The sequence below is a fragment of the Nonomuraea sp. NPDC004186 genome (genome assembly GCF_053603495.1).
On the sequence record NZ_JBSGFQ010000006.1, the window covers coordinates 1 to 228146 of the forward strand.

General features: G+C 71.3%; 205 protein-coding genes. 97 read left to right on the forward strand and 108 right to left on the reverse strand.

Features of this window, described 5'->3' with window-relative positions; all coding sequences use genetic code 11:
- The 3 genes from ACWEPL_RS06445 to ACWEPL_RS06455 form a co-directional block, all read right to left on the reverse strand.
- Positions 1 to 532: hypothetical protein (locus ACWEPL_RS06445; protein ID WP_452435389.1), on the reverse strand; the 532-nt coding region annotated here is incomplete at its 3' end.
- A complete protein-coding gene (locus tag ACWEPL_RS06450) occupies positions 529 to 1803 on the reverse strand; it encodes an amylo-alpha-1,6-glucosidase (protein WP_363967260.1) in 1275 nt (424 codons plus the stop codon). The genes ACWEPL_RS06445 and ACWEPL_RS06450, both read right to left, overlap by 4 nt.
- 32 nt (positions 1804 to 1835) lie before the next feature.
- On the reverse strand, positions 1836 to 1994 hold the full coding sequence (locus ACWEPL_RS06455) for a hypothetical protein (protein ID WP_350725179.1): 159 nt from the start codon (positions 1992 to 1994) through the stop codon (positions 1836 to 1838).
- 178 nt (positions 1995 to 2172) lie between these two features.
- Between ACWEPL_RS06455 and ACWEPL_RS06460 the strand changes: the two genes are divergently transcribed.
- Genes ACWEPL_RS06460 through ACWEPL_RS06490 form a run of 7 tightly spaced genes read left to right on the forward strand, consistent with a single transcriptional unit; the run spans position 2173 to position 10415 of the window.
- The gene (locus ACWEPL_RS06460) at positions 2173 to 3339 is read left to right on the forward strand and encodes a hypothetical protein (RefSeq protein ID WP_452435390.1); all 1167 of its coding nucleotides are present in this window, start codon (positions 2173 to 2175) and stop codon (positions 3337 to 3339) included.
- Complete coding sequence (locus ACWEPL_RS06465; RefSeq protein WP_452435391.1) at positions 3336 to 5486, forward strand: tetratricopeptide repeat protein; 2151 nt, start codon at positions 3336 to 3338, stop codon at positions 5484 to 5486. Before ACWEPL_RS06460 ends, ACWEPL_RS06465 begins: the two co-directional genes overlap by 4 nt.
- Positions 5487 to 5500: 14 nt before the next feature.
- Complete coding sequence (locus ACWEPL_RS06470; RefSeq protein ID WP_350725173.1) at positions 5501 to 6322, forward strand: PP2C family serine/threonine-protein phosphatase; 822 nt, start codon at positions 5501 to 5503, stop codon at positions 6320 to 6322.
- The gene (locus tag ACWEPL_RS06475; protein ID WP_363967266.1) at positions 6315 to 7601 is read left to right on the forward strand and encodes a vWA domain-containing protein; all 1287 of its coding nucleotides are present in this window, start codon (positions 6315 to 6317) and stop codon (positions 7599 to 7601) included. Before ACWEPL_RS06470 ends, ACWEPL_RS06475 begins: the two co-directional genes overlap by 8 nt.
- Positions 7601 to 8230: an FHA domain-containing protein gene (locus tag ACWEPL_RS06480; protein ID WP_355207996.1), complete on the forward strand. Its 630-nt coding sequence runs from the start codon at positions 7601 to 7603 to the stop codon at positions 8228 to 8230. Before ACWEPL_RS06475 ends, ACWEPL_RS06480 begins: the two co-directional genes overlap by 1 nt.
- Entirely contained in the window at positions 8227 to 9612 is a 1386-nt protein-coding gene (locus tag ACWEPL_RS06485) for a hypothetical protein (protein WP_452435392.1), read from the forward strand. The genes ACWEPL_RS06480 and ACWEPL_RS06485 overlap by 4 nt, the downstream gene beginning before the upstream one ends.
- Positions 9609 to 10415 carry a transporter substrate-binding domain-containing protein gene (locus ACWEPL_RS06490; RefSeq protein ID WP_452435393.1) on the forward strand — a complete coding sequence of 269 codons (807 nt, stop codon included), beginning with the start codon at positions 9609 to 9611 and terminating at the stop codon, positions 10413 to 10415. The genes ACWEPL_RS06485 and ACWEPL_RS06490 overlap by 4 nt, the downstream gene beginning before the upstream one ends.
- 66 nt (positions 10416 to 10481) lie before the next feature.
- On the opposite strand, the gene rpoD is transcribed toward ACWEPL_RS06490, so the two are convergent.
- From rpoD to dnaG, 4 genes are all read right to left on the reverse strand, one after another.
- A complete protein-coding gene (gene rpoD / locus ACWEPL_RS06495) occupies positions 10482 to 11585 on the reverse strand; it encodes an RNA polymerase sigma factor RpoD (RefSeq protein ID WP_397367140.1) in 1104 nt (367 codons plus the stop codon).
- A 350-nt stretch (positions 11586 to 11935) separates the two neighbouring features.
- On the reverse strand, positions 11936 to 12817 hold the full coding sequence (locus ACWEPL_RS06500; RefSeq protein WP_452435394.1) for a hypothetical protein: 882 nt from the start codon (positions 12815 to 12817) through the stop codon (positions 11936 to 11938).
- Positions 12814 to 13800, reverse strand: coding sequence for a hypothetical protein (locus ACWEPL_RS06505; RefSeq protein ID WP_452435395.1), 987 nt, complete (start codon positions 13798 to 13800; stop codon positions 12814 to 12816). The genes ACWEPL_RS06500 and ACWEPL_RS06505 overlap by 4 nt, the downstream gene beginning before the upstream one ends.
- A gap of 130 nt (positions 13801 to 13930) precedes the next feature.
- The gene (gene dnaG, locus ACWEPL_RS06510) at positions 13931 to 15772 is read right to left on the reverse strand and encodes a DNA primase (RefSeq protein ID WP_363967279.1); all 1842 of its coding nucleotides are present in this window, start codon (positions 15770 to 15772) and stop codon (positions 13931 to 13933) included.
- 140 nt (positions 15773 to 15912) lie between these two features.
- Between dnaG and ACWEPL_RS06515 the strand changes: the two genes are divergently transcribed.
- Complete coding sequence (locus ACWEPL_RS06515; protein WP_452435396.1) at positions 15913 to 16821, forward strand: M23 family metallopeptidase; 909 nt, start codon at positions 15913 to 15915, stop codon at positions 16819 to 16821.
- On the opposite strand, the gene ACWEPL_RS06520 is transcribed toward ACWEPL_RS06515, so the two are convergent.
- Positions 16787 to 17944 (reverse strand): NAD(P)/FAD-dependent oxidoreductase, encoded by a 1158-nt coding sequence (locus ACWEPL_RS06520; RefSeq protein ID WP_363967282.1) that lies wholly within the window; start codon positions 17942 to 17944, stop codon positions 16787 to 16789. The genes ACWEPL_RS06515 and ACWEPL_RS06520 overlap by 35 nt on opposite strands.
- Before the next feature lie 66 nt (positions 17945 to 18010).
- Positions 18011 to 19231, reverse strand: a complete 1221-nt coding sequence (locus ACWEPL_RS06525; RefSeq protein WP_363967284.1) for a deoxyguanosinetriphosphate triphosphohydrolase — start codon at positions 19229 to 19231, stop codon at positions 18011 to 18013.
- 81 nt (positions 19232 to 19312) lie between these two features.
- Between ACWEPL_RS06525 and ACWEPL_RS06530 the strand changes: the two genes are divergently transcribed.
- Entirely contained in the window at positions 19313 to 20833 is a 1521-nt protein-coding gene (locus ACWEPL_RS06530) for a M48 family metallopeptidase (protein ID WP_350725151.1), read from the forward strand.
- Here ACWEPL_RS06530 and ACWEPL_RS06535 read toward each other — a convergent pair.
- Positions 20830 to 21561, reverse strand: a complete 732-nt coding sequence (locus tag ACWEPL_RS06535) for a phosphotransferase (RefSeq protein ID WP_452435397.1) — start codon at positions 21559 to 21561, stop codon at positions 20830 to 20832. The genes ACWEPL_RS06530 and ACWEPL_RS06535 overlap by 4 nt on opposite strands.
- A 106-nt stretch (positions 21562 to 21667) precedes the next feature.
- Here ACWEPL_RS06535 and ACWEPL_RS06540 point away from each other — a divergent pair, with 106 nt between their 5' ends.
- Entirely contained in the window at positions 21668 to 22111 is a 444-nt protein-coding gene (locus ACWEPL_RS06540) for a DUF6194 family protein (RefSeq protein ID WP_397367133.1), read from the forward strand.
- A 39-nt stretch (positions 22112 to 22150) separates the two neighbouring features.
- On the opposite strand, the gene ACWEPL_RS06545 is transcribed toward ACWEPL_RS06540, so the two are convergent.
- Positions 22151 to 22687: a GNAT family N-acetyltransferase gene (locus ACWEPL_RS06545; protein WP_363967291.1), complete on the reverse strand. Its 537-nt coding sequence runs from the start codon at positions 22685 to 22687 to the stop codon at positions 22151 to 22153.
- A 52-nt stretch (positions 22688 to 22739) separates the two neighbouring features.
- Positions 22740 to 23597: a protein-L-isoaspartate O-methyltransferase family protein gene (locus tag ACWEPL_RS06550; protein ID WP_452435398.1), complete on the reverse strand. Its 858-nt coding sequence runs from the start codon at positions 23595 to 23597 to the stop codon at positions 22740 to 22742.
- 274 nt (positions 23598 to 23871) lie between these two features.
- Here ACWEPL_RS06550 and ACWEPL_RS06555 point away from each other — a divergent pair, with 274 nt between their 5' ends.
- From ACWEPL_RS06555 to ACWEPL_RS06570, 4 genes are all read left to right on the forward strand, one after another.
- Positions 23872 to 25665: a protein kinase domain-containing protein gene (locus ACWEPL_RS06555; protein WP_452435399.1), complete on the forward strand. Its 1794-nt coding sequence runs from the start codon at positions 23872 to 23874 to the stop codon at positions 25663 to 25665.
- Positions 25666 to 25746: 81 nt separating this feature from the next.
- Complete coding sequence (locus tag ACWEPL_RS06560) at positions 25747 to 26511, forward strand: FHA domain-containing protein (protein ID WP_452435400.1); 765 nt, start codon at positions 25747 to 25749, stop codon at positions 26509 to 26511.
- A 43-nt stretch (positions 26512 to 26554) separates the two neighbouring features.
- Positions 26555 to 27346 (forward strand): arginase family protein, encoded by a 792-nt coding sequence (locus ACWEPL_RS06565; RefSeq protein ID WP_452435401.1) that lies wholly within the window; start codon positions 26555 to 26557, stop codon positions 27344 to 27346.
- A gap of 26 nt (positions 27347 to 27372) precedes the next feature.
- A complete protein-coding gene (locus ACWEPL_RS06570) occupies positions 27373 to 27684 on the forward strand; it encodes a YciI family protein (protein ID WP_452435402.1) in 312 nt (103 codons plus the stop codon).
- An 814-nt stretch (positions 27685 to 28498) separates the two neighbouring features.
- Here ACWEPL_RS06570 and ACWEPL_RS06575 read toward each other — a convergent pair.
- Entirely contained in the window at positions 28499 to 29653 is a 1155-nt protein-coding gene (locus ACWEPL_RS06575) for an FAD-dependent oxidoreductase (RefSeq protein ID WP_452435403.1), read from the reverse strand.
- Between the two features lie 54 nt (positions 29654 to 29707).
- Here ACWEPL_RS06575 and ACWEPL_RS06580 point away from each other — a divergent pair, with 54 nt between their 5' ends.
- Positions 29708 to 30400, forward strand: a complete 693-nt coding sequence (locus tag ACWEPL_RS06580) for a TetR/AcrR family transcriptional regulator (RefSeq protein ID WP_452435404.1) — start codon at positions 29708 to 29710, stop codon at positions 30398 to 30400.
- Positions 30401 to 30677: 277 nt separating this feature from the next.
- Here the strand turns inward: ACWEPL_RS06580 and ppdK are convergent, their stop codons facing one another.
- On the reverse strand, positions 30678 to 33311 hold the full coding sequence (ppdK, locus tag ACWEPL_RS06585) for a pyruvate, phosphate dikinase (protein WP_363967305.1): 2634 nt from the start codon (positions 33309 to 33311) through the stop codon (positions 30678 to 30680).
- A 229-nt stretch (positions 33312 to 33540) separates the two neighbouring features.
- Between ppdK and ACWEPL_RS06590 the strand changes: the two genes are divergently transcribed.
- The gene (locus tag ACWEPL_RS06590) at positions 33541 to 34896 is read left to right on the forward strand and encodes a cytochrome b (RefSeq protein WP_363967306.1); all 1356 of its coding nucleotides are present in this window, start codon (positions 33541 to 33543) and stop codon (positions 34894 to 34896) included.
- Here ACWEPL_RS06590 and ACWEPL_RS06595 read toward each other — a convergent pair.
- The 10 genes from ACWEPL_RS06595 to ACWEPL_RS06640 form a co-directional block, all read right to left on the reverse strand.
- Positions 34893 to 36059, reverse strand: a complete 1167-nt coding sequence (locus ACWEPL_RS06595; RefSeq protein ID WP_363967308.1) for a HAMP domain-containing sensor histidine kinase — start codon at positions 36057 to 36059, stop codon at positions 34893 to 34895. The genes ACWEPL_RS06590 and ACWEPL_RS06595 overlap by 4 nt on opposite strands.
- Entirely contained in the window at positions 36056 to 36721 is a 666-nt protein-coding gene (locus ACWEPL_RS06600) for a response regulator transcription factor (protein WP_363967309.1), read from the reverse strand. The genes ACWEPL_RS06595 and ACWEPL_RS06600 overlap by 4 nt, the downstream gene beginning before the upstream one ends.
- Positions 36722 to 36731: 10 nt before the next feature.
- Positions 36732 to 37586, reverse strand: coding sequence for a S1C family serine protease (locus ACWEPL_RS06605; protein ID WP_452435405.1), 855 nt, complete (start codon positions 37584 to 37586; stop codon positions 36732 to 36734).
- Positions 37565 to 38509 (reverse strand): VWA domain-containing protein, encoded by a 945-nt coding sequence (locus tag ACWEPL_RS06610; protein ID WP_363967313.1) that lies wholly within the window; start codon positions 38507 to 38509, stop codon positions 37565 to 37567. Before ACWEPL_RS06610 ends, ACWEPL_RS06605 begins: the two co-directional genes overlap by 22 nt.
- Positions 38506 to 39438, reverse strand: coding sequence for a DUF58 domain-containing protein (locus tag ACWEPL_RS06615; RefSeq protein ID WP_452435406.1), 933 nt, complete (start codon positions 39436 to 39438; stop codon positions 38506 to 38508). Before ACWEPL_RS06615 ends, ACWEPL_RS06610 begins: the two co-directional genes overlap by 4 nt.
- Positions 39435 to 40430 (reverse strand): AAA family ATPase, encoded by a 996-nt coding sequence (locus ACWEPL_RS06620; RefSeq protein ID WP_452435407.1) that lies wholly within the window; start codon positions 40428 to 40430, stop codon positions 39435 to 39437. Before ACWEPL_RS06620 ends, ACWEPL_RS06615 begins: the two co-directional genes overlap by 4 nt.
- Positions 40427 to 40573 carry a hypothetical protein gene (locus tag ACWEPL_RS06625; protein ID WP_350725105.1) on the reverse strand — a complete coding sequence of 49 codons (147 nt, stop codon included), beginning with the start codon at positions 40571 to 40573 and terminating at the stop codon, positions 40427 to 40429. The genes ACWEPL_RS06620 and ACWEPL_RS06625 overlap by 4 nt, the downstream gene beginning before the upstream one ends.
- A gap of 122 nt (positions 40574 to 40695) precedes the next feature.
- Positions 40696 to 43806, reverse strand: a complete 3111-nt coding sequence (locus tag ACWEPL_RS06630; protein WP_452435408.1) for a M14 family zinc carboxypeptidase — start codon at positions 43804 to 43806, stop codon at positions 40696 to 40698.
- A gap of 343 nt (positions 43807 to 44149) precedes the next feature.
- Positions 44150 to 45535, reverse strand: a complete 1386-nt coding sequence (locus ACWEPL_RS06635) for a glycine--tRNA ligase (protein WP_350725101.1) — start codon at positions 45533 to 45535, stop codon at positions 44150 to 44152.
- Positions 45536 to 45630: 95 nt separating this feature from the next.
- Positions 45631 to 45918, reverse strand: coding sequence for an antibiotic biosynthesis monooxygenase family protein (locus ACWEPL_RS06640; RefSeq protein WP_192791193.1), 288 nt, complete (start codon positions 45916 to 45918; stop codon positions 45631 to 45633).
- Positions 45919 to 46021: 103 nt separating this feature from the next.
- Here ACWEPL_RS06640 and ACWEPL_RS06645 point away from each other — a divergent pair, with 103 nt between their 5' ends.
- Positions 46022 to 46372, forward strand: coding sequence for a DUF6703 family protein (locus ACWEPL_RS06645; RefSeq protein WP_452435409.1), 351 nt, complete (start codon positions 46022 to 46024; stop codon positions 46370 to 46372).
- Here ACWEPL_RS06645 and ACWEPL_RS06650 read toward each other — a convergent pair.
- The 6 genes from ACWEPL_RS06650 to sucC form a co-directional block, all read right to left on the reverse strand.
- The gene (locus ACWEPL_RS06650) at positions 46369 to 47934 is read right to left on the reverse strand and encodes an aldehyde dehydrogenase family protein (protein ID WP_452435410.1); all 1566 of its coding nucleotides are present in this window, start codon (positions 47932 to 47934) and stop codon (positions 46369 to 46371) included. The two genes, ACWEPL_RS06645 and ACWEPL_RS06650, sit on opposite strands and share 4 nt — an antisense overlap.
- Positions 47935 to 47944: 10 nt before the next feature.
- Positions 47945 to 49648, reverse strand: coding sequence for a glyoxylate carboligase (gene gcl / locus ACWEPL_RS06655; RefSeq protein ID WP_452435411.1), 1704 nt, complete (start codon positions 49646 to 49648; stop codon positions 47945 to 47947).
- Between the two features lie 83 nt (positions 49649 to 49731).
- The gene (locus ACWEPL_RS06660; RefSeq protein WP_452435412.1) at positions 49732 to 50592 is read right to left on the reverse strand and encodes an NAD(P)-dependent oxidoreductase; all 861 of its coding nucleotides are present in this window, start codon (positions 50590 to 50592) and stop codon (positions 49732 to 49734) included.
- On the reverse strand, positions 50589 to 51353 hold the full coding sequence (locus tag ACWEPL_RS06665) for a hydroxypyruvate isomerase family protein (RefSeq protein WP_452435413.1): 765 nt from the start codon (positions 51351 to 51353) through the stop codon (positions 50589 to 50591). Before ACWEPL_RS06665 ends, ACWEPL_RS06660 begins: the two co-directional genes overlap by 4 nt.
- Complete coding sequence (sucD, locus tag ACWEPL_RS06670; RefSeq protein WP_350725090.1) at positions 51350 to 52237, reverse strand: succinate--CoA ligase subunit alpha; 888 nt, start codon at positions 52235 to 52237, stop codon at positions 51350 to 51352. Before sucD ends, ACWEPL_RS06665 begins: the two co-directional genes overlap by 4 nt.
- Complete coding sequence (sucC, locus tag ACWEPL_RS06675; RefSeq protein WP_452435414.1) at positions 52237 to 53367, reverse strand: ADP-forming succinate--CoA ligase subunit beta; 1131 nt, start codon at positions 53365 to 53367, stop codon at positions 52237 to 52239. Before sucC ends, sucD begins: the two co-directional genes overlap by 1 nt.
- Positions 53368 to 53456: 89 nt before the next feature.
- On the opposite strand from sucC, the gene ACWEPL_RS06680 reads away from it, so the two are divergent.
- The 3 genes from ACWEPL_RS06680 (at position 53457) to ACWEPL_RS06690 (ending at position 55856) form a co-directional block, all read left to right on the forward strand.
- The gene (locus tag ACWEPL_RS06680; RefSeq protein ID WP_452435415.1) at positions 53457 to 54719 is read left to right on the forward strand and encodes a hypothetical protein; all 1263 of its coding nucleotides are present in this window, start codon (positions 53457 to 53459) and stop codon (positions 54717 to 54719) included.
- A 141-nt stretch (positions 54720 to 54860) separates the two neighbouring features.
- Positions 54861 to 55598 carry a GntR family transcriptional regulator gene (locus ACWEPL_RS06685; protein ID WP_350725084.1) on the forward strand — a complete coding sequence of 246 codons (738 nt, stop codon included), beginning with the start codon at positions 54861 to 54863 and terminating at the stop codon, positions 55596 to 55598.
- 78 nt (positions 55599 to 55676) lie between these two features.
- Positions 55677 to 55856, forward strand: a complete 180-nt coding sequence (locus ACWEPL_RS06690; RefSeq protein WP_350725083.1) for a hypothetical protein — start codon at positions 55677 to 55679, stop codon at positions 55854 to 55856.
- Between the two features lie 41 nt (positions 55857 to 55897).
- On the opposite strand, the gene ACWEPL_RS06695 is transcribed toward ACWEPL_RS06690, so the two are convergent.
- The 7 genes from ACWEPL_RS06695 to ACWEPL_RS06725 all read right to left on the reverse strand — a co-directional run bounded on the left by ACWEPL_RS06695 (position 55898) and on the right by ACWEPL_RS06725 (position 65226).
- Positions 55898 to 56887 carry a TerC family protein gene (locus ACWEPL_RS06695; RefSeq protein WP_350725081.1) on the reverse strand — a complete coding sequence of 330 codons (990 nt, stop codon included), beginning with the start codon at positions 56885 to 56887 and terminating at the stop codon, positions 55898 to 55900.
- The gene (locus ACWEPL_RS06700; RefSeq protein WP_449894959.1) at positions 56884 to 57372 is read right to left on the reverse strand and encodes a hypothetical protein; all 489 of its coding nucleotides are present in this window, start codon (positions 57370 to 57372) and stop codon (positions 56884 to 56886) included. The genes ACWEPL_RS06695 and ACWEPL_RS06700 overlap by 4 nt, the downstream gene beginning before the upstream one ends.
- The gene (locus tag ACWEPL_RS06705) at positions 57372 to 58862 is read right to left on the reverse strand and encodes an Nramp family divalent metal transporter (protein ID WP_363967333.1); all 1491 of its coding nucleotides are present in this window, start codon (positions 58860 to 58862) and stop codon (positions 57372 to 57374) included. The genes ACWEPL_RS06700 and ACWEPL_RS06705 overlap by 1 nt, the downstream gene beginning before the upstream one ends.
- 77 nt (positions 58863 to 58939) lie before the next feature.
- Entirely contained in the window at positions 58940 to 61051 is a 2112-nt protein-coding gene (locus ACWEPL_RS06710) for an acetate--CoA ligase family protein (RefSeq protein ID WP_452435416.1), read from the reverse strand.
- Positions 61051 to 62274 carry a formyl-CoA transferase gene (gene frc, locus ACWEPL_RS06715; protein WP_355208121.1) on the reverse strand — a complete coding sequence of 408 codons (1224 nt, stop codon included), beginning with the start codon at positions 62272 to 62274 and terminating at the stop codon, positions 61051 to 61053. The genes ACWEPL_RS06710 and frc overlap by 1 nt, the downstream gene beginning before the upstream one ends.
- Positions 62275 to 62286: 12 nt before the next feature.
- Positions 62287 to 63993 (reverse strand): thiamine pyrophosphate-binding protein, encoded by a 1707-nt coding sequence (locus tag ACWEPL_RS06720; protein ID WP_397367102.1) that lies wholly within the window; start codon positions 63991 to 63993, stop codon positions 62287 to 62289.
- A 48-nt stretch (positions 63994 to 64041) separates the two neighbouring features.
- Positions 64042 to 65226 carry a molybdopterin molybdotransferase MoeA gene (locus ACWEPL_RS06725; protein WP_452435417.1) on the reverse strand — a complete coding sequence of 395 codons (1185 nt, stop codon included), beginning with the start codon at positions 65224 to 65226 and terminating at the stop codon, positions 64042 to 64044.
- Between the two features lie 67 nt (positions 65227 to 65293).
- Here ACWEPL_RS06725 and ACWEPL_RS06730 point away from each other — a divergent pair, with 67 nt between their 5' ends.
- From ACWEPL_RS06730 to ACWEPL_RS06770, 9 genes are all read left to right on the forward strand, one after another.
- Entirely contained in the window at positions 65294 to 66271 is a 978-nt protein-coding gene (locus ACWEPL_RS06730; RefSeq protein WP_350725070.1) for a 2-dehydropantoate 2-reductase, read from the forward strand.
- A gap of 38 nt (positions 66272 to 66309) precedes the next feature.
- Positions 66310 to 68211 carry a molybdopterin oxidoreductase family protein gene (locus ACWEPL_RS06735; RefSeq protein ID WP_452435418.1) on the forward strand — a complete coding sequence of 634 codons (1902 nt, stop codon included), beginning with the start codon at positions 66310 to 66312 and terminating at the stop codon, positions 68209 to 68211.
- A 4-nt stretch (positions 68212 to 68215) separates the two neighbouring features.
- Positions 68216 to 70009: an NAD(P)H-dependent oxidoreductase subunit E gene (locus ACWEPL_RS06740; RefSeq protein ID WP_452435419.1), complete on the forward strand. Its 1794-nt coding sequence runs from the start codon at positions 68216 to 68218 to the stop codon at positions 70007 to 70009.
- The gene (locus tag ACWEPL_RS06745) at positions 70006 to 70848 is read left to right on the forward strand and encodes a 2Fe-2S iron-sulfur cluster-binding protein (protein ID WP_452435420.1); all 843 of its coding nucleotides are present in this window, start codon (positions 70006 to 70008) and stop codon (positions 70846 to 70848) included. Before ACWEPL_RS06740 ends, ACWEPL_RS06745 begins: the two co-directional genes overlap by 4 nt.
- Positions 70849 to 70877: 29 nt before the next feature.
- Positions 70878 to 71738, forward strand: coding sequence for a formate dehydrogenase accessory sulfurtransferase FdhD (gene fdhD / locus ACWEPL_RS06750; protein WP_350725062.1), 861 nt, complete (start codon positions 70878 to 70880; stop codon positions 71736 to 71738).
- 146 nt (positions 71739 to 71884) lie between these two features.
- Entirely contained in the window at positions 71885 to 72799 is a 915-nt protein-coding gene (locus ACWEPL_RS06755) for a metal ABC transporter substrate-binding protein (RefSeq protein ID WP_452435421.1), read from the forward strand.
- A complete protein-coding gene (locus ACWEPL_RS06760) occupies positions 72796 to 73575 on the forward strand; it encodes a metal ABC transporter ATP-binding protein (protein ID WP_452435422.1) in 780 nt (259 codons plus the stop codon). The genes ACWEPL_RS06755 and ACWEPL_RS06760 overlap by 4 nt, the downstream gene beginning before the upstream one ends.
- A gap of 28 nt (positions 73576 to 73603) precedes the next feature.
- Positions 73604 to 74476 (forward strand): metal ABC transporter permease, encoded by an 873-nt coding sequence (locus tag ACWEPL_RS06765; protein ID WP_350725343.1) that lies wholly within the window; start codon positions 73604 to 73606, stop codon positions 74474 to 74476.
- On the forward strand, positions 74473 to 74850 hold the full coding sequence (locus ACWEPL_RS06770) for a Fur family transcriptional regulator (protein ID WP_350725059.1): 378 nt from the start codon (positions 74473 to 74475) through the stop codon (positions 74848 to 74850). The genes ACWEPL_RS06765 and ACWEPL_RS06770 overlap by 4 nt, the downstream gene beginning before the upstream one ends.
- Before the next feature lie 6 nt (positions 74851 to 74856).
- Here ACWEPL_RS06770 and ACWEPL_RS06775 read toward each other — a convergent pair whose 3' ends face one another.
- Entirely contained in the window at positions 74857 to 75786 is a 930-nt protein-coding gene (locus ACWEPL_RS06775; RefSeq protein WP_363967347.1) for a DMT family transporter, read from the reverse strand.
- A 92-nt stretch (positions 75787 to 75878) separates the two neighbouring features.
- Here ACWEPL_RS06775 and ACWEPL_RS06780 point away from each other — a divergent pair, with 92 nt between their 5' ends.
- Positions 75879 to 76406 (forward strand): CGNR zinc finger domain-containing protein, encoded by a 528-nt coding sequence (locus ACWEPL_RS06780; protein WP_364240559.1) that lies wholly within the window; start codon positions 75879 to 75881, stop codon positions 76404 to 76406.
- A gap of 260 nt (positions 76407 to 76666) precedes the next feature.
- Positions 76667 to 77002, forward strand: a complete 336-nt coding sequence (locus tag ACWEPL_RS06785; RefSeq protein WP_452435423.1) for a hypothetical protein — start codon at positions 76667 to 76669, stop codon at positions 77000 to 77002.
- Between the two features lie 81 nt (positions 77003 to 77083).
- Here ACWEPL_RS06785 and ACWEPL_RS06790 read toward each other — a convergent pair whose 3' ends face one another.
- On the reverse strand, positions 77084 to 78238 hold the full coding sequence (locus tag ACWEPL_RS06790) for a WXG100 family type VII secretion target (RefSeq protein WP_452435424.1): 1155 nt from the start codon (positions 78236 to 78238) through the stop codon (positions 77084 to 77086).
- Between the two features lie 373 nt (positions 78239 to 78611).
- Entirely contained in the window at positions 78612 to 79004 is a 393-nt protein-coding gene (locus ACWEPL_RS06795) for a YybH family protein (protein WP_363967354.1), read from the reverse strand.
- A 65-nt stretch (positions 79005 to 79069) separates the two neighbouring features.
- Here ACWEPL_RS06795 and ACWEPL_RS06800 point away from each other — a divergent pair, with 65 nt between their 5' ends.
- Entirely contained in the window at positions 79070 to 79492 is a 423-nt protein-coding gene (locus ACWEPL_RS06800; RefSeq protein ID WP_452435425.1) for a winged helix-turn-helix transcriptional regulator, read from the forward strand.
- 219 nt (positions 79493 to 79711) lie between these two features.
- Here ACWEPL_RS06800 and ACWEPL_RS06805 read toward each other — a convergent pair whose 3' ends face one another.
- The 4 genes from ACWEPL_RS06805 to recO all read right to left on the reverse strand — a co-directional run bounded on the left by ACWEPL_RS06805 (position 79712) and on the right by recO (position 83757).
- Positions 79712 to 80473 carry a phosphotransferase family protein gene (locus ACWEPL_RS06805; RefSeq protein WP_452435426.1) on the reverse strand — a complete coding sequence of 254 codons (762 nt, stop codon included), beginning with the start codon at positions 80471 to 80473 and terminating at the stop codon, positions 79712 to 79714.
- Positions 80474 to 80515: 42 nt separating this feature from the next.
- Positions 80516 to 82141 carry an ABC transporter permease gene (locus ACWEPL_RS06810; RefSeq protein ID WP_452435427.1) on the reverse strand — a complete coding sequence of 542 codons (1626 nt, stop codon included), beginning with the start codon at positions 82139 to 82141 and terminating at the stop codon, positions 80516 to 80518.
- Positions 82142 to 82252: 111 nt separating this feature from the next.
- On the reverse strand, positions 82253 to 83026 hold the full coding sequence (locus tag ACWEPL_RS06815; protein WP_363967362.1) for an isoprenyl transferase: 774 nt from the start codon (positions 83024 to 83026) through the stop codon (positions 82253 to 82255).
- Positions 83023 to 83757, reverse strand: coding sequence for a DNA repair protein RecO (recO, locus tag ACWEPL_RS06820; protein ID WP_452435428.1), 735 nt, complete (start codon positions 83755 to 83757; stop codon positions 83023 to 83025). The genes ACWEPL_RS06815 and recO overlap by 4 nt, the downstream gene beginning before the upstream one ends.
- A gap of 140 nt (positions 83758 to 83897) precedes the next feature.
- Between recO and ACWEPL_RS06825 the strand changes: the two genes are divergently transcribed.
- Both ACWEPL_RS06825 and ACWEPL_RS06830 read left to right on the forward strand, forming a co-directional pair.
- Positions 83898 to 85409, forward strand: a complete 1512-nt coding sequence (locus ACWEPL_RS06825; protein ID WP_363967364.1) for a CDP-alcohol phosphatidyltransferase family protein — start codon at positions 83898 to 83900, stop codon at positions 85407 to 85409.
- Complete coding sequence (locus tag ACWEPL_RS06830) at positions 85406 to 86128, forward strand: DUF5941 domain-containing protein (RefSeq protein ID WP_452435429.1); 723 nt, start codon at positions 85406 to 85408, stop codon at positions 86126 to 86128. Before ACWEPL_RS06825 ends, ACWEPL_RS06830 begins: the two co-directional genes overlap by 4 nt.
- 280 nt (positions 86129 to 86408) lie before the next feature.
- Here ACWEPL_RS06830 and ACWEPL_RS06835 read toward each other — a convergent pair whose 3' ends face one another.
- Positions 86409 to 87836 carry a helix-turn-helix transcriptional regulator gene (locus ACWEPL_RS06835; protein WP_363967368.1) on the reverse strand — a complete coding sequence of 476 codons (1428 nt, stop codon included), beginning with the start codon at positions 87834 to 87836 and terminating at the stop codon, positions 86409 to 86411.
- Between the two features lie 239 nt (positions 87837 to 88075).
- On the opposite strand from ACWEPL_RS06835, the gene ACWEPL_RS06840 reads away from it, so the two are divergent.
- Genes ACWEPL_RS06840 through ACWEPL_RS06850 form a run of 3 tightly spaced genes read left to right on the forward strand, consistent with a single transcriptional unit; the run spans position 88076 to position 91466 of the window.
- Positions 88076 to 89923: a nucleotidyltransferase domain-containing protein gene (locus tag ACWEPL_RS06840; protein ID WP_452435430.1), complete on the forward strand. Its 1848-nt coding sequence runs from the start codon at positions 88076 to 88078 to the stop codon at positions 89921 to 89923.
- Positions 89920 to 91011, forward strand: coding sequence for a hypothetical protein (locus tag ACWEPL_RS06845; RefSeq protein ID WP_452435431.1), 1092 nt, complete (start codon positions 89920 to 89922; stop codon positions 91009 to 91011). The genes ACWEPL_RS06840 and ACWEPL_RS06845 overlap by 4 nt, the downstream gene beginning before the upstream one ends.
- Complete coding sequence (locus ACWEPL_RS06850; protein ID WP_363967373.1) at positions 91008 to 91466, forward strand: NUDIX domain-containing protein; 459 nt, start codon at positions 91008 to 91010, stop codon at positions 91464 to 91466. Before ACWEPL_RS06845 ends, ACWEPL_RS06850 begins: the two co-directional genes overlap by 4 nt.
- Positions 91467 to 91807: 341 nt before the next feature.
- Here the strand turns inward: ACWEPL_RS06850 and ACWEPL_RS06855 are convergent, their stop codons facing one another.
- Positions 91808 to 92470: a DUF5753 domain-containing protein gene (locus ACWEPL_RS06855; protein ID WP_452435496.1), complete on the reverse strand. Its 663-nt coding sequence runs from the start codon at positions 92468 to 92470 to the stop codon at positions 91808 to 91810.
- 187 nt (positions 92471 to 92657) lie between these two features.
- On the opposite strand from ACWEPL_RS06855, the gene ACWEPL_RS06860 reads away from it, so the two are divergent.
- The 3 genes from ACWEPL_RS06860 (at position 92658) to ACWEPL_RS06870 (ending at position 95917) form a co-directional block, all read left to right on the forward strand.
- Positions 92658 to 93518 carry a hypothetical protein gene (locus tag ACWEPL_RS06860; RefSeq protein WP_452435432.1) on the forward strand — a complete coding sequence of 287 codons (861 nt, stop codon included), beginning with the start codon at positions 92658 to 92660 and terminating at the stop codon, positions 93516 to 93518.
- Positions 93515 to 94420, forward strand: a complete 906-nt coding sequence (locus ACWEPL_RS06865) for a vWA domain-containing protein (RefSeq protein ID WP_452435433.1) — start codon at positions 93515 to 93517, stop codon at positions 94418 to 94420. The genes ACWEPL_RS06860 and ACWEPL_RS06865 overlap by 4 nt, the downstream gene beginning before the upstream one ends.
- 111 nt (positions 94421 to 94531) lie before the next feature.
- Positions 94532 to 95917 (forward strand): glycoside hydrolase family 16 protein, encoded by a 1386-nt coding sequence (locus ACWEPL_RS06870; protein WP_452435434.1) that lies wholly within the window; start codon positions 94532 to 94534, stop codon positions 95915 to 95917.
- A 5-nt stretch (positions 95918 to 95922) separates the two neighbouring features.
- On the opposite strand, the gene ACWEPL_RS06875 is transcribed toward ACWEPL_RS06870, so the two are convergent.
- A complete protein-coding gene (locus tag ACWEPL_RS06875; protein WP_452435435.1) occupies positions 95923 to 96891 on the reverse strand; it encodes an isopenicillin N synthase family dioxygenase in 969 nt (322 codons plus the stop codon).
- Between the two features lie 77 nt (positions 96892 to 96968).
- Between ACWEPL_RS06875 and ACWEPL_RS06880 the strand changes: the two genes are divergently transcribed.
- Positions 96969 to 98141, forward strand: coding sequence for a hypothetical protein (locus ACWEPL_RS06880; RefSeq protein WP_363967384.1), 1173 nt, complete (start codon positions 96969 to 96971; stop codon positions 98139 to 98141).
- Between the two features lie 21 nt (positions 98142 to 98162).
- Here the strand turns inward: ACWEPL_RS06880 and ACWEPL_RS06885 are convergent, their stop codons facing one another.
- Entirely contained in the window at positions 98163 to 100508 is a 2346-nt protein-coding gene (locus tag ACWEPL_RS06885; protein ID WP_452435436.1) for a GH1 family beta-glucosidase, read from the reverse strand.
- Positions 100509 to 100599: 91 nt separating this feature from the next.
- Here ACWEPL_RS06885 and ACWEPL_RS06890 point away from each other — a divergent pair, with 91 nt between their 5' ends.
- The 3 genes from ACWEPL_RS06890 to rocD all read left to right on the forward strand — a co-directional run bounded on the left by ACWEPL_RS06890 (position 100600) and on the right by rocD (position 103223).
- A complete protein-coding gene (locus ACWEPL_RS06890) occupies positions 100600 to 101085 on the forward strand; it encodes an Lrp/AsnC family transcriptional regulator (RefSeq protein ID WP_350725028.1) in 486 nt (161 codons plus the stop codon).
- Positions 101086 to 101208: 123 nt separating this feature from the next.
- Complete coding sequence (ddaH, locus tag ACWEPL_RS06895; RefSeq protein ID WP_452435437.1) at positions 101209 to 102006, forward strand: dimethylargininase; 798 nt, start codon at positions 101209 to 101211, stop codon at positions 102004 to 102006.
- A gap of 2 nt (positions 102007 to 102008) precedes the next feature.
- Positions 102009 to 103223, forward strand: a complete 1215-nt coding sequence (gene rocD, locus ACWEPL_RS06900; RefSeq protein WP_363967389.1) for an ornithine--oxo-acid transaminase — start codon at positions 102009 to 102011, stop codon at positions 103221 to 103223.
- Between the two features lie 169 nt (positions 103224 to 103392).
- Here rocD and ACWEPL_RS06905 read toward each other — a convergent pair whose 3' ends face one another.
- From ACWEPL_RS06905 to ACWEPL_RS06920, 4 genes are all read right to left on the reverse strand, one after another.
- The gene (locus ACWEPL_RS06905) at positions 103393 to 104676 is read right to left on the reverse strand and encodes a CU044_5270 family protein (RefSeq protein ID WP_452435438.1); all 1284 of its coding nucleotides are present in this window, start codon (positions 104674 to 104676) and stop codon (positions 103393 to 103395) included.
- Positions 104669 to 105247, reverse strand: coding sequence for an RNA polymerase sigma factor (locus tag ACWEPL_RS06910; RefSeq protein WP_350725021.1), 579 nt, complete (start codon positions 105245 to 105247; stop codon positions 104669 to 104671). Before ACWEPL_RS06910 ends, ACWEPL_RS06905 begins: the two co-directional genes overlap by 8 nt.
- Before the next feature lie 91 nt (positions 105248 to 105338).
- Entirely contained in the window at positions 105339 to 106052 is a 714-nt protein-coding gene (locus ACWEPL_RS06915) for a class I SAM-dependent methyltransferase (protein WP_452435439.1), read from the reverse strand.
- A gap of 5 nt (positions 106053 to 106057) precedes the next feature.
- On the reverse strand, positions 106058 to 107605 hold the full coding sequence (locus ACWEPL_RS06920; protein ID WP_363967393.1) for an alkaline phosphatase D family protein: 1548 nt from the start codon (positions 107603 to 107605) through the stop codon (positions 106058 to 106060).
- A gap of 206 nt (positions 107606 to 107811) precedes the next feature.
- Here ACWEPL_RS06920 and ACWEPL_RS06925 point away from each other — a divergent pair, with 206 nt between their 5' ends.
- Positions 107812 to 109089 (forward strand): Glu/Leu/Phe/Val family dehydrogenase, encoded by a 1278-nt coding sequence (locus ACWEPL_RS06925; protein WP_452435440.1) that lies wholly within the window; start codon positions 107812 to 107814, stop codon positions 109087 to 109089.
- Positions 109090 to 109206: 117 nt separating this feature from the next.
- Here ACWEPL_RS06925 and ACWEPL_RS06930 read toward each other — a convergent pair whose 3' ends face one another.
- Positions 109207 to 110202: an MBL fold metallo-hydrolase gene (locus tag ACWEPL_RS06930; protein WP_452435441.1), complete on the reverse strand. Its 996-nt coding sequence runs from the start codon at positions 110200 to 110202 to the stop codon at positions 109207 to 109209.
- A 75-nt stretch (positions 110203 to 110277) separates the two neighbouring features.
- Here ACWEPL_RS06930 and ACWEPL_RS06935 point away from each other — a divergent pair, with 75 nt between their 5' ends.
- The gene (locus ACWEPL_RS06935; protein ID WP_355201928.1) at positions 110278 to 110904 is read left to right on the forward strand and encodes a TetR/AcrR family transcriptional regulator; all 627 of its coding nucleotides are present in this window, start codon (positions 110278 to 110280) and stop codon (positions 110902 to 110904) included.
- 114 nt (positions 110905 to 111018) lie between these two features.
- On the opposite strand, the gene ACWEPL_RS06940 is transcribed toward ACWEPL_RS06935, so the two are convergent.
- A complete protein-coding gene (locus ACWEPL_RS06940) occupies positions 111019 to 111465 on the reverse strand; it encodes a MarR family winged helix-turn-helix transcriptional regulator (protein ID WP_350725011.1) in 447 nt (148 codons plus the stop codon).
- A gap of 49 nt (positions 111466 to 111514) precedes the next feature.
- On the opposite strand from ACWEPL_RS06940, the gene ACWEPL_RS06945 reads away from it, so the two are divergent.
- From ACWEPL_RS06945 to ACWEPL_RS06960, 4 genes are read left to right on the forward strand one after another with little or no spacing between them, the layout of a single operon-like run.
- A complete protein-coding gene (locus tag ACWEPL_RS06945; protein ID WP_363967397.1) occupies positions 111515 to 112594 on the forward strand; it encodes a substrate-binding domain-containing protein in 1080 nt (359 codons plus the stop codon).
- A gap of 51 nt (positions 112595 to 112645) precedes the next feature.
- Positions 112646 to 114013: an APC family permease gene (locus ACWEPL_RS06950; RefSeq protein ID WP_452435442.1), complete on the forward strand. Its 1368-nt coding sequence runs from the start codon at positions 112646 to 112648 to the stop codon at positions 114011 to 114013.
- The gene (locus ACWEPL_RS06955) at positions 114010 to 115014 is read left to right on the forward strand and encodes an acetamidase/formamidase family protein (protein ID WP_350725005.1); all 1005 of its coding nucleotides are present in this window, start codon (positions 114010 to 114012) and stop codon (positions 115012 to 115014) included. The genes ACWEPL_RS06950 and ACWEPL_RS06955 overlap by 4 nt, the downstream gene beginning before the upstream one ends.
- A 57-nt stretch (positions 115015 to 115071) precedes the next feature.
- The gene (locus ACWEPL_RS06960; protein ID WP_452435443.1) at positions 115072 to 115893 is read left to right on the forward strand and encodes a trypsin-like serine peptidase; all 822 of its coding nucleotides are present in this window, start codon (positions 115072 to 115074) and stop codon (positions 115891 to 115893) included.
- Here the strand turns inward: ACWEPL_RS06960 and ACWEPL_RS06965 are convergent.
- The 3 genes from ACWEPL_RS06965 to ACWEPL_RS06975 are packed head-to-tail and all read right to left on the reverse strand — an operon-like array spanning position 115877 to position 118028.
- Positions 115877 to 116764, reverse strand: a complete 888-nt coding sequence (locus ACWEPL_RS06965; protein ID WP_452435444.1) for a Gfo/Idh/MocA family protein — start codon at positions 116762 to 116764, stop codon at positions 115877 to 115879. The two genes, ACWEPL_RS06960 and ACWEPL_RS06965, sit on opposite strands and share 17 nt — an antisense overlap.
- Positions 116761 to 117672: an NAD-dependent epimerase/dehydratase family protein gene (locus ACWEPL_RS06970; RefSeq protein WP_397367061.1), complete on the reverse strand. Its 912-nt coding sequence runs from the start codon at positions 117670 to 117672 to the stop codon at positions 116761 to 116763. The genes ACWEPL_RS06965 and ACWEPL_RS06970 overlap by 4 nt, the downstream gene beginning before the upstream one ends.
- Before the next feature lie 2 nt (positions 117673 to 117674).
- Positions 117675 to 118028: a YrdB family protein gene (locus tag ACWEPL_RS06975; RefSeq protein ID WP_363967407.1), complete on the reverse strand. Its 354-nt coding sequence runs from the start codon at positions 118026 to 118028 to the stop codon at positions 117675 to 117677.
- Between the two features lie 113 nt (positions 118029 to 118141).
- On the opposite strand from ACWEPL_RS06975, the gene ACWEPL_RS06980 reads away from it, so the two are divergent.
- Entirely contained in the window at positions 118142 to 118837 is a 696-nt protein-coding gene (locus tag ACWEPL_RS06980; RefSeq protein ID WP_452435445.1) for a TetR/AcrR family transcriptional regulator, read from the forward strand.
- A gap of 10 nt (positions 118838 to 118847) precedes the next feature.
- On the opposite strand, the gene ACWEPL_RS06985 is transcribed toward ACWEPL_RS06980, so the two are convergent.
- The 5 genes from ACWEPL_RS06985 to ACWEPL_RS07005 all read right to left on the reverse strand — a co-directional run bounded on the left by ACWEPL_RS06985 (position 118848) and on the right by ACWEPL_RS07005 (position 125990).
- The gene (locus ACWEPL_RS06985; protein WP_452435446.1) at positions 118848 to 119438 is read right to left on the reverse strand and encodes a TetR/AcrR family transcriptional regulator; all 591 of its coding nucleotides are present in this window, start codon (positions 119436 to 119438) and stop codon (positions 118848 to 118850) included.
- 6 nt (positions 119439 to 119444) lie between these two features.
- Positions 119445 to 121799, reverse strand: coding sequence for a PEP/pyruvate-binding domain-containing protein (locus ACWEPL_RS06990; protein ID WP_452435447.1), 2355 nt, complete (start codon positions 121797 to 121799; stop codon positions 119445 to 119447).
- Positions 121796 to 123181 carry an MFS transporter gene (locus tag ACWEPL_RS06995; protein ID WP_363967414.1) on the reverse strand — a complete coding sequence of 462 codons (1386 nt, stop codon included), beginning with the start codon at positions 123179 to 123181 and terminating at the stop codon, positions 121796 to 121798. The genes ACWEPL_RS06990 and ACWEPL_RS06995 overlap by 4 nt, the downstream gene beginning before the upstream one ends.
- Positions 123182 to 123264: 83 nt before the next feature.
- On the reverse strand, positions 123265 to 124551 hold the full coding sequence (locus ACWEPL_RS07000; RefSeq protein WP_452435448.1) for an MFS transporter: 1287 nt from the start codon (positions 124549 to 124551) through the stop codon (positions 123265 to 123267).
- Between the two features lie 32 nt (positions 124552 to 124583).
- On the reverse strand, positions 124584 to 125990 hold the full coding sequence (locus tag ACWEPL_RS07005) for a M20 family metallopeptidase (RefSeq protein ID WP_452435449.1): 1407 nt from the start codon (positions 125988 to 125990) through the stop codon (positions 124584 to 124586).
- 144 nt (positions 125991 to 126134) lie between these two features.
- Between ACWEPL_RS07005 and ACWEPL_RS07010 the strand changes: the two genes are divergently transcribed.
- Positions 126135 to 127043 carry a LysR family transcriptional regulator gene (locus ACWEPL_RS07010; RefSeq protein ID WP_350724985.1) on the forward strand — a complete coding sequence of 303 codons (909 nt, stop codon included), beginning with the start codon at positions 126135 to 126137 and terminating at the stop codon, positions 127041 to 127043.
- Positions 127044 to 127090: 47 nt separating this feature from the next.
- Here ACWEPL_RS07010 and leuA read toward each other — a convergent pair whose 3' ends face one another.
- Positions 127091 to 128797 (reverse strand): 2-isopropylmalate synthase, encoded by a 1707-nt coding sequence (leuA, locus tag ACWEPL_RS07015; RefSeq protein WP_452435450.1) that lies wholly within the window; start codon positions 128795 to 128797, stop codon positions 127091 to 127093.
- Between the two features lie 262 nt (positions 128798 to 129059).
- Here leuA and ACWEPL_RS07020 point away from each other — a divergent pair, with 262 nt between their 5' ends.
- The 6 genes from ACWEPL_RS07020 to ACWEPL_RS07045 all read left to right on the forward strand — a co-directional run bounded on the left by ACWEPL_RS07020 (position 129060) and on the right by ACWEPL_RS07045 (position 135936).
- Positions 129060 to 129305, forward strand: coding sequence for a DUF2630 family protein (locus ACWEPL_RS07020; RefSeq protein WP_452435451.1), 246 nt, complete (start codon positions 129060 to 129062; stop codon positions 129303 to 129305).
- Between the two features lie 42 nt (positions 129306 to 129347).
- Positions 129348 to 130322, forward strand: a complete 975-nt coding sequence (locus ACWEPL_RS07025) for a GNAT family N-acetyltransferase (protein WP_452435452.1) — start codon at positions 129348 to 129350, stop codon at positions 130320 to 130322.
- Positions 130323 to 130356: 34 nt separating this feature from the next.
- Positions 130357 to 132495, forward strand: coding sequence for a protein kinase domain-containing protein (locus ACWEPL_RS07030; RefSeq protein WP_452435453.1), 2139 nt, complete (start codon positions 130357 to 130359; stop codon positions 132493 to 132495).
- A gap of 127 nt (positions 132496 to 132622) precedes the next feature.
- A complete protein-coding gene (locus ACWEPL_RS07035; RefSeq protein WP_363967429.1) occupies positions 132623 to 133936 on the forward strand; it encodes an MFS transporter in 1314 nt (437 codons plus the stop codon).
- A 9-nt stretch (positions 133937 to 133945) separates the two neighbouring features.
- Positions 133946 to 134611: a response regulator transcription factor gene (locus ACWEPL_RS07040; protein WP_452435454.1), complete on the forward strand. Its 666-nt coding sequence runs from the start codon at positions 133946 to 133948 to the stop codon at positions 134609 to 134611.
- Positions 134608 to 135936 carry an ATP-binding protein gene (locus ACWEPL_RS07045; RefSeq protein WP_452435455.1) on the forward strand — a complete coding sequence of 443 codons (1329 nt, stop codon included), beginning with the start codon at positions 134608 to 134610 and terminating at the stop codon, positions 135934 to 135936. Before ACWEPL_RS07040 ends, ACWEPL_RS07045 begins: the two co-directional genes overlap by 4 nt.
- Here the strand turns inward: ACWEPL_RS07045 and ACWEPL_RS07050 are convergent.
- Positions 135927 to 136832: a TAXI family TRAP transporter solute-binding subunit gene (locus ACWEPL_RS07050; protein ID WP_452435456.1), complete on the reverse strand. Its 906-nt coding sequence runs from the start codon at positions 136830 to 136832 to the stop codon at positions 135927 to 135929. The genes ACWEPL_RS07045 and ACWEPL_RS07050 overlap by 10 nt on opposite strands.
- Between ACWEPL_RS07050 and ACWEPL_RS07055 the strand changes: the two genes are divergently transcribed.
- Positions 136831 to 137583 carry a Mut7-C RNAse domain-containing protein gene (locus ACWEPL_RS07055; protein WP_435054226.1) on the forward strand — a complete coding sequence of 251 codons (753 nt, stop codon included), beginning with the start codon at positions 136831 to 136833 and terminating at the stop codon, positions 137581 to 137583. The two genes, ACWEPL_RS07050 and ACWEPL_RS07055, sit on opposite strands and share 2 nt — an antisense overlap.
- Here ACWEPL_RS07055 and ACWEPL_RS07060 read toward each other — a convergent pair.
- Positions 137580 to 141020, reverse strand: a complete 3441-nt coding sequence (locus ACWEPL_RS07060) for a serine/threonine-protein kinase (RefSeq protein ID WP_452435457.1) — start codon at positions 141018 to 141020, stop codon at positions 137580 to 137582. The two genes, ACWEPL_RS07055 and ACWEPL_RS07060, sit on opposite strands and share 4 nt — an antisense overlap.
- A gap of 46 nt (positions 141021 to 141066) precedes the next feature.
- Here ACWEPL_RS07060 and ACWEPL_RS07065 point away from each other — a divergent pair, with 46 nt between their 5' ends.
- A complete protein-coding gene (locus tag ACWEPL_RS07065) occupies positions 141067 to 143637 on the forward strand; it encodes a BTAD domain-containing putative transcriptional regulator (protein WP_452435458.1) in 2571 nt (856 codons plus the stop codon).
- Here the strand turns inward: ACWEPL_RS07065 and urtE are convergent.
- Genes urtE through urtA form a run of 5 tightly spaced genes read right to left on the reverse strand, consistent with a single transcriptional unit; the run spans position 143634 to position 148103 of the window.
- Positions 143634 to 144323, reverse strand: coding sequence for an urea ABC transporter ATP-binding subunit UrtE (gene urtE / locus ACWEPL_RS07070; protein WP_397367040.1), 690 nt, complete (start codon positions 144321 to 144323; stop codon positions 143634 to 143636). The genes ACWEPL_RS07065 and urtE overlap by 4 nt on opposite strands.
- A complete protein-coding gene (gene urtD, locus ACWEPL_RS07075) occupies positions 144301 to 145050 on the reverse strand; it encodes an urea ABC transporter ATP-binding protein UrtD (RefSeq protein ID WP_355201863.1) in 750 nt (249 codons plus the stop codon). Before urtD ends, urtE begins: the two co-directional genes overlap by 23 nt.
- Complete coding sequence (urtC, locus tag ACWEPL_RS07080; protein WP_452435459.1) at positions 145034 to 146053, reverse strand: urea ABC transporter permease subunit UrtC; 1020 nt, start codon at positions 146051 to 146053, stop codon at positions 145034 to 145036. Before urtC ends, urtD begins: the two co-directional genes overlap by 17 nt.
- Positions 146050 to 146898, reverse strand: coding sequence for an urea ABC transporter permease subunit UrtB (urtB, locus tag ACWEPL_RS07085; protein ID WP_319713349.1), 849 nt, complete (start codon positions 146896 to 146898; stop codon positions 146050 to 146052). Before urtB ends, urtC begins: the two co-directional genes overlap by 4 nt.
- Positions 146898 to 148103: an urea ABC transporter substrate-binding protein gene (gene urtA / locus ACWEPL_RS07090; RefSeq protein WP_452435460.1), complete on the reverse strand. Its 1206-nt coding sequence runs from the start codon at positions 148101 to 148103 to the stop codon at positions 146898 to 146900. The genes urtB and urtA overlap by 1 nt, the downstream gene beginning before the upstream one ends.
- A gap of 199 nt (positions 148104 to 148302) precedes the next feature.
- Between urtA and ACWEPL_RS07095 the strand changes: the two genes are divergently transcribed.
- The 7 genes from ACWEPL_RS07095 (at position 148303) to ACWEPL_RS07125 (ending at position 153535) form a co-directional block, all read left to right on the forward strand.
- Positions 148303 to 148605 (forward strand): urease subunit gamma, encoded by a 303-nt coding sequence (locus tag ACWEPL_RS07095; RefSeq protein ID WP_080041930.1) that lies wholly within the window; start codon positions 148303 to 148305, stop codon positions 148603 to 148605.
- Positions 148602 to 148913, forward strand: coding sequence for an urease subunit beta (locus tag ACWEPL_RS07100; RefSeq protein WP_350724958.1), 312 nt, complete (start codon positions 148602 to 148604; stop codon positions 148911 to 148913). The genes ACWEPL_RS07095 and ACWEPL_RS07100 overlap by 4 nt, the downstream gene beginning before the upstream one ends.
- Positions 148906 to 150612: an urease subunit alpha gene (locus ACWEPL_RS07105; protein ID WP_452435461.1), complete on the forward strand. Its 1707-nt coding sequence runs from the start codon at positions 148906 to 148908 to the stop codon at positions 150610 to 150612. Before ACWEPL_RS07100 ends, ACWEPL_RS07105 begins: the two co-directional genes overlap by 8 nt.
- A gap of 4 nt (positions 150613 to 150616) precedes the next feature.
- A complete protein-coding gene (locus tag ACWEPL_RS07110; RefSeq protein ID WP_452435462.1) occupies positions 150617 to 151492 on the forward strand; it encodes an urease accessory protein UreF in 876 nt (291 codons plus the stop codon).
- 16 nt (positions 151493 to 151508) lie between these two features.
- A complete protein-coding gene (gene ureG / locus ACWEPL_RS07115; protein ID WP_363967450.1) occupies positions 151509 to 152183 on the forward strand; it encodes an urease accessory protein UreG in 675 nt (224 codons plus the stop codon).
- Positions 152183 to 152929 (forward strand): urease accessory protein UreD, encoded by a 747-nt coding sequence (locus tag ACWEPL_RS07120; protein WP_363967452.1) that lies wholly within the window; start codon positions 152183 to 152185, stop codon positions 152927 to 152929. Before ureG ends, ACWEPL_RS07120 begins: the two co-directional genes overlap by 1 nt.
- A 135-nt stretch (positions 152930 to 153064) precedes the next feature.
- Positions 153065 to 153535 carry a hypothetical protein gene (locus ACWEPL_RS07125; protein WP_363967454.1) on the forward strand — a complete coding sequence of 157 codons (471 nt, stop codon included), beginning with the start codon at positions 153065 to 153067 and terminating at the stop codon, positions 153533 to 153535.
- Positions 153536 to 153540: 5 nt separating this feature from the next.
- On the opposite strand, the gene era is transcribed toward ACWEPL_RS07125, so the two are convergent.
- The 8 genes from era to ACWEPL_RS07165 all read right to left on the reverse strand — a co-directional run bounded on the left by era (position 153541) and on the right by ACWEPL_RS07165 (position 159554).
- Positions 153541 to 154449, reverse strand: a complete 909-nt coding sequence (gene era / locus ACWEPL_RS07130) for a GTPase Era (protein WP_397367033.1) — start codon at positions 154447 to 154449, stop codon at positions 153541 to 153543.
- Between the two features lie 18 nt (positions 154450 to 154467).
- The gene (locus tag ACWEPL_RS07135; protein ID WP_452435463.1) at positions 154468 to 154923 is read right to left on the reverse strand and encodes an NUDIX domain-containing protein; all 456 of its coding nucleotides are present in this window, start codon (positions 154921 to 154923) and stop codon (positions 154468 to 154470) included.
- Positions 154924 to 154952: 29 nt separating this feature from the next.
- On the reverse strand, positions 154953 to 155270 hold the full coding sequence (locus ACWEPL_RS07140; RefSeq protein ID WP_192791110.1) for a cytidine/deoxycytidylate deaminase family protein: 318 nt from the start codon (positions 155268 to 155270) through the stop codon (positions 154953 to 154955).
- Between the two features lie 75 nt (positions 155271 to 155345).
- Complete coding sequence (locus ACWEPL_RS07145) at positions 155346 to 155975, reverse strand: hypothetical protein (protein WP_350724941.1); 630 nt, start codon at positions 155973 to 155975, stop codon at positions 155346 to 155348.
- A gap of 337 nt (positions 155976 to 156312) precedes the next feature.
- Positions 156313 to 157608, reverse strand: coding sequence for a hemolysin family protein (locus ACWEPL_RS07150; protein ID WP_363967460.1), 1296 nt, complete (start codon positions 157606 to 157608; stop codon positions 156313 to 156315).
- Complete coding sequence (gene ybeY / locus ACWEPL_RS07155; RefSeq protein ID WP_350724937.1) at positions 157605 to 158081, reverse strand: rRNA maturation RNase YbeY; 477 nt, start codon at positions 158079 to 158081, stop codon at positions 157605 to 157607. The genes ACWEPL_RS07150 and ybeY overlap by 4 nt, the downstream gene beginning before the upstream one ends.
- Positions 158078 to 159118 (reverse strand): PhoH family protein, encoded by a 1041-nt coding sequence (locus tag ACWEPL_RS07160; RefSeq protein WP_185071921.1) that lies wholly within the window; start codon positions 159116 to 159118, stop codon positions 158078 to 158080. Before ACWEPL_RS07160 ends, ybeY begins: the two co-directional genes overlap by 4 nt.
- A gap of 91 nt (positions 159119 to 159209) precedes the next feature.
- Positions 159210 to 159554, reverse strand: a complete 345-nt coding sequence (locus tag ACWEPL_RS07165; protein WP_363967462.1) for a histidine triad nucleotide-binding protein — start codon at positions 159552 to 159554, stop codon at positions 159210 to 159212.
- A 280-nt stretch (positions 159555 to 159834) separates the two neighbouring features.
- Between ACWEPL_RS07165 and ACWEPL_RS07170 the strand changes: the two genes are divergently transcribed.
- Together ACWEPL_RS07170 and ACWEPL_RS07175 are read left to right on the forward strand one after the other, a co-directional pair.
- Positions 159835 to 160347: a SigE family RNA polymerase sigma factor gene (locus ACWEPL_RS07170; protein WP_049573205.1), complete on the forward strand. Its 513-nt coding sequence runs from the start codon at positions 159835 to 159837 to the stop codon at positions 160345 to 160347.
- Positions 160344 to 160994, forward strand: coding sequence for a hypothetical protein (locus ACWEPL_RS07175; RefSeq protein ID WP_452435464.1), 651 nt, complete (start codon positions 160344 to 160346; stop codon positions 160992 to 160994). Before ACWEPL_RS07170 ends, ACWEPL_RS07175 begins: the two co-directional genes overlap by 4 nt.
- 6 nt (positions 160995 to 161000) lie before the next feature.
- On the opposite strand, the gene ACWEPL_RS07180 is transcribed toward ACWEPL_RS07175, so the two are convergent.
- The 3 genes from ACWEPL_RS07180 to hrcA are packed head-to-tail and all read right to left on the reverse strand — an operon-like array spanning position 161001 to position 163892.
- Positions 161001 to 161726 carry a 16S rRNA (uracil(1498)-N(3))-methyltransferase gene (locus ACWEPL_RS07180; protein ID WP_452435465.1) on the reverse strand — a complete coding sequence of 242 codons (726 nt, stop codon included), beginning with the start codon at positions 161724 to 161726 and terminating at the stop codon, positions 161001 to 161003.
- A gap of 1 nt (position 161727) precedes the next feature.
- The gene (dnaJ, locus tag ACWEPL_RS07185) at positions 161728 to 162867 is read right to left on the reverse strand and encodes a molecular chaperone DnaJ (protein ID WP_363967468.1); all 1140 of its coding nucleotides are present in this window, start codon (positions 162865 to 162867) and stop codon (positions 161728 to 161730) included.
- 11 nt (positions 162868 to 162878) lie between these two features.
- Complete coding sequence (hrcA, locus tag ACWEPL_RS07190; RefSeq protein ID WP_350724927.1) at positions 162879 to 163892, reverse strand: heat-inducible transcriptional repressor HrcA; 1014 nt, start codon at positions 163890 to 163892, stop codon at positions 162879 to 162881.
- Positions 163893 to 164371: 479 nt separating this feature from the next.
- Between hrcA and ACWEPL_RS07195 the strand changes: the two genes are divergently transcribed.
- From ACWEPL_RS07195 to ACWEPL_RS07205, 3 genes are read left to right on the forward strand one after another with little or no spacing between them, the layout of a single operon-like run.
- Positions 164372 to 164863 carry a hypothetical protein gene (locus tag ACWEPL_RS07195; protein ID WP_452435466.1) on the forward strand — a complete coding sequence of 164 codons (492 nt, stop codon included), beginning with the start codon at positions 164372 to 164374 and terminating at the stop codon, positions 164861 to 164863.
- Between the two features lie 17 nt (positions 164864 to 164880).
- The gene (locus ACWEPL_RS07200) at positions 164881 to 165687 is read left to right on the forward strand and encodes a DUF3097 domain-containing protein (protein WP_350724923.1); all 807 of its coding nucleotides are present in this window, start codon (positions 164881 to 164883) and stop codon (positions 165685 to 165687) included.
- Positions 165684 to 166454: a DUF4870 domain-containing protein gene (locus ACWEPL_RS07205; RefSeq protein WP_452435467.1), complete on the forward strand. Its 771-nt coding sequence runs from the start codon at positions 165684 to 165686 to the stop codon at positions 166452 to 166454. The genes ACWEPL_RS07200 and ACWEPL_RS07205 overlap by 4 nt, the downstream gene beginning before the upstream one ends.
- Here ACWEPL_RS07205 and hemW read toward each other — a convergent pair.
- Positions 166451 to 167671, reverse strand: a complete 1221-nt coding sequence (gene hemW / locus ACWEPL_RS07210) for a radical SAM family heme chaperone HemW (RefSeq protein ID WP_350724919.1) — start codon at positions 167669 to 167671, stop codon at positions 166451 to 166453. The two genes, ACWEPL_RS07205 and hemW, sit on opposite strands and share 4 nt — an antisense overlap.
- Before the next feature lie 67 nt (positions 167672 to 167738).
- Here hemW and ACWEPL_RS07215 point away from each other — a divergent pair, with 67 nt between their 5' ends.
- Together ACWEPL_RS07215 and ACWEPL_RS07220 are read left to right on the forward strand one after the other, a co-directional pair.
- Positions 167739 to 168956 (forward strand): styrene monooxygenase/indole monooxygenase family protein, encoded by a 1218-nt coding sequence (locus ACWEPL_RS07215; RefSeq protein WP_452435468.1) that lies wholly within the window; start codon positions 167739 to 167741, stop codon positions 168954 to 168956.
- Between the two features lie 38 nt (positions 168957 to 168994).
- Positions 168995 to 170242: a glycoside hydrolase family 18 protein gene (locus ACWEPL_RS07220; RefSeq protein WP_363967478.1), complete on the forward strand. Its 1248-nt coding sequence runs from the start codon at positions 168995 to 168997 to the stop codon at positions 170240 to 170242.
- Positions 170243 to 170886: 644 nt separating this feature from the next.
- Here the strand turns inward: ACWEPL_RS07220 and ACWEPL_RS07225 are convergent.
- Positions 170887 to 171522, reverse strand: coding sequence for an MOSC domain-containing protein (locus ACWEPL_RS07225; protein ID WP_452435469.1), 636 nt, complete (start codon positions 171520 to 171522; stop codon positions 170887 to 170889).
- Positions 171523 to 171659: 137 nt separating this feature from the next.
- On the opposite strand from ACWEPL_RS07225, the gene ACWEPL_RS07230 reads away from it, so the two are divergent.
- From ACWEPL_RS07230 to ACWEPL_RS07240, 3 genes are all read left to right on the forward strand, one after another.
- Positions 171660 to 172148 (forward strand): hypothetical protein, encoded by a 489-nt coding sequence (locus ACWEPL_RS07230; protein WP_452435470.1) that lies wholly within the window; start codon positions 171660 to 171662, stop codon positions 172146 to 172148.
- Positions 172149 to 173206: 1058 nt separating this feature from the next.
- Positions 173207 to 174100, forward strand: coding sequence for a sensor histidine kinase (locus tag ACWEPL_RS07235; RefSeq protein ID WP_452435471.1), 894 nt, complete (start codon positions 173207 to 173209; stop codon positions 174098 to 174100).
- The gene (locus ACWEPL_RS07240; protein WP_452435472.1) at positions 174097 to 174801 is read left to right on the forward strand and encodes a response regulator transcription factor; all 705 of its coding nucleotides are present in this window, start codon (positions 174097 to 174099) and stop codon (positions 174799 to 174801) included. Before ACWEPL_RS07235 ends, ACWEPL_RS07240 begins: the two co-directional genes overlap by 4 nt.
- Positions 174802 to 174811: 10 nt before the next feature.
- Here the strand turns inward: ACWEPL_RS07240 and ACWEPL_RS07245 are convergent, their stop codons facing one another.
- Positions 174812 to 175060, reverse strand: a complete 249-nt coding sequence (locus ACWEPL_RS07245; RefSeq protein ID WP_355201822.1) for a hypothetical protein — start codon at positions 175058 to 175060, stop codon at positions 174812 to 174814.
- 145 nt (positions 175061 to 175205) lie between these two features.
- Between ACWEPL_RS07245 and ccmA the strand changes: the two genes are divergently transcribed.
- Positions 175206 to 175829 (forward strand): heme ABC exporter ATP-binding protein CcmA, encoded by a 624-nt coding sequence (gene ccmA, locus ACWEPL_RS07250; protein WP_452435473.1) that lies wholly within the window; start codon positions 175206 to 175208, stop codon positions 175827 to 175829.
- Positions 175830 to 175897: 68 nt separating this feature from the next.
- The gene (locus tag ACWEPL_RS07255) at positions 175898 to 177379 is read left to right on the forward strand and encodes a DUF6297 family protein (RefSeq protein WP_452435474.1); all 1482 of its coding nucleotides are present in this window, start codon (positions 175898 to 175900) and stop codon (positions 177377 to 177379) included.
- Between the two features lie 5 nt (positions 177380 to 177384).
- Here the strand turns inward: ACWEPL_RS07255 and ACWEPL_RS07260 are convergent, their stop codons facing one another.
- Positions 177385 to 177876 carry a GNAT family N-acetyltransferase gene (locus ACWEPL_RS07260; RefSeq protein ID WP_363967492.1) on the reverse strand — a complete coding sequence of 164 codons (492 nt, stop codon included), beginning with the start codon at positions 177874 to 177876 and terminating at the stop codon, positions 177385 to 177387.
- 31 nt (positions 177877 to 177907) lie between these two features.
- Positions 177908 to 179776, reverse strand: coding sequence for a translation elongation factor 4 (gene lepA / locus ACWEPL_RS07265; protein WP_452435475.1), 1869 nt, complete (start codon positions 179774 to 179776; stop codon positions 177908 to 177910).
- Positions 179777 to 179790: 14 nt separating this feature from the next.
- On the opposite strand from lepA, the gene ACWEPL_RS07270 reads away from it, so the two are divergent.
- The 7 genes from ACWEPL_RS07270 to ACWEPL_RS07300 all read left to right on the forward strand — a co-directional run bounded on the left by ACWEPL_RS07270 (position 179791) and on the right by ACWEPL_RS07300 (position 189859).
- The gene (locus tag ACWEPL_RS07270) at positions 179791 to 180783 is read left to right on the forward strand and encodes a hypothetical protein (RefSeq protein ID WP_452435476.1); all 993 of its coding nucleotides are present in this window, start codon (positions 179791 to 179793) and stop codon (positions 180781 to 180783) included.
- Positions 180784 to 180955: 172 nt separating this feature from the next.
- Positions 180956 to 181228 (forward strand): 30S ribosomal protein S20, encoded by a 273-nt coding sequence (gene rpsT / locus ACWEPL_RS07275; RefSeq protein WP_363967496.1) that lies wholly within the window; start codon positions 180956 to 180958, stop codon positions 181226 to 181228.
- Between the two features lie 196 nt (positions 181229 to 181424).
- Positions 181425 to 184478 (forward strand): FtsX-like permease family protein, encoded by a 3054-nt coding sequence (locus tag ACWEPL_RS07280; protein WP_452435477.1) that lies wholly within the window; start codon positions 181425 to 181427, stop codon positions 184476 to 184478.
- Entirely contained in the window at positions 184475 to 187039 is a 2565-nt protein-coding gene (locus tag ACWEPL_RS07285; RefSeq protein ID WP_452435478.1) for an FtsX-like permease family protein, read from the forward strand. Before ACWEPL_RS07280 ends, ACWEPL_RS07285 begins: the two co-directional genes overlap by 4 nt.
- Positions 187036 to 187953 (forward strand): ABC transporter ATP-binding protein, encoded by a 918-nt coding sequence (locus ACWEPL_RS07290; protein ID WP_192791084.1) that lies wholly within the window; start codon positions 187036 to 187038, stop codon positions 187951 to 187953. Before ACWEPL_RS07285 ends, ACWEPL_RS07290 begins: the two co-directional genes overlap by 4 nt.
- Positions 187946 to 188638 carry an ABC transporter ATP-binding protein gene (locus ACWEPL_RS07295; protein WP_452435479.1) on the forward strand — a complete coding sequence of 231 codons (693 nt, stop codon included), beginning with the start codon at positions 187946 to 187948 and terminating at the stop codon, positions 188636 to 188638. The genes ACWEPL_RS07290 and ACWEPL_RS07295 overlap by 8 nt, the downstream gene beginning before the upstream one ends.
- A gap of 87 nt (positions 188639 to 188725) precedes the next feature.
- Positions 188726 to 189859, forward strand: a complete 1134-nt coding sequence (locus ACWEPL_RS07300) for an epoxide hydrolase family protein (protein WP_452435480.1) — start codon at positions 188726 to 188728, stop codon at positions 189857 to 189859.
- A 17-nt stretch (positions 189860 to 189876) separates the two neighbouring features.
- Here the strand turns inward: ACWEPL_RS07300 and ACWEPL_RS07305 are convergent, their stop codons facing one another.
- The 9 genes from ACWEPL_RS07305 to ACWEPL_RS07345 all read right to left on the reverse strand — a co-directional run bounded on the left by ACWEPL_RS07305 (position 189877) and on the right by ACWEPL_RS07345 (position 204824).
- A complete protein-coding gene (locus tag ACWEPL_RS07305) occupies positions 189877 to 190938 on the reverse strand; it encodes a zinc-dependent alcohol dehydrogenase family protein (protein ID WP_363967506.1) in 1062 nt (353 codons plus the stop codon).
- A gap of 460 nt (positions 190939 to 191398) precedes the next feature.
- Positions 191399 to 192292, reverse strand: coding sequence for a helix-turn-helix transcriptional regulator (locus tag ACWEPL_RS07310; protein WP_452435481.1), 894 nt, complete (start codon positions 192290 to 192292; stop codon positions 191399 to 191401).
- A gap of 842 nt (positions 192293 to 193134) precedes the next feature.
- Complete coding sequence (holA, locus tag ACWEPL_RS07315; protein ID WP_452435482.1) at positions 193135 to 194106, reverse strand: DNA polymerase III subunit delta; 972 nt, start codon at positions 194104 to 194106, stop codon at positions 193135 to 193137.
- Between the two features lie 588 nt (positions 194107 to 194694).
- On the reverse strand, positions 194695 to 197121 hold the full coding sequence (locus ACWEPL_RS07320; protein WP_452435483.1) for a ComEC/Rec2 family competence protein: 2427 nt from the start codon (positions 197119 to 197121) through the stop codon (positions 194695 to 194697).
- A 994-nt stretch (positions 197122 to 198115) separates the two neighbouring features.
- A complete protein-coding gene (locus ACWEPL_RS07325; RefSeq protein WP_363967514.1) occupies positions 198116 to 198529 on the reverse strand; it encodes a ComEA family DNA-binding protein in 414 nt (137 codons plus the stop codon).
- A 1437-nt stretch (positions 198530 to 199966) separates the two neighbouring features.
- Positions 199967 to 200779 carry a DegV family protein gene (locus tag ACWEPL_RS07330; RefSeq protein WP_452435484.1) on the reverse strand — a complete coding sequence of 271 codons (813 nt, stop codon included), beginning with the start codon at positions 200777 to 200779 and terminating at the stop codon, positions 199967 to 199969.
- A 14-nt stretch (positions 200780 to 200793) separates the two neighbouring features.
- Positions 200794 to 202002, reverse strand: coding sequence for an imidazolonepropionase (gene hutI / locus ACWEPL_RS07335; protein ID WP_350724877.1), 1209 nt, complete (start codon positions 202000 to 202002; stop codon positions 200794 to 200796).
- A gap of 626 nt (positions 202003 to 202628) precedes the next feature.
- On the reverse strand, positions 202629 to 204047 hold the full coding sequence (gene hflX / locus ACWEPL_RS07340; protein WP_435054224.1) for a GTPase HflX: 1419 nt from the start codon (positions 204045 to 204047) through the stop codon (positions 202629 to 202631).
- Positions 204048 to 204131: 84 nt separating this feature from the next.
- The gene (locus ACWEPL_RS07345; RefSeq protein ID WP_363967518.1) at positions 204132 to 204824 is read right to left on the reverse strand and encodes a DUF4097 family beta strand repeat-containing protein; all 693 of its coding nucleotides are present in this window, start codon (positions 204822 to 204824) and stop codon (positions 204132 to 204134) included.
- Positions 204825 to 204977: 153 nt separating this feature from the next.
- Here ACWEPL_RS07345 and aceB point away from each other — a divergent pair, with 153 nt between their 5' ends.
- From aceB to ACWEPL_RS07380, 7 genes are read left to right on the forward strand one after another with little or no spacing between them, the layout of a single operon-like run.
- Positions 204978 to 206555, forward strand: a complete 1578-nt coding sequence (gene aceB, locus ACWEPL_RS07350) for a malate synthase A (RefSeq protein ID WP_452435485.1) — start codon at positions 204978 to 204980, stop codon at positions 206553 to 206555.
- Positions 206556 to 206582: 27 nt separating this feature from the next.
- Positions 206583 to 208019, forward strand: coding sequence for an FAD-linked oxidase C-terminal domain-containing protein (locus ACWEPL_RS07355; RefSeq protein ID WP_452435497.1), 1437 nt, complete (start codon positions 206583 to 206585; stop codon positions 208017 to 208019).
- On the forward strand, positions 208019 to 209194 hold the full coding sequence (locus ACWEPL_RS07360; protein ID WP_452435486.1) for an FAD-binding oxidoreductase: 1176 nt from the start codon (positions 208019 to 208021) through the stop codon (positions 209192 to 209194). The genes ACWEPL_RS07355 and ACWEPL_RS07360 overlap by 1 nt, the downstream gene beginning before the upstream one ends.
- A 1-nt stretch (position 209195) precedes the next feature.
- Positions 209196 to 210398 carry a (Fe-S)-binding protein gene (locus ACWEPL_RS07365; protein ID WP_363967524.1) on the forward strand — a complete coding sequence of 401 codons (1203 nt, stop codon included), beginning with the start codon at positions 209196 to 209198 and terminating at the stop codon, positions 210396 to 210398.
- On the forward strand, positions 210395 to 211147 hold the full coding sequence (locus ACWEPL_RS07370; RefSeq protein ID WP_452435487.1) for an IclR family transcriptional regulator: 753 nt from the start codon (positions 210395 to 210397) through the stop codon (positions 211145 to 211147). Before ACWEPL_RS07365 ends, ACWEPL_RS07370 begins: the two co-directional genes overlap by 4 nt.
- 19 nt (positions 211148 to 211166) lie before the next feature.
- A complete protein-coding gene (locus tag ACWEPL_RS07375) occupies positions 211167 to 211379 on the forward strand; it encodes a DUF2277 domain-containing protein (RefSeq protein WP_350724864.1) in 213 nt (70 codons plus the stop codon).
- A 58-nt stretch (positions 211380 to 211437) separates the two neighbouring features.
- Positions 211438 to 213339 (forward strand): hypothetical protein, encoded by a 1902-nt coding sequence (locus ACWEPL_RS07380; protein ID WP_452435488.1) that lies wholly within the window; start codon positions 211438 to 211440, stop codon positions 213337 to 213339.
- Position 213340: 1 nt separating this feature from the next.
- Here the strand turns inward: ACWEPL_RS07380 and ACWEPL_RS07385 are convergent, their stop codons facing one another.
- Positions 213341 to 214327: a helix-turn-helix transcriptional regulator gene (locus ACWEPL_RS07385; protein ID WP_363967530.1), complete on the reverse strand. Its 987-nt coding sequence runs from the start codon at positions 214325 to 214327 to the stop codon at positions 213341 to 213343.
- A gap of 176 nt (positions 214328 to 214503) precedes the next feature.
- Between ACWEPL_RS07385 and ACWEPL_RS07390 the strand changes: the two genes are divergently transcribed.
- Both ACWEPL_RS07390 and ACWEPL_RS07395 read left to right on the forward strand, forming a co-directional pair.
- Positions 214504 to 215184 (forward strand): HNH endonuclease family protein, encoded by a 681-nt coding sequence (locus ACWEPL_RS07390; protein WP_350724858.1) that lies wholly within the window; start codon positions 214504 to 214506, stop codon positions 215182 to 215184.
- Between the two features lie 42 nt (positions 215185 to 215226).
- The gene (locus ACWEPL_RS07395) at positions 215227 to 216015 is read left to right on the forward strand and encodes an endonuclease/exonuclease/phosphatase family protein (protein WP_452435489.1); all 789 of its coding nucleotides are present in this window, start codon (positions 215227 to 215229) and stop codon (positions 216013 to 216015) included.
- 54 nt (positions 216016 to 216069) lie between these two features.
- Here ACWEPL_RS07395 and ACWEPL_RS07400 read toward each other — a convergent pair whose 3' ends face one another.
- From ACWEPL_RS07400 to ACWEPL_RS07410, 3 genes are read right to left on the reverse strand one after another with little or no spacing between them, the layout of a single operon-like run.
- Entirely contained in the window at positions 216070 to 216396 is a 327-nt protein-coding gene (locus tag ACWEPL_RS07400; protein ID WP_452435490.1) for a PepSY domain-containing protein, read from the reverse strand.
- Positions 216397 to 216431: 35 nt separating this feature from the next.
- Positions 216432 to 217670: a sensor histidine kinase gene (locus ACWEPL_RS07405; RefSeq protein ID WP_363967534.1), complete on the reverse strand. Its 1239-nt coding sequence runs from the start codon at positions 217668 to 217670 to the stop codon at positions 216432 to 216434.
- A gap of 40 nt (positions 217671 to 217710) precedes the next feature.
- Positions 217711 to 218391: a response regulator transcription factor gene (locus ACWEPL_RS07410; protein WP_397366982.1), complete on the reverse strand. Its 681-nt coding sequence runs from the start codon at positions 218389 to 218391 to the stop codon at positions 217711 to 217713.
- A gap of 94 nt (positions 218392 to 218485) precedes the next feature.
- Here ACWEPL_RS07410 and ACWEPL_RS07415 point away from each other — a divergent pair, with 94 nt between their 5' ends.
- Positions 218486 to 218929, forward strand: coding sequence for a hypothetical protein (locus tag ACWEPL_RS07415; RefSeq protein WP_355201742.1), 444 nt, complete (start codon positions 218486 to 218488; stop codon positions 218927 to 218929).
- Positions 218930 to 218938: 9 nt separating this feature from the next.
- Here the strand turns inward: ACWEPL_RS07415 and ACWEPL_RS07420 are convergent, their stop codons facing one another.
- The 6 genes from ACWEPL_RS07420 to ACWEPL_RS07445 all read right to left on the reverse strand — a co-directional run bounded on the left by ACWEPL_RS07420 (position 218939) and on the right by ACWEPL_RS07445 (position 225148).
- Positions 218939 to 219697 carry an SDR family NAD(P)-dependent oxidoreductase gene (locus ACWEPL_RS07420; protein WP_363967538.1) on the reverse strand — a complete coding sequence of 253 codons (759 nt, stop codon included), beginning with the start codon at positions 219695 to 219697 and terminating at the stop codon, positions 218939 to 218941.
- Positions 219698 to 219793: 96 nt separating this feature from the next.
- Positions 219794 to 222070: a tetratricopeptide repeat protein gene (locus tag ACWEPL_RS07425; protein WP_452435491.1), complete on the reverse strand. Its 2277-nt coding sequence runs from the start codon at positions 222068 to 222070 to the stop codon at positions 219794 to 219796.
- 19 nt (positions 222071 to 222089) lie between these two features.
- Positions 222090 to 222845: an SCO6745 family protein gene (locus ACWEPL_RS07430; RefSeq protein ID WP_363967542.1), complete on the reverse strand. Its 756-nt coding sequence runs from the start codon at positions 222843 to 222845 to the stop codon at positions 222090 to 222092.
- Positions 222846 to 222894: 49 nt separating this feature from the next.
- Positions 222895 to 223707 (reverse strand): diaminopimelate epimerase, encoded by an 813-nt coding sequence (gene dapF, locus ACWEPL_RS07435; protein ID WP_363967543.1) that lies wholly within the window; start codon positions 223705 to 223707, stop codon positions 222895 to 222897.
- A 9-nt stretch (positions 223708 to 223716) separates the two neighbouring features.
- Positions 223717 to 224622 (reverse strand): tRNA (adenosine(37)-N6)-dimethylallyltransferase MiaA, encoded by a 906-nt coding sequence (gene miaA, locus ACWEPL_RS07440; RefSeq protein ID WP_397366976.1) that lies wholly within the window; start codon positions 224620 to 224622, stop codon positions 223717 to 223719.
- Positions 224623 to 224635: 13 nt separating this feature from the next.
- On the reverse strand, positions 224636 to 225148 hold the full coding sequence (locus ACWEPL_RS07445) for a methylated-DNA--[protein]-cysteine S-methyltransferase (RefSeq protein ID WP_363967547.1): 513 nt from the start codon (positions 225146 to 225148) through the stop codon (positions 224636 to 224638).
- Here ACWEPL_RS07445 and ACWEPL_RS07450 point away from each other — a divergent pair.
- Positions 225147 to 226061 (forward strand): ribonuclease Z, encoded by a 915-nt coding sequence (locus ACWEPL_RS07450; RefSeq protein WP_363967549.1) that lies wholly within the window; start codon positions 225147 to 225149, stop codon positions 226059 to 226061. The two genes, ACWEPL_RS07445 and ACWEPL_RS07450, sit on opposite strands and share 2 nt — an antisense overlap.
- On the opposite strand, the gene ACWEPL_RS07455 is transcribed toward ACWEPL_RS07450, so the two are convergent.
- The 3 genes from ACWEPL_RS07455 to ACWEPL_RS07465 all read right to left on the reverse strand — a co-directional run bounded on the left by ACWEPL_RS07455 (position 226037) and on the right by ACWEPL_RS07465 (position 228065).
- Positions 226037 to 226687 (reverse strand): class III extradiol ring-cleavage dioxygenase family protein, encoded by a 651-nt coding sequence (locus ACWEPL_RS07455; RefSeq protein ID WP_363967551.1) that lies wholly within the window; start codon positions 226685 to 226687, stop codon positions 226037 to 226039. The genes ACWEPL_RS07450 and ACWEPL_RS07455 overlap by 25 nt on opposite strands.
- A 25-nt stretch (positions 226688 to 226712) precedes the next feature.
- Complete coding sequence (locus ACWEPL_RS07460) at positions 226713 to 227447, reverse strand: isocitrate lyase/PEP mutase family protein (protein ID WP_452435492.1); 735 nt, start codon at positions 227445 to 227447, stop codon at positions 226713 to 226715.
- Positions 227448 to 227528: 81 nt separating this feature from the next.
- Complete coding sequence (locus ACWEPL_RS07465) at positions 227529 to 228065, reverse strand: hypothetical protein (RefSeq protein WP_452435493.1); 537 nt, start codon at positions 228063 to 228065, stop codon at positions 227529 to 227531.
- Positions 228066 to 228146: the final 81 nt, after the last annotated feature.

The following is a 228146-nucleotide window of genomic DNA, read 5'->3' on the forward strand; positions in this document are numbered from 1 at the left end:
GAGCCTCGCCCGGGTGGATGCGGACTTCCGGGTGGCGTTCTGCCCACTCGGTCATGCACACGCCCATGCTCCGCCGCAGCCCTTCCAGGGCCTGTTCGGCCTGCGCGCGCAGGCCCGGGTCCTCGGGGTCGAGGCCGTCGTCGAAGACGAAGGTCCAGCCGCGCACCTCGCCGCCGGGCCGGCGCCTGGCCACCAGCCGCACGCCGCCCCTCCCCGGTAGTTTCACGTGCTTGTTGACCACGATCGTGGAGTTGACGCGCTCCCGCACGGTCTCGGGCAGCATCCGCGGGTCGGTGATCCGCTCGGCGTGTCGCGTGCCGTCCGTCGTGAGGATCCGCACCCCGTCGTCGTCCCACGACGCCTTGTCGACCATCTCGTACGGCACCCGCGTCCCGTCCGTCAGGTAGAGGGCGAGGTTCGTGGCCACCACATAGCCGGAGACCGCCCCGGCGGCGAACGTCAGCACCCGCTCCCCGGGCTCGGTGGCCAGGGACTTGCGCACGTCGGCGGGCAGGCGGCGGAAAATGCTCATTCCTCCACGTTATCGGCGAGCAGATCGAGGGTGAGCGCCGCGCTCCACGAGAAGTCCCTGCACCCGCGCCCGCTGCCGTCGAAGGGGTCGAAGCACTCCCGGAACCCGGCCTGCCGGACCAGCCGCAGGGTGCCGTTGGCGAGCTGCTGGCCGAGCTGGTCGAGCGAGTGCACGGCCGCGGCCCTGCGCAGCAGCCAGTTGGTGTTCACCCAGGAGGGGCCGCGCCAGTAGCGCGTACGGTCGAACTGAGGGGCCCGGATCTCGCAGCTCGGCACCGGATAGCCGGTGGCCCCCATGAACCTGGCCGACTCCAGCACCTCCACCGCCGCGTGCAGGTGGTCGCTGGGCAGCCCGGGATCCAGCAGCGGCCCGAACCCGCCCACCGTGCAGACCCGGATCAGCCGGTCGGTCCGCAGGTCGCGGGCGTAGAAGCACCCGTCCCACAGGCGGTCGAGCATGGCCTGCCTGATGCGGTCGGCCTGCTCGGCGTGCGGTACGGGGTCGGCGCCCGCCAGCGGCGCCAGCTCGGCCAGGGCCTGGCAGGAGGCCAGCCAGATCCCGTTGAACATCGGGTCCTCGATCGCGAACGGATGCTCGTCCCGCAGGTATTCGGCCCGGTATCCGGCGTCCCGGTAGCGCATGGCCAGCCAGACGTAGCGGTCGTGGTCGCTGTCGGGGTGGCGCTGCTCGAGCTCCACGTGGCGGTAGCCGTACCTGATCGCGGGCAGCGCGTTCAGGGGCTCGTCCCAGGAGGGGCTGTCGTCCATGCCCGACTCCCAGGGGTGCACGATCGCCGCCAGGCCCGCGCCGCCGAGATCGCGGGCCGAGGAGAGGTAGGCGTGCTGGGCCACCAGCGCCGGGTACGCCTTCCTGACGAACGCGACGTCGCCGGTGTGCCGGTAGAACCACCACAGCGCCAGCGCGTGCAGCGGCGGCGAGGTGAGCCCCGAGGTGAGCACGCGTGGCGCGGCCTCGTGCTCCTGCGAGCGCCACACGGACGGCCCCGGGAAGTACGCCTCGCGCGTGTGGAAGACGATGTGCGGCACCATCCCGGTCGCCCACTGCCCCCGCAGCAGGCTGAGCAGCTCGTCGCGGGCCCGGTCCGGCCGGTGCCTGGCCAGACCGATGACGACGAACGCGGAGTCCCAGCTCCATTGGTGCGGATAGAGACCTGGCGCGGGCACGGTGCCCGTGCCTGTCCAGTTCGCCTCGAGCACGGCCAGTGCCTCGCGCCCGAGCGCGGCATCGTCGACCGCCGGCCGCGCCTCCATCACACAACTATGCCTGGGGAAACCCCAAGACGCTATGTCCTCTTGACCCACTTCGACAGGAGCATGACGCCGAACGCCACGGCACCGATGATCAGCCCCCACTTGAGCAGCGTGAGAGCGAAGCCCACAAGGGGCCCGAGAAGTACGAGTGCGGCCACGACGGCCGCGATGATCAGCAGAATTCGTCCCATGCCTGCAACGGTAAAAGATCCTTTAAGCGAATTGCAGGCGATGCAGGGTTGAATCAGGGACAAGTCAGGGTCACCCCTACTCTTGGAACCAACCGGCCGACCCCCCCGTTGTGCCGGTAGGAGCAAGGGTTCGGGGGAGGCCTGCTTCACGGGGAGCGTGATGAGCCTGGGACCACCTATGAGCAGGGAGGGCGTCGAGCACGCACTGCGCGCTCGAGCCGACGAACGCGACCGCGTCTCCGGCGACCTGCTCGATCTCGAATCCCACACCACCTATCAGCTGCTCAAGGGAGCCTCCTTACGCGGGGAGACACAGCGGAGATGGGCCGCGGCGCAGGAGTCGCTGGCCACGCTGTGGTCTCTGAACGACGCGTACCGGGGGGTGCTGCGTGACGCGGAGCAGATGAGGGCCACGCGCGCCAGGCTGACCCCCGAACAGCTGAGCCGGCTGACGGAGCTGCTGGCGGGCCCGTCCGTGGTGCTGCGGGCCACCGCCAAGCCCGTCGAGCAGCGCTCGCTGCTCCCCCAGAAGGACGAGCGGCTGACCCTCGACCAGACCCTGACCCGGATGGACGCCGCCTTCCGCGAGGTCACCTCCGCGCTCAACGACATCGACGCGGTGTGGAACGCCGTGCTGCCCCGCCTCGACGGCGCCGACGGCGACCTGCGCCACATCCGCGACCTCGAACGCCAGTTGGGCGAGGGCACCGACCTGACCGCGCAGGAGGCCGAGCTGAAGCGGCTGCGCGGCTCGGTGCTCGAAGACCCGCTGGGCCCGTCCGCGGAGCCGGACCTCGACCGGCTGACCCGGCTGCTGGCCGGCTCCCGCGCGGAGCTGGAGCTGGCGCTCACGGTCAAGGACGAGTTCGCCAGGCGGCGGGAGGACCTCGTGGCCGCGCTCGACCGGGTACGGGCGGCCGAGAGCGAGGCCAGGCTGGCCCACGGCGCGGTCGTCGTGAAGATCGCCCTGCCGCCGCAGGCCCAGCCGCGCGGCCGGGCCGAGTCCCTGGCCGCCGAGCTGGACGCGCTCGACGCCTCGGCCGACACCTGGGTGCTGCGGGCCAAGCGGCTGGCGGCGCTGGAGGAAGAGGCCCGCAAGGCCGCCGAGCAGTCGCAGACCACGGCCAAGGCGCTCTACGGCCTGGTCAGCAGGCGTGACGAGCTGCGCGGGCGGCTCGGCGCCTGCCAGGTGATGGCGGTGCGCAAGGGCCTGGCGGAGGACCCGGCGGCCTCCGAGCTGTTCGAACGGGCGCGCGTGCTGCTGTGGACCGCGCCCTGCGACCTGACGAGGGCGGCGGCGGCCGTCGAGACGTACCAGCGCGCGATCCACGGAGGTAAGCCATGACCCGCTGCGCGCAGCCGGGCTGCACGGGCACGATCGAGGACGGCTACTGCGACCTGTGCGGCCACTCGGCGAGCACGCCGGCGCCGCCGCCCGCTTCTGTGCCCGTTTCTGGGCCCGTTTCTGGGCCTGTTTCGGTCCCCCTGCAGACACAGCCGGTGAGCCGGTCGGTCACCTCTCCGGTGAGCAGCGGCAGGTCGCGGCCCGGCGTGCTGGCCACCATCGCCGACCTGCCGTCGGTGCCCTACCGCGACCCGGCCACCGCCGTGATGGCCGACCCCGTGGTGCCCGAGAACAAGCGGTTCTGCGCCAACCCGGCGTGCGGGCAGGAGGTCGGGCGCTCCAGGGAGGGCCGGCCGGGGCTGACGGACGGGTTCTGCCCGCACTGCCGCACGCAGTTCTCGTTCACCCCCAAGCTGGACAAGGCCGACCTGGTGGCGGACCAGTACCGGGTGCTGGGCTGCCTGGCGCACGGCGGGCTCGGCTGGATCTACCTGGCCTCCGACGAGAACCTCGACGGCATGTGGGTCGTGCTCAAGGGCCTGCTCAACACCAACGACGCCGAGGCGCTGGCGGCGGCGGAGGCCGAGCGGAAGTTCCTCACCACGGTCGACCACCCCAACATCGTCAAGATCCTCAACTTCCAGCGCTCCGGCGGCTTCGGCTACATCGTCATGGAGTACGTCGGCGGCCAGTCGCTGCACGAGCTGCGCCGCCAGGGCCCGGTGCCGCTGCGCGAGGCCCTCATGTACGGCCGGGAGATCCTGCAGGCGTTCGCCTACCTGCACGAGCACGGCATGGTCTACTGCGACCTCAAACCGGCCAACGTGATCAGGGTCGGCAAACGGCTCAAGCTCATCGACCTGGGCGCGGTGCTGCCCATCGGCGCGCCGCCGGGCTCGGGCTGGGCCACGCCCGGCTACCACGGCCCCGAGGTGGAGACCCACGCCGCCGCCGCCACCGCCGACCTCTACACCGTGGCCAGGACGCTGGCGGTGCTGGCGATCCCGGGCTTCTCCCCGTACGCGAACGGCGTGGCCACCCCGCTGCCCGAGGACTGCGGGCACCCGTCGTTCACCCGGCTGCTGCGCAAGGCCACCGCCGTCAATCCCGCCGACAGGTTCCAGAGCGCGGAGGAGATGGAGGAGCAGCTCGTCGGGGTGCTGCGGGAGGTCAGCGCCATCGAGGACAAGGTCCCGTACCCGGCGCCCTCGCCGATGTTCGGGCCCGAGCGCGGCGCCGTGGGCACGGCGCTGGCGGAGGAGAGCGACGTGGTGTTCGGGCCGCTCGACCCGGTGGCCGTCGCGCAGGCGCTGCCGGTGCCGCTGGTCGACCCCGCCGACGCGGCGGCGGGCGCGCTGGCCGGGCTGCTGGGCAGCGACGGCAAGGAGCTGATGGACCAGCTCGCCGCGCTGCCCAAGACCCCCGAGACGAAGCTGATGCGGGCCAGGCTGCTGGCCGAGGGGGCCGCGGCCGAGGCCCCCGTCGCGCTGAACGAGCTGGACATCGAGCTGCCCCGCGACTGGCGGGTGACCTGGTACCGCGGGGTGCTCCACCTGACCACGGGGCGGCCGGAGGAGGCCGTCGCGATGTTCGACGCGTGCCTGTCGGCGCTGCCCGGCGAGCTGGCGCCGAAGCTGGCGCTGGCGTTCGCGCTGGAGTGCGCGGGCAAGCCCGCCGCCGGCTGGTACGAGGCCGTGTGGCGGACCGACCACTCGTACGTGAGCGCGGTGTTCGGGCTGGCCAGGTCGGGCCGGATGAGCGTGCTCGACGAGGTGCCCACCCATTCGGTGCACCGGGCGCGGGCGCAGGTGGCGCTGGCGGTCTCCGTCGTACGGGGGGCCGACCTGAGCAGGCTCACCACGGACGATCTGGTGGGCTCGGCCGACCGGCTGGCCAAACAGGCCGACCTCGACCCGCGCCGCCGCGACGTGCTCACCGCCGAGCTGCTCACCTCGGCGCTGACCTGGCTCGAGAACGGCTCGCCACCGAAGGGCGCGCGACTGGCCGAGGCGCCGTTCACCGAGCAGGGGCTGCGCCGGCGGCTGGAGTCGATCTTCCGCAAGCTGGCCGTCGCGGCCGAGTCCCGCCAGGAGCGCCACGCCCTCATCGACCAGGCGAACGCCATTCGACCTAGGACGTGGTTCTGATGGCTGGTTGTCCCGTGTGTGAGGCGCCCGTGCTCGCGGGTGACATCTACTGCGAGGCGTGCGGGCACACCCTGGGTGCGCCGACCTGCGCGTCGTGCGGCGCGGCGGCCGTGGATGCCGAGGGCTACTGCGAGCGGTGCGGCCTGCGCCAGCCCACCGACAGGGACCACGCGGAGACCGTGATCGACGGCGGCGCGGCGGCCGTGACCGACAAGGGCCTGCGCCGCAGCCGCAACGAGGACGCGGTGGCGCTGCTGACGTCCGGCGACGCGATCGTGACCGTGGTCTGCGACGGCGTGGGCAGCTCGCCCAGGGCCGACGAGGCGTCCGCGGTGGCCGTCGAGACCGCCTCGGCCGCGCTGGCCAGGGGGCTGGGGCAGGAGGAGGCGTTCGAGCTGGCCGGGCGCGCGGTGACCAAGCTCGCCACGTCCGTGGACGACGCCCCCGCCTGCACGTACATCGCCGCCGTGGTCGAGCGGGGCCGGATCACGCTCGGCTGGGCCGGCGACACCCGGGCCTACTGGCTGCCGGGCCCGGCAGGCCGGCCCGGCGTCATGCTGACCGTGGACGACGCGATCGAGACCGGCGAGATCACCGGCTGGCTGGGCGCCGACGCCGTCGACGTCCCGCTCCACGTACGCACCCTCACCCCGGAGGAGCCCGGCCTGCTGCTCGTCTGCAGCGACGGCCTGTGGCGCTATCTGGACGGCTACGCCTTCCCCAGCTCCGGAACCCCCATCGACATGGCCCGCGAGATGCTGCGCCACGCGCTCGACTCCGGCGGCCAGGACAACGTGACCATCGCCTTGATCCCCCTAGGAGTGACGCATGGGTGAGCAGCCGACCTTCACCTTGACGATCGACCAGAACAAGTACCTCTCCACCGACGGCCGCGACGTGCACGCCATCCTCACGGTCAGCTCCACCGGCGGCGTCACCACGCAGTCCGTCGCCGCCGAGGCCGCCGAAGTGATCATCATTGACACGTCCGGCTCGATGAGCGGCAGCAAGATCCGCGAGGCCAGGCAGGCGGCCACGACCGCCGTCCACACCCTGCGCGACGGGGTGTATTTCGCGGTGGTCGCCGGCACCGAGCGGGCCAAGGTCGTCTACCCCGGCGGCAACGCCAACCTGGTCAGGTCGAGCCCGGCCACCAGGGCCGAGGCCGAGCGGGCGATCAGCCGGTTGAGCGCGCACGGCGGCACCGCCATGGGCGAGTGGCTGAAGCTGGCCGGGCATCTCCTCTCGGCGCACCCGTCGGCGATCCGGCACGCGCTGCTGATGACCGACGGCCAGAACAACGAGCGGCCCGAGGTGTTCGCCTCCGTGCTGGCGGGCTGGAGCGGCAAGTTCGTGTGCGACTCCCTGGGGATCGGCGAGGACTGGGTGCCCGCCGAGCTGCGGAAGGTCGCGGAGGCCATGCTCGGCTCGTTCGACTACGTACGCAACCAAGGGGATCTGTCGGAGTTCTTCCGCAGGCTGACGCAGACGTCGATGAGCAAGACCGTGGCCGAGCTGTCGCTGCGGGTGTGGGTGCCGCAGACCGCGACGCTGAAGTTCGTCAAGCAGGTCTCCCCCACGCTGCTCGACCTGACCGGCAAGCGCACCGACGTGAACCCGCTGACCGGCGACTACCCGACCGGCTCCTGGGGCACGGAGGAGCGCGAGTACCACATCTGCGTGGAGGTGCCGCCGGGGCAGATCGGGCACGAGATCAGGGCCGGCTGGGTCAAGCTCGTACGCCCCGACACCCAGGAGGTCCTGGCCAGCGGGAACGTGCTCGCCCAGTGGACCGACGACCTGGCGCAGTCCACCCGGATCAACGGCAAGGTCGCCCACTACACCGGCCAGGCCGAGCTGCACGAGCTCATCCAGGACGGCCTCAGCGCCCGCGCCATGGGGGACGTCGACACCGCGACCGCCCGCCTGGCCAAGGCCCAGCAGCTGGCCGCCCAGTCGGGCCGCGAGGACACGGCCAGGCTGCTGGAGAAGGTGGTCGAGGTCGATCCGGCCACCGGCACGGCCAGGCTGCGCAGGAACGTGGACAAGGCCGACGAGCTCGAGCTCGACACCGGCTCCGTCCGTACCAGCCGGCTGCGCAAGGAAGGAAACTGATGGCCACCTGTCCGCAGGGGCATCCGTCAGGCGCCGACGACTACTGCGACGTCTGCGGCGCCCAGATGGGGGGCGCGCCCGCGGCCGCGCCCCAGCCCCAGGCTCCGGGCCCGTCGGTGGAGGCGTGCCCGGTCTGCCAGACGCCGCGCGCCGGGCAGTTCTGCGAGGTGTGCGGGCACGACTTCACCGGCGGCAGCGCGCCCGTCGCGGTCCCCGTGAGCGGGGTGCGGTTCGAGGCCGTCACGGCGGCCGACCGGACCTACTACGAGAAGGTCGTCGCCGAGGGCGGGCCCGACGCGGCGGCGATGGCGTTCCCGCCGTACTGCCCCGAGCGCTCGTTCGCGCTGATGGGCGAGCAGGTACGCATCGGGCGGCGCAGCAGGGCCAGGAACGTGGCCCCCGAGATCGACCTGACCGGGCCGCCCGAGGACCCGGGCGTCTCCCACCTGCACGCCGTGCTGCTGGCGCAGCCGGACGGCTCGTGGCTGCTGGTCGACCCGGGCTCCTCCAACGGCACCCAGGTGAACGGCAAGCCCGTCAAGGTCAACGTGCCGGTCAGGGTCGGCGCGGGCGACCGGATCCACCTGGGCGCGTGGACCGTCATCACCATCAGGGAGGGCACGCCGTGACCCTCGCACAGCCCCGGGCGCCCCAGGCCCCCGCGGTGCCGGCGGCGGGCGGCCCGCCGCCGGCGCGCCGGAGCGTGCCCGGCAGGATACGGGTCATCACCGGCATCACCGTCGCCTCGCTGGCGCTGCTCTTCGGGGCGCTCGCGGTCGGCAGCATGACCGCCCGCGATGGCCTGCAGGTCATCGGGCGCGACGCGGGCCCGCAGGTGGTCGCCACCGCCGATCTCTATCTGGCGCTGAGCGACATGGACGCGCAGGTGGCCAACGTGCTGGTCATGGGCGACCAGTACGCGCCGCAGCGCGCGCAGGCGCTCGACCGCTACGAGGCGGCGCGGTCCAGGGCCAACGAGGCGCTGATGCAGGCCCTGTCGCTGGCCGACACCAAGGCGGAGCAGGCGACGGTCCACGCGGTGCTCGACCGGCTGGGCCGCTACGAACGGCTGACCGGCCAGGCGCTGCTGCTGGACGAGCGGTCCAAGCACGCGCCGGGGCCGCCTCCCCAGGACGTGGTGCTCACCTACCGCGAGGCCACCAAGCTGATGCGGGTCGAGCTGCTGCCCCAGGCGTACAACCTGACCTTGGAGAGCGGCACGATCGTGCGCGCCACCTATGACGAGAAGGCCGTCATGGTGCCCCTGCTGCGGGCCGCCGTGGTGGTGGCCGGGCTGCTCGCGCTGGGCTGCCTGATCTGGCTGCAGGTCTTCCTCGCGCGGCGCTTCCGCCGGGTGTTCGGCCCGGCGCTGCTGGTCGCCACCGTGACGACCGCGGTCGCGCTGATCTCCGGGCTGACCGTGCTCGCGCAGGACGAGAACGCGCTGCGCACGGCGAAGTCGGCCGGGTTCGACTCGGTGCTGACGCTGGCCAAGGCGCGCTCGATCAGCAACAGCATGCAGGGAGACCAGAGCCGCTACCTGCTCGACAAGGAGTGGGCCGACACCTACGAGCACACGTTCCTGGACAAGGCGATGTCGGTCGTCTACCTCAAGGCGGGCAACCTGCGGACCTACCACGACCAGGTCGCCAAGGGTGACGACGACGTCCTCGGCCTGCTGGGGCCCGAGCTCGTCGGCAGGCAGGGCGACCAGGCGATGGAGGCGTACCGGAGCTTCCAGGCCGCCGACGGGAAGTTCCGCGAGCTGGTGGCGGGCGGCAGGACCAACGAGGCGGTCGCCGAGCGGCTCGGGCCGGTGAGCCAGGCGTTCGACGCCTATGACCGCGCGCTGGTGTCGCTGTCCGCCGGGCACCAGGCCGTGTTCACGCGGGCGATCGCGACCGGCGAAGGCTCGCTGGACAACCTGTGGCGGCTGCTGCCGTTCGCCATCGGCGCGATCGGCCTGCTGGTGATCGCAGGGGTGTGGCCACGACTCAAGGAGTACCGGTGAAGCGGGCGTTGGCAGCGGTGCTGGCCCTGTTCGCGACAGTCGTCGCGGGCTGCGGGACGGACGGGCAGGAATCGGTCCTGGACAAGGACAAGATCGTCATCGCGGTACGGCCCGACCTGCCGTCGGTCGGGTTCCGCCGCCCGGACGGCGGGTTCGAGGGCTTCGACGTGGACGTGGCCGCCTACATCGCGCGCAAGCTGCACAAGCAGGCCTCCTACATCCCCGTGCTGGCCGCCGACCGGGCGAAGGTGCTGACGGACGGCAAGGCCGACCTGGTGCTGGCCACGTTCACGATCGACCAGGAGCGCAAGAAGGACGTGCTGTTCGCGGGACCGTACCACGTCTCCTACCAGGACATCCTGCAGCGGCCCGACGAGACGATCAAGAACGTGCGCGAGCTCAAGGGCCGCAAGATCTGCGCGGTCAAAGGCTCGAACGCGGCCCAGCGGGTCGTGGAGGAGCGCGAGGTGCCGGCGCAGCTGGTGCCGTTCGACGACTACAAGGCGTGCCTGACGGCGCTGAAGAGCGAGCAGGTCGACGCGGTCACCACCAACGACGTCATCCTGGCGGGGCTGGCCAACCAGGACGGGACGGGGCTGAAGCTGGCCAACGCGCAGTTCAACGAGCAGCGCACCGGGGTGGGCATGCGCAGGAGCGACGTGGCCGGGTGCGAGGCGGTCAACCGGGCGATCACCGACATGTACCAGGACGGGACGACCGCGCGGCTGCTGCACCGGTGGTTCGGCAAGTCGGGGCTGGACCTGTCGACGGTCGCGGTGCCGCAGTTCGAGGGCTGCTCCTGACGGCCGCGGACATGGGAAGGGCCCGGGCTGCGAGGCCCGGGCCCGTTCCCTTGGGATCCCTCCGGATCAGTCCAGATAGTCCCTCAGCATCTGCGCCCGCGTCGGGTGCCGGAGCTTGGCCAGGGTCTTCGACTCGATCTGCCGGATGCGCTCCCGCGTGACCCCGAACTCCCTGCCCACCTCCTCCAGCGTGCGCGGATGACCGTCGGCGAGGCCGAAGCGGAGCTGGATGATGCGCTGCTCGCGGTCGGACAGCGTGGCCAGGATGTCGTCGAGCTGGTCCTGCAGCATGATGAAGGCCGCGGCCTCCATGGGCACGACGGCGTCGGCGTCCTCGATGAAGTCTCCGAGGTCGGAGTCCTCCTCACCGATCGGCGACTGCAGTGACACCGGCTCCTGGGCGATGCGCTGGATCTCCACCACGCGATCGACAGGGAGGTCCATCTCCTTGGCGATCTCCTCGGGAATCGGCTCGCGGCCGAGGTCCTGGTGGAGCTGGCGCTGCACGCGCACGAGCTTGTTGATGGTCTCCACCATGTGCACGGGAATGCGGATCGTCCGCGCCTGGTCGGCGATGGCCCTCGTGATCGCCTGCCTGATCCACCAGGTGGCGTAGGTGGAGAACTTGTAGCCCTTCGTGTAGTCGAACTTCTCGACCGCCCGGATGAGCCCGAGGTTGCCCTCCTGGATCAGGTCCAGGAACAGCATGCCGCGGCCCACGTACCGCTTGGCGATCGACACCACGAGCCTGAGGTTGGCCTCGATGAGCCGCTGCTTGGCCCGGGTGCCCTGCCAGACGAGCTCCCTGAACTCCGGGAAGGCCAGGCGCGAGACCCCGCTGCCCAGCTTGTCCTCGGCGAACAGACCGGCTTCGATCGACTTGGCGAGCTCCACCTCCTCCTCTGCGGTCAGCAAAGGCACACGGCCGATCTCCCGTAGATAAATACGGACCAGATCGCTGGTCGGCGCCCGCTTGCCAACGTCTTCCTCATCGGCGCGGGTGGCCTCCTCGTCGCCCTGGGGCTCGAGGACCTCCACGCCGTTCTCGGCGAGCATGCGCACGACGCGTTCCAGCGCGTCGGACGGCAACTCGGATCGGTCAAGCGCGGCTGCGACGTCATCGACGGTTACGCTCCCGCGCTCTCTTCCCTTCGCGACGAGGTCCGCCACCTGATCTACCGATGGCGGACTGCTTGGCAGCACCGATGCACCCACGGGAGACAGTCTGCAGTATTGGTTCCATCAAATGGCAGACCCATTTTTGTCACCGAAGGTAAGACTAACGTCCTTACCGAATTGAGATCACTTAAAGGTTTAGCCGGAGTTTGATCAGGAAAGTAAAGTCAATTACGCGGTCTGGATTCCCGGCGCCCGGCGACACCCTCCGGCGGACGCAACTCTTTCGCTGCCTGGAAGTCGTCGGCCATCCTCTTTGTCGCTGCATTGGACCGCGCCAGGCTCCCGGACTTTCCCTGGTCAACCGCCCTGATATCCCGCTTGTCATCGCGGCCGAACTGTTATCAACCGCCCGCGTGGTATGCCCGCTTCACAGGGGTTCGGTAGTCGTCCGCGACCTGGCTCGCGCCGCTGTCCACGTCGATCCGGACCAGCCGTGTCCGGCCGCCGCCGTCCACGCGGAGCGTCACCTCCCGCTCCCCCGTCCAGGTGGCGGCCGCCGGCTTCTGGACGGCGATCTTCTCGCTGACCTGCCTGCTTGCCAGGTCGTACACCACCAGGCCCGGGGCCTGGCCCGGCACGTACACGGCGACCCTGCGCCCGTCGGCGGCCAGCGCCACGACCTTGCCGTCGCCGTCCCACGCGGGCAGGTTGAAGCCCACGATCTGGGGCGGGGTGTCGCGGCGGAGCACGCGCCCGCGCAGGTCCGTGACGGCCAGGTCGGTCGTCGAGCCGCTCCGGACCAGCAGCATCTCACCGCCGTCGCCGCTGAACCCGGCCGGGTTCCAGTTGAGGGGGGCCGGCAGCGAGCCGATCTTCTTGCCGGTGACGGCGTCGAACACGCGGCCCCGGTGGGAGCCGTCGTTGTCGAAATAGGCCAGCCGTCGGCCGTCCGGCGACAGCATCAGCGTCGTCTCGTCCACGCCCACCTCGTTCCTGGGCTGCTTGATCGATCCCACGCGCTTGCCGGAGGGGTAGGTGACGAGGGCTCTGTCCGCCGCCCTGAAGTAGGCCATCCGGGCCCCGTCGGCGCTCACCGCGACCGGCCTGTTGCCCTCCCCCAGCGCCTTCAGCGTGCGCGTGGCGCCGCTGCGGAGCACGACCTGGAGCGTCCTGCCCTTGAGCGGTTCCGCGTAGCGGATCGGGTCGCTCGCGGCCCCCGCGGCCGGCGTGATCGCGAACGGCGCCAGCAGGGCGGCCGCGACGGCAAGGTGACTCACTCTCACTTCGGCACCCCCGCGTGGATCGTGTACTTGTCCACCTGCTTGGTGGCCCCCGTCGCGGGGTCGAGCGCGTAGACCCGGGTGGTCCGCCGCAACTCCTCGTCGGAACCGACGACGCGGCGGAGCTCCAGCCGCCCGCCCGGACCCCAGGCCAGGCTCGAGGTGCCCTGCGTCGCCTTGATCGGTCTGCCCTTGCCCGCCCAGGCGCGGGCCAGCAGGTCGTACGTCCGCACCCGCTCAGGCTGCTTGCCCGCCGTGGGCGGCCGCACCAGGAGCGTGTGGCCGTCGGCCGCCAGCACGAACTCGGAGTCCCTGGACACGACCTCCTGGGGCGGCGTGTCGGCGACCGGCTCGCCGTCCAGCGGGTACGCGAGCACCTCGATCGTGTTGTCGTCCTTCGCCCTGGTCGCGAGCACCTCGTCACCGTCGGCGCCGAACCCCTTCGGCACGTCGGTCGCCGGGAGCGTCCTGACCGTCTGGCCGGTCGCCACGTCGACCACCATCGGCGCCCGCGGCTTCGCCGCCTCCGCGAAGCCGACCAGCAGGCGGCGGCCGTCGGGCGACAGGAACAGGTCGACGTACTTGGTGCCCACGCCCTTGCCGTAGGCGGGCAGCACGGTCGCCTTGCCGCCGGGCCACCGCTCGACGACCACCCGGCCGTCGCGGGCCCTGACGTAGGCGATGGTGCCGCCGTCACCGCTGACCTCGAACGGCGCCGGATCGTCCTCCACCTCGTCGGCCCGCGTCCCGTCGGCCTCGGTGGCGTACCGGGCGGCGGCGGGGAACTTCACCCAGCGGCCGTCGCGCAGGTAGAGGTACCAGGGGGCCTTCTTGCACGGGATGAAGTAGTCAGCGCCGCAGTTGGGCAGATGTGCGGCCCGGACCAGCGAGCTCTTGGCCGCCCCCGCCTCCGCCGTGCCGGCCGCGCCCGCCACCATCGCCACGGCCGCCAGCGCCCCCAGGGCCGACGTGATCTTGACTCTCACGCCGGTTTAGACCGCTTCGCCGCCGCAAAGGTTGATCACAAACCCATCACGCCGGGCAGGCGGCGCAGGGCACGTGGCCCGCGGGCCGGGGCCCAGGGCGGCGTGCGGGCGTGGCCGCCGGGGGCGGGGGTCAGCTGCCGGCGGCGCGGTCGCGGAGGACGCGGCGCTGTTGCTCCAGCGCCACCAGCTCCCCGAACAGCTTGTTGTACTCCTGCTGCTCCTCCACCGGATTGAGCCGCTGCATCCGCGACTTCGCCTGCGCGATGGCCCGGTCGACCGCGATGGCCTCGATGGCCGCCAGCATGGCGCCGGCGTAGCGTTCCTCGGCGTGCGCGTCCGCCTGGATGGGCTCCACCGCGAAGCGGGTCACCAGCCCCCGCGCCCCCTCCTCGTGCGCGTGCTCCAGCAGCCGGTCGACCCACTCGCGCCCGCCGTAGGAGCCGGCGGCCACGCCGCCCGCGGCGAGGATGACCTTGTGCAGCGTCACGTGGTCGGGAGCCGTGAACGCCTGCGGGTCGAGCGCGTCGAAGCGGGGCCCGAGCAGCGCCGGGCGCTGCACGGCGAGCTTGAGCAGCTCCCCCTCCACCCGCACGCTCGGATCGACGGGCGCCGCCTGGGGCGCGCGCCTCGGGCGGCCCTGCTGCGCCCCGCCCACCTCGGCGATGCGCTGCATCACGAACCGCTCGTCCATGAACCCCAGCCACCGGTCGAGGTCGATGGCGTAGCGCTTGCGCAGCCCGACGTCCTTGATCCCGGCCACGATCGGCGCGGCGGCGTCGAGCGCGGCGATCTTGCCTTCGTTGCTGCGCAGGTCGTAGCGGGAGATCGTGCTCCTGATCGCGAACTGGAAGAGCGGCTCCCGGCTCGCGATGAGGTCCCGCACGGCCGCGTCGCCCTGCTTGACCCGCAGGTCGCACGGGTCGAGCCCGTCGGGCTGCACCGCGACGTAGGTCTGGGTGACGAACTTCTGCTCGTCGGCGAACGCCCGCAGCGCCGCCTTCTGCCCGGCCGCGTCGCCGTCGAAGGTGAAGATCACCTCGCCCCGGAATTCGGCCTGGTCGAGCAGGAATCTGCGCAGGATCTTGATGTGCTCCTCGCCGAACGACGTGCCGCAGGTGGCCACCGCCGTCGGCACTCCGGCCAGATGGCAGGCCATCACATCGGTATAGCCTTCGACGATCACCGCCTGGGCGCGCTTGGAGATCTCCCGTTTGGCGAGATCAATCCCATAAAGCACCTGGCTCTTCTTGTAAAGCGGCGAGTCAGGCGTATTCAGATATTTCGGACCATCATCGGAATCGAGCAACTTCCGCGCGCCGAATCCGATCACATCGCCCGTGGCGTCCCTGATAGGCCAGATCAGCCGCCCTCTGAAGCGGTCGATGGGCCCCCGCCGGCCCTCCTTGGCCAGCCCGCCCTTGACGATCTCCTCGGCGGTGAACCCGCGCCCCAGCAGATGCCGCGTCAGCGCCTCCCATTCGGCCGGCGCGTAGCCCACCCCGAACAGCTCGGCGTCGGCCCGCTCGAAGCCCCGCTCCGACAGGAACCTCCGCCCGGGCGCCGCGTCGGGCACGAGCAGCTTGTCCGCGTAGAACTCCGCCGCCGCCTTGTGCGCCTCGATCAGCCGGGCCCGCTCGCCGTGGTCGCGCCTGGGGACGTAGCCGCCCTGCTCGTACTGCAGCGTGATCCCGGCCCGCTGCGCCAGCCGCTCGACCGCCTCGCCGAACGACAGGTGCTCGATCTTCTCGACGAACGTGATCACGTCGCCGCCCTCGGAGCAGCCGAAGCAGAAGTACATCCCGCGCTCGGGGGTGACGTTGAAGGACGGGCTCTTCTCGTCGTGGAAGGGGCACAGGCCCTTGAGGTTGCCGCCCCCTGCGTTGCGCAACTGGATGTGTTCGCCGATCACGTCGGCGATGGGTGAACGCTCACGTACGAGCGCGATGTCGACATCACGGATCCGGCCAGCCACGCCGGTGAGTCTATTCCGCCCCACCGACGGTTCCGCCCCTCCGGGCCCGGTACGGGTAGGCGCGCATTACCTGTCGGTTGCTAAAGAGGGAAACCGGCTCTGCGGGAGCTCCCGGTCGGCTACAAAGGTAAAGGTTGTCGGTGGAAACGGTGACACGGGTGGAGATCATGCGCACGGGGCATCTCGGACGATGGGCGGCCGTCACGGCCGCCCTGTTGCTGACCGGTGCCTGCTCCCAGGCCACCGGCCTGGCGGGGGTCAACGCGACCTCGCCGTCGACCCCGCCGGCCACGAGCCCGCCGGCCGCCGCGCAGCCCGGCGAATCGGCGGAGCCGGAGGCCGAGCACCAGGCGGCCGAGCAGCCGCCCAAGGGCGACGACCCGGTGAAGGTGCCGCCGCCGAAGATGTCGAAGTACGAGTACACCTTCCCGGTCAAGGGCTGCAAGACGACCTACCAGCGCCAGCTCCTCGTACTGCCCAAGACGACGATCTGGGCGCCGCAGGGGTGCGCGTTCGTGGCCCCGATCGGCGGCGTCGTGGACGAGGTGAACCTCCAGGACAAGTGGAGCCCGTCCACCGACGCGGGGGCCGCCCGCGAGGGCAGGTTCGTCACGATCATCGGCGAGGACGGCGTGCGTTACCTCGGCGGTCACCTCGACACGATCGCCGACGGCGTCCGGCCGGGCGTCCCGGTCAAGGCGGGCCAGCTGCTCGGGCGGGTGGGCCGGACGGGCAACGCCCGCGAAACCGGGCCCAACCTCTACTTCGCGATCTCGTGGAAGACGGGCCCGGCCTTCTGGTGGGTACGCAGGGGCATGGTCAAGCCCTGGGACTACCTCGACGCCTGGGCGACCGGCAACCGCACGTACTCGCCCAGGGAGGAGACGCTGGCGTTGCGCGGCAAGCTGGGCGAGACGCCGGGCTGCGCCGTGCAGTGCGGGTCGAAGAAGGTCCCGCAGGCCGGCAAGACCCAGGGCCCGAAGCCGAAGCGCACCGACGACGGCGTGATCACCGTCACCCCGTCGATAGCTCCTTTTGATCAACAATGACGCGTGACCTGATGAGCTCCTGGATCTCGTCCACGACGTCCCAGACGTTGACGTTCATGCCGGCGATCACGCGTCCCTCGCGCAGCCAGTACGCGATGAACTCCAGGCTCTCCGGCTCGCCGCGGTAGACGATCTCGTCGTAGCCCTCGATGTCGCCGGAGAACTCCATGCCCAGCTCGTACTGGTCGGTGTAGAAGTACGGGATCCGGTCGTAGACCACGTCCTGGCCGAGCATGGACCGGGCGGCGGCGGGGCCGCCGTGCAGGGCGTTGGCCCAGTGTTCGACGCGCAGGCGGCGCCCGTACAGGGGGTGGAGGGGCTCGGCCACGTCGCCGGCGGCGAACACGTCGGGGTGCGAGGTGCGCAGCGCGGCGTCGGTGTGGATGCCCTGGCCGACGTCGAGCCCGGCGTCACGGGCGAGCCCGACCTCGGGCGCGGCGCCGATGCCGACGACGACGAAGTCGGCGGCGAGCCGCTCGCCCGAGCTGAGCCGCACGCCCGTCTCGGTGATCTCGGCGGCGGCGGTGCCGAAGCGCAGGTCCACGCCCTTGCTGACGTGCAGGCGGGCGAACAGGTCGCCGAGCTCGTTGCCGAGCGGCCGGTTGAGCGCGGTGGGCTCGGGCTCGACGACGGTGACCTCGCAGCCGGCCGCGCGGGCGGCCGCCGCGGTCTCCAGCCCGATCCAGGAGGCGCCGACGATGAGCACGCTGCCCGCGCTCGCCAGGCGCTCTTTGAGCGCCTCGCTGTCGTGGACGGTCCGCAGATAGTACGCGGGCCCCGGCAGGCGTCGCGGCGTGGCGCCGGTGGCGATGAGCAGCTTGTCGTACCGCCGGCGCGACCCGTCGCCGAGCCTGACCAGGTGGTTGTCGAGCTCGATGCGCGTGACGCGCGTGCCGAGCCGCAGATCGACGGCGTTGTCCGCGTACCACTCCGGGCCGTGGACGAAGATGCTCTCTCGTTCGCTCTTGCCCTGGAGGTAGTCCTTGGACAGGGGCGGTCGTTCGTAGGGCCGTTCGTTCTCCGCGCCGATGAGCACGATCTCGCCGTCGAAGCCTTCCTCGCGCAACGTCTCCGCGGCCTTGGCCCCCGCGAGTCCGGCACCGACGATCACATATGTGGCCATGGGCGCAGTATCCGCCTGCGACGGTCATGGGGAAAGCCGGGTGTACCGGATCATGGGGAAACTTGGTCAGCGGGAGAGCCTGCGGTGCCACGCCACGGCGGAGGTGTCGGTGAGCGAGGCGATCTGGTCGATCACCACGCGGACGCGGGCCGCGTCGTCGGCGGCGCCCAGGTACGCGGGCCTGAAGGCGGGCTCCAGCGTGCCCGGAGCGCCCAGCGTGATCATCGAGGCCAGTTCGGTGATGAGCTCGCGCTGCCTGGCCTGGTTGGCGTTGTGGTCCCTGGTGGCCATGACGTAGTGGGCGGTGACGCCCTTGAGCAGGGCGCACTCCAGGCGGGTGGCGTGGGGCACGACGAGGTCGGCGCGGTGGCGGGAGCCGTACACCTCCTTGGTGGCGGTCTGGGCCGAGCGGCAGAAGCGGCCGATGAGGCCGCTCGTGAGGGCTTTGAGCCCGGCCAGGTCCGCGAGCGTGGCCTCGAAGCGGCGCGGCCAGAGCGGGTCGGTGATCAGCTTGGCGAAGATCTCCTCCAGCTCGCCGAGGTCGGCGTTGGGGGCGTACCAGGTGCGGGTGGTCTCGCACACCAGCGTGCGCTCGATGGGCGAGCGCAGCGCCTCGGGGGTGACGTGGCCGGAGTGGAGCGCGTCCTCGAGGTCGTGTACGGAGTAGGCGACGTCGTCGGCCCAGTCCATGATCTGCGCCTCGAAGCTCACCCGCCCGTCGGGCGCGCCGTCCCGGATCCACCGGAACACGGGTAGATCATCGTCATATACGCCGAATTTTGCGGATTTTTCGCATGTCCAGGGATATTTGATGGAAGCGTCGAGCGCCGCCCGCGTCAGGTTGAGCCCGGCGCTGCGGCCGTCCTCCGTGAGGACCTTGGCCTCCAGCCTGGTGAGCAGGCGCAGGCTCTGCGCGTTGCCCTCGAAGCCGCCGCACGAGGCCGACAGCGCGTTGAGCGCCATCTCCCCGTTGTGGCCGAAAGGTGGGTGCCCCAGGTCGTGCGCCAGGCACGCGGTCTCCACCAGGTCGGGATCGACGCCGAGCGTGGCGCCCATCTCCCTGCCGACCTGACCGCATTCGAGGGAGTGCGTGAGCCTCGTGCGCGGGATGTGCTGGCCGCCGCCGAGGGACTCGGCAGGGCCCACGACCTGCGTTTTCGCGGCCAGCCTGCGCAGGGCGGCACTGTGCAGCACGCGGGCGCGGTCGCGCTCGAATGCGGAGCGTTCGGGATTGCCGGGAGGTTCCGGAACCCAACGCTCCTGATCATGGTCATCGTAGTACGGCATTGCTTAGGTGATTTTATCCAGTTTCCGGTCTCCGCTAAGGTCGAGCCTCGCGAGAACCCCTTCCCCGGGAGCCCTCACCCCATGACGACAGCGTTCCGAGCAGTGCTGGCCTTCATCCTGCTCGCCGGCTTCTACGTTCTGGTCGGCCTCTTCCTGGTGGCCGCCATCTTCTTCGATGTCCTGCTCCTCGTGGACTTCCACGCGAACACCCTCAAGCTCGCGATCATCCTCACCCTGGTCGCCGGCGCGCTCGTACAGGCCCTGTTCGTGGTGAGCCGCCGCCAGGGCGGCGAGCAACCGGGCGTGCCGATCGGACGCGAGCACGAACCCGCGCTCTGGCAGACGGTCGAGGAGCTCGCCCAGCGCGTGCGCACGGCGCCGCCGGACGAGATCCGGCTGGTGGCGGAGGTGAACGCGGCCGTTTCCGAGGACACGCGCTGGCTGGGGATGAAGGCGACGCGGCGGCGGATGTTCATCGGGCTGCCGCTGCTGCAGACGCTGACGGTGGACGAGCTGCGCGCGGTGCTCGGGCACGAGCTGGGCCACTACAGCGGCGCTCACACGCGGCTGGGCGCGCCGGTCTACCGGGGGCGGGTCTCGCTCCTCGCCACCGTCCAGGGGCTGCGCAACCACCCGTTCGTCCAGCGCCTGTTCACCTGGTACGCCAAGTTCTACCTGCGGGTCTCGCAGGCCGTCTCGCGCAAGCAGGAGCTGGAGGCCGACCAGTTCGCGGTCGCGATCGGCGGGCGGCAGGCCATGGCCGGGGCGCTGCAGAAGATCCAGACCACCGCGACCGGCTGGGACCTCTACGTCGCCAACTACCTGTCGCTCACCGGCGCGGGCGGCACCAGGCCCCTCTCGGTGTTCGGGGGCTTCCACGCGCTCATGAGCGACTCCGACCGGCAGGCCGAGATCGCCAAGCTGGGAGAGGAGCCGCAGGAGGTCTCGCCGTACGACTCCCATCCGAGCCTGACCGAGCGCCTGGCCGCCATCGAGCACCTGCCGGAGCCGCCGCACGTCCCCGACCCCCGCTCGGCCCTGACGCTGCTGCGCGACGCGAACGTGGCGGTGCAGGCCGTGGAGCAGTCCATGTGGACGCCGGAGGCGCTGACCGGGCTGCGGCCGGTGTCGTGGGAGGAGCTGGTGTCGCACGCCATGTACGCGGGCCGCAACGCCGACGCCCTCCACGACCTGGCGGTCGCCGGCCAGCGGGTGATGGGGGCCGCGCGGCCGTACCTGGACGCCGCCTTCGAGGCGATCGCCCGGGGCCGGCAGGCGGAGCTGGAGGCCGTCCTGCGCGAGCAGGGCTGGAACGCGTCGGAGACCCTGCTCGCCGGGGTGCTGGGGCAGGCGCTGGAGGCGGTGCTGATCCAGCTCGGCGAGGCCAAGTGGACGCTGTCGTGGTCGGGGCCGGCGCGGCTGCTGTTCGACGACGGGGAGGAGGTGGCGCTGTCGGAGTACGCGGCCCAGGTGTCGGCCAATCCGGAGGCCGTCTCCGGGCTCCGGCGGTGGCTGGGGGACCACGGCATGCGCCACGACTACGTCCCGATCGAGGAGCCCTCCCCCGGGCAGCCCGCCGAGGCCGCGACCCCCTCGATCTAGCGCAGCGCCCGCTCGAATCCGGCGCGGTGCTCGGCGACCCAGTCGTGGCAGGCGCGCACCTGCGCCACCGCCCCCTGCTCGCGCAGCCTGATCGCGTACGCCAGCCCCTGCGCGGCATCCCGCTCGATGCCGCGCCGGCATCGGTCCTGCCACCAGAGGATCGTCTCGACCACCTCGCCGCGCTCCCGCAGCCCGTAGGCGTCGCAGATCAGCCGCACCCGCCGGGCCGCGTCGGCCGGGTCGGCGATCAGCGGGCCCAGGCCCGCGTACTGCCAGCAGACGTGCGCCACGTCGTGAACGCGCCGTCCCGGCCCCGCCATGTCCCAGTCGATGAACGCCACCGGCCGCGGCTCCTCGCCCCGGTAGACGGTGTTCCGGGGAGACAGGTCGTTGTGGCAGACCACCTCCTCCTCCCCTGCCAGTGAGGTGCCGGCGGTCAGGTCGTGGAACTCCCGCACCAGCTCCGCGGCCCGCGCCAGGCTCTCGTCCGAGGCGACGCCGTCCGGCTGGACGTCCTCCCAGGCCACGTGGCCGTCCATGAAGCTCAGGATCTCCCGACCGCGCTCATCGAGGCCCAGGAACCGGGGCGCGGCCGCCCATCCGCTCCGCTCGAAGAGGCGCAGCAGCTCGTGCACGTACGCGGCCCGCTGTCCGGGCGTGCGGCGGACGGTGTCGCCGACGCGGACGACCGCGTTGACGAAACCCCCGGGGAGGTGTGTCTCGGACATGGTCTCCAGCCTGTCGCATAGGTCAGCGGTTTGAGGCTTTCACGCGGTCGATGGCCTGTTCAGCGCGCAAAGTCTCACAGGGCAGTGCAATGAAACACTTGAAGGTATGACTGAGAGCGAAATCATCGAGTTCGTGTCCGGTTTCCCCGGAGTCGTGACCCAGACCATCGAGGAGAACAGCGAGGCCCCCGAGATGGCCTGGGGCGACACGTTCTTCTTCTACGACCCGGAAGGCACCCTGGAGACCCATCCCCGGCAGCCGTTCGCCACGATCGTCATCAAGGACTACCCGGATTGGGACACCTTCTCCGACCTGAACAGGCCGGGCGTGTTCCGGCTCAACATCGCCGTCGGGCGCGCCACCCTCCAGCGGCTCGCCGGCGACGACGCCGAGGTCGACTACACGGCCGAGGACCGCGTCCTCCCCCACCCCAAGTACGCGACCCAGGGCTGGATCGCCATCGTGAACCCGGGCGAGCAGGCCCGCCCCCTCCTGACCGAGGCACACACGCGCGCCGTCACCCGCCACCGCCCCCGCAAGACCTCCTGACCCTCGCGCCTGGCCGGTCCCCGGCCAGGCGCAGCGAGGTCAGCGGGGTTCGTCGTCCCAGTCGGGGGGCGTCACCGTGCCGGAGAGCCAGTCGCGGCGCAGGATCGCGTAGCCGACGGCGTCGTGGACCGTGCCGTCCAGGCCCGGCCACGACTCCCGGTAGTGCGACTCCTTGGCGTACCCGCTCTTGCGGAAGACCGCCCGCATCGCGTGGTTGTCCTGGCGGGTCGTGCCCTCGATCCGGTTGACGCGCGGGAGCTCGGTGAACAGGTAGCCGGTCAGCCAGGCGACCGCCGCGGCGCCGAGGCCCCGGCCCCGCCATTCCCGCCCGATCCGCAGGTCGAACAGGGGGGTGTCGTCGGCGAGGTCCTGCAGCCGGACCAGGCCCGCGCGCTCCCCATCGGCGAGCACCCAGAACGTCCTGGACTCCTCGTCGTCGTAGAGGCCGTCCGCGGCGCGCTCGCGCACGGTCTCGGGGTCCTGGACGCCCGCGTGAAAGGGCCATTCGTGCCCGGTGAGGAAGCCGACGAGCGCTTCGACGTCGTCCGGGGAGAATCTCGTGAACTCGATCTGCACCCCCCGCATCCTTCTGACGGGCTCCGCGCGGGGTCAACCGAATTTCAGCGGGTCAGCCGATCACTCGCTCGGGGCTGTCCAGCCAGACCCGCTGCCCGTCGGGCGTGATCGTCACGCCGAACCGCTCCCGCTCCGGCTCGCCCCAGTCCGCCCACGTCCGGCGGGCGTCACCCGGCTCGGCCAGGACGTCCTCGGCCAGGACGGCGCCCGGCGGGGTGTCGCGCCGCGTCCACGTCATGGTCGTGAGCGGGGAGAACCGGCCGTCGGCCGTGCCGTCCGGCCCGACCACGAGCCGCAGGGCGTGCCCGTCGCCGTACGGCGCGACCACCACCCCGCCCGGCCTGGTCTGCGCGATCCAGGCGTACGGCACGGTCCGCACGGCGTACGTCGCGTGCACCCCGTCGTACGGCGCCCGCTCGGCCCACCCCGCCGCGCCGTCGCCCACGACCAGGTGCGGGAGCGCTCCCGCGGCGGCCAGGTTCTTGGCGGCCTGCTCGGCCACAGTGGGATCCGCCTCGATGGAGGTCACACTCCCCGACTGCCCGACCAGCCGGCACAGCAGGGCGGCAGTCCACCCCGTACGCGTGCCCACCTCCAGCACCCTCTGGCCCGGCGCCGGTCCGAGCAGCTCCAGCAGGTCGGCGACCGCGCTGGGCGCGGGACAGGAGCACCCGTCGGCGGCGACGATCGGGCGCCCGGCGTAAACGGCGTCCCACCAGGCCGGCGGGTCGGCCTCCCGGTCGATCGGCGCGCTCCCCCCGTCGCGCTCGGGCGACTCCCCCACCGGCGGCACGAACCAGTGGCGCGGGACCGCCCGCAGCGCCTGCTCGATCGGCCGGGTGAGGGGCGGGCGGTGGTCGGTGATCGCCGCGATCATCGCGTCGAGCCGCCACGCGATGTGCGTGAACATCACACCTCCCCGTTCGCGAAAGGATGCCCGCATTCGTGCCTCCCCACAGCTCCACCTCCATATCTCGGGAAACGCTATCCGTGACGGTACGACTACGATCCGGATGCGGCAAGGGTTTCCATGGAAGTCACCGCCGAGGTGGGCGGCGCTGACATCCGGCCCGCGCGCCGGGTGAGGGAACGCCGTCAGAAGCGCCGCCAAAACGCTGCGTATCTCCCCGATCACCCAGTAAATTCGGAACCATCGCGCCAAACACCGGCGAGGGGGGATCGGGGTGCCGGGGAGCACGGCGATCGGCGGGCGTTACCAGCTGGTCACCTGCCTGGGCGGCGGCGCCGCGGCCGAGGTCTGGCTGGCCTTGGACCTGGGCCTCAACCGGAAGGTCGTGGTCAAACGTCTGCTGGCCGACAACCCCGGGTCCAGCCGGTTACGCGCCGAGGCGCGGGCCCTGGCCGCGTTCAACCACCGGCATGTGGTCACCCTGCACGACACGGTGGACGACCCGGAGACGGGCACGTTCTGGCTCGTGATGGAGCACGTGACCGGCGGGAGCCTGGACGGCCGGACCATGTCACCGGAGCGGGCGGCGCACGTCGGCGCTCAGATCGCGGACGCGCTGGCCGCCATGCACGCCGAGCGCATCGTGCATCTCGACGTGAAACCGGCCAACATCGTCGCCGCCGACGACGGCGTCGTGAAGCTGGCCGACTTCGGCGCCGCGTACCGGGTCGGGGGCCGCGACACGATCACCTCGAACGGCGCCATCAGCTACACCGTCGCCTACGCCGCCCCCGAGGTCATCAGGGGGCAGCCCGACCCCAGGTCCGACGTGTTCTCCCTCGGGGCCACCCTCTACGCGCTGGTCGCCGGGCGTCCGCCGCGCCGGGGAGCCGGCGACACGGAGTCGGACGCCGACATCGTGGCGTGGCGGGCCGCGCATTCGGACGTCTCGCTGACGGCGGACGTGGGACCGCTGGACGGGCTGCTGCGGGAGATGCTGCGGCTGGACCTCCGGGACCGTCCGGAGATCGAGGACGTACGGAAACGGCTGGCCGAGATCACCGGAACGCCGCCGCCGGTCCCCGCACGGCGACGGTTTCCGCTCCTCGTGGCGGCGGTGGCCGCCGCGGCGGTGCTGATCGCCGCCGGGTCCGTCCTCGGAGAACGCGGCACACCGCCACCCAGAGCCTCGGTGGCCCCCGCCACCCCTGCGCCAGCGGGGGACCTCTTGATCGGCGACCCCCGCACGGCCGACCCCTGCGCCATGACCGACGCCACCGCGCTCGACCGGTTCGGGAAGACCGAGCTCGACCGCGACTACGGGAACTTCGACCGGTGCGACGTCAGAGTGTCCCCGCCGGGCGGCGGAGTCGTGGACGTCGTGGTGGACCTCAACCACGACCCGCCTCCCGAGCAGCTCGGGGTGGCGCGGACCGTGGGCGGCATCACGGTGGCCGACGACCCCGCCGAGAGCGACGAGTGCTCGCGGACGCTCGTCCTGCCCGGCGTGGACGACGTCATCGTGAAAGTCCGGGCCAAGTGGGAGGGCGACGAGGGCAAGGCCGGGCTCTGCGAGATCGCCGACGCCGCCGCCACCGTCGCGGCGCGGGCGCTCGGCCGGGGCCCGCTCGAACGCCGTACCCCGCCGCTCCCCGCCACGTCGCTGGCGCAGCGGGACGCCTGCTCGCTGCTGTCCGGCAAGGCCCTGGAGGCCGTCCCGGGCATCGACGCCGCCGGCCCGGACGTCGGGTTCGGCGGGTGGGACTGCGAGTGGGACAGCACCACCAGTGACACCTGGGTGGACCTGGACTTCGACCGCGACCAGCCGCCCACCGCCGAGGACGGGACGGCCACCCGGATCAACGGCTACCGCGCCTTCATCCGGCCGGACCGGGAGGAGTGGACCTGCGAGGTCGAGGTGGTGTTCCGTCCGTACACCGATCAGGACGGCCGGACGGCGGTCGAGGAGGTACTCCTCGTGATCGGCGGCTCGCGCCCCATGGACCGGCTGTGCGGGATGGCCACCGCGCTCGCCCGCTCGGCCACCGCCGAGCTGCGCGGCGCCTGACGTCACGTTCCCGGGGAGGGTCCCGGAGAGGTTGGGGCACCATACGGCTGCGTCCGACAAGCACCGAGGAGGCGAACAGAGATGAGCGCTCCCCACAGCCTCGCCCACGGCGTGGACCCGGCCGTCCCGGGCACGCTGCACGCCCGCACCATCATGGGCGGCATCAGGGTCGCGCCACGCCCGGGCCGCCATGTCCGCTTCGGCCGCGACCAGCGCCCGAACGTCGACCTGCGGGTGGGCGCGGACGACCAGTCGGTGAGCCGCCTGCACGCCGAGGTGACGTACGAGGACAGCCGGTGGTGGCTGCGCAACCTGGGCCAGCAGCTCGTCCGCCTGCCGCGCGGCCAGCTGATGCACAGCTCCACCGACCCCGTCCCGCTGGCGCCGGGCTACACCCCGCTGTTCATCAGGGGCTCCGGCTACCGCCAGCACCTGGTGGAGCTCTACGTCACGGGCGCCTACGGCGACATCCAGGCCGACCTGCACGCGGCCGCGACCACCCCGCCGAAGATCTGGGGCCTCAGCGAGACGGAACGCCTGCTCCTGGTGGTGCTGGGCGAGCGCTACCTGCTGTACGAGGAGGCTCCGCGCCCGTTGACGTACAACCAGGCCGAGGCCCGGCTGGCCTACCTGCGGCCCGGGGAGAAATGGCGGGCGGGCATCGTCGAGGACCGGATCGAGGCCGTGCGGCACCGCCTCCACGCCGCCGGCTTCCCGTACCCGCTGCGCCACGACCGGTCGGAAGGCCGCCCGTACGACAACAACCTCCTGCACAACCTCCTCAGAGGCCTGGTGGAATCGACCACCCTCGTCCCCCCGGACCTGGACCTCCTGGAGACCCCATGAAACGATCTGGCCCTGTGATCCGGGCGCCCCGTATCGTCGCCGCATGACCACTGTGCTCTGCGTACCGCAATGGCAAGGCTCGGCGTCCGGCAGCGCGCCGCGGCTGATGGCCGGGGCCCGCCGCGCCGCCGCGCTCGTCCCGGCCGACGCGGTGGTGACCGTGCCGGTGCTCGAGGCCGACGGGGACAGGGCCGCCGGGGTTCGCGCGTACGACGTGCTCGTGGAGAACCAGCGGCTGACGCGCGAGGCACTGGCCGGCATCGACGACCGGGTGATCACCGTCGGCGGCGACTGCGCGGTCGACATCGCGCCGATCGACGCCGCCCACGCCCGCTACGGGGACGCTGTGACGGTGCTGTGGATCGACGCGCACCCGGACGTCTACAGCCCGCAGACCCTGCCGTCGGGCGCCTTCCACGGGATGGTGGTGCGCGCGCTGCTCGGGGACGGCCCGACCGGCCTCACGCCGGAGCATCCGCTGCGACCGCACCAGTTGATCATCGCCGGGGAGCGGGCGGGCGACGTGTCCGAGCACGAGTACCTCGAGAAGACCGGCCTGCGCAGGTACGGCGTGAACGACCTGGAGCGCGTGCTCGACGATCTGCGGGGCCCCGTGTACGTACACGTCGACCTCGACGTCCTGGAGCCCACCGCCTTCGGCTCGACCTGCTACCCGGAGCCGGACGGCGTGCGGCCGCAGCGGCTGATCGACCTCGTCTCCCAGGTGGACGACGTCGTCGGGGCAGCCATCACCGAACACGCGCCGTCCGGCGACGACGCCGACCCCGGCGAGGCCGAGGTGATCCGCCGCCTGGGCACCGCGCTGACGCGCTGACGAACACGATCGGTCAGGCGAAGTAGTTGCTGCTGATATGCGGAGACAGCAAGGCCTACGAGGAGATGCCGGCCGACCCCGGGCTCCTGGACGACTGCAAGGCCAGGGGCGACAAGCTGATCCAGAGCGGTGGCCTGGAGCCTCCGGCGGACGCCACGACGGTCCGGGTACGTGACGGCGAGGTCCTCCTCACCGACGGCCCCTTCGTCGAGTCCAAGGAGGTCGTGGCCGGGTTCAGCCTGATCGAGTGCGCTTCCCGCGAGGAGGCCGTCGAGGCCGCCCCTACGCATCCCGTGGCCCGCCACGGCACGATCGAGCTGCGAGCCGTGCAGCCTTGACCGTCGAGGCGACGATCGAGGGCCTGTTCCGGGAGGAATGGGGCCAGATCGTCGCGACGCTCATCCGGGTGACCGGTGACTGGGACCTGGCGGAGGAGTGCGCAGGACGCCTTCGCGCCAGGCGCTCCAGCGGTGGCCGGCGGACGGGATCCCACCGGGACCGGGCGCCTGGCTCACCACAACCGCCCGCGACAAGGCGATCGACCGGCTCCGCCGCGCCGCCGTGGGCACCGCCAAACTGCGGGAGCTGGCCGCCCGCCCCGTCCCGCCCGCGGCCGATCCGGAGCTCGGGGACGATCGGCTACGGCTGATGTTCACGTGCTGCGTTGTGGCATTTGACCGAGGAACGCTGGACCAGAGAACGGCCGAGCGATGTGCGGGACATCATGGAGCTGGCTGCCAGTGAGGACGGGCGCCATGTGTATGCGCTGGGCAGCGCGGTGGGGCGGCTCAGCCGGTGACGGCCATGGCTCAAAGGGCTCAGTGTCGCCGGACGCCACCGAGCATGACGCCCGGGCCGCCCACCTCCCCTGAGCCACGTCACGGCCGACGCCCGGAACGCCGCCCCGCGCCACCACGGGGTCCGGGCGGATGAACCGCTTCCCCTTCCCAGGTGCCGTACCCGTACGGGCTGGACGCCGTGCGGGCACGGCAGCATGACAGAGGCCAGGCCACCGGTCACACCGACCACGAAGGCGATTCACACGACGTTGGCCTGTCCGGGCGCACGCGGCAGCCGTGACACTTCAAGGCCGCCGGCGATCAGGACCACCTCGGCGACGACGATCAGCCGGTAGCCCCTCGCGCTCGGCGGTCAGGATGGCTGGACTTCGTCGAAGACGGCGAGGGCTTCGGCGGGGTCCGGGCTCACGAGGCGTTCCAGACCGGCCGTCGTGATCTCCGCCCACCTGCCGGCCCGTGCCCACATCTGTTCCTCGAAGGCGCGGACGGCCTCGTCCAGATCGCCAGGGCCGGGGGCGGCGACGACGGACTCGGCGAGTTCGGCGCCTTCCAGCATCGCGAGGTTCGCGCCTGCCCCCAATGGGGGCATCAGGTGGGCGGCGTCGCCCAGGAGCGTCACCCCGGGGACGTGGGCCCAGGTGTGGGACACGGGCAGGACGTAGAGGGGGCGGTGGACGAAGGCGGTGCCGTGGCGGAGGAGGTCGAGGACGGGAGCGGCCCAGCCGTCGAACATGGCCAGCAGGCTTGATCGCACGGCCTCGACGTCAGCCAGGTCCAGGCCTGCGTCCAGGCCCATATGCCGGTCCACGTTCGTGTGCCAGTCCAGCGGCGCGCGGAACCGGGCGTACACCTTGACGTGGCCGCCGCTGTTGCGCTGGGCGACGAGGGAGCGGTTCACGCCGTACACAGCCATGGAACCGTCGCCGACCAGCCGGGCGAGGTCGGGGTGGCGGGTGTCGACGTCGTCCAGGGAGGTCTCGACCGAGGTGATGCCGGTGTAGTGCGGCGTCGCGGACGAGACTGCCGGGCGGACCCGGGACCAGGCGCCGTCCGCGCCGACCACGAGGTCGAACGTCTCCTGCCGCCCGTCCGCGAAATGGACCAGCACGCCATCCCGGGTCTCCGGCACCACCTCGGTCACGCCCCGCCCCCACTGAACGTCCAGGGAGCCGAGCAGCAGGTCACGGAGTTGCCCACGGTCGATCTCGGGATTGGCCAGGTCCCCCGGACGGGGTTGCCAGTCGCGGAGGACGGTCCCGTCCGTGTCCAGGATGCGCATGGCCTGCCCCTCGGGACGGGACAGCGCCTGGAACTCCGCCAGCAGTCCCGCCTTGCTCATCGCGAGCTGGCCCAGCCCTTCGTGCAGGTCCAGCATGCCGCCCGGGGGACGGGCGTCGGGGGCGGGATCGCGTTCGAGGACGGTGACGGGGTGATCGTGGCGGTGCAGGACGCGGGCGAAGGTAAGGCCGGCAGGGCCGCCCCCAATCACAGCGATACGGTGTCTCATGGCGATATACTGTATTTATCTTTTACGGTGTATCGCAACAGTACGATGTAACCCATGACTGTGTGGGACCGGCCGGAGCCGCCGACTCGCCCCGCGCCGCTCGACCGGGAGCGGATCGTTGCCGCCGCCGTCGCGCTGGCCGACGAGGGCGGGCTGGAGGCGGTGTCGTTGCGCAAGGTAGCCGCCCGGCTGGACGTCGGCCCGATGCGGCTGTACGGATACATCTCCACCAAAGAGGAGCTGTTCGACCTCATGGTGGACGAGGTCTACGCCGAGATCCTCCCCGAGGAGCCGCCCGGCGACTGGCGGGAGGTGCTGCGCATCCGCGCCCACCTCACCAGGCAGGCCACCCTCCGCCACGAATGGCTGGCCGACCTGCTCGGCGGCCGTCCGACCCTGGGCCCGAACGCCCTCGCCGTGACCGAGGCCACGCTGGCCGCCCTCGACGGCCTCGCCGACCTCGACACCGTCATGCGCGCCGTGGAGACCGTCAGCGCCTACTTCACCGGCGCGCTCAGGCGCGAGATCGCGAACCTGCGGGCCGAGCGCGCCACGGGCCTGTCCAAGCGCGACTGGCAGCGCGCCTCCGGCCCGCATGTGAGGAGGATGCTGGCCACGGGCCGCTTCCCGGCGCTGTCCAAGGCCGTGCACGACGGCACGGAGGTGGACGCCGAGGTGTCCTTCGCGACCGGGCTGGACTGGGTCCTCGACGCCGTGGCTGCCAAACTCACCCGGCCGCCGGCGTGACGCTCAGGACTTCCTGGTGACATCCGTGGCACCGCGAGCTCGCGAAATGGCCAACTGCTCCTTGGTCGATCGCTGCGCGGCCCACGACACATCCTTGTGAAACGTGGCTCTCGCCCCCGGGGCTCGGGGCGGGATCCAGCAGGCCCACCCGGTGACCACGCAACGGGCGGGTGCTGGCGAGCGAAGCGAGCGGTCCAGCGGGCCCACCCGGTGACCACGCAACGGGTGGGGTGCCGGCGAGCGGGTCCACCCGGCAACCAGGTCACGCGGGTGGAGGTTAGCGGGTGTCGGAGTCTGAGTCGGTCAGGGCGGCGCGGCCGGCTTCCAGGCGGGCTATCGGGATGCGGAACGGGGAGCAGGAGACGTAGTCCAGGCCCACATCGTGGCAGAAGTGGACGGAGTCGGGGTCGCCGCCGTGTTCGCCGCAGATGCCCAGGTGCAGGTCCGGGCGGGTCGAGCGGCCCTCCTCGACCGCGATCTTGATCAGGCGTCCGACGCCCTCCCGGTCCAGGGTCTCGAACGGGGATACGCCGAAGATGCCCAGGTCGAGGTAGCGGGAGAAGAACGCCGACTCCACGTCGTCCCGCGAGAAGCCCCAGGCCATCTGGGTCAGGTCGTTGGTGCCGAAGGAAAAGAACTCCGCCGCCTCCGCGATCTGGGCCGCGGTCAGGGCCGCCCGAGGGACTTCGATCATGGTGCCGATCAGGGCCTCCACGCCGCTCTCCGCGAGAATCTTCGCCGCCTCCTCGCGTACCGACTCCAGCTCCTGTACGGCCGCCACCAGCGGGATCATGATCTCCGGCCGCGCGCCCGGCACCTCCTTGGCCGCCTGGGCGATGGCCCTCACCTGCATGGCGAACAGGCCCGGGATCACCAGGCCGAGGCGGACGCCGCGGAGGCCGAGCATCGGGTTCTGCTCGTGGAGGCGCTTCACCGCCGCCAGGAGCTTGCGGTCCTTGTCCGTGGCCTCGTCCGTGGCGACCTTGACCGACAGATCCACGATGTCGGGAAGGAACTCGTGGAGCGGCGGGTCGATCAACCGAATTGTGACGGGATTTCCGTCCATAGCCCGAAATATCTCGGTGAAGTCGGCCTTCTGGAGCGGCTCCAGCGCGTCCAGGGCCGTCTGGCGGGCCTCGTCCGTCGACGCCAGGACCAGGTCCTCCACGAGCTGCCTGCGCTCGCCCAGGAACATGTGCTCCGTCCGGCACAGCCCGATCCCCTGCCCCCCGAACCGGCGGGCCCGCGCCGCGTCGTCCGGGGTGTCCGCGTTCGCCCGCACGCCCAGCCGCCGGACCGAGTCCGCGTGGCGCATGATCCGGTCCACGGCCTTGACCAGCTCGTCCTCCGGCTCGGCACCCTCGAAGTACTCGACCACGGCCGAGTCCACGACCGGCACCTCGCCCAGGTAGATCTCCCCGGACGTTCCATCGATCGAGATGACGTCGCCCTCCGACACCACCACCCCGCCGGGCGCGGTGAAGCGGCCTTCGCGCGTCGAGACCTCCAGCTCCTCGGCCCCGCACACGCACGTCTTCCCCATGCCCCTGGCCACCACGGCGGCGTGCGAGGTCTTGCCGCCCCTGCTGGTCAGGATGCCCTTGGCGGCGATCATGCCGGCCAGGTCGTCGGGGTTGGTCTCGCGGCGGACGAGGATGACGTCCTCACCCCGCTCCGACAGCTCCACGGCCCGCGCGGAGGTGAAGACGACCTTGCCCACGGCCGCGCCGGGCGAGGCGTTCATACCCTTGGCGATCCTCTTCTTGTCCGCGCCGCCGTCGAAGCGGGGGAACATGAGCTGCGCCAGCTGGTCGCCGGTGACGCGGGTGACGGCCTCGTCGATCGTGATCAGGCCCTGGTCCACGAGCTGGGTGGCGATGCAGAACGCGGCCGCCGCCGTGCGCTTGCCGACCCGCGTCTGCAGCATCCACAGCTTGCCGCGCTCGATCGTGAACTCGATGTCGCACAGGTCCCGGTAGTGGTTCTCGAGGGTCTCCATGATCCCGAGCAGCTCGTCGTACGAGCGCTTGTCGATGCGCTCGAGCTCCTCCAGCGGGATCGTGTTGCGGATGCCGGCCACCACGTCCTCGCCCTGGGCGTTCTGCAGGTAGTCGCCGTAGATGCCCTGCCTGCCGGTCCCCGGGTCGCGGGTGAAGGCGACGCCGGTGCCGGAGTCGTTGCCGACGTTGCCGAAGACCATGGCCACGATGTTCACGGCGGTGCCGAGGTCGGCGGGGATGCGTTCCTGGCGGCGGTAGAGGATGGCCCGGGGAGCGTTCCAGGAGTCGAAGACCGCCATGACGGCCAGGCGCATCTGCTCGCGCGGGTCGGTGGGGAAGTCCTTGCCGGTCTGCTCGTGGACGATGCCCTTGAACGTCTCCACGAGCCCCTGCAACTCGCCCGCGTCGAGGTCGGTGTCCTGGCGCTTGCCCTTCAGCGCGTCGAGCGCGTGCTCGAACAGGTCGCCGTCGATCCCGAGCACCGTCTTGCCGAACATCTGGATGAGCCGCCGGTACGAGTCCCACGCGAAGCGGTCGTTGCCGCCCGCCTGCTTGGCCAGGCCGTGCACCGACTCGTCGTTGAGCCCGATGTTGAGAACGGTCTCCATCATGCCCGGCATGGAGAACTTCGCCCCGGAGCGCACGCTCACCAGCAGCGGGTCGTCGGCCTGCCCGAGCCGCCGGCCCATCTGCTTCTCGAGCGCGTCGAGGTGCGCGGCGACCTCCCGCTCGAGGCCGTCCGGTACGACGCCCGCCGCCAGGTAGTGACGGCAGGCGTCGGTGGTGATCGTGAATCCGGGGGGAACGGGGAGCCCGAGGTTGGTCATTTCGGCAAGGTTCGCTCCCTTGCCGCCGAGAAGATCCTTGAGATTCCTGTTGCCCTCGGTGAAGTCGTAAACGTACTTGGCCACCACACGCTCCAATCAACGCCTCTGCCCGGACTCTACCGGCGAAATTGATGATGAAACTGCACTCCTCGGATAAGTCATCGTTTGTGCTGGTCAAGGCCCCATCAAAGGTCTAATCCAATTATAGTTCTAGAAGGTCGGAAATTGGATTAGACCAATTGGTTTAAACCAATTCTTGAGAAAGGTGGCGTATGGGTGCAGAATCGGATCACACCCCCACCAGGAGGCCCCCATGGCCACTCCTACCAAGCCCAAGCGACGCGCCCGTATCATCGCGGGAACCGCAAAAACGGCCGTCGATTCGGCGATCTACCTCGATGATCGCCTGCCCTTCGCCCGCTGGCTCCGCCCCCAGCTGCGCAAGCTGTTCCCGAGCCACTGGTCGTTCCTGCTGGGCGAGCTGGCGCTCTACTCGTTCGCGCTGCTGGTGCTGACGGGCACGTTCCTCACGCTGTTCTACAAGCCCAACCCCGACGTGGCCTTCGCGTCCGCGACGGAGATCAGCCTGGACGTGCGGGGCGGGCTGCTGATGCGGCAGCTCCACCACTGGTCGGCGACGGTGTTCGTGCTGGCGATCGTGGCCCACCTGTGCCGCGTCTTCTTCACCGGCGCGTTCCGGCGGCCGCGCGAGCTGACGTGGATGCTCGGGGTGGTGCTGTTCGGGCTGGTGCTGTTCGAGTCGTTCCTGGGCGTCTCGCTGCCCGGCGACCAGCTCGCGATGGCCGGGCTGCGGCAGGCTCAGGGGCTGCTGCTGTCGATCCCGGTGGTGGGCACGTACCTGTCGGCGTTCGCCTTCGACGGCGAGTTCCCCGGGCAGGTCCTGCCGCGCGTCTTCGTCACGCACGTGCTGCTGGTGCCGGGGATCCTGATGGCGGTGGTGCCGCTGCACGCGCTGATCCTCACCTGGCGGCAGAAGCACACCGAGCGTCGCCGGGCCCCAGCAGATGCGGAAGGCCGGGTCAGCGGCGGCCCGTTCTTCCCCTACTTCGCGGTCAAGAACGGCGCGACGGCGCTGTTCACGATGGGGGCCATCGCGGCGCTGGCCACGTTCGTCCGGGTCAACCCGGTGTGGGAGCACGGCGCGTACAGCGCGGGCGGTTACGTCCCGTCGGCGCAGCCGTTCTGGTACTTCGGGGTGCTGGACGGCGCGCAGCGGCTCGTCCCGCCGTGGGAGATCACGGTCGGCGGGTACGTCCTGCAGCCCGGGCTCTGGATTCCGCCGCTGATCCTGACGGTCTTCTTCGGGATCCTGCTGCTCTATCCGTTCCTCGAGCGGCGTTTCACCGGCGACGGCGACCATCACCACCTGCTCGACCGGCCCTCGCAGGCTCCGGTGCGCACGGCGCTGGGCATCGCGGTCATCGCGTTCTTCACCGTGTTGTGGGCGGGAACGTGGTTCTCGGAGGCGGCACCGCCGATGCACTCCGCGCCGGGCTTCCCGCAGCCGCCCCAAGCCCCGCACGCGCTGCTCACCGTGCCGCACGACACCTACGCGATGATCGTGCTCGGGCTGCGGGTGGCCGTGTTCGTGGTGCCGGTGCCGGCGTTCCTGGTCACCCGGGCGGTCTGCCGCAGGCGCGCCGGCTAGAGAGGGTTGTGATCGGGCGGCGCGCCGGGGACACCGTCCCGCGGCGGCAGCCAGAGCACGAACGTGGCCCCCTCCCCCAGCCGCGAGAACACCGCCACCCGCCCTCCGTGCGACTCCACGATCTGGCGGACGATGGCCAGGCCGAGGCCCGTGTGGCGGTCGCGGCGGCTGGACTCGCCGCGCCAGAACCGGTCGAACACCCGCGCCTGGTCGGCCGCCTCGATCCCGGGGCCGTCGTCGCGGACCGCCACCCACAGCCAGCCCTCGGACCTGCCCGCCGCGACCCGGATCGCCCCGCCGGGCGGCGAGAGGCGCACGGCGTTGGAGAGCAGGTTCGCCACGGCGCGGCGCAGCGCGTCGGCGTCGCCGGTCGCCTCCAGGCCCGATCCCAGCTCCCGGGTGAGCGTCAGGTCGCGGGCGGCGGCCGGGGCCGCGTACTCCTCGCACGCCTCGCCCACCATCCTGGCCAGGTCGAGGTCGGCGTCGGCGAACGCGCCGCCCTGCCGCCTGGCGCTGGCCAGCAGGTCCTCGACGAGCCTGGTCATGCGGGTGGTGGCGCGGTCCACGATGGCCACGGCCCTGGCCCGCTCCTCGTCGCTGGCCTCAGGGGCGGCGAGCACGGCGTCCACGTTCGCCCGGATGATCGTCAGCGGGCTGCGCAGCTCGTGGGAGGCGTCGTCGATGAGCTGGCGCTGCGCCCTGAACGCCTCCTCCAGCCGGTCCAGCATGGTGTCGATGGTGTCGGCCAGGTCCTTGAGCTCGTCGCGCGGCCCGTTCAGCTTGATGCGCCGCTTGAGGTCGGTGGCCTGGATCTCCTCCGTCGTACGCGTGATCGACCTGACCGGCCGCAGCACGCGGCCCGCCAGCACCCAGCCGATGCCCAGGCTGGCGACGTAGAGGCCGGCCAGCGTGATCAGCGAATAGTCGCGCAGCGTGGCCATCGTCCGGACGTTGACCGCGTTCTCGACCTCCTCGACGAAGACCACCTCGCGCTTGCCGAGGAAGGTGGTGCCGCTGTAGGTCTTGGCGAACTCCGTCGTGATCGGGCGCTGGTCGGTGGTCTTGGAGACGGCGAAGTAGGTGCCGCCGAGCACGAGCGCGGCCAGCACGAAGAGCAGTCCCGAGTAGAGGACCGTGAGCCGGAAGCGGATGGTGTGGATCACGCCGGTTCCCTGAGCCGGTAGCCCCGGCTGATCACGGTCTCGATCAGGCCCTCTTCCTGCAGCTTGCGGCGCAGGTTGCCGACCGTGACGCGCACGGTGCTGGTGAACGGGTCGGCGTGCTCGTCCCAGACGTGTTCCAGCAGTTCCTCGGAGGAGACCACGTATCCGGGGCGGCGCATGAGGTAGTGCAGCACCCCGTACTCCTTGGGGGTGAGCGCCAGCGACCTGCCGTGCAGCGACACCTCCAGCCTGGCGGTGTCGATCCGCAGCCCGCCCACCTCCAGCACCGACGTGCCGGCGCCGGAGTCCCTGCGCAGCAGGGCCCGCACCCGCGCCAGCAGCTCGGGGAACGCGAACGGCTTGACCAGGTAGTCGTCGGCCCCCTCGTCGAGCCCGCGTACCCGGTCGTCCAGGCGGTCGCGGGCGGTCACCATGATGATCCGCGCGCCCTGCCCGGCCGCGCGCACGCTGCGGCACAGCTGGAACCCGTCCCCGCCGGGCAGGTTGAGGTCGAGCAGGACCAGATCGTACGAGTTCACCTGCAACTTCTCATGCGCGGAAGGCGCGTCGTAGGCGACGTCCACCGCGTATCCCGCACGGACGAGGCCGACGCGCAACGCGTCGACCAGGTCCTCCTCGTCTTCCACCACAAGCAGTCGCATGCCCCGCACCCTAGTTTCGGATGATTCGTTCCGCGATCGGCGCCGCCCGGTCGATGGGGATGGCGAACCCGATGCCGATATTGCCGCCACCCCGCCCGGACGCGATCGCCGTGTTCACCCCGACGACCTCACCCCGGGCGTTGACCAGCGGGCCGCCCGAGTTGCCGGGGTTGATGGACGCGTCCGTCTGCACGGCCGTACGGCGTGCCGAGCCCAACCGTACCTCCCGGTCCAGAGCGCTCACGATGCCGGCGGTGACCGTGCCCGACAGGCCCAGCGGGGAGCCGATCGCGAGCACCTGGTCGCCGACGGCCAGATCTCCGGACCTGCCGAGCGTGGCGGGCGTGAGCTCCCGGGGATAGTCCACCTCCAGCACGGCCAGGTCCTCGTCGTCGTCCTCGCCGATCACGCGGGCGCTGATCCGGCGGCCGTCGTTCAGCACGACGGTCGCCCGGTCGCTGCCCCTGATCACGTGGGCGTTGGTGAGGATGTGGCCGCGGCCGTCCACCACGAACCCCGAGCCGCCCCCGCCGCCCGTCTCCACCGAGACCACGCTGGGCAGCACCCGGGCCGCCGTCGCGCTCAGCCCGCTGAGGCCGGCCGACGGCGCGGGCGCCACCCTGGGGAGGGCGGCGGCGGGGGCCGGCTCGGACCCTTCGGAGAGCCGCGCCCCCGCCGCACCCCCAGCGATGCCCGCCGCCGCCCCGGTGAGCGCCGCGACGAGCGCGGCGGCCACCAGCAGACGTCCCTTGGGCGGCGCCCCCTTCTGCGGCGGATCCTGCGGCACGGTGGCCACGACGGTCGGGGTGACGAACTCCGGCCCGCGCGGGCTGCCCAGCCCTCTCATGGCAGCCTCGAGAACCACAACATCGACGTCACCGCCGCGATCAGCGCGAAGGCCATCCCCGCCGCCACGAACCACATCCATACCTCCTGCCGCTCGGTCCGGTAGCCGACCGACGTGCCGATGTCCTCGTAGACCGCCTGCAGCTCGTCGCCGCTGGCCGCCTCGTAGAAGCCGCCGCCGGCCGCCTCGGCCAGCCCGCGCAGCGCCGGGGCGTCCACCGGCACCGGGATCTCGCGTCCCGAGATGTCGATCGTGCCGTCCGCCGTGCCGTACGCGATGGTCGTGACCGGCACGCCCCTCCCGGAGGCCGCCGCGGCCGCGTCACCGACCGTGCGGCCCGTGGTGTTGGAGCCGTCGGACAGCAGCACGATGTGCGCGGGCGGCCTCTCCTCCTGCGAGTCGAGCGCGGCGATGGCGTCCAGCGAGGAGTAGACCGCCTCGCCGATGGCAGTGCCTGAGGCGGTGCTGAGCCGGTCGAGCGCGCTCAGCACCGCCTGCCGGTCCGTGGTCGGCGGCACGGCGACGGACGCCGACGAGGAGAACGACACCAGGCCCAGGTTGAACCGCTCGGGCAGGCCCGCCACGAACTGCCTGGCCGCCTGCTTGGCCGCCTCGAACCGGTTGGGCTGGACATCGGTGGCGCTCATGGACGCCGACACGTCGAACGCCACCATGATCGTCGCCCGCTCCCTCGGCACCCGCACCTCGGCCGTCGGCCGGGCGAAACCGATCACGAGCAGCGCGAACATCAGCAGCAGCGCCGCCGCCGGAACGTGCCTGCGCCAGCCCGGCCGCCTCGGGGCGACCTTGTCGAGCAGGTCGAGGTTGGTGAACCTGACGGCGTACGCGGTCCTGCTCCGCAAGGCCATGACCACGTACGCCAGGGCCAGCGCGGCCACGGGGACGAGCAGCAGCAACCACAGGGGCGCGATCAGCGTCACGCCGCATCACCTCCTCCCCCGGCGGGGCGCGCCAGGACGGCCAGGCGGCGCTGCCTCATGACGTGCCGGACCAGGTCGCGCACCCAGTCCCGGTCCGTGCGCAACCGCAGATGGGTCGCCCCGGCCCGGCGCAGCGCCTGCGCGACGGCATCGCGCTGCTCCGCCGCCGCCTCCGCGTACCTGCGGCGCAGCCGCGCGCTCCCCGTGGCGACCTCGCGCCGCCGCCCCTTCTCCGGGTCGACCAGCGTCAGGATCCCGACGTCGGGCAGCGTCAGCTCGCGCGGGTCGAGCACCTCCACGGCCAGCACCTGGTGCCTGGCGGTGAGCTTGCGCAGCGGCAGCTCCCAGGTCTCGGGCGCGTCGAGGAAGTCTGACACGACCACGACCAGGCCGCGGCGCCGTACCACCCGGCCGAGCTGGTCGGCGGCCACGCCCAGCAGCGGCTCGGCCACCCCGGGCGGGGTGCGGGGCAGCGCGAACGCCGCCTGCAGCAGCGCCATCAGATGCGGCCGGCCCGTCCTGGCGGGCAGCGTCCTGACGCCGCCGCCGTGCAGCAGGTGGGTGCCGATCCGGTTGCCGGTCCGCTGGGTGAGGAAGCCGACCGCCGCCAGCGCCGACACGGCCAGCTCCCGCTTCTCCATGGCCGCGGTGCCGAAGTCCATGCTGGCGGTGGCGTCGAGCAGCGCCCAGATCTCCAGCTCGCGGTCGGCGACCAGGTCCCGGACATGGGGCTCGTTGGTGCGGGCGGTGACGTTCCAGTCCATCCGCCGCACGTCGTCGCCCGCCTGGTACGGCCGGGTCTCCGCCGGCTCGCTCCCCGGCCCCGGGACCAGTCCCAGATGCTCCCCCTGCAGCAGTCCATCCAGTCTCCTGGTGATCGTCAGCTCGAGCCGGCGCAGCGCGGGCTCGGCCATCAGGTACGGCCTCATGCCACGGCTTCGTTCAGCTGTGACTGCTGTTGGGGGGCGATGATGGGCAGCGGTACGGCCGCCAGCACCCGGTCCACGATCTGCCTGGGCGCCACCCCGTCGGCCAGCGCGTCGAAGGAGAGCACGAGCCGGTGCGCCATGACGTCGTGCGCCAGGTCGCGCACGTCCTCCGGCAGCACGTAGTCGCGCCCCCGCATCAGGGCCAGCGCCCGCCCGGCCGCCAGCAGGCCGAGCGTGGCCCTGGGGCTCGCCCCGAACGCCAGCAGCCGGCGCACGTCCTCCGCCCCGAACCGGTCGGGATCGCGGGTGGCGTAGACGAGGCGGACGGCGTACTCGGCCACGGCGTGGTGCACGAAGACCTCCTCGGCCCGCCGCTGGAGCGCGACGACCTGAGCGGGGTCCAGCACGGCGTGCGGGACGGGCGGGTCCACGCTCATGCGGTAGACGATCGCCAGCTCCTCCGACTCGCTGGGATAGTCCACGTCGATCTTCATGAGGAAGCGGTCCCGCTGCGCCTCGGGCAGGTGGTAGACGCCCTCGGACTCGATCGGGTTCTGGGTGGCCAGCACCAGGAACGGCCTCGGCACCTCGTGCGAGACCCCGCCGATGCTGACCTGCCGCTCGGCCATGATCTCCAGCAGCGCCGACTGCACCTTCGCGGGGGCCCGGTTGATCTCGTCGGCGAGCAGCAGGTTGACCATGACCGGGCCGAGCTCGATGTCGAAGGTCTCGGTCGACGGCCGGTAGATCCTGGTCCCGACGATGTCGGCGGGCACCAGGTCGGGTGTGAACTGGATGCGGGCGAACGTGCCGCCGACCACGGTGGCCATGGTCTCGGCGGCCAGCGTCTTGGCGATGCCGGGCACGCCTTCCAGCAGGCAGTGGCCCTTGGCGAGCACCGCCACGAGCAGCCGCTCGACCATGCGGTCCTGACCCACGATCACCCGCTTGACCTCGAACAACGCCCGTTCGAGCAGCGCGGGGTCGGTCATGGCTGAACCACCGAGTGGTAGCAGTCGTCCACGACCACCCGCAGCTCCAGCGCGGACGGATCGGGATCGGCGAACGCGGCGCTTCCCGTCATGAGCACGGCGCCCGCTGCCAGCAGCACAAGAGCGAAACGTGATGTACGCATAGGACGCATGTCATCAAGCGACCGCGAAAACCCGCGTAACCCCCGTCTTTACATGATCTTTCGGTCCCCACCGCGAAAAAGGACGGCCACCCGCAACCGGGTGGCCGTCCGTCAGGAGGAGATCAGCCGATCAGGTACTTCATCACCTTCTTGATCGTCGCGTTCCGCTCGTTGTCGTTGGCGAGCTGCTCCAGCCCGAACCCCAGCAGCACCGTGTCCTTGGTGGAGACGGCGGCCGTGGTGTCCGCCTGCGCGCGGGCGAAGTCGCCGCCGCCGGTGGGGCTGCCCGCCGGCGGACCGGGCATGGCCCAGGGGCCGAGGCCGGTCTCGAAGCCCTCGGAGTCGAGGGTGCCGCCGGTGGTGGTGACCCGCGTGTCGTCCACGAACACGCCGACGCCGCCCGTGCTCGGGTCGGTCACGTAGCTGATCGACACCTCGACCTGCTGGCCCGCGTAGGCGGACAGGTCGAAGGCGACCTGCTTCCAGCCGCCGGAGTCACCGGTGAACCGGTTCCAGGAGCCGCTGGTGCCGCTGGCCGTGCAGGGGTTGCCGCCGGTCAGGTAGTGCCCCAGCCACGGGTGCTCGCCCAGGTAGAAGCCGGCCTCGCACTCCGACGGCACGGCGCTGTCGGTGCCGCCGTTGAGGTCGGGCAGCGTGGTCCAGTTGTCCTGGCCGACCGTGTGGGCCTCGACGATGACGTTGTCATAGCCGGGCTCGGTGTCGAAGGACAGCTGGAAGCCCAGCCTCGGCTGCTGCGCCGCCGTCACGGTTGCCAGGTTGACCGTCCTGGTCAGCCGCATGTACGAGTCGTCCGCGTGCGGCCCCCTGACGTACCACTGGCCCTCGATCGGGTCGAACGGACCACCCGCGCCGAGCGTGTAGCCGGCCGCCGGAGTGCCCGTGAACCTCGGCAGGTCCGTGCCCATGGGCTGCAGCACCCCCGCCTCGTCCAGCGGGTTGTCCACCGTGGCCGGACCGCCGAACGTGCCGCCCGTCCCGGCCAGCGGGCCCTTGCCGGCGAAGCCGGTCGGGGAGTTGCGGGCGATGCGCCCGCCGACGCCCATGTAGTACTGGGTGAAGTCGTCGGCCAGCAGCAGGCACTCGTCGAACAGGCCCTGGATCGTGGTGACCACGCAGTCGCCGTCCGGGTCGCCGTCGATGCCGTAGTAGATGCCTCCGACGATCGTGTCGAGAATGCCGTAGTACGCGGCCGTCTCGCCGGTGTAGAGGAGCTTGCCCCCTTCGTTGAGGTAGTCGCGGATGGAGACGGTCAGGTCCTGCTGCGACCGCTTGACGTCCGCGTCGGGCAGGTCGCCGAGCGGGGTCACGGTGACCAGGTCCTGCTGGTCCATCGACAGCCGGTTGTCGCCCAGCTCCCACACGACGCCCTTGAAGTGCGACAGCACGCCCAGGTGGTCCGGCACGCCCTGCGCGTCCACGTCCCAGGTCTCGGAGGCGTACCCGGCGGCCTGGAGGGCCTTCTTGTACGTCGTGGTGTGCTTGGGCGCCGTCACCGAGGGCGGGTAGTCCGGGTTGAAGCCGGTGTAGTCCTCGTTGGCGACGATCAGGACCTTGGCCGCGGAGTCCTTGGCCAGGGTGTAGGTGAAGTGCGAGCTGGAGACGAGCCCGGTGCCCTGCTTGAAGCCCTGGAACCAGACCTCGACCTTGTCGCCCGGTTTCGCGCCGCTCACGGTGCCGCGGTACTCGGCGAAGAACAGGTCGTTCTCGTCGCCGTACCGCTTGCCGCCCTGCCATTCCGACAGCGGCCTGGTCTGCGCCGGGCCGCCGTTGACGCGGAAGCGCAGCACCTTGCCCAGCAGCGACCGGCGGGCGGTGACCGCCACCGGCTGCGGGTCGCCGTACGAGACGCTGAAGGAGTCCGGCGCGAAGTCGGGCACCGTGCGCCCGACCACGGAGACCGGGGTGTCCGGCGTGTGCACGGTCTTGGCCGCGGCCAGCGCCAGCGGGACGTTCTTGAGGAACTCGTCCTGGATCAGCGCCTCGCTGTCGGGGAAGGTGAAGCCCTGCCCGCCGGCGCAGTCGTCGAGCGTCCACTCGTCGTTGGGGTTCCGCTCGACGGCGTCCTCGCAGGTGGACATCTCCGGCGTGATGGACATGACCTTCCGCACGTTGGTCATGTGCCCGTCCAGCTCGCCGTTGGTGGTGTAGAGCTCCGCTCCGATGTCGGGGTCGTAGCCGGGTACGGCCGGGTGGGCGTCGTCGCCGAGCATGGCCTCGAAGATCAGGTCGTCGGGCGATCGCGTGGCCTGCTGCCAGCCGACCCCGTACAGGAGCAGCATGGCGGCGGAGTGGTAGTTCAGCAGGTACGTGAAGTGCACCCGCTTGGTCAGGTTGTCCAGCGCCACGGTCTCCGGCTCCGACTGCGCCGACTTGCCGCGGTAGGTCTGGCTGGCGAGGATGTTCGACGAGCCCTCGTTGTCGTAGCCCCACTTGTAGGCGAAGTTGCGGTTGAGGTCGACGCCGTCGGCGCTGGTGAGCTGGCCGTCGCCGTCGTTGTCCCGCAGGTTCTTGCGCCACAGCCGGTTGTCGGGGGTGAAGGTGTAGTCGTAGCCGTCGGGGTTGGCCACCGGCATGAACCACAGCTCGGTGGTGTTCACGAGCTTGGTGAGCTCGGCGTTGCCGCCGTAGCCGTCGAGGAAGTGGTGCAGCAGCCGCCGCACCATCTCGGGTGTGATCCACTCGCGGGCGTGCTGGGCGGCCATGTACAGCATGGCCGGGCGCTTGCCGTCGGCGAGCTTGCGGGCGTCCTTGGTCACCTTGATCGCGGTGATCGGCGTGCCGTTGAGGCTGTTGCCGAGGTTGACGACCTTGGCGATGCCGGGCTTGGCGTCGGCCGCGGCGATGATCTCCTCGCGGATGCCGCCGGCGCCCGCGTATTTCTTGAACACCCCGTCGCCCTTCTGTGCCAGCCGCGCCTTGTCGGCGGTCTGGGCCTTCAGGGTGACGCCCTGCTTGGCGAGCGTGCCGGCCAGCGCGGCGGCGAGGACCACCTCGATGGTGACCTTGCCGTTCGCCCGCTTGACGATCCGCATCTCCTCGCGGTCCACACCGGCCGCGACGAGCTTGGCCACCTGGTCCGCGGTGAGCTCGCCGGTGTAGACGAACACGCCGTCGGGGCCCGGAGCGGGCTTGGGCACCGCCGACGCGGGCGGGATGGTGAACGAACCGAGTAACAGGAGAGTGCCGGCGAACATGATTAACGCGCGCTTCATCGCGCCTCCGAGAAATCAGCCCCCGAATGGCTGCTAGGGATGCCCGCAATGTCCGTGTCTGCCATGGGGCTTGTCAATCAAGACGGCCACATGTGGTCAAATTTCGAACTATGTAATCCAGGGCACGTCCGGATTCGTAGGGAGGCCCCATCCGCCGGTCAAGCTTGCGCGCGTCACGGTGGCGCGGCGGTGAGGCGGAGAAGCGTCACCCTGGAGGGCCCTCGGCCCGGTGCGGCGGGTGGGGCCCACCGTGCGCAGCCGTAAAAGACCGTGGTGGTGAACGCGCAACGGGCCGCCCGCCGTAAGAACGGCGGGCGGCCCGTGAGACGAGCGCTGGACGAAATTAATCGTTCAGGTGCTGGCGCAGGTAGGACTCGACGCCGTCGATGGAGATGCGCTCCTGGGCCATCGAGTCGCGCTCGCGGATGGTCACCGCGTGGTCCTCGAGCGTGTCGAAGTCGACCGTGATGCAGAACGGCGTGCCGATCTCGTCCTGGCGCCGGTAGCGGCGGCCGATGGCGCCCGCGTCGTCGAACTCGACGTTCCACCGGCGGCGCAGCTGCGCGGCCAGGTCACGGGCCTTCGGCGACAGGTCGGCGTTGCGCGAGAGCGGCAGCACCGCGGCCTTGACCGGCGCGAGCCGGTGGTCGAGCCGCATGACCGTGCGCTTCTCCATGACGCCCTTGGCGTTGGGGGCCTCGTCCTCGCTGTAGGCGTCCAGCAGGAACGTCAGCGTGGCGCGGTCGACACCGGCCGCGGGCTCGATGACGTAGGGGACGTAGCGCTCCCCCGTGTCCTGCTCGAAGAAGCTCAGGTCGGTGCCCGACGCCTTGGAGTGGGCGGTCAGGTCGAAGTCGGTGCGGTTGGCGACGCCTTCGAGCTCACCCCACTCGGAGCCGGTGAAGTTGAAGCGGTACTCGATGTCGACGGTGCGCTTGGAGTAGTGGGACAGCTTCTCCTTCGGGTGCTCGTAAAGGCGCAGGTTGTCCTTGTTGATGCCCAGGTCGGAGTACCAGCGGTAGCGCTCGTCGATCCAGAACTGGTGCCACTCCTCGTCCGTGCCCGGCTTGACGAAGAACTCCATCTCCATCTGCTCGAACTCGCGGGTGCGGAAGATGAAGTTGCCCGGCGTGATCTCGTTGCGGAACGACTTGCCGATCTGGCCGATGCCGAACGGGATCTTCTTGCGCGCCGACTGCTGCACGTTGAGGTAGTTGATGAAGATGCCCTGCGCGGTCTCGGGGCGCAGGTAGGCCAGGCCCGACTCGTCCTCGACCGGGCCGAGGTAGGTCTTGAGCAGGCCGCTGAACTGCCTGGGCTCGGTGAAGGTGCCCTTGTTGCCGCAGTTGGGGCAGGTGATGTCGGCCAGGCCGCCCTCGGGCTCCTTGCCGTTCTTCTCCTCGTACGCCTCGATCAGGTGATCGGCGCGGAAGCGCTTGTGGCAGGAGAGGCACTCGGTCAGCGGGTCGGTGAAGGTCTCGACGTGACCGCTGGCCCGCCACACCTCGGGGGCCAGCACCACGCTGGAGTCGAGGCCCACCACGTCGTCGCGCGACTGGACCATCGACAGCCACCACTGCCGCTTGACGTTGTTCTTGAGCTCGACACCCAGTGGACCGTAGTCCCACGACGCGCGCAGTCCGCCGTAGATCTCGCTCGACGGGTAGACGAGCCCGCGGCGTTTGGCGAGGCTGACGATGGTGTCCATGACGTCGGTGCGTCGTGCCATTTTGGTTGATTCTCTTTCCGGCTGGAGGTCGGCGAGTGAAATTGGTGAGATCCCAGCTTAGGGGACGCACGGACCCTCTCGCGCGCCAGTAATCGTTAAGCGCCTTCCTGCGTGTAAACGTCCTCGAACGCACTGGGTTCGTTGACCATGAGAATCATCAGTGGATACATCACCATCCGGGCGGCGGAGAGCGCTCTGCGGTAGAAACCGGCACCCTCCCACTCCGTGACCAGGGCCCACAGGTTGGGCTCATCGACCGAACGGGCCAGCCTGCCCCGCTGGTAGCCCGGCTGGGCGGCGAACGTGTCAAGGATGGTGTGGCCCTGCTTGACGAAATCTTGGGACTGGGACTCTGGAACGGTGTATCGGATCACGGCGAGCACCCGACCAGATTAAACGCGTTACGCCCGTCTGATGCGCCGACCCGGTCAGGCGGCCCGCCCGCTCGGCGCCCTGCCTCCCGCCTGTCTCCCGTAGGCTCTGGGTGTGGCCCCAGACAGCAAGCGCCCGCTTCCCAAGGGCGAGCAGTTCTTCACGCCGGGCGCGACCGGCCTGCGCAAGGCCGTCGAGCGGCGCAGCGCCGTGCCGATGACCTACCTGTTCACGCAGGTGCCCCGATGGACGGCGCCGACGGTGCTGGTGGTCCTGCTGCTGGCCGGGTTCGCCGTGACCAACCCGCTGGGCGGCGTGGCCGTGCTGCCGGCGATCGCCTTCATCGGCTGGCTGGCGTACCTGTCGTGGCCGTCGCTGGGGATCGGCGGAAAGGTGATGCGGGTCGCCATGCTGACCTTCCTCGTGCTCCTGGCGGCGACCCGCTTCGGCCTCATCGCCCCCTAAGGCAACAGGGTGTAGTGCGGGAAGTTGCCCGGCAGGCGCTCGCCGTCCGGGCCCCCGATGGAGGACGCGGCGGAGGACACGGTGGAGGACACGGTGGAGGCCCGCACCAGCAGCTCGCCGCCGACGAACGCGCCGCGCCAGGACGCCCCGAGCCCGCCGAACAGCTCCTCCCGGTCGCCGCGCGAGCGCGGCCGGTTGTGCCCCACCTTGAACGCCCGCACCTCCGGCGCCAGCCGGTGGAACGTCTCCTCCTCGTCGCACGACAGCGTGGCCACCAGGGCGCCGTTGCTGGCGTTCATGGCGGCCAGCAGCTCGGCCTCCGTGTCCACCAGCACGATGGTGTCCACGGGCCCGAACGGCTCGGCGTGGAAGAGGGGTGAGGAGCGGGGCGGGTTGAGGAGCGCCGTCGGCGCCAAATACGCCGAAATATCCTGCCCCGGCAGGAAATGTCCGGCGTCGAGCGACGCCCGATGCACCGGCACCCCGCCCCTGGCCACCGCCTCGTCCACCTGATCGGCCAGTTCCTTGGCCTTGGAGGCGTTGATCAGCGGCCCGAAGTCCAGCTCCGGCAGCGGATCGCCGGGATCGGCCACCGCGAGCGGATGGCCGAACCGCAGGGACCCCACCGCCGCCAGGTACGCCCCCAGGAACTCGTGGAACAGCGACCGCCGCACCACGAACCGCGGATAGGCCGTGCACCGCTGCTTGCCGTAGTCGAACGACGCCCGGATCTGCCTCGTGAGCAGCTCCCAGTCGCCGTACTCCCACACGCCCCAGCAGTTCAGCCCCTCCTGCTCCAGCACGTGCCGCCGCCCGAGGTCGGCCAGCGAGGTCGCCACCTTGGCCCCCGCGTCCCGGCCGCCCACGAACGACACGCTGCCCAGCGCCCGCCCGCCGGCCAGCACCGGCGACAGCTCCGCCCCTCCCCCGCTCACCAGCGTGAACGGCAGCCCCTCGCGCACCGCCAGCGCGCAGGCGAGCGTCAGGCAGCACAGGCCGCCGTCCGTGGGGGTCTTGGCGATCACCGCGTTGCCGGCCAGCGCCTGCACGAGCATGGCGTGCATGAGCACGCTCATCGGGTAGTTCCAGCTCGCGATGTTGCTGACGGGCCCGGGCAGCGGCATCCGCCCGGCGACCATGCGGTCGATCTCGGCCACGTACCAGCGCACGCCGTCCAGGCAGCGGTCCACGTCCGCGCAGGCCGTCTTCCACGGCTTGCCGATCTCCCAGACCAGCAGCAGGGCCAGCAGGTCGCGGTGGGCGGCCATCGACTCGACGGCGGCCGACACCATCGCCTTGCGCTCGGCGAGCGGCAGGTGCCGCCAGCGCCGGTGCTCCTCCACCGCGCCCGTCACCGCCCGTCCCGCACCCGCCCGGTCGATCCGGGGCAGGCCCGCGATGGCGGTGCCGTCCAGCGGCGAGAAGCCGGGCACGGGGCGCCCGTCGCGGTGCCAGATGCCGCCCCAGTGGTTGAGCACCCGGTCGTCGTGGAATGCCTCGGGGGCCGCCGAACAGCACCGTTCGTAGGCGTCCCGCCAGGCCGTACCCGGCTTGATCCGCATGCGTTCCTCCTCAGTCGGACCAGTCGGCGGTGATGAGCTCGGGCAGCGGCTCGAACTCCTTGATCGCCTCCAGTGACGGACCCATGGCGGCGTTGGCCTCGCGCTCCACCATCACCTCCACCAGCACCGGCAGCCGCTCCCGCGCCGACTCCGCCGTCGCCCAGGCCAGCGCGTCCCGGATGTCGCCCGGCAGCTCCACCCGGCGCGCCGGGCAGCCGAACGCCTCCATGGCCTTGACATGGTCGATGCCGCCTTCTCCGTAGTGCAGGTCCACGGCGTAGTTCATGTCGTACGGGATCTCGGCCTGCCGGATGAGGCCCAGGTACTCGTTGTTGATCATGACGATGACGAACGGGATCCGGTACTGGGCGGCCACCGCCACCTCCTCCATGAGGAACTGGAAGGAGTAGTCGCCCACCACCGCCACGACCTGCTGCTCCGGATGCGCGCACTTGACGCCCATCGCCGCGGGCACCTCCCAGCCCAGCGGCCCGGCCTGGCCGCACACCAGGTAGCGGCGCGGCAGGTAGGTCGTCTGGAACTGGCCCGACCAGATCTGGTAGAGCCCGATGGCGGTGACGAACGTGGTGTCCCTGCCGAAATACTCGTTGATCTCCCTGAACACCCTGGGCGGCTTGATCGGCACGTCGTCGAAGTCGTCACGGCGGGCCATCGTCCTGCGCAGGTCGGCGACCTTCCGCACCCACTTGCCCGGCTGACGCGGCCCGCCACGGCGGCGCGCCTCGTGCAGCAGCTCCTCGAGCACCGGCCGGGCGTGCCCGACGATCCCAAGATCCGGTTCGAAGACCCGGCCGATCTGCGTGGGCTCGATGTCCACGTGCACGAACGTGCGGCCCCGGCGATAGACGTCGAGGTCGCCGGTGTGCCGGTCGCCGAAGCGGGCCCCGATGGCCAGCACCAGGTCGCTCTCCAGGAACGCGGCGTTGCCCCACCGCGTCTGGGTCTGGATGCCCGCCATGCCCGCGAACAGCGGGTGGTCCTCGGGGAAGGCGCCCTTGCCCATGAGCGTCACCTGCACGGGCACCTGGAGGTGCTCGGCCAGCGCGCGCAGCTGGTCGGACGCGTCCGCGATGATCACGCCGCCGCCGGCCAGGATGATCGGCCGCCTGGCCTCGGCCAGCAGGTCCACGGCCTTGCGCACGGCTCCGGGCAGCGGCGCGGGCTCCTCGACGGGCAGCGGCGCGTCCAGCTCCCGGTCGTACAGGCAGGTCCCGCGCTGCACGTCCACCGGCAGGTCGATGAGCACCGGGCCGGGCCGCCCCGACCGCGCGATCCTGAACGCCTCCCTGAACACCCACGGCGCCTGCGCCGGCTCCTTGAGCTGCACCGCCCACTTGGTCACCGGCCGGGCGATCTCCACGATGTCCACCGCCTGGAACGCCTCCTGGTGCAGCTTGGAGGAGACCGCCTGGCCGGTGACGCAGATCATGGGGATCGAGTCGGCCAGGGCGGTGTAGAGGCCGGTGATCATGTTCGTGCCGGCGGGGCCGGAGGTGCCGATGCAGACGCCGACGTTCCCGGTCACCCTGGACCAGCCGTCGGCCGCGTGGGTGCCGCCCTCCTCGTGGCGTACGGTGACGTGCCTGATCGAGCTGTGCTGGAGCGCGGCGTAGAGCGGCAGGATGGCCGCGCCCGGGATGCCGAAGACGGTGTCCACCCCCTCCGACTCCAGCACCGCCACCACGGCCTCCATGCACGGAATCCTTTTTCCGCGGGCTCCTTCGTCGCCCGCGGAAAAACCCTTTGCCGTGCTTCTGGTTCTCTCGCTTCGCTCGTTCACGCATTCAGCCTTTCCACGACCTTGAGGAGGGCGGAGTGGTCAAGCGAGCCGTGGCCCTGTGCCCTGGCCGCGGCCACGAGCTGGGCGACCTGCCCGGTGAGCGGCAGGCTGACCCCGGCCTCGCGGGCGGCGGCGACGGCGATGCCCATGTCCTTGTGGTGCAGGTCGATCCGGAAGCCGGGGTTGAACTCCCGCCGGACCATGGTGTGCCGCTTGAGCTCCAGGATCCTGGAGCCCGCCAGGCCGCCCGCGAGCACGTCCAGCCCCGCCAGGGGGTCCACGCCGGAGGCTTCGAGCAGCACGATCGCCTCCGCCACGAGCCCGTAGATGCCGCCGACGACGAGCTGGTTGGCCGCCTTGACGGTCTGTCCCGCGCCGGCCGGGCCGACGTGCACGACGGTCGTGCCCAGGGTGCCCAGGACGGGCCGGGCCGCCTCGACGTCCTCGGCCACCCCGCCCACCATGATCGACAGAGTGCCGTCGATCGCGCCGCGCTCGCCGCCGCTGACGGGGGCGTCCACCGCCCGTACGCCGGCGGCCGCCGCCTGCCCGGCGACCCAGCGGGAGGTCTCGGGCTTGATGGTGCTCATGTCGATGTAGAGCAGGTTCGGGCGGCCGTACTCGACGATCAGCGGCGCGACCTCCTCCACCTGCGGCGAGTCGGGCAGCATCGTGATCACCACCTCGGCGCCGCCGACCGCGTCGACCACGCCGGAGGCGCCCTTGCCACCCAGGCCGACGAGCTGTTCGACCCGCTCGGCGCTCACGTCATAACCGGTCACGACATGTCCGGCCTTGAGGAGGTTGGCCGCCATCGGGCTGCCCATGATCCCCAAACCGACGAACCCGATGTTCACGCCTGCCTCCAGTCGAACGCGCCCGGCCCCTGGTGCCGGTACTCCAGGCCGACGTGGCCTCGGTAGCCCGCCGCCGCCAGCCGGACGAAGATCTCGTCGTACGGCATGCGGCCGCTGCCGGGGTGTCCCCTGCCGGGGTCGTCGGCGATCTGCACGTGGCCGAACCTGGCGCTGTGCCGGTCGATGAGCTCCAGCACGTCCTCGCCCATCCGGTGCAGGTGGTAGAGGTCGGCCAGGAAGGCCACGTTCTCCCGGTCCACCTCGTCGATCAGCTCGAACGCCACCTGCGACGACGTGATCGGATATTTCGGGTTCTCGTGGGAGTTGAGGGCTTCGACCACCACGGTCGCGCCGATCGAGGCCGCCGCGTCGGCCGCCCCGCGCAGGTTCGCCACGGCCAGGGCCCGGTCAGTGCCGGGATCGTTGCCGTACAGGGCGTTGAGCACGCCGCAGCCGAGCTCGCCCGCCAGCCGGACCGCCACGTCGATGTTGGCCCGGAACCGGGCGGAGCCGTCCGGCCTGGCCAGCAGGCCGCGCTCGCCGGCGGCCATGTCGCCCGCGTCGAAGTTGAGGCCGGTCAGGCGCACCCCGGCGTCCTCGATCGCCTGCCGCAGCGCCGCCACCTCGACGCCCGCGGGGTCGGGGACGCCGAACGGCCACCACAGCTCGACCGCGTCGAACCCGGCCTTGGCCGCCGCCGCGGGCCGCTCCAGCAGCGGCAGCTCCGTGAAGAGAATGGACAGGTTGACGGCGAATCTCACGCCGCACCCCGCCGGCTCAGGGCTGAGCGCATGAGGCGGGCCGTCTCCGACGGGGTGCGCCCGACCCGGACCCCGGCCGCCTCCAGCGCCTCCTTCTTGGCCTGGGCGGTGCCCGACGAGCCGGACACGATCGCGCCCGCGTGCCCCATCGTCTTGCCCTCCGGCGCGGTGAACCCGGCCACGTAGGCGACCACGGGCTTGCTGACGTTCGCGGCGATGTAGGCGGCGGCCCGCTCCTCGGCGTCGCCGCCGATCTCGCCGATCATGACGATGGCGTCCGTGCCGGGATCGTCCTGGAACGCCTGGAGGCAGTCGATGTGGGTGGTCCCGACGACCGGGTCGCCGCCGATGCCGACGGCGGTGGAGAAGCCGAGATCGCGCAGCTCGTACATGAGCTGGTACGTCAGCGTGCCCGACTTCGACACCAGCCCGATGCGCCCGGCGGAGGTGATGTCGGCGGGGATGATCCCGGCCGAGGACTGCCCCGGGCTGATGAGCCCCGGGCAGTTGGGCCCGATGATCCGGGTGCGGCCGTGCGCGAGTGCGCGGAAGCGCACCGCGTCGTGCACGGGGACGCCCTCGGTGATCACCACGCACAGGGGCATCCCGGCCTCGACCGCCTCCTCCACGGCCGGGCCGGTGAAGCGCGGCGGGACGAACACCACGGAGACGTCGGCCCCGGTCTCCCCCATGGCCTCGGCCACGGACCCGAACACGGGCACCGAGCGCTCGCCGAAGTCCACGGACCGGCCGCCCTTGCCGGGTGTCACGCCGGCCACGACGTCGGTGCCCGCGGCCAGCATGCGGGCCGTGTGCCGGGTGCCCTCCGCGCCGGTCATGCCCTGCACGAGCACCCGGCTGTCCTTGGTCAGAAAGATCGCCATCACGCACCTGCCGCGAGTCTGGCCGCCATCTCGGCGGCGCCGTCCATGGTGGAGACCTGCCGGACCGCCGGGTGCCGGGCGTCGCTCAGGATGCGCCGGCCCACCTCGGCGTTGTTGCCGTCCAGGCGTACGACGATGGGCCTGGCCAGGCCGCGCTCGCCGAGGAGCTCGAGCGCGGTGACGATGCCGCTGGCCACCGCGTCGCAGGCGGTGATGCCGCCGAAGACGTTGACCAGCACCGAGCGCACGTCGGGGTCGGCCAGGATGATCTCCAGTCCGTCGGCCATGATCTTGGCGGACGCGCCTCCGCCGATGTCCAGGAAGTTCGCGGGGGCGGCCCCGGCCCCGGCGACCACGTCGAGCGTGCTCATGACCAGCCCGGCGCCGTTGCCGATCACGCCCACCCGGCCGTCGAGCTTGACGTAGTTCAGCCCCTTGGCCCGGGCGCGGTCCTCCAGGCTGCCGGTGACCTCCCCGTACTCCCAGGCGTGCCGGAACGCGGAGTTGTCGTCCAGGGTGACCTTGCCGTCCAAGGCCACGATGCGCTGGTCGGTGGTGCAGATCAGCGGGTTCACCTCGACCAGCAGGGCGTCCTCCGCGACCAGGACCCGCCACAGTTTCTCCAGCACCTCGGCCGCCTGCTCGGGCAGCCCCGCCTTGGCCGCCAGCAGGCGCGCGGCGTCCGCGTCCACGCCCGTCACCGGGTCGACCGGCAGCCGCACCAGGGCGTCGGGGTCGGTGGCGGCCAGCTCCTCGATCTCCATGCCTCCCCGGCCGGACACCATCGCCAGGAAACCGCCCTCAGCCCGGTCGACAAGGAAAGCCGCGTAGTACTCCTCGAACGGGACGGTCGCCGCCTCGACCAGCACGCTGCGCGCGACGTGCCCCTTGATGTCCATCCCGATCACGTGCTCGGCCTCGGCCTCGGCGGTGACCGGCCCGGCCGCGGTCCTGATCCCGCCCGCCTTGCCGCGTCCGCCGGTCTTCACCTGGGCCTTGATGACGACGGGCGCGTTCAGCTCGGCCGCTATCGCGCGGGCCTCCGCCGGGGTGGCCGCGATCCTGCCGGCCGGGACCGGGATCCCGTGACGCCCGAAGAGCTCCTTCGCCTGATACTCGTACAGGTCCATTCGAGCCTCCTTTGTAGACGGTATACCGTATGGAAAAACCCTCGTCTAGGGTCTCGACAGTCTCTCGTCTACTGGATATTCCATACAGTATGGAGAATGCAGTTAGAGACTGGCGCGGGCGTTCGTACCTCCCCGGACCCGTCCCCGCCGACCGCACGCGCATGTTCTGGCTGGCCTGGGGGGCCATGGCGGCGATCAGCCCGCTCCAGTACGGCTACGCCGCCCTCCTCGCCAAGGAGGCCACCGGGCTCACCCTCCTGGCCGTCTGGATCGCCTGCCAGGCCGCGGGCGCCCTGCCCGCGCTCCACCTGGTACGGCGGGGCCGCCTCGGCGTCCGTACCAGCCTGGCCGCGGGAGCCGCCCTGAGCTTCGCCGGCCTCGCCGCGGCGGCGCTCCCGCTGAGCACCCCGGGCGCCTTCGTGGGGTACGCACTCCTCGGCGGGCTGGGCGCGGGCCTGGTCTACGGGGTCTGCGGCGAGGTCGTCTCCTCCTGGTACCCGGAACGGCCCGCCGCCCGGGTCGGGCTGATCACCGGCGCCTTCGGCTACGGCGCGGTGCCCCTGCTCGTCTGGGCCGGGATCGCGCCGGCCGCCACGTCCACCGCGTTCCTGGTCGCGGCGGTCGTCGCGCTGGCGGTCATCGGGACCGCGGCCCGGCACCTGCGGCTGCCTCCCGCGCTGTGGTGGCCCGCGGACGTGGACCCGCGCTCGCACGCGCTCGACGCGGCGCGGCTGCGCACGACGCCGGAGGCGGCCCGGCAGTTCGGGCCGGCGCAGGCGCTGCGCACGCGTACGCTGCCGGCGCTGGCCCTGATCCTGACGTGCGCGGGCGCGGTGTCGGTCTTCGACGTGATCGTGATCGCGGGGACCGGGTCGTGGGGCGCGCTGGCCGTCCTGGTGGCGCTGAACGGGGCCAGCCGGTCGGTGGCGATGCGCTGCTCGGAGCTGTACGGGCGGCGCCGCGTGCTCGCCGCCGTCCTGACCGCCCTCGCCACCGGCCAGGTGCTCCTCGCCACCGCCCTCGCCACCACGCCGCCCGGCGCCGAGCCTGTGATGGCCGGGGGGCCGCTGTTGTGGTTCGGGGCCGTGGCGGCCGGGCTCGGGGGCGGGGCGTTCTACCCGCTGCTCGCCAGCCTGGTGCGGGAGTTCTTCGGGGTCGAGCGGGCGGGCGAGATCCACGCCGTCGTCTACAGCGCCAAGGCCCTGGCCGGAGCGGGGGCCGCCGCCCTGGCCCTGCTCGCCCTGAGCGCGCCTGTGCCCGCGCTCGCCGTCGCCGCCGCTCTCGCCGCCCTTCCGGCCCTGGCCATCCCCCGCCTCCGCATCCCCGGCCTCCCGGCCACCATCCCCTTGTGACACCCACCCGCCCCGCCGGTCACGGGCGCCGCCCTCCATCACCGGGGCGCCTGTGATGAGGCTCACGGCCAGGAGAGATCCTTGGACGGTATGCTGTAGGCAGTCGACGAAAAACCGTAACGCAGCCCTGGAGACGTGACCATGTTGCTGTCGGATCAGGCCGGTCAGGCGGCGGCCACCAAGATTCCCCGCCCAGCCACGCTCCGCGAGAGCGTTATCGAGGCTATCCAGGAGCTCATCGTCTCCGGGCAGCTCAAGCCGGGCCAGCACCTCGTGGAGAGCGAGCTGGCCGAGCTGCTCGGCGTGTCCAGGCAGCCGGTCCGCGAGGCGCTGCAGCAGCTCAGCGGCGAGGGCTGGGTCGACCTGTTCCCCGGCCAGGGCGCGTTCGTGCACGTCCCGACCGTGGAGGAGGCCGACCAGCTGCTGGCCGTGCGCACGCTGCTGGAGACCGAGTCCGCCAGGCTCGCCGCCAAGCAGGCGGGCGAGGACGGCGTCAAGCGGCTGCGCGCCCTGTGCGCGCGGGGCATCGCGGCGGTGGAGGCCGACGACGTCGACTCCGCCGTGGCGACCAACTCCGAGCTGCACGCCCTGGTGACCGCCCTGTCGGGCAACAAGGTCCTCTCCGAGCTGGCCAGCCAGGTCGCCAGGCGGGTGCGGTGGTACCACACGCCGGTGGCCCGCCAGCGCGGCATGGCCTCGTGGGAGGAGCACACCTCGCTGATCGACGCCATCGAGGCGGGCGACGAGCGGCGGGCGGCCAAGATCATGCGCGAGCACACCGAGCACACCCGCGCCTCGTACATGGCTCAGCGCGAGCAGGAGCCCGTCCAGCCGGCGCCCAAGCCGGTGCGGCGGCGCCGGACGCGGCAGCCGGGTTGATCTGCCGTTCACAAGAGACCGCATGCTCCGAAACACCTCGGGTAGAGGATGGAGCCGGACGAATGGAGGTGCGTGACCATGAAGGCGTTCATCCGCTTTCTCCTCGGTGATCCCGCGGGCCAGGCAGCGGACGGCCGGGTGATCGGCCTGGGTCTGAGCACAGCTCTCAAGAAGCACTACTCCGCCGACGAAGCGGACCGCTACCTGCGCGAGTGGGCGGCCGCGGAGCACGACGTACCCAACTGTCCGCGTCACTGAGGAGCCGCGGCCGGGACGATCGCCCCGATGCCGCGGCGTGGTCAGCGTTCCACGGGCTCGGGCTCCACCCCCTCCGAGGCCGCGGCGGACGCCCTCGCGTCGCGGGCCGACTTGATGAGGCTCAGCACCGTGGTGACGGCTAGGGTGCCGACGATGACGCCGAGGGAGACCAGGATCGGGATCTCCGGCGCCCACGACACGCCGTCGTGGTGCAGGGCCTCGAGGATCAGCTTCACGCCGATGAAGGCCAGCACCACCGACAACCCCTTGCTCAGGTAGACGAGCCGGTCGAGCAGCCCGCCGATGAGGAAGAAGAGCTGGCGCAGCCCCATGAGGGCGAAGGCGTTGGCGGTGAAGACCAGGTACGGCTCCTTGGTGAGGCCGAAGATGGCCGGGATGGAGTCGAGCGCGAAGAGCAGGTCGGTGGTCCCGATGGCGACCATGACGATCAGCATCGGGGTGACCATCCTGCGGCCGAGGTGCACGGTGAGCCGGGCGCCGTGATAGGTGTCCGTGGTCGGGAGCACCCGGCGCACCGCGCGCAGGGCGACGTTCTCGGAGAACTCCGCCTCGTCGTCCTCGCCGCCCATGAGCTTCCACGCCGTGTAGACGAGGAAGGCGCCGAAGACGTAGAAGAGCCAGTCGAACCTGGCCACCGCGCCCGCGCCGGCCGCGATGAACGCGCCGCGCATCCCCAGCGCCAGGATGATGCCGATGAGCAGCACCTTCTGGCGGTACTCGCGCGGCACCTGGAAGCGGCTCATGATCAGTAGGAAGACGAAGAGGTTGTCCACGCTGAGCGAGTACTCGGTGATCCAGCCGGCGAAGAACTCCCCGCCGTGCGCGGGGCCCGACAGCAGCAGGAGTCCCACGCCGAAGGCCGCGGCCAGGGCGACGTAGAACGAGACCCAGGCCACGCACTCCTTCATGGACGGCTCGTGCGGCCTCCTGGCGACGAGCCAGAAGTCCACGGCGAGCACGACCGCGAAGCCGGCGATCGTGGCCAGCCAGATCCAGGGCGGCAGGTTCACCGGCGGGCCCCCTTCCGTGCGCGCAACATCCCGGCGTGCCGGACGTAGACGCCGAGCAGGTCCTTGGCCAGCGGGTTGGCGGCGGCACGGCGGATCAGCCAGTACGGCATGATCCGCTCGTGCAGCCAGACGAAGCCGATCGCGAAGCCGAGGCTCACCATCGCCTGGTACGCCAGGAACGGCAGCACTCCGTCGGCCAGGCCGATCCCGACCAGGCTCTCCTGCGCGAGCCGGGACACGGGGAAGGCCGCCACCCAGTACAGGCCGACCGGCCCGAAGGTCCCCGGACGGAACACGCCGTGGCCGAGCAGCACGCCGTACAGGCCGCCGAAGAGGGCGAGCGGCACGGCGAGCGACAGGGCCGACAGCGCGGCCATCCCGGTGGGCTGCCCCGCGAACAGGGTCAGCCCACCGGCCATGGCTCCGGCGACGGCTCCGATCGACGCCCCTGGCAGGGCGAGTTCGAGGCTGTGCCGTCCGTCCATCAGCCCACGACCACGCCGAAGGCGAACAGACTGTAGAACAGCATCCCCAGGTAGAACACCGCACCGAAGCCGATGATGACGTTCGTCCACCACTTGGGCCGGATCGGTTTGGGCAGCATGCGGTTGTTCACCAGGAGCAGGGTCACGCAGTACGCCCCCATCGCGAACGTCGACAGGAACGCCAGCGTGTCCAGGATCCCGCTCGGCCCGTCGGCCGGTCCGAACAGCAGGATCAGGATGCCGAAAATGATCACGCCCCAGAGGAAGACCCCGTACAGGCGCGACATGCCCAGCTTCTTCGCCCCGGGCACGAAGTGGTACGTCATGTCAGCCTGGCCCCGGGAGAAGGAGTCGAACAGCCCCAGGGTGGCGTTCAGGCCGATCAGCGCGATGAACCCGAGGAACACCGCCCCGAGCACCGAGCTGCCCGCGTGGGAGACGGCGTTGGCCATCGCGGTGAGCGCCACCTCGCGGTCGTCACCCTGGATGACCTCCCGCACGCCCGGGTTGAGCCGCACGGCGGACTGCGCGATCACCGTGAACGAGATCGTCACCAGCATGGTGACGCCCCAGAACAGCAGCAGCGCGTCGAACGTGACCCAGCGCCGCCATCCCTTCCACTTGGCCATCTCGGCCGGGTCCTCGGTGTCGAACATGAACCCGCGCGCGGGCATCTCCTCTTGCTGCCCCGCGTGCCGCAGCCCGCGGATCTGCGGGATGTGCGCGCCCATGCCGGCCCCGGAGTCACGCAGGTGCAGCGTGTACCACATCTGCTGCATGCCGGAGGGTCCGGCGAAGGCGCACGCCCCCACGATGACGGGGAACCAGGCCGCCGACATGGCCTCCGACGGGAAGTAGCCGAAGGAGAACATGCCCGAGAGCGTGGAGGCCACGTCGCCCCAGGAGCCGACCATGGCCGCGACCACCGCCGTGCCGATCACGAGTGTGCCGATGAGCAGCGACAGCACGTTCTCCAGCACGTTGTAGATCACCTTGGCCAGGCTGAACACCACGCCGACCAGGACGAGCCCGACGATGGCGGTCACCATCCACGGGATGCCGGTGATCTCCTCGAACGCCGCCGCCCCGGCCGACAGGTGTCCCGGCCAGATGTAGACGGCGATGGCCACGATGAAGAAGAACCACATCAGCGGCTTGAACACCCGCGCCGCGCCGGAGAAGATGCTCTCCCCCGTCGCCATGGCGTAGCGTGCCATCTCCAGCATCACGAAGGCCTGCAGCGTGACGCCGATCAGGAACAGCCACCTGATCTCGGGCCCGAACAGCAGCACCAGCCTGGGCCACATGTACGACTCGCCCATGCCCACGCCCAGCGCGACGAGGAAGACCGTCGGCCCGAGAATGTGCACCGACGGAGGCGCGTCGGGCAGCTTCCTGATGGGCATCGGCGCGAGCCGGCCCGCTTTCCATACTCGTTCGTCCTCGACCGGCGGCGTGGCCGTCGCCGGTGGTGTTTTCGATGTGTCCACCTACGGACCTCCTGGGGGGTTGTTGCTTCCTCGTGCGCCCCGATTAGCCCCCTCACCCGGCTTGTTGCGCTCGGCTCTTAGCGCAACAAGCCGGCAGCCCTGGCCCAGCGGTATTTCGCGCCGAGGACCGCCACGGGCTTCTCCGTCGTGTACGGGTACGCGACCACGCCGTGCTCGAACAGGTACTCGCTGGCCTCCTCTACCTCGGTGTCGCCGGCGAGCGACGCGACGACCGGCTTGACGTTGCCCTTCGCCCGCTCCTCCGCCACGACGCGGGCGATGAGCTCGGCGAAGACCATCGGCGGCGTCACGATCGTGTGCCAGTAGCCCAGGACGAGCGCGTGGATGCGCTCGTCGGCCAGGCCGAGGCGGACCGTGTTCTCGTAGGTCGAGGGGGGTTCGCCGCCGGTGATGTCGATGGGGTTGCCCGCCGCGCCGAACGGCGGGATGTAGGCGCGGAAGGCCGCGTCCAGGTCGGGCGGGATGTCCATGAGCGTCAGGCCGGCGTCCACGATGGCGTCCGACAGCAGCACGCCGGAGCCGCCCGCCCCGGTGATGATGACGACGTTCTCGCCCTTGGGCGCGGGCAGGATCGGCAGCGCGCGGGCGTATTCGAGCATGTCGTTGAGGCCCGGCGCGCGCACGACCCCGGCCTGCCGCAGGATGTCGTCGTAGACCTTGTCGTCGCCCGCCAGCGCGCCCGTGTGCGAGCCCGCCGCCCGCGCGCCCATCGCGGTGCGGCCGGCCTTGAGCACGATGACCGGCTTCTGCCTGACGACCCGGCGCGCGGCCTCGACGAAGCCGCGGCCGTCCTTGAGGTCCTCCAGGTGCATGGCGACGGCCTTGGTGTTGTCGTCCTGCTCGAAGAAGGTCAGCAGGTCGTCCTCGTCCACGTCGGCCTTGTTGCCGACGCCGACGATGGCCGAGACGCCCATCTTGGTGGTGCGGCTGAAGCCCAGGATGGCCATGCCGATGCCGCCGCTCTGCGAGGTCAGCGCCACGCTGCCCTTGACGTCGTACGGGGTGCAGAACGTCGCGCAGAGGTTCTCCGGCGTGTAGTAGTAGCCGTAGATGTTGGGTCCGAGCATGCGCACGCCGTGCCTGCGCGCGATCTCGACGATCTCCTTCTGCCCCTCGACGTTCCCCGTCTCGGCGAACCCCGACGGGATCATGATCGCGCCCGCCACGCCCTTGCGCCCGGTCTCCTCCAGCGCCGGCGCCACGAACTTGGCGGGGATCGCGAACACGGCCACGTCCACGTCGCCGGGCACGTCCGAGATGCTCTTGTACGCGGTCAGCCCCATGATCTCGTCGGCCTTGGGGTTGATCGGGAAGATCTGCCCCTGGTAGCCGCCGTTGATGAGGTTGCGCATCACCGAGTTGCCGATCTTGCCGGTCTCGGCGGAGGCGCCGATCACGGCCACCGAGCGCGGCCTGAAGATCCGCGTCATCTGCCGGAGGATCTCCTCCCGCGACAGGCGGGCGACCTCGGCGGGCCTGTCGCCGATGAGGATGCGCACGTCGGCGGCGACCGCGCCGTTCGCGTCGGCGAAGACGGGGTTGAGGTCCACCTCGACGATCTCGGGGAAGTCGGAGACCAGCCGGCCGACACGCTCGATCAGCTCCGCCAGCGCCTGGCGGTCGGCGGGCTCGGCCCCCCGGGCACCACGGAGCACTTCTGCCGCCCTGATGTCGTCCAGCATCCCAAGCGCATCTTCTCCCGAGACGGGGGCGAGCCGGAAGGTCACATCCTTGAGCACCTCGACCAGGACGCCGCCCAGCCCGAACGCGATGACCTTGCCGAACGTGGGGTCGGTGACGGCGCCGACGATGACCTCGTGGCCGCCGCCGACGAGCTGCTGCACCTGGACGCCGTCGATGGCGGCGTCGGCGTTGTACGCGCGGGCGTTGGCGAGGATCGTGTCGTAGCCCGCGCGGACCTCCTCCGCGCTCTTCAGGCCGACCAGCACGCCGCCCGCGTCCGTCTTGTGCAGGATGTCCGGGGAGACGATCTTCAGGACGACCGGGAGGCCGATGCGCTCGGCGATGGAGACCGCCTCGTCGGCCGAGGTGGCCAGGCCCTCGCCCGGGGTGGCGATGCCGTACTCCTCGCAGATCTTGCGCCCCTCGGGGGCGGTCAGGGCCGTGCGGCCCTCGGCGAGCGCCTTCTCGATGACTTCCCTGACCACTAGATGACTCCGTTCGTCTTCAGTTGGGCCAGCTCGTCCGCGCTGACTCCGAGCTCGCCGTAGATCTCCTGGTTGTGCTCGCCGAGCAGGGGCGGGGTGCGGACGTCGACCGGGGAGTCCGACAGCTGCAGCGGGCTGCCGACGGTCACGAACTCGCCGCGCTCCGGGTGGTCGACCGTGACGACGATGCCCTCCTCGCGCAGGCTCTCGTCCTGGACCAGCTCCTTGGTGGACAGGATCGGCCCGCACGGGATGTTCTCGGCGTTGAGCCGGTCGAGGACCGTCCACTTGTCGTGGCGGATCGTCCACTCCTCGATGAGCTGGAACATCTTGTCCAGCTTCGGCAGCCGCGCCTCGGGCGTCGCCCACTCGGGGTCCTCGGCCAGCTCGGGGCGGCCGATGATGTTCGAGATGGGCTTCCAGCCGACCGGCTGCACGATCACGTAGATGTAGTCGTTGGGTCCGCCGGGCGCGCAGCGCACCGCCCAGCCGGGCTGGCCGCCGCCGCTGGCGTTGCCCGAGCGGGGCACCTCGTCGCCGAACGTCTTGTTCGGGTACTCGCGCAGCGGGCCGTGCGCCAGGCGCTGCTGGTCGCGGAGCTTGACGCGGCACAGGTTCAGCACGGCGTGCTGCATGGCCACCTGTACGCGCTGCCCGCGGCCGGTCTGCTGGCGCTGGTAGAGGGCGGCCAGGATGCCGGCGACCGCGTGGATGCCGGTGCCCGAGTCGCCGATCTGCGCCCCGGTGGCCAGCGGCGGGCCCTCCTCGAAGCCGGTGGAGGTCATCGAGCCGCCCATGGCCTGGGCGATCACCTCGTACGCCTTGAACTTGGCGTACCTGCCGGTGCCGAAGCCCTTGATCGAGGCGTAGATCAGGCGCGGGTTGAGCTCCTGGAGGCGGTCCCAGGTGAAGCCCATGCGGTCGACCGCGCCCGGGCCGAAGTTCTCGACCAGGATGTCGGCGCTCCTCACCAGGTCGGTGAAGATCTCCTTGCCGCGCTCGCTCTTCATGTTGAGGGTGATGCTGCGCTTGTTGCAGTTGAGCATCGTGAAATAGAGGCTGTCGACGTCCGGGAGATCGCGGAGCTGCTGCCGGGTGATGTCGCCGGTCGGGGCCTCCAGCTTGACGACGTCCGCGCCCAGCCAGGCGAGCAGCTGGGTGCAGGACGGGCCCGACTGGACGTGGGTCATGTCGAGGACGCGGACACCTTCGAGAGCCTTCATGTTGGAGCTCCCCTACTTGTACATCGTCTGGTTCATGGTTCCGGGGGCGTAGACCTCCGGATCGACCCACACGTTGATCAGCGACGGCTTGCCCGACTCCCTGGCCCGCTCCAGCGCCGGGCGGATCTCGGCCGGGTCGCGCACCTCCTCGCCGTGGCCGCCGAGCAGCTTGGCGAAGTCGCCGTAGCGGATGTCGCCGAGGGTGTTGCCGACGCGGGCGCGGTCCTCGCCGTACTTGGCGGCCTGGCCGTACCTGATCTGGTTCATGGACGAGTTGTTGCCGATGACCCCGATGAACGGCAGGTCGAAGCGGACCATGGTCTCGAAGTCCCAGCCGGTCAGGCTGAAGGCGCCGTCGCCGAACAGGCAGAGCACCTCCTTGTCGCGCCGCGCCTGCTTGGCCGCCATCGCGAACGCCATGCCGACGCCGAGCGTGCCGAGCGGTCCCGGGTCCATCCAGTGGCCGGGCGACTTGGGCTGCACGACCTGGCCGGAGAAGGTGACGATGTCGCCGCCGTCGCCGATGTAGATCGTGTCCTCGGTGAGGAACTCGTTGATCTCGTGGACCAGGCGGTAGGGGTCGATGGGCTGGGCGCCGGAGAGCTGGCGGGGCAGGCGCTTCTCGTACGCCTGGGTCTCCACCGCGCGCAGCTCGTCCATCCACTCCTTGCGCTTGGTGACCGCGTTCTCGATGCGGCCGCTGGCGGCCTGGGCCGCCGCCGCGAGGACGAGGCCGGCGTCGCCGACGATCCCCAGGTCGATGTCGCGGTTCTTGCCGACCGTGCGGTAGTCGAGGTCGATCTGGACCACGGCGGCGGTCGGCGACAGGCGCTTGCCGTAGCCCATCCGGAAGTCGAACGGGGTGCCGACGATGATGATCAGGTCGGCGTTGGTGAAGGCGTACCTGCGGCTGAGCTGGAAGTGGTGCGGGTCGCCGGGCGGGAGCGTGCCGCGGCCCGAGCCGTTCATGTACGCGGGCACGTTCAGGGCCCGGACGAAGTCGATCGCGGCGTCCGTGGCCCGGCACGTCCACACCTGGCTCCCGAGCAGGATGCACGGCTTCTCCGCGTGCGCCAGCATGTCGGCCAGCCGCTCGATCGCCTCGGGGTCGCCCTGCTGGCGGGTCGAGGCCCGGTAGTGCCCGGTCTTGGGGATGCGCGCCTTCTCCAGGGGGACCTTCGCGTCGAGCACGTCGCGCGGGATCTCCAGGAACGACGGGCCCGGAGCGCCGTGGTAGCACTCGCGGAAGGCCATCGACACGATGTCCGCCACCCGCTCCGTGCTCGGCACCGTGGCCGCGAACTTGGTGATCGGGCTCATCATGTCCACGTGCGGCAGGTCCTGCAGCGAGCCCATCTTGTGCTGGCTCAGCGCTCCCTGGCCGCCGATGAGCAACATGGGGCTCTCCGCGCGGAAGGCGTTGGCCACGCCGGTGACCGCGTCGGTCGTGCCCGGCCCGGCGGTGACCACCGCGCAGCCGGGCTTGCCGGTGATGCGCGCGTACCCGTCGGCCGCGTGTGCCGCCACCTGCTCGTGGCGTACGTCGATGACCTCGATGCCCTCATCGACGCAGCCGTCATAGATATCGATGATGTGGCCGCCGCAGAGCGTGTAGATCACGTCCACACCCTCGGCCTTGAGTGCCTTGGCTACGAGATGACCACCAGAGATCGTTTCCGACATCATGCCACCCTTTCCGGCGTCGGCTGTCTTCCGCATACTGCATACCGTATGACCGCAATGGTTACTCCCTCCCGTTCGGCCTGTCTAGCCCCCAGGGGGCAACTCGATCAGCTCGACCTGCTCACCGGCCCACCCCGGAGGGACGACGGCCAGCGCGTCGGCCAGCGCCGCCCCCCACAGCGAACCCGGCCGGTCGTGCCCCACCGGTACCGCGCCCCGGCCCGACCTCCGGACCGGCACGAGCCGCGTGTCGCGCGGGTGCGCCCGCACCGCTCCGGCCAGCGCCGACGTCTCCGTGCGGACGGGGATCCCGGCCAGTTCGCGCAGGATGGGTGCGAGCAGCGTGAGGGCCGCGCCGAGGGCCGCGAACGGGTTTCCCGGCAGGCCGACGACCAGCGACCCTCCGGGCAGCCGGGCCAGGAGCTGCGGATGCCCGGGCCGCACGGCGACGCCGTCGACGATCACGTCGGCGCCGAGGTCGCCGAGCACGGCCCTGAGGTGGTCGGCGGGCCCCTTGGACGACGCGCCGCACACGACGAGGACGTCCGCCGCCCCGGTCTTGAGTGCGGCGTGGAGCGCTTCCCGGCCGTCGGGCAGCACGTCGGTGCTCGCCACCCGGCCGCCGGCCCACGCCACCAGCCCCGGCAGGAACGGGCCGATGGCGTCGCGCACCCGGCCCGGCGCGGGCAGGCCCTCGTGCACGACCTCGTCCCCGGTGATCAGCACCGCGACCTGCGGGCGGGGCCGTACCGGCAGCTCGTCGTGGCCCAGCGCGGCGGCCAGCCCGAGCGCCACCGGGGTCACCACCGCGCCCGCGCCCAGCGCGACCGCGCCTTCGGCGATGTCCTCGCCCCGCCGCCGGATGTGCCGCCCGAGCTCGGCGGCACCGTTCACCCGCGCCCCGTCCACCGCGGCCTGCTCGTACGGCAGCACCGCCGACGCCCCCGCGGGCGTCGGAGCGCCGGTGGTGATCTCGACCGCCTCCCCCGGCCGCAGCTCCTTCCCGTAGCAGGCGCCACCGGCCAGAACCCGGCCGACCACCCGCCACGGGCCGGCACCGGCCACCGCGTAGCCGTCCATCGCCGAAACGTCCACCCCGGGCACCGCCACCAGAGCCGTCAACGGCGCGGCGAGGCGGCCGCCGAGAGCGTCGGCGAGCAGCACGGACGCGGGTTCGAGGGGCGTCGCGGCCCCCTTCGCGAGGGCCCGCGCGGTCACCCAGGTCGTCGATTCCACCACTAGATCATGCCGAAGAACGGTCACAGGCATGCTCCTTGACCCACGTTTTTCCATACTGTATACCGAATGCAAATCCGACGCGAGAACGGAGCGCAGCATGAAGGTCGCTGTTCTTGGCGCCGGCGCCATCGGCGCATACGTGGGGGCCGCCCTCCACCGGGCGGGAGTCGAGGTGCACCTCATCGCGAGAGGCGAGCACCTGCAGGCGATCCGGCGCGCCGGTGTGCGGGTGCTCACCCCCAGAGGCGACTTCACCGCCCATCCCCATGCCACCGACGACACCACCCAGGTCGGCCCGGTGGACCACGTCTTCCTGGGCCTCAAGGCGAACAGCTACGCCTCCGCGGGCCCCATGATCAGGCCGCTCCTGCACGAGGCCACGAGCATCATCGCCGCGCAGAACGGCATCCCGTGGTGGTACTTCCACGGGCTCAAGGGCCCCTACGAGGGCTACCGCATCGAGAGCGTCGATCCGGGCGGCGCGGTCACGACCGCGCTGCCCCTGCACCGTGCCGTCGGCTGCGTCGTGTACGCCGCCACCGAGATCGAGCGGCCCGGCGTGATCCGCCATCTTGAGGGCACCCGCTTCTCCATCGGCGAGCCGGACGGCGAGCTGACCGAGCGGTGCGCCGCCTTCAGCCAGGCCGCGATAGCCGGCGGGCTCAAGTGCCCGGTGGAGCGCGACCTGCGCAAAGACGTGTGGGTCAAGCTCATGGGCAACATCGCCTTCAACCCGATCAGCGCGCTGGCCAGGGCGACGATGGCCGGGATCTGCCGCCACGACGGCGCCAGGGAGCTGGTCGTGGCCATGATGCGGGAGACCGTCGAGGTGGCCGGGCGGGTCGGCTGCGATCCGGGGATCTCCATCGAGCGCCGCCTGAAGGGGGCGGAGAAGGCGGGCGAGCACAAGACCTCCACGCTGCAGGACCTGGAGAAGGGCAAGCCGCTGGAGCTGGACGTGCTGCTCGCGGCGGTGGTCGAGCTGGCCGACCTCACCGGCGCCGAGGTGCCGACGCTGCGTGCCATCCACGCAGTGAGCGACCTCCTCAACGCCAACCTTGTCCGCGCGGTCTAACGGGGAATACCGTAGCCTGTATACAGAATGGAGGGATCATGAGCTATGACCGCCTGACCCATCCACTGGTGCGTGAGAACGGCGTGCTGCGCAGGGCGACCTGGGAAGAGGCCCTGGAGCGGGCGGCGGAGGGCTTCCGCCGCAACCTCGCCGCGCATGGGCCCGACTGCTTCGCCATGTTGTCGTGCGCCCGTTCCACCAACGAGATGAACTACGTCGGGCAGAAGTTCACCCGCGTGGTGATCGGCACCAACAACGTGGACTCCTGCAACCGCACCTGCCACGCGCCGAGCGTGGCGGGGCTGTCGGCGGTGTTCGGCAGTGGCGGCGGCACGTCCTCCTACCAGGAGGTGGAGGACACCGATGTGATCGTGATGTGGGGTTCGGCGGCGCGAAACGCCCACCCCATCTTCTTCCAGCACGTGCTGAAGGGCATCCACAACGGCGCGCGGATGTTCGCGGTGGACCCGCGCCGCACCGGCACCGCCCAGTGGGCCGACCTGTGGCTGGGGCTGAACGTGGGCACGGACATCCCCCTCGCCCACGCGGTGGCCAGGGAGATCATCCACGCCGGGCTGCACAACGAGGCGTTCATCGAGCGGGCCACGATCGGGTTCGAGGAGTTCAAGGAGTCGGTCGAGCCCTGGACGCTGACCGTCGCCGAGCAGGTCACCGGCGTGCCCGCGCACGCCATCCGCGAGCTGGCCCACGCCTACGCCCGCGCCGACCGCGCCCAGCTGTGCTGGACGCTCGGCATCACCGAGCACCACAACGCGACGGACAACGTACGGGCCCTGATCAACCTGTCCCTGCTCACCGGCCACGTCGGCCGCTACGGCTCCGGCCTGTCGCCGCTGCGCGGCCAGAACAACGTGCAGGGCGGCGGCGACATGGGCGCCATCCCCAACCGGCTGCCCGGCTTCCAGGACATCCTCGACCCCGGCATCCGGGCGCGTTTCGAGAGCGCGTGGGGCAGGGAGATCCAGCCCCGCTACGGACTCAACCTCACCCAGATGCTGGAGGCCATGGCCGACGGCGAGGTGACCACCTGCTATCTCATCGGCGAGAACCCCGTGCAGTCCGAGGCCGACTCCCTGGCCTGCATCAAGCGCCTGTCCATGCTCGACCACCTGGTCGTGCAGGACATCTTCCTCACCAAGACCGCCCAGATGGCCGACGTCGTGCTGCCCGCGAGCGCCGCCTGGTGCGAGGCGGACGGCACGTTCACCAACAGCGAGCGCCGGGTCCAGCGGGTCCGCAAGGCCCTCGATCCGCCGGGCGAGGCGCGCGACGACATCTGGATCATGTGCGAGCTGGCGCGCAGGCTGGGCCACGACTGGCACTACGACGGCGCCGAGGAGGTCTGGAACGAGCTGCGCGCGATGTCGCCCCAGCACCACGGCATGACCTACCAGCGGCTGGCCGACCTGCAGGGCATCCAGTGGCCCTGCCCGTCGGAGGACTCGCTGGAGCCGCCCTACCTGCACGGCAGGCTGTGGGAGAGCGACCCGGTCAGGCGGGGCGTGCCGGCGCCGTTCGCGGTGCTGCGCCACTCGCCGCCGGTGGACCTGCTGGACGAGGAGTATCCGCTGCGGCTGACGACCGGGCGGCGGCTCGACTCGTACAACACGGGCGTGCAGTCCTCCGGGTTCGCCTCTCCCCTGCGCCGGGGCGAGACGGTGGAGCTCTGCCCCGAGGACGCCGACCGGCTCGGCGTCGTCGCGGGCGAGGAGGTGCGGATCACCTCGCGGCGCGGGTCGGTGGTCGCGCCGGTGTTCATCGACCCCGCCCTGCGGCCGGGGCTGGTGTTCATGACCATGCACTTCCCGGACGAGGTGGACACCAACTCGCTCACCATCGAGGCCACCTGCCCGATCGCGGGCACCGCCGAGTTCAAGGCGGCGGCCGTACGCGTCGAGAAGCTCGTGAAGGCCGGGTGATCAGATGGATCTGAGGTTCCGTGGCGCAGAGCCGTCCGACGAGGAGCGCGCGGCCGTCGACGCCCTGCTCGGGCCGCCCGCGTCGGCGTGGGACGGCGGCGGGAGGACCGAGGCCGACCTGCGGGTGGCCGCCCGCGCCGAGTCGCAGCGCGACATGCTGCTGCCCGCGCTGCACGCGGTCAACGACCGGGTCGGGTGGATCAGCGAGGGCGCGCTCGACTACATCTGCCGCCGCCTGACCGTGCCGCCCGCCGAGGCGTACGGGGTGGCGACGTTCTACTCGCTGTTCTCCATGGAGCCGCGGCCGAAGCGGGTGCTGCACGTCTGCACCGACCTGGCCTGCCAGGCCAAGGGCGGCGAGGACGTACGCAGGCGGGTGGAGGAGCGGCTCGGCCCGCCCGGCAAGGCGTGGCACGAGAGCCCCTGCCTGGGCCTGTGCGAGCGGGCCCCCGCCGCGCTCGCCCTGGAGGCGGGCACGCCTCCCAAGGCCCAGGTGTACGCGCCCGCGAACGCCTCCCTGACCCTGGACTCCCCCACCCCCAACGGCACCACCCCCAGCCTCGACGTCGCCGGCGACGCCCCGGTGGCGGCGGCCGTACCGCGGTCCGGGCAGGACGGGCTGACCCTGCTCAGGAGAGTCGGCACGACCGATCCCGCGAGCCTGGACGACTACCGGGCGGCCGGCGGCTACAGCGCGCTCAGGAGGGCGTTCGAGCTGGGGCCCGCCGGGGTCATCCGGGAGGTCCTGGAGTCGGGGCTGGTCGGCAGGGGCGGCGCCGCGTTCCCGACCGGCCGCAAGTGGGACGCCACCGCGCGCCAGCCCGACCACCCGCACTACCTGGTCTGCAACGCCGACGAGAGCGAGCCGGGCACGTTCAAGGACCGCGTGATCATGGAGGGCGACCCGTACGCGCTGGTGGAGGCGATGACGATCGCCGCCTACGCCACCGGCTGCGCCAAGGGATACCTCTACATCAGGGGCGAATACCCCAGGGCGACCGCGCGGCTCCAGCACGCCATCGCGACCGCCCGCGCGCGGGGCCTGCTCGGCGACGACATCCTCGGCAAGGGCCTGTCGTTCGACATCGAGCTGCGCAGGGGCGCGGGCGCGTACATCTGCGGCGAGGAGACCGCGATCTTCAACTCCATCGAGGGGCAGCGCGGCGAGCCGCGCAGCAAGCCGCCGTTCCCCGTGGAGAAGGGGCTGTTCGGCAAGCCGACCGTGGTCAACAACGTCGAGACGCTGGTCAACGTGCTGCCGATCCTGGAGCGCGGCGCCCGGGCGTACACGGCGGCCGAGCCCAAGCTGTTCTGCGTCTCGGGCGCGGTCGAGCGGCCCGGAGTGTACGAGCTCACGTTCGGGACGACGTTGCGCGAGCTCCTGGACATGACCGGCACCACCGGCACGACGAAGGCGGTGCTGCTCGGCGGCGCGGCCGGCGCGTTCGTCACCGACCTGGACATCCCGCTCACCTTCGAGGGCACCAGGAACGCGGGGGCGACGCTCGGCTCCGGCGTGGTGCTCGTCATCGACGACACCGTGGACATGAAACGGCTGCTGCTGCGCATCGCGGAGTTCTTCCGCGACGAGTCCTGCGGCCAGTGCGTGCCCTGCCGGGTCGGCACCGTACGGCAGGAGGAGGCCCTGCACCGGCTCTCACGCCGGGTCTCCGACGACGATCTTGTACTGCTGCGCGAGGTCGGCCAGACCATGCGGGACGCCTCGATCTGCGGCCTCGGACAGACCGCCTGGAACGCCGTCGAATCGGCCATCGACCGTCTGGGAGTGTTCAAATGATTCCGCTCCAGCCGCCCCGGCGGCTCATCGACGTCCAGATCGACGGCGAGGACGTACGGGTGCCGGAGGGCTCGACGATCCTCGACGCCTGCCACGCGGCGGGCAAGGACATCCCCACCCTCTGCTACGGCGACACGCTGACCCCGAAGAACGCCTGCCGCGTCTGCGTCGTGGAAGTGGAGGGCGCCAGGACGCTGGCGCCCGCCTGCTCCCGCAAGGCCGAGGTCGGCATGAAGGTCGGCACCGACACCGACCGGGCCCGGCAGAGCCGCAAGGTGGTGCTGGAGCTGCTCGGCTCCTCCGTGGACCTGTCGACCACGCCTCGCGCCGCCGAGTGGGCCGAGAAGTACGGCGCCGACCCCACGCGGTTCGGCGACGACGCGGCCACGGTCGAGCAGCCCGCCAAGGTGGACAACGACCTCTACGTGCGCGACTACAGCAAGTGCATCCTGTGCTACAAGTGCGTGGACGCCTGCGGCGACCAGTGGCAGAACACCTTCGCCATCGCCGTCGCGGGCCGCGGGTTCGACGCGACGATCTCCACGGAGTTCGAGGCGCCGCTCACCGACTCGGCCTGCGTCTACTGCGGCAACTGCGTGGAGGTGTGCCCGACGGGCGCGCTGTCGTTCAAGACCGAGTTCGACATGCGGGCCGAGGGCACCTGGGACGAGTCGCGGCAGAGCGAGACCACGACGGTCTGCAGCTACTGCGGGGTCGGCTGCAACCTGACCCTGCACGTGCAGGACAACAAGATCGTCAAGGTGAGCTCGCCGCACGACAACCCGGTGACCAAGGGCAACCTCTGCGTCAAGGGCCGCTTCGGGTACGGCTATGTCTAGGGCGCTCATCCGGGCCGAGGGGAGCGCTCGTGTCTAGGGTCGCGGTGAAACGGCGGATCCTGCGGGTCAAGGACACCGCCCGCATCCCCAAGGTCGACTCGCTGGCCGCCGAGGAGCCGCTGGAGATCCGCCTCGACGGGACGCCGCTGACGGTCACCATGCGCACGCCCGGGGACGACTTCGACCTGGCCGCCGGGTTCCTGGTCAGCGAGGGGGCCGTGGGCGCGGCCGACGACATCGCCACGATCCGCTACTGCGCGGGCGCGACGGTGGACGGCGGGAACACGTACAACGTGCTCGACGTGCGGCTGGCGCCCGGCGTGACGGCGCCCGCGCCGCGCAACTTCTACACCACGTCCTCCTGCGGCGTCTGCGGCAAGGCGTCGCTGGAGGCGGTACGCACGGTGGCTCGCTGGAGCGCCGGAGACGACCCGGTCGAGCTGGCGCAGCCGACCGTCGCCGCCCTGCCGGACCGGCTGCGCGCGGCCCAGCGGGTGTTCGACCGGACCGGGGGCCTGCACGCGGCCGGCCTGTTCACGTCCGACGGCGAGCCGCTGTGCGTGCGCGAGGACGTGGGCCGGCACAACGCGGTGGACAAGCTGCTCGGCTGGGCCCTGCGCAACGACCGGCTCCCTTTGCGCGGGACCGTCCTGATGGTGTCGGGCCGGGCCTCGTTCGAGCTGGTGCAGAAAGCGGTCATGGGGGGCATCCCGGTGCTCGCCGCTGTCTCGGCGCCGTCGTCGCTCGCGGTCGAACTGGCCGCGGAGGAGGGGCTGACGCTCATCGGGTTCCTGCGCGGGGACTCGATGAACGTCTATACGGGCGAGCGCCGCCTGAGCATCACCCCGAGCGCCGGCTATGGCTCGGCCGGCGCACACTCACCGGGGTGATGGCGGGATGCCGCACGGCGCCCTGGCCCCCAGCCGCCGTCCGGCATCCCCTCCCTGCTTATTGCCTCCGCTTCGCGGAGGCGGGCTCGGTCGCTGCGAGCCGGGGATTTTGACAACCATTTTCATTTTGGCGCATACTGACTCACATGATGTCAGGATTTTCCCGGTCGTACGCCGTCGGATTGCTGGCCGGGGCCACCCTCCTCACCACCGCCGCCTGCGGATCCGGCTCCGCCGAGACCGCCGCAGGGGGCAGGCCGGAGGTGGTCGCCGCGTTCTATCCACTCCAATGGCTGACCGAGCAGGTGGGAGGATCCGACGCGCACGTGACCGTCCTGACCGCCCCCGGCGTCGAGCCGCACGACCTCGAGCTCAGCATCCAGCAGGTGACCGAGATCCAGAAGGCGGCGCTCACGGTCTACATCAAGGGCGTGCAGCCCGCCGTGGACGACGCGGTCGACGCCGACAAGAGCTTCGACGCCGCCACGGCCGTAACGACCCTGCCCGCGAGCGGGCACGAGGAGGGCGAGGAGGAGCACGGCCACGAGGTCTCGTACGACCCGCACCTCTGGCTGGACCCCGCCCGCCTGGCCACCATCGCCACCAAGCTCGGCGAGCGCCTGGCCGCCGCCGACCCGGCGCACGCGCAGGCGTACAAGGACCGCGCCGCCAAGACGGCGGGCGCGCTTGGAACGCTCGACCAGGAGTTCGCCAAGGGCCTGAGCACGTGCAGGACCAAGTCGCTGGTCACGGCGCACGAGGCGTTCGGCTACCTGGCGGACCGTTACAAACTCAAGCAGGTCGGCATCACGCTCGACCCCGAGACCGAGCCGTCGCCCGCGCGCATCTCCGAGGTGGCCAAGCTGGCCAAGGCCGAGGGCGTGACCACGATCTTCACCGAGTCCCTGGTCAGCCCCAAGGTGGCCGAGGTGCTCGCGAACGAGGTGGGCGCGAAGACCGCCGTGCTCGACCCGCTGGAGAGCCGGCCCTCCGGCGATTACCTGTCGGCCATGCGCGATAACCTCAAAACCCTACAAACAGCACTGGGGTGTACGGCATGAGCGAAACGGCCTTCGCGATGACCGACGGCCGGGTCTCCTTCGATGGCAAGCCCGTCCTCCGGGGGATCGACCTGACCGTCTGCCCGGGGGAGGTCGTCGCCCTCCTGGGGGCCAACGGCTCGGGCAAGTCGACGCTGGTCCGCGCACTGCTCGGCCTCACGCCGCTCACCGGCGGCTCAACGCTGATGTACGGGTCCCCGCCGGGCAGGTTCCGCGACTGGTGGCGCATCGGCTACGTGCCGCAGCGGCTCCAGGTCGGGGGTGGCGTGCCCGCCACCGTACGCGAGGTTGTGGCCTCGGGCCGGATCGCCAGGCAGAGCCGGCTGCGCAGGACCAGCCCGGCCGACAAGGCCGCCGTGGCCGGCGCGCTGGAGGCCGTCCGGCTGGCCGACCGCGCGAACGACCCCGTCCAGTCGCTGTCCGGCGGCCAGCAGCAGCGGGTGCTCATCGCCCGGGCGCTGGCCGGGGAGCCGGACACGTACGTGATGGACGAGCCGACGGCGGGCGTGGACTCCGACACGCAGCAGTTGCTGGCCGACACGCTGGCCGGGCTGGTGCGCGACGGCAAGACGGTGGTGCTGGTCGCGCACGAGCTGGGGCCGCTGGAGCCGATCATCACGCGCGGCGTGGTGATCCGCGAGGGCCGCGTCGCGCACGACGGCAGGCCGCCGCGCCCGGAGGGCGACTGCGCCCGGCCGGGCCACGAACATCAGCATCCGCACGCGGCCACGCCGGCCGCGGGGCCGTTGACCGGCTGGCAGGGGGAGGCGCCGTGAACGGCCGCCGACGGAGGGAACCGCGATGATCATGGATCTGCTCCAGGAGCAGCTCTTCCAGCTCGCCCTGGTGGCCGCGCTGCTGGTGGGCCTGTGCGCGCCCGCCGTGGGGACGTTCATCGTGCAGCGCAGGCTGGCGCTGCTGGGTGACGGCATCGGCCACGTGGCGCTGACCGGCGTCGCCCTCGGCTTCCTGACCGGCACCACGCCCGTGCTCACCGCCGTGATCGTCTCCGTCGTCGGGGCGGTGGCCATCGAGCTGGTCAGGGCGCGCGGGCGGACCAGCGGCGACGTGGCGCTGGCACTGCTGTTCTACGGCGGGATCGCGGGCGGCGTCATGCTCATGGGCATCGCGCCGGGCGGCAGCAACGCCAAGCTGAACTCCTACCTGTTCGGCGCCATCGCCAGCGTCACGGTCCAGGACATCTGGGTCATCGCCGCGCTGGCCGTGGCCGTGATCGGCGTGGTCGTGGTCTTCGGCAGGGAGCTGTTCGTGCTCTGCCAGGACGAGGAGATGGCCAGGGCGAGCGGCCTGCCGGTCCGCTTCCTCAGCCTGCTGATCGCGGTCACCGCCGCGCTCACCGTCGTGATCGCGATGCGCGTGGTGGGCCTGCTGCTGGTCAGCGCGCTGATGGTGATCCCGGTGGCCACCAGCCAGCAGCTCACCCGGGGTTTCCGCACGACGATGGGGCTGGCCATGCTGTTCGGGGTGCTCGCCTCGGTGGGCGGCCTGCTCGCCTCCACCTACTCGGCCAAGGTGCCTCCCGGCGCGGCGATCGTGCTTCTTGCTCTCGCCGGCTTCGTCCTGGCCCTCGGTGTCGGTAAATTCGTACGCCGAGGCCGTACCCAGGAGTCGACAGTGAGCGAGCGACCGAAGATGCGCGTGGAGGAGGTCGCATGACGACGAGACGCGACGCCGTGCACGACACCCTCCGCAGGAGCGAGGGGTTCCGCAGCGCGCAGGACGTCTATGCCGAGATGCGCCTGCACGGGGCGAAGATCGGCCTGACCACCGTCTACCGCGCCTTGCAGGCGCTGGCCGACGGCGGGCAGGTCGACGTGCTGCGTACGGACGAGGGCGAGTCCGTCTACCGGGCGTGCGCCAGCGACGTCCATCACCACCACCTGGTCTGCCGCCGCTGCGGCCACACGGTGGAGGTGGCCGGTCCCGCGGTCGAGCGGTGGGCCGAGGCGGTGGGCGGCGAGCACGGCTTCACCGAGATCACCCACACGGTCGAGGTCTTCGGCACCTGCGCCGCCTGCTCCAAGGGCTGACCGGCGTCAACCGGCCTTCGGCACCTGCTGCTCGCGCGGCTCTATCCGGCGTGTCTCGCCGGGCTGCGGCGAGCGGGTGCGGGTGCGGGAGCCGTACAGGACTCCGAGGACGATCACCGCGCACCCGGCGAGCTGCAGCGCCGACGGCCGCTCGCCCAGCACCACCGCGGACAGAGCGACGGTCGTCATGGGCTGGACCAGCAGCAGCAACGCGGTGAGCGCGGCCGGCTGGCGCGGCAGCGAGAACGTGATCAGCGACCACCCCAGCACCTGCGGCCCCAGCGCGAGCAGCAGCAGCCACCCGTGCGCCGGCCAGCTCGGCATGAGGTCGGCACCCCCGAAGAGCGGGCTCAGCAGGGCGATGGCCACGGTGGCGACCACCGTGGCGTGTGCCAGCGGCCCCACGGCCCGCGCCGGCCCGGCCTTCATGAGCAGCAGGAACGCCGCGTACGAGATGGACGTGGCGACCCCGGCCAGCACCCCCATGATCGGATCGCGCCCGTAGGCGGCGCTGTCGAACACCCCGGAGATGAGCACCACCCCCGCGAACACGATCGGCGTCGCGACCATCAACCGGGACGACGGCCGCTCCCCGAACAGCGCCCAGGCCGCGAACGCCACCAGGAACACCTGCAGATTCCCCAGCACGGTGGCCAGCCCCGCGCCCACGTAGTCGATCGCGTGATGCCAGAACAGCAGGTCGAGCGCGAACACCACGCCCGCCAGCCAGGCCAGCACCACCCCTTTCCACGGCAGCGGCCCCAGCCTGCGCCGCTCCAGCCAGGCCAGCACGATCATGGGCGGCACGGCGTACGCGCAACGGAACAACGCGGACGTGGCAGGCGATACACCTGAGAGCCGAACCAAGGGGGCGGAGGTGGAGATGATCAGCGCACCGACGATCGCGATCAGCACGATACGGCGATGTGCACTCATAGAAACCCCCGTACGGCCATGCAGGAGATACAGTGCGACCACGCTAGAACCCGGCGCGGACAGGAGTCAACATGCCGTTTGGCCATGACATGGTGCATTCTTTGGCCACCGTTGTCGAGCTGGTCAACACCTCGCCCTCCACCGGGGGCGACGAGGGCCTGGCGGGCCTGGCCGAATTGCAGGCGTTCGTGGAGTCCCGCCAGATCAGCGGCGTCACCAAGCTGACGCCCCGCGACCTGGGCCAGGTGCGGATGGTACGAGAGGTGTTCTACCGCGTCTTCATCTCCCCGGACCAGCCCACGGCGGTCCGCACCCTGAACGTCCTGCTCGCCGAGACGCGCATCACCCCCCGGCTGACCGAGCACGACGGCCACCCGCTGCACATGCACTATTTCGCCGCGGACTCCACCCTGGCGGAGCACGTGGCGGCCGACTGCGGCGTCGCCCTGGCCCACCTGCTGGTGGAGGGCGAGGTCGAACGCCTGCGCACCTGCTCGGCCCCGGACTGCGACCGCGTCTTCGTCGACGAGTCCCGCAACCGGTCCCGCGTCTACTGCGACAGCCGCACGTGCGGCAACCGCATGCACGTGGCCGCCTACCGCGCCCGCCGGCGCGCCTGACCCTCGGGACAGCCCTCCAGGGGAACTCGGCACCCCCGGGGAGCGCCGGGACGCCCGGGGGGACAGTCCTCGCACTGAGGCGCGCTACGCGCGATGGAGCACTCGGACAGCGCCCTGTGGGGACAAGCCCCCACACCCCCAGGCGGGGCCCTGCCGGTCCCCGCACCCCTCGGACGCGACCCCGACTACCCCACCGAGCCTCGATATCCCGAAGGCAGGGCCGGAAGCATTCTCGGCTGGTGGGCGCCTGCGGGCATGGCGTGGCTGGGTGGCTGAGGGTCACCTGGAGCACGTCACCATCGTCACGATCTACGCGGTCACCAGCCTCCCACCAGGCCGAATCACACACGTCCCGGCTCGCCGCCCTGATCCGCGGCCACTGGAGCGTCGAGGCCCTGCACCACGTCCGAGACGTCACCTATCGCGAGGACGCCTGCGGAGTCCGGACCGGCACCGCACCCCGGATCATGGCCGGCCTCCGCAACCCGGCCATCGGACCGGCCCGCCTGATCGGCTGGACCAACGTTGCCGCCGCCACCGACCACTACCGCAGCCACCGCTTCGACGGCCTTCAGCTACTCGGTGCCACAACATGAGAACGCTTCGGCCTTGAAGCCACCAGCAAGATCGCTGTCCAAACGGCATCGGGGTCGGCCAACGAATGGGCGGCCGCCGTGCTAGGTGAAGTATATGAGCCGGTCCTCTGAGCGGATCAGGCCTGGAAGACCGAGCTGGGCGGACTGCGGGAAGCGTGGAATCACTTCGTCGCAGAATTGTTGGTCGATTTTTTTCAGGTAGTTGCGAGCGGACACGTCGTCGTCGTTCTGAAAGATGTCGGTGAACCAGTTTTCGTCGGCCACCGCGTGATCGAAGCGTGCCTTGGCGGGTGCCACGATGTCATCCGCGCACGTGCGGGCGAGCGAACCGATGGTGCTGTAGATCTCGGCCAGCGGGCGGACGGTGTCGTGGATCGCCTTCAGCGCCCGCTGCGCCTTCTCTGCCGCAGCACCGGCCCAATGGTAGCTGACGTCATTCGCATGAAACCGCAGCCTGCCGGCGATCGTCCCCAGGTCGTCGGAAATCGCCGTCATGGAATTGGAAAAGTTTCTCATCGACTGCTCGTCGCCGGTCATCAACAGCTCCCTGATCTGTTCCTTGTCAAGGCTGTCGTAGTCATGACGCAGCTCGATGCCGTTCCAGTCGACGACGATGTATCCCGACGGATATTGGTTGCTGACGGCATAGCCTTTTTCAACACTGCTCCAGCTGCTTCTCGGAGTGTCCGAATAAGGACTCACCGTGGAAGTGGAGTCGTGATATCTGTTCCAGAAGGACTGTCTGTTGAGCCAGCTGTTCTCTTCGGCGATATTGTAATTCTGACCGGCGGTGGCAATGCCGCACGCGGCCACGACGCACTCGACCACCGCATCACTGGTAATGCAGTACAAGTCATCCGTGAAAGATCGGAAGATCCTCGAGACATCGTCGGCCCTGCCCCAATCTCCGGCATTGAAGCTCTTCCCGCCCCACCAGTCGGGGATTTCGACATCATTGAGATCGACCACGAGCTGCTCGGCCGTCTCCCTCAGCGCCCTGCGATCGACGTCAATGCCATCTCTGACCAGGTCGCCGAGTCCAGGCCAATCGTCACTGGGCCTGGGTACACTGTCCGCACCCGCTCCATCCTCTTGCGGATCCGTTCTCAAAGTCACGCGAATCGCCTTCTCACGGTGTGATTGATTGATTGCGGAGGATAGTGCCCTCGGGAGCCTAGCTAATTCGATAAGAACCAGCCGAAACCATGCGATGAACTGCTGGTGAAGATCGATCACTTCAGGCCGCCGTGGCGTCGGCACCGGCCGCCTCAGGCTCTCCTCCCACGACCACGGCCAAGACGCTGTCCGGGACCATAGAAGGCCGTTCTTCACATGCCGCGCCCGGGAGTTGGTGGAGGACGCTGCAGCCGAGCCGGGCCTTGTAATCCACGCCCGTGATCGACACGACCGATATACCGGGTTCCCGGGCCAGGGAGCCGGCCGCAACCCAGCAACGTGGTCTTGCCCGTGCCCGACTCACCCATCAGCAGCAAGGGCCTGCCCGACCGGGAAGTGCCCAGGACCGGCCGCAACCTTCGTATCCCGCCGAATCAAACGTGTCTTTGATCACCGAGGCGTCGGCGTTTCGGCCGATCCACGCAAATCAGCCTCAGCCATCGATTGTCGAGCGCACGCCGAAAGGGTTGTCGATGGCGTACCGCCAGCGCCCGTCCCTTCCGCGGCGGGCGACGTCGGTGGCGGTGCCCTCGATGTGGACCTGCTGCCCGTCCCGGTCCACACCGTCGATGGCCCAGTCCACGATCAGCAGGGCCGTGTCGCCCGCGGTGTAGACGTGCCGCGGCCGGACCGTGATCGGCAGTCCCAGGGCCATGAAGCGGGCGTTGGCGGCTTGGGCCTGCGGGCCCGTCAGCGGGGAGCCGGGTTCGGGCACGAAGACCGCTCCGCTCTCGTAGACCTCGGCCACGGCCGCCGGGTCGCCGGTGTTGAAGCGGTCGGCGAACACGGCAGGCACGTCCTCGGGGCGTTCGGCGAGTTGGCGCATCGCAGTTGCACGTCCTTCCGGCAGGTAGAAATCGGGTGGATGCGGAAAAGCTAGGAGGCGCCCTCGTGACTCACCAAACGGTTGGCCACCCCGGTCTGCCCGATGATCCTCGGGCCGAGGTCACCGAGCCGGATCCGTCGTGTCCGGTGGAGATCGCGCTCGCGGCGCTGCGCGGGCGGTGGACGACGCTCGTGATCCGCGAGTTGCTGCGGGGTGAGCGTGGGTTCACGGAGCTCCGGCAGGCGCTGCCCGAGTTGTCGGACAAGGTGCTGTCCGATCGGCTGGCGCAGCTCGCCGAGGCCGGGGTGCTCGAACGTCACCGGAGGTCCGGATGGCCGCCCCGTACGCACTATCGGCTCACCCCGCACGGGCGCCGACTCGGGCCCGTCCTCCAGACGCTCTGGGACTGGGGCGCCCGGGTTGAAGGCCGGCACGGGCAGGGGGTCCAGTCGGGTCTGGCCGCCACGGCCGAGAGCGATCACGACTGAGCGCGGGTGGGTGAGCGGGTGAGCGCGGGTGGGTGGGTGAGGGCGGGTGGGTGAGGGCGGGTGGGTGCGGCTTTGCTCGGGTGGCGGGGTGCCCCTCAGCGACCCCGCGGCCCTGCTCGACTGGGCCAGGCGCGCTGATGCCTCTACTGCTACGGCGGCGATCCGGGCCAGGTGGATCGGCTGGCGGGCGTGGTCAGCGCCCTTTGATCAAGAGAAGTCCTACAGCAGGGCCAGCATCCGATCCGCCTGCGCGGGCCGGATCTCCCGGCGGCAGCGCAGCAGCCAGAACAGCGCGAGCAGCCGCCGGCACTCCGTGAGCCTGGCCGCCTCCTCGGCGGTCAGCTCGAACCGGTCGAGGACGGCGGTCAGCCCGGCCGGATCGTTCTCCCAGACCGAGATGTGCTCGGTGACCTCGGCCAGCTCGAACGCGCGGTCGCTGCGCCCGGAGTACTCGAAGTCGATGACCCGGACCCTGGTGCCGTCCCACAGGTAGTTGGCCAGGTTCCCGTCGCCGGTGCCGAACACCGGGGTGCCCGGCTGCGCGAACATCGCCTCCAGGCTCGGCCCGGACACCCAGTCCGTGGCCGCGCGGAGGGCTTCGGCGGTCGCGGGTTCGGGCGTGGCCGCCGCCGCCCAGTCGCGTACCTTCCGCAGGAGATAGACCGGGTGCCCGGCACGCGCCGGCACCCGGTCGAGCAGCCGGGACGGGACCGAGCGCTGGACGCCGGTGATGGCCTCGGCCAGGGCATCGACGAGTTTCCCCGCGATCTCCCCGCTCACCGTCGTGCCGTCCAGGCGGGTCATCACCACGGTCGGCGGGTCGGCCTCCAGCTCGGCGGTCACCGGCGCCGGGGCCAGGCCGGGATCGTGTTCGCCCAGCAGCTCCAGGGCACGCCATTCGCGTTCGGGCTCACCGTAGTCCGACGACCGGTATCGCTTGATCACCACGTCGGACCGCACCTCGATGGAATGGCCGCCCATCCGCCCTCCGATCTTGTCGAATGGGACGATATGCTAGACCAATCACCCGAAGTCGCGGCGGCGAAGAGCCGCGAGGGCGCCGCCGAGGAGCATCGCCGTGAGGGCCGTCAGCGCGAGGGCGGGGCGGACGTCGAAGGAAGTTCCGAGCATCGGGTTGGGGATGTAGTGGAACGGCTCCAGCGGGGTCCCGTGCCACAGCCCGTACAGGGGGCTGACGATCTTGCCGAGCCCGGCGGTCAGGAGCCAGACGATCCAGGAGATCGCCACGCTCGCCCTCGGCACCAGCCCGTACGCGAGCACGCAGACCGCCCCCACGCACCAGGCCGCCGGCACGGCGCTCAGCGCCCCCGCCAGGAAGCGGGGCAGGTCGCGGGCGAGATCGCCGACGAGCAGCGAGTACAGCGTGCCGAACACGAGCCCGGCGACGGCCATCAGCGCCGCCGTGCCGAGCCCGGTCACGACCAGGTGGCCGGCCGCCCAGCGCAGGCGGGTCATCGGGGTGGACTGTACGGTCTCCGCGCGGCCCGAGGTCTCCTCCGAACGCAGCCGCAACGTCATGAGCACCGGGTAGAGCGCGACGGCGTACGCGATGACGAGGATCAGGTACCACGAGTACGCGCCCAGCGCCGTGCCCGTGTCGGACACGCCGAGGAGGCTCGTGATGCTCCGCACCACGATGCTCGGCCGCGAGAGCAGGTCCTGGGCGAGCGGGCTGAGCCCGGCTCCGGCCACGGCGAAGCACGCGACCCCGGCCGCCCACTTGGCCAGCAGAGCGCGGTGCAGCCGCCAGGCCAGGCTGATCGGGCCGCGCAGCTCCGGCGCCGACTCCCGGCCCAGGCGCTCGGGCAGCAGGCCCTCACCGAGGTCGCGGCGGCCGAGCAGCCGGTACGCGACCGCGCACAGGGCCACGCTGACCAGCACCGACACCCCGAGCAGCCACCACCGCTCGTCCTGGTACGCCCGCACCAGGTGGCTCCAGCCGATCGGCGACAGCGCCTTCAGCCAGTACTGTCCGGTCGCGTCACCGGCGTAACGCATCACGTAGGCGGCGCCGAGCGCGGCCAGGCTGATCGCGGTGGCCGTGCGGGCGCTGCGCGCGAGCTGCGCGGCCACCGCCGCGACGGCGCCGAACACCCAGCCCGCGACCGTGATCGCGGCCCCGTAGGCGACGGTCCCGACGGGCTCGAACCCGAGCCCGACGAGCACGGCCCCGGTCAGCACCCCGCCGGCCAGGCTGATCCCGCCGGCTACCAGCAGGGCGGCGGTCAGCGGCGCGTGGCGGCTCACCATGCCGGAGCGGACCAGCTCGGCCCTCCCCTCGTCCTCCTCCCTGCGCGTGTGGCGGATGACCGACATGAGGGCCGCGAGCGCGCTCGCCACGTACAGGAACCCGCCGCTGCGCCACGTCGCGATCACCTCCAGCCGCGGCTCGATGAGGCCGCCGCCGAGCGCGCGCAGGAAGACGTTCCTGGTGGCGAGTTCGACATAGGTGAGCTTCAGCTCGTACGTGCCCATGGCCCGGTTGACGTAGGACACCAGCGCCAGGGCCAGGGCCACGATCAGGAGGATCCACCAGGGCGCGATGCCCCGCTCGCGGCGCAGCGCCAGGCGGACGAGGTGGCCGGTGCCTGCCAGGGCGCCGGCCCGGCCTTGTCGTGCGTCAGCCATTCGGCATCAGCTCCTACTCACGAGTACAGCCAACTGTTCCGACGAACAGCAGGCTATACCCGCGTATAGGCGACAGCCAGCCCTGGGCCCCGATCGAGAGGTTGGGGCCGGTCAGACCGGGTTGGGGAGCGCCCCGCCGTAGCGCCTGTCGCGCTTCGCGAAGACCTCGCAGGCCTCCCACAGATCCCTGCGGTCGAAGTCGGGCCACAGCCGGTCGAGGAAGACCATCTCGGCGTAGGCCGACTGCCACAGCAGGAAGTTCGAGAAGCGCTGCTCCCCCGACGACCGCACGAACAGATCCACCTCGGGGATCTCCGGCTCGTCCAGGTAACGCGCGAACACCTTCTCGTTGACCTTGGACGGCTTGACCCGCCCGGCCGCGATGTCCTCGGCCAGCCTGACCGCCGCCTCCACGATCTCGGCCTGCCCGCCGTAGTTGACGCAGAACTGCAACGTCAGCTTGCTGTTGCCGACCGTCATCTCCTCGGCCGCCTGCAACTCCGAGATGACGCTCTTCCACAGCCGCCCCGGCTTGCCCGCCCACCGGACGCGCACGCCCATGGCGTTGAGCTCGTCGCGCCGCCGCCGGATCACGTCGCGGTTGAACCCCATGAGGAAGCGGACCTCGTCGGGCGAGCGCCGCCAGTTCTCCGTGGAGAACGCGAACGCGCTCAGATAGGGGATGCCCAGCTCGAGCGCCCCCTCGATGACGTCGAACAGCGAGGATTCGCCCGCTTTGTGCCCCTCGATGCGGGGCAGGCCACGAGACTTGGCCCAGCGGCCGTTGCCGTCCATGATGATCGCGACGTGCTTGGGCACCAGGTCGCGCGGGATCGGCGGGGGCGTCGCGCCCGACGGATGCGGGGTCGGAGGTCGTACGTTCACACAGGCTCCCTTTCGACGTGTCGGAGAGAGCGTATTCCGTGTTCGAGGTGCCATTGCAGATATGCGGCAACGAGCCCGCTGCACTCACTCCGGTGGCGCGACTCCGAGGCGTCGGCGGTGGCCCAGTCGCCACGCAGCAGCGCCGTCATGAGCCCGATCGTCTCCCCGGCGGGCACGGCCGAGCCGGCCGGGCGGCACGCCCCGCACACCACGCCCCCCGCGACGATGGCGAACGCCCTGATCGCCGGTGCCTGGCACTTGGCGCACGCCTCAAGCGCGGGGGCGTAGCCGGCCACGGCCAGCGAGCGCAGGAAGTACGCGTCCAGGACCAGCCGGGCCTCGTGGACGCGTTCGGCCAGCGTGCGCAGCCCGCCCACCAGCAGCAGGAACTGCCGCAGCGCCGGCTCCTTCTCCCCGTGCGTCAGCCGGTCGGCGGTCTCCAGCATCGCGCTGCCCGCGGTGTAGCGGGGATAGTCGGCCGCCAGCGTCTCGCCGTAGGGTCTGATCGTCTCGGCCTGCGTGACGACGTCGAGCGTACGGCCGACGTGGAGCTGCAGGTCGACATGCGTGAACGGCTCCAGCCTGGCGCCGAAGCGGGACTTCGTGCGGCGCACGCCCCTCGCCACGGCCCTGATCTTGCCGGTGCGCTTCGCCAGGATGGTGACGATGCGGTCGGCCTCACCGAGCTTCTGTGTGCGTAGAACTACGCCTTCGTCACGGTAGAGACTCACTCGGACATCTTACGGCCGCACCGAAGCGACGTTACGGGCATGCTCTGGTGACGCGACTTTACGTCACCCTCACTAGACTTTGACGTCTGTCCCCGGATTACCCGTTGTTCAACCCCCCGCTACCGCCTCGAAAGGGAGTCATGACCCGCGTGGTCCTGCTGGGCGCCTCGCCCGGCCCCGACACCTCTCCGACCGGCCTGAGGCTGGCCGCGCTGCCCGGCACGCCCACCGTGGCCGAGCGCCTGCGCAGCCAGCTCACTTCCCTGGATCCGCGGCTCGCCACGATCGAGTCAGGCGACGTGGCCGCCGCCCTGCGCGCGCTGGCCGACGTCGCGGAGACCGCGACGGAGAACCTCTTCATCATCCCGGAAAACTCTGTCATCCACGACGAGCTGATCTACCAGATCACCAAGGCCAAGCGCGGCGCGCTGGCGCTCGTCGCCAAAGAGCCCCGGCCGGAGGTGACAGAGGAGGAGCCGCAGGAGGACATCGTCCCGATCGACGAGGCAGAGCCCGAGATCGGCCTCGGCCGCCTCGAAGGGCTGCCCATCCGCTCGCGCGTCGGCAAGTCGCGCGTGGTCTCGGTGGGCACCGCGCGCCACGCCGTGACCAGGCCCAACGCCATCCTGCTCGGCCCGCTGCACCTGAGCGCGCGCAACGCGCCCATGCTGGCGCAGACCTGCCGCGAGCTGGCCGCGATGGCCGACACGTTCGGCGAGGACGACGACCTGCTGCAGCTGATCGTGTTCGGCCTGGTGCGCAACGGCGTGTCGGTCGGCATCAGGGGCCGGCGCGACCTGTTCTACCGCCGGGTCACGACCCAGGAAGAGGTCAACGAGGCCGGCACTGAGATGGCCGGCATGAACGAGGACCGGGCCAGGCTCAACAACGCGGTCAAGGGCGCCGACGGCTTCTTCACCACGTACTTCGTCTCCACCTACTCCCGCTTCATCGCCCGCTGGGCGGCACGGCGCGGGCTGACGCCCAACCAGGTGACGCTGATCTCGATCACGCTCGGCGTGGCCGCCGCAGCCTGCTTCGCCACCGGTGACCGGCCGTGGATGGTGCTGGGCGGTGTGCTGATCTACTTCGCGTTCGTGTTCGACTGCGTGGACGGGCAGGTCGCCCGCTACGCACGTAAGTTCGGCGTGCTGGGGGCCTGGCTGGACGCCACGTTCGACCGGTTCAAGGAATATGTGGTCTTCGCCGGGCTCGCCGTCGGCTGGGTCGTCTCGGGCAACAGCGACGACATCTGGATCCTGGCGCTGGCCGCGATCGGCCTGCAGTCCGTACGCCACCTGCTCGACTTCTCCTTCGGCGTCTCCAACCGCCGCAAAGCCCCGTCCCCGCTGCCCACGCTGGCACTGGACGCGCCCGACGACCGCGACCTGCGTCAGGCCCTCACGCGCCGCAAGGTCGAGCGCAGCCAGGGTCTGCGAGGCGTGCTCAAGATGTGGACCAAGGCCGGCAAGTTCCGCGCCGTCCACTGGGCCCGCAAGATGATCGTCTTCCCCATCGGCGAGCGGTTCGCGGCCATCGCGATCACCGCCGCCCTCTTCGACGCCCGGATCACCTTCATCACCCTGGTGATCTGGGGCTCCGTCGCCGCCGCCTACACGCTCACCGGACGCCTCATGAGGTCGCTCGTATGATCACCCAACCGCAGGCCATGGCCACCCCCACGCCGGACCCCGACGAGGAACGCCGTCGCATCCAGACCGCCCGCCTGCTCGCCTACCGTGACGACGGCCCGCTCGCCCACGCCCTCGCCGGCAAGCTCGGCAAGGGCCTGCCGCCCGTGCCCGCCACGCTCGTGGCCCTCCTGGCCGTGCTGGCCTTCCTGGTCACCGGCCTGCTCGACCAGGGCGGCCCGATCCTGCTCCTGCCCGTCGCGACCACGCTGCTGCTCGTGCTGCCGACCACGCCGCGCGACCACCTGGGCCGCTTCGACTGGCTCACCCCGCCGCTGCTGCGCGGCGCCGAGTTCCTCGCCGTGATCTCGATCGGCCTGGCCGCGGGCGCGCCCAAGTGGCTGCTGTTCGTGCTCGTCTACGTCGTGGGTTACCACACGTACGACACCGTCTACCGGACCCGGCAGAGCATCTGGCCGCCCGCCTGGGTGTTCCACGCGGGGCTGGGCTGGGAGCTGCGCCTGCTGGTCATCGGCCTGGGCGCCGCGCTCGGCATCCTGACGCCGGTGCTGGCGGTGCTTACGGCGTACCTCTTCGTGCTGTTCGCGGTGGAGAGCGTGACGAGCTGGGTCCGCCTCGACAAGGCCTCCGCCCAGGCCGGCGCCGACGCCGAGCAGGACCTCGAGGCCTCCCCCGAGGACCAGCTCGAACAGGCCACCGGCGAGGCCGACAAGGGCTGACCCCACACGCGGCCCGGCTTGCCGACGCCCGCCCCGAGCACAAAGGGCCTCCCGAGGGAGCGCTTCGCGCTCGGGGCTCAGGCGTTCTTATGGAGGCGCCTTCCGGCGCAACCCCCGCGCCTACGGTGCCATCGCGCAGCCCACCCCTTGACCGACGAGGCGGTGGGCCGACTGACACCCACCCAGACCAACCCGCCTCCGGCCACCCCTCGGCCAGGACGCAACACCGCTGAACGGCAACCCGACTGAGACCCCTGCTCCGAGATGGGGTGCGGCAAGGCTACGCACGTACGGCGGCAGTGAGTTGCCGTACTCCAGGCACTCGCGGATGATGCGCGGCGAGGTTGTCAGCAATCGCTCGGATAGACGGTCGATCTCGGACCTCGGCCGGCGCTTCCTTGTGCGCAGTCAGCAACGCGGCGACGGTCTCCTCCGGCTGACCTGCCTGCCACCAGACGCGGGCCATGTCCGTGTGCAGCCGTCCGCGTCGTTCGGGCGTAGGGAACATGCCCGGATGCAGGCCGCGCCCCACGCGTAGCGCTGCGCCTGTGTCCTTCAGTGCGTAGTGGATGTCCACCTCGTACAGGCGGACGAACGCCCGGCCGGCCCCCGGGCGGCCGGCGACGCGTGCGAGACGGTCGGCGGCCCGATGCGCGTCCCCCACCTGGTCCAGCGCACTGGCCCTGTCACCGGCCCAGCTCGCCGTGTATGCCGAGGCGCACACCAGCCGCATGTAGGTGTTGGCCTGCGTCGGCGTGCGCAGCCCGGCTGCGTCGAGCCGGTCTATGGCCCGCTGGATCACGGCGGCGGCTGTCTGATGGCGGCCCTCCGTCCGCAACACCATGCCGAGCGCGCGCGCACTGGCGCCCATCGCCACTGGGTCCTCCGAGCGGTCCGCATACAGCACGGCGCGATCGGCGGTGAGCCGGGCCGTCGCCGGCCTCCCGACCTTGTTCATCGTGTCCGTCGCCAGGTCATAGCAGGAGGCCAGCAGCGCCCAACCGCCAGGCGTACCCGATCGTTCCGCCATGTCCCGTGCCGCAGTGAGCAGGGTCGGCAGTCCTGCCACCAGCGCGGACAGCGCACTCGTGTCGTACTGGCGCCGCGCCACCTGGAGCCGCTGCGTGATCTCCGTTTGATCTGTCGGGGCCTCCGGCTCGAGCGGTACGGCGAGCACGTCATCCACTTTCTGGATCAGCTGGATGGGAATGCTCAGTCCCACCGCGGCCAGTAGTGTGCGTCGCCGCATCGGATCTCCCCCTGTATCGTCTTGCTCACTAACTGTAATTTCCGGCCGCCTGCGGATGCAGTGGCCACACGCCGATATGGCGTGCAGGTCAGGCCGAAGCCCCAGCCGCTCGGGTGGTACTCGATACAGGCGGCACAGTGCCGCGGCGTACTCCGGGCTGGGCGTTGCGGTGCCGTGCTCCCACCGGCACAGCATCGCCGGTGTCGTCGGCGGCTCGGGCAGGCCGGCCGCGCGGTACAGGGCGGCGAGGGCCTCCAGCGCCGTCGGCCGCGACCAGCCGTAGGCCAGCCGGTACGCCTCCAGAGGCCGCAGCTCCGGTACGGCGGTCAGAATCTCCTGCGCGATCTGCTCTGCGGGAGCAGCGCGGCGCTGGCAGTCCAGACGGGTTTCCCGGGCACGGCGCTGCAGCTCTGCCCGTCGTGCTCGGCTCATGGCCATGGCGACCTCCAGCGCGCCCATCCTGTGCAGACCGTAACGCCACGAGGACGGAACGAACATTGCCGCCGAGGCAATGTTCCGGTCAGGGCGGCATTGATGCCTGCCATCGGCTCAGCGGAGTGTGGCGGCACTCAATCACCCAGCAACGGAGGGCCGACACCATGCACGTCCTCAGATCCGGCGCAGCCGTGCCGCTCGGCGCGTACCCAATCGGCCAGTCCGAGCCGACTGGCGGCTTCACCCCCGGCCACCTTGCAGTCGTGGCCCTGAGTGGGCCCGACAACGTCGGCAAGACCACACACGCCCGCCTCCTGCAACACCGGACCGGCGCCCGCAGCCTCGGCCCGCTGGACGACTACGACCGCCGCTGGCAGCACGCCAAACGCAACGGCCTGCCCGATTGGTGGTTCGGCACCGCTCCGATCGAAGAGGTCGCAGACGTGCTGGCCTGCTCCTACCTCGCCCGCTCCGCCGCCGCCCAGAGCGGTCCGCCCGCCCCCCTGATCCTCATCGACCGCGGCATGACCATGCTCGTGGCCTCTGTCGCTGCCACTATCGCCGTCCGCGACCACACGCGCACCGAACTCGCCGCCGAGCGCGCTCACCTCCTGCTCGCCCCTTACGCGTCGGCCATCGCCCACGCCCAGCAAGCCGAGCACGAAATCCTGCTTCTGCACCACGCCGCCCCCCGCGAAGGCGCCCGGATGGCACTGTCACGGGAGCCCGCGATCACCCCCGTCTACCGCCGCTACCAGCACGCCCTCAACGAGCACCTCGCCAAACTCCCCCCGAGCGACGCAATCGTGGCCGGTGAACGCCCCATTCTCGCCGTGCACGCAGACATCTGTGCCACGCTCACCCGCCCGGCCGTCCTGGCACCCACGATCAATGATCGGTGGATCATCGCGCTCGGCGGCCTGTCGGAATGCGGCAAGTCCACCGCAGGCCGCCATCTCCAGCACGAGCACGGCGTCACCCGCCTGAAGATCGGCTACCTGCTCGACCTCGCCGCCGCCCGCCACCGGCTCACCGACATCTACGCCCTCCCCATCGCCGAGCAAGCCGAACTGCTGGCGCTGGAACTCGACGCCTACGCGCACGCCCACCACTACCAGCAGACGTTCAGCATCGAGAGCCTCCACAGCCACGACCTGGCCACCGAACTGCGCAAGCTCCTCGGCGACAGCCTCACCACGGTCTACCTCGACGCCGACCCGACTGTGCGCGCCACGCGCGGCACCCTCGGCCCAGACGACGTTACCGAACGCGACCGCATCAAACGCGCCCGCGGCGCCGACCGCGTCCGCGACATCGCCCAGCACGTGATCGACAACAACCGGTCGGCCACCGAACTCGGGCACGCCCTGGACCGGCTGATACGCGATCGACTCTGGCCACGCCGCTCCCCGCGAGTGGTGCTCCCGGCCGAGCTCGGCCTGCCCGATCACCTCACCGGCTTCCTCGACTACACGGTGGCCGCACTCACCCGGCCAGACGACACAGTCCGCCTGATCGCGATCACCGGCTCTGGTGCCCGCGGAAAGTATCTGGACGGCTGGTCCGACCTGGACGTGCTCATCGTGGCCGACCCGCCGGCACTGCCCGCCATCGGCGCGGCTCTCCGGCAGGCCCGTGGGCGCCTCGCTGGCGTCAAGCTGGGGCTGACCGTGCTCGCTCCCGCTGAATGCCAGGCCGGCGCGCTCACGTCCCGCCTGCTGTACACGCTCGCCCAGATCGCCGACGGCGCGCTCCCCGCGATCTGGGCCGCCCCCGGGTTCACCGTGCCGCATCCGGACGCGGCCACCGTGACGGCGCGCACCTGGCGGGACGGAGCGACGGCGGCTATGGACCTGCGGCGGCTCCTTCTGCGCGAACCCATCGACGTGCGCGCGGTGTACAAGGTGGCCGCGCTGCTGGCGAAGATCGTGCTGCGGTGCGAGGGGGAGCTGCACGCCGCCGACAGCGACGCCCTGGTCGCGTTCGCCAAACTCGCCAGCGACCTGCCCGAGGCCCCATCCGACCCGCGGTTCGGCGCGGCCGAGCAGGTCACCGCGATGGCCGAACAGGTGCTGGCGTGGTGGCTGGCCAGCCTGGAGTCGGCAGTATGACCGCGATGATCCAGGACGCGCCCGGCAACTTCCACCACCACGATGACGGCACCTTCCGCAAGAACATGCCGGCGGCGCTGGCCCAAGCTGAGGCGCGCGGCCATGCGGCAGTACGCGGCCATCTTCCGGCCGCCGTCCTTCTCGGCACCACCGTCGACCCCGACGGCCGGCACACCCTGATCTATCAGGACGTGTTCGCCGACGGCCGCTGCACCGCTCTCCTTGCCGACCTCATCACCCGCGCCGACGCCGACCCCCGCCAGGTTCCCGCCGTCACCGCCCTCATGGACGCGGCCTGTGACAGCATCCTGCTGGCTGCCGAGCGCACCGGCGAACCAGCTCCGATCGGCTCGTGCCGCCCCGGCCTGTATGCCGAACGGCTACGCCCAGGCGGACGGCTGGACCGCTGGTACGGTGCGGAGCCCCCGCTGACCGTCGTCACCGGCGAGTCGACCGTCGACATCGACTTCCTCCGCCTGTTCGCCCAGCTCCGCGAGCAACTGGCCCCGGCCACGGTGACAGCTACGGCGCTCACTCAAGGCGACCCGACTGAGCCGAACCTCGCCGCCCCGTTGTGCTGGCTGGACTGCGAACACGCCGGCCGCAATGCCTTGCCCGGAGAGGCGGCCATCCTGTTGTGGTACCTCCTGGCAATGGGCGGCTGGCTCGTGCCGAGGTACAAGCCGCTGACCTACTGGCGGACCGTCCGCACGCCCGGCCCGGCATGGCCCCCAGCGCTGACCCACTTGCGCACCGGACAAGGCCGACTGGAGGTCAGCGGCAACCTGCAGGTGGGCGCGGGACGCCACGCGGCAATCGCCACCCTGACGCGGCGCCTGCACGGCGACCTTGGTGCACTCGTCGCGGCCGGCGACGATCCGCTGAGCGCCCTCCGCCCATGGCTGGTGCTGCGTATCCTGGGCGTCCTGCCTCTCACTGCCATGGCTCAGGCGGACCGGGCGTTCTGTCTGGCGTTACTGGCCCAGGTGCTGTGCGAGCGCATCCTGCTGGAGGACCTCGCCCGCGTCGAGCCCGGCCCGGTGGCGGTGAACGGCATACAGCCAGCCCGATCGGAAGGACGATCATGAAGACACGCGTTCGGGGCGTTCTCGTCACGCCGGGCAACGGCGTGTTGACCATTAAACGGGTGCGGCCCGCAATGGCGCCGTACTGGGTGCTTCCCGGAGGTGGCGTGGAGGACAGCGATGCCAGCCTGGAGGAGGCGCTGCTGCGGGAGATACGCGAGGAACTGGCGGGCGAGGCGCGTATCCACTCGCTGATCCACGTGATCGACGGTGCAGACGAACGTCAGCTCTTCTTCCTTGCCACCATCGAGTCCTGGGATCCGGCGAAGCGGACAGGCCCGGAGTTTGCCGAGCCGGCCAGAGGCGAGTACCTCGTGCAGGAGGTACCGCTTTCGGCTGCGGGGATCGCGTCGATCGATCTGAAGCCCGAGCAAGTGGCCGAGCTACTGGCCGAACACGGGTCTGGCATGTTCGAGCTCGCCGACCTGCGGCCGGAGTGGCTCCCCTCCGCACGCTGATCCCGTCGTCGTGCGGCGGCACAACGAGCCTTTGCCGGGTTTCCCTGGGCGCCGCCCTACTGGCGCCCGGGGCAGGCATCATGGAGGCATGGCTCTCGACCTGCCTGCCGAACTGTGGACTGCGGAGAATGCGGCCCGCGAGCTCCATCCTGAGATGACTGTCGAGCAGGTGCGCGCGCTCGTCGCCTTGGTCGGCCTCCAGCCGATCGGGAAGCGCCCAGGAGGGTTCCGCACCTTCCCTCTGTCGCGGCCCCACGTGGGCCGATGGCGTGGTCAACCGGCAGGCGCCCTGCTCCTTGTCCGACGCACGCGCCTTGCGCCACTTGGCGTACCTCAGCTCTTCACTGCTCGGCATAGCGCTCCATCACCTCACGAATGATCTGCTCGCTGACGAACGTGGGCTGCGCCACGTGACTGAGCGCGTCCCATCGCTCGCTGATTGCCCGAACCCTCTCTTCTTGCCTGGTCACCTCTCCGGTCTCCGCCGCCTCCAGGTACGCGGCATCGGCGGAGCGCTCCACCTGCGCGAGCACGAATGACCCCAGCAGACCCGCAGTGACGCCTGCCGCCAGAGGCACGATGCGCACCGTGATGCGGGGGTGCGCCGCCATCGACAACAGATGCGCGAGTTGCTCGCTCATGACCTCCGCTCCTCCTATCGGACGGAGCAGGACGGTCTCGTCCAGCAGCACAGAGTGCATCGGCGGAGTCGGCCGGGTAAGGAACTCCTGCCGCTTGAGCCGCGCCCGCACAGCCATGTCCACCTGCTCGGGAATCACTCCTGGCTCGCCCTTGAAGAGGGTCGCGGCGTACCGCTCCGTCTGGAGGAGCCCCGGGATGAGCGCGAGCTGGTATGCCCGGATGGTGTGCGCGGCCGCCTCGATGCCGGGCCAGTCGCGGAACCAATCGGGCCCCGGGTCGACGTGGATCTCCGGAAGCAGCTCCAGCAGCTCGCCGTTGAACCCGAGGACCCGTTCGACTTCTTCGGTGACGTGCCGGTCCAGCCTGGCGCCTACAGCCCTGCACGGCGCCGACTATAACCGTAGGAGGTCAAGTCTTTACTGTAAGTTAAGAAGCTCTCATTCTCGGGCCACGAGCGATGCGTGTGACGGTGACATCGCCGCCATTCCGGATAGTGGCCGTTTAGCCTGGGGGCAGGGACACGGGTCCAGCTGAAGCCTGGAGACGCGGATGGCGTTCTTGTCGCGGCTGTTCAAGCGGGGCGATCCGCCGGCCGAGCGGGAGGAAGCGCGTCGGCGGGGGATGCGGGACGCCCGGGAGCATCCTTTGGGCGAGTTCACCGATCCGGAGTTCCAGCCCGCCTACGTCACCGAGGTCCGGGCCCTGGCCCGTGAGCAGGTCACCGAGGTCGATCGGCGGCTGGCGGCCACCCGTACCGCGATCCTGGAGCGGGCGCTGGGGGCGCGCGAGGTGATCTTGCAGGAGCTGGCCAGGAGTGACACCCACCCGGAGCCGGCCCTCGCCAACGGTCACGTCTCTGACGAAGTCGACGAGCAGCAGCCGGACGCGTTCATCTCGATCGCGGAGGCGAGAGCGCGGCGGGCGGAGGCGCGGCGGCGGGCCGTGGTCGAGGAGGCGAACGTCGGCGTGCAGCGGGCCAGGGCCCGCATCGAGCACCTCACCCAGGAGTGGGAGAGCGCGCTGATCGAGCGCGACCACGAGGTGGAGGCGGTGCACGCCAGGGCCGAGCAGCTCATCGCCGCGTACAAGGGCGGGGTACTGGGGGCCCATCCGCGCAGGGAGGAGATCCCGTCCTTATGGAAGGGCGAGGTCATCGCGATGGGCGCCACGGGTGAGACCGTCACGGCGGTCTCCGGGCGGGAGGAGATCGCGCGGATCCTGCGCGAGGTCGAGGACCGCATCGAGGTGTGGCACGCCGAGGTGATGCCCCGAGAGCTGCCGGGAGGGGCGCGGCGCCAGCTCTCGCCGCCGCCGCCCGCCGATCCCGGCGTTCCCGGCGTCCCGGAGGACCGCGACGCGGGGGACGCCGGGGACGATCGCGCTTCAGGGAGCGAGCAGGAGGGCACGTGAGGGCCGAGGAGCGTGACGGCGACGACGACGGGGCTCGGGAACGGGGCATCCCGGCGCGCAGGCCGGTGGCGGCACGAGGAGCGCCCGACCCCGTCGCGGCGTCGGAGGCGTGCAGGCCGGAGGCGGTGGCGGTGGCGGTGGCGCGTGAGGTTGGGGCGGCGTCGGGGGCGTGCAGGCCGGAGGCGGTGGCGAGGGCGCGTGGGGTTGGGGCGGTGCTGGGGGTGATCCTGCTGGTGGCCGGCACCGTGGCGGCGTGCGGGACGGAGGCCAAGGCGGTCTGCGGCGTGATCGTGGACTCGACCAGCTACGCCGACCCCGCCACCTCCAGGAACGACGTCACCTCCAAGCTGCCCGCCTTCGCCCAGGGGTGCGACTGGATCGGGTTCGCGGCCGTCACGGGCAGCTCGGAGAGCAGCACCTGCCGCCAGGACCCGGTCTCCATCGCCGCCACCCAGGCCGAGAACCCCAACAACAACCCCGTGGTCGAGGATCGCGTCAGGGCGCACCGGATCACGGAGGTGGTGCCGAGGGCGGTGAAGCTGTTCGACTGCCCGGCGGAGGGCGAGGGCTCCGACGTGCTGGGAGCCCTGCGGTACGCGGCCAAGCAGCTCGGCGCGCAGCGGCAGCCGGACAAGCCGCACCGGCTCATCGTGTTCAGCGACCTGATCAACAACCGGGGCGACCTGAACATCAACAAGCTGGACCTGAACGAGGGCGCGCGCAAGCAGAAGATCAAGGAACTGCGGGACGCGCGGCTGCTGCCCGACCTGACCGGGTACTCGGTGGTCGTGCACGGCTTCCTGCGGGAGAAGACGTCGAGCCCCGACCGGTTCCCGCTGCTCGAAGGCTTCTGGAGTGAGGCCTTCGAGGCGTCCGGCGCGAGCACGGTGGATCTGCTCTAGGAGAGCGCGCTCCCTCCGGGTACGCAACGTTGACAGCAGGTAAAGACTGTGTTGACATCGGCCCAGAGAGCGCTCTCTCTCATCAGGCCCCCCACCCCCCATGGAGCAACGATGACAACAGCCCTCCGGCACCGGCGCCGACTGGCGGCGGTGGCCGTGGCGCTCGCGGCGCTCAGCGGCCTGCTCGTCAACGTGGCCGTCAGCGCCTCGGCCGCCGTCCCGCCCACCCCGTCCGGCTGGTCGCTCGTCTGGTCGGACGACTTCGACGGCGCCGCCAACACGCTGCCCTCGTCCACCAACTGGATCGTCGACACGGGGCACGCCTACCCCGGCGGCCCGGCCAACTGGGGCACCGGAGAGATCCAGAACTACACGTCCAGCACCTCCAACCTCAGCCTCGACGGCGGCGGCAACCTCCGCATCACGCCGCAGCGCAGCGGCTCGGGCGAGTGGACCTCGGCGCGCATCGAGACCCGGCGGGCCGACTTCAAGCCCGCCGACGGCCGGATCCTGCGCATCGAGGGGCGCATCCAGATGCCGAACGTGACCGGCGACGCCGCGCTGGGCTACTGGCCGGCGTTCTGGGCGCTCGGGGCGCCGTACCGGGGCAATTACTGGAACTGGCCGGGCATCGGCGAGTTCGACATCATGGAGAACGTCAACGGCATCAACGCCGTCTGGGGCGTGCTCCACTGCGGCGTCAACCCGGGCGGGCCGTGCCAGGAGACGACCGGCCTCGGCGCCAACCGCGCCTGCCCCGGATCGACGTGCCAGGCGGCCTTCCACAGCTACCGCTTCGAGTGGGACCGCAGCGTCAGCCCCAACCAGCTGCGGTGGTACGTGGACGGGCAGCAGTTCCACAGCGTGAGCCAGTCGCAGTTCGACGCGGCGACCTGGTCCAACATGACGGGGCACGCGGGCTACTTCCTGCTGCTCAACGTGGCCATGGGCGGGGCCTTCCCCAACGCGCTCGGCGGCCAGACGCCCACGGCGGCGACCGTGCCGGGGCGGCCGATGCTGGTCGACTACGTGGCGGTGTGGCAGAGCGGCAGCGGCACCCCTCCGACGAACCCGCCCGGCGGCGTGGACGCCCGTTCGACGATCCAGGCCGAGCAGTACCAGGCGCAGTCGGGCACCATCGTCGAGACCACCACGGACACCGGCGGCGGCCAGAACGTCGGGGCGATCGCCAACGGCGACTGGCTCCGCTTCGACGGCGTGAACTTCGGGACAGAGGCCGCCCACCAGTTCAGGGCCAGGGTGGCGTCCGGGGCCGCGGCCGGGGTGAGCGGGCTGGTGCAGGTCCGGCTGGACAGCCCCACCGCCGCTCCCATCGGGGACTTCGCCCTCGCCAACACGGGCGGGTGGCAGAGCTGGCGTACGGTGCCGGCCAACATCTCGGGCGTGACCGGCACGCACACCGTGTACCTGACCTTCAGCAGCGGTCAGCCCGCGGACTTCGTCAACGTCAACTGGTTCACGTTCTCGACCAGCTGAGGCCCTCAGAGCTTCTCGAAGAGGCGCGGGAAGACCTTGGAGACCTTGGACAGCAGGTACTCGCCGTAGGTGCCGGTGAAGTCGACCTGGCCGTCCCAGCGATGGCCGGGGGCGTAGGGCAGCGGCGGTACCTCGCTGTCCCAGCCTGGGTCGAAGAAGAACGGGAAGCTCAGGCGCTCGTTGCCGCTGCGGTTGCGCACCCGGTGCGGGGTCGAGCGGTAGTGGCCGCCGGTGAGCTTGTCGAGCATGTCGCCGATGTTGCAGACGAAGGTGTTCTCCAGGGGCGGGGCCTCGATCCAGCCGCGCGGGGTGCGTATCTGGAGGCCGCCGTTGGCGTCCTGGAGGAGGAGGGTCAGCAGGCCGTAGTCGGTGTGCTCGCCGACGCCCCAGGTGTCGGGGTCGTCCGGCGGGGTGGGCGGATAATGAAATATCCGGAAAAGCACGGTCGGCTGGGCGGTGTAGCCGGAACGGAAGTAGTCCTCGTCCAGGCCGAGGCTCAGGGCGATCCCCGACATGACGGCCTGGGCGAGCGCGGTCATCGAGCCGAGATGGTCGAGCACGGCGTCGCGGAGCTCGGGCACCTGGGCGGGGAACAGGTTCGGGCCGTGCAACGGCAGCGGGCCCGGCGGCTCCTCGGCGCCGAAGTAGATGCCCTCCTTCAGGTCGGGCCGCCCCGAGGTCAGCTCGCCGCCGACCGGGAAGAAGCCGCGCCAGGCCTTGCCTCCCCGTTCCATGGAGATCTCGGCCTTGACCTCTTCGGGCAGGGCGAAGAAGCGCCTGCTCGCGGCGTCGAGCCGGCGCGGGAGGTCCGGCGGCACGCCGTGGCCGGAGACGTAGAAGAAGCCGCTGTCCCGGCACGCCTCGCCGATCGCCTCCGCCACGGCACGCTTGGCGGGGCCAGCGGCGGCGGCATCGGCAGGATCAGCGGCGGTGGCGAGCAGGGGCGAGACGTCGATCACCGGCAATTCGCTCACACCGTCATTTTGACATCCGCCCGCTCCCGGGACCCGGTGACGCACAATCGAAAGCAGGACCCGCGGTAGGAGGCCTGATGCGCTTCATTCGCCGGAAGCAGGACGACGACGTCGAGCCTGGCCAGGTCACCCGCATCACGCCTGCCGTGGCGTACGACGGCGACCTCTACCACCTGCCCGACTGGGCGCGGCGCCGCCACGAGGAGCGCGAGCTCGGCCGCGGGCACGCGGCCGACGGCCAGATCGACACGCTCACGCTCCAGACCGGCAGCGTGCCGCGCTTCCACGAGCTGGAGGACGAGCGGCTGGCCGAGCTGGCCGAGATCGAGGACCGTACCGAGCAGGAGATCCAGCGGGCCCGCGCCGAGTTCGAGTCGCAGAAGATCGGTCTCGCCGAGTCGCAGCGGGCGTTCGGGGAGGCGCGCAAGGCGCTGGACGACAGCCAGCGCCAGGTCACCGAGCTGGAGCAGCCGAGCCGCCGGCCGGGCGACGGGCGGCCCAGCTCCATCGCGATCTCGGGCAGCCGCTGGCCGGTCGTCCGCCGCTGGCTGCCCGCCGCGCTCCTCCTGCTGCTCCTGCTGATCGTCGAGGTGCCGATCCTCTACCAGGTCATCCTCAACTGGGGCGACAGCGTGGCGATGACCGCGCTGCTCGCCGCCGGTGCCGCTCTGATCATGCTGGTGGCGCCGCACATGTACGGTCGCGCGTTCCGGTCGTGGCAGGAGCACGGCAGCCCGGCGAAGGGGCGGTGGCTGCTGGCCGGGGTGGCGCTCGTCTGGCTCGGCCTCATTGTCGCCGTGGCCGTCCTGCGCCGGGACGCCCTGGTCAAGCCGCTGGTCGTGGACGGCCAGGACATCGGGCCGACCTCGGAGGGGGTCAGCCAGTTGCCCACCATGATCCTGCTCCTGGCCCTCCTGATCGCCACCGCCCTGATCGCCGCCGACCTGGGACGGCGCATGCACAACCCCAACGACCAGCGGTTACGGGAGCTGCGGGCCAAGCGTGACGCCGAGGCCCGCGCATGCGCCGCCGCCCAGGCCGCCTACCAGCGGGACGCCGGGTACGCCGAGAGCATCGCCCAATACCTTCAGGCGGTGGACCGGCGCAGGGCCGGCCGGCTGCGCCAGCTCGACAGCGGCTTCGACAGCCTGGCCACGGCGTACCTGGGAGGCGTGGTGGAGGGCCTCAAGGACCCGGAGGCGGCCAGCTGGGCCGAACGCATCGTCCTCCACCGCCGCACCCGCTCCTGACTCCCGTACCGGTACGAGGGCTCAGCTCGACTCCCTGACCACGAGCCGGGTCGGCAGCACGGCGGAGGTGGTGTGGCGGCCCTCCAGCCGCGACAGCAGCAGCCGCGCGACCGCCAGCGCCTGCTCCGCCAGCGGAATCCGCACGGTGGTCAGCCCCGGCGTGGTGGCCGAGGCGGCGTCGATGTCGTCGAAGCCCACGATCGCCAGGTCCTCGGGCACCCGGCGGCCCAGCTCGCGCGCGGCCTGCAGCGCTCCGATGGCGAGCTGGTCGGTGGCGGCGAACACGGCGTCCAGCGCCGGCTCGTCGCCGAGGAGCTGCCGGGCCGCCGCCGCGCCCGAGGCGCGGGTGAGGTCGGCGAGGGCCAGTAACGGCTGCGCGCCCGCCCGCTGCAGCGCCGCCCGGTGCCCGGACAGCCGGTCCTGGACGGCGACCAGGTCCATCGGGCCGCAGATCATGCCGATGCGGCGGCGCCCGCTCGCGAGGAGGTGCTCGGTGGCGGCGGCCGCGCCGCCGGCGTTGTCCACGTCCACGTACGGCACCAGCGAGGCGACGGCCGGCTTGCCGAGGAGCACGATCGGCACGTCCGTACGCGAGAGCCGCTCGGCCAGCGTGTCGCCCCGGTCGGGCGGCAGCAGCACGACGCCGTCCACCAGCCGGGCCTCCGCCTGCTGGACGATGCGCCGGTGGCTCTCGGCCGTGTCGGCCAGCATGAGCGTGATCTGCTTGCCGGCGCCCTCCAGCATGCTGGTGACGTACTGCACGACGGCGGCCGTCAGCGCGTCCCCCTGCCTGGGGACGGACAGGACGAGGGCGATGGCGTTGGTCCGCCGGGTGACCAGGCTGCGGGCGGCGGCGTTGGGCACGTAGCCGAGCTCCTTGACGGCCCGCATCACCGCCGTGCGGACCTCGGGGCTCACCGAAGCCTCGCCGTTGACCACGCGCGAGACGGTGGCGCGGGAGACGCCGGAGCGGGCGGCCACGGTCTCCAGGGTGGGCCGCTTGGGCCGGGTCTCGGTGAGGCCGTTGCGCCGGATGACGTCGCGGTACCACAGCGCGCTGTCCTTCGGCCGCCGTTTCTGGGTGGCGAAATCGACGTGCACGAGGCCGAACTTCCGCTGGTAGCCCTCGGTCCATTCGAAGTTGTCGAGCAGGGTCCAGACGAGATATCCGCGAACGCGGGCGCCGCCCTCGACGGCCGACAGCAGGGCCCGCAGATGCTCCTCGACGAAACTGATGCGTTCGACGTCGTGAATGCCGTCGCCGGTCACCACGTCGACGAAGTCGGCGCCGTTCTCGGTAACCATCAGGTCGAGCTCCGGATATTCCGCGGAAAGGCGCCGCAGCACCAGTGAAAGGCAATTGGGCACGATCGGCCAGCCCATCGCGGTGACCGCCGTCGGAATCGTGCAGAACAGCACCCCCTCGCTTCCCGGATAGGCCGAGGCGGCGGGCTCGCTGGGCTGGGCCTGCACCACGGAAGGCGAGTAGTAATTGATGCCGAGCAGGTCGAGGGGCTGGGCGATGATGTCGAGGTCGCCGTCGCGAATGTGGTCGAGGCCGCCGTTGCGCTCGATGATGGGCAGGATCTCGGCGGGGTACGAGCCGCGCAGCATCGGCTCCAGGAACTGCCGGTTGGCCAGGGCGTCGATCCTGGCCACGGCCTCGGCGTCCTCCTCCGACAGCTGCCTGCCGAAGTCGCTGACCTGGGCGGGCGTCAGGACGGGCGAGATGTTGAGCACCGTCCCCACCCGGGCCGCCCCGCCTGAGCGCAGGGCCTGCGCGGCCAGCCCGTGCGCGAGCATCATGTGGTGGGCGCTCCTGAACGCCTCGGCGGCCGATTTCCGGCCCGGCGCGTGGCTCCCGTCGCCGTATCCCAGGAAGGCCGCCACCCAGGGCTCGTTCAGCGTGAACCAGGTGTCGACCCGGTCACCGAGCCGGCCGTGCACGGCGGCGGCGTAATCCGCGAAACGGCCGGCGGTGTCGCGGGACGGCCAGCCGCCGAGCTCCTCCACCGCCTGCGGCAGATCCCAGTGATAAAGGGTCGCATAAGGCGTGATGCCGGCCGCGAGAAGCTCGTCGAGCAGCCGGTCGTAAAAGTCGAGTCCGGCCTCGTTCACCTTGCCCGAGGCGTCGGGGAAAATCCGTGGCCAGCTCACCGAGAACCGGTAGGCGGCCATTCCCAGGTCTTTCATCAACCGCACGTCTTCGGGATAACGGTGGTAATGGTCGCAGGCCTCGGCGCGGTCGGCGGAAAAGACGTCCCAGATGGACGGCCCCCGGCCGCCGGCGGACGTGGCGCCCTCGATTTGAAAGGCCGAGGTAGAGACTCCCCACACGAAACCCTCGGGGAAGCTTGCGGTGCTCATTTTGGCGGAACCCTCCGATGACTGTTTGCCCGCTTAGTCTCCCGCGTGCCGCTCGTCGCGCGCCAGCCTGGCCAGGCGGTATACAGAGCGCGTGGAACTGGATCGGCTCGATCGTGACATCATCGCGGCGCTCGTCGAGGACGCCCGCGCGACCTTCGCGGACATCGGACACCAGGTGGGGCTGAGCGCGTCGGCGGTCAAGCGCCGGGTGGACCGGCTGCGCGAGACGGGGGCGATCACCGGGTTCAGCGCGAGGGTGGCGCCGCAGGCGCTCGGCTGGACGACCGAGGCGTACGTGGAGCTGTTCTGCCAGGGCAAGACCAAGCCGTCGGACATCGCGCTGGCCGTGGCGAAGTTCCCCGAGGTGGTGGGGGCGGCCACGATCACGGGCGAGGCGGACGCGCTCCTGCACATCAGGGCCACGGACGTGCGCCACGTGGAGCGGGTGATCGAGCGCATCGCGGCGCAGTCGTTCGTGGTGCGGACCAAGAGCTCCATCGTGCTCTCGCGGCTCGTGGACGCACCTCCCGGCACCACCGTCCCGGAGCCGCGCAACGGATCGCCCGCCCAGCTCTGAAAGACGCAACAGACCCGCGCGAACACGCAATGCCAAACACTTGGCCTGCATAAACATGCATTCTTAGGCTGTCTCCGTCCCTTCGAAAAGGACATCCACCCATAAACCTCGACGGAGACCTGCATGCCCAAACACTTCCTGATGTGCCGTCCGGACTACTTCACGGTCGAGTACGCGATCAACCCGTGGATGGACCCCGAGGCCGGTGCGGACCGCGACCTGGCGGTCCGGCAGTGGGAGGGCCTGAAGGCGGCGTACGAGGAGCTCGGACACCGGGTCAGCCTGATCGACCCGATCGAGGGGCTGCCCGACATGGTCTTCGCCGCCAACGGCGCGCTGGTCGTGGACGGCCTCGTCTACGGCGCCCGGTTCGCCCACGCCGAGCGCGGCCCCGAAGGCCCCGCCTACCTGCGGTGGTTCACCGAGCGCGGCTACCCGGCGCGCGAGCCGCTGCACGTCAACGAGGGCGAGGGCGACTTCCTCACGCTCGACGACGTCATCCTGGCCGGCACCGGCTTCCGCACGGACGTGGTGGCGCACCAGGAGGCGCAGGAGTTCCTGGGCCGCCCGGTGATCTCCCTGACGCTGGTGGACCCGCGCTTCTACCACCTGGACACGGCGCTGTTCCCGCTCGACGGGCGCAATGTCGCGTACTACCCGGAGGCGTTCTCCGAGGGCAGCAGGAAGGTGCTGCGCAAGCTGTTCCCGGACGCGGTGATCGCGACCGCCGAGGACGCCGAGGTGCTCGGTTTGAACGCCGTCAGCGACGGCAGGAACGTCGTCATCAACGCCGAGGCGTCGAACCTGCAGCTGGAGCTCAAGCGACGCGGCTACGAGGTCATCCCCGTCGACCTGTCGGAGCTGCGTAAAGCAGGTGGCGGACCCAAGTGCTGCACACTGGAGATCAGGGGGGAGAACTGACCATGACCACCAGCGCAGAGCTCATCGAGATGAGCGAGCGCCGTAGCGCGCACAACTACCATCCGCTTCCCGTCGTGATCCACGAGGCGCACGGCGCCTGGGTCACCGACGTGGAGGGCAAACGATATCTGGACTGCCTGTCCGGCTATTCCTCGCTCAACTTCGGCCACGGCCACCCGAAGATCATCGAGGCCGCCCGCGACCAGCTCGACAACCTGACCCTGACCAGCCGCGCGTTCTACCACGACCAGTTCGCGCAGTTCTGCGCCGGGCTCGGCGACCTCACGGGCAAGGACCTGATCCTGCCCATGAACACCGGCGCCGAGGCCGTCGAGACCGCCATCAAGGTGGCCCGCAAATGGGGCTACGAGGTCAAGGGCGTCGAGCCCGACCAGGCGAACATCATCGTGATGGAAGGCAACTTCCACGGCCGCACCACCACGATCGTGAGCTTCTCCACCGATCCGGAGGCACACGACAACTTCGGGCCCTACACGCCGGGCTTCCGGCTCGTGCCGTACGGCTCCACCGAGGCGATCAGGCAGGCCGTCGACCCGAACACGGTCGCGGTGCTGGTCGAGCCGATCCAGGGCGAGGCCGGGGTGCTCGTGCCGCCGGACGGGTACCTGAGCGAGATCCGGGAGCTCTGCACCGCGCAGGGGATCCTGATGATCGCCGACGAGGTGCAGTCGGGGCTGGGGCGCACCGGGCAGACGTTCGCGTGCGACTACGAAGGGGTCGTGCCCGACGTCTACGTCCTGGGCAAGGCGCTCGGCGGCGGCGTCGTACCGGTCTCGGCCGTCGCCGCGAACCGCGACGTGCTCGGGGTCATCCAGCCCGGCCAGCACGGGTCCACGTTCGGCGGCAACCCGCTGGCCTGCGCGGTGGGCATCGCGGTCATCGAGCTGCTGAACACCGGCGAGTTCCAGGCCAGGGCCGCCAAGCTGGGTGAGGTGCTGCACGCCCGGCTGCGCGAGCTGATCGGCAAGGGGGTCCTGGAGGTGCGCGGGCGCGGGCTGTGGGCCGGCGTGGACATCGACCCGGAGCTCGCGACCGGCCGCGAGGTGTCGAAGGCGCTGATGGCGCGGAGCGTCCTCGCCAAGGACACCCACGGCTCCACGATCCGCCTCGCCCCGCCCATCGTGGTCTCCGAGGAGGATCTGATCTGGGCCGTCAACCAGCTCGCCGACGCGCTCTACGAGCTCAACACCGCCTGACCCGGTTTCAGAAAGCCGACCTGCCGTTCGGGGCTGAGCTTCGCAGGGTCTTTACGGCGGAGCACGGGAGGGCCCAGCCACCGCACGTGGCCGGGCCCTGTCCAGGGAGACGCTTCTCCGGTTCATAGGGCCGGGCGCCGTTACGGCGCCCGGTCACCCGTCTGGGTGGTCATTTGCCGGCCGGGGACGCCTTCGCGGTCGCCGGCGCCGGCTCGTCCGACGGCCCCTCGGTGACCGTCGGCGGCGCGGCGGGCCCGTCCGACGGCTCCGCGCTGATCGCCGGCTCCGGCGGCGCGGTCGGGCCGTCCGTCGCCTCCAGCGAGGCCGTCATGGTCGGCACCGGCTCCGTGACGGCCTCGTCGCTCGGCAACGCCGACGGCACGGCCGAGCTCGTCTCGCCCGGTGCGGGCTCGGCGCTGGACGGGGCGCAGGCCGCCTCCTCTCCCTTGTCCGACGGCGTCGCCTGCGGCAGCACGTCCACCACCGACGTCTTGAGCTGGGCGGTCAGCGCCAGCACGCTCCCCTTGGGAGCCCGGGCGAGCCGGTCGTCCACGACCGTCTCCCGCTCCCCCATGAACACGTGCGTGGCCGGGTCGAAGATGGCCTGCCTGAGGATGCCCTGGGGGTCGACCCGCCCGAGCGCCACCCCCTTGCGGCCCGACGAGTCCTCCACCCCCTCGGTCACCTGCACGCCTGGGATCGACTTGGCCGCCTCGAAGAGCGCGTCGCGCTGCGCCTTCGGCAGGTACGTCTCCCTGACCAGGTCCGTCAGGTGGTCGAAGGCGGCCCGGTCGTTCTCGTCGCCCTTGGCTTCGGCGGCCACGGCGGGCATCTTGTAGAGGCGTGCCCGCATCCCGGCGACGTCCGTCGGCAGCGTACTCAGGTAGGTGTAGTCGGTGCGGTTCTCGCCCAGCTGGGAGGGGCAGGCCGGCAGCACGTGCCAGTCGGAGCCCTGCCAGTTCTTGGCGTCCGCCGGCAACTGCTCGCCCGGCCACGGCTGGGGCTCGCGGCCCTCGATCAGCAGCAGGCCGTTCGCGCTCCCGTCCACCGACTGCCAGATCTTCCTGTGGGTCCGGTAGAGGTGGCGGGTGGTCTCGCCGCTCTGTCCGGCCGACATCGACCTGTACATGGTGTCGGACTCGATCAGGATGAACTGGCCGGGACGGGGAGCCAGTTCGTCGGAGGACGACACGGCGGCCGACTGGGTCACCCCCGTGGCGGGGCCGGTGCTCCCGTGGCCCTGGTTCGTCAGGGCCACGGCCACCCCGCCGACCAGCGCGACCGTGACCCCGAACGCGGCCGCGGCCTGCCAGCCGAATCCGGGCAGGCGAAAGCGGCCCCCGCCACGCGCCTCCACCAGCAGCCGTTCCCGCGCCGTGGCCCTCGCCTCGGCCCCGTACGGCGGCACGGCGGGCCGGCCGTCGGCGAACGTGCGGATCTCGTCCTCATCCATGCTGGGGCTCCTCTGCTGCGAAGGGATCGGTGCCGCCGAGAGCCCTGCGCACCTTGACGCGGAGCCTGTGGAGCCTGGACCTGACGGTGCCGACCGGCACGCCGAGCGCGAGCGCCGCGTCCTCGTACGTCAGGTCCGCCCAAGCCACGAGCAGCAGCAGGTCGCGCTCGCCCGCGCTGAGCCGGGTGAGCGCCCTGGCCAGTCTGGGCTGGAGCTGCTCGGCGGTCACCCGATCCGCGCTGCGGTCGTCGAAGCTGCCGGGGCGCTCCACGTTCACCTTGGCCATGGCGGCGGTGCGCCGCCGTTCGGCCCTGCGGTGCTGGGCGACGACATTGGTCGCGATGCCGTACAACCATGGCCTGGCATCGGGCCACGAGCGGTCGTAACGCGCCCGCCGGCGGAACGCGACGAGGAACACCTCCCCCGTCACGTCGTCGGCCAGCTCGGTCCCGAGGCGCCGGGCCGCGTACCTGTGGATCTCGTCGGCGTGCCGGTCGAACAGCGCCGCGAAACTCTCCGGGTCGGCCAGCGAATGCCCGATCAGCGTCGAGTCATCCAGCGTCTCAGGCACATCCTGAACACCCACCACTCTGCCGGTCCTCTCTCATGCGGTCACCCTGTTGTTGGCCGCACGCCGGAGGGCGGTTCCACCTTTCTTGCGGCTAGAGGAGGCGCCACACCTCCATCCCCTCCGGAGCCGGCTCCGGGGTGAAGCCCGCGGTCTCCAGCTCCGAGACCAGCCGCTCCCGGGCGGGCCAGTGGTTCGTGAGGACCACCTCGTCCTCGCTGATGGCCACGCCGTGCTGCCTGATCCGGTAGACGAAGCGCGTGGTGACGCTCTCCCCCTCGGCCTCCAGCACCTGCCCGGCCACCTCGTACTCGTGCCGGCCGACCTGGTACGACCCCATGACCTCCAGATCGCCCGGCACCGGCGCGGACCGCTCCCGCCAGTTGAACACCAGCCGCCCGCCCGGCTCCAGCTGCCTGGCCAGCACCTCCCACAGCGTGGCCCGCTCCTCCGCGTCGAAGCTCTGCAGGACGGAGATCATCACGACCGCCTCGACCGGCTCGTCCACCTCCACGTCGAGCGCCCCATACGGCAGCACGGTCACCCGCCGCAGCGTCGCGGGGTCGGACGCCAGGCGGGAGACCAGGACCGAGCGCATGCCCAGCGACGGCTCCAGGGCGTAGATCTCGGCCGGCGTCTCCCTGGCGATCAGCTCGGTGATCAGGCCGGTGCCCGCGCCGATCTCGAGCACGCTCCGCCGTACCCCCTTCAGCAGCAGGGGAAGCAGCTCCCGCACCATCGGGACATGCCCGTCCTCGTGCCAGAGGTCGTAGAACGGGACGGCGGCGGCGTAATCATCCTTGTGCATGCGCTTCAGCGTAGGCGGACGGAGTCGATCGGCCTGACCGCATCGCCGACGGACTCGTACCAGGTGACCTCGTCGGGCAGGGTCAGCGTGGCCACCGCGTTCTGGAACCAGGGCCCCTTCGTGACCCGCCACCTGAACGGCGGCTTCGGGATGCCCGCCAGCCTCGCCAGCAGGCCGCCGACCAGCGTGGCGATCGAGAACTGGGTGAACACGTTGGCCCAGCGGAGCAGTCGGCTGAGCGGGTTGCGGATCGGCGAGCAGACGATCTGGTAGATCTGCCCGGCACCGGCCTTGGCCAGGTAGGAGTAGTGGACGTCGCCCGAGAGGATCAGCACGGGCCGGCCGGCCTTCACCAGCAGCCGGGACAGGTCCTCGAACGAGCGCCGGAACGCCGCCCAGTGCTCCAGGTCGATGCGCTGCCGGAACTTCTCCGACCACCGCCGCGCCGGCCCGCCCCACTTGCCGTCGCACAGGGCCTCGTTCCAGTTCTGCACGCCGTGGACGCCCTCGGGGAGCAGGAACGGGATCGACGAGCCGATGATCAGCCGCTCGGCCGGGGCTGCGACCTGCTCCTCCAGCCAGGCCCACTCCCCCGGGTCGAGCATGCGGCGGTCGCCGGGCGTGAGCTGCCTGGCGCACCTGGTGTCCACCATGATCAGGCGGGCGTTGCCGAGGTCGCGGGCGTAGCTCCAGCGGTTGCTGCTCGGCTCGGCGTCGGCCTTCTCCGCGAACGAGTCCAGGGCCGCGCCGCCGTCGCCGTCCATCAGCTTGCGCAGCAGCGGGTCCTCCGCGCGCTCGGCCGGCGAGAGGTTGCCGAGGTGCTGATAGATCCAGTACGCCCCCAGCCCCGCGACGACGCGGCGCGGCCACCACGGCACGGCGGCCATCTGCTCGCGCCAGGGCTGCGAGGTGTTCCAGTCGTCACGCAGGTCGTGGTCGTCGAAGATCATCGCGGACGGGACGGTGGACAGCAGCCAGCGGATCTCCTCGTCGGTCCAGGCCAGGCGGTAGAGCTCGGCGTACTCCTCGAAGTCGGCGATCTCCCCCTGCGGCTCCGTGCTCCTGCGGGAGCGGATGTATTCGAGCATCGCGGGCGAGGGGTTGTCGGCGTAGACCTGGTCGCCGAGGAGCACCAGCAGGTCCGGCCACTCCTCGTCGTCCGCGGTGGGGAGGTGCTCGCCGTACGCGCGCAGGACGTCGTCGCCGTGGGTGAGGACGTACGTGGCGTCATGCGGGACGCTGGTGCGGCACGAGCCGAACGCCAGCTTGCGCAGCCCATCGGCGGGCAGCAGCCGGATCCGGCTCGGCGGGCGACCCGCCAGGGGCCATACCTGCTCCCCGTCGAGCCTCACCGAATACGACCCGATATCCTGGGAGAGTTCAACGAGATCCACGATCGCGTAGTGGTGACCGTGCACGGTGAAGGTAGGCGACCGGTAAGACCTGCCGTCCGCCTCGATGGTGACCGTGCAGGGCTCGGCGGTCTCCACCCAGATCGAGGCGCTGACGGAGTCCACGTATCGCAGCATCGGCCCCATCACGAGTGCGGGCATCTCACTCCCCGAGATATTCACGATTCAGCACACTGACCGGACGCAAGCCTGCCAGAGTGGCACGGTCCACAGCACCTCGGGATTTCATCGACCGCTAGGCAAGGTCAAACCCTCCGCCTTAGGATGATCGAGACAAGCACGCCCAAAGCGGGAGGCAAAGGCGCTTCTCTCTTAAAAAGGGCGTCATAGCAGGAGGATTCTCTTCCATGAGCATCATGGTGCCGTCAAAGACGCCGGCCCTGATCACCCCGGGCCGTCAGGCCCTCGACTCCGCACTCCACCAACTCGACCAGGCCACCGAGCAGCTCGGACTCGACGACGGGCTCCGCACGATGCTGGCCACGCCCCGGCGGTCGCTGACCGTCTCGGTCCCGGTCCGGCGCGAGAACGGCCGCCTGGACGTCGTGCAGGGCTTCCGCGTCCAGCACAACGTCTCGCGAGGACCCGCCAAGGGCGGGCTCCGTTTTCATCCGGACACCGACATCCACGAGGTCACCGCGCTCGCGATGTGGATGACGTGGAAGTGCGCACTGGTCGGCATCCCGTACGGCGGCGCCAAGGGCGGCGTGGCCGTGGATCCGTCCACGCTCACCGAGCGCGAGCGGGAGCGCATGACCCGCCGCTACGTCAACGAGGTCATGCCGCTGATCGGCCCTGAGCAGGACATCCCGGCTCCGGACGTTGGCACCGACGCGCAGACCATGGCCTGGATCATGGACACCTACAGCGTCCACACCGGCTTCCCGGTGCCCGGCGTCGTCACCGGCAAGCCGAAGACGCTGGGCGGCTCGCACGGACGCATGTCCGCCACCTCGCGCGGCGTGCAGATCGCGGCGCTGGCCGCGCTCGGCCGCTCGCCCGCCGGCAGCACCGTCGCCGTGCAGGGCTTCGGCAAGGTGGGCGGGCCGGCGGCGCAGTTCCTGGCCGACGCGGGTTGCAAGGTGGTGGCCGTCTCCGACGCCACGGGAGCCGTGTACGCACGCGGCGGCCTCGACATCCCCGCCCTGGTCGCGTACGCGGCCGAGGCCGGGGGCGTGCGCGGCTTCCGCGAGGCCGACGCGCTGACCCATGACGAGCTGCTGGAGCTGGACGTGGACATCCTCGTCCCGGCGGCCCTCGAAGGCGCGATCACCGAGGCCAACGCGCCCCGGATCCGCGCCCGGCTGATCGTGGAGGGCGCGAACGGCCCCACCACGCCCGAGGCCGACGAGATCCTGACGGCCAACGGCACCACGGTGGTGCCCGACATCCTCGCCAACGCGGGCGGGGTGATCGTGTCCTACCTCGAGTGGGTGCAGAACCTGCAGGCCTACTCGTGGAGCGCCGAGGAGGTCGAGCGCAAGCTGCGCGAGCTCATGCTGGAGGCCTTCGCCGAGGTGAAGTCGGTGGCGGCCGAACGCGGCCTGACGCTCCGGCAGGCGGCGCACGTCATCGGCGTGGGCCGCGTCGTCGAGGCCCACCAGCTCCGCGGCCTCTACCCGTAACCACACCTCAGTCCCACCGGCTGAACCAGGGTGGGCGCGCCACCACCGCGCGCCCACCCTTCCCCGAAGAACCCCAGCCCCCTGCGACGGTGGCGCGGACGTAGCCGTGGCACCCGCCTACTGGTGCTCGTAGAGGCGGTAGGTGGCCAGGACGTTGAGCCGGTGGAGGTCCCGGCAGAGCGCGAGCATCCCCTGCTCGGCCAGTTCCCGCGGCACCGGATAACGGGCCAGGGCCGCCGCCAGGCCGGGATCGAGCGCCTCCGCCCACGGATCGGCGCAGGCCGCGTACGTCTCCTCCAGGCTGCGCCCCGCCCGCACACTGGCCAGCACCTCATCGTGCAGCCGCTCCAGATAGCCGATGAGGGCGTCCACCGCCGCCGGCCCGTCGCCCATCGGGCCGTGGCCCGGGACGATGGTCTCCAGCTCGGGCAGGGCCTCGCGCATCCTGCGCAATGACCCCAGGTACGGCTCAGGACCACCCTGGAGCAGCATGTGGGCCGTACCCGCGTGACAGACGAAGTTGCCGGTCCACGCGGTGCGGGTGTCGGGTACGTACACGACGGTGTCACCCGGACCGTTGCCGGGGCCGAAGTGGTGCAGCTGGACCACGCGCCCGCCGAGGTCGATCTCCGCGTACTCGTCGAACACGAGGTCGGGCAGGCGCCACGTGGTGACCGCGTCGAGCAGGGCGTCATCGCCGTACATGTTCGCCGACCTGGTCTGCTTCTCGTACGCGAGGTCGGACATGTTGTCGCGGTTCGTCCGGGACGAGACGACGACGACCTCGTCGGGGAACGCGGCGTTGCCGAAGCTGTGATCGCCGTGGTACGTGGTGTTGACCAGGTAGCGGAGGGGCCGGTCGGTCAGGTCGGCGGCGATCGCCTGGATTTTTGCCGAAATTTCGGGTGTGATCCCGGCGTCGACGACCAGCGCCGCGTCCCGCCCGGCCACCACCCCGTTGTTGTCCTTCGGCGGCAGGCTCGCCATCAACGCGTACACACCCTCGGTGAACGCGTGCGGCACCAGCTCCAGGCCCACCGGCGACAGGTTCGGCCCGCCGTAACCGGCCGGCCGCTCGGCGATCTCACGCTCGGGAATCCGCGAAGTGAACATTTCCGCTCCCATCTCTCTCCGTGCCTCTAAACTAATCGAACGAGCGATTATTTTTCAAAGTGATTGGATGTCCTCGTGAGCAGCATCACCAGCGGCCGCCGTCCGGGCCGTCCTTCCAAGGCCGAGGCAGGCGACACCAAGGCCGCGCTCCTGGACGCCGCACTGCGCCTGTTCGCGCAGAAGGGGTACGCGGGGACCTCGATCAGGGCCATCGCCAGAGAGGTGGGGTTGAGCGAGAGCGTCCTTTACGCGCACTTCGCCAGCAAGCAGGCGATCTACGACGCGGCCATGTCTCTGGCCGGCCCGCAGGCGGCCGACGTGGCGCTCGACCAGGCCCCGGACGAGCCGGCGGCCTTCGTCGAGTCGTTCGCGGCCCGGGTGCTGGCCGCGTGGGACACCCCGCAGTCCAGGCAGGTCATGAGCCTGGTCTCACGTGACGGCCTGATCCACGACGACACCCTCTCCGTGGGCATCGAGAACGTACTGGGCCATCTCGCCGAGGTGTTCGCGCGGTGGCAGTCGGAGGGGCGGATCCGTACGGACCTGGGCACTCCCGACGACCTCGCCTACGCCCTCCTGGCCCCGATCGCCCACGCCCGGCTGCTGTGGCTGCACGGGAACGCCACGGAGGCCCAGCGCGAGCGCGCCCGCGACCGCATCAAGGCCCACGCCGCCCTGTTCGCGAAAACGCTCACACGCTGAACCCCTCCCAACGGACTCAGCGACCCACCGCGCCCGCCCCCTCCAAGGACCCCAGCCCGCGTCGGCGGCGCGCCCGGCGTTGGGGAAGAGCGCGTCACCCAGCGGGACCGGGCGTCAGACGCGGAGCTCCGCGTAGTCGAGGGCCTCCATCAGCCTCTCCAGGTCGCGCATGAGCTGCTCCGTGCGCTCCCGCCCGAACGCCCCCGCGATCAGCCCGTGATGCTCGGCCACCGCCCCGTCCACCCGCGCGAGCAGCTCCGCCCCCCGGTCCGAGACGAACACCGCCACCCGCCGCCGGTCACCCTTGGACGGCCCGCGGTAGACCAGCGCCCGGTCGATCAGCCGGTCGATGGCCTTGGTCAGCGTCGGGTGCGGCATCAGCACCGCCTCCGCCAGCTCGCCCATCGAATCGCCGTGCCCGTCGGCCAGCGCCCGCATGATGCGCCACTGCTCGACCGTGACGTCCTCGCCGGCCAGCACCGCGGCCAGCCCGCGGTTGACACTGCGCTCCGCACGGCTCAGCAGGTAGGCGAGTGAGGACCCGAGCCCAGAGGTGGTCATGGAGAAAGGTCCTTTCATCGGAGAGCTAGAACGGAGGATACTCGTCGGCGTGGCGGCGACCGTCGATCCGTTGGAAGCGCGGCTCATACCGTCGGAGTCGATCAGGATCGGCCTGGTCGTGCCCGTGTCAGGGGTGCTCGGCCTGATGGGCCCGTGCGCGATCAACTGCGCGGTGCTGGCCGCCGAGGAGGTCAACGCCGGCGGCGGCGTGCTGGGCAGGCCGGTCGAGCTGGTGCTCATCGACGGCGGCCGGCCCGCGCGCCAGGTGGCGGCCGAGGTGGCCGGGCTGGTCGGCTCGGAGACGGTGCAGGCCGTCGCGGGCGCCCACGCGAGCGACGTGCGGGTGGAGGTCGTGGCCGCGATCGCCGGGCGGGTGCCGTTCGTGTACGCGCCGCCGTACGAGGGCGGCGGCCACGCGCCGGGCGTCTACTTCCTCGGCGAGACCCCGGGCAGGCAGCTCGCGCCGGGCATCGAGTGGCTGGCCGGCGCGCGCAAGGCGCGCCGCTGGTACCTGCTGGGCAACGACTACGTCTGGCCGCGCCTGGTGCACGCCAGCGCCCGCGGGCGGCTGCGCGCCCGGGGCGCGAGCGTGGTGGGTGAGAGCTTCGTCCCGTACGGCGAGGCCGTCAGCCGGCTCGACCGGGTGGCGGACGCGCGGCCCGACGCCATCCTGCTGACCCTGATCGGCAGTGACCTCATGGCCTTCAACCGGGCGTACGCGGCCGCCGGGCTCGGCGCGGCCCGGCTGTGCGGGGCGCTGGAGGAGCACGGCCTGCTGGGCGTCGGCGGGGACGTCACCGGCGAGCTGTACGCGTCCATGGGCTACTTCCGCGACCTGTCCACCGACGCCGGTCTCGACTTCGCCGAGCGGTACGCGGCCAGGTTCGGCGAGGACGCCCCCATGCTGAACGCCCACGGCCACGGCTGCTACGAGGCCGTGGCGATGGTGGCCGCGCTGGCGGCGCGGGCGGGGTCGCTGGCCGTGCCCGCGCTCGACGCGGTCGCCGACGGCACCGAGATCACCAGCGCCCGGGGCACGCTCACGCTGCTCGACCGCCAGGTACGCCATCCCGTGCACCTGGGCAGGGCGGACGGCCTGGGATTCTTTCTAGAGAAACCTTTTCAGTAGAAAGCTTTGGCTCTAGGGTGCGAATCGCCCCCCACGCAGCTAGGAGCCGTAATGAGCACAGTCGAGCAGTTCGGCTACCGCCAGGAACTCCAGCGTTCCTTAGGCTTCGCCGACCTGATGATCTATGGCTTGATCTTCATGGTGCCGATCGCCCCGTTCGGCATCTTCGGCCACGTCTTCGCCGTCTCCCACGGGATGGTGGCGCTCGCCTATGTCATCGGCCTGGTGGCGATGGCGTTCACGGCGCTGTCGTACGCGCAGATGGCCCGCGCGTTCCCCATGGCCGGCTCGGTCTACACGTACGCGGGCCGGGGAATCGCCGCCCCCGTCGGGTTCATCGCCGGATGGGCGATCCTGCTCGACTACGTGCTCGTGCCCTCGCTGCTCTACCTGGTGGCCGGCGTGGCCATGAACTCGTTCGTGCCCGCGGTACCCGTCTGGCTGTGGCTGGTGGCGTTCATCGTGCTCAACACGGTCGTGAACTACCTCGGCATCCAGATGACCGCCAGGATCACCCGGATCATGCTGGTGGCCGAGCTCGCGGTGCTGGCGATCTTCCTGGTGGTCGGCGGCATCGCGCTGGTCCAGGGCAAGGCGCAGACCGGCGCGCTCACCCCGTTCTTCGACTCCGCCGGATTCAGCTGGAGCGTGGTCCTGGCCGCCGCGTCCGTGGCCGTGCTGTCGTTCCTCGGCTTCGACGGCATCTCCACGCTGGCGGAGGAGAACCGCGAGGACGCCCGCCGGCTCGGCCGTTCCATGGTGGCCGCGCTGGGGCTGGCCGCGGTGCTGTTCGTGGCGCAGACCTGGGTCGCCGCGCTGCTCACCCCCGGCCGCGACGCTCTGATCGCGAACGACGACCCGGCGGGCAGCGCGTTCTACACCACCGCGGAGTTCGCCGGCGGGCACTGGCTGTCGGTGCTGACGGCCGTGGCCACCGCCGTCGCGTGGGGGTTCGCCAACTCGCTGGTCGCGCAGGCGGCCACCTCGCGCCTGCTGTTCGCGATGGGCCGCGACCGCCAGCTCCCCTCGTTCCTCGCGAAGGTGGACCCCAAGCACAAGGTGCCGGTCAACGCGACCCTCGTGGTGGCCGCGCTCTCGCTGGTCATCGGCGTCTACATGAGCACGCGGCCGACCGGCATCGGCGAGCTGAGCTCGCTGGTCAACTTCGGCGCCATGGCCGCGTTCCTGCTGCTGCACGTCTCCGTCGTCGTCCACTACGTCATCAGGCAGCGCAGCCGCAACTGGCTCGCGCACCTGGTCGTGCCCGTGGTCGGCATCGTCGTCCTGGTGGCCGTCGTCTTCAACCAGAGCGTCTACGCACAGTGGGCCGGCGGCATCTGGCTGGCCGTCGGCCTCGTCGTCCTCGGCATCTCGTACGCCCGCGGCCGCCGGCCCGTACTCCCCTCGGAGGTCAAATGAACGTCGTCTCCTACCGTCCCTCCCCGGAGGACCTGAGCTACACCTTCGGGGGCCGCTCGGCCGTCGGCAAGGTACGGCCGGGCACGATCCTGGAGCTGTACACCGAGGACTGCTTCGGCGGCCGCGTGCGGACCGTGGACGACCTGCCGTCGCAGGTGTGCGAGTTCCCCTACCTGAACCCGGTGACGGGCCCCTTCCACGTCGAGGGCGCCGAGCCCGGCGACACGCTGGCCCTGCACTTCGTGAAGATCACACCGGCCAGGGACTGGGCGGTGTCGACGACGTTCCCCCACTTCGGCGCGCTGACCGGCACCCACACCACGGCCATGCTGCAGCCGCCGCTGGAGGAGCGGGTCTGGCGGTACGACATCGACCTCGACCGGGGCGTGGCCGTCTACCACGCCCGCAACAGCGACTTCAGCGTGGCGCTGCCGCTCGACCCGATGCACGGCACGGTCGGCGTGGCCCCCGCCGCGAACGAGGCACGCATGACGATCACCCCGGACGCGCACGGCGGCAACATGGACACCCCGGAGCTGCGCGCGGGCGTCACCGTCTACCTGGGCGTCAACGTCGAGGGCGGGATGTTCTCGATCGGCGACGGCCACGGGTTGCAGGGGCACGGTGAGGTCTGCGGCACCGCCGTGGAGTCGGCCATGAACACCGTGGTCGCGGTCGAGCTGGTCAAGGGGGTGGCGACGCCGTGGCCGCGGCTGGAGGACGACCTGCACCTGATGTCCACGGGTTCGGCCAGGCCGCTGGAGGACGCGTACCGGATCAGCCAGCACGACCTGGTCACCTGGACGTCGGAGCTGACCGGGCTGGACACGCTGGACGCCTACCAGCTCGTCAGCCAGGCCGGGCAGGCGCCGGTCGGCAACGTGTGCGACACCAACTACACGATGGTCGCGAAACTGCCCAAGGAGTATCTGGGCCGCCCGGCCGCCTACGAGTCGGCGCACGCCCGGCTGCGCGCGCTGGGCTCGCAGTACACAAGTTGAGGTAAAGATTGATGTTGCAGGTCAGAGCACTGATCATCGTCACCTTAAGGTGGGAGTGTGCTCAGGTTGGTGCTGTCTCTGGTCCTGCTCGACCCCACCGCCGTCGCCGAGGTGCCGCAACGTAACGTCCCCGTACCCCGCGTCCTGACCCCCGACGGCGACCGCCTGGGCTATGCGCCGGTCCCGCGCCCCTACACGGGGGCGCGGCGCCTCACGGGGGTCCTGCTCGGCCGCGACCCCGTGACGCGGACGAACGTGCTGTGCGGAGGCACGGTGATCGGCTCGCGCAGCCGCAGCCTGGTGGTCACCGCCGCGCACTGCCTCTACCAGAACGGCCACTCGCTCCAGCAGGTGACCTTCCTGCCCGGCTACGACCTGGGGCAGCCGAAGCTGGGGGTCTGGCAGGCCGTGCGCGTGTGGGTGCCCGACAGGTGGCGCACCGAGCCGTACTCGGCGAGTCTGCTGCCGTACGACGTCGGCCTGGTCGGTGTGGCGCGCCGCGAGCGCCCGCTGGAGGCCGTCACTGGCAAGGGCGTGCGGCCGATGCCCACCACCAGGGGCACGAAGCTGCGCGGGCTCGAACTGCTCGGCTATCCGGCGGGCAAGGGCTATCCGGGCACGAAGATGTACCGGTGCGTGGGCGACGCGAGCGAGGGCCTCTCCGAGGGGCCCGGGCTGATGATCACGCGCAACTGCCACGCCGCCGCCGGCGGGAGCGGCGGTCCCGCCCTGTACGGCGACGCGCTGGCCGGCGTCGTGTCGTCCTCCAGCCCGATGAGCGACAGCCAGGGGTACACCGTGCTGACCAGGCTGGGCGAGTCCGTGTTCGGGCGGATGCTGGCCAAGGCCGACAAGGAGATGCTCAAGCTGCCCGGCTGACGATCTCCTCGCAGAGCGCGTGGGTGGCCAGGGCGTCGTCGGCGGCGATCCAGCGGCCCTCGCGCACGGCGGCGAGGAAGTCGAGACAGATCTGCTCGATGCCGCGCTGCCTGGCCACCGGCACCCAGTCGGGGCGACGGGCGAGCGTCTCGCCGCCCCGGTAGTCGACGACGTCGCCGAGGTTGGCCACGCGGCGCTTGGCGCCGTCGCCCATGGCCTCGCAGGTCTCCTCGCTCGCTCCGCTCGTCCGGTTCATGACGCCGATGGCGGTGAAGCCGTCGCCCGTCAGCTCCAGGACGACGTGCTCGAGGAGGCCGTCCTTGACGCGGGTCCTGCTCCTGGTGCCGGTCACCGGGCCGGGGGCGAGGAACCTGAGGGTGTCCACCACGTGGATGAAGTCGTCGAAGATCACCCGGCGCGGCTCGTCGGGCTGGTTGTCGCGGTTCTTCTCCATGAGGACGAGGTGCCGGGGATGGGCGGCGAGCCCGGCGTATCCGGGCGCGTACCGGCGGTTGAAGCCGACCATCAGTGACCTCCCCTCGCTCTCCGCGAGCCGTACGAGCCGCTCGGAGTCCTGGAGCGTGTAGGCGATCGGCTTGTCGACATAGACGTGGATCCCGGCCTTGAGCAGGGGCTCCACGATCTGCGGGTGCGCCTCGGTGGCCGCGTGCACGAACGCCGCGTCGGCCCCCGCCTTGATCACCTCGTCCACGCTCGTGGACCGCCCGGCGATCCGGTAGGTGTCGCCGAGCCGGTCCAGGCGGGCCTGGTTGCGCGTGCAGAGGTGCAGGTCGAGGGAGGGCTGGGCGGCGAGCACGGGGAGGTAGGCCTTCTCCGCGATGTCACCCAGGCCGATCACGGCTATCTTCACGCCTCGAGCGTAGCCTTGAGGCTCACTTCGATCGGCGTAGGCGCGACACCGAACGTGGTCTGGAAGGCCGAGGAGTCGAGCACGAACGGCTGCGTGAACTGGTACCTGACGTGGCCGAGCTCCCCGATCATGGGCGAGAACAGGCCGGCCACCCTGACCAGCGGCCACGGGAGCTGCGCGAACTTGGGCGCGGGCCGCCCGAGCAGCGCGGCCATCCGCTCCCCCATCTGGCGGAAGCTCAACGGCTCGCCGGTGGGCACGTGCCACGGCCGGCCCCAGGCCCGCTCGTCGCCGCCGGCCACGATCAGCGCGTCCGCCACGTCGGGCAGGTAGGTCCAGCTGTGCGGCATGTCCGGGGGGTAGACCAGCTGGATGGTCTTGCCCTCCCTGAGCGGCACGAGGAACCGGCCGCCCAGGTAGGACTGGTCGCTGGCGCCCGGGCCGAAGAAGTCGGAGCCGCGCACCTCGGTCGTCCTGATCCGGCCCGCCTCGTGCGCGGCCAGCGCGTCCCGCCACATCTTCGCCCGCACCCGGAACTTGGGGTTGTCGGAGGCGAGCGGCAGGTCCTCGGTCATGGGGCCGTTCACGGGCCCGTACGGGTAGAGGTTGCCGAGCATCACGTACACGGCGCCGCTCGCCTCGGCGGCGGCCAGGAACGACTCGGCCATCGGCGGCCAGTCGGTGAGCCAGCGGTGGTACTTGGGGTTGACGCAGTTGTAGAGGACGTCGGCCCCCTTGGTCGCCTCGATCAGCCCGGCCTTGTCGGAGATGTCGGCGGCCACCTTGACGGCCCCCTCGGGACCGCTGCCCGAGCGGGTCACGACGGCGACCTCGTGTCCCTGAGCGAGCAGCTTGTTCGCCACATGCGTGCCGACCTGGCCGGAGCCCACGACGACGTGCTTACCCATGATCAGACCTGCTTCCAGATGATGCGGAGAACCGCGTTGACGACGAACACAGCGAAGAAGACGACGGCGGGGGTCACCAGGCCGGAGGCGTAGAGCGCGACGGCGCCGCCGCCGAACCAGAGGATCTCCAACGCGGCGCGGGCCAGGCCGGTGAGGGGGAACGTGGCGTTGGCGCCCCCGCCCGCCCCGAACAATGCCCACGCGGCGATGAACAGCGCCGGCGCACCCACCCCGGCCAGCAGCTTGATCCACCAGGCGGCGCTCAAGGTGAAGCCCCAGTATCCCACGGAGGCCAGCACGCCGAGCTCCAGGAAGAACATCAGGACGGCGTTGGCGCCTTTGACTGTGCCGAGCATTTCGGTCCTCCGTGAACTGTCATTCGCTTACGAGAGCAATGCTCTCTCAAAAGAGCAGGGATCGTCAAGAGCGGTGCTCTCGTTTTTTGGCACCGCTCTGATAGCCTGCATCCATGACAGCCAGCCGCACCGCCAGAGAACGCGTCAGGGCCGAGCTCACCAGGGAGATCACCGACATCGCGCGTCGCCAGCTCGCCACCGACGGCGCCGGCGGCCTGTCGCTGCGGGCGGTCGCCCGCGAGATGGGCATGGTCTCCTCGGCCATCTACCGCTATTTCCCGAGCCGCGACGACCTGCTGACCGCGTTGATCATCGATGGCTACAACGCGCTCGGCGAGAGCGTGGAGCGCGCCGACGCCGAGTGCCGGCAGGACGACTACCTGCGCCGGTGGATGACGGCCTGCCACGCCGTACGCGACTGGGCGCTGGCGCACCCGCACGAGTACGCGCTGCTCTACGGCTCCCCCGTGCCCGGCTACCAGGCTCCGCAGGACACGGTCCCGGCCCGGATCCGCGACGTCACCGTGCTGGGCCGGATCGTCTCCGACGCCTGGGCCGTGGGCGCGGTCCAGGCCCTTCCCGGCGAGGCCCCGCGCGAGCTGGCGCCGGAGGCGGAGGCGATCCGCGGGCTCATGCCCGGCGTGCCCGACGACGTGCTCTGGCGCGCCCTGTCCGCGTGGACCACGCTGTACGGGTGGGTCAACTTCGAGGTGTTCGGCCAGTTCAACAACACGATCGAGAACAGGCGCGCGGCGTTCGAGCACTCGATGCGGCTGGCGGCGTCGGCGATCGGGCTCGCCGCCGAGTGAGCGGCGCCGCTCAGCTCGGCTTGAACAGCGGCACCAGCACCTCGTCCACGATCGCGACGACGAGCTCGTCGGGGACGGGCGAGCCCTCGAAGAGGAAGTGGTGGCGCAGCAGCGCGTGACCGGCGTCGAGGCGGCGGGGGGTGACGGCCTCGGGGGCGACCTCGCCGCGCTCGACCGCCCGGCCGACGACCTCCGTCATCAGCCTCCTGGAGGTGCTCTGGGAGTCCTTGCGCAGGGCGCGCAGCGGGGACCCGCTGCTCAGCGCCTCGCCGAGCAGCCCGCGCATGGCCTCGCCCGCTGGGCCCGCCAGCGCCTTCGACGTCATCCTGAGCATGGCCACCAGGTCGTCGCGCAGGTTGCCGGTGTCGGGCGCGGTCCCGGGGGTGGGCAGCGAGTTGTAGACCGCGTCCATCACCAGCTCGATGCGGGTGGGCCAGCGCCGGTAGAGCGACGCCTTGCTGGCCTTGGCCCGCTCGGCGACGCGTTCCATGGTCAGCCCGGCGTAGCCGGCCTCGGCCAGCTCGTCGAGCGTCGCCTGGAAGATCGCGGCGTTCAGCGCCTCGCCCCGGCGTCGCGGCAGCTTGCGGTGGTCGGTCATCATGGCATCTTAGAGAGCTCGGGTGACGCGGCCGGTGTCGCCGTTCACGGTCACCGGCTGGCCGTCCACCAGCACGGAGGTGGCCCTGCCGGTGCCCATGACGGCCGGGATCCCGTACTCCCTGGCGACGATGGCGGCGTGCGAGGCCGCGCCGCCGGCGTCCACGACCACGGCCGACGCCAGCTGGAACAGGGGCGTCCACGACGGGTTCGTGTACGGGCAGACGAGCACGTCGCCGCTCTCCAGCCTGGCGAACTCGGCCGGCTCCCTGATCACCTTCACCGGCCCGGTCGTCACGCCGCCGCTGGCCGGGGAGCCGGTGACCAGCGCGTCCCCCGTCTCGCGGACCGGGAAGACGGCCGCGGGGTCGATCAGCCGCACGCCCGACAGCTCCTCCCGCTTGGCCGCCCGTGCCCGGACCGCCTCGCGCAGCCGTTCCCGGTCGGCGCCGGCCATGGCGGTCACGTCGCGGATGGCCTCCAGCTCCGGCAGCCGCAGGTGGAAGACGTCCTCCGGCCGGTCGAGCACGCCCTGCCCGCGCAGGCGGCGGCCGATCTCCATGAGTGATCTGCGCAGGATGGGCTGCGGCATCATGAAGAAGAAATGGCTGTCCTCGCGGAACGCGACGCCCGCGCGGGCGGCCTCCACCCGCCGCCGCATCCGGGCGCGGCCGCCGGCTGTCAGCCACGGGTGGCGAAGCAGGCGGCCGAGAGCGTCGTCGCCGTCCTTGCGCGCGGGCGGCGCGGCGGCCAGCACCTTGATCAGGTCGAGGACGGTCTCGGGGGCGTCGGACCAGGTGGGCGTGGTGACGAGGATCGGGCTCGAGGTCTCGCGGTGGCCGTACTCGGCCAGGAACGCCCGCAGCCCCTCCTCGAACTCGGCCGGCCTCGGGCCCCCGTCGAGCGCGCCCGTCCGCCTGGCCAGCTCGGCCAGCCGTTCCAGCGCCTGGTTGGCGTCGGTGGTGCGGGTACGCGCCCCGTGCAGCAGGTCGCCGAAGAGCCGGCCGCGCCCGAGCAGCTTGACCGCCACCATCAGCCGCAGCAGCGCCAGCCCGGTGCCGGGCAGGTAGTCCGCGCGCAGGCCGGCCACCGGGTCCACCAGGTCCAGGGCCTGCCGGGGCACGCGGACGAGCTCCGCCCACGGCAGCTCCGCCAGGTCGCGGGCGGCCAGCTCCCTGACCGCCGCGAGGTAGGCGCGCACGCGCGGGTCCTCGGTCCAGCGGGCGGGGTCGAACCTCCTGGCCCTGGCCAGCAGGCTGAACGGGACGGCCGGCAGCTTCCGGGTGGGGCGCGGGCTCCGCGGAACGAGCTGGTAGACGACGCCGTCCTCCTCCCGCAGGAACCCCTCGAACACGCCGGCTATGCCGAAGCCGGCCACCACCCTGGCCATCAGCCCGACGGGGCCGTACGGGATCCAGGTCGTCATGTCGATCGGATAGGGCCGTTCCGGGAGGTACTCCATCAGAATGGTGGCGACGCGGCGCTGGGCCGGGTTGAGCCTCCCGACCGGGGGCGGCGGCAGCGCGGTCATGGGCCGGGCCTGCAGCAGGTGGACGCGACCGCCCGCGTACGCCCACTCGATGTCCTGGGGCCGCCCGAAGTGCGCGGCGACCTCCTTCCCCAGCCTGGCCAGCTCCCCGAGCGCCGCATCGGGCAGCCGCTCCTGAGCGGCCGAGCCCGTCTCGCGCGTGACTCCCCCGCCCGCCGCGCCCCTGATGACGACCTCGTGACGCCCCGGCGTGAAGCTCGTGCCGGCGTCGGAGATCACGTAGTGGTCGGGCGTGACCAGGCCGGACACCACGGCCTCGCCGAGCCCGTTGCCGGCGTCGACGACGAGCTGGGCGCGGTCGCCGGTGACCGGGTTCGCGGTGAACATGACGCCCGCCAGGTCCGCCTCGACCATGCTCTGCACCACGACCGCGATCCGCACCTCGGAGTCGTCGATGCCGAGCCGGGCGCGGTAGGCGACGGCGCGGTCGGTCCAGAGCGAGCCCCAGCAGCGGCGTACGGCGTCGAGCACGGCCCGCTCGCCCACGACGTTCAGGTACGTGTCCTGCTGGCCGGCGAACGCGGCCCCCGGCAGGTCCTCGGCGGTGGCGCTGGAGCGCACGGCCACGGGCCCGCCGCCAAGGGCGCCGTACGCGCCGGCGACGGCCTCCCGCAGCTCGTCGGGCAGCTCGACCTGCTCGAAGTACGCCCGCGTGCCGTGCCCCTGGGCGATCACGTCGTAGGCGTGGGTGGTGACGACGAAGCCGCCCGGGACGGGGAAGCCGTTCCTGACGAGCTCGCCCAGGTTGGCGCCCTTGCCTCCGGCCATGGCCAGGTCGTCCCGGCCGAAGGCGGCCAGCGGTGCGACGAGTTTCACGATCTCTCCTCGGCGTAGGCGGTGGTGCGAAGCGGACGCGCCGGCAGCGCCAGCGCGAGGAAGAACGCCACGGCCAGCAGCGGCGCCATGGCCGCGAAAACCGGCGGCACGGCCGCGGCGAAGGCGTCCCGCATGCTGTCGGGGACGTCGGACGGGTTCGTGGCGGAGATCCCGGACCTCAGCGTGATGAGCGCGCCCACCAGCGCGACCCCGGCGGACGCGCCGACCTGGCGCAGGAAGGTCACCGACGAGGTGGCGGTGCCCAGGTCGGCGTACTCCACGGCGTTCTGGGCGGCCAGCACCATGGTCTGCATGACGAGCCCGACCCCCAGCCCGGTCACCAGCATCGCGCCGGCCAGCGCGAGCGGGTCGCGGCCCGCCAGGCCGATCAGCCCGAGCCCGGCGGCGGCCACGGCCGTGCCCGCGATCGGGTACGGCCGATACTTCCCGGTCCGCGTGATCAGCCGCCCGGACACGACGGTCGTGGCGAGCACGCCCGCCATCAGCGCCGTCACCAGCAGCCCCGCCCCCGTCGCGCTGGAGCGCAGCGCGATCTGCAGGTAGGCCGGCATGTACGTGATCGTCCCGAACAACGCGAACCCGATGAGCAGGCTGATCGACACCGGCACCGCGAACGCCCGGTCGCGGAACAGCCGCAGCGGCAGGATCGGGTCCCTGGCGAACCGGGCGCTGACCAGCCACGCCAGCGCCCCGGCGATCGCCACGGCGAGATAGACGGGGTTCCCGGTCTGCCCCAGCAGGACCACCCCGACCACGGCGACGGCCAGCGTGACGGCCCCGGCGACGTCGAGCGGCGCCCGGCCCGCCTGCCCGCTCGGCCTCGGCAGCCGCAGGGTGGCGCTCAGCACGACCAGCGCCAGCACCCCGAGCGGCGGGTAGATCGCGAAGATCCACCGCCAGCTCAGCCGGTCGACGAAGAACCCCCCGATCAGCGGCCCGCCCACGGCGGCCACCACGTACATGGCCCCGATGAGCCCGAGGTAGCGGCCCCGCTCGCGCGGGCTCACCACCTCGCCGATGATCGCCTGCGCCCCGATCATCAGCCCGCCGCCGCCCAGCCCCTGCACGGCCCGGAAGGCGATGAACTGCGGCATCGACGTGGCCACCGAACACAGCACGGCCCCGGTCACGAACACGACGATGGCGACCTGCATGGTGGGCTTGCGGCCGTACCGGTCGCCGAGCTTGCCGTAGACGGGCATGACCACGGTGGCGGCGGCGAGGTAGGCGCTGACGACGGCGGGCATCTGGTCCAGCCCGCCCAGGCTGCCCGCCACGGCCGGCAGCGCGGGCGCCATGATCGTCTGATCGAGCGCGCCCAGCAGCATCGCCAGCATCAATCCGGACAGCACGACGCCCATGACGTCTCTCCTTAGAGAACGACTCGTTCTCTAAGGAGAATACGATTCAACTCGAAGAAACGCAACGTTCACTAATTGGGCTCTCAGCGGATGCCGCGGGTCCGGAGCGCACAGGCAAGGGCGGCGATGCTCAGGAACGAGACGGCCAGCAGGTAGTACGCCGGCGACACCTGCGAGCCGGTCCCCGAGACCAGCGCCGCGGCGATGGCGGGGGTGAACCCGCCGAAGGCCGCGACCGCCGCGTTGTAGCTGAACGACAGGCCGGTCGCGCGCGACTCCACCGGGAACGCGTCGGCCATCACCGACGGCAGCGCGCCGAAGTAGGCGGCCTTCAGCAGGCCGAGGATCGTCATGCAGAGCGTCAGGGTCAGGAACGACGGCGACGCGGTGAGCCAGAGGAACAGCGGGACGACGCTCCCGCCGATCAGCACCGCGGCCGGGATCATGATCTTCAGTCGGCCGAACCGGTCGGCCAGCAGGCCGACGAAAGGGGTCGCGACGGTCAGGGTGACCCCGGTGATGAGCAGCGCGACGAACGACAGCGAATCGTTCAGGCCCAGCTCCTCGATCCCGAAGGTCGGCATGTACTGCAGGATGAAGTTGAGCGCGGTCGAGATGACCAGCGCGCCACCGGCGATCAGCAGGCCGCCCCAGTGGTCGCGGAAGACCGACCGGATCGGCGAGGGACGCTTCCCTGTCGCCTCCGGGGTGATCGCCGGCGACTCCAGGACGTACCGGCGGATGTAGAGGCCGACCGGAAGGACCAGCAGCCCGAACACGAACGGCACCCGCCAGCCCCAGGCCGCCATCTGCTCCTTGGACAGCACGGCGGTCAGGCCCGCGGCGAACCCGGAGGACATCAGGGTCGCGAGCCCCTGGCTGGCGAACTGGAAGCTGCCGAGGAAACCCTTGCGGCTGTCGTCCTGCTCGACCAGGAACGAGGTGGCCGCGCCGAACTCGCCGCCGGCCGCGAATCCCTGGATCAGCCGCGCGACCACGATCCCCAGCGGCGCGAGGAGCCCGAGCGTGGCGTAGCCGGGCATGACCACGATCAGCAGGGTGCCGAGGGCCATCAGCCAGATCGTCAGCACCAGGGCCTTCTTGCGCCCGTGCCGGTCGGCGTACGCGCCGATGACCAGCCCTCCGAGCGGACGGATCAGGTACGTCACGCCGAACACCGCATATGCCTGCACCAGCTGCACGCCGGGCGCATCGGCGGGGAAGAACGCCTGTCCGATGTAGGCCGCCATCAGCGCGTACACGGCGAGGTCGAACCACTCGAGCGCGTTGCCGATGGTCGCCGCCGCGATCGCGCGGCCGGCGGAACCGCGCGTCGCGGGCTGGGTCGAATCTGTGGAGGCGACGGCCATCGAAGGTCCTTCCGGTGGGGGGCTGACGTCCGTCAGACCGGGCGGGGGGCGGGGAGCGGGTGGTCGGCCGAAGGGTTGCCGAGAGCGTGGAACAGCGCGGCGGCCAGCACGACGCCCTCCCGGGCGATCCCGGCGAGCAGGTGCTCGTCGGGCGCGTGCTGGAGGCAGCCCGGGTACGAGTGCGGCAGCCACAGGGTCGGCAGGCCGAGGACGTCGGTGAAGACGAAGTTGGGCAGGGAGCCGCCGATGTTCGGCAGCAGGGCGACGGGCCCACCGGTCACCTGCTCCAGCGATGCCCTGGCCCACCGCACCCACGGGTCGTCGAGCGCCGTACGGCTGGCCGGGAAGTGGCCCAGGACGCTGACGCCGACCATCGGGTAGCCGTGGGCGGCGAGGTGCTCGGCGACGGCCTGCTCCACGCCGCTCACGTCGGTCCCGGCCACGTACCGCAGCTGCAGGATCGCGCGGGCCCGAGCGGGGATCGCGTTGACGGGGTTGTCGATGTCGGCCGACCCCATCGCCAGGACCTCCAGGGTGTTCCAGCCGTACAGCCGCTCGGCGGCGGTCAGGCCGGTGTCGCCCCAGCCCTCGTCCGGGGCCGGGTCGCCGGGGCTGTTCGCGACGGTGACGCCGGCCAGCACCGCGCGGACCGCGTCCGGGAGCTCCGGCGGCAGCAGGGCGGGCACCCGGACGCGCCCGTGCCCGTCGACGCAGCTCGCGATCGCGCCGGCCAAGGTGGTGGCGGGGTTGCGCAGGACGCCGCCCCAGTTGCCGGAGTGGTAGGTGTTGGGGCGCAGATCGACGTCGAGCGCGATGTCGACGCCGCCGCGCGACCCGAGGAACAGCGTGGGCGTCGCCGCGTCCAGGCGCGGCCCGTCCGAGGCGATCAGGACGTCCGCCCGCAGCTCCTCGCGGTGCGCCGCGGCGAACTCCGCCAGTCCCGGCGAGCCGATCTCCTCGCCGGACTCGAACAGGAAGATCAGGTTGAACCCGAGCCTCCCCTGCCGGACGAGCAGCAGGCGCAGCGCGGCGAGGTTGATCAGGTGCTGACCCTTGTTGTCGGCCGAGCCGCGGCCGTACCAGCGGTCGCCGTCGGCGGTCAGCGTCCACGGGTCCCGGCCGTCGCTCCACCGGCCCGCGTGGCCGTCCACCACGTCGGCGTGGCCGTAGCAGAGGAGCGTCGGCAGTGAGGAGGACTCGATCCGGGTGCCGACCAGGAACGGGCCCCCAGCGGGGTCGGGGTTGGGGTGCTCGGTCACGGAGCACCCCAGGCCGGTCAGCGCGGGCGCCAGAACCTCGTCCAGGTATGCCTTGACGGCAACGCGGGCTCCCGGATTGGTGCTCTCGGTCGGGTAGGAGACCATCGCGGCGAGGTCGGTGAAGAACGCGCCGGAATCGACGTACTCCTCCGCCTGTTCGATGAGGTCTGCTGGGATCACGAGAGGTTCCTCCGGGGGGGTCGCGGGCGCTGTGCTGGTCAGCAGCGTAGGCCGGTTCACGGGCTTGGACCATTGCCGATTGCCGCAACGAGCGTTCTACTATTGGCAAACCCGTGTGTCCGAAGCATTTACCAGGAGGTCCCGATGCAACTCCTGCCGGTGGGCCTCTCGTACTTCCTCGAGGTGGCCCGGACGGGGTCGGTGACCGAGGCGGCCCGTACGCTGACCGTCGCGCCCTCGGCGATCAGCAGGCAGATCGCCAAGCTGGAGTCCGGGTGCGGGGTGCCCCTGTTCGTCCGGCATCCGCGCGGGATGGCGCTGACCGAGGCCGGATCCCGGCTCCTCGCCCACGTCCGCCGCAGCGAGGCCGAGGCGTCCGCCCTGGTGAACGAGTTGCGGACCGGGCGCGGAGCCGATGTCCGCAACGTCACGGTGGCGTGTTCGGAGGGGTTCGGACGGCGGATCGTCCCGCGGGCGATGGCGGCCTTCCGTCGCGACCACCCCGACGTGACGTTCCAGCTCGACGTCGTCCCCCGGCAGGAGGCCACCCGCCGGGTGATCGAGGGGATCGCCGACGTCGCCGTCACCTACGCGATGGGGCCGCAGCACGATGTGCGGGTGGAGTGCGCCGTCGTGATCCCGGTGGTCGCGATCGTCCCGCTCGGGCACGAGCTCGCCGGACGCGATCAGGTCGGGCTGGCGGAGCTGTGCGAGCACCCGCTGGCCCTCGCCTCCACCGGGACCAGCCAGCGCGAGCTCTTCGACATCGGCACGCAGATCGAGGGACTGACGGTCCGCCCGGTGCTGGTGTGTGACGGGCTCGGCCCGCTGCACGAGTTCGTCCGCTGCGGGGGCGGCATCGCGCTCGTCGGAGATCTCGGCGACCTGCACCGGGAGGGCTCGGGCGAAGGGGTCGCCTACGTGCGGCTGGACCACCCGGTGTTCCGCCAGCGGGAGGCCCAGGTGCAGACCGCCCTGGGCCGCCGGCTGCCCTGGTCGGTGACGGAGTTCACCGGGCTGCTGGTCTCACTGCTCGGCCCGCCGCCCAAGTGACGGACGGCCCCTTGGACGGCGTACCGAGTGGATGGGATGCGGTGCGGTCAGCGCGAGGCGCGGTTGACCGCGGAGATGATGGCCTTGAGCGAGGCCGTCGTGGTGTTGGCGTCGACGCCGACGCCCCACAGCACCTGGCCGTCGACCTCGCACTCCAGGTAGGAGGCGGCCTTGGCGTCGGAGCCGGCGCTCATCGCGTGCTCCACGTAGTCGAGCACGCGCACCTGGATGCCGACCCCCGCCAGGGCGTCGATGAAGGCCGAGATCGGGCCGTTGCCCGCGCCCGCGATCTCGCGGATCTCCCCGTCGACCCGGACGTCGGCGCCGATGCGGTCCTTGTCGTCCACCGTGGACTCGTGGCGGTGGGCCATCAGGCTGAGGCGGCCCCAGCGGTTGGCCGGGTTGGGCAGGTATTCGTCGCGGAAGATCTCGTACATCGCGGTGGGGCTGATCTCGCCGCCCTCGCTGTCGGTGCGGGCCTGCACCACCTTCGAGAACTCGATCTGCAGCCGGCGCGGCAGGTCGAGCTGGTGGTCGGCCTTCATGATGAACGCGACGCCGCCCTTGCCCGACTGGCTGTTGACGCGGATGACGGCCTCGTAGGTGCGGCCGATGTCCTTCGGGTCGATCGGCAGGTACGGCACCGCCCAGGTGAACGCGTCGACCGGCACGCCCGCCGCGGCCGCGTCGCGCTCGAGGTGCTCGAAGCCCTTCTTGATGGCGTCCTGGTGGGAGCCGGAGAAGGCGGTGTAGACCAGCTCGCCGCCCCACGGGTGGCGCGGGTGCACGGGCAGCTGGTTGCAGTATTCGGTGACGCGGCGGATCTCGTCGATGTCACTGAAGTCGATCTCGGGGTCGACGCCCTGGGAGAACAGGTTCATGCCCAGGGTGACCAGGCAGACGTTGCCGGTGCGCTCGCCGTTGCCGAACAGGCAGCCCTCGATGCGGTCGGCGCCCGCCATGTAGCCCAGCTCGGCGGCGGCCACGGCGCTGCCGCGGTCGTTGTGCGGGTGCAGCGACAGGACGATCGAGTCGCGGTGCTTGAGGTTGCGGTGCATCCACTCGATCTGGTCGGCGTAGATGTTGGGGGTGGCCATCTCGACCGTGGCCGGCAGGTTGATGATGACCTTGCGCTCGGGGGTGGGCTGCCACACGTCGTTGACCGCGTCGCACACCTCGACGGCGTATTCGAGCTCGGTGCCGGTGAACGACTCGGGAGAATACTGGAAGTAGACGTCGACGTCGCTCGCGTCGGCGAGCTTCTTGACCAGCTTGGCGCCCTCGACGGCGATGGCGGTGATGCCGTCCTTGTCCAGGCCGAACACGACGCGGCGCTGGAGGGTGGAGGTCGAGTTGTACAGGTGGACGATGGCCTGCTTGGCGCCCTCGATGGACTCGAAGGTGCGCTCGATCAGCTCCGGCCTGGCCTGGGTCAGCACCTGGATGACCACGTCGTCGGGGACGCGGCCCTCTTCGATTATCTGGCGGATGAAGTCGAAGTCGGTCTGCGAGGCGGCCGGGAAGCCGACCTCGATCTCCTTGTAGCCCATGCGTACCAGCAGCTCGAACATCTGCAGCTTGCGATGGGGGTCCATCGGGTCGATCAGGGCCTGGTTGCCGTCCCGCAGGTCCACCGCGCACCAGCGGGGCGCCTTGGTGATGACCTTGTCGGGCCAGGTGCGGTCGGTCAGGCGGATGGGCTCGAACGCCTGATAGCGATGGGTCGGCATGGGACTGGGCTGCTGAGTGGTCATGTCTGCTGGCTCCTCATCGGTCGAAAGAAATCGGCCGACGCGCATGACTGGCTCCGCGGCGAGGGAGCCGGCCTCAGTGGCCCCCGCCGCGGCAGCTAAGAAGCAGCCCACGCAGCATGCCATGCACGTTACCAGACGTCTCGCGATGCACTGCCCCGGATCTCAGATCCTGAGAAGGCGGCGAGTCGCCCTCAGCCGGAGTGCGGCGGGAAACGGGCCCCGGGGCGGGAGGCCGGCCCGGACCGGTGACTAGAGTTCAGGCATGCGGGACGACGAAATTCTCACCAAGATCGGTGCCCTGGTCGACGAGGAGCACGAGCTGCGCAACCGGCTGTCCACGGGCGAGGTGACCACGGACGAGGAGCACGAGCGCATCAAGCAGCTGGAGAATGCGCTCGACCAGTGCTGGGACCTGCTCAGGCAGCGCCGGGCCAGGCGGAGCGCGGGCGAGGACCCCGACAACGCCGCCGCCCGCCCCGCCAACGAGGTCGAGAACTACAGCCAATAAATTCGCTCGCCCCGGCCGTCGTCCGTGCGATTTGCTGGGCACATGTGGATCCAGCCCATCGATCTCGACCGGCCGGGCGACCTGGTCACGGGCCTGCATGAGGCGTACACGGCGGCCTACTCCGACGACCCGGGCCCTCTGATGTCGCTCGCCCACTTCCGCCACGACATCGCCAGGCACTCGCCGGGCGACCGGGCCGAGCTGTGGGCCGTCGTCGAGGGCGGCGAGGTCGTCGGCGGCTACGCCCTGTCGCTCTCCCAGCTCGACAACACGCACATGGGCTGGATCTTCCCCCTCGTCGTGCGCCCCGAGCGGCGCGGCCGGGGGCTGGGCTCGGCGCTGTTCGAGCATGCGCTGGAGAGATTGCGCCACCACGGCAGAAGCCTGCTCCTCACGGAGACGCCGACCACCGGCGTGGGCGCCCGCTTCGCGCTCGCCCACGGCATGACGGTCGCGGTCGCCGAGGCCCGCCGCGTGCTGGATCTCCGCAAGGCCGGCTGGGACACCCTGGAACGCATGCTCCCCACCGTCGAGGGCTACCGCCTCGAACGCTGGACCGGCCCGGCCGACCCCGGCCTGATCCCCGACCTCTCGACCCTGATGAACGGCATGAACGACGCCCCGCGCGACGCCGGCATCGAGGACTTCGACTTCAGCTCCGAGCGTCTCCGCGACCGCGAGGAGGGCATCAAGGAGCGCGGCTTCACCAGCTATTCGATGATCGCCCGCCGCGACTCCGACGGAGCCCCCGCCGGATACACGCGTGTCTACCTCACCGCCGACCGCTCGGACGGCTGGGGACACCAGGCGGACACGACCGTGCTGGCCGGGCACCGGGGCCACCGCCTCGGGCTGCTGCTCAAGCTCGCCAACCTGTTCTGGCTCCGCGAGCACGAGCCCCACCTGGAGCGGATCATCACCTGGAACGCCACCTCCAACGCCCACATGCTGGCCATCAACGAGGCCATGGGCTTCGAGCTCCTCGACGAATGGAACGAATGGCGGCTGGAGCTGTAGGCCGTTCGGAGGCGGGAGGCTAACCTGACCCTTTATGACCTTGGAGGCGTTGAGGGACGGGGATCCGCGCCAGGTGGGGCCGTACACGCTCCTGGTTCGGCTGGGCGAGGGCGGCATGGGCGTCGTCTACCTGGGCCAGGCGCCGGACGGCACGCGGGTGGCGGTCAAGCTCATCCACGCCAGGATGGACGCGCAAGCGGACTTCAGGCGGCGCTTCGCCCGCGAGGTGGCCGCCGCCAAGCGGGTCGCCCGCTTCTGCACCGCTCCCGTCCTGGACGCCGACGTCGAGGGGGACGTGGCGTACCTGGTCACCGAGTACGTCGAGGGGCCCAGCCTGGGGGACGCCGTCCGCGAGTCGGGGCCGCTGAAGGGCTCGGCGCTGGACGGCCTGGCCGCCGCGATGGCCATGGCCCTGCGCGCCATCCACGGGGCGGGGGTCGTGCACCGCGATCTCAAGCCGTCGAACGTGCTGCTCTCCCAGGTGGGGCCCAAGGTCATCGACTTCGGTATCGCGCAGCTCATGGACGCGGAGATGAGCAGCGCGATCGTGGGGACGCCGTCGTACATGTCGCCCGAGCAGGTGTCGGGCGCCACCATCGGCCCGGCCTCGGACATCTTCTCGTGGGGCTGCACGGTCGCCTACGCGGCGAGCGGCAGGCCGCCGTTCGGCTCGGGCTCGGTCCCCACGATCCTCCTGCGCATCGTCAACGAAGCCCCGGAGCTGCACGGCCTCTCGGGCCCGCTGCGCGACCTGGTGCTCGCCTCGCTGACGAAGAACCCGCGCGAACGCCCCACGGCCCAGGACCTGATGGACCACCTCAGCGTGGCGGACCCCGGCGGCGCTCCACCCCCCAGCGCGGAAACGGACACAAGCGGTACTCCGGCATCCACTGGTAGCACCGGCACGGGCACGAACGCGACCGGTCACCCGGAGCACGCCGATGTGACGACGGCGCCGCCCGACAGCCCCTTGACTCCCAGCCCCGGGGTGGCGGGGAACCGGAGGAGGGTGCTCGCCGCGGCGGCGGCCGTCGCCGTGGCCGTGGGAGGCGCGTCCGTGGCGGTCGCCTGGCGCACCCTGGGCACCTCGTCGAGCGCCCGCACCCCCGCCCAGACGACCACCACCCAAGCCGCCCGCTCCAACAACCAGGCCAAGCCCCAGAACCCGCTCACAGCCCCAGGCAAGATCACGTTCTACTCTCCACCGGAGCCGGCCGCCACCCGCCAGGCCGAGCAGTGGAAGAAGGACCGCCCCGAGGACGCCGAGCTCATGAGCAGGCTGGCCGCGGTCCCCCATGCCATCCGCCTCAACCAGCCCGAGGCCAGGCCGGAGGTCGAAGCCACCGTCACCGCGGCCCGGCAGGAAGGCGGCGTCCCGGTGTTCCTGATCAACTCCTTGCCGGGCAGCGAGTGCCGCTCGACGACCGCCGCGGAACTGGCCTCGTACCAGGAGTGGATCAAGGGCATAGCGAGCACGATAGGCCAGGCCAAGGCGGTGGTGATCCTCGAACCGGGCGCCACGGTCAAGATCCCCGGAGTCGAGGAATGCGACCCGCGGGGCTCGGTGGAGCAGCGCTACGACGCCCTCCGCCAGGCCGTCCAGACCCTCAAGGCCAACCCGAACACGGCCGTCTACCTCGACGGCAGCCAGGATCTCTACCCGGGCACCGCGCTCATGGCCGACCGGCTGATCAAGGCCGGCATCGACCGGGCGGACGGCTTCTTCCTCAACACGGGGGCCTTCCACCCCACGGAGAGGAGCGTCGCGTACGGCAAGGCGCTGTCGGCCTGCGTCAGCGTCCAGCGGGCCACGGGCGCCAAGGACTGCCCGTCGGACGGGAAGGTGGACCCGGCGACGATGCCCCACTTCGTGATCGACACCGCCAGGAACGGCCAGGGCTCGTGGTCCCCGCCGCCGAAGAAGTACCCCGACCCGCAGACGTGGTGCAACCCGCCGGGCCGGGGCGCCGGCGACCGGCCCACGACCGACACGGGTGAGGAGCTGGTGGACGCCTACCTGTGGATCGCGCGGGCGGGCTCGTCCAGCGGCCGGTGCAGGCGCGGGGAGGGCGGGGAGAAGGACCCCGAGCGCGGCGTCGTGTCCCCGGAGGCCGGCGAGTGGTGGCCGGATCTGGCGCTGGAGAGGGCCGAGAAGGCCAACCCGCCATTGTGACGGGCCGGGGCAGGCCCGAGGTTGCGCCCATGTTAAGCGGACGTTAGATCTCGGCCACCTGCCCTTGTCCGAACATCCTTCTGCGGAGAGGCTCTGACCTGCACCTACTCCCCCCAGGAGGTTACCCGTGAGCAAGGCACGCGTGCCGTGGAAGGCAGTGATCGGCGGCTCCGTCGGCAATCTGGTCGAGTGGTACGACTGGTTCGTCTACACCAGCTTCGCCGTCTATTTCGCCGCGTCCTTCTTCCCTGAGGGCGACAACACGGCGAAGCTGCTCAACACCGCGGCCATCTTCGCCGTCGGCTTCTTCATGCGCCCGCTCGGCGGCTGGCTGCTCGGCCGCTACGCCGACAGGAAGGGCCGCAAGGCGGCTCTCACGCTCACCGTCACCCTCATGTCGGCCAGCGCCCTGCTGATCGCCATCGCCCCGACGTACGAGACGGTCGGCTACTTCGGCGCCGTCGTGCTGGTGGTGGCCCGCCTGCTGCAGGGGCTGTCGGTCGGCGGCGAGTACGCGGCCAGCGCCACGTACCTCACCGAGGCCACCCCGCGCGGCCGGCGCGGCTTCGCCTCGAGCTTCCAGTACGTCTCCATGACCGCCGGCCAGCTCGTCGGCCTCGGCCTGCAGATCATCCTGCAGAACACGATGTCCACGGAGGCCCTCAACTCCTACGGCTGGCGCATCCCGTTCGTGATCGGCGCCCTGGGCGCCGCGGTCGTGTTCTACCTGCGCCGCAACCTCCTGGAGACGGAGGCGTACGACGAGGAGGAGCGCGAGGTCGAGCACCAGGGCCGTGGCACGATCAAGCAGCTGCTCGCCCACAAGAAGGAGGCGCTGCTGGTCATCGCCCTGACCATGGGCGGCACGGTCGCGTACTACACCTACACCACGTACCTCACCAAATACCTCGCCATCACCGCCGGCCTGCCCAAGGAGACGGCCACGCTGGTGAGCTTCTGCGCGCTGTTCATCTTCATGTGCCTGCAGCCGCTGGCCGGTGGGCTGTCGGACCGGATCGGGCGGCGGCCGCTGCTGATCACGTTCGGGATCGGGTCGATGCTGGGCACGGTGCCGCTGATGACGGCGCTCGGCGGGGTCACGGGGTTCGCCGGCGGGCTCACGCTCTCGCTGATCGGCCTGATCATCGTCACCGGCTACACCTCGATCAACGCGGTGGTGAAGGCCGAGCTGTTCCCGACGAACGTGCGCGCGCTCGGCGTCGCCCTCCCCTACGCCATCGCGAACGCCCTGTTCGGCGGCACCGCCGAGTACGTGGCGCTGTGGTTCAAGAACAACAAGATCGAGTCCGGCTACTTCTGGTACGTCTCCGCCTGCGCCGCCGTGTCGCTCGTGGTCTACCTCACCATGCGCGAGACCAGGGACGCCGCCCTCTCCCGCGCCGAGCAGGCTTCGGAGGATGTGGTCGCGGCCCGCGTCTAACCTGACCGTATGCGAGTTCTCCTGGTCGAGGACGACGATCGGCTCGCGTCCGCGCTCACCACGGCCCTCGCCCGGCACGGCCATCAGGTCACCCGTGCCGGGCTGGCCGTCGACGCCCTCCGCCTGGCGGGGGGCGTCGACTTCGTCCTGCTCGACCTGGGCCTGCCCGACATGGACGGCCTCGACGTGCTGCGCCGCCTGCGCCGGGTGTCGGCGGTGCCGCTCATCGTGGTCACGGCCCGCACGGAGGAGCGCGAGGTGCTGCGCGGGCTGCGGTCCGGGGCCGACGACTACCTGGTCAAGCCGTTCCGCACGGTGGAGCTGATGGCCCGCATGGAGGCGGTGGTGCGGCGCGGCACCAGGCCGATGCCGGCCCGCGACGACGTGGTGAGGGTCGGGGACGTCCGCATCGACCTGGATTCCAGGCAGGTCACGGTGGCCGGCGACCCGGTGACGCTGACGCGGCGGGAGTTCGACGTGCTGGCGATGCTGGCGCGCGAGCCGGGCGTGGTGCGCGGCCGGGAGGAGATCCTCGACGAGGTCTGGGGCGATCCGCTGCTGTCGGCGTCCCGCTCGCTCGACGTGCACGTGGCCAACCTGCGTTCCAAGACCGGCCGTCCGGGGCTGGTGGAGACGCTGCGCGGCACCGGCTACCGGCTGGGCTCGACGGCGTGAACTCCCGCCTGGTGGTCACGTTCACCACGCTGATCGTCTTCCTGATCGCGGCGCTGGCCGTGCCGCTGGGCCTCGCCTACGCCTCCCACCGCACGAACCGCCTGCTCCTCGACCGCCGCGCCGACGCCACCCGCTTCGCGGAGCTGGCCGACCAGGCGGCCAGGGAGGACGACCGCTCGGGGCTGATCGCCGAGATCGACCGCTACGCCGAGCTCTACGGGGCGGCGGTACGCGTACGCGACCGCGACGGCTCCGTCCTGGCCACCGCGGGCCGCTTCGACGCCGACGACCGGGAGGCCACCCGGCTGGCGCTGTCCGGCCGCACGACGGAGGAACTGCCCACGATCAGCCCGTTCGGACCGGCCACGGTGCTGCTGGCCGAGCCCGCGGGCCGGGACGCGCAGCTGTCCGGCGTGGTGCTGCTGGAGGCCCCCACCGACCGGGCCAGGCAGGACGTGTCGCTGGTGTGGGGCGCGCTGCTGGTCGGCGCGCTGGTGGCGCTGGGCTACTCGGCGCTGGTGGCCAGGCGGCTGGCCCGCTGGATCCTGCGGCCCGTCACCGAGCTCGACCGGACCACGCAGGCCATCGCGCAGGGCAGGCTCGACGCGCGGGCGCATCCCGGCGCCGGGCCCTCCGAGCTGCGGCGGCTGGAGGAGCGCTTCAACGCCATGGCCGACGCGGTCTCCAACGCGATGGAGCGGCAGCGGGCGTTCGTGGCGGACGCCTCCCACGAGCTGCGCACCCCGCTCACGGTGCTCGGGTTGCGGCTGGAGAACCTGGAGCCGCATCTGCGGGGTGAGGGCACGGCCGAGTTCGAGGAGGCGATGGCGGAGCTGGACCGGCTGGCGCTGCTGGTGGAGGACCTGCTGGCGCTGGCGAAGGTGGAGGCGGGCGCGGGCGTCGAGGGCAAGGAGATCCCGCTGGCGCCCCGGCTGGGGACGTGGCGGGAGGTGTACGCGGCCAAGGGCATCCACCTCATAACCGAAATTTCGGAAATGGCGGTGGTTCCCGAGGCGGCGGCCAGGGTCGCGGACATCGCGCTCGACAACGCCCAGAAGTTCGTGCCCGAGGGCGGCACCGTCACGGTCACCCTGGAGGACGGGGTGCTGCGGATCGCGGACGACGGGCCCGGGCTCGGCGAGGAGGAGCGGGCGGAGGCGCTGGGACGGTTCTGGCGGTCCGGGGCCCACGCGAACGTGGTGGGCAGCGGCCTGGGCCTGGCCATCGCCGCCGAGCTGGCCAGGGCATGCGGGGCCACGCTGGCGCTGCTGCCCGCCGTACCGCAGGGTCTGGTCGTGGAGCTGCGCCTGAGGGCTCAGCCGTAGGCGTAGCGGTAGTAGCGGGCGGCGCCCGGGTGGAGCGGGACGACGCCGGTGCCGATGGCGTAGCGCATGTCGAGCCGCCCGCCGGGCGCCGACGGGGCCTGGAGGCGGTCGCGGGCGCCGAAGAGGGTCTCGGTGATCGAGTACGCCAGATCGTCCGGGAGCGTGGCCCGGCACATCAGGTAGCTGGGGGTGCCGATGGTCGGCACCGGCCGGCCGACGCCGTACACGCCGGCGGGCACCAGCCCGTGCTCGTAGAGCGGGCCGAACCGGCGGCGCAGGACCGTCACCAGCGGCTCCAGCGGCACGAGCTCGATGTCCTTCAGCGCGGCCAGGACCGGCGTGGGCACCCCGCCCGACCAGAAGAACGCCTCGATCCCGCCGTCGCGCAACGCCTGGACCGACTCGTCCAGGCCCAGCCTGCTGACCTCGGCGGGCTCGGCCAGGTCGGCCACGGCCAGCACGCGGGTGGCGGTCACCGCGGTGCCCGAGCCCTCCAGCCCGATGGAGACCGCCCGACCCGCCAGGTCCTTGACCGCCGCGATGCCGGAGCCCCGCCGCACCACCAGGTGGACGTAGTTCATGTACACCCTGGCCAGCGCGGAGACCGGCTGGTGGCGCACCCTGACGGCGTCGTCGGCGCTGTCGGCCAGCGCGAACGCCACGTCGGCCCGCCCGTCGGTCATCATCGTCAGGTTCTGCACACTGGCCGCAGTCTTCATCACCCGCACCGTGAGCCCGTCCTGCCGCAGCTCCCGCGCGAGCCCGTCGCCGAGTTGCTCGTAGATCCCGCCCGTCACACCCGTCGCCAGCCGCAACTCGGCCCGCCTGCCGTCGGCGGCCGAGCACCCGCTCGCCAGCGCGGCGAGCCCCAGGAAGGCGCGGCGAGATATCGGCATGAAATTACGTTATCCGGTCCACCAGAATGGACATGTGAGCGAACGGGACGCACGCCTACTCATCGCCTCAGAGCTGACGATGTTCCTGCCGGTGAGCCGGCGCCAGGAGTGGCAGCGGGTGACGCCGGACGGCACCTCGACGCTGGGTCACCACGTCGAGTCGCTCGGCATCCCGCTGACCGAGGTGGGGCCGATGGTCGCCGACGGCCGCGGGGTGCCGCCGTCGTACCAGCTCGTGGCCGGTGACGTGGTGGAGGTCCAGCCGGTGCCGCGCCCGCAGCCGCTGCCGGAGGAGCCGCGGTTCCTGCTGGACGTGCACCTGGGCACGCTGGCTCGGCGGCTGCGGCTGCTCGGCATCGACACGGCCTACCACAACGACATGGACGACCCCTCGCTGGTGGTGCAGGCCAACGAGGAGCACCGGGTGCTGCTCACGCAGGACCGCGGCCTGCTGCGCCGCCGCGCGCTGTGGCTGGGCGCGTACGTACGCGGCTCCCGCCCCGCCGACCAGCTCCGCGACCTGCTCGAACGCTTCACCCCGCCGCTGCGCCCGTGGACGCGGTGCACGGCGTGCAACGGCGAGCTGCGGCCGGTCGCCAAGCAGGAGATCGCGCCGCTGCTGGAGGCGGGCACGGAGCGCAACTACGACGCGTACGGGCGGTGCGGCGAGTGCGGCCAGGTCTACTGGCGCGGCGCGCACAGCGACCACCTGGAGGAGATCATCAGGTCGGCCCGCGCCTGGACCGCCTAGCGGCAGAGGGTGAAGGGCTCGACGCCGGGCAGGTGGCGGGCCCACTCCTGGGCGGTGAGGGCACGTCCGGCACGCCGGCAGACGGCGCCGGCCACCCGGTCCCCGTCGAGTTCGTGAGTGCGCAGAGTGCCGTCCGGCGTGACGCTGTAGACCCTCCTGCCGTCCGGTGAGAACACCAGCCGGCCGCTCCCGGCCGCCTGGAACGACTGGAGACCGTCGAAGATCATGCCCAGCGGGTGGTTGTGCGGCACGTCCCACAGGCGGACGCGGTCGCCCCTCTCGTACGCGGCCAGCGTGCGCCCGTCGGGCGACCAGGCGAGCTGCGCGACGTCGCTGTCCGGCACGGCGGGGAAGCTCGCCAGCCGGGTGGTGACGTCCCCGTCCCAGACGGTGATCCGGTCGGGGCCGGAGAACGCCACCCGCCTGCCGTCGGGGCTGACGGCGAAGGTGCCCTCGAGCTGCCCGGCGCCGGGGGCGGGCGGCCGTCCGGCGGCCGTCCGGGGGTCGATGAGCCTCGGTGTCGTGCCCGCGAGCAGCAGGCGCCCGTCCGGGCGGAAGGCCAACTGCCCCGCTCCCGGGACCGTCGCGGTCCTGGAGGTCCCGCGTTCGAGGTCGTGCAGCTCCACGGGCAGGCCGCCGCCGGTGCCCCAGGGTGAGAGCGCGAGCGTGCGGCCGTCCGGGCTGAAGACGACCGCGTCGACCCCGTTCGCACCCTTGGTCGCGATCCGGAACTCCTGGGCCGCGGCCCCCGTGGGCACCTGGATGACGTGCACGGTGTCGTTCTCGACGAAGGCCAGGCGGCGGCCGTCGCGGCTGAACGCCATGGCCGCGCCCGTGCCCCGCCACCTGATCGGGGCCGCCAGCGGGCGTCCCGTCGCCGTGTCCCACAGGGTGAGGGCGTCGTGCTCCTTGGCCGCCAGGATCCGGGACGACGGGTCGAGCAGGACCTGGTCCTGGTCGTCGCCGCCGCCGATCGACCGGTCGAACAGCATGGAGACGTCCATCGTGAAGACGGCCCCGCCGTCACTCAGCAGCCGCAGCGCCTGCCGGTCGCCGTCGAAGCGCAGGTCGAGGATGGGGGCGGGCGACTGCCGCCGCAGCACGACGTCCCCGCCGGGCCACCGGCGGATCATCAGCTCCTTGCCCCACGCCCAGGTGGCGACGAACCGGTCGCCGAACGCGAACTCGACCGCGTCCCCCGACACGTCGGTCAGCCGCACCTCGCCCCCGGGGAGGCCGTAGATCGTGATGGCGGACTCGCCGGGCGCCCGGTTCGCGGTGACCGCCAGGACCCGGCTGTCCGCGCTGAACTCCGCCTCCAGGAGATCGGACCGGAGCGGCAGCCGCGGGGCGGCCAGGCGCCTGCCGGCGCGCAGGTCCCAGAGCTGGGCGCGGCCGGTGACGCTGCTGGCGACGACGCCGAGGCGGCCGTCCGGGCTCACCGTGTCCAGCCCTGCTCCTCCGGGGGTGGTGAGGGGCCTGCGGGTGCCGATGTCCCACCAGCGCTCGACGGCGGCCGGTCCCACGGGCACGGACAGCAGCCGTCCCGTCGCGTCGAACTCCAGCTCGCCCAGCTCGCCCGCGGGCACCCCGAACCGGTCGCCGAGCGGACGGCCGGTGGCGGCGTCCCAGAGCCGTACCCCTTGGTCGTCCTGGAGGGCGAGGGTGCGCCCGCCGGGGTCGATCGCCGCCTTGCGCACGCCGGTGCCCACCCCGGCGATCTCCCGGAGCAGCCGGTGCGCCGGCACGTCCCAGATCCTGGCCAGACCGGCCTGTACGGCGACGAGCGCGCGCCCGTCCTGGCCCAGCCCGTACACGGAGCCGGAGCCGCGGTACGGATCGGTGAAGACGTCGGTCACGGGCTGGGAGAGCGAGTCGTAGAGCGCCCCGCGCGTCTCCGGCAGCGACGGGCTCAGCCGCCAGGCCGCCACGGTGAGCAGCCGCGCCAGCGGCGGCTCAGACTGCCGCAGATCGGCGGCCCGCAGGGCGAGCTCCCTGGCCAGGGCGTCGTCGCGCTGGCGCACGGTCTGCCTGCGCAGATATTCGGCCAGCCCGAGCCCGCCGAGCGCGACCGCCAGCAGCACGGCCAGGGCCGCCGCCAGCAGGCCCCGCCTCCTGGACTGCCGCCTGGTCTGCCTGGCCCCCGCGTCGAGGAACTCGCTCTCCCGCCTGGCCAGCGTGAGATCCCTGCGCTCGGAGGCCGCCCACCGCAGCGCCCTGTCGAGGTTGGAGCCGTGCAGCAGGTCGGCGGGCTTCCTGCCGTGGCCGTCCCACTGGGCGGCCGCGTCGGCGAGGCGGCGGTGCACGGGCAGGCCCTCGCGGTTGGCGGCCACCCAGTCGCGCAGCCGGGGCCAGGCCTGGATGAGCCCCGGCCGGGCCAGCTCGAACGTGGTGCCGCTCCGGGTGAGGAGGCCCGCGGCGGCGAAGACGCCGAGCAGGGCGTCCACGGCCCCGGTGTCCGGGAGCTCGTCGCGGCCGACCGGCCGCAGCTCGTCGCCGTCGATCATCCGCAGCAGGACCTCGGGAACGCTCGCCCGCTCGGCCTCGGTCAGCTCGGCGTAGAGCTCCTCGGCGACGGCCCCGAGATCGGGCTCCGCGACGGCGCTCCTGAGCTCCCCCGCCAGCGCTCCGCCCGCGGCCAGCGCGTCCCCGTCCGGCTCGCCCAGCAGCCGCAGGAGCACCGTCTTCGCCGGCGGCCGGTCGGCGGGCGCCTGGGAGAGGGCCGCCGAGACGAGCGACCCGAGCGGTTCGGGCAGCCCGCCCGCGTCCGGACTGAAGCTCAGCACCCGCGTGACGACCGCCACCGGATCGCCCGCCTCCACGGCGTCACTCCCCCGGGCCGCGAACAGCACCACCATCCCCCACGCCCACAGGTCCGCCGCCGCCGTCGCCGCGCGCCCCTGGAACACCTCGGGCGACATGTACTGCGGCGTCCCCATGATGGGACCGGAGGTGGTCGGCCCGACCTCGCGGGCCACCCCGAAGTCGATCACGCGTGGCCCGTCGGGGCCGAGGATGATGTTGTCCGGCTTCAGGTCCCGGTGCACGATCCCGGCCTGGTGAATGGCCGTCAGCGCGGTCGCCACCCCGACGGCCAGCCGGCGCAGCCGGTCGCCCTCGTACGGCCCCGACTCCGCGACCACCTGCCGCAGGCTGGGCCCGGGGACGAACTCGCTCACGATGTACGGGGCGGGCACGTCCACCTGCGCCTCGATCACCCTGGCCGTGCAGAACGAGGCCACCCGCCGGGCCGCCGCCGCCTCCTTGGCCAGCCTGGCCCTGGCGTCGGCGCTGTCGAACCTGGGCACCTTGACCGCGACCCGCTCGCCGTCCGGCCCGTACGCCTCGTACACCACACCCTGGCCGCCGGCGCCGAGCCGCCCGGCCAGCCAGTAGCGGCCCAGCCGGTGGGGGTCGGTGGGAGTGAGAGCAGCCATCAGTTGTGCCATTCTGATCGACGTCTCCTCCTCCAAGGAAGGTCGCGTGGAATTTCGCATCATGGGGCCGCTCGAAGTGCTCGACGGCGACGGCCAGGACCGCACCCCCACCGTGCCGAAGCACCGCGATCTGCTGGCGATGTTCCTGCTGAACGCCGGGCGCCCGCTCAAGGTCGAGCGGCTGCGCAGGCTGCTGTGGCCGCGCGAGGACGGCGACCGCTCCGACTCGCTGGTGCGCGGCTACGTCGGCCAGCTCCGCCAGCTCGTCGGGAAAGACGTGATCACGACCGTGGCGGGCTCGTACGTGCTGGCGCTGGGCGACGGGCAGCTCGATGTCGACCGGTTCCGGCTGCTGGTGGACAAGGGGGCCTACGAGGAGGCGCTGAGCCTGTGGCGGGGCGAGGTCCTGGAGGACGTCGACCCCGAGGGCGAGCGGTGGGTCGAGACGCGGCGGCTGCGCGAGGAGCTGGAGGAGCTGCGATTACTGGCGCTGGAGCGCCGGGTGCAGGCCGACCTGGACGCCGGCAGGCACCGCGAGCTGCTCGCCGAGCTGCGCCGGCTGACCAGGCAGCATCCGATGTGGCAGCGCTTCCGCGGCCAGTACATGCTGGCCCTCTACCGCAGCGGCCGCCGGGTGGACGCGCTGGCCGCGTACGCGGTGCTGCGTGACCAGCTCGACGGCGGGCTCGCGATCGAGCCCGACTCCGAGCTGCAGCTGCTCTACCACCGCATGCTGCACGACGACGTGTCGCTGCACGTCTCGGCCGGCCCGCCGGTGCTGCTGCCGCCCGACGTGACCGGCTTCACCGGCCGGGGCGAGCTGCTCGACGAGGTGGTGGGCGGCCACGTCGTGGTGCACGGGCAGGCGGGGGCGGGCAAGTCGGCGCTGGCCGTGCACGCGGCCTGGCGGGAGCGGGAGAGCTTCCCCGACGGCATCCTGTACGCCGACCTGCGCGAGACGACCACCCCGTCGGCCGTGCTGGAGGACTTCCTGCGCTGGCTGGGCTGCCCGGCCCAGGCGATCCCGGCGTCGCCGGAGCAGCGGGAAAGGCTCTTCCGCACCTACACGGCCAACCGCAGGCTGCTGGTGCTGCTCGACAACGCCTCGGGTGAGGCGCAGGTGCGGCCGCTGCTGACCTCGTGCCCGACGATCGTGACCAGCCGGTCCTCGCTCGGCGGCCTGACGGGCGCGCGGCGGCTGTCGGTGGGCGTGCTCGGCGCCGGCGAGGCCATCGACCTGCTGGTGAGCGGCTCGGGCCGGCCGGCCGACGACGCCATGACCCGGCTGGCCCGCTTCTGCGGCGGCCTGCCGATCGCGCTGCGCATCGCCGGCTCCCGGCTGGCGGCCCGGCCGGAGTGGACCGTCGACTACCTGGTGGGCCTGCTGGAGGACGAGCACGAGCGGCTCGACCGGCTGCACGCGGGTGACCAGGCGGTGCGCAGTGTGTTCGCGATCGGCTTCGACGGGCTGCCCGAGTCCGCCCGGCTGACGCTGCGGGGGCTCGGCGCGCTGTCGGCCCCCGACTTCGCCGACTGGGTGACCGAGCAGCTCGGCGGGCAGGCCGAGGCGCTGGTGGACGCGGGCCTGCTGGAGACGCACGGCGTGGACGTGGCGGGCCAGGTCCGCTACCGGCTGCACGACCTGACCAGGCTCTTCGCCCGCGAGCAGCCCGTGCCGGGCGTGCTGGGGCGGCTGTCGGAGGTGGTGCTGGCCAGGGTGCGGGCCTCGCGGTTCTCGCTGGTGTCGGGCGATCCGGCCACGGCCGTGGCCACCAGGGACATCAGGGAGTCGGTCGAGTGGCTGGCGGCCGAGCGGGCGTTCCTGGTGAGCCTGGTCGCCGACCTGCACGCGGCGGGGCTCGACGAGGGGTGCTGGCGGCTGGCGCACCTGCTGGCTCCCTACCTGGAGCGCCACCGGTTCCTGGACGACTGGCGGGCGGTGGCCGCGCGGGCGCTGGAGGCGGCGCGGCGCTCGGGCGACGACCGGGGCGAGGCGCTGGTCCTGCTGGACCAGGGCGACCTGCACCTGGCCGAGCGGGAGTGGGAGCTCGCGCACGGCCGGCTGCGGCTGGCGCTGGGCATGTTCCTGCGGCAGGGCCGGACCCGCGAGGTGAACCACACCAGGCGCCGGCTCGGCCGCGTCCACCTGGAGCAGGGGCGGCTGGAGGACGCCGAGCGGGCCCTGCGCACCTGCCTGGAGGGCGCGGACAACCAGCGGGACGCCGCCGACGCCGAGCGCGTGCTCGGGGCCGTGCTGCGCCGCGCGGGGCGGCTCGACGAGGCCGCCGAACGCCTGCGGGCCGCCGTCAAGCACCTGGAGGAGCTGGGCGACCGGCACCGGCAGGCCGACACGCTGCTCGACCTGTCCGCGACGCACCTGGCGCAGGCCGCCAAAACGGACGCCAGGGCCGCCGCCGAGCAGGCGAGGAGCATCGCCGTACGCCTCGGCGACCGGCTGCTGGACGCGCACGCCCTGCTGGCCCTGGCCAGGGTGAACCGGGCCGAGGGCGCGGCGGGGCGGGCGCGGGAGCTGGCCGGGGCGGCGCTGGAGGTGTTCGAGCGGACCGGCGACCGCCAGGGCGCCGCCAACGCCCGCGCCCTGCTGGCCCAGGGTTAGACCGCGAGCAGGCGGCGGACGTCCTCCCGGTGCAGCTCCTCGGCGGCCCCGGTGCGCACGACGTGCCCGCCGTCGAGGATGACGAACGTGTCGGCCAGCCGCAGCGCGATGTCCAGGTACTGCTCCACCAGCAGCACGGCCAGCCCTGCGGCGTGCAGCCGCTCGATCGCCGCCTCGATCTCCAGGATGATCGACGGCTGGATGCCCTCGGTCGGCTCGTCGAGTATGAGCATCCTGGGCCTGGTGACCAGGGCCCGGGCCATGGCGAGCTGCTGCTGCTGGCCCCCCGACAGGTGGCCGGCGCTCCGTTTGAGCAGCGGCTTGAGCGCGGGGAACACGTCCAGGGCCTCGTCGATGGCCTCCCTGGTCACCTTGGCGGCCTCCATGGTGACCAGCAGGTTGCCCAGGACCGAGAGCTGGGGGAAGCACTGGTGGCCCTGGGGGACGTACCCCATGCCGAGCCTGACCCGCTCGTGCGGTTTCAGCCGGGTGATGTCGCGGCCGTCGAACGTGACCGTCCCGGCTGTCGCCGGGATCACGCCCATGACGGTGTTGAGCAGCGTGGTCTTGCCGACGCCGTTGCGTCCCATGACGCACACGAGCTGTCCCGGCCCGACCTCCAGAGAGACCCCGAACAGTACGCGTGCCCTCCCGTACCCCGACTCAAGGCCGGTCACCGACAGCATCGCTGGCCCTCCTCCCCAGGTAGACCTCCTGGACGCGGGGGTCGGCGCTGACCTCGTCGACCGACCCCTCCACGAGCACCCTGCCCTCGTGCAGCACGGTCACCGTCGAGGCGTGCCGCCGAAGGAACTCCATGTCGTGCTCCACCACGATCACCGTGTGGTCGGCGGCGATCTGGGTGAGCAGCTCCCCCGTGCGCTCCCGTTCGTCGCTGGACATGCCCGCCACCGGCTCGTCCAGGAGCAGTAGCCGGGGGCGCTGCGCCAGCAGCATGCCGATCTCCAGCCACTGGCGCTGGCCGTGCGAGAGAACACCGGCCGAACGTTCGGCGAGATCTTCGAGTCCGGTCCTGGCCAGCGCCTCCTCGACGGCCTCCGACACGCCCTTGCGCCGCCTGGCCAGCGACCAGAGCGGCTTGCGGAAGCTGGCCGCGAGGTCGAGGTTCTCGACCACGGTCAGCTCCTCGAACACGACCGACGTCTGGAACGTGCGGCCGACACCCAGGCGGACGATCTGGTGCTCCTTCCTGCCGACCAGGTCGTGCTCGCCGAACCGCACGCTACCCGCCGCCGGCCTGGTGAGCCCGGTGATCACGTCGATCAGCGTGGTCTTGCCCGCGCCGTTGGGCCCGATCAGGAAGCGCAGCTCGCCCTCGGGCACGGTCAGGTCCACGCCGTCGAGCGCCCGGAAGCCGTCGAAGACGACCTGGACGTCACGCAGTTCGAGCACGCCGCCACCTCCCCACCAGGCCCACGATCCCCTTCGGGGCGAGCGTCATGACCAGGATGAACAGCGCGCCCTGCAGGTAGAGCCAGCCGTCGGCGAACTGCTCGCTGAACGCCGTCTTGGCGTAGCCCATGACGACCGCGCCGAGCACCGCGCCGGCCAGCGCGTGCCGCCCGCCGACCGCCACCGCGACGACCAGCTCCAGCGAGGGCACGACGCCGAGCAGCGCGGGCGAGATGATGCCGACCACCGGCACGAACAGCGCGCCCGCCAGCCCCGCCATGCCCGCCGAGGCGGCGAAGGTGACGGTCTTGACCAGGGCCGGGTCGTAGCCGAGGAAGCGCACCCGGTCCTCGCCGTCCCTGACGGCGACGAGGAGCCGGCCGTAGCGGCTGTTCACGAGCTGGCGGGTGGCGAGGTAGAGGACCCCGAGGACGACGGCCACCACGAGGTAGAGCGTCCGCTGCGTGGAGTCCTCGGCCAGGTCCTGGCCGAACAGCTCGAAGAAGTTCGTCATGCCGTTGGTGCCGCCGGTCAGACCCTGCTGGCCGATGAGCAGGATGACCAGGGCGGCGGCCAGGGCCTGGGTGAGGATCGCGAAGTACGCGCCCCGTACCCGCTGCCGGAACACCAGCGCGCCCAGCAGCAGCGCGATCGCCACGGGTCCGAGCACGGCCATGGCGAGGGCGAATATGGGGTTGGCGAACGGCGCCCACAGCGCGGGCAGCCGCTCCACCCCGCTCCACACCATGAAGTCGGGCAGCCCGCCGCCGGCCTCGGTGAGCTTGAGGTACATCGCCATGGCGTAGCCGCCGAGCCCGAAGAAGACGCCCTGGCCGAGGGTGAGCATGCCGCCCTGCCCCCAGGCCAGCCCGATCCCGAGCGCGACGATCGCGTAGCAGAGGTATTTCGCCAGCAGCCCCAGCCGGAACGGCTCCAGCAGCAGCGGGGCCGCCACCAGAGCGATCGCGGCCACGGTCGCGAAAGGCAGATTTCTCTTGATCATGTGAGCACCCTCGACCGGAGCACGAACATGCCCTGCGGGCGCACCTGCAGGAACGCGATGATCACGGCGAACACGATGACCTTCGCCAGGGAGGCGTCCGACCAGAACTCGGCGTAGGAGTTCAGCAGCCCCAGCCCGATCGCGGCCAGCACGGCGCCGCGCAGCTGCCCGAGCCCGCCCGCCACGACGACGAGGAACGCGTCCACGATGTAGTACGTGCCGAGCGCCGGCCCGACGGGCCCGATCAGCGTCAGCGCCACCCCGGCCACGCCCGCCAGCCCGGACCCGATGAAGAACGTCAGCATGTCCACCCGGCCGGTGTCGATGCCGCTGGTCGCGGCGAGCTGCCGGTTCTGCACGACGGCCTGGGTCCGGCGGCCGAGCCCGGTGCGATTGAGGTACAGCCAGACCGCCACCACGCCGGCGATCGCGAGCCCCATGATGAACAGCCGGTTGTAGGGCAGGATGCCCACCCCGCCCGCGAGCCAGGAGGGGGCGGGCACCTGCACGTTCGGCGCGCCGAACAGGTCGCGGGCGAGCTGCTGCAGCACCAGGCTGACACCCCAGGTGAGCAGCAGCGTGTCCAGCGGGCGGCCGTAGAAGTGCCTGATGGCGGCCCGCTCCAGGATCAGCCCCATGAGCCCCGCCACCAGGAACGCCGCCGGCAGCGCGAGCACCAAGTCCTGCAGCAGGAACGCGGTGTACGCGCCCGCCATGATGAACTCGCCGTGCGCCATGTTGATCACGCCCATCTGCCCGAACGTGAACGTCAGCCCGAGCGCGATGAGCAGCAGCACCGCCCCGATGGACAGGCCGATGGGGAGCTGGTTGAGGAAGGCCGGCATCACTGCCCCGCTGCCAGGCCGGAGGCCCAGGAGTAGCCCTTGAGGTACGGGTCCGGCTTGATCGGCTTGCCGGAGTCCCAGACCTGCTTGATCAGGCCGTCGGGCTGGACGATGCCGATGCGGGCGGTCTTGTACATGTGCTGGTTCTCGCCGTCGATGGTGACCAGGCCCTCGGGGCGTTCGAGCGAGATGCCGGGCGCGGCCTTCTTGACCGCCTCGACCTCGGTGCTGCCCGCCTTCTTGACCGCCTCGGCCCACAGGTAGACCGCGTTGTAGCCGGCTTCCATGGGGTCGGAGGTGACCTTGTTCTGCCCGTACTTGGCCTTGTACGCCTTGACGAACGCGTCGTTGGCCGGGGTGTCGGTGGTCTGGTAGTAGTTCCAGGCGACCGGCTGGCCCACGATGTTGTCCACGCCGATGCCGGTGACCTCCTCCTCGGCGATGCTCACCGACAGCACCGGCATGCTGTCGGCGGACGAGCCCGCGCTCCTGAGCTGCTTGAAGAAGGCCACGTTGCTGTCGCCGTTCAGGGTGTTGAAGACGGCGTCCGGCTTGGCCTGCATGACCTTGTTGACCAGCGTGGAGTATTCGGTGTGGCCGAGCGGCGTGTACTCCTCGCCGAGGATCTCCATCCCGTTCGCCGCCGCGTACGCCTTGATGATCTTGTTCGCGGTCCGCGGGAAGACGTAGTCGCTGCCCACCAGGAACAGCTTCTTCTTGCCCTGCTCCTTCAGGTAGTCGAGGCCGGGGATGATCTGCTGGTTGGTGGTGGCGCCCGTGTAGAAGATGTACGGCGAGCTCTCCAGGCCCTCGTACTGCACCGGATACCAGAGCAGGGCCTTGTGGCGCTCGAAGACCGGCAGCATGGCCTTCCTGCTGGCCGAGGTCCAGCCGCCGAACACGGTGGCGACCTTGTCCTGCCTGATCAGCTTGGTGGCCTTCTCCGCGAACGTGGGCCAGTCGGAGGCGCCGTCCTCCACCACGGGGACGAGCTGCTTGCCGAGCACGCCGCCGGCCTTGTTGATCTCTTCTATGGCCAGGAGTTCGGCGTCGCGGACGGTGACCTCGCTGATCGCCATCGTGCCGCTGAGCGAGTGGAGAAGGCCCACCTTGATCTCCTTGGAGTCGGCGGGCTTGGCGCCGGATCCGCAGGCCGCGAGGGCCAACACCAAAGCGGCGGAGACAATCGGACGGGAGATGCGCACAGCCGTTCCTTCCTGCCGACCGATACTGGGAGAAAGGTGACTCGGCGAGATTTCCCAAGTAGATCGCGGTTGTTAAGACGCGTTTGCCGAGTGTTCACAAATGCACTTAATCCGAAATATAGGGATTGAGTCGCAGTGCGAAACCAACACGACATGCCCCGGCAACAGCCACGAAACCGCCGGTTCCTATGGTCCGGCCATGCGGCTTACCTCACACGAGCAGGAACGGCTGCTCATCCACGTCGCCGCCGGGGTGGCGCGCGAGCGGCAGGCCAGAGGCCTGCGCCTGAACCATCCCGAGGCTACCGCCATCATCGCGTCGTTCCTCATGGAGGGGGCCAGGGACGGGCGCTCCGTGGCCGACCTGATGGAGGCCGGACGGTCGGTGCTCGGCCGGGCCGACGTCATGGAAGGCGTGCCGGAGATGCTGGAGAGCGTGCAGATCGAGGCGACGTTCCCCGACGGCACGAAGCTGGTCACCGTACACAGGCCGATCCCGTGATCCCGGGCGAGTACGTGCACCCCGAGGGCGCTCACACCCTCAACCCCGGGCGCGAGCGCCGCACGCTGCGGGTGGTGAACACGGCGGACCGGCCGGTGCAGGTGGGCTCGCACTACCACTTCGCGGCCGCCAACCCGGGGCTGGAGTTCGACAGGAAGGCGGCGTGGGGCATGCGGCTGGACGTGCCGGCGGGGACGGCGGTCAGGTTCGAGCCGGGCGTCGAGCGCGACGTGACGCTCGTGCCGCTGGCGGGCAACCGGGTCGTGCCCGGGCTGCGGCCGGAGTGGGCGGGGCCGCTCGATGGCTGACATCTCGCGCGCCCGGTACGCGGCGCTCTACGGCCCCACGGTCGGCGACCAGATCCGGCTCGCCGACACCGACCTGTTCATCGAGGTCACCGAGGACCTGTCGATCGGGCCCGCCGGGCCGGGCGACGAGGCGGTGTTCGGCGGCGGCAAGGTCATCCGCGAGTCCATGGGACAGGCGCGGACCACCCGGGCGCAGGGCGCGGCCGACCTGGTCATCACCGGCGCGGTGATCCTCGATCACTGGGGCGTGGTCAAGGCCGACGTCGGCATCCGCGACGGCCGCATCTACGCCATCGGCAAGGCCGGCAACCCCGACACGATGGACGGCGTCGACCTGGTCATCGGGCCGTCCACGGAGGTGCTCGCGGGCAACGGCAAGATCCTCACCGCCGGGGGCGTCGACTCGCACGTCCACCTGATCTGCCCGCAGGTCCTCGACGAGGCGATCGCCTCCGGCGTCACCACGATCGTCGGCGGCGGCACCGGGCCCGTCGAGGGCACCAAGGCGACGACCGTCACCGGCGCCTGGTACCTGGGCCGGATGCTGGAGTCGCTGGACGCGTACCCGCTGAACTTCGCGCTGCTCGGCAAGGGCAACACGGTCTCCACGGACGGCCTGACGGAGCAGCTCGAGGCCGGGGCCTCCGGCTTCAAGCTGCACGAGGACTGGGGCTCGACGCCGGCCGCCATCGACGCCTGCCTGAGCGTGGCGGACGCCTCGGGGGTGCAGGTGACGCTGCACACGGACACGCTGAACGAGGCGGGGTTCGTGGAGTCGACGCTGAAGGCCATCGGGGATCGGATGATCCACGCGTACCACACCGAAGGGGCCGGCGGCGGGCACGCTCCCGACATCATCCGCGTCGCCTCCTATCCCCACATCCTGCCCTCCTCCACCAACCCCACCCGGCCGCACACCGTCAACACGCTGGACGAGCACCTCGACATGCTCATGGTGTGCCACCACCTCAACCCGTCGATCCCGGAGGACCTGGCCTTCGCCGAGTCGCGCATCAGGCCGGCGACGATGGCCGCCGAGGACGTGCTGCACGATCTGGGGGCGATCTCGATGATCGGCTCGGACTCGCAGGCGATGGGGCGGATCGGGGAGACGATCATCCGTACGTGGCAGACGGCGCACGTCATGAAGGGCCGCCGGGGGTCGCTCGGCGGGCCCGCGGACAACCTGCGAGCCCGCCGCTACATCGCGAAATATACGATTTGTCCGGCTATCGCCCACGGGCTGGACGGCGAGATCGGCTCCGTCGAACGTGGCAAGCTCGCCGACCTCGTCCTCTGGGACCCGGCGTTCTTCGGGGTCAAGCCCGACCTCGTCCTCAAGGGCGGCGTGGTGGCCTGGGCGCAGATGGGCGACGCCAACGCCTCCATCCCGACGCCGCAGCCGGTGCTGCCCCGTCCCATGTTCGGCGCCTCACCGGTGACCGCCGCCGCCACCTCGCTCCACTTCGTCGCGCCGCTGGCCCTGGAGTCCGGCCTCGCGGACCGGCTGTCCGTACGCCGCCGGCTGGCTCCGGTGGCGGACGTACGACGGCGCGGCAAGTCCTGGATGCCGCTCAACGACGCCATGCCCCGGATCGAGGTGGCGCCCGACACGTTCGAGGTCCGCATCGACGGCGACCTCGTCGAACCGGCCCCCGCCACCCGCCTTCCCATGGCCCAGCGCTACTTCCTCTTCTGATGCCATGAACCCAGCGCTGCTCCTCCTCGCCGACTCCCGCCTCCCGGCCGGCGGCCACGCCCACTCGGGCGGCACCGAACAGGCCATCACGTCGGGAGCGGTCTCCGACGTGCCCTCACTGGCGCGTTTCCTCCGCGGCCGCCTCCACACCACCGGCGCCCTCGCCGCCACCCTCACAGCCGCCGCCCACACCCAGGCCACCACCCCACCACCTCAGCCGCCCACCAGCGCGAGCAGCACCACTGGGGCGGGGGCCGACGCCGAAGTCGGTCAGGTCGCGGCCGGGGCGCCGTGGGTGCTGCTCGACGCCGAGGTCGATGCCAGGACCGCCGCCCCCGCCCAGCGGGACGCGTCCAGGACCCAGGGCAGGCTCCTCCTCAGGGTCGCCCGCCGCGTGTGGCCGTCACCGGTGCTCGATGAGCTGGCGCGAGCCGTACCGAGCCCTCATCACCCGATCGCCCTCGGAGCGGTGGCGTACGCGGCGGGCGCCACGGCCGGGGAGGCGGCCATGGCGGCGGCGTACCACGCGATCAGCGGGCCCGCCACGGCGGCGGTGCGGCTCCTGGGCCTCGACCCGGTGGCCGTGCACGGGCTCCTGGCCGACCTCACCCCCGACCTCACGGCCGTCGCCACCGAAGCCCACCTCGCCGTGACGAACGCCCGCTCCACCGCTCACCAGGACGTGACGGACGCCGACTCAACCGCCCACCCCACCGTGACGGACACCGACTCGACCGCCCACCCCGGCCCCACGAGCCAGACCCCGGACCCGGCAGACCCGCTCCCCTGGTTGGCGGCGCTCCCTGCGTACTCGTCCCCAGCCCTTGACCTCCTGGCCGAGCAGCACGCGCGCGCCGAGGTCAGGTTGTTCGTCTCCTAAGGAAGGATCCCCAGACATGGGTGCCAATCACGACGACCACCACCACGCCCCCGACGGCCGCGGCCGGGCGCTGCGGCTCGGGGTGGGCGGCCCGGTAGGGAGCGGCAAGACGGCCCTGGTGGCCGCGTTGTGCAGGACGCTGGGCCCGTCGCTGTCCCTCGGGGTGGTGACGAACGACATCTACACCACCGAGGACGCCGACTTCCTGCGCCGGGCGGGTGTGCTCGACCCCGAGCGCATCCTCGCCGTCGAGACCGGTTGCTGCCCCCACACCGCCATCCGCGACGACATCGCCGCGAACCTCGACGCCGTGGAGACCCTGGAGCACCGCTTCGGCCCGCTGGACCTGGTGATCGTGGAGAGCGGCGGCGACAACCTGACGGCCACGTTCAGCCGGGGGCTGGCGGACAGGCAGATCTTCGTCCTGGACGTGTCGGGCGGCGACAAGGTGCCGCGCAAGGGCGGTCCGGGGGTGACGACGGCGGACCTGCTGGTCGTCAACAAGACGGACCTGGCCCCGATGGTGGGCGCCGACCTGGGCGTGATGGATCGGGACGCGGCGGCCGTACGCGGTGACAGGCCGGTGCTGTTCACCTCGATCAGGCAGGAGCCCACCGCCGCCACGGTCGCTTCCTGGGTGTCCGAGCAGGTGACGGCCTGGTCCCACACCCACGCGGCCGCCGTCTCCTGATGCCCGCCAGCGCCCGGCCCGGCCGCCGCGGGATGAGGGCGAGCGCCGCCGTCGCGACGGCCTCGTCCCCGGACGGCCGGACCCTCATCCGCCGGCTGGCCTCGGCACCGCCGCTGACGCTGCGCCAGACGGGGCCGTACACCGTGCATCTCATCTCCACGGCGGCGGGCCCGCTCGGCGGCGACCGGCTCTCCCTGGACCTGGACGTCGCCCCGCGCACCACCCTGGAGCTGGGCTCGGTCGCCAGCACCCTGGTCCTGCCGGGGGACGGCACGTCCGAGATGCTGGTCACGGCCCGGGTGGGGGCGGGCGCCACACTCCGCTTCACCCCGGAGCCCACGGTGCTCGCCACCGGGTGCGAGCATCGGCTCCTGGTACGCCTCGAGCTGGCGGCGGACGCCGAGGTGCTGTGGCGCGAGGAGATCGTCTTCGGCCGCCACGGCGAGGTCTCGGGGCGTTGCCACGCCCGCTTCGACGCGACGTGCGACGGCCGCCCGGTGCTCCGGCAGGAGTTCACCGTCGGCGACCCGGCCGTGGACACCTCCCCGGCCGTCTACGGCTCTGCCCGCTGCGTCGGCACCACGTTCCTCACGACGTCCGCCAAGGAGCCGGTGGTGGCCGAAGGCGTCGCCGTCCTGCCCCTGGCCGGTCGGGGCACGCTCGTGTCCGCCCTGGCCGCGGACGCCGTCCAGCTCCGCTCCCGCCTCGAATGGGGCGAACGCACCACCCTCACCCCGGAGCCCTGACCAGGCGAACCCGTTAGGACAAGAGCGGCACCCCCGTATCGCCAGCCCCGGCGGCCGATGACGGCGCTGGCGGTGATGGTGACGACCCCGTTGCGTTCGGTGGTGGGAGGCGCGGGTCCGGCTTACAGTGATCGTGTGGCCGATTACCTCCAGCCCGCCCCCGCCAAACCGGCGGCCCGTCGCGGCTACGCCCTGGCCGTCGTGGTGGCCGGAGCGCTGCTGGTGTTCTGCGCCGTCCTGCCGTGGTCCGGGCTCGAGGTGCGCAGCGAGCTGATCGGCGGCGGGCTGGCCAACGACATCCGCGGCATCGACGACACGTTCGGCGTCTACACGCTGGTGGCGGGCCTGGCGGCGCTGGGCTGCGGCATCGCCGGGCTGCTCACCCGCCCCAGGGTCGCCGCCCTGGCCGCCGTCCCGGGGGCGGCGGCGGTGGCGGTGCTGGTGCTCTTCATGACCGACGGGAGCGGCGTCCGCGACCGGCTCTCCTTCGACCTGGGCCAGGTGCTGTCGGTCGGGCCGGTGATCAAGTTCGGCTGGTTCGCGGCCATGGGCTGCGCGGTGGCGGTCGTCGTGCTGTCCGTCGTAGCGCTGGTCCGCCGCCCCTGAGCTGATCAGTCGTAGAAGCCCAGGCGCCGCAGCTGCTTGGGGTCGCGCTGCCAGTCCTTGGCCACGCTGATCCGCAGGTCCAGGTAGACGCGGGTGCCGAGCAGGGCCTCGATCTGCTTGCGGGCCTTGGTGCCCACCTCGCGCAGCCGCTCGCCCTTGTGCCCGATGACGATCGCCTTCTGCGAGGGCCGCTCCACGAACAGGTGCGCGTAGATGTCCAGCAGGTCGTCACGCCCCTCCCGGGGCATCATCTCGTCGACGACCACGGCGATCGAGTGGGGCAGCTCGTCGCGTACGCCCTCCAGCGCCGCCTCCCTGATCAGCTCGCCCACCAGCACCTGCTCGGGCTCGTCGGTGAGCTGGCCGTCCTCGTAGAGCGGCGGCGACTCGGGCATGTGCTCGATCAGCACGTCGGCCAGCACGTCGAGCTGCTCGCCCGACTGCGCCGACACCGGCACGATCGCGGCGAACTCCCCCACCTGCGACACCGCCAGCAGCTGCTCCGCGATCTGCTCCTTGGACGCCAGGTCGCACTTGGTCACGACCGCCACGACCGGCGTCTTCTTCACCGCCGCGAGCTTGTCGGCGATGAACCGGTCGCCCTTGCCGATCGGCTCGTTGGCGGGCACGCAGAAGCCGATGGCGTCGACCTCGGTCAGCGTAGACAGCACCAGGCTGTCGAGCCGCTCGCCGAGCAGCGTGCGCGGCCGGTGCAGGCCCGGCGTGTCGACGATGACGAGCTGGGCGTCGGGCCGGTGCACGATGCCCCTGATGGTGCGCCTGGTCGTCTGCGGTTTGGACGAGGTGATCGCCACCTTGCTGCCGACCAGGGCGTTCATGAGCGTGGACTTGCCGACGTTCGGCCTCCCCACGAAACAGGCGAATCCGGCGCGATGGTTGTCTGGCGAAGTCACATTCTGCATTGTGGCCTATCAGCGGGCATGCGCACGCCACCAGGCGAACGCCTGGGGCGCGGCGATCGGGGTCCAGGGCGTCGTCGGCAGCTCCGAGAACTCCCGCTCGGTCACCCATCGGTAGTCGGTGATCTCGACCCCGTCCGGCTCCGGCCCGGCGGAGCCCGGGGCGATCACGCAGGCGTAGGCGGCGATGACGTAGCCGACCTGATGGCCGTTCGGGTAGACGGTGCGGAACTCGGGGCCGCCGAACACGCCGATCAGGCCGCGTACCTCGATGTCGATGCCGAGCTCCTCGCGCAGCTCCCTGACGATGGCGTCCTCGGGCCGCTCGTCAGGGTCGATGCCGCCGCCGGGCGCGGCCCAGAGGTCGCCGTCGCCGTGGCGGGCCGCCAGGAGCCTGCCCGCGTCGTCGAACACGAAGCCCGCCGCCGACGGCAGCATGAGCAGATCGGTGCCAACCTTCTCCCGCAATTTCGCCAAAAATGGCGACATCGGCATGATCAGCCCCGCAGCTTCCCGTCGGGACCGGCCACGAGCAGCGCCTTGACGCCCAGCTCCGCGGCCACGGCCTCGTCGGCGGCGCTCGGCGCGCCCTCGCTCACCAGCGCCACGGCCTCCAGGGACCGTGCGCCGCTGGAGACCGCCATGGCCACGGCCACCTGCACCGCCGACAGCGTGAGCGCGTCCAGCGCCACGTCGGTCGCCGAGTACGTACGGCCGGTCTCGTCGCGTACGGCGGCCCCTTCCGCGGACTCGTTACGCGCTCGGGCCGCCCGGGCCAGAGTGATGATCTTGCTGTCTTCAGGATCGAGTGTCACGGGAACAAGGCTACGAGAAATCCGCCAAGCGGATCGCCCCCGCAGCCTCGACCCGGCATGACAGCAGGTTTCCTGTCAGTGGGTCCCGGTCATGGAGATGACCGCGTCGACCACCTCGCTGGTACGGGCCGCGTCCACGTCGTTCATGCCCGTGTGCACGACCGAGACCAGCGTGTCGCCCACCCGCGACAGCACGACGTCCATCGCGTACGGGTAGCCGTTCAGGCGCCCGCTCAGCCGCGCGCCCACGGTCTCGTCGGCCGCGTTCTCGACCGGGAGCTCCTGCGAGCGCAGGTCGGTGCCGGAGGACGTCCGTACCTCCCGGCACGACTCCAGGGCCTCGGCCAGCGCGTCGAGGTGCTCCTCGGCCTCCCCGTCCGCGTACCGGGCCAGCCCCACCCCCGCCTGCTCCCCCAGCCCGTCACCGCGGTAGCTGACCGCCGCCTCGGCCGTCAGCGCCTGTCTCGGCGCCAGCCCCCCGACGGGCTCGAGCACGGCCTTGCAGTTGCTGTCGGCCTGCGCGAACGGCATCCGCCACGCCTGCTCGGGCCGGGCCGTGAAGCCGTCGGGCAACGGCGGCTCCTTGCTGAGCACCTCGCGCAGGTGCGCGGTGGCCTGCGCGTCGAGAGCGCTCCCCGTCCCCCCGCTGACGCAACCCCCCAGAACGCCGGCCAGCAGGGCACAGGCGATGATCTCGCGTTTCATGATTCCCCCTGGATCGCAGCCTCCCCCACCGACGAATGCGGCAATCCACCGGAGCTTCCACCAATGCGCAAAAAGGGTGCCCTCACCCGGTTTTCCGGACGAGAACACCCTTTACGCCGACCTGCGTCCCAGCCGGCTGGGCAGCCGGCCGGGACACCGTCGTTCCCCCCAGGGACATCCTCCCGCCGCGAACCCCACCCGGCGTTCGGATGCTTTCCCCTCTGACACCCACCGCACTGGATGTCGTGGTTAGAGAGTGCCCGGACAGGCTTGCAGAAGACTTGTAGAACGCTTGCGACCTTTCGTCCGCCTTCGTCCGGACCCGCCCGGAGACAGGTCAGTCGTGTTCGGCGCCGACCGGCTCGGTGTCGTCCTCCTGGGGCTTGGCACGGCGGACCACCACCGTGCTGATGCGGTTGCGGCGGCCCGCCAGGCTCTCGGCGGTGAGCATGAGCCCGGCCACCTCGGCCTGCGACCCGGCGATGGGCACCCGGCCCAGAGCGTGGGCGAGCAGCCCGCCCACGGTCTCCACGTCGTCGACCTCGATCTCCGTGTCGAACAGCTCGCCGAGCTCGTCGACCGGCATCCGGGCCGTCACCCGCATCCCGCCGTCTGACATGGGCTCGACGCGGGGCGCCTCCTGGTCGTACTCGTCGGTGATCTCGCCGACGATCTCCTCCAGCACGTCCTCGATCGTGACCAGCCCGGCGGTGCCGCCGTACTCGTCGATGACGATGGCGATGTGGATCTGGCGCGCCTGCATCTCCCGCATGAGCTGGTCGATGGGCTTGCTCTCGGGCACGTACGCGGCCGTCCGCATGATCGACTCGACCGTGTCCTCGCCCCCGCCCTCGCCGGACTCGTGGATCTTGCGGGCGATGTCCTTGAGGTAGGCGATGCCGATGACGTCGTCCTCGTTCTCGCCCACGACGGGGATGCGGGAGAACCCGCTGCGCAGCGCCAGCGACAGGGCCTGGCTGATCGACTTGCCGCGTTCGATGTGGACCATGTCGGTGCGCGGCACCATGACCTCGCGCACCAGCGTGTCACCCAGCTCGAAGACCGAGTGGATCATCTCGCGCTCGTCCGGCTCGATCACCCGGCGCTCCTCGGCCAGGTCGACCAGCTCGCGCAGCTCGGCCTCCGAGGTGAACGGCCCGTCGCGGAACCCCTTGCCGGGGGTCAGGGCGTTGCCGAGCAGGATGAGCAGCTTGGGCAGCGGGCCGAAGATGCGGGTCAGGCCGTAGACGATGGGGGCGCTGGCCAGCGCGACCGGCTCGGCGTGCTGGCGGCCCAGCGTACGCGGCATGACACCGACCACGACGTAGCTGACCACGATCATCACGACCGCGGCCCAGACGTACGCCCAGCCCTGGTCGTGCATGAGGTCGATGAACAGCAGGGTCGCGATGACCGTGGCCACCAGCTCGCAGCTCAGCCTGAGCAGCAGGAGCAGATTGAGGTAGCGGGGCGGGTCGTTGACGATGGCCTGCAGGCGCACCGCGCCCCGCCGGCCCTCACGCACATATTCCTCGGTGCGCACCCTTGAGATGCGCGTCAGTGCCGTCTCCGCGCTGGCGATCAGGCCACCGATGATCACGAGCGCGATGGCCGACAGCAACCAGGCGTTCACTGCGGGTTGCGCACCTCCTGCCACGACTCCAGGAGCCGGGCCTGCAGGCCGAACATCTCCTTGTGCTCCTCGGGCTCGGCGTGGTCGTAGCCGAGCAGGTGGAGGATGCCGTGGGTGCACAGCAGCTCCAGCTCGTCGGCCGCGCTGTGGCCCGCCTCCTTGGCCTGCCGGGCGGCCACGTGCGGGCAGAGCACGACGTCGCCGAGGAGCGCCGGGTCGGCCGGGCTCTCGGAGTCGCCGCGCGCTCCGCCGCCGGGGCGCAGCTCGTCCATCGGGAACGCCAGCACGTCGGTCGGGCCCGGCTCGCCCATCCACTTCTCGTGGAGCTCGGCCATGGCGTCCTCGTCGACCACCACGATGGACAGCTCGGCGAGCGGGTTGATGCCCATCTCGCCGAGCACGTGAGCGGCCAGGGCGGAGAGCTTCTCCTCGTCGACCTCTACGCCGGACTCGTTGTTGATCTCGATGCTCATGGTCGCCGCTTCCCCCGGTGCTGGATGCTCTTGGGCTCCTGCGCGGCCTGCGTGGCGTCGTAACGCCCGTACGCGTCCACGATCTCGCTCACCAGCTTGTGCCGGACCACGTCGGCGCTGGACAGGCGCGCGAAGTGGATGTCGGGGATGCCGTCGAGGATCTCCTGGACGACCCGCAGCCCGCTCACCGTGCCGGCGGGCAGGTCGACCTGCGTCACGTCACCGGTCACCACGATCTTGGAGTTGAATCCGAGCCGGGTGAGGAACATCTTCATCTGCTCGGCCGAGGAGTTTTGCGCCTCGTCGAGGATGATGAACGCGTCGTTGAGCGTGCGACCGCGCATGTACGCCAGCGGCGCGACCTCGATCGTGCCCGCGGCCATCAGCTTGGGGATCGAGTCGGGGTCGACCATGTCGTGCAGGGCGTCGTAGAGCGGCCGCAGGTAGGGGTCGATCTTCTCGTACAGGGTGCCGGGCAGGAAGCCCAGCCGCTCGCCGGCCTCGACGGCCGGGCGCGTCAGGATGATCCGGTTGACCCGCTTCTCCTGCAGCGCCCGCACGGCCTTGGCCATCGCGAGATAGGTCTTGCCGGTGCCGGCGGGGCCGATGCCGAACACGACCGTGTGCTTGTCGATCGCGTCGACGTAGCGCTTCTGGTTGACCGTCTTCGGCCTGATGGTGCGCCCGCGCGAGGAGAGGATGTCGAGCGACAGCACCTCGGCGGGACGGTCGGAGGTCATGCGGAGCATGGCGATGCTCCGCTCGACCGCGTCGGGGGTGAGCTCGCCGCCGCTGCGCAGGACCTCGACCAGCTCCTCGAAGAGCCGCACCACGGTGCCGCTCTCGTCGGGGCTGCCGGTGACGGTGATCTCGTTACCCCGTACGTGGATGTCGGCCCTGAAGGCACCCTCGATGACGCGTAGCAGCTCGTCGCGGGAGCCCAGGAGGCTGACCATCGGGTATTCGTCCGGAATCAGCACCTTGGCTTGAGTGCGCGAGGGAGGTGCCGTACGTCGGGATTCGTGTAGTTCGGACATGGGCAGGCCCGCGGCCTGATGCCTCCAGGTCTCTTGCGTTGTTCGTCTGAGCCCATGGTATCCGGGACCAGGCCGATTGCTCTCCCCAATATCAGCCGGGGGGCCAGGTGAGGCCGCGCCCGCCCAAGACGTGGGCGTGCACGTGGAAGACCGTCTGCCCGGCGCCCGGCCCGGTGTTGAACACCACGCGGTAGCCGCCGTCGGCCACGCCCTCCTGCACGGCCACGGCGTGGGCGGTCTTGAGCACGTCGTCGGCCAGCCCGTCGTCGGCCCTGGCGAGCTCCGCGGCGTCGCGGTGGTGCTGCTTCGGGATGACCAGCACGTGGGTCGGGGCCTGCGGGTTGACGTCGCGGAACGCCAGCGTCCTGCCGGTTTCGTAAACGATCTCGGCGGGAATCTCCTTGGCGACGATTTGACAGAAGAGGCAATCGCTCACCCGGCCACCTTATCGAGACCCCCGACGCACGGAACCCGTTGCGAATCGGTAATCAGCTGTGTCGTGCGCAGGAAGATCCACACGGTTAGGGTAAGTGTGCGACACTTCAGCAAAAAAAGAGACGATTCAGGGTCGGGCGAGCGCCACCTGGCGAGGACACGACTGGGTAATGCACCCTAAGGAACCGGGGAAACCTCAAGAACCGGAAGAGCGTAAACCCTCTGGGAAGGCCGCGCGTCCCACTGATGTGACCACCGAAACCCTTCTGGCCGACAGGTCGATGGGGGCGGTGCCGGTCGGGTGGGATGCCGACATGGCCGTGACCGCGCTCTATAGCGCGCATTTTCGGTCGTTGGTGCGTCTTGCCGTGTTGCTGGTGCGAGACATGGCAACAGCCGAGGAAGTCGTGCAGGATGCGTTCGTCGCCATCCATGGCGCCTGGCGCAGGCTGCGTGACCCCGACAAGGCACTGGCCTACCTCCGTCAATCCGTCGTCAACCGGTCCCGTTCCGTGCTGCGTCACCGCGCGGTCGTCGAGAAGTACGCTCCCAAGGGTCTGCCGGACGCCCCGAGCGCCGAGAACGGCGCGATCGGCGAGCTGGAACGCTCCGCCGTCATCGAGGCGTTACGGGCCCTGCCGACCCGACAGAGAGAAGCACTGGTTCTGCGGTACTACGGTGATCTGTCCGAAGCTGAGATAGCCCACGCGATGGGCATCAGCAAGGGCGCGGTCAAGAGCCACACCGCACGTGGCATGGCCGCCTTGCGATCCGTTCTGGAGAAAATGTCATGACCCAGCCCCCCGACGAGCGCGGAGATCTCCTGCGCCGTGCGCTCCGCGCGGAGGCGGACGCGGTCGTGCCCTCGCCGGACGGACTGGAGATCATCCGCACCCGCATCGAGCGGCGCGGCGTCCGCAATCTGTTCTGGTGGCGAGCGGGCGCGGCCGCCGCCAGCGCCCTCCTGGTGGCGGGAACGATCGTGATGGCCGTTCCCAGCCTGCGCTCGCAGATCATCGACCAGCCCGCCAAGTGGGTGGACAGCGAGACGACCTCCAAGGTGCCGTCCAACTCCTCCACCACCCGCTCCCAGGAGCCGCCGCCCAGGCAGCCGACCAGCCACGACCAGCACCCTGTGGGAATCCCCGAGATCCCCTCCAAGAGCCCGACACCCCGGCCCACGAAGAGGGCCGAATCGACCAGCCGGCCCTCGCCGACCCCCACTCCCACGACGACCGAGTGCCCGTCGCCCCTGGCCGAGCAGGCCGAGCCGCCGTCCGACTGCCCCACCGTCTCGCCGACCCCGTCGCCGTCGTCATCGGTGGAGGAGACCCTCCAGCCCACGACGTGCCCGGCCGACGAGTGCCCGCCCGACGACATCACCGACAGTCCGACCGACGTGACCAGCCCGTTGGTGGACGCCTCTCACCCGACGCCCTGAAAGGCTCTACCAGCGTCCGGTACGCGTGAGCAGCACTGAAGCCGCCGCCACCCCTGCCGTGGACGTACGCAGCACCGTGGGCCCCAGCAGCACGGACACCGCCCCTGCCGCCCGGAACCCGGCCAGTTCGTCGTCCGAGACGCCCCCTTCGGGCCCCACGACCACCACGATGTCGCCCGACGCGGGCAGCGCCACGCCGGACAGCGGCTCGGCCGCCTCCTCGTGCAGCACCAGCCCCAGCGCCGCGCCCGCCAGCAGCTTGCCGACCTGCGCGGTGGTGGCGGGCTCGGTCACCTCGGGAAGGTGGAACCTGCGGGCCTGCTTGCCCGCCTCACGAGCCGTCGAGCGCCACTTGTGCAGCCCCTTGGCGACCTTGTCGCCCTTCCACTGGGTGATGCTGCGCGAGGCGGCCCAGGGCACGATGACGTCCACACCCGCCTCGGTCATCATCTCGACGGCCAGCTCGCCCCGGTCGCCCTTGGGCAGCCCCTGGACGACGACCAGCCGCGGCCGCGGCGGCTCGACCTCGTAGCGGCGCAGCACGTCGAGCCTCAGCGCGTCCTTGAGGACCTCGCGGACGACGCACTCGGCGACCGCGCCGGCGCCGTCCGTCAGATCGATCCGCTCGCCGGCCCGAAGGCGCCGCACGGAGGCCGCGTGGCGCCCCTCGGGGCCGCCGAGCGTCAGCTCGGGCCCGTCCAGCTCCTGCGACAGGAACACCGGGACGGTCACGTCACCTGCCGTTGAAGGCGTCGCGCAGCCGCGAGAAGAAGCCCTGCTGGCCGGGGGCGAACTTGCCCGGCGGCCGCTCCTCGCCCCGCTGCTTGGCCAGCTCGCGCAGCAGCTCCTCCTGCGCGGGCTCGAGGCGGGTCGGGGTCTCGACGTTGACGTGGATCAGCAGGTCGCCGCGGCCGGACTCGTTGAGCCGCTGCACGCCCCGCCCGAACATGGTGATGACCTGGCCCGACTGCGTGCCGGGGCGGACATCGACCTCCTCCGAGCCGTCGAGCGTCTCGACCGCCAGGATGGTGCCGAGCGCGGCCGCCGTCATCGGGATCTGCACGGTGCAGTGGAGGTCGTCGCCGCGCCGCTCGAAGATCTCGTGGGCACGCTCGACGATCTCGAGGAACAGGTCTCCGGGCGGGCCGCCGCCGGGGCCGACCTCGCCCTCGCCGGCGAGCTGGATGTGGGTGCCGTCCTCGACGCCCGCGGGGATGCGGACCTTGATCGTACGGCGGGTGCGCACCCGCCCGTCGCCGGAGCACTCCTGGCAGGGGTGGCGGATGATGGAGCCGAAACCGCCGCACTGCGGGCAGGGCCGCGAGGTCATGACCTGGCCCAGGAACGAGCGGGTGACCTGGGAGATCTCGCCGCGCCCGTTGCACATGTCGCAGGTGTCGGGGTGGGTGCCGGGCGCCGTGCCGGCCCCGTGGCAGACCTCGCAGAGCACGGCCGTGTCGACGACCAGCTCACGCGTGGTGCCGAACGCCGTCTCGCGCAGGTCGAGCTCGACCCGGATGGTGGCGTTGCGTCCCCTGCGGGCACGCGAGCGCGGGCCCCTGGCGCCGGCCGCGGTGCCGAAGAACGCGTCCATGATGTCGCTGAAGGGGAAGCCCGCTCCGAAGCCGCCGGCGCCCGCGCCTGCTCCGGCGCCGCCGAAGGGGTCGCCACCCAGGTCGTACATCTGGCGCTTGTTCGGGTCGGACAGCACCTCGTAGGCCTGCGTGATCTCCTTGAACCGCTCCTGGGTCTCAGGATCGGGGTTCACGTCGGGATGCAGCTCGCGGGCAAGTCGGCGGTAAGCCTTCTTGATCTCGTCCTGACTGGCGTCACGGCGCACCCCGAGGGTGGCGTAATAGTCGCTGTTTGCCACTTATCGACCTCTTATGATGCAGCCAGGATCTGGCTGACGTAGCGTGCCACCGCGCGCACGGCTCCCATCGTCACTGGGTAGTCCATCCTCGTGGGCCCCAACACCCCGAGCCGGGCCAGTTGGTTGTCGCCTGAACCGTATCCGGTCGCGACTATGGATGTCCCCCGCAGATAGGGGTTTTCGGAGCCGATGCGCACGGTGAGCGCGGACGGTGTGTCTGCGGATGTCTCGCCGAGCAGCCTCATGAGCACGACCTGCTCCTCCAGCGCCTCGAGCACGTCGCGCAGGCCGATCGAGAAGTCGGCGCCCGCGAGGTTGGCCGCGCCGGCGAACACGATCTTCTCGTCGTGCCGCTCGACCAGCGTCTCAAGCAGCACCGACAGGATCGTCGCCACCACCGGGCGGTCTTCGAGAGGGAGCCGCTCGGGCAGGTCGGCGACCAGCTCGGGCACGTTGCTCAGGCCGCAGCCGTCGAGGCAGGCGTTGAGGACCGCGCGCAGGTGGGCGATGCGGGTGTCCTCCACCACCTCGGGCAGCTCGATGACGCGCTGCTCGACGCGGCCGGTGTTGGTGATCAGCACGAGCATGACCCGCCGGTCGTTCAGCGGCACCAGCTCGACGTGCCTGACCGTCGAACGCGTCAGCGTCGGGTATTGCACCACCGCCACCTGCCTGGTCAGCTGCGCGAGCAGCCGGACCGTGCGGGTGACCACGTCGTCGAGGTCGACCGCACCGGCCAGGAACGTCTCGATGGCCCTGCGCTCGGCCCCGGACAGGGGCTTGACCTGCGAGAGCCGGTCGACGAACAGCCGATAGCCCTTGTCGGTCGGCACGCGGCCGGCGCTGGTGTGGGGTTGGGTGATGTAGCCCTCCTCCTCCAGCGCGGCCATGTCGTTCCTGACCGTCGCCGGGGAGACTTTCAGGTTGTGGCGCTCGGCGAGCGCCTTGGAGCCCACCGGTTCGTTGGTGGACACGTAGTCTTCGACAATGGCGCGGAGCACCGCCAGCTTCCGATCGTCGAGCACGTGCTCACCTCCTGCCTCTGACATCCGAGGAACGCAACCATCTAGCACTCTGTGTTCCTGAGTGCCAAGTGTACGGCTCTCATCCACAAGGTGCGATAACACAAGGTCGCAACCAGGCTCCTAGCTTCTTACAAGGGGCAAGTACCACACTTGCCGACATGAGCGACAACTCCCCGCCTCCGCCGTACGGGCCCCAGCCCGGCTTCCAGCCCGGGTACGGCCCACAGCCCGGCTCCCAGCCGGGTTACGGCCCTCAGCCCGGGTCCCAGCCCGGCTATGGCCCTCAGGCCGGCTCTCAGCCTGGCTACGGTCAGCCACCGCCCCAGTACGGGCCTCCGCCTCAGTACGACCCGCCACCCCAGTACGGCCCACCTCCTCAGTACGGACAGTACGGCCAACAACCCCAATTCCCCGCACGAATCGACTCGAAAGCCATCAAACCGCGACTTTGGTGGATCGGGCTCGTCTGGGGCATCGCCGTGGTCTGCACCATCGCAGGCGTCGTCCTGTTCGCCACGGGCATCGTCAGCAGCGTCAGCAACATAGCCCCCACCAGGACGTTCGCGTCCGGCGAAACCGTGACGGTGCCGATCGACCCGGCGAACAAACCCGCCGTCTACCTCTCCAGCGACACCGCCGTCCACTACGAGTGCCAGATCACCAACGGAGCCAGGCTCGCCAAGACCACGGGCACGCAGACGGTCACGGCCGGGTCCGTCAAGTGGGAGCAGATCCTCGTGATCAACGCGCCCACCAGGGGCGACTACCAGCTGTCCTGCACCACCCAGGAGCAGGCCGACGTGCGGTACGGCGTGGGCCGCGAGCTGACCTCGGCCGCGGGCGGCATCGCCGGCGGGGTGATGGCGCTCATCCTGATCCCCGGGGCGGGACTGCTCATCGCCATCGCCGGCACCATCATCGTGCTGGTCCGCCGCAGCGGCGCGCGCAAGCGCCTTGCGGTCGGCGGGTGATTTGCTACGGTCCCCGTGTGTACGAGGGCGATGTGCTGGCGGGGAATTGGCGGCGGCCGGGCAAGGGCAAGATCCCGAAAGTGCCGGCCGAGCTGGACCTCGTCGTGGAGGACGCCGACAGCGGCTTCTGCGGCGCGGTGGTGGCCTGTGACAAGGAGGCCGTCACGCTCGAAGACCGGTTCGGCAAACGCCGGCTGTTCCCGCTCGCGCCCGCCGCGTTCCTGCTGGAGGGCAAGCCCGTGACGCTGGTACGCCCGTCGGCGGCCCCGGCGGGGCCCAGGCGCAGCGCGTCGGGCTCGATCGCCGTGGAGGGGCTGCGGGCGAGGGTCGCCCGGGAGAGCCGCATCTACGTGGAGGGCGTGCACGACGCCGCCCTGGTGGAGAAGATCTGGGGCCATGACCTGCGGGTCGAGGGGGTCGTGGTCGAATACCTGGAGGGCGTGGACCATCTGCCGGCCATCGTGGCGGAGTTCGGCCCGGAGCCGGAGCGCCGGCTGGGGGTGCTGGTTGACCACCTCGTGCCCGGCTCCAAGGAGAGCAGGATCGCCGCCGAGATCACCTCGCCGGACGTGCTCGTCGTGGGGCATCCGTACATCGACATCTGGCAGGCGGTCAAGCCGTCCGTGCTGCGCATTCCCGCCTGGCCCGCGGTGCCGCGCGGAGTGCCGTGGAAAGAGGGCGTCATCGCCGCCCTGGGCTGGCGGATGGAGCCCGCGGAGGCGTGGCGGCGGATCCTCGGGGCCGTCTCCACGTACACAGACCTGGAGCCGGAACTGCTCGGCCGGGTCGAGGAACTGATCGACTTCGTTACGGAGGCATCATGAGCCAGGACCCGCCGCAACCGCCGCCGCCGGACGACGACGCCACCCGCTTCGTCCCCCCGTCGAGCATCCCGCCCAGCCAGGGCTCCGGCCCCCAGCAGCCCGGATACGGCCGGCAATCCGGGTCACAGCCTGGCGTTTACGGGCAGCAGCCCGGCTCCGAGCCCCATTACGGCCAGCCGGGGTACGGGCAGCAGCCAGGGTCCCAGCCCGGCTACGGCCAGCCGGCGTACGGTCAACCCGGCTACGGACAGCCCGGTCCCGGCCAGCCCGGCTACGGACAACCCGGTTATGGCCAACCCGGTTATGGCCAGCCCGGCTACGGCCAGCAGTCCCAGGGTTACGGCCCTCCCCCGCCTGGTTACGGCTCCGCGCCGCAGCCGCCCGGCTACGGCTACGGCTACGGCGCGCCCGGCGAGCCGTACGTCCCCGGCAGGTTCGGCCCCCGCCCGGGCACCGACGACACCACCATGGCGATGCTCTCGCACCTGCTCGGCCTGGTGGTCTCCTGGGTCGGCCCGCTGATCATCTACCTGATGAAGAAGGACGAGTCCCCCTACGTCAGGGATCAGGCGGCGGAGGCGCTCAACTTCCAGATCACGATGTTCATCGGCTACGTCATCTCGGGCATCCTGACGATCATCTTCATCGGCCTGCTCCTGCTGCCGGTCGTCTGGATCCTGTCCCTGATCTTCCACATCCAGGCCGCCATGGCCACCAACAAGGGCGAGCCGTACCGCTACCCGTTCGCCGTCCGCCTGATCACCTAGACCAGCAGATCCCTGATCAGCGCGTCGGCCAGCAGCCGCCCCTGCAGCGTGAGCACCATGAGGCCCGACCTGAACGGCCCGGGCTCCAGCAGGCCGCGCGCCAGCGCGCTCGCCACGGCCGGGCGCGCGTCCGGGGCCACCTCGGCCAGCGGGTAGCCGGACGAAAGCCGCAGCTCCAGCATCAGCCGCTCGGCCGCCCGGTCGTCGTCGCCGAGCACCTCGCGCGCGTGGGCGGGCGACGTGCCCGCCGCCAGCCGCTGGGCGTAGGCGGCCGGGTGCTTGACGTTCCACCAGCGGGTGCCGCCGACGTGGCTGTGGGCGCCGGGCCCGGCGGCCCACCAGTCGCCGCCGGTCCAGTAGAGCAGGTTGTGGCGGCAGCGGGCCCGGTCGGACGTGGCCCAGTTGGACACCTCGTACCAGTCGAACCCGGCCTGGGACAGCAGCTCGTCGGCGATCAGGTAGCGGTCGGCGGCCACGTCGTCGTCGGGCATGGGCAGCTCGCCGCGCCGGATCCTGGCCGCCAGCCTGGTGCCCTCCTCGACGATCAGCGAGTACGCCGACACGTGGTCGGGCCCGGCCTCGATCGCGGCGGCCAGCGAGGCCCGCCAGTCGTCGTCGGACTCGCCGGGCGTGCTGTAGATCAGGTCGAGGTTGACGTGCTCGAACCCGGCCTGCCTCGCCTCCTTGACGGCCGCCGCCGCCCTGCCGGGGGTGTGCCGGCGGTCGAGCACCTGGAGCACGTGCTCGGCCACGCTCTGCATGCCGAAGCTGATCCGGTTGAAGCCGCCCTGGCGGAGCTTGTCGAGGTAGGCCGGGTCGACGGACTCGGGGTTGGCCTCCGTGGTCACCTCGGCACCCGCGCTCAACCCGAACTCCGAGTCGATCGCGGCCAGGATCCTGGCCAGGTCTTCCGGGGGGAGCAGCGTGGGCGTGCCACCGCCGAAGAACACCGTCTCCACCGGCAGCTCGGCCGGGCCCAGGACGCGGCGCGCGAGGCGGATCTCCTCGACGACCGTGTCCGCGTAGTCCCGGTGCGAGGCGCCGGGGCCCAGCTCGGCGGCGGTGTAGGTGTTGAAGTCGCAGTAGCCGCAGCGGGTCACGCAGAACGGCACGTGCACGTAGAAGCCGAACGGACGCTCGCCGAGGCCCCTCAGGGCGCTGTCGGGCAGCTCGCCCGAGGTGGGCACGGGATCGCCGTCAGGCAGGGTGGATGGCACCCCTTCAGTTTGCCCGTTGTTCGAGGGTGCTATCGAACTGCAACCCCCGAGAGGTTCACTGCTGCACATGGCGGGCATCGGCATCGTGGGCGCGGGAATCTCGGGGCTGACCCTCGCTCTGCGCCTCCAGCAGCTCGGCATCGAGGCCACGCTCTACAGCGAGCGGGACGCCGGTTCCCTGCGCTCGGGGCGGCTGCCCAACACGGTGGGCAGGATGGGGCACACCCTGGCACGGGAGCGGGAGCTGGGCTGCGAGCACTACCGGGATCCCGCGTGCCTGATGGGATCCGCCGAGCTCTCGATCAAGGGGGATCCGCCGCTGGAGTTCCTGGCCAGGATCTCCGAGCCGTTCCACGCGGTCGACTTCCGGCTGCTGCTGCCCGCGTACCTGGACGACTTCACCGGCCGGGGCGGCGAGGTCGTCGTCACCGGCGCGCCGCCGGACGCGGCGCGGGTGGATCGATGGTCCCGGGAGCACGAGTTGATGGTCGTGACGGCCGGGCGGCGCTCGGTGGCGGAGCTGTTCCCGCGCGACCCGGCGCGCTCGCCGTTCGACCGGCCGCAGCGCGTCCTGACGGCCGGGTTGTACGGCGGTCTCGACCTCGGCCCCATGTTCAGCTACAACATCTCGCCCGGGTGCGGGGAGATCCTCCGCATGCCGATGATGACCAGGCACGGCGTGGTCTCCAGCGTGCTGGTCGAGGCGGTTCCCGGCGGGCCGCTGGAGCCGCTCTCGGACCTGCCCGCGGCCGAGGTCGCCGGGGAGCTGGCCGGGCTGCTCGCCGAGCACGCGCCGCGGCTGGCCGAGCGGGTGGACGGGGGCTTCGAGCTGCTGGGTGAGGACGACCTGCTGCAAGGGGCGATCACGCCGGTCGTTCGCGAGGCGGTGGCCGAGCTGCCCGGCGGGCGGATCGCGCTGGCCGTCGGCGACGCCTGGATCACCAACGACCCGCTGACCGGCCAGGGCGCGAACCTGGGTTCGGCCTGCGCCTGGATCGCGGCCGACGCCATCGCGGCGGGCGGCCCGTACGACGCCGCCTTCGGCCGCGCCACGGCGGAGCGGATGTGGGAGGCGGCGGCGCCGGTCACCGACTGGACGAACGCGTTCCTGCGGCCGCCGGCCGCGCACGTCGTGACCCTGCTGCTGGCGGCCACGAGCAGGCAGGACGTGGCGGACCTGGTCCTCGGCCTGTTCGCGAACCCGGCGTACGCGTGGGCGGTGATCTCGAGCCCCGAGGAGGTGGCGCGGATCGTTGACGGCGGCGGGCCGTCGCCCTACTTTTAGGAAAGTTTCCTATAAGTGCACCCCTCGGGAGTCGCCCCGTGAAGAAGACGATCCTCCTCGCACTCTCGCTCTTACTCGGCTGTACGGCGATCTCCGCGCCGGCCGAGGCCCGCACCGGCTTCAAACGGGTCGCGTACTTCATCCAATGGGGCGTCTACGGGCGCAACTACCACGTCAAGGACGTGGACGCCACGGGCGCCGCGGCCAAGCTCACACACCTGAACTACGCGTTCGGGTTCGTGAACGCCGGGGGCGCCTGCTACTCGGCCGACCCGTGGGCGGACTGGCAGCGGCCCGTGCCCGCGGAGCAGAGCGTGGACGGCGTGGCCGACGCTCCCGGCCAGGCCCTGAACGGCAACCTCAACCAGCTCCGCAAGCTCAAGGCCAAGCACCCGGGGCTCAAGGTGATGATCTCGCTGGGCGGCTGGACCGGTTCCAAGTACTTCTCCGACGCGGTCCTCACCGCCGAGTCCCGTGCCGCGCTGGCCCGCTCGTGCATCGACCTGTGGCTGCGCGGCAACCTGCCGGACCTCCCCGCGGGCGCCGGAGCCGGCGTGTTCGACGGGATCGACCTGGACTGGGAGTGGCCGGGCTCCTCCGGCGCCGAGGGGAACGTCGTGCGGCCGGAGGACAGGCGGAACTTCACGCTGTTCGCGGAGGAACTGCGGGCGCAGCTCACCGCCTTCTCCTCAAACGCGCAGCTCACGGCCTTCCTCCCGGCCGCGGCCGCCAAGATCGACGCCGGGTTCGAGGTGCGGCGGGTCTTCAGGGCGCTCGACTTCGCCACCGTCCAGGGGTATGACCTGCACGGGACGTGGGAGGCGCAGACCGGGCACAACGGCAACCTCCTCACCGATCGGCGGGATCCGAACCCGGTGCGGTACAGCGTGGACCAGACCGTACGCGACTACCTGTCCCGCGGGGCGCCCGGCCGCAAGATCGTGGTCGGCGTACCCGCGTACGGGCAGGGCTGGACGGGGGTCACCGGCGGCGGCGACGGCCTCTACAAGCCGGCCACCGGCCCCGCCGCCGGGAAGTGGGGGCCTGGGACGGAGGACTACAAGGACCTGGTCACCAAGCCCGGCAAGCGCTACCGGGACCTGCGGACCGGGGCCCTGTGGCTGTATGACGGGAACGAGTTCTGGTCGTACGACGATCCGGCGGTGCTGCTGCAGAAGGCGGCGTACATCCGCCTCAAGGGGCTGGGCGGCTCGATGATGTGGTCCATCGACCAAGACGACGCTCACGCCTCCCTCACCTCAGCCCTGTACTCAATCCTCCACTGACCCCACCCCAAATGGTCGGGTTAGGAGGCGGATGGGCAGCCCCGGACGGCTGCCCATCCGAGTGGCCCGGACGGACGGTTGGCCCGAACGGGCGGGCCGAACAGGCGGGCCGAACAGGCGGGCCGAACAGGCGGGCCGAACAGGCGGGCCGAACAGGCGGGCCGAACAGGCGGGCCGAACGCCCGAATAGGCGGTTACCCCAACGAGCGGGTGCCCCGATGAGCGAGCGGCCCGCCCGATGGGCAGCCCGGACGGATGGGGCAGCGCGATGGGCGAACGGATGGGTGGGCAGGTCGGGGGTTGAGCAGCGGTCGAGCGGTGGGCGGGCGGGGGATGACGGTCGGGCCGGACGAGCCGACCAGACGGACCGGACGGACGGACCGGACGGACGGACCGGACGGACGGACCGGACGGACGGACCGGACGGACGGACCGGACGGACCGGATGGACCGGATGGACCGGACGGACCGGACGGACCGGACGGACGAGCAAGCCGGACGGACGGACCGGACGGACCGGATGGACGAGCGAGCGGGACAAGCGAGCAGGCCGGACGAGCAGGCCGGACGAGCAGGCCGGACGAGCAGGCCGGACGGGCGAGCAGGCCGGACGGGCGAGCAGGCCGGACGGGCGAGCAGGCGGTCTAAGATCGTTGGCCGCTGAAAAGGCGCTCGGCCATGCGGTCCCACTCGGCGTCGTGCCCGGGAACGGCCAGGATGCGGCGCAGCGCCTCCTCATCCCCGTGCCGAGCCCGGAACCAGTCGCCCACCGTCACCCCGACCTCGGGCCGCGAGACGACCTCCACCTCGTCCCCGGCGCCAAGCTCCCCGAGTGAGACCACCCGCAGGTAGGCCCCAGGCCGCCCCGCCGCCGTGAACCGCTTGACCCACCCCGGCTCGTCCATCCAGTTGCGGAACACCACACACGGAATCCGGGGCCCGCTCACCTCCAGCAAGGCGCTGCCCACCCGCCACCGCTCGCCGATCACAGCCCCCGTGACGTCGAGGCCGGACGTGGTGAGGTTCTCGCCGAACTGCCCGTTACGCAGCTCCCGCCCGAGCTCCCCCTCCCACCAGTCATAGTCCGACCTTGCGTACGAGTAGACGGCTTGGTCGGGCGAGCCGTGATGCTTCTTGTCGGCCCGCTCGTCACCCGCGAGCCCGTTGGCCAGTACGGCCACCCGGTGCGTGACCGCCCGCTTGTCGATCGCCGTACGCCCCAGCTTCCCCGCCCACTCAGCCTCGACCGATTGGCCCACATTTACGGAGATAACGCCCATGCTTGGACGGTAACCGAGAGCCTGCTCCCCCAGCGACCCGATTACCTCTCACCTCGATCTCCACCCCAGGGTGGAGATCCGCGCACTCAACCCTCGGGCCGATCCGGTACGCCGTGCCGATCCCTACGGTCAAACCCGTGGAACCCATACTGATCTCTCTCCTCGTCCCCCTCGCCGTGGTGTTCGTGGTCTACCGCCAGATGCAGACCCGTCCCACCGCCAAGCGGGGCATCCTCTACACCGCCGCCTTCATGATCATCGTCGGTATCGCATCCGGCGGGGTCATCGATCCCCGGCACCTCGCGCTCAGTCTCGGCCTGGCCCTGGTGGAGGCCGTCGTCGCCGTCGTCCTGGGCGTATGGCGGGGGACAACCGTACGGGTGTGGTTGGACGACTCCGGCGTCTCCTGGTCGAAGGCCACAGCCTGGACCATGCTGGTGTGGCTGGCCTCGGTCGCCATCCGCGTCGGCCTGTACTTCGCCGGAGGCGCCCTCGGCCTCGATCTCTCCAGCGGCGGGATCATGCTGTTCATCGGCCTCACCATCGGCGCCCAGTCGTACGTCGTCGCCCGGAGAGGGCGTGCGCTTTCGAGCATGGACAGGCGACCGGATACCGTCGTGGGGTGATGCGTGCGCCGTACGGAATCGCCCTCGCGCTGCAGCTCGGGGTGATCGCGCTGCTGATCGCGGCCCAGATGGGAGCAACCCCCGCGCCGGGCCTGACCGGCATCGGACTGGCGGTCACCCTCCTGACCGCCGGACTGGGCCTCACCCTGCTCACCACCCTGTTCCTGTCACTACGCGACCGCCACACCCACCCCCACCCCACCCACCGAGAGGCCCCACGGCAAGACTCATGGGCGGCCCTGACGGAAGCTCGACAGGAGGTCCCGCTGGAAACCCACCGGGAGGCCCTGCGGGAAGTCTCACGGGCGGCCCGGCAGGAGGGCCGACTGGAGGCGCTGCCCGAGGACCGACTGGAGGCGCCGCCCGAGGGCCAGCGGAAGGTCCGGCAGGAGAGGCGGCCCGAGGGCCAGCCGGAGGTCCGGTCCGAAGGCCAGTGGGAGGTCCGGCGGGCAGGGGGCTCGCCGACGCAGCCGTCAGCGCCGGCCAGCCCATCGCAGCCAGAAGCGCCGGTGCCGGTGCCGGTGCCGGTGCCGGTGCCGGGCAGCCCACCAGAGCCGTCCGCGCCAGACAGCCCGACGGACCCAGGAGCGCTGGCACCGGGCAACCGACCACAACCGGAAGCCCCGGCGCCAAGCAACCTACTGCAGTCCGCATCACCCGCGCTGGGCAACCGACGGCAGCCCGAGGCCTCGACGCCAGGCAGCCGACCGCAGCCAGAGCTCTCAGCGTCAAGCAGCCCGACGCCGTCAGTGCCAGCAGCACCCGGCGATCCGACACCGTCGGGGTCACCAGCACCCGGCGCTCCGACGCCGTCGGGGTCACCAGCACCCGGCGCTCCGACGCCATCGAGGCCAACAGCACCCGACAACCCGATGCCGTCGGGGTCGCCGACGCCCGACGGCCCGATGTCCTCAGGACCCCCTGAGTCAAGCAGGCTGAGGATGCCGGGTGGTGGCCTGGTGGGGGCCGAAGCGGAGGCGGGGTCAGGGTTGACGGCGGGGCCGGGGTTGGCGGCGAAGTCAGGGTTGGGGGATTTGCGGGCCTTGCGGGTTTTCGGGGTGCCTGTCGCGCTGATCGCAGTCGCCCTTGCCGTGGTCCTCTCCATCGCCCTCAGCACCCTGACCGACGGCGGCGCCGCGATCGGGGCTCTGCTCATCTCCGTCAGCCTGGCCGTCACCCGCTTCACCCTGCGCCAGGCGCTGCCCATCGGCCTGCTGGCCGTCGGGGGCCTGGTCGTGGCGGGTGCGATCGTCGGCAACCCGGCCCGGGACCTCCCCCTCATCCTCAGCACCTGCCTGATCTTCCTGATCTCGTACGCGGCCAGGCAGCGCAAGGCCACCAGGGCCGCGGAGGCGCGAGAGGCCGTGCTCGCGGAACGGGCCAGGATCTCCAGGGAGATCCACGACATCCTCGCCCACTCCCTCTCGGCCCAGCTCGTCCATCTGGAGGGCGCCAAGTTGCTGCTGCGCGCGGAGCGCACGGCCGAAGCGCTCGACCGGGTCACCCGGGCCCGCGACCTGGCCAAGTCGGGGCTCGATGAGGCCAGGCGCGCGGTGCAGGCGCTGCGCGAGGACCCGCCCGCGCTCCCCGTGGCGCTGCGCACGCTGGCGGACGACTTCGAGGGCGCCGCCCACCAGGCCTGCACGCTGCGTGTCTCCGGCCCCGAGCGCCGCCTGCCGCCCGAGACGGAGCTCGCCCTGGTGCGCACCGCCCAGGAAGCCCTCACGAACGTACGCCGCCACGCCCCCGGCAGCCCGGCCACGGTCGAGCTCGCGTTCGACCGGCTCTGGTGCGAGCTGCGCATCACCAACCCGGCCTCCGCCGAGAAGGGCTCGCCCGGGGGCGGCTACGGCCTCGTGGGCATGCGCGAACGGGCCGAACTGCTCGGCGGGACACTGTCGGCAGGCGAACACGACGGCGGCTTCCAGGTGCGCCTGAAGGTGCCGGCATGACCGGGGACGCCCGGATGACCAGGGTCATCGTGGTGGACGACCAGGCCGTGGTGCGCGAGGGCCTGGTGCTGCTGCTCGGGCTGCTGCCGGACATCGAGGTGGTCGGCTCGGCCGGGGACGGCGAGGCGGCGCTGCGGCTGGTCGAGGAGCGGCGGCCCGACGTGGTGCTCATGGACCTGCGCATGCCGCGCATGGACGGTGTGGAGGCCACCGGCCGCATCCGCGCCGGGTTTCCGGACACCCAGGTCGTGGTGCTCACCACGTACTCCGACGACGAGTCCGTCTTCGCGGCGCTGCGAGCGGGCGCGCGCGGCTTCCTCACCAAGGACGCGGACGCCGACGACATCGCCAGGGCCGTCGCCACGGTGAAGCGCGGCGACGCCCAACTCGACCCCACCGTCCAGCGCCGCCTCCTGGACACCATGTCGGCGCCCACGAGGCAGACCCCGGCCACAACCGGAACCATCCCTCCTCCTGGAATCGTCCGTGACGGCCTCCCCGACGGGCTGACCCCGCGCGAGGGCGAGGTGCTGGCTCTCATCGCCGACGGCCTCTCGAACACCGAGATCGCCGGCCGCCTCTACATCTCGGAGGCCACCGTCAAGACCCACATCAACAACCTCTTCGCCAAGGCGGGCCTGCGGGACCGAGCCCAGGCCGTCTCCTACGCCTTCCGGCACGGGGTGGCGCGCCCGCAGTGAGCCCGGCCGATCAGGCGCGCCTGAGCTGGGACTCGCCGTCGAACCCGGCCAGTTGTAACAACGTCTCCAACGCCGCCTGCCTGGTCTCCTCGACCGAGTCACCCCGTTCGCCGAAACACTCCGCCGCCACGTCGAGCAGAGCCGCCACCACGACCGCGTCGGGATAGGGCACGTCGACGAGCACGGTGCCGTCGCCTCCCTCCTCTCCCGAAACCAGGTGGAGCCTCAGCAGCCGTCGAGCCTCCTCAGCCACAGCCACCCCCAACACGGCGGCACGCTCGAATCGCTCAGAAGCAATCACGTCACCCTCCAGTCGCACTGGTGTTCGGAATAGAAGGTAGGCGATGGCACCGACAGAAAATCGTCGCCATCGCCTGTGCGATCGGCTGGCTAGGCTCGGATCCGTGTACGACTCGATCATCAGCGTTCACGGCCTCACGGTCGAACTCGGCGGCAACCCCGTGCTGCGAGACATGGAGCTGACCGTGTCACCGGGCGAGATCGTGGCGGTCGTCGGCCCGAACGGGAGCGGCAAGTCGACCCTCCTGCGCTGCCTGGCCGGGCTCCAGCCCGCGACCTCCGGCGAGGTCAGGGTGTTCGGGGAGCCGCCGGCCGACGACGCCGCCTTCTGGCGCCGGGTGGCGATGCTCGGCGACGAGCCCGCCTGGTATCCGGGGCTCACCGCCCGCGAGCACCTGGAGCTCATGGGGGCCGTGCACGCCGAGGCCCGTATGGGGGTGGAGGCGGCGCTGGAGGTGTTCGCGCTGGTGGAGCGGGCGGACGCGCCGCCGCTGAACCTGTCCACCGGGCAGCGCCAGCGCCTCTCCCTGGCCTCCGCGCTGCTCAGGCCGAGCACGTTGCTGCTGCTCGACGAGCCGGAACGCGGCCTGGACGCCGGTTTCCGGGCCCGGCTGGCCGATCTGCTCGAGGAGTACGCGGGCGAGGGAGGCACCGTGGTGATGGCCACGCATGATCACGACCTGGCCGGGCGCGCCCGCCAGGTCTCACCGTCAGGGGTGGACGCGTGAGCGGAGCCGACGCGCCTCCTGGGGGTGGACGCGTGAGCGGAGCCGACGCGCCTCCTGGGGGTGGACGCGTGAGCGAGGCCGCAGGCAGTGTGCGGGCGGTGCGGGCGTATCTCCGCTCGCGTGGCCCGGCCCGCGGTGGCCTGCTCGATCGGTACGTCGCCGGGTTCGGGCTGGCGATGCTCGCCGCCGTGCTCGGCCACCCGCTCACCACCGTGCTCCAAGGGCTGGCCGGAACGGCTGATCCCGCCCGCGTGAGCGCGGGTGTGGCCCTGCTCGCGCTGGCGCTGGCCGGTTTCCTGGCCGCGGCCCGCGCGGCGGGACCCGTGATGCTGTCCGCCGCCGACGCCTCCTGGCTGCTGCCCTCGCCGCTGAACCGGCGGCACCTGCTCGGACGCACCGCCCGGGTGCTGTTCACGGTGGCGGTGGCGGCCGGGCTGCTGCTCGGGCTGGGGCTGGTCGCCGTGCTGGGCGCCCCCGACCAGCTCGTGTGGCGCCTGCTCGGCGCCATGGTGCTGGGCGTCTCGGCGACCGCGGGCGGGATGGCCCTGGCGGTGCTCGGTCAGGCGTCCCAGTCGTGGCAGGTCTGGGTGACGTCCGCGACGGTCGCGCTGCTGGTGGCCGCCGTCGTGACCGTCAGCGGGCAGCTGCGAACGGTGCTCGCCGTCGCCGCGAGCGCTCCCTTGTCGGCGGTCGCCGTCACCGCGGCCGTCGCGGCGGCCTCCTCCGCCCTGCTGGCACGCCACGCGTGGACGTCGCTCGACCGGATCCCCACCCGTACTCTCGTCACCGCCTCTACCCGGGCGGGACGCGTCGCGAACGCGGCCGTCGGCCTCGACCCCGATGCGCTCACCTGGATAGCGGAGGACAACCACTGGCGGGCCAGGAAGCTCAGCTCGCGGCGGTGGCCGGCGCTGCCCGCGCCTCTCGCGCTGGCCTGGCACGACTGGCGCCGGGTGGGCCGCAGGCCGGGGCGCCTGGGGGCCATGTTCGCGATGTCCGCGTTGCCCGCCGTGCTGGCGCAGGCGGGCGGCGCTCCGGTGACGCTCGGGGCGGCCGTGCTGGCGGGTTCGCTGGCCGTGGCGGCGGTGAGCGTGTCGGGGGCGCGCAGGGACGGCGACAATCCGGCCCTGTCCAGGCTGCTCGGCGTGGACCGCCGCCAGGCGCTCGCGGCCCGCGCGGTGCTGCCCATGCTGCTGAGCGGTGCGTGGGCGACCCTGGGGCTGGCCGCCCTGAGCGCGGGCGGCGCGCTGCCGGGGGTGTGGTGGCTGTTCGGGCCACTGGCGGCCCCCGCGCTGGCCGCGGCCGCGCTGCGGATGGCCAGGAGGAGTCCGGTCGACCACTCCATGCCGATCATCGACACCCCGGGCGGCGCGATCCCGACCGGGCCGCTGCGCTGGGCGCTCACCGGGGTGGACCTGGCGGTGCTCGGGTGCCTGCCCGCCGTTGCCGCGCTGCTGTCCCCGCCGGGCCCGCTGGGCGGCTTCCTGGCGGCTCAGGCCGTCGCGGGCGCTCTGGTGCTGGTGGGGTACGTGGTCCGCAACCGCGGGTAGGACGCTCAGGCCACGTACACGACGCTCTCGACGCCCCCGTACGGGATCGTCCGGTCCCTGCGCATGCCCGCCCGCTCCGCCACCTTCAGCGACGCCAGGTTGTCGGGCTGGATGACCGCGACGACGGTCCCGAGCCCCTTGCCGACCCGCAGGGCCGCCTCCACGAGCTCTCCCGCGTACCCGTGGCCCCAGGCGGACGGCCGGAACCGGTAGTAAAGGTTCAGCACCTCGTCCCCGCCGACGATCGCGCGGCGCAGCCCCCCGAACCCGATCACCTCCGACCCGCCGATCGCGCGCACGGCCCAGTAGCCGATGCCGCGCTCGGCCCAGTCGGCGAGCCACAGGTCCAGCATGGCGCGGCTGGACACCAGGTCAACGCTGGGGCCCCCGGGGTTGTACACGTTGGTACGGGGGTCGGAGTGAAGCTCATGGACAGCGGTCAGATCGTCGAGCGTGACCCGCGAAAGGACCATGCGCGCGGTTTGCACCACTTCCATGCTTTCAGGGTAGTCGCCTACCCCGAATGCCCTACTTCTTCTTGTCGGTGGACGACTCGGTGGACAGCGCGGCGACGAAGGCCTCCTGGGGCACCTCCACGCGCCCGACCATCTTCATCCGCTTCTTGCCTTCCTTCTGCTTCTCCAGCAGCTTCCGCTTACGGGAGATGTCACCGCCGTAGCACTTGGCCAGGACGTCCTTGCGGATGGCGCGGATGTTCTCGCGGGCGATGACCCGGGCCCCGATGGCGGCCTGGATCGGCACCTCGAACTGCTGCCTGGGGATCAGCTCGCGCAGCTTCTTCGCCATGTCGACACCGTACGTGTAGGCCTTGTCCTTGTGGACGATGGCGCTGAACGCGTCGACCGGCTCACCCTGCAGCAGGATGTCCACCTTGACCAGGTCGGCCTCCTGCTCGCCGGCGGGCTCGTAGTCGAGCGAGGCGTAGCCACGGGTGCGCGACTTGAGCTGGTCGAAGAAGTCGAAGATGATCTCGCCCAGCGGCAGCGTGTAGCGGATCTCGACCCGGTCCTCCGAGAGGTAGTCCATGCCGAGGAGCTGGCCGCGCCGCCCCTGGCAGATCTCCATGATCGCCCCGATGAACTCGGACGGCGCCAGGATCGTCGACTTGGTGACCGGCTCGTAGACCTGCGCGATCTTCCCACCCGTGGGGAACTCCGACGGGTTGGTGACGGTGAGCTCCTTGCCGTCCTCCATGACCACGCGGTAGACCACGTTGGGCGCCGTGGAGATCAGCGACAGGCCGAACTCGCGCTCCAGCCGCTCCCGCACGATCTCCATGTGCAGCAGCCCCAGGAACCCGACCCGGAACCCGAACCCGAGCGCCGCCGACGTCTCCGGCTCGTAGACCAGCGCAGCGTCGTTGAGCTGCAGCTTGTCGAGGGCCTCGCGCAGCTCGGGGTATTCGTCGCCGTCGATCGGATAGAGCCCTGAGAACACCATCGGCTTGGGGTGCTCGTAGCCCGCCAGCATCTCCTGGGCCGGCTTGACCGACGAGGTGACCGTGTCACCCACGCGCGACTGGCGCACGTCCTTGACGCCGGTGATCAGGTAGCCCACCTCGCCGACGCCCAGCCCCCGCTCGGAGACCTTGGGCTCGGGCGAGATGACGCCGATCTCGAGCGTCTCGTGGGTGGCGGCGGTGGACATCATGAGGATGCGCTCGCGCTTGCTCAGGTGGCCGTCCACGACCCGCACGTACGTGACGACGCCGCGGTAGGTGTCGTAGACGGAGTCGAAGATCAGCGCCCGGGCCGCCGCGTCGGCGTTGCCCACGGGGGCGGGAATCTCGCGGACCACGTGGTCGAGCAGCTCGCGGACGCCCTCGCCGGTCTTGCCGGACACCCGGAGCACGTCGGACGGGTCGCAGCCGATCAGCCCCGCCAGCTCCTCGGCGAACTTCTCCGGCTGCGCCGCCGGCAGGTCGATCTTGTTGAGGACGGGGATGATGTGCAGGTCGGCGTTCATGGCCAGGTAGAGGTTGGCCAGCGTCTGCGCCTCGATGCCCTGGGCCGCGTCGACCAGCAGGATCGCGCCCTCGCACGCCTGCAGCGACCTGGACACCTCATAGGTGAAGTCGACGTGGCCGGGCGTGTCGATCATGTTGAGCACGTGACCGTCCCACGGCAGCCGCACGGCCTGCGACTTGATCGTGATGCCCCGTTCGCGCTCGATGTCCATCCTGTCGAGGTATTGAGCGCGCATGGAGCGGTCGTCGACCACGCCGGTGATCTGCAGCATCCGGTCGGCAAGGGTTGACTTGCCATGGTCGATGTGCGCGATGATGCAGAAGTTGCGGATCAACGCGGGGTCGGTCTGGCCAGGCTGAGTGCGCACCGAAGTCCGTTTCGACAGGGTTGAGGTCAAGCAGTCTTTCATGGTGACATGCCCGGGTGACTGCCCGAACCGTCATCCGCCGCGGCCTGCGCCTGCTCACGCTTGCCTTGGCCATCGTGGTCGCGCTGGTCGGCCTCCTCGCCGCCGCGCTCCGCCTCCAGTTTACCGGTGCACCGGCGGCCTGGGCGAAGAGCACGGGCAACGACGCGCTCTGGCTGGGCCACGCGTGGGTGGACGGCCGCCGCACGGAGCGCGACGTCGAGCAGCTGGCGGTACGGCTGCGCGCCACGGGGATCAAGGACGTGTACGTCCACTCCGGCCCTTTCAACTGGGACGGCACCCTAAGCCCAGACAAATACCCCAACGCCGGAAATTTCGTGAAGTGGTTACGCGAGCGCCTCCCCGCGGTCCGCATCTCCGCCTGGCTCGGCCAGTCCGTCAAGAACGGCCTCGACCTCGACGACCCCAGGTCCCGCGAGAACGTCCTGTCCGGCGTCGCCGCCATCATGAAACAGGGCTACGACGGCATCCACTACAACTTCGAGCCGATCGGCGACGGCGACACCGAGTTTCTGGAGCTGCTGGAACGCACCCGCCGGCACACCGGCCTGCTGTCCACCTCCACCCCGCAGATCGAGCCGTACCCGGGCCTGCGCCTGACCGCCAGGGCTTTGCTGTCGCACGACAAGTACTGGTCCCAGGGCTACTTCAAGCAGGTCGTGGACCGCGTGGACCAGGTCGCCGTCATGACGTACGACTCCTTCACCCCCCTGCAGTCCCTCTACGGCGGCCACGTCGCCCGCCAGGCCGGGCTGGCCCTGGACCTGGTGCCCGCCGACAAGGCCCTCTACATCGGCGCTCCGGCCTACCACGACCACGGCGTGCCCTGGCTCGACAACGCCGAGAGCGTCGCCATGGCCGCCGAGGGCGCCCGGCTCGCGCTGTCGGAGCACGGCCGCCGCGAGCGCTTCGGCCTGGCCCTCTACGTGGACTTCGCCGCCACGGAGGAGGACTGGCACGAGTACGCCACACGGTGGATGATCGGCTAATGTAGGGTTTCCGCGCCGAGCGAGCGCCGAGCATCCGAAACGCCGATGCTCAAGTACGCGTTGATTTGAGAGCCAACCTGAGTTATTGGTATCCTGTTCAACTGCGTGTGGCGCGCCCTCTCTCGAGCCCGCGCGCCCCATCCATCACTCAGACTTTCACCGAGGCTTCTTCGTGGCGAACATCAAGTCCCAGATCAAGCGCAACAAGCAGAACGAGAAGGCTCGCCTGCGTAACAAGGCGGTCAAGTCCTCTCTGAAGACGGCCGTCCGCAAGTTCCGCGAGGCCGCCGAGCAGGGCGACACCGAGCAGGCCGCCGTGCTGCAGCGGGCCGCTGCCCGCCAGCTCGACAAGGCCGTCAGCAAGGGCGTCATCCACAAGAACCAGGCCGCCAACCGCAAGTCCGCGATCGCCAAGCAGGCCGCGGCGCTGGCCGCCGCCAAGTAGGTCGGCCGCCAGGCAGAACGCCTGGCACAGGAAACGCCGCACTCCCTCCGCGGGTGCGGCGTTCTCGTTTTCGCACCCTTTTGTCACAGTTTCGATATCACACGCCCGTATCGGGTGCGTCACCGTTCCAAAGATCGCCTTGCCCCGCCGCCCGAACCTGCCCGAAGGTGCACTAAAACGGGGCGAAGGGGGACACATGCGGGGGCCGTTGGTCGTCAAACGTGCGCTCAGCGAGCCGCTGCTCCTCCTGGCCGCCTTCGGCTCGATCCTCCTGGCCACGACCACGCTGGTCGCGCTGACCATGTACGCCTCCTCCATCGCGGACGCCGGTGTCCGCAGGACGATGGAGACGGCCTCGTACCGCCAGACCGCCGCCACCGTCAGCGCCCCCGTGACGGCCGAGACGTTCCCGAAGTTCGACCGGTCGGTACGCGCCGAGTTCGCCAGGGCCTACGCACGCCCGCCCGCCGTCACCACCAGCTTCCGCTCCGACTCCTACGTCATGCCGGGCCAGGACGCCCAGGAGCGGCCCGAGCTGCTCAGGTTCGGCAGTTACGACGGGCTCGACCAGCACGCCAGGCTCGTCTCGGGCTCCTGGCCGCGCGCCGGCGGGGACCGGGTGGAGGCCGCGATCTCGCTGTCGGCGGCCTCGGCGACCGGGCTGAAGGCGGGGCAGGAGTTCACCACGAAGGGCCGCCTCGACCCGCGGCCGGTCACGGTCCGCGTCGTGGGCGTGTTCCAGCTCAACGACCCGTTCGGCGAGCGGTGGGCGGGTGAGCAGCTGCTCAGCCGGGGTGTGGAGCGCGGCGAGTTCACCACGTACGGGCCGCTGATGGTGCCGCGCGAGACGTTCGTCGCCCGCTTCGCCACCAGCGTGAACGCGACCTGGACCGCCGTACCCGACCTGCGCACGCTCACCCCCGCCCAGCTGCGCCCGCTGGCCGGAGCGATCGACCGGCTGGGCGAGCGGCTGAAGGCGGACGGCTGCGGCAGTTGCGTGGCCGCCAGCCGCCTGCCCGAGATCCTGACCCAGCTCGACACCGCGTCCCTGGTGGCGCGCTCCACGATGCTGATCCCGGTGCTGCAGCTGCTGTTGCTGGCCGCGTACGCGCTGATGCTCACCGCCCGCCTGCTCGCCGACCACCGCCGCATGGAGGTGGCGCTGCTGCGCTCGCGCGGCGCGGGCACGGTGCGGCTGGCCGCGCTGGCGGGCGGCGAGGCGCTGCTGGTGGCGGTGCCGTGCGCGGTGGTCGCGCCGTTCCTGGGCCCGCCGCTGCTCGCGCTGGTCAACCTGCTGCCCTGGATCAGGGCCTCAGGGGTACGGCTGGCGCCCTCGGCCGATCTGGGCACGTTCCTCGTGTCGTTCGGCGTGGCCCTGGCCGCGGCCGTCCTGCTGGTGCTGCCGGCGCTGGCGGGCGCGCGGCGCACGTACGTGGAGGAGCAGGCGGCGCGCGGGCGCGGCGGCGGGCGCGGGCTGATCGAGCGGGCGGGCGCCGACCTGGCGCTGCTGGTCGTGGCCGGGCTGGCGATCTGGCAGCTCCAGCGCTACGGCGCGCCGGTGACCGCGACTGCCGCGGGCGGGCTCGGCATCGACCCGCTGATCATCTCCGGGCCGGCCCTGGCCCTGCTCACGGGCGGCATGCTGGGGCTGCGGCTGGTGCCGCGCGTCTCGAAGCTGGCCGAGCGGGTGACGTCCAGGCGGCCGGCACTCGCCCCGGCGCTGGGGGCCTGGCAGGTGAGCAGGCGGCCGCTCAAGTACGCGGGCCCGGCGCTGCTGCTGACCATGGCCATCGCGATCGGCATCGTGTCCATGGCCACCGCGTCCACCTGGCGGGCCTCGCAGGTCGACCAGGCCCGCCACCAGGCCGGGGCCGACCTGCGGCTGTCCGGTCCCCCTGACGGGCCGGAGCTGGGGGCGCTCGGGCGCGGGACGGCGTTCACCGCGCTGCCCGGGGTCACGGCGTACTCGCCGGGATTTCGCGGTCAGACCGAGGTGAGCGGCGAGAGCGCGCTGCTGCTCGGCCTGGACGCGGGCAAGCTCGGCGAGCTGTTCCACCTGCGTGCCGACCTGTCCGCGCAACCGGTCGGGGAGATGTCGCGGGCGCTGGTGGGAGACCGGGCGGGCAAGCTGGACCTTCCCGGGCAGCCGTCGGCGCTCACGCTGCGGGCGGAGGCGGACGGCGAGCTGCCGCTGCGGCTGGTGCTCTCCGACGCGCTCGGCGTGTGGCGCGACGTGTCGCTCGGCGTGCTGCGCAAGGGTGAGAACCGGATCGACGTCGACCTCCGGGCGCTGGCCGGGCGTACCGGGAAGATCACGTACCCGCTGTCGCTGCGCGGCCTCGTCGCGGGCACCCCCCAGAGCCCCGCGAACCTGACCCTGACCGGCCTCAGCGCCGACGGCCGCGAGGTGGCGACGCCGCCGGTGTCCATGAAGGTGACGCGGCCCGCGGCCGCCGGCCTCGCGCCGCTGCCGAAGCCCGGACCGCTGCCGGTGGTGCTCACCGCCGACCTGGCCGCCTCGCTCAAGCTGGCCGCCGGCCAGGTCGGGCCGGCCAGCATCGACCGCAGGGTGCTCCAGGTGAAGGTGGTGGGCGTCGTGGACAGCATGCCGACCACCCCCGCGGGGCAGAAGGCCGTGCTCGCCGACTGGGGGACGCTGCAGACGTACGAGCTGGCCGCGGCGCAGCTGCCCAGGCCCGCCACCGAATGGTGGCTCGGGGCCGGTGACACCGCGCCCGCGGTGAAGGCGCTCCAGACGCGGCCCGAATGGGACGTGACCGCGCTCGACCAGCGCAGGCTGGCGGCCGAGCTGCGGGACGACCCCCTGGCCAGCGGGTTGCAGGGGGCGCTGATGCTCGGGTTCGCGGCGGCGCTGGTCTTCGCGACGCTCGGTTTCCTGGTGAACGCGACCGTCGCGGCCCGGGAGCGCATGGGCGAGTTCGCGATCCTGCGGGCGCTCGGGGTGAGCTCCCGGCAGGTGTTCGGGGTGCTGGCGGTCGAGCAGGCCTTCGTCATCGGGCTGTCGCTCGTCGCGGGCACCGGGCTCGCCGTGGTCGTCGGCGCGCTGGTCGTGCCGCACATCGTCCTGACCGGGCAGGCCTCGGCCGTCACCCCCGGCGTGGTGCTCGACATCCCGTGGGCGGCCACCGCGGCGATGCTGGCGCTGGTGGCCGCGGTGCTGATTGCCATCGTGGCCGGGCTGGCCCGCCGCCTGCGCGGGCAAAACGGGCAACTCGTGGAGGAACGGTGAGGATCGCCCTGCTCGCCCGCGTGCACCTGGGCGCGATGGCCGTGCTCTTCGTGCTGGCGCTGAGCGCCTGCCTGCTGGTCGCGGGGCTGCCCAGGGCGATGCAGGCGTCGTTCGACGAGGCGCTGCGCCGTTCGCTGGTCGCCGCCCCCGCGGTGCAGGCCGACCTGACGGTGTCCGTGGAGTCGCGTTCGTCCGAGGAAGACCTGCACGAACGCGGCCAGTTCGACGCCCGCGACCGCCGCTGGCGCCAGATCCTGCCGCCGGCGCTGCGCCCGCTGGCGGTCGGCGCGGGCCACATGAGCGCCAAGACCACCTTGACGCCCGTGACCGGGACCCGCGGCCATACCCACATGAACCTGGGCTGGCTCTCCGACGCGGACCGGCGCGTGGACTGGGTCCAGGGGCGGGCGCCCGGCAAGCCCTCGACCATGCGGTACGAGGGCGCGACGATCCCGGTCTTCGAGGTGGGGATCGTCGCGGAGGCCCTGCCCGAGCTGGGCTACAAGGTGGGCCAGACCAAGATGGTCGGCGAGAACGACTACGCCGCCCTGAAGATCGTCGGCGCCTTCAAGGCCAAGGACCCCCGTGACCGCTACTGGTCCCACAACGTCGACCTCCTGCAGGTCCTCAAGACGGAGACGCCGGGCAGCGACGAGTTCGAGAAGCACGTCACGACGCTGATCCCCGACGAGGGACTGACCGTGCTCAGCGGCGAGGGACGCAACCTGTCCTACCACTGGGTCCTGCCGATCGACGCCCGTGGCGCGAGCGCGCTGGCCGCGCCCGACCTCCAGGCGGCGGTCGCCGAGTTCGGGCGGGTGGCCGCGCTCCAGTCGACGGCCAGCCCGTACCACCTGGACACTGGGCTCTCCAAGCTGCTCGGCGACTTCCTCGCCGAGGTGGCCACCGCGCAGACCGTGATGTACCTGGTGCTCGGCGGGCTGCTGGCGGTGGCGCTCGGCGTGATCGCGCTGGTCGTGCTGCTGCTGGGCAACCGGCTCGATCACACGCTGTCCCTGGCGCGGGCGCGGGGCGGGTCGCTGCGGCAGGTGGCCGGGACGGGGGCGCTGCTGACCGGCGTCGCGGTGCTGCCCGCCGCGCTGGCCGGGTACGGGCTGTCGTTCCTGGTGCCCGGGCCCGCGCTGCCCATCGTGCACCTGGGGCCCTTGGTCGTGGTCGTGGCGGCCGTCGGGTTCGCCGGGGTACGGCTGGCCCTGGCCCATCGGACGCCGCTGCACGAGCGCCGCGACGACGTGTCCGCCGGTCGGCCCTCCGCCCGGCGGGTCACGCTGGAGGTGCTGGTCGTGGTGCTCGCGCTGGTCGGCGCGTACCTGCTGCGGGCCCGTGGCGCCTCGCAGGATCCGTTCCTGCTCCTGGTGCCCGTCGGGCTGACGCTGGCGGCGGCGTTGATCACCTTGCGCTGCTATCCGTACCCCTTGCGGCTGTTCGTACGGCTGGCCGCGCGCGGGCGGGCGGCCGTGCCGTTCCTGGGGCTGACCAGGGCGGCCAGGGCGCGCTCCGCCGGCGTGCTGCCCGTGCTGATCCTGCTGCCCGCGCTGGGCGTGTCGGTGTTCGCCGCGGTGATCTCCGGCGAGATCGCGGACACGCAGCGGCTGGCGTCCTGGCAGCAGGTGGGCGCGCCGATCAAGGTGACGTCGGACTTCGAGATCCCCGCCGCCTCGATCGACCGCGTGCGGGCGACGCCCGGCGTCGAGCAGGTGCTGATCGCGCAGACCGGGCGGGTGCAGGTCGGGTACGGCGCGGAGCGGGCCGAGGCGCTCGCCGTGGACGTGGCGCAGTGGCGCCGGATCCTGGACGGCGCCCCGATCAGCGTGCCCCCGCTGTCCGACGGCGCGCTCGTCTCCCCGGAGCTGCGGGGACGGGGGACGTTCGAGATCGGGTGGCAGTCGCGGGTGAAGCTCGCCACGCGGGGCGTGGTCGAGTCGGTGCCCAGTTTCTTCACCTCGGGGAAGTTCATGGTCGTGCCGCTGGGCGTGCTGACCCGGCCCGCCCCGAACACCCTGCTGATCAAGGGCGACGTCTCCCCTGACGTGCTGGCGCGGCTGGTCCCGTCCGCGACCGTGGAGTCGCAGGAGGGGGCGCTGAGCGCCATCCAGGACGACCCGCTCACCAGCACCGTGCGCTGGACGCTGGTCGTGGTGACGGTGGCGCTCGGCTCGTACGCGCTCGTCGCCGTCGTGCTGGCGCTCGTCATCGGCGCCGCCGAGCGCGCCAGCGCGGTGTCGTTCCTGCGCACGCTCGGACTGTCGGACCGGCAGGCGCAGCGGCTGACCGTGCTGGAGATCCTGCCCTTGATCCTCATCACCGCCCTGGTCGGGCTCGGCCTGGGCCTCGGTCTGCCCTACGCGCTCGGGACCGGCGTGGACCTGTCGTCGTACGCCGGAGACCTGCCGGTCGGCGACTACTCGCTCGACCTGTTCGTTCCTGTGCTGCTGGCGGGCGGGCTCACCGCCGTCGCCGTGCTCGGCGCGTACGCGCACACCGCCATCAGCCGCCGCCGCAACCTCGGCGCCGTCCTTCGAGTGGGGGATCTCTCATGAACCCGACCCTGTCCGAGCTGGAAGCCAGGGCCACGCGGGAGAAGGCCGCGTTCGGCGGCGACGCGCACATCGTGTGCGACAACCTCGTACGCATCTACAAGACCGAGGGCGTGGAGGTCGTCGCGCTGCAGGGGCTCGACCTGGTGATCGACAAGGGCGAGCTGGTGGCCATCGTGGGCGCCTCGGGGTCGGGCAAGTCGACCCTGCTCAACGTGCTGTCCGGGCTGGACGTGCCGACGGCCGGGGTGGCCAGGGTGGCGGGGATGGACCTGCTGTCGATGAACGCCCGCGACCGGCTGCGGTACCGGCGGTCCGTGGTCGGCTTCATCTGGCAGCAGACCGCGCGGAACCTGCTGCCGTACCTCTCCGCCAGGGAGAACGTCGAGCTGCCGATGAAGCTGGCCGGTCGCCGCGGGGGCCGCGCGCTGGAGCTGCTGGAGTTGCTGGGCGTGGGGTACTGCGCAGACCGCAAGATTCCCGAAATGTCGGGCGGCGAGCAGCAGCGGGTCGCCATCGCCGTCGCGCTCGCCAACTCCCCGCAGCTCATCCTCGCCGACGAACCCACCGGGGAGCTGGACAGCGAGACGTCGGAGCAGGTGTTCGACGCGCTGCGCAAGGCCAACAGGGAGCTGGGGGTGACCGTGGTCGTCGTGACGCACGACCCGCTGGTGTCGGAGCAGGTGGACCGTACAGTGGGCATTCGCGACGGGCGTACCAGCAGCGAGACGCTGCGGCGCGAGGGCGCCGAGGGGCAGATCGTCGCCGAGGAGTACGCCGTGCTGGACCGGGTCGGGCGGCTGCAGCTGCCGCGCGACTTCATGAACGCGCTCGAGATGGAGCGGCGGGTGCGCCTCGAGCTCGAATCCGACCACATCGGCGTGTGGCCCGCCCGGGAGGAGCCCTCTGATGACTGACTCGCCCCTGGTCGTGGTGGAAGGGCTGCGCAAGGTCTACCGGACCGGACCCAAGGAGGTCGTGGCGCTGCGGGAGGTGTCGTTCTCGGTGTTCCCGGGCGAGCTCGTCGCGGTCCGCGGGCGGTCGGGGTCCGGGAAGACGACCCTGCTCAACCAGATCGGCGGCCTGGACAAACCGGACGCCGGACGGGTGGTCGTCGCCGGACACGAAGTCACCGCCATGTCCGAGGACGGCCTGCTGGCCCTGCGCCGCGACGTGGTGGGATTCGTGTTCCAGTCGTTCGGGCTGATCCCGGTGCTGTCCGCGGCGGAGAACGTGGGGGTGCCGATGCGGCTGCTCCGGACACCGACGGAGGAGCGGGAGGCCCGCGTACGCCTTCTGCTGGCGTTGGTGGGGTTGGAGCAGCATGCCAACCAGCGGCCGTACGAGCTGTCCGGGGGGCAGCGGCAGCGGGTGGCCATCGCCAGGTCCCTGGCGAACCGGCCCCGGCTGCTGGTTGCCGACGAGCCCACGGGGCAGCTGGACTCGCAGACCGGGCGGCAGATCATGGAGCTGCTGCGGGCAGTCGTACGGAGTGAGGGGGTCACGGCCCTGGTCGCCACCCACGATCCCAGCTTGATCACGCTGGCCGACCGGGTCCTGGAGATCAACGACGGCATCATCCACGAACCCGCCCTCACCTGACTCACTCCGCTGAGCCGATAATCCGGTTGATCCGGATCGCCGACCGGTGGTAGGCCGGTGGGATATTTCAGCCGATCGGAGATATGCGTGACTCTTTCGCCGTTCCGCATCGAGGTACCCGGCGACGTGCTGGACGACCTGCGAGCTCGACTGCGCGCGACCAGGTTCACGGACCGCACCGGCGCCAACGCCTGGCAGGCCGGAGCCGACCCCACGTACCTGCGGGAACTGGTGACGTACTGGGCGGAGGGGTTCGACTACCGCGCCCGGGAGGCCGAGCTCAACGCGCTGCCGCACCACCGCGAGCGGGGCCTGCATTTCGTCCGGATCGCCGGAGTCGGTCCCGCGCCCATGCCCATCCTCCTCTGCCACGGATGGCCGAGCAGCTTCCTGGAGATGCTCCCCCTGGCGGCCCGCCTCGCCGATCCCGCCCGCCACGGCGGCGACCCGGCCGACGCGTTCGACGTCGTCATCCCGTCCATGCCGGGCTTCCTCTACTCCGAGCTGCCGCCGGAGCCGCTCACCCGGGCCGCGATGGCGCGAATGCTGCACACGCTGATGACCGACACCCTGGGGTACGACCGGTATGCCGCCTTCGGCGGCGACATCGGCGGGGGGGCCACCCAATGGCTGGCCGCGCTCTACCCGGAGAAGGTGATCGGCATCCACCTGATCCATCCCCCGTTCCCCACGTCGTTCGACGACCCGCCTATGTCGGCGGAGGAGCAGGCGTTCGTGGCGGCCGAGGAGGCGTACGACGAGCTCGACGGCGGCTACAGCGCCATCATGGGAACCCGGCCCGACACCATCGCAGCCGCCCTGATCGACTCACCCGCCGGACTCGCCGCCTGGATAGTCGACAAATACCGGGATTGGAGCGACTGCCACGGCGACCTGGAGTCCCGCTTCGACCGCGACACCCTGCTCACGATCCTGACGCTGTACTGGGCGACCGGCTCGATCGGCACGTCGTTCAGGCAGTACTACGACTGGGCCCACAACACCCCACGCCCACCCATCACGGTGCCGACAGCCATCACCCTCAGCCACGAACCGGTCCTGTCCGGCATCCCCCGCTCGATCGCCGAACGCGCCTGCACCGACCTGCGCCACTGGAGCGAACCCGGCCGCGGTGGCCATTTCCTGGCCCTGGAGGAGCCTGCGCTGATGCAGGAGGAGCTCACAACGTTCTTCCGCCCTCTCCGCCCAGCCGCGAAGTAGTCAGGTCGAGCGCGGCTCTACGGGTGGAGGAGCACCTTGATCGCGCGGCGTTCGTCCATCGCGGCGTAAGCGGCGGTGATGTCGGACAGGGGCATCTCCGCGTCGAACACGCGTCCCGGCTGGATGGTGCCGTCCAGGACGTCGGGCAGGAGCTCGTCGAGGTAGCTACGAACGGGCGCGACGCCGCCGCGCACGCCGACGTTGGAACTGAACATCGTGCCGGCCTCCAGGGGGCCGCCGTAGGGCACGCCGACGAAGCCGACTTGACCGCCGGGCCGCGCCGAGCGCAGTGCCTGGTCCATCGACTCCTTCGTGCCGACGCATTCGAGAACGGCGTCCGGACCGATTCCGTCGAACATCTCCTTGAGTTCGGCGATACCCGCGTCACCACGCTCGGGGACGATGTCGGTCGCGCCGAATTGGCGTGCGAGTTCCTGCCGGTCAGTGTGGCGTGACATGGCGACGATGCGCGATGCCCCGAGGCGTTTGGCCGCGATGACGGCGCAGAGTCCGACCGCGCCGTCGCCGACCACGGCGACGGTTGAGCCCTCGCTCACGCCGCCCGAGACGGCGGCGTGGTGGCCGGTGGGCATGACGTCGGACAGCGTCAGCAGGCCTGGGATGATCGAGAGGTCGGGCCGTCCGGGGACGACGACGAGCGTGCCGTCGGCGAGCGGGACGCGTACGCGCTCGCCCTGGCCGGCGTCCGCGGAGCCCCCGGTCCGGGGGTCGCTGCCCCAGAACCCGCCGTGGAGGCAGTGAACGCTCCAGCCGTTACGGCAGTTGATGCAGGTGTTGTCGCAGATGTGGAACGGCGCGATCACGAAGTCGCCGGTCCGAACATTCTCGACGTTCGCGCCGACCTCCTCGACCACGCCGACGAACTCATGTCCGATGCGCCGGGGCGCCTCGACCTTGTCGATACCGCGGTAGGGCCACAGGTCTGAGCCACAGACACAGGAGGCGACGACGCGGACGATCGCATCCAGCCCGCCGCCCGGTCCGTCGGTCGCCAGGACCGGGTCGGGGACGTTCTCCAGACGAACGTCTCGGTCGCCGTGAATGATTGCGGCCTGCATATTTCCCCTTTAATAGTCATGCGTGTCGTTTCCGCATGGTCCACGCTAGGGGCGGGTTCGCGGCGGTGGGAGTCACTGTCAGTGACCCTCAAGCGCGTGACATCGGCGAGCGGCAAGACCCAGCGCCAGATGACGCAGGACCGAACTGCAGGACCGAACAGCGCAGGACCGAACAGCGCAGGACCGAACGCGTGGCGGATCATCGCAGCTGCGGCCTCGTCCTCCTGAGACCGGCCGTCCCCGCGCCGGACCACCGGTCCCGGTAGACGTTATCGCTGTACTCAGGCCAGGCGGCCGTCCCCGCGCGCCGGGGCTGCCGGTGGCGATCTCGCGGTAGCGGTAGGCGTACGACGGCCCTCGACGCGCGCCCATCGCGCAGACCGTGGCGGCCCGCGACGCGCGCCCATCGCGCAGACCGTGGCGGCCCGGAACCTGGCCTCCTCGGTCCCAGAGCTCCCGCTTACGCGCTACAGGCCGTACGCCACCGCGCGTGCTGGTCGTTCGCGTCATCACGCGCCCAGAGCGCCAGCAGTTTCAGCGAATCGTAGGCGGCCGTGCCGGGCTCGGGGTTGAAGACCAGGATCGACAGGTCCGGGTCGGCAGCCAGATAGAGGCTCTCGTACGGCAGGTCCATGCGGCCGACGACCGGGTGGTCGACCGGCTTGATCCCACTCGAGTGGCGATGCACGTTCTGGGACGCCCATCGGGTGGCGAACTCGTCATTGTCGAGCAGGTCCTCGATGAGGTCGGCGAGGTCGTGATCGTGCGGCTGCACGCCGAGCTCCGCGCGCAGGATCGCGGCGATGTTGTCAGCGACAGAACTCCAGTCGACCCACAGCGCACGGGCCGCCGCCTCGTTCCGGAAGTGGAACCAGGCGGCGTTCACCGGGTCGCGGGTACCGTCGTACATCGGCGCGTACAGGGCCCGGCCCACCAGATTGGCCGCGACGATGTCCAGGCGCTTGTTCAGCGCGAACGCCGGCACGTCACCGAGCGCGTCCAGCAGGTACTGCACCTGCGGCCGCACGTGCCGCACGATCCGCACAGGTGCGCCGCCCTCGCTCGAAGCCAGAAACAGCCGGCCAAGGTGCTCACGCTCGACGTCGTCGAGACGCAGCACCCGCGCGACGGCGTTGATGACCGACGGCGACGCGCCCGCCGCGTCGCCACGCTCCAGGCGCGTGTAGTACTCGACGCTGATGCCCGCCAGCAGAGCAACCTCCTCCCGGCGCAGCCCCTTCACCCTGCGCCGCAGGTCGCGCCCGGGGATGCCGACGTCGCCGGGACTCACGCGGGCGCGACGAGTCACCAGGAAATCGCGGATCCGAGCGCGAATCTCTCTGTTGTCAGCCATACCTCCAGGTTATGAGCCTGAGCCTGGCCCGAGGACTCCCTTCTCAGTGCCCCTCACCGCCGCGAAATCCATGCCCCATTGACCCCGGACCCGCGTCCCGACAACGCCTGACCAAACAACACGGCCCGCCCCAGCCACCCCTAGGCATCCAGCTGCCTATCCTCGCCCCCGACACCCGGCCGCCTGTCCCCGCCCCCAGCACCCGGCCGCCTATCCTCGCCACCAGCCACCCAGCGAACCCGGCAGCCCCGGCACCCGGTACTCGCCGCGCGAGCCCAGCGGCCCAGGACTGGGGCCCGGAACCCTGCACCTCCGCCAGCCCAGCGGCCCAGGGCCGGCGCCCGGGACCCTGCACCCGCGCCAGCCCAGCAACACAGAACCCTGCACCCGGCCCGCTACCGCCTGGCCCAGCCCGCCTTCACCACCCCAGCGGCCCAGGGCCGGCGCCCGGAACCCTGCACCTCCGCCAGCCCAGCGGCCCGGCACCCGGAACCCGGCACCATCGCCTGGCCCAGCCCGCCTTCACCGCTCCCCAGCGGTTCCATGACGCGTGGGCCGACCCCTCATCGCCTGACACTCGCCCACGCTTTTGCTACCCGCCCGGTTACCGTTCGACGTGCCCTGCGAACGTCCGCTCCCGCACCCCAGCCCACGCTCAGCCGACGACCTAAGCCGCCTCCGTACACGCGCTGCCGACCACACGCCCGACCAGCCCGTTCACCGCACCACCCCATACGCCGAGCCGACGCCCAAGCCTGACCTCGATGGCCCGGTACAGCCAGTCCGTATGGACCTCCCCGGCCTGGCACCTACCGGGACCAGGGTGGGGCATCGACCGCCGACTACCGCCCCGTGCGGCTGGCCACGATCACCTGCACCGCGTGCTCCAACGCGTACGCCGGGTCCGCTCCCCCACCCTTGACCTGCTCATCCGCACCCGCCACAGCCTGGATCGCCCTGGACAGCCCTTCAGGCCCCCACCCGTTCAGCTGCCGCTTCACTCGATCGACCTTCCACGGCGGCATGCCAACATGGCTGGCCAACTGTCCGCCTCGGAGGTTGCGCGGTGCGCTGCCGACCTTGGCCAGCGACCGCAGGCCCCCGGCAAGTGCACTCACCAGCAGTACGGGCGCGACCCCGGTGCCGAGAGCCCACCGCAGTTGCTCCAGCGCGTCGGCCAATCGCCCCTCGACAGCGGAGTCGGCCACGTTGAACCCGGTGACCTCGGCCCGGCCCTTGTGATAGCGGGCCACGGCGGCCGCGCTGATCGTCTTGTCCTCCGTGTCGAACACCAGCTGGCTGCACGCCGCCGCCAGCTCCCGCAGGTCGTTGCCCACGGCATCAAGCAACGCCTGGGCCGCGTCCCCGGAGATGCCCCGCCCGGCCCGCTTGAACTCCCCCTTGATGAAGTCCAGCCGCTCCCCCGCCTTGGTGATTTTGTTGACCGTGACCACCGTGGCCCCGGCCTTCTTCACCCCGTCGACCAGCGCCTTCCCCTTCACCCCGCCCGGGTGCGACAGGACGAGCACGGTGTCGTCGGAGGGCTGTTTGGCATAGGTGACGACCTCGGTGATGACGTCCTTGGAAAGATCCTGAGCCGACCGGATCACCACCACGGAACGATCGCCGAAGAGCGACGGAGAGGTCAGCTGCGTCAGCTCACCGACCGCGACCTTCCCGCCCATGAGGTCTTGCACCTCGGCTTGCGTGTCGCCGGCCCGCGCCGCCGCGACGACGCTGCTCACCGCCCGCTCGGCCAGCAGCTCCTCATCACCGAGGACCAGGGTCACAGGTGCTGGATCGGTTCCCGCCATGTCAGGCAGCATGCCATGCGTCACCGACAACCCGGTACTCGGAGCACACCCCGTACACGCCACCGGGCCCTGACGCTCTTCGCGGCTCCGGCCCGCACCGCAACCCTCAGACCCGGCCCGCAACCCTCAGGCCCGATCCACAGCCCTCAGACCCGATCCACAGCCCTCAGACCCGATCCGCAACCCTCAGACCCGATCCGGAGCATGCACTGTCGCGAACACAACGGAAACGACCACGCGCAGCCCCAGCCCTCACGGCTATAGGCTCCGGACACCCACCCGCGCAGCTGAGGGTTCGCCGCCGCCTGTACCCACCAGACGGACCAAGTGCCTCTGGACACGCTCACCTGAGGCCCTGCGGTCCAAGGCGGGACCGCCCGCTCCGGGCACCATGGCGGGGACGGGCTGTGGAGGCAACGAGCTGTGGAGGCAACGAGCTGTGGGGCCACGGGCTGGCGGGCCACGGGGTGGGGAGCACGGGTGGGGAGCCACGGGTGCAGGTCCACGGGTGCAGGGCCACGGGTGCAGGGCCACGGGTGCAGGGCCACGGGTGCAGGGCCACGGGTGCAGGGCCACGGGCCACGGGGACTACGGGCCGCGGGGAACCACTGCCATCCGCCCCTCCCGCTCCACGATGGCAAGGTCGCCGGACTGGTCGGTCCGGTAGACGCTGGCTCCCAGCCGACGCAGGATGGCAAGCGTGGACAAGGCGGGATGGCCGTAGTCGTTGTCGGCGCCCACGCTGATCAAGGCCGCCCGTGCGCCGACAGCCGACAAGAAGGCCGGGGATTGCCGGTTGGACCCATGGTGCGGGGTCTTGAGGATGTCGGCCTGTACCGCAGTCCGGCGCAACAGCTCATCCTGCGCCTCCGTCTCCAGATCACCGCTGAGCAGAACGGATCCGGACCGCCAGCGTACGTGGACGACCACGCTGGAGTTGTTGATCGCGCTACCCTCCCCCTGCCCGCTCATCTCGCCCAAGGTGGGATCAGGACCCAGCACGGTCAGCTCTGACGGGCCGAAGCGCCACCGAGTTCCGGGTGAGGCCGTCCATTGCGGTATCCCACGGCGTGCCAGCGTGGCCGAGAGATGCGCGATGGCTCGCGCGTTCGTGGGCTGCGGGCTGACGACCACGGCGCCGACGCGGCGGTCGCGGAGTACGCCGGGGAGGCCGTTCACATGGTCGGCGTGCGGATGGGTGAGGATCAGGAGGGGTACGTCATCGACGCCGATCCTGCGCAGGCACCGATCCATGACGATCGGATCAGGCCCGGTGTCGACCACGATCCCTCTTCCCGGTCCCGCCGCCACGACGAGCCCGTCCCCCTGCCCAACGTCACACATCACCATCAACCACCCCTTGGGCGGCCAGGAGCCGACGATGGGCCGGATCACCAGTACGGCGGCCAAGACCGCCCCGGCCACGGTCACCGCCACGGCCCTCCACGCCCTGCGTCGCAGGATCGGCACGGCGATCGCCACCGCGAGCAGCAGCAACCCCAATCCCGGGAGCCCGCCTGGCCACGGCACGGTGGCGAAAGGCAGGTTCACTGCCCAGCGGGCGACGATGATGATCCATCCGACTGCGTAACCGGCCGGGACGACGAGAAGCTCCGCGCCGCCGGACCATACGGGCGCCACCAGGGCGGCGCCGAAACCGAGCAACGTCGCAGGGGCCACCGCCGGGGCGACGAGCAGGTTGGCGATCACGGCGACGGGCGTCAACTGCCCCGACATCAGCACCAGAATGGGCGTCACCGCCACCTGCGCGGCCACCGGCACGACAACCGCCTCAGCCATCCAGCGCGGCCACCGATACGGCACCCTGGAGCCGCCCCCAGTCGTCGACGGCAGAGCCCGCTCCGACTGGAGCTCAGGATTCGACTGCAGGCTGTTGTCTGGACGCAGGCTTCGGTCCGGGCGCAGGCTGTGGTCAGGCTGCATGCCGAGGTTCGGGCGCAGGCTTCGGTCGAGGCACAGGCTGTGGTCCCGATGCAGGTCGGGCGCGGGGTCAGGGCCCACAGTTCGGCCTGGGTGCAGACTTCCATCCGCATGCAGGCTGTGGTTCGGGCGGGGGGTGTGTTGTCGCCGCAGACCTGGCTCATCCTGTGGGTCACGATCAGGGTGCTTGGTGTGTCTTGTGTTGTTCTGATCGTCGGTGTCGTCCTCGGCTTTTGCGGGTGACAGGCGGTCGCGCCAGCGTGGGGCGAGGATGAGGATTCCGGCCGTGGCTGCTACCGAGAGGGCGAAGCCGTACGAACGGGCTAGTTCTGGGGCGAACAGCACCAGGAGGAGGACCGTTGCCGACAGGGCCGCGAGGCCGTCCTTTGCTCGGCCTGTGCCCAGTGCAATGGCGGCGGCAAGGCCCATCAGGAGGGCGCGTAGAACGCTTGGCGAGGGGCGGGCAACCACGGCGAACGCGAGCATCGCGATGGCAGCGAATACAGCCCTCACCGGGAGGGAGAGCCCGATGAGGCGGGAGAGGGCGAGGGCGGCGCCTGCCACGATTGCGAGGTTTGCTCCGCTCACTGCGTTCAAGTGGCTCAGGCCGGCCTCCTTGAGGTCGGACGACACTTGGGGATCCATGCGTGAGACGTCGCCGACGACCAAACCCGGCAGGAGGCCTTGCTGGTCCGCGGGGAGGGTGGCGGCGGCCGCCCGTAGGCCCGATCTGAGGCTGCCCGCGGCTGTTTGGAGCATGGACGGGGGTGTCAGGACTCGTGGCGGACCTTGCACCAGGAGGATGGCTGCTACGAGGTCGCCTGGGGTTGGCTTGGCCAGGCGGCCGGTCACTTCGACGTGCTGGCTGGGGAGCAGGGTGCTCCAGTCGTGTCCGTTGGCGAAGACGGTGATGGGGACGTTGACGGCCTGGCGGTTGCCGACTGTTTGGATGATCTCCAGGGTGGCCGGGATCACGTAGCTCTCTTGGTTGAAGTGACCGCTTCTGCTTTGTCTGCGCTTGGGGTCGTCCGTTAGGGCGATCTGGGCCTTGATAGAGGTGTTCTTCTTGGCCAAGTCGGCTGTTGGGCCGGTGGTCAGGGCGTGGACCCTGAGGGCGATCGACGCTGAGGCAGCGGCCGCGCAGATGAGGGTGGCAATGGTGATGTTGCGCCAGGGGGTGGGGTGAGGTGGTCGCCGTGTGTCCCGTTGGGGGTGCGGGTTCTGATGCTGGTTGGTCTTGTCGGAAGGGAGGCAAGGTTCTCGCCACGTCCGCAGGGGTGGGGAGGGTGGATCCCATGCAGGGTGGTCGGTGTTGGTGGGTGACTGTGAACGTCCAACCGTGGACCACGGATGCCGATTCGTGAGCTTGGCGAGCTTGCTGGCCAGACTCGTCAGCAAGATCGGGGAGTGGGTGGGCCAGGGCCAGATGCGGCTGGCGAGGTGCTGGGCGGGCATGTTCCCGCGCTTGGCGGCCCAGTCCTCGCACCGGATGGCCGGGTCCCCGTGCTGGGTGGTTGAGCCTTCGTGCCGGGTGGCCGGGTCCCCGTGCTGGGTGGTTGAGCCGTCGTGCCGGGTGGCCGGGTCCCCGTGCTGGGTGGTTGAGCCGTCGTGCCGGGTGGCCGGGTCCCCGTGTTGGGTGGTCCGGGTGGTGGGTGCTTGCTGGGATGGGAGGCGGGTGCGCCGCAGTATGGGTCGGGCGGGCCAGGCTACGGCTGCTGCGGCCAAGGCTGTGGACAGGGCGACGATCAGGGCTGTGCGGGCGGAGCAGCCGAGTAGGACCAAGGCACTTGCCCAGGCGGCCAGTGCGGGGAGGATGAGGGGCCAGGTGTGTTCACGCTGGGCAGTGTCGGGATCGGGGTGAGTGGCTTCGGTGTTCGTGCTGGCTCCGTCGGAAAACCTGGCGTTGTCGGCAGGCCGGGCGCTGTCGGCAGGCCGGGCGCTGTCGGCAGGCCGGGCGCTGTCGGCAGGCCGGGCGTTGTCGGCAGGCCGGGCGTTGTCGAGTGGAGAGTTGGTGTTGTCTCGGCTTGGGGGTGTTGGGCGGGTGTCGTCGGTACGCGGGGTGGCCATGTCAGACGCGGACCTTTGGCTTGAGTTCGTCGTACTTTCGTGGGCCTATGCCGGTCACCTCGCGTAGTTGTTCGACGGTGGTGAAGCCGCCGTGGGTGTCTCGGAACTGGGCTATGCGGGCTGCCAGGACTTCGCCCACTCCTGGGAGTTGTTCGAGTTGGTCGGTTGTGGCGGAGTTGAGGTCGAGCACGGTGGTGGCCGGGTCTGTGATGGGTGAGGCTTGGGTTGCCTGGCCGGCGGGGGTGCCTACGACTATCTGTTCGCCGTCGATCAGGCGTCTGGCGAGGTTGAGTGCGCCTGTGGAGGCGCCGCGGGACACTCCTCCGGCTGCTGTCACCGCGTCCGTGACTCGGGCGCCTGTGGGGAGTAGGTAGACGCCCGGTTTGCGGATCTTGCCGGTGACGTGGACGGTCACCTTGGCGACGGCGGTCGGGGACGGCGACCTTGGTGGGTGTGAGATCGGGGTGGGAGGCGGCAATGGCTCCGGTGAAGGCTGGGAGCGCCAGAGGAAGAACGCTGCTACGGCTGCGGCGAGGGCTCCCAAGGCCAGCAGGACTCGGAGGCCGGGCTTGCCTGGGTCGAGGGCTGGGGCCTGGGAGGTGAGGGCTGCGCGGAATGCCTGGAAGGTGGGTGGTACGGGGGCGGGCCCGCGCTTTTGGTCGGGTGGTGGTGATGCGTTTGATCGTTGGTTGGGGATTTGGTGGGATGCGCGTGAGGTGACGGCATCATCGTGGTCATGTCCCTCCGGAGGCGTTCTTGAGGGATTGTCGTTCCAGCGGCTTTCCTCGCCCTCGCCTGATGCTGCGGGTGCAGCGTCCTCCCAGCGGCTTCCCTGGCGCAGGGTGGTGAGGGCGGCATCGTCCCAAGCTTCTCCCTCACGGGGCTCGGTTGAAGGCTGTCCGGGTTGGTGTGCTGAGGCGTGGTTCCGCGCCTGGGCCCCGGCCGTTGGCTCGGTCATGGCGCCAGTGAGCCGACCGAGAGAGCGGCGGGAGCGGCGGGTCGGCGCGGTGATCGACCGTAGCCGGGACTCGGCTATGGTCCGCTCCGCCGTGGGGTCGGGGGTTCGCACGGCTGAGAACGTAGATCCTCAGCGGTTCTCGGCGAGGTCCCGAACCGTGTTCTGGGGATGGGGTGGGAGATGAGCGAAGGGGGTGTGGACAACCAGGTCGGCATGATCGAGGTGAGCGTGGACGTAAGCAAGTTGAGGATCGCGCTCAGGAGGATGCGGGCAGGGCGCGGGGGACTGAAGGACTGCGCAAGAGGCTGAAGGGTCATGCTGAGCGTCGCAGGGCTGGGGGCTGTTGTGTTTGGGGTTGCCGGGCTGGAGGGGTACGCTCGGCCGCCTCAGGGCCGAACGGCTCTGCCGGGCATCGCAGGGCTGGGAAGTTGTAGTGCTGGGCGTCGCCGGACTGGAGGGGCACGCTCGGCCGTCTCAGGGCCGAATGGCTCTTCAAGGCGTCGCAGGGCTGAAGGTGCCGGGCGTTGCTGGGGTGAGGGCCATGCTGGGCGCGGACGGAGGGCCATGCTCGGCGTCGGAAGGCCGAGGGGCCTGCTGGTCGTCAGGGCCGAAGAGCCATGCCGGGCCACGGAGTAAAGGGTCCTGCTGGGCCTCGGAGAGCTAAGGGGCCTGCTGGGCATGTGATGGCTGAGGGTGCTGCTGCGCCGCTGAAGGCCGAGGGTGCTGCTGCGCCTCTGAAGGCTGAGGCTCTGCTCGGGCATGCAGGCTTGAGGGTTCTGCTGGATGTCGCAGGACTGAGGGTTCTGCTGGGCTTCAAGGAGTGAGGGGCCTGCTGGGTGACTGGGGGTATCGGTCCCTCAGGCAAGGTGGTGTGCGTGCGGCCTCGGCAAAAGGTCAGAGGGTGCCGGATGTGACCGTGAGGCCCAGCATGCCGGGCCCCACGTGGACGCCGATCACCGCCCCCACCTCCACCACCCGCAACTCCACCAGCCCGGCCAGCCGCTTCGGCAGGCGTTCTGCCAGGGCCTCGGCGCGGTCGCTCGCCCCCAGGTGCTGTACGGCCACCTCCACGGGCCCCTCGCCCGCAGCGTGGACGGCGAGGTCCTCCAGGCGGGCGATGGCGCGGGAGGATGTGCGGACCTTTTCCAGGAGCGAGATGCGGCCGTCCACGATGTGGAGCAGTGGCTTGATCATGAGGGCCGAGCCGACGAGGGAGGCGGCGGTGCCGATGCGGCCGCTGCGTCGTAAGGCGTCGAGGGTGTCCACGTAGAAGAACGTCCGGGTGGTCTCCATGCAGCGGCGAGCCGCCGCCGCCACCGTCTCCAGGGCGGCTCCGCGAGCGGCGGCGCGGGCGGCGGCCAGGACCGGGTAGCCGAGGCCCATGGCGATCGAGCGGCTGTCGATCACTTCCACGGGCACGGGCGCATCGGACGCGGCAGTCTGGGCGGAATCGGCGATGCCGGACATATCGCGGGAAACGTGGATCGAGATGATTCCTGTCGCGCCCGCGGCCGCCAGGGAGGCGTAGCAGGAGGCGAAGCTCTCCGGGGCGGGGCGGGAGGTGGTGGCCGTGGTGAGGTCGCCGGTGAACAGCGGCTCGTCGTACGAGACCCCGCCGGCGATCACCTGGACGGGGACGACCGTGACACCCGGCACGGCAGGCAGGTAGGCGGTCGAGTCGGTGACCACGGCGACCGAGGGCGGCATAACCCCGAGCGTAACTACTGGACCGGCGTCCCACCCCGCCACACGCGGCGCGGCTTGAGACCGAAGGACCAGGCGAAGGCGCCCTCGTGGTCGGCGTCCCACTGCACGATGTCGGCCAGCCGGCCCGGCGCCAGGACGCCGCGGTCGGGAGCGCCCAGGACGGTGGCGCCGCCGAGGGTGGCCGCGCGCAGGGCGTCGTTGACGCTCATCCCGAACGCCGACACCGCCATGGCGATGACCAGGGACATCGAGGTGATGCCGCAGAAGCCGGGGTTGTGGTCGCTGCCGAGGGCGATCTGGACGCCGTGCTTGATCATCTGGCGGACCGGCGGGAGGTGGCCGCGCTGCAGGGCCGTGGCCGGGCAGACGACGGCGGGCACGCCGTAGCGGGACATGATCGCGATGTCCTCGTCCGACATGTGGTGCAGCCCGTCGGCGGAGGCGCAGCCGAGCTCGGCGGCCAGCTGGACGGCGCCGCGGCGGCTGAAGATGCCGGCGTGGATGCGCGGCAGGAGCCCGACGTTGCGGCCCGAGGCCAGCACCCAGCGGGACTCCTCGGTGGTGAAGTGGCCCTCGTCGCAGTAGACGTCGACGCTGTCGGCGCCCGCCGCGGCGGCGTCGGCGCACCAGGCGCCCACGGCCTCGACGTATTCGCGCTGACGGCCGAAGTATTCGGGTGGCACCACGTGCGCCGCCAGGAAGGTGACGTGCACCCGCGGCATCATCGGCTCCTTCTCCAGCTCGCGCAGGAGCCGCACGTCGGCCAGCTCGCCGTCGCGGGTGAGGTGGTAGCCGGTCTTGGCCTCGACCGTGGTGGTGCCGCTGAGCAGCCAGCCCCGCAGCCGCTCGCGCACGCCGTTGCACAGGGTCCACGGGTCGGTGCCGCGGGTCACGGTGACCGTGGAGCCCACGCCGCCGCCCGCCGCGGTGATCGAGGCGGCGCTGGAGCCGCCGGTGCGGATGGCCAGCTCGGCGTAGCGGTTGCCGGCGTAGACGGGGTGGGTGTGGGCGTCGATGAGACCGGGCGTGACGAGCGCGCCGCCGAGGTTTTCGACGTGGTCGACGTCGACGATGTCGTCGACGACTCCGGGGACGCTCTGCGGGAGGTCTGGCGCGCGCCCGACCCACGCGATGCGGTCGTTGTGCACGAGGATGGCGGCGTTGCTGAGGACCTCGTTACCGGTCCACAGGCGGCCGATGTTGGTCAGCAGTCGAACGGTCACCGCATCACCGCCCTGCGTGAGCCCCCGCCCGCGCACCGGCATGGGCGCAGCGCACAGCTCAGGGGCTGTGCCGCGCCCACTGAGTCCGCTCCGGGTCCGGACGACATGGGGGGTCTCCTGCTCTCATCCGCATCGAGTTGTGCGGTGACCGTATCGCCAGAGTCATGATCCGGCGATTTCAGTTCAGTTACGTTATTTCACAGCTGGGCTTGCTGTACAGGGTTATTCGGAAGAAAGACCACTGATCCCAACCGTCACCCAGCCCCACCTCGTCCCCAAGGCCCCCGTTGACGACTTTGATCACAAGAGTCATCATCCGAAACCTAGACCCAACCCTAGAAACCCGACCGCGTAAGGGGTCTGGCCGATTCTAGCAATCCCAGGGTTCGGGGACCACTGCCGCTTTTGGGTAGCCATGAGTGCTTTGCGGCGAGGGCCACCCCACAACGTAACGTTCGCCGCCGACGTTCCAGCCTGCCACACGCCGCCGTCGCGCCCGACCGGTGTCATCGTTCGCCGACTGTCACGGCAGTCCCGCCCGGACGTGCTCGGCCGGGCGACCCCACCGTACCGCTTGCGTGGGAGTCGCCCGGCCGCAACGACGGAACCGGGGGGTGACCGGAGGGTTAGAAGACCCGCTCCACGGGCTTGCCGACCCGCTCGAGCTCCTGCCACAGACTGGGCAGCACCCGGGCGTGCAGGATCGTGCCGTCCTCCACGTGCTCCACGGAGAGCACCTCGCCCTCCTTGTGGGCCCGGGAGATCAGGTCTCCCCTGTTGTACGGCACCAGCAGCTGGATCTCGTGGTCCAGCCGGGGCAGCTCCCGCTCGATGACCGCCATCAGCTCGGGAATGCCACGGCCGGTCCGCGCCGACACCACGACGCAGTCGCGCTCGCGCCGCATGATCCGGTCGATCACGTCCTGCTCGGCCGCGTCGGCCTTGTTGATCACGACGATCTCGCGGATCTCGGAGGCGCCCTCGATGTCGGCGAGCACCTCGCGCACGGCGGCCAGCTGGCCCTCGGGATCGGGGTGCGAGCCGTCCACCACGTGCAGGATCAGGTCGGCCTCGGCGACCTCCTCCAGCGTCGAACGGAACGCCTCGACGAGCTGGTGCGGCAGGTGCCGCACGAAGCCCACGGTGTCGGCGATCGTGAAGAGCCGGCCTTCGGCCGTGCGCGCCCGGCGTACGGTCGGGTCGAGGGTGGCGAACAGCGCGTCCTCCACCAGCACCCCGGCTCCCGTGACGCGGTTGAGCAGCGAGGACTTCCCCGCGTTGGTGTAGCCGGCGATGGCCACGGCGGGGACCTCGCGCCGCTGGCGCTGGTAGCGCATCGTGTCGCGCGAGGTGGACATGCCGCTGATCTGGCGGCGCAGCTTGGCCATGCGCTCGCGGATGCGGCGCCGGTCCAGCTCGATCTTGGTCTCACCGGGGCCACGGCCGCCGATGCCGACGCCGCCCGCGGCGCGACCGCCGACCTGCCTGGACAGGTTGCCACCCCAGCCGCGCAGGCGGGGCAGCAGGTATTGGAGCTGTGCCAGCTCGACCTGGGCCTTGCCCTCGCGGCTCTTGGCGTGCTGGGCGAAGATGTCGAGGATCAGCGCGGTGCGGTCGATGACCTTGACCTTGACCGTCTCCTCGAGCTGGCGGAGCTGACCGGGGGTCAGCTCGCCGTCGCAGATCACGGTGTCGGCGCCGGTCGACTCGACCACGTCGCGCAGCTCGAGCGCCTTGCCCGAGCCGATGTAGGTGGCCGGATCCGGCTTCTGGCGGCGCTGGATGAGGCCGTCGAGCACCTGCGACCCAGCCGTCTCGGCCAGGAGCTTGAGCTCCAGCAGGGAGTTTTCCGCGTCGTCCACTGTGCCTGACGTCCAGACGCCGACGAGGACGACCCGCTCCAGCCGCAGCTGCCGGTACTCGACCTCGGAGACATCCTGGAGTTCGGTGGAGAGGCCCGCCACGCGGCGCAGCGCCTGGCGCTCCTCGAGGTCCATGTCGCCGGTCTCGAACTCGTCGAGGTCGAGCGCGGTGTAATCGTGCATTCGTGTCATCTCTATTAGGGAACGTCTGGACACCTCGGTGTCTTCCCACGATGGTGGCACGACACCCCCGCCACAATCACCCCCTTATCCGGCAGCCACTGTGACGTCGCCGGATCCGGCCTTGAGCGAGATCTTGTGGGGAGAGGAGCTGTCCTTCTTGACCGAGACGTTCGCGTCGCCGGACCCCACCTGGGTCTTCACGTCGTAGGCCCCGTCGGGGACGCGGAGCACGATGTCCCCGGAGCCGGCCTGCAGTTCGGCGCTGCCGGGCGCGGCGGTGTACTTGAGCTCGATGTTCCCGGACCCCGCCTCCGCGACGACCTTCTTGCCCGCCAGCTCCGCGGCGTCGAGGTCGCCGGAGCCGACGTGTACGCCGAGCTCCCCGGTCAGGCCCCTGAGCGTGATGTTGCCCGAGCCGTTGTCCAGGTCGACGGTCAGCCCTTTGGGGATCTCGATCTTGTAGTCGACGCTGCAGCTGCCCAGGCTCGACGGGCAGTCGTACGAGAGGCGCAGCGCGTCGCCCTCGACGCTGTGCTCCGGCTTCGGCTTGTCGTCGCCGCGCCAGCGCAGCGTCTCGGTGACGCGTACGGCGCTGCCGCCGGTCTCGGTCACCTCGGTATCGCCCGCGCCACTCTTGACCTGCAGCCTGACGACCTTGTCCGTCACCTCGTACGACGCGGTCTCCTCGCTGCTCGGGCCGGCGATGCTCGCCATCCCGCACCCCGTCAACATCAGCGCGGAGGCCAGCAGCCCGCCCGCGATCGCGATGGTCTTCATGCCCCCAATCCTGTCCGGGAAGAACCCCGGCCACATCGGGGATGCCCCCGACGACTCCCCGAAGGAACCCCAACCTTTGACCCGGGACTACCAGGGGAGTAACTTCACTTCCACAATCCAGAAGTCATTTTCCACGAAGCGGAAAGGCACCCCATGGAGATCACCGGCCCGATGCTCGACCGGTTCGACGAGATCCTCACTCCTGAGGCGCTCGATTTCGTGGCGACTCTCCAGCGGGAGTTCGGCGCCAGGCGGCTGGAGCTGCTGGAGGCCCGTCAGGCGCGGCAGGCGGAGCTGTCCGCGGGCGGCCTGCTCGACTTCCTGCCGGAGACGAAGCAGGTCAGGGAGGCCGACTGGCAGGTCGCGCCGCCCGCGCCCGGTCTGGAGGACCGCCGGGTGGAGATCACCGGCCCGGTCGACAAGAAGATGACCATCAACGCGCTCAACTCCGGCGCCAAGGTCTGGCTGGCCGACTTCGAGGACGCCCACTCGCCGCTCTGGGAGAACTGCGTGAGCGGCCACCTCAACCTGCGCGACGCGCTCGACCGCGCGATCGACTTCGAGACCGGCGGCAAGTCGTACGCGCTCAGGCCCGACGACGAGCTGGCCACGGTCGTCGTGCGCCCGCGCGGCTGGCACCTGGACGAGAAGCACGCCCAGGTGGACGGGCAGCCGGTCTCGGGCTCGCTGTTCGACTTCGGGCTCTACTTCTTCCACTGCGCCCAGCGGCAGATCGACAAGGGCAAGGGGCCGTACTTCTACCTGCCCAAGATGGAGTCCCATCTGGAGGCGCGGCTCTGGAACGACGTGTTCACCAGGGCTCAGGAGCTCCTCGGCATCCCGCACGGCACGATCAGGGCGACCGTCCTCATCGAGACCTACCCGGCCGCGTTCGAGATGGAGGAGATCCTGTACGAGCTCCGCGACCACTCGGCGGGCCTCAACGCGGGCCGCTGGGACTACCTGTTCAGCGTGATCAAGAAGTTCCGGACCCGGGGCCGCGAGTTCCTGCTGCCCGAGCGGAACGCGGTCACGATGACGGCCCCGTTCATGCGCGCGTACACCGAACTGCTGGTGCGCACCTGCCACAAGCGCGGCGCGCACGCCATCGGCGGGATGGCGGCCTTCATCCCCTCGCGGCGCGACCCCGAGGTGAACGCCGTGGCGCTGGAGAAGGTGCGGGCGGACAAGACGCGCGAGTCGGGCGACGGCTTCGACGGCTCGTGGGTGGCGCACCCCGACCTGGTGCCGGTGTGCCGTGAGGTGTTCGACGGCGTGCTGGGGTCGCGGCCCAACCAACTCGACCGGCTGCGCGAGGACGTCAGCGTGACCGCGGCCGAGCTGCTGGCCGTCTCCGAGACGCCGGGCGAGATCACCGAGACCGGGCTGCGCAACAACGTGGACGTGGCGCTGCGCTACCTCGCCGCCTGGATGGGCGGCCTGGGCGCGGTGGCGATCCACAACCTCATGGAGGACGCCGCCACCGCCGAGATCTCGCGCTCGCAGATCTGGCAGTGGATCCACAACGACATCACGCTCGCCGACACGGGCGCCCAGGTGACGAAGGAACTGGTCGAGCAGATCATCGCGGAGGAGCTCGCCAGGATCGCCGAGGAGCCCGGCCACGACGACAAGCTGTACGGTCAGGCGACCGCGCTGTTCAAGCAGGTGGCGCTGGACGACGACTTCGCCGAGTTCCTGACGCTTCCCGCCTATGCTCAAATGCCGTAGAACTAGGAAAAAGAGGGGGATCGGGTGCTGGAAACGCTGACAGCGGCCCTGCGCTCGCTGCTGCCCCATGACTCGGTGATCACCGATCCGGTACGCCTGCGCACGTACGAGTGCGACGGCCTCACGTACCACCGGGCGACCCCCGGCGTGGTCGTGCTGCCCGGCACGGCCGAGCAGGTCGCCCGCGTGGTACGCGTGTGCAACGACTTCGGCGTGCCCTTCGTGGCCAGGGGCTCGGGCACCGGCCTGTCGGGGGGCGCGCTCCCCCGCGAGGACGGCGTGCTCATCGTCACCTCCAAGATGCGCGGGATCCTGGAGATCGACCTGGACAACCGCCGGGCGGTCGTCGAGCCCGGCGTCACCAACCTGGCCATCACCGAGGCCGTGCGCGACCGGGGCTACTACTACGCGCCCGATCCCTCCAGCCAGCAGGTCTGCTCCATCGGCGGCAACGTCGCCGAGAACTCCGGCGGCGCCCACTGCCTCAAGTACGGCTTCACGGTCAACCACGTCGAGGCCTGCGAGATCGTCACCCCCGACGGCGACCTGGTCACGCTCGACCGCATGGACCCCGGCTACGACCTGCTGGGCGCGTTCATCGGCTCCGAGGGCACGCTGGGCATCGCCACCAAGATCACGGTACGCCTCAGCCGCGCGCCGGAGGCCGTGACCACGGTGCTGGCCGCGTTCGAGAGCATCGAGCAGGGCGGCCAGGCCGTCTCGGCGATCATCGGCGCGGGCATCGTGCCCGCCGCGATCGAGATGATGGACGCGCTGGCCATCGAGGCGGCCGAGGCTGCCGTCGCCTGCCGCTACCCCGAGGGCGCGGGCGCCGTGCTGATCGTGGAGCTGGACGGCCCGAGGGCGGAGGTGGACGAGCAGTTCGCCCGGCTCACGGAGATCTGTTCGGGCGCCTTCGAGCTGCGGGTGGCCGCCGGCCCGGACGAGCGGGCGGCGATCTGGAAGGGCCGCAAGTCGGCGTTCGCCGCCGTCGGCCGCATCAGCCCGGCCTACATCGTGCAGGACGGCGTGGTGCCGCGTACGTCCCTGCCCGGCGTGCTGGCGGCCATCGACCGGCTCTCGCACGAGCACGGCATCAGGGTCGCGAACGTCTTCCACGCGGGGGACGGCAACCTGCACCCGCTCGTGCTGTTCGACGACGCGGAGCCGGGGGCCGGCGAGCGGGCCGAGGTGGTCTCCGGGGCGATCCTCGACCTGTGCATCGAGCACGGCGGCTCGATCACGGGCGAGCACGGAGTCGGTGTGGATAAATCCCGCTATATGCCGAAGATGTTCAGCGCGGACGACCTGGACACCATGCAACTCGTCCGGTGCGCGTTCGACCCCCGCGGCCTGTCGAACCCGGGCAAGGTGTTCCCCACCCCGCGCCTGTGCGGCGAGGTGCCGGGAGTGCGCAAGGGCGTGCACCCGCTGGTGGAGTCGGGGAAGGCGGAGCAGTTCTGATGCTGGCCGACACGGGGGTGACCATCAGGCAGGCGGACGCCGACGACGCCGTCAACGGCGTGCCGCCCCGCTGGGTCGCCCTGCCCGAGACGGTCGAGGAGATCTCGGCCGTGCTGCGGGCCTGCGCCGAGCAGGACCTGGCGGCGGTGCCCGCGGGCGGCGGCACGAAGCTGCACTGGGGCGCCCCGCCCGAGCGCTGCGACGTGCTCATCGACCTGTGCTGCATGAACTCCCTCATCGAGCACGCCGCCGGCGACCTCGTCGTGCGCGCGCAGGCCGGGCTGACCATGGACGCGCTGGCCGCCGCGCTCGCCGAGCAGGGCCAGGAGCTGGCGCTCGACCCGCCGTTCAGGGAGCACACCACGGTCGGCGGCACGCTCGCCACCGCGACGGCGGGCCCGCGCGCCTTCCGATACGGCACCGCCCGCGACCTGCTCATCGGCATCACGGTCGTGCTGCCCGACGGGACCGTCGCCAGGTCCGGCGGCCGGGTGGTCAAGAACGTCGCGGGCTACGACCTCGGCAAGCTCTTCACCGGCTCGCAGGGCACGCTCGGCGTGATCGCGGAGGCCACGTTCCGGCTGCACCCGCTGCCCGTGGAGCGGCGCTGGCTCGTGGCGACCACCGAACCGGCCGACGACGTGCTGCTCCGCCTGACCTCCTCCCAGGCCGAGCCGTCCGCCGTGGAGATCGACTGCCCCGACGGCAAGGAGGCGACGGTCGCGGTGCTCGTGGAGGGCTCGGCGGCCGAGCAGCGCGCGCTGGCGCTGCGCGAGGTGCTGGGCGAGGGCACGGTCACGGCCGAGGCGCCGGAGTGGTGGGGGCTGATCCTCAGGGACGACGTGCTGCTGGAGGTCCGGTTCCCGCCCGCGCGCGCGGCCGGGGCGCTGGCCGCCGCCGGGGAGGCCGGGTTCGCCTTCCGCGGGTCGGCCGCGGCGGGGCGGGCGTACCTGGAGCTCTGGGACGAGGTCTCGGAAGAAGAACTGGCGGCGACCGTCTCCCTGCTGCGGGGCCGGATCGAGGCGCTGGGCGGGCGGCTGAACGTGCTGGCCACGCCGTACGAGGGCGTCGACAGGTGGGGGCAGGTGAGCGGGCTGCCGTTGATGCGGCGGGTCAAGGAACGGTTCGACCCCGGGCGCAGGATGTCTCCCGGCCGGTTCTTGGGAGGCATTTGACATGGACCCGGAGCTGATCAACGACTGCGTGCACTGCGGGTTCTGCCTCCCCACGTGCCCGACGTACGTGCTGTGGGGCGAGGAGATGGACTCGCCGCGCGGACGCATCCACCTGATGAAGCAGCACGTCGAGGGCACCCCGGTCACCCCGGAGATGGCCGGGCACTTCGACGCCTGCCTGGGGTGCATGGCGTGCGTCACGGCCTGCCCGTCCGGGGTCCGGTACGACCGCCTGATCGAGCAGACCAGGGCCGAGGTGGAGCGCACGCACGCGCGGGATCCGCAGGAGCGGGCCGTGCGCGGGATGGTGTTCAGCCTGTTCCCCTATCCGCGTCGGCTCCGGCTGCTGCGGCCGGGGATGTGGCTGGCCGAACGCATGGCGCCGTTCCTCGCCAGGGCCAATCCGAGCCTCGGCGCCATGGCCGCGCTCGCGCCGCGCGTCGAGCACCGGCAGCGGATGCCGCGCGTCGTCAGGGCCAGGGGCGAGCGCCGGGCCGTGGTGGGCATGCTCACCGGATGCGTGCAGGGCGAGTTCTTCCCCCAGGTGAACGCGGCCACCGCCCGGGTGCTCTCCCTGGAGGGCTGCGACGTGGTCATCCCGCGCGGTCAGGGCTGCTGCGGGGCGCTCAGCGTGCACTCCGGGCGCGAGGACCAGGCCAGGCGGCTGGCGCGCCGCACGGTCAGGACGTTCGAGCGGGCCGGGGTGGACACCGTCGTGGTGAACGCGGCCGGCTGCGGCTCGTCGATGAAGGAGTACGGCGAGCTGCTCGGGCGCGAGCCGGGGTTCAGGGTGGTCGATCTGTCGGAGTACCTCGCCGAGCTGGGGCCCGTGGCCAAGCGGCACCCGCTGCCGCTCACCGTCGCCTACCACGACGCCTGCCACCTGGCCCACGCCCAGGGCGTGCGCGCCCAGCCGCGCGAGTTGCTGGGCGGCATCCCCGGCCTGGTGGTCCGCGAGATCCCCGAGTCGGCCATCTGCTGCGGGTCGGCGGGCACGTACAACATCTTCCAGCCGGAGGCCGCCCGCGACCTCGGCGACAGGAAGGCCGGCGCGGTCGCCACGACCGGCGCCGAGCTGCTGGTCTCGGCCAACCCCGGCTGCACGATGCAGATCGCCGCGGCCATGCGGCGCGCCGGCTCGGACATCAGGGTGGCCCACACGGCCGAGGTGCTCGACGCGTCGCTGCGCGGGGTCGCCCTATGAGCGTCCAGTCGGTGGAGCGGGCGCTGGACGTGCTGGAGGCGCTGGCCGAGCACGGGGGTGAGGCGGGCCTGTCGGAGATCGCCGCCAGGACCGGCCTGCCGTACGGGACCATCCACCGGCTGCTGCGCACCCTGCTCGCCCGCGGCTACGTGCGCCAGGAATCCGACAAGAGGTACGCCCTGGGCGGCGGCCTCGTGCGGCTGGGCGGCATCGCCGAGAGCATGGTGGGCGTGTGGGCGCAGCCGTACCTGACCAAGATGGTCGAGCTGTCCGGCGAGACCGCCAACCTGGCCGTGCTCGAAGGCGACTTCGTCGTCTACGTGGCGCAGGTGCCCTCGCCGCGCAGGCTGCGGATGTTCGCCGAGGTGGGCCGGCGGGTGCTGCCGCACAGCACGGCCGTGGGCAAGGCGCTGCTGGCCGGGCGGCCCGCGGCCGAGGCGGTGGCCGTCTTCGAGCGCACCGGCATGCCCCGCCGCACCCCCAACACGATCACCGACCTGACGGCCATGCTGACCGAGCTCGAGCTCGTCAGGGCGCAGGGTTACGCCATGGACCTGGGCGAGGAGGAGCTCGGCGTGCGCTGCCTGGCCGTGCCCGTGTGGGACGGCGAGCGGGTGGTGGCCGCGATGTCGGTCTCCGGGCCCGCCGAGCGGATCGACGCGATCGACCGCGACGACCTGGCCGAGGGCATGCGCAAGATCGCGCTCGACTTCGGCAACGAGCTCGGCCCGGCGGTCGACGCACGCTGAACGAAGTTACGGTTAGGGCATGTGTAGAAGCATCAAAACCCTGCGCCCCCCGTTCACCGAGAGCGTCACCGAGGAGGACGTGCGGGCGGCGGCGTTGCAGTACGTCAGGAAGATCTCCGGCTTCCGCGCGCCCGCCGCGCACAACGCCGAGGCGTTCGAGCGGGCGGTGGAGACGATCACCAAGGCGTCGGAGGAGTTGCTCGGAGCTCTCCAAGTTCGCGGATCGCGTTGACAGGCACCCGCGGTCGGTGAAGTGTTCCCTCGTGTAGGCCCCGAGCGAGGGAGCGCCCATGATCAGCGGGCTGTACCAGGGACAGGACGGCGACTCGCAGCTGGCGCTCCGGGTCGATGTCGACGGGGCCAGGCCCACCGGGCGGGTGAGCGGCGACCTGTTCACCGTGGCGGGCGCGACGACCTCCTACGCGGGCTCGTTCGTGGTCAACGCGCCCACCGTGCAGGAGTCCCGGATCCAGGGGCGCGGGGTCTTCACGTTCGACACTCCGGTGAAGGACGTGAGCGTCACGATCGCCGACGGGTCGGGCACGGCCGAGGTCGCGGGGCGCACGTACCAGGTGGCCTTCGCCTCTCCGTACTTCCGCAGCGTGCTGCTGGAGCAGGACTCCGTGATCGGGACCGTGCCGTTCGTGTCATACCAGACCGGCACGCTCCCGGGGCCGGGCGGCTCGCCGGTCAGGGAGCTGAGCGTGCCGGCGGCGTACGCGGAGGCGGGCATCGAGCTGACCCTCGCCCAGCCGGGGGTGATCCCGGTGGACGGGTCGGGAGCGGACCTGGCGTGGGACGACGCCGAGCTGCATCACGCGATGACGCAGCAGTTCAGCGGGTTCGGCGACGCGCCGGCCTGGCGCGTGTGGCTGCTGGTGGCCAGCAAGCACGTGGGCGGCTACCGGGGGATCATGTTCGACTACAACGACGCGCACCAGCGGCAGGGGTCCGCGGTGTTCTACGACGTGATCAAGGGGGCCACGCCGCGGGCACAGCGGGCGCAGCTGCGTACGTACGTGCACGAGCTCGGGCACGCCTTCAACCTGCTGCACTCCTGGCAGAAGAACCTCGGCACCCCGCCCCAGCCCCTGGGCCCCGACGGCGGCTTCGGCGATCTGTCGTGGATGAACTACGTGCAGAACTACCGCCCGGGCGGCGAGCCAGGTTACTGGGCGGCGTTCCCGTTCCACTTCACGGACCCGGAGCTGATCCACCTGCGCCACGGCTTCTACCGCGACGTGGCCATGGGCGCGAACGCGTTCGGCACCGGCGCCGCCGAGATCGCGCCGTTCGAGCAGCCCGTCGAGGACCGCTCCGGGCTGCGGCTGGAGCTGCGCGCCAAGGAGTCGTTCGAGCTGGGCGAGCCCGTCGTGGTCGAGTTCAAGCTGTCCTGCGCCGGCGAGCCCCGCGTCACGCACGGCCATCTGCACCCCGACACCGAGTTCACCCAGGTGTCGATCACGCAGCCGGGCGGCAGGACCGTGCTGTACCGGCCGATGATGCGGCACTGCGTGGACGCCTCGCCGGAGATCCGGCTGGACGAGGGCAACCCGGCCATGTACCGCAGCGCGTACATCGGGCACGGCCGCGACGGACACTACTTCCAGCAGCCCGGCGAATACCACGTGCGCGCCCAGTACATCGCCGCGGACGGCTCCCGCATCGTCTCCCCCGCGTGCCTGGTCAGGGTGCGCTTCCCGGTCAGCCGCGACGACCACCAGGTGGCCGAGCTGATGCTGGGCGAGGAGCAGGGGCAGCTGTTCTCGCTGCTCGGCTCCGACTCGCCCGCGCTGCGCTCGGGCAACGAGGCCCTGGACGAGGTCATCGACCGGTACGGCGCCCACCCGCTGGCCGTCTACGCCCGCATGGTCAAGGGGCTGAACGCCGAGCGCGAGTTCAAGGCGGTGACGGCGGGCAAGCGGCTCCGCGTCCGGCCGCCGGATCCCAAGCAGGGCATCGAGCATCTCAGCCAGGTCGCCCGCGACGCGAGCATCGACAACATCACCCTGAACCTGGTGATGCGCCGCCTGGCCAGGGCCGAGGCGCGGCAGGGGGACCTGGACCGGGCGAACGCGGTGATGGACCAGATGGTCGCCACGTTCCAAGCCAAGGGGGTGAACCCCGTCGTCCTGGGGCAGATCCAGCGCCAGGCGGAGCTGACGAAGACAGCTCTGAGCGCGGAGGCCTAGATCATTCGAGCAGGCGGTGCTGGGCGGCGAGGAAGCCCGCGTGGAAGCGGGTCCTGGCGTCCAGGCGCTCGCACAGCATCTGGACCCGGCGCTGCACCGTACGCGGGCTGAGCCCCAGCTGCCGGGCGATGGCGTCGTCCTTCATCCCGGCCGCCAGCAGCGCCAGCACCTCCGTGTCGGGCGTGCGCGGCCACACCTCGGGCTCCAGGCCGTCCGTGGCGGTCAGGCGGAGCGGCACGGCGGCCCGCCACAGCGTCTCGAACAGCCCCACCAGAGCGTCCAGCAGCGCGGACGGGTGCACCACGAGCGCGCTCTCCACGGCCTGGTCCTCGTCGGAGACCAGGGGCAGGATGGCCGTGCGGGCGTCGGCGATGGCCAGCTTGACCGGCACCTGCCCGAGCCTGGCCTGCTCGCCGTCGGCGATGGCCCGCCGCGTGTGGGCCAGCATGCCGGGGTGCTCGAACGCCTGCGGACCGTAGATGCCGCGGATGGGCGCCCCCTGCCGGGCCGCCCGCCTGCGGTTCTCCCGGTCGTCGCTGACATCCACCGCGTACGGCGGATGCACCAGCACGAGCATCTCCCGCGTGGCGTTGCGCTCCAGCTGGAGATAGCGGCGGGCCACGGCGTCGCGCCCGCTCACCACCTCCAGCACCTCCTCCGGGTGCGGCCCGTTGCGCTCGGCGACCTCGGTGGCCAGCAGCGCGGCGGCGGCCCTGCTGTGCGCGATCTCCTCCTGGCGGCGCGCGACGAGGATGTCGATGGCGACGTTCGGCGGAGTGGCGATCAGCCGCAGCGGCCGGCCGGCCACGCGGGAGATGAGGCCTAGGTCCTCCAGCCTGGGCAGCATGCGGCGGATTGCAGCGGCGGACGAGCCGGTCTCGGCGGCGAGCTGGCTCAGCGTCGCCGGTCCGTGCCTGAGCAGCGCGCGGTAGGCGGTCTCCTCGGCGACGGTGACGCCGAGTCCCTCCAGCAAGCGCCGCTGCGCCATGTCCCCTCTTTCCGACATGCCATGATCCACGTTCAGATTAAGGCAGCCTTGCCCGGAGGTGCACAGGGCCCTATCCACGGCAAAACGGTGAAGCGGCACCCTGGACGCGTGATAGGGCCTTTTATGGGCACTTGACCTAGACTTTACGAAGGTTCGGCGAAGTCTGGGGAGTGGGCGTGGGGCGGCGGGTTCGGGCGTTCATGGCCGGTGCGGCCACGGTGGCGGTGCTGGCGGGCTGTGGCGGGCTGCAGGGGCAGTCCTCGGCCGGCACCGACAAGGGGGGCAAGTCCGACTCGGTGTCCGTCTCGGACGCCCGCAAGAAGCTCGCCAAGTTAACCGTCAAAGGCCGCGCTCCGAAGACCGGGTTCGACCGGGACAAGTTCGGCCCGGCGTGGTCGGACGTCGACCACAACGGCTGCGACACCCGTAACGACATACTCAAGCGGGACCTGGTGGACGAGAAGTTCAAGGCCGGGACCCACGACTGCATCGTGCTGAGCGGCACGCTGCACGACCCGTACAGCGGCAAGACGATCAACTTCAAGCGCGGCCAGGACACCAGCACCGCCGTCCAGATCGACCATGTGATCCCGCTGTCGGACGCCTGGCAGAAGGGCGCGCAGCAGTGGGCGGCGGACAAGCGCAAGGAGTTCGCCAACGACCCGCTGAACCTCATGGCCGTCGACGGCCCGCTCAACGGCCAGAAGAGCGACTCCGACGCCGCCACCTGGCTGCCGCCGGTCAAGTCGTACCGGTGCACCTACATCGCCCGCCAGATCGACGTGAAGACGAAGTACGCCGTCTGGGTGACGTCGGCGGAGAAGGACGCCATGGAGAGCATCCTGTCGAGCTGCTGAAGATCTATACGAACAGTCATGCGGTCCGTAAGATCCGACGGCATGCATGCGACAAAACGGATCAAAGTGATGATGGCCGCGGCGGTCACGGTGCTCGCCTCCACCGCCCTGCCCGTCCCGGCGCACGCCACGACGAACCTCGTGGTCCTCGACTGGAACGTCGCGGGCGACACCGCCGACATGAAGGCCATCGCCGCAGTGATCCGCGGCAGCGGCGCCAACATCGTGACCGTGCAGGAGATCCATCGCAAGCCGGAGGCCGACCAGGTCAAGCAGTTAGCCGACGAGCTCGGCTGGGACATCACGGCCAACGTCCACTTCGGCGCGGGCGACAACCCCGGCCCCTGCGACGATCCGCAGCCCGGCAAGGCGGGCAACGCGATCCTGTCCTCGTTCAAGATCCTCGAGCGCGTGACGATCCCGATCAGCGACTTCGAGACCTGCCCGGTCAACCGCTCCATGGCCGGGGCCAAGCTCGACCTCGGCGGCGGCTCGACGATCACGGTGTTCACCACCCACCTGTCACCCGGCCTGTCGGCCACCTCGGTGGCCCGCCGCGAGGCCCAGGCGGACAAGGTGCGTAATTACCTCGCCAACCGGTCCCCGCTGATCCTCACCGGCGACTTCAACGCGCCGCCGACGGACGCGCTGTCGAAGAAGTTCGTGAGCGCGGGCTGGGTGGACACCGGCGCCAGGTACGCCAACCAGCCTACCCACGGGGACGCCCGCATCGACTACATCTACACCAAGGGCGTCACCACCACGAGCGGCTCCGTCCTGTCGAGCACCCTGTCCGACCACCGTCCGGTCGTCATGAAGATGACCCGCTGACGGCCGGAAGGCCCACCGCCGCGCGCGGTGGGCCGGTGGCCGTGGGGGATGCCGTCAGTCGTCGTCGTGGCCGTGGTCGTCGTCCCTGTCCGTCTGGTGCTTGACGACCTTGCCGGTGGCCGCGTCCACGTCCAGTTCGTGCCGTTCCGTACCCTTGGTCAGCTCGACCTCCCACGCGTCGGGCCGCGTACCCCTGCGCTGGTAGTCGATCTCGCTGACCCAGGCCCCGGCCACCTCCTTGTGCGCGATCTCCATGGCCTGCTCGGCCGTGACCTTGGGCGCGGCGGCCGTGGACGTGGAGGCGGCGAAGGCGACGCCCCCGCCCGCGACCAGCGTGACGATCCCGGCACCGACGACGATGAACTTTTTCGTGATCTGCATGACTCCACGAAATCGCGATCGCCGATAATCGCGCGCTAAGCACCGGTTAAGACCATCTCCACCCGCGCGCCGCCCCCTTCTGGCGTGGAGACGGCCAGGTGGCCGCCCGAGGATTCGGCGGTACGGCGGGCGATGTCGAGGCCGAGGCCGGTCGAACCGCCCCCGCTGTTGCCCCGTTCCAGCAGCTCCGGGTCGAAGCCCGGCCCCGAGTCCTCGACCGCCAGCACGGCCCCCGACGGGTGCGGCGTGAGCCGTACCGCCATGGAGGCCCCTTCCGGGGTGTGCGCGAAGACATTGCCGAGCAGGGCGTCCACGCATGCCGCGAGCTCCTCGGCGCTCACCGCGACGGGCAGCGGCCCGTCGGGCAACGAGATCGACACCTCGCGGCACTGGTCCTCCGCCAGCACCGACCAGAACCGCACCCGCTCCCCCACCACCGCCGCCGCGTCGCAGGACGCGCGCCCGGCCGAGCGGCGCCGCGCGTCCGTGATGACGGCGCTCACCGCCCGTTCCAGGGCGTCCACGCGGGCCTGCAGCCGCGCCGCCTCCTCCGGGTCCCGCAGCGACTCGGCGTCCAGCCTGAGGCCGGTCAAAGGGGTACGCAACCGGTGAGACAGGTCGGCCACCGACTCCCGCTCCGCCACCAGCAGCTCGTCGATCCGCCCCGCCAGATGGTTGAGCGCCAGCGCCACCGAACGCACCTCAGGAGGCCCGCCCGGCTCCGCCCGAGCCGTCAGGTCGCCCCCGGCCAGCCGGTGCGAGACCCGGGCCAGCCCGTCCACCGGCCGCGTGACGGCCAGCGCCAGCCGGTCCGCCAGCACGATCCCCAGCACCACCAGGACGATCCCCAGCACGAGCAGCCCGAGCCACGCCTCGCGCACGCCCTTCGCCAGCTCCGCGTCCGGCACGAACACCCTGATCACCGCCGTCCCCCCGGACGACTGCGCGGAGACCAGCACCTCCCTGCCGCCGGAGGTCACGGCGGTGACGCTGCGCCCGGTCGCGGCCAGGCGTACCGCGTCGGTACGGGCCGCCGCCGCGCCCACCGAGCGCCCGCCCGGCAGGAACACCGTCACCGGACGCGGCACCTGCGCCATCGCCAGCTCCAGGTCGGGCGTGCCCACCGCGACCGCCACGGACTCCGCCGCGGCGGTCGCCCTGCCCATCGCGCCGTTCTCGGCCACGGCCCGGATGAGCAGCGCCATCGGCACCAGCAACGCGATCAGCACGAGGGACGTCGTGGCCGCCACCAGCAACGCCAGCCACCGCCTCACGCCCGCCCCCTCCACGCCTCTGCGGCCGCCGTCATCTGCGTCATGACGGCTCGACCAGCTTGACGCCGACCCCGCGCACGGTGTGCAGGTAGCGGGGCTCCGCGGCCGTCTCGCCCAGCTTCCTGCGCAGCCACGACAGGTGCACGTCCACGGTCTTGTCCGCGCCCCCGTACGGCAGCTGCCACACCTCCGTCAGCAGCTCCCGCTTCGTCACCACCTCGCCGGGCCGCGCGGCCAGATAGTGCAGCACGTCGAACTCGCGCGGCGTCAGATCCAGCGCCGTCCCGTCGAGCGTGGCAGTACGCGCCCGCGGGTCCACCCGCAACGCCCCCACCGCCAGCGCCGGCTCCGGCGCCGACCCCCCGGCCCGCCGCAGGACGGCCCGCACCCGCGCGTCGAGCTGCGCCGCGCTGTACGGCTTGACCACGTAGTCGTCGGCCCCCGCGTCCAGCACCGGCACCATCTCGGCGTCCCCGTCACGCGCGGTCGCCACGATGACCGGCACCCTGCTGACCGCCCGCAACATCCGCAGCAGCTCCACCCCGTCCAGATCCGGCAGGCCCAGGTCGAGCACGATCAGGTCGGGACGGTCCTGCACGGCCAGCCGCAGCCCGTCCAGCGCCGTCGGGGACGAGGAGACGGCGTGACCGAGCTCGCGCAGGCCGCGGCTGAGCGCCGTACGGATCGCCACGTCGTCCTCGATGAGCAGGATGTCAGCCATATACAAGAACGTAGACGGTCGATGACGATGCCCCGAGCAGCCTTAGCACCGCCTTAACCTGGCGTTAGCCGTACATGGGGGATGGTTGTCGACCATGAAGAGACTCGTGCTGGCCTGGGCCGCCACCGCCGTCGCCGCGACCGGCGCGGCCGTGGCGGTGCTCACCCTGCTCGGCACCGGCCTCACCGGCGACTCCGGCCACGTGCTCAGCCCGGCCGAGGTCCGCGCCGCCCTGAACACCGCCACCCAGCGCGCCACCGGCACCCCGGCCGGCGACGCCACCCCGACGGCGGGGACGCCGCAGCAGACGGCCCAGGGCAAGCTGATCCGCACCGCGGGCGGCACCGTGATCGCCTCGTGCGAGGGCGACCTGGTCACGCTGCGCTCGTGGAGCCCGGCCCAGAACTACTCGGTGGACCAGGTCGAGCCGGGGCCCGCCCGCAAGGCCAAGGTGGAATTCGAGCCGGAGGAGGGGGCGGAGGTCGAGCTCAAGATCGAGTGCTCGGCCGGCCGGCCGGTGACCAGCTTCGGCTCGTAGCCGCCCGCGTCAGGTGAGCAGCACTCCGCCGTCCACCGGAAGCGTCACCCCGGTGATGTACGAGGCCGCGTCGCCGGCCAGGAAGACCGCCGCGGCCACCAGCTCCGCCGGATCGCCCGGCCGCTTCATCACCACCCTGGACTCGACGACCGCCTCCACGTAGCCGGGCTTGAACTGCTCGGTCATCTCCGAATGGAAGAACCCCGGCTCCAGGCAGTTGACCCGGATGCCGCGCCGGCCGGTCCACTGCTGCGCGAGGTCCCTGGTGAGGCCGATGATCGCCGCCTTCGAGGCGCTGTAGGCGGCCTGGGGCAGCCCGGCCGTGGTCTCGCCGAGGATGCTGCCGATGTTCACGATCGACGAGCCGGGCCGCATCACGCGTGCGCATGCCTGGGCCATCCAGTACGTGCCGAGCAGGTTGACGTCGATGACCTGCCGGAACTCCTCGGGCGTCTCCCGCAGCGCGGGCACGGCGGTGCCGATGCCGGCGTTGTTGATCAGCACGTCCACGGCGCCCATGGCGTCAACGGCGGCGGCCACCAGCGCGTCGCAGTCCTCCGGGCGCGCCACGTCCGTCTGCACGGCCAGGCACCGGCGGCCGGTCTCCTCGACCAGCCGCTGCGTCTCCTCCAGGCGGTCGGCACGCCGGGCCCCGATCACGACGTCGGCGCCGGCCTCCGCGAGACCGCGGGCGAACGCGACGCCCAGCCCCGAGGAGGCGCCGGTGACGATGGCCACCTTGCCGTCGAGCGCGAACCGCTCCAGCACGTCACATCCCGCCTTCCCCGCTCACCTACACGCGCCACTTCCCGGGGAAGGGCACCACGCGCGGGTGATGCCCTTCCGGGGTCCGGGACGCAGCCGTCAGAGGCCGTATTCCTTGACGATCCGCTCGTGCCGCTCGACCTCGACGTCGATCTCGCGGGCCAGGTCGAGCCAGGCCAGCGGGTGCACCCACCGCTCCGTGGCGTCGTCGAGCAGCGCGTCGACCTCGGAGGCCGACACGTTCGGCGGGACCGCGACCCAGCCGAACACGCCGGGCAGCGCCTCGCCCGAGCTCGGGTGGGTGATGGTGTAGTTCTCGTCGCTGTAGACCCACATGGGCCAGCCGCGCTCGGCCATGACCTCGGTGAACTCCGCCCAGTCCTCCTCGCTCGGCGCGGCGCCGTCGAAGAAGTAGCTGGTGTAGCCGCCGGGCCGCAGGATGCGCACCGCGGCGAACGGCGGCACGAAGTTCTGCTGCTCCTGCGGGTCGTCGGGCACCGGCTCCAGGAGCTGCGGGTCGAAGACGACCAGGTCGCCGGCGTTGTAGTCCATGCCGCGCGGCTGGGGCAGGGCGAGCCGGGCCGTGGCGGGGCCGGTGCGGATGGACAGCACCTGGCGCTGGCCTCCGTCGGGCGCGGGGAGGATGAGCCGGATGAGGCCCATCTCCTCCTCGATCGGGCCCTCCTTGGACTTGATCGGCATGCCGATCTTGGCCGCGCCCTTGCGTACGGTGTCCCAGTCCTCCGCCGAGGTGGCCATGACGATCATGCGCCAGACGTCCTCGTCGACAAGCTCGTCGATCACCTCCAGCAGCACCTCCGCGGCCCTGGAGTTGGCGTCGAGCTGCTGGGCGGCGCCGGACAGCAGGCGGCGGGCCTCGATCCCGGCGCCGGCCGCGACGGCGTGCTCGGCGGCCTCCACCGTCTCCTCCCAGCGCTCGCGGGCGCTGTGCAGCCGGGCCAGCGTGAGGTGCTGGGCGGCGTGCGGCAGCATCGCGGCCATCTGCTCCAGCCGCTCGTCCTGGCGGGCCTCGACGAGCAGCGTGGTCAGGTAGGCCACGTCGTCGGAGTCGGCGCCGGCGATGTCGCCGGTGTCGACCAGCATCTTCCAGTAGATGTCGGCGCCGGTGGCGGGGTAGCCGAGGAAGCCGAGCGTGGTGGTGTGGCGGCGGGTGGCCTCCAGGTCCTCCCCGGACAGCGGCGCCAGCCAGCCGACCCACCGCTCCGGGTCGGCGTTGAAGCCGTCGGCGGCGTCGAAGAGGCCGACGCGCTCGCCGAGCGGGCCCGGGGCCTCGGGCTCGGGGGTGGCGTCGGCGGCGGCCCGCAGAGCGGCGACCCGGTCGGCGACACCCTCGGTCTCGCGCAGCTCGGCGGCGGCGGACTCGGTCAGGTCGGCCAGCAGCCTGGCCTGCCACACACCCTGCCTGGCGATGGCCAGGTCGCCGGCGACCAGCGCGAGCTCGACGCGGGCGCGGTAGCCGCCCATCATGCCGAAGTAGTCGATCCACTGGCGCAGCACGCGGCCGAGCTGCCAGGTGTTGGTGATCTGGGACGAGCCGGCCAGCTTGCTGACCGCCTGCGACCACTCCACGAACACGCGCGGGTGCTCGCCGACCACGTCGAGGTCGGGCAGCGCGTCCACGGCCTCGGCGGTGCGGCCGAGCGTGGCGAGGATCAGGGCCCGGCGCACGCCGTCGCGGTGCTCCTTGGCCACCGGGTCGTCGGCCTGGAACTCGGCCGCGGCCTGCAGCGCGTTGAGGGCGTCCTCGGCGCGGCCCGCGGCGAGCAGCGCGCGGGCGCTCTCGGCGCCAAGCTCCCAGCTGGCCTCGCGGCCCGCGACCCGCAGCCGCTCGACGGCGGACTCGGCGTAGGTCACGGCCTCGCCCGCCTTGCCGGCGTCGATGAGCGCGGCGACGTATTCGGTGACCAGGCCCGTGAAGGCGGGCTTCTCCGGGCTCATGCCCTCGATGTGCGCCCCCAGCGCCTCCAGGCGCTCGCTCGCGTAGCCGGGGCCGTCGGTGTTGGCCCAGGCGATGGCGAGGGCCTCGACGGCCGCCGGGGCGGCCGGGCAGTCGCGTACGTCTTCGCGCTGGGCGAACGCCAGCAGCTGCTGCGCGTCGTCCACTGCGACCGCGCCCTGGGCCCGGTCGCCGATGCGGCCGATCAGATGCCAGTAGCGGGCGTAGAACTCGAGCCAGGGCAGCTCAAGGGCCTCGGCCTGCTGCGCGATGGCCGGGGCCATGACGTCGAGCTGCGGATATCGGCCCTCATAGGCCTGTGCGGGGAGGTCTCCCAGCGCCATGGCGAGGCCAACGTTGCCCGCCTCGGAAAGCTGCTGCTGGGTTTCGCCGACCCAGGCCCAGATGTCCACGTCCATGGGGAGCCAGTCTGCCAGGTCAACGAGCGTCCCCAAAACGCAGAAGGCCGATCAGCTCGTCCGTTTCGCTGCTGTCAAGGACCGAAAATGCCGATGCCATCAGGTCGTCCGTCGTCTCCTCCACCGCGGCGCGGCGCGCCACGACCTCCGGGCCCGGCGTGGCGTACGGCTCCGGCCACTGGAAGAACTTGGCGATCATCTCTCCCGTGGTGGCCCCGAACGGGGTCGCGTCGTGGCCGCTCGCGAGCGTGGCCTCCAGCGGGTGCAGGCCGGCCGCGATCACGGCGTTGGCGTGCAGTCCGCCGCGCAGCTCGCGTACGACGTGCATGAGCTGTACGGCCCGCGCGGGCGGGTCGTCGGGCAGCGGCACGGCCCGCCAGCCCGCGAACAGCGGGACGCCCGCGCACGGGGCGGCATCGACGACCGGCTGGAGCAGCTCCGCGAGCCGCGCGCAGCCCTCGTAGCCGCCAAGTTTGCGCCGCCCCCAGGCCCCGCAGACCTCGGCGTACAGCTCGACGGCCTGGTCGACGGGGAGCTTGCGGCCGCCGTTCCAGCTCTGCTCGACGTGGTCGGGCGGGAAGAAAACGGCGACCGAATTGACGACGTCGGCGTCGCATTCGCCGAGCACGCCGCAGCGCCCCCGGAAGTAGAACTCGCGGGCGCCGAGGCCGTACTCCTCGCAGACGGCCTTGGCCTCTCTGGAGATCATGAACCCGCCGCCGTACTGGCCGATCGCCGCTTTGACCTGCCTCGCGGTGGTGCGTGGGTCAGCCATGGTCCACCTCTCAGTTCGCGAAGTGGACCCAGCATCCCTCAAGAGAACATTATTCTGCAAGCATCAGCTCGCCCCGGGCCACGATGACCGCGGGGCCGGAAAGGTAGCTCGTCTCCTCGTCCAGGACGACGGTCAGCGTGCCGCCGGGCACCTCGATCGTCCAGGTGCCGGTGGTCTCGCCCGACAGGGCCGCGGCGGCGACCGCCGTGGCCACCGTGCCGGTGCCGCAGGAGCGGGTCTCGCCGCAGCCGCGCTCGTGGACGCGCATGACCGCGCGGCTGATGCCGACGGGGTTGAACAGCTCGATGTTGACCCCGGCGGGGAAGACGCCGGGGTCGAAGCCCGGCTGGTAGTGGAGGTCGAGCTGGGCGACGGGGTCGCCGATGGCGCAGGCCAGGTGGGGGTTGCCCATGTCGACGTGGAGCCCCGTGTATTCCTGGCCGCCGACGGTGGCCCAGCTCTCGCCGCGCACGACGGGCTTGCCCATGTCGACGGTGATGTCGCCGTTGGGCTCGACGAGGACCCTGCGTACGCCGCCCCTGGTGGCCAGCATGAACTCGCCGGGCTTCTCCAGACCCTCGTCGAGCAGGTAGCGGGCGAACACGCGCACGCCGTTGCCGCACATCTCGGCCACGCTGCCGTCGGCGTTGCGGTAGTCCATGAACCACTCGGCCACGGCGGCGTGCTCGGCCACCTCAAGGCTCTCCTTGGTGCGCGTCACCACCAGCACGCCGTCAGCCCCTAGGCCGGCTCTCCTGTCGCAGATCTTGGCGACGAGCGAGGCGGTCACGCCTGTCTCTCCGCCAGGGTCGGGAAGGATGACGAAGTCGTTCTCGGTGCCGTGCCCCTTAAGAAACCGCATCTTGCAAGCTTATGCGAACGGGTTTGCGGAGATCAGCGCCAGGGACCTCTCAAGCAGATCAGGCGCGTCGTACGGCAGCCAGCGCACCCGGGGATCGCGGCGGAACCACGACTCCTGGCGGCGGGCGAAGCGCCTGGTGGTCCTGACGGTCTCCTCGATCGCCTGCTCCTCGCTCCACTCCCCCTCCAGGAAGCGGATGACCTGGGCGTATCCGAGGGCACGGCTCGCCGTACGGCCCTCGGCCAGGCCCTGCCCGAGCAGCCCCCGCACCTCCTCGACCAGGCCCGCCCGCCACATGCGCTCAACCCTGAGCGCGATCCGCTCGTCCAGCTCCGGCCTGGGCACCTCGAGGCCGATCTGCACGCTCGGGTAGACGGCGTCGTAGCCGGGCATGGTGGCCGAGAACGGGCGGCCGGAGTGCTCGATCACCTCCAGCGCGCGGACGATGCGGCGGCCGTTGCTCGGCAGGATCGCCGCCGCGGCCACCGGGTCGAGGTCGCGCAGGCGCTCGTAGAGCGGGGCGGGGCCGCGCTCGGCCAGCTCGCCCTCCAGCCTGGCCCTGATCTCCGGGTCGGTGCCGGGGAACTCCAGCTCGTCGATGGCCGCCCGCACGTACAGGCCGCTGCCGCCGACCAGCACGGGCACCGCGACGGAGTCGATGACCTCCCTGGCCAGCTTCTGGTATTCGGCCACGCTGGCCGTGACCGTGACGTCCCAGACGTCCAGCAGGTGGTGCGGGACGCCGCGCTGCTCGGCGGGGGTGAGCTTGGCCGTGCCGATGTCCATGCCGCGGTAGAGCTGCATGGAGTCGGCGTTGACGCACTCGCCTCCGAGGCGGAGCGCGATGTCCACGGCGAGGTCGGACTTTCCGGCCGCCGTGGGGCCCACGACGGCGATGACTGGCTGCTGACGCACGAGAACAAGTTTGCTAGAGATCGAGGAGTGTCGGCTGCAGGTACCCCTCGTGGGTGAGCAGCCAGCGCTTGGTCTCCACGCCCTCGCCGCCGCTGAACCCGCCCAGGCCGTTGCCCGCGATCACGCGGTGGCAGGGCACGATGATGGGGATGGGGTTGGACCCCATGATCGAGCCGATGCCGCGGGCGGGCACGCTGGAGCCGCTGCGCGTGGCCAGTTCGCCGTACGTGACGGCGGTGCCGTACGGGACCTCGTGCAGCGTCTGGAGCACCCGCAGCCGCGAGCCGGACATCAGCCGCCAGTCCACCGGCGTCTCGAAGGTCTTCAGCTCACCGGCGAAATAAGCACTCAGCTCGGAGACCACGAAGGCCGTACGATCCGAATCATGGACTTCAGCCAGGGCGAGCCGCTCGTCCAGCCGCGGCCGGGACCTCCAGCCCGACGCGACGAGCCCGACCTCGGTGACGGCCAGCACGAACGGCCCGACCGGCGTCGGCACTTCGGCGAACGCGACTGTGGTCATCATGTCCTCACGTGAGTTGGTGGTGCTGGGCACTTCCAGCGCGGTTCCTACCCGACACCGTAACCACAACGGTTACCTTCTGCGCTGGGATGGACAAGGCTTCCTTTTCGACCCCGGCGAGGGCACCCAGCGGCAGATGCTGCACGCCGGGGTGAGCGCGAACGACGTGCACTGGATCTGCGTCACGCACTTCCACGGCGACCACTGCCTGGGCGTGCCCGGGGTCGTGCAGCGCATCGCGCGTGACAGGGTCAGGCATCCGGTGCGCGCCGTCTTCCCCGGCTCCGGCACCGAATACTGGCGCAGGCTCCGCCACGCCGCCGCCTTCGCCGACACCTCGGTGATCTCCGAGCACCCGCTCTCCGGCGACCTGGCCACCGTCGGCGCACTGACCGCGCGCCGCCTGTCCCACCCGGTCGAGTCGTACGGCTACCGCGTCCAGGAGCCGGCCGGCCGCACGATGCTGCCCGACCGGCTGGCCGCGTACGGCATCCGCGGCCCGGAGGTCGGCGAGCTCCAGCGCACCGGCTCCGTGCGCGGGGTGACGCTCGACCGGTGCAGCGTACCCAGGCCGGGGCAGAGCGCGGCGTTCGTCATGGACACGCGGCTCTGCGACACCGTGTTCGAGCTGGCCTCGGGCGTGGACCTGCTGGTGATCGAGTGCACGTTCCTGTCGTCGGAGAGCGCGCTGGCCAAGGAGTACGGGCATCTGACGGCGTTCGAGGCGGGGCTGGTGGCGGCGGACGCGGGGGTGCGGCGGCTGGTGCTGACGCACTTCTCCGAGCGCTACGGGTTCGCCGACGAGCCCGCCTTCGTGGCGGAGGTGCGCCGGCACTTCGACGGGGAGGTCGTGCTCGCCCGCGACCTGATGAAGATCCCGGTGCCGAAGCGTCAGGTCCACAGGCCGGCGACGTAGCCCACGCCGTACGGGGCCGTCTCCATGAGCAGGCGGCCCTCGTACCTCTGCGTGCCGGCCGCGCCGGCCAGCACCTGGAGGGCGGCCCGCCCGCCGACCCACAGCCGGTCCGCCTGCGCGGGGTCGAGGGCGGCGAGGGCGCCGGGGTCGGCCTGGGCGACGGCGTTCGCGATCAGGTGGTTGTACGGGCCCGCGGCCTCGTCGTACTTGCCGGGAGCCCTCGGGCTGAGGCAGGCGGAGCCGTCGGCCATGACCAGCAACGCCACCTTTTGCGCGATTTTTCCTAGTTTTTCGCCCGACAGGAGGCATTCGGCGCTCGGCGCGTCGAGCGCGACGGACCGGAAGCCGTCCGGGGCACGGTCGCCCAGCAGCCAGCGGCCCACGGTCAGGGACAGCGGGAGCACGGGGTCCTCGCCGCCGGCCGTGACGTCGATCCCCCACGGACGGAGGGTGCCCGCCGCCTGCCCTCCGTACGCGGCCGCCGTGTCCGCGCCGCCCACCACGATCAGCGCGTCGGGACGGGCGTCATGGAGCGCGGCGATCGCCGTGTGACAGGCCGAGCGGAGCTCGTCGAGCTGGAGCGTGATCAGCGGGGTGGGCGGGCAGACGGCCGCGGCGACAAGCACGGGGCAAGCGTACGCGGCGGCCCCCTCAGTACGGACTGCGACCTGCCCTGACCTTCGCGAACAGGCCCTGGGCGTAGACGTGGACAGCTTGGTGCAGCCCGCTGCCGAAGCTGATCCGGGCCACGCCGAGCTCGGCCAGCCGAGCCGGCTCCGCGACGCCGGGCCGGACGTAGACGTTCACCGGCGCGCCCAGCTCGCTCACCAGCGCCCGGATCTCGTCCTCGTCGGCCAGCATGATCGGGTAGACGCAGTCGGCCCCCGCCGCCAGATACCGCCGCCCGCGCTCCAGCGCCGCCTCGCGCGTCTTCGGGCCGAGCAGGTAGGTGTCGACCCTCGCGTTGATCACCAGCGCCTGACCCGCCGCGGCCCGGACCTCGGCCAGGAAGTCGGCCTGCTCGCCGGGATCGATCAGCCCGCCGGCGCCGGAGTCCTCCAGGTTGCAGCCCACGGCTCCGGTGGCGAGCAGGCGTTCGACCAGCTCGGCGGGCTTGAGCCCGTAGCCGCGCTCGATGTCGGCGGTGACGGGCGCGTCCACGACCCTGGCGATGCGGGCGACGGCCGCCATCATCTCGCCGACCGGCGTCCGCTCGCCGTCCTCGTACCCCAGGACCCGGGCGACGGCGGCGCTGCTGGTGGCCACGGCGGGGAACCCGGCCTCCCGCACGGCCAGGGCGGAGGCGGCGTCCCAGACGTTCGGCAGGATCACGGGGTCTCCCGGCACGTGCAGCGCGCGCAGGGCAGAGGCTCTGTCAGTCGTCATGGTGCGACTCTACGGACCGGGGCGGCTCCCGCCGTAGGTCCAATGCCACCGATAAACGCCGAGCCACTTGACCAGGCCGGATCAGCAGCCGCTCTTGGAGCACTGGCCGCTGAGCTCGCCCGCCGGACCGTCGGCGGGGTTGTCGCCGTCGGACGGCTGCGCCGACTTGGTGGGGGCCGACTTGGTGGGGCCCGGCTTGGCGGGGGACGTCGTGGCGGGCCGCTTGCCGCCCGTGGAGGAGTCCGTGCCGCGGTCGCTGCCCGTGGGCTCGTCGCCCGTGCCCAGGTCGGGGGCGGCATCGCCCACGCTGCCATCGTCGGGGGCGCCGTCGGGGGCGCCGGTGGTGACGTCGCCCATGGTGGCGTCGTCGTCGCCACCGAGGTCGTCGTTCCCCGCCGTGCTCTGGGCGGGCGCGGGACGGGCGCCGCCCGGCTGGACGGTGCCGGCGGGGTTCGCGGCCAGCATGTAGCCGACGCCGCCCGCCGCGAGCACGGCGACGAGCGCCGAAGCGGCGATGGCGATGGTCTTCTTCGTGCTCTTCGGGGGTTTGTCCGCCGAGCGGGTGTCCCCGGGCCCGGACAGGATCTCGTGACGATCCGGCTCGATCGGATCTCGCATGGTGGTACAGCTCCCTGCGGTCGTATCGGCGAAAGCTAACCGGCTTCCGCGGGTGATGGACCACACTAGCCGCAACGGATG

Bases quoted from the DNA above. Each gene is read 5' to 3' on its own strand.
- ACWEPL_RS06620 (WP_452435407.1), bottom strand. From the start codon at position 40,430: ATGACCGACCCCGCGCTGCTCGAACGGGCGTTGTTCGAGGTCAAGCGG.
- ACWEPL_RS06770 (WP_350725059.1), top strand. From the start codon at position 74,473: ATGACGACGAGACGCGACGCCGTGCACGACACCCTCCGCAGGAGCGAG.
- ACWEPL_RS06870 (WP_452435434.1), top strand. From the start codon at position 94,532: ATGACAACAGCCCTCCGGCACCGGCGCCGACTGGCGGCGGTGGCCGTG.
- ACWEPL_RS06600 (WP_363967309.1), bottom strand. From the start codon at position 36,721: ATGCGACTGCTTGTGGTGGAAGACGAGGAGGACCTGGTCGACGCGTTG.
- ACWEPL_RS06630 (WP_452435408.1), bottom strand. From the start codon at position 43,806: ATGAAGCGCGCGTTAATCATGTTCGCCGGCACTCTCCTGTTACTCGGT.
- ACWEPL_RS07160 (WP_185071921.1), bottom strand. From the start codon at position 159,118: ATGTCCGAACTACACGAATCCCGACGTACGGCACCTCCCTCGCGCACT.
- gcl (WP_452435411.1), bottom strand. From the start codon at position 49,648: ATGGAGGCCGTGGTGGCGGTGCTGGAGTCGGAGGGGGTGGACACCGTC.
- ACWEPL_RS07280 (WP_452435477.1), top strand. From the start codon at position 181,425: ATGCGGGGGCCGTTGGTCGTCAAACGTGCGCTCAGCGAGCCGCTGCTC.
- ACWEPL_RS07120 (WP_363967452.1), top strand. From the start codon at position 152,183: ATGCCCGCCAGCGCCCGGCCCGGCCGCCGCGGGATGAGGGCGAGCGCC.
- ACWEPL_RS06560 (WP_452435400.1), top strand. From the start codon at position 25,747: ATGAGCGCTCCCCACAGCCTCGCCCACGGCGTGGACCCGGCCGTCCCG.
- ACWEPL_RS07400 (WP_452435490.1), bottom strand. From the start codon at position 216,396: ATGCAGATCACGAAAAAGTTCATCGTCGTCGGTGCCGGGATCGTCACG.
- ACWEPL_RS06880 (WP_363967384.1), top strand. From the start codon at position 96,969: ATGCGCTTCATTCGCCGGAAGCAGGACGACGACGTCGAGCCTGGCCAG.
- ACWEPL_RS06860 (WP_452435432.1), top strand. From the start codon at position 92,658: ATGGCGTTCTTGTCGCGGCTGTTCAAGCGGGGCGATCCGCCGGCCGAG.
- ACWEPL_RS06915 (WP_452435439.1), bottom strand. From the start codon at position 106,052: ATGCACAAGGATGATTACGCCGCCGCCGTCCCGTTCTACGACCTCTGG.
- ACWEPL_RS06550 (WP_452435398.1), bottom strand. From the start codon at position 23,597: ATGTTCACGCACATCGCGTGGCGGCTCGACGCGATGATCGCGGCGATC.
- ACWEPL_RS07040 (WP_452435454.1), top strand. From the start codon at position 133,946: ATGCGAGTTCTCCTGGTCGAGGACGACGATCGGCTCGCGTCCGCGCTC.
- ACWEPL_RS07020 (WP_452435451.1), top strand. From the start codon at position 129,060: ATGCGGGACGACGAAATTCTCACCAAGATCGGTGCCCTGGTCGACGAG.
- ACWEPL_RS06920 (WP_363967393.1), bottom strand. From the start codon at position 107,605: ATGCCCGCACTCGTGATGGGGCCGATGCTGCGATACGTGGACTCCGTC.
- ACWEPL_RS06955 (WP_350725005.1), top strand. From the start codon at position 114,010: ATGAACGTCGTCTCCTACCGTCCCTCCCCGGAGGACCTGAGCTACACC.
- ACWEPL_RS06885 (WP_452435436.1), bottom strand. From the start codon at position 100,508: ATGAGCACCGCAAGCTTCCCCGAGGGTTTCGTGTGGGGAGTCTCTACC.
- ACWEPL_RS07360 (WP_452435486.1), top strand. From the start codon at position 208,019: ATGCTGGCCGACACGGGGGTGACCATCAGGCAGGCGGACGCCGACGAC.
- urtC (WP_452435459.1), bottom strand. From the start codon at position 146,053: ATGATCAAGAGAAATCTGCCTTTCGCGACCGTGGCCGCGATCGCTCTG.
- ACWEPL_RS06985 (WP_452435446.1), bottom strand. From the start codon at position 119,438: ATGATGACCGACCACCGCAAGCTGCCGCGACGCCGGGGCGAGGCGCTG.
- rocD (WP_363967389.1), top strand. From the start codon at position 102,009: ATGACCACCAGCGCAGAGCTCATCGAGATGAGCGAGCGCCGTAGCGCG.
- ACWEPL_RS06980 (WP_452435445.1), top strand. From the start codon at position 118,142: ATGACAGCCAGCCGCACCGCCAGAGAACGCGTCAGGGCCGAGCTCACC.
- ACWEPL_RS06565 (WP_452435401.1), top strand. From the start codon at position 26,555: ATGACCACTGTGCTCTGCGTACCGCAATGGCAAGGCTCGGCGTCCGGC.
- ACWEPL_RS06740 (WP_452435419.1), top strand. From the start codon at position 68,216: ATGGATCTGAGGTTCCGTGGCGCAGAGCCGTCCGACGAGGAGCGCGCG.
- ACWEPL_RS06925 (WP_452435440.1), top strand. From the start codon at position 107,812: ATGAGCATCATGGTGCCGTCAAAGACGCCGGCCCTGATCACCCCGGGC.
- ACWEPL_RS06455 (WP_350725179.1), bottom strand. From the start codon at position 1,994: ATGGGACGAATTCTGCTGATCATCGCGGCCGTCGTGGCCGCACTCGTA.
- ACWEPL_RS07305 (WP_363967506.1), bottom strand. From the start codon at position 190,938: ATGCAGGCCGCAATCATTCACGGCGACCGAGACGTTCGTCTGGAGAAC.
- ACWEPL_RS06850 (WP_363967373.1), top strand. From the start codon at position 91,008: ATGAAGACACGCGTTCGGGGCGTTCTCGTCACGCCGGGCAACGGCGTG.
- ACWEPL_RS07105 (WP_452435461.1), top strand. From the start codon at position 148,906: ATGGCTGACATCTCGCGCGCCCGGTACGCGGCGCTCTACGGCCCCACG.
- ACWEPL_RS06725 (WP_452435417.1), bottom strand. From the start codon at position 65,226: ATGCCTGTGACCGTTCTTCGGCATGATCTAGTGGTGGAATCGACGACC.
- ACWEPL_RS06775 (WP_363967347.1), bottom strand. From the start codon at position 75,786: ATGAGTGCACATCGCCGTATCGTGCTGATCGCGATCGTCGGTGCGCTG.
- ACWEPL_RS06635 (WP_350725101.1), bottom strand. From the start codon at position 45,535: ATGGCACGACGCACCGACGTCATGGACACCATCGTCAGCCTCGCCAAA.
- ACWEPL_RS07450 (WP_363967549.1), top strand. From the start codon at position 225,147: ATGTCCTCACGTGAGTTGGTGGTGCTGGGCACTTCCAGCGCGGTTCCT.
- frc (WP_355208121.1), bottom strand. From the start codon at position 62,274: ATGAAGGCTCTCGAAGGTGTCCGCGTCCTCGACATGACCCACGTCCAG.
- ACWEPL_RS06475 (WP_363967266.1), top strand. From the start codon at position 6,315: ATGGGTGAGCAGCCGACCTTCACCTTGACGATCGACCAGAACAAGTAC.
- ACWEPL_RS07415 (WP_355201742.1), top strand. From the start codon at position 218,486: ATGAAGAGACTCGTGCTGGCCTGGGCCGCCACCGCCGTCGCCGCGACC.
- ACWEPL_RS07310 (WP_452435481.1), bottom strand. From the start codon at position 192,292: ATGGCTGACAACAGAGAGATTCGCGCTCGGATCCGCGATTTCCTGGTG.
- leuA (WP_452435450.1), bottom strand. From the start codon at position 128,797: ATGACCACTCAGCAGCCCAGTCCCATGCCGACCCATCGCTATCAGGCG.
- ACWEPL_RS06450 (WP_363967260.1), bottom strand. From the start codon at position 1,803: ATGGAGGCGCGGCCGGCGGTCGACGATGCCGCGCTCGGGCGCGAGGCA.
- ACWEPL_RS06995 (WP_363967414.1), bottom strand. From the start codon at position 123,181: ATGGGCGTCGTGCTGTCCGGATTGATGCTGGCGATGCTGCTGGGCGCG.
- ACWEPL_RS06810 (WP_452435427.1), bottom strand. From the start codon at position 82,141: ATGGCTGACGCACGACAAGGCCGGGCCGGCGCCCTGGCAGGCACCGGC.
- ddaH (WP_452435437.1), top strand. From the start codon at position 101,209: ATGCCCAAACACTTCCTGATGTGCCGTCCGGACTACTTCACGGTCGAG.
- ACWEPL_RS06825 (WP_363967364.1), top strand. From the start codon at position 83,898: ATGACCCGCGTGGTCCTGCTGGGCGCCTCGCCCGGCCCCGACACCTCT.
- ACWEPL_RS06720 (WP_397367102.1), bottom strand. From the start codon at position 63,993: ATGCGGAAGACAGCCGACGCCGGAAAGGGTGGCATGATGTCGGAAACG.
- ACWEPL_RS06950 (WP_452435442.1), top strand. From the start codon at position 112,646: ATGAGCACAGTCGAGCAGTTCGGCTACCGCCAGGAACTCCAGCGTTCC.
- ACWEPL_RS06680 (WP_452435415.1), top strand. From the start codon at position 53,457: ATGGAGAATGCAGTTAGAGACTGGCGCGGGCGTTCGTACCTCCCCGGA.
- ACWEPL_RS07410 (WP_397366982.1), bottom strand. From the start codon at position 218,391: ATGGCTGACATCCTGCTCATCGAGGACGACGTGGCGATCCGTACGGCG.
- ACWEPL_RS07375 (WP_350724864.1), top strand. From the start codon at position 211,167: ATGTGTAGAAGCATCAAAACCCTGCGCCCCCCGTTCACCGAGAGCGTC.
- ACWEPL_RS07380 (WP_452435488.1), top strand. From the start codon at position 211,438: ATGATCAGCGGGCTGTACCAGGGACAGGACGGCGACTCGCAGCTGGCG.
- ACWEPL_RS07395 (WP_452435489.1), top strand. From the start codon at position 215,227: ATGCATGCGACAAAACGGATCAAAGTGATGATGGCCGCGGCGGTCACG.
- ACWEPL_RS07170 (WP_049573205.1), top strand. From the start codon at position 159,835: ATGGGGGCGGTGCCGGTCGGGTGGGATGCCGACATGGCCGTGACCGCG.
- ACWEPL_RS07430 (WP_363967542.1), bottom strand. From the start codon at position 222,845: ATGGCTGACCCACGCACCACCGCGAGGCAGGTCAAAGCGGCGATCGGC.
- hflX (WP_435054224.1), bottom strand. From the start codon at position 204,047: ATGCACGATTACACCGCGCTCGACCTCGACGAGTTCGAGACCGGCGAC.
- ACWEPL_RS06735 (WP_452435418.1), top strand. From the start codon at position 66,310: ATGAGCTATGACCGCCTGACCCATCCACTGGTGCGTGAGAACGGCGTG.
- ACWEPL_RS07225 (WP_452435469.1), bottom strand. From the start codon at position 171,522: ATGGGCGTTATCTCCGTAAATGTGGGCCAATCGGTCGAGGCTGAGTGG.
- ACWEPL_RS06930 (WP_452435441.1), bottom strand. From the start codon at position 110,202: ATGTTCACTTCGCGGATTCCCGAGCGTGAGATCGCCGAGCGGCCGGCC.
- sucC (WP_452435414.1), bottom strand. From the start codon at position 53,367: ATGGACCTGTACGAGTATCAGGCGAAGGAGCTCTTCGGGCGTCACGGG.
- ACWEPL_RS06575 (WP_452435403.1), bottom strand. From the start codon at position 29,653: ATGAGACACCGTATCGCTGTGATTGGGGGCGGCCCTGCCGGCCTTACC.
- ACWEPL_RS06525 (WP_363967284.1), bottom strand. From the start codon at position 19,231: ATGCCGTACTACGATGACCATGATCAGGAGCGTTGGGTTCCGGAACCT.
- ACWEPL_RS07365 (WP_363967524.1), top strand. From the start codon at position 209,196: ATGGACCCGGAGCTGATCAACGACTGCGTGCACTGCGGGTTCTGCCTC.
- urtB (WP_319713349.1), bottom strand. From the start codon at position 146,898: ATGCCGGCCTTCCTCAACCAGCTCCCCATCGGCCTGTCCATCGGGGCG.
- ACWEPL_RS07260 (WP_363967492.1), bottom strand. From the start codon at position 177,876: ATGGAAGTGGTGCAAACCGCGCGCATGGTCCTTTCGCGGGTCACGCTC.
- ACWEPL_RS06580 (WP_452435404.1), top strand. From the start codon at position 29,708: ATGACTGTGTGGGACCGGCCGGAGCCGCCGACTCGCCCCGCGCCGCTC.
- ACWEPL_RS06615 (WP_452435406.1), bottom strand. From the start codon at position 39,438: ATGAGGCCGTACCTGATGGCCGAGCCCGCGCTGCGCCGGCTCGAGCTG.
- ACWEPL_RS07050 (WP_452435456.1), bottom strand. From the start codon at position 136,832: ATGCCGATATCTCGCCGCGCCTTCCTGGGGCTCGCCGCGCTGGCGAGC.
- ACWEPL_RS07240 (WP_452435472.1), top strand. From the start codon at position 174,097: ATGACCGGGGACGCCCGGATGACCAGGGTCATCGTGGTGGACGACCAG.
- ACWEPL_RS06905 (WP_452435438.1), bottom strand. From the start codon at position 104,676: ATGGATGAGGACGAGATCCGCACGTTCGCCGACGGCCGGCCCGCCGTG.
- ACWEPL_RS06795 (WP_363967354.1), bottom strand. From the start codon at position 79,004: ATGCGCCAACTCGCCGAACGCCCCGAGGACGTGCCTGCCGTGTTCGCC.
- ACWEPL_RS07290 (WP_192791084.1), top strand. From the start codon at position 187,036: ATGAACCCGACCCTGTCCGAGCTGGAAGCCAGGGCCACGCGGGAGAAG.
- ACWEPL_RS06975 (WP_363967407.1), bottom strand. From the start codon at position 118,028: ATGCTCGGCACAGTCAAAGGCGCCAACGCCGTCCTGATGTTCTTCCTG.
- ybeY (WP_350724937.1), bottom strand. From the start codon at position 158,081: ATGAGCATCGAGATCAACAACGAGTCCGGCGTAGAGGTCGACGAGGAG.
- ACWEPL_RS06530 (WP_350725151.1), top strand. From the start codon at position 19,313: ATGACGACAGCGTTCCGAGCAGTGCTGGCCTTCATCCTGCTCGCCGGC.
- sucD (WP_350725090.1), bottom strand. From the start codon at position 52,237: ATGGCGATCTTTCTGACCAAGGACAGCCGGGTGCTCGTGCAGGGCATG.
- ACWEPL_RS06805 (WP_452435426.1), bottom strand. From the start codon at position 80,473: ATGGGCGGCCATTCCATCGAGGTGCGGTCCGACGTGGTGATCAAGCGA.
- ACWEPL_RS07110 (WP_452435462.1), top strand. From the start codon at position 150,617: ATGAACCCAGCGCTGCTCCTCCTCGCCGACTCCCGCCTCCCGGCCGGC.
- ACWEPL_RS07330 (WP_452435484.1), bottom strand. From the start codon at position 200,779: ATGCCGCCCTCGGTCGCCGTGGTCACCGACTCGACCGCCTACCTGCCT.
- ACWEPL_RS07445 (WP_363967547.1), bottom strand. From the start codon at position 225,148: ATGATGACCACAGTCGCGTTCGCCGAAGTGCCGACGCCGGTCGGGCCG.
- holA (WP_452435482.1), bottom strand. From the start codon at position 194,106: ATGGCGGGAACCGATCCAGCACCTGTGACCCTGGTCCTCGGTGATGAG.
- ACWEPL_RS06460 (WP_452435390.1), top strand. From the start codon at position 2,173: ATGAGCAGGGAGGGCGTCGAGCACGCACTGCGCGCTCGAGCCGACGAA.
- ACWEPL_RS06755 (WP_452435421.1), top strand. From the start codon at position 71,885: ATGATGTCAGGATTTTCCCGGTCGTACGCCGTCGGATTGCTGGCCGGG.
- ACWEPL_RS06535 (WP_452435397.1), bottom strand. From the start codon at position 21,561: ATGTCCGAGACACACCTCCCCGGGGGTTTCGTCAACGCGGTCGTCCGC.
- lepA (WP_452435475.1), bottom strand. From the start codon at position 179,776: ATGAAAGACTGCTTGACCTCAACCCTGTCGAAACGGACTTCGGTGCGC.
- ACWEPL_RS06830 (WP_452435429.1), top strand. From the start codon at position 85,406: ATGATCACCCAACCGCAGGCCATGGCCACCCCCACGCCGGACCCCGAC.
- ACWEPL_RS07025 (WP_452435452.1), top strand. From the start codon at position 129,348: ATGTGGATCCAGCCCATCGATCTCGACCGGCCGGGCGACCTGGTCACG.
- ACWEPL_RS07465 (WP_452435493.1), bottom strand. From the start codon at position 228,065: ATGCGAGATCCGATCGAGCCGGATCGTCACGAGATCCTGTCCGGGCCC.
- ACWEPL_RS07370 (WP_452435487.1), top strand. From the start codon at position 210,395: ATGAGCGTCCAGTCGGTGGAGCGGGCGCTGGACGTGCTGGAGGCGCTG.
- ACWEPL_RS06465 (WP_452435391.1), top strand. From the start codon at position 3,336: ATGACCCGCTGCGCGCAGCCGGGCTGCACGGGCACGATCGAGGACGGC.
- ACWEPL_RS07425 (WP_452435491.1), bottom strand. From the start codon at position 222,070: ATGGACGTGGACATCTGGGCCTGGGTCGGCGAAACCCAGCAGCAGCTT.
- ACWEPL_RS07385 (WP_363967530.1), bottom strand. From the start codon at position 214,327: ATGGCGCAGCGGCGCTTGCTGGAGGGACTCGGCGTCACCGTCGCCGAG.
- ACWEPL_RS06970 (WP_397367061.1), bottom strand. From the start codon at position 117,672: ATGGGTAAGCACGTCGTCGTGGGCTCCGGCCAGGTCGGCACGCATGTG.
- ACWEPL_RS06835 (WP_363967368.1), bottom strand. From the start codon at position 87,836: ATGGGCGCGCTGGAGGTCGCCATGGCCATGAGCCGAGCACGACGGGCA.
- ACWEPL_RS06650 (WP_452435410.1), bottom strand. From the start codon at position 47,934: ATGCGGATCAAGCCGGGTACGGCCTGGCGGGACGCCTACGAACGGTGC.
- ACWEPL_RS06685 (WP_350725084.1), top strand. From the start codon at position 54,861: ATGTTGCTGTCGGATCAGGCCGGTCAGGCGGCGGCCACCAAGATTCCC.
- ACWEPL_RS07215 (WP_452435468.1), top strand. From the start codon at position 167,739: ATGGCGGGCATCGGCATCGTGGGCGCGGGAATCTCGGGGCTGACCCTC.
- ACWEPL_RS06540 (WP_397367133.1), top strand. From the start codon at position 21,668: ATGACTGAGAGCGAAATCATCGAGTTCGTGTCCGGTTTCCCCGGAGTC.
- ACWEPL_RS07345 (WP_363967518.1), bottom strand. From the start codon at position 204,824: ATGAAGACCATCGCGATCGCGGGCGGGCTGCTGGCCTCCGCGCTGATG.
- ACWEPL_RS07095 (WP_080041930.1), top strand. From the start codon at position 148,303: ATGCGGCTTACCTCACACGAGCAGGAACGGCTGCTCATCCACGTCGCC.
- ureG (WP_363967450.1), top strand. From the start codon at position 151,509: ATGGGTGCCAATCACGACGACCACCACCACGCCCCCGACGGCCGCGGC.
- ACWEPL_RS07060 (WP_452435457.1), bottom strand. From the start codon at position 141,020: ATGGCTGCTCTCACTCCCACCGACCCCCACCGGCTGGGCCGCTACTGG.
- ACWEPL_RS06520 (WP_363967282.1), bottom strand. From the start codon at position 17,944: ATGGCCACATATGTGATCGTCGGTGCCGGACTCGCGGGGGCCAAGGCC.
- ACWEPL_RS07145 (WP_350724941.1), bottom strand. From the start codon at position 155,975: ATGAAACGCGAGATCATCGCCTGTGCCCTGCTGGCCGGCGTTCTGGGG.
- ACWEPL_RS07010 (WP_350724985.1), top strand. From the start codon at position 126,135: ATGCAACTCCTGCCGGTGGGCCTCTCGTACTTCCTCGAGGTGGCCCGG.
- ACWEPL_RS06730 (WP_350725070.1), top strand. From the start codon at position 65,294: ATGAAGGTCGCTGTTCTTGGCGCCGGCGCCATCGGCGCATACGTGGGG.
- ACWEPL_RS06745 (WP_452435420.1), top strand. From the start codon at position 70,006: ATGATTCCGCTCCAGCCGCCCCGGCGGCTCATCGACGTCCAGATCGAC.
- aceB (WP_452435485.1), top strand. From the start codon at position 204,978: ATGGAGATCACCGGCCCGATGCTCGACCGGTTCGACGAGATCCTCACT.
- ACWEPL_RS06480 (WP_355207996.1), top strand. From the start codon at position 7,601: ATGGCCACCTGTCCGCAGGGGCATCCGTCAGGCGCCGACGACTACTGC.
- ACWEPL_RS07205 (WP_452435467.1), top strand. From the start codon at position 165,684: ATGAGCCAGGACCCGCCGCAACCGCCGCCGCCGGACGACGACGCCACC.
- dapF (WP_363967543.1), bottom strand. From the start codon at position 223,707: ATGCGGTTTCTTAAGGGGCACGGCACCGAGAACGACTTCGTCATCCTT.
- ACWEPL_RS07295 (WP_452435479.1), top strand. From the start codon at position 187,946: ATGACTGACTCGCCCCTGGTCGTGGTGGAAGGGCTGCGCAAGGTCTAC.
- ACWEPL_RS07175 (WP_452435464.1), top strand. From the start codon at position 160,344: ATGACCCAGCCCCCCGACGAGCGCGGAGATCTCCTGCGCCGTGCGCTC.
- ACWEPL_RS07000 (WP_452435448.1), bottom strand. From the start codon at position 124,551: ATGGCCGTCGCCTCCACAGATTCGACCCAGCCCGCGACGCGCGGTTCC.
- ACWEPL_RS06700 (WP_449894959.1), bottom strand. From the start codon at position 57,372: ATGGACGGACGGCACAGCCTCGAACTCGCCCTGCCAGGGGCGTCGATC.
- ACWEPL_RS06940 (WP_350725011.1), bottom strand. From the start codon at position 111,465: ATGACCACCTCTGGGCTCGGGTCCTCACTCGCCTACCTGCTGAGCCGT.
- ACWEPL_RS06625 (WP_350725105.1), bottom strand. From the start codon at position 40,573: ATGCGTACATCACGTTTCGCTCTTGTGCTGCTGGCAGCGGGCGCCGTG.
- ACWEPL_RS06690 (WP_350725083.1), top strand. From the start codon at position 55,677: ATGAAGGCGTTCATCCGCTTTCTCCTCGGTGATCCCGCGGGCCAGGCA.
- ACWEPL_RS06760 (WP_452435422.1), top strand. From the start codon at position 72,796: ATGAGCGAAACGGCCTTCGCGATGACCGACGGCCGGGTCTCCTTCGAT.
- urtE (WP_397367040.1), bottom strand. From the start codon at position 144,323: ATGCTGTCGGTGACCGGCCTTGAGTCGGGGTACGGGAGGGCACGCGTA.
- ACWEPL_RS06590 (WP_363967306.1), top strand. From the start codon at position 33,541: ATGGCCACTCCTACCAAGCCCAAGCGACGCGCCCGTATCATCGCGGGA.
- ACWEPL_RS07055 (WP_435054226.1), top strand. From the start codon at position 136,831: ATGAAATTACGTTATCCGGTCCACCAGAATGGACATGTGAGCGAACGG.
- ACWEPL_RS06845 (WP_452435431.1), top strand. From the start codon at position 89,920: ATGACCGCGATGATCCAGGACGCGCCCGGCAACTTCCACCACCACGAT.
- ACWEPL_RS07460 (WP_452435492.1), bottom strand. From the start codon at position 227,447: ATGACGACTGACAGAGCCTCTGCCCTGCGCGCGCTGCACGTGCCGGGA.
- ACWEPL_RS07030 (WP_452435453.1), top strand. From the start codon at position 130,357: ATGACCTTGGAGGCGTTGAGGGACGGGGATCCGCGCCAGGTGGGGCCG.